Consider the following 230,686-nt stretch of genomic DNA (forward strand, 5'->3'; position numbering starts at 1 on the left):
TGAAGGATGAATTCGGACCGGCGATCTAGCCCCAACGTGAATGTCATTGGTCGATATGATCAAGATCATGGACGCGCCAACCGGATCGCGATAGTTTTTGGCTTATGAACAAGCTGCTCCATATTTTCATGACCCTGTGTTTGCTCAGCGCCTCGGTCGCGGGCATGACACATATATCTGCTATATCTGCCTCGGCCTCCGCAATGCCGATGTCAGGGGCCGGCATGTCTCATGGAACCATGGAACAGATGATGGCGGATTGCGATGATTGCGCGGCGTCGCCACAGGTGGCCGATGCCTGCGATATCATCTGCGCTGTTCCGGCCGTGATTGCCCGCAAGGAACCGCTGGCAAACCTCCTTTCGGACAAGCAGCTTCATATCCTGCCCGTGGCCCATCGTGCGGCCGGCATTACGCAACGCCCGGAAATCGCCCCGCCGCGCCTTCTTTCCTGACCCGACCCGGTCTGTATCGGCATTGCCCAAAGACCGGCCAAGTGCGCACGCCCTGACGAAGGTGCTGCGCGCCAACCATTCCGGCATGTGCAATGCCGGGAAACTGTCATCTGTCAGGAAAGTCATCCTCATGAAGAACCTTTCCACTTTGCGCCCGTCACGGCGCCGTTTCTTGCAAACGCTGGGTGCCGGTGGCGTCACCGCCGCGGCCCTGTCTGCCGGTCTGCCCGCCATGATTCCGGGCTTCGGGCGCGGCATGGCCCACGCCGTTGAGACCGGGGGCGTCCAGCAAGTGACCGCCGCACCCGCCACGGCCCGCCTTATCCCCGGGGGTGCCATGTCAACACCAGTATGGGCGTTTAACGGCACGGTGCCGGGCTCGCTTTTGCGCGTTAAACAGGGCGAAGACGTCCATGTCCGCTTTGAAAATCAGCTTGCGGAGCCCAGCAGCATCCACTGGCACGGGGTCCGTGTTCCCAATGCCATGGATGGGGTGCCCGGCCTGACCCAAAAGCCGGTCGCACCGGGCGACACGTTCGATTACCGCTTTAACGCCCGGGATGCCGGGACCTATTGGTATCATCCGCATATCAATTCACCGACCCAGCTTGCCCGCGGCCTCTATGGTGCCCTGATCGTCGAGGAGGCCGATCCGATCAGCGTCGATCGGGAATTTATCTGGCTGATCGATGACTGGCGTCTTGGGGAAAATGGCGAAATCGATCCGGTGTTTAACGCCGGGCACGATGTTGGTCATGCCGGGCGGCTGGGCGGGCTTGTCACCATCAATGGTGTGGCAAATCCCGATATTTCGGTGCGCCCCGGCGAACGGATCAGGTTGCGCATGATCAACACGGCCAATGCGCGGGTTTTTGCCATCGATTTTGCGGGTTTGGCACCGCATCTGATTGCCCTTGATGGTCATCCGGTCACTCCGCATGTGCCGGACCTGCCGGTCTTTTTGTTCGCACCGGGCATGCGGGCTGATTTTATTGTTGATGTCCCACCCGATGCCAGTGGCCTGTTTTCCCTGATCGACCGTTTTTATGACGGGCTTGAAAACCCGTTGGCAAGCCTGCGGGTTGCGGGGAATCCGGTGCGCGGTGATATCGCGCAAACCAGCATGACCCTGCCCGATAACCCGTTGCCCGAACCCGATCTGCAAAATGCCCGGCGCGAACAGTTGCTTTATACCGGCGGCATGATGGGCGGTGGTGTGCTGCGTCATCTTGTCGAAACCGGCAAAATTGATGCCGGCTTCCTTGGGGAAGTGCGCGGCATGGCGCAATCAATGATGGGCATGATGACCGGCGGCGGTATCTGGATGGTCAATGGCCGCGATCCCGAACGGGATGAACTTGGCCCGCTCTTTTCACTCGGCCGCGGGGAAAGCTGTGTCGTGACCGTCACCAATGCCACGGCCTGGTATCACCCGATCCACTTGCATGGTCATGCCTTCCGTGTGCTTTCACGCGACGGGCAACCGACCCGTTATCAGGAATGGCAGGATACCGTCCTTCTTGCCCCGGCAGAACAGGCCGAAATCGCGTTTGTTGCCGACAATCCCGGCGACTGGATGCTTCATTGCCACATTCTCGAACACAAATTCGGCGGCATGTCCGGCTTCATCCGGACCGCCTGACCGCCCCAATGCTGCAATCGAAAAACGACAGGATCAAAACCATGAAACGTTTCTTTGCATTTATGCTGACCCTTGGTCTCGCAACGATGAGTTTGACCGGCCACAGCCACGCCAATCCCTTGCAGGCAAAAGTCTACAAGGATCCCAATTGCGGCTGCTGTGCGATCTATGCCGATTATCTTGTCGCGCGGGACTATGAGGTCGAAGTGATCGAAAGCGATCAGGTTGTTCAGATGTCACGCATGATGGGAATTCCCGAAGAAATGCAGGGCTGTCATCTGACCATGATCGAAGGCTATGCCATTTCCGGGCATGTCCCGTTAGAAACCATCGACCGCATTTTGGCAGAACGGCCTGAGGCCAAGGCATATACCCTGCCGGGCATGCCGATGGGCTCGCCGGGTATGGGCGGCGTCAAGAATGCCCCGTTCGAAGTCTATCAGATCAAGGACAGCACCGCCGAGGTCTACGACATCCGCTAACCGCCTGTAAGGCCCGGCCCCGACGATGGGGCCGGGCCTTATAAGTCGAAATTATGCATGACATTGCCCTTAAAGTTGCGCACAGGGCTTGCGATCTCGCCGCTATAGGCACACACTCTATGTATCGCCTGCTGGGAGTCCTTTGATGCTCCTCGCTTGCAAGTTGTACATATTCGACTGACCCGAAAGTGGTAGGTATCAGCGCTTGGAAATTTGCTGCGGCGCGGTAAGATTGAGGCAGGATCTGAGCAAGGCTCGTAACGACCTTCGCCCGATCTTTGGAAACGTAATCAGGATTAATCGGAGGATCTCATGACCGACGTCGTAATTGTGGGTGCCGCACGGACACCAATCGGCGCATTCAGTGGCACGCTGGCCAATACACCGGCGCACGATCTGGGTGCTATTGCCATCAAGGCTGCACTCGAACGCGCAGGTGTCGAAGGCGATGCTGTTGACGAAGTGATCCTTGGTCAGGTCCTGGCAGGTGGTCAGGGTCAGAACCCGGCACGCCAGGCCGCCATTGGTGCTGGCATTTCTGATCGTACAACCGCGTTTCTGATCAACCAGGTTTGTGGCTCGGGGCTTCGTACCGTTGCCCTTGCAGCCCAGCAGATCATGACCGGGGATGCCAATATCGTCGTTGCCGGTGGTCAGGAAAACATGTCGCTTTCGACCCATGTCGCGCATCTGCGCGCCGGGCACAAAATGGGCGATGTAAAATTCATCGACAGCATGATCAAGGACGGCCTGTGGTGTGCCTTTAACGGTTATCACATGGGCAACACCGCTGAAAACATTGCCAAGAAATGGGGCATTTCGCGAGAAGAGCAGGATGAATTCGCGGCTGCCTCCCAGAACAAGGCCGAGGCCGCCCAGAAAGCCGGTCGTTTCAACGATGAAATCGCCCCGGTAACCATCGCGCATCGCAAGGGTGAAACCATCTTTGATGCCGATGAATATCCGCGTCACGGCGCCACCGTCGACGGCATGGCCAAACTCCGCCCGGCCTTTGATAAGGAAGGCACGGTGACGGCTGGTAACGCATCGGGCATCAATGATGGCGCGGCCGCCCTTGTCGTTATGTCGGCGGCTGAGGCATCCAAGCGTGGCCTGACCCCGCTTGCGACAATCAAAAGCTGGGCGACGGCGGGTGTTGATCCGGCAATCATGGGTTCCGGCCCGATCCCGGCCTCGAAAAAGGCGCTTGAAAAGGCCGGCTGGTCGGCCGCCGACCTTGACCTGATCGAAGCCAACGAAGCCTTTGCCGCCCAGGCGATTGCGGTTAACCGCGACATGGGATGGGATACCGATAAGGTTAACGTCAATGGTGGTGCGATTGCACTTGGCCATCCGATCGGCGCATCCGGCGCCCGTGTGTTCACCACATTGCTGCATGAAATGCAGAAACGCGATGCCAAAAAAGGTCTGGCGACGCTCTGCATTGGTGGCGGTATGGGGGTTGCGCTTTGCGTTGAACGCTAAGCGACCTTTTGCCGGAAAATAACATATGCGGGGCGTCCTCTTGATGGGGATGCCCCGTTTGCATTGATGCAGAATTTGCTGCAGTGCGACGAAAGACTAAGGGCTTTTGTAGAATTCGAGGATGGAGAAGTAATAAAGTTACGTATATAACGCAATTTATGGATTAAAGTTACGCAAGTCGTAGAAGGGCAAGCTACGGAAATCGCGATGATGACACGTTTGATGAACGAAGTTTAGGGAGGCGACCATGACAAAAACAGCACTGGTAACCGGTGGAACACGCGGGATCGGCAAGGCAATCAGTCTGTCACTCAAGGACGCGGGCTACACCGTTGTGGCGAACTATGCTGGCAATGACGAGGCCGCCAAGGCCTTCACCGACGAAACCGGCATTGCGACCTATAAATGGAGTGTCGCGGACGCCGATGCGTGTGCCGCGGGCATCGCCAAGGTCGAAGCTGAAGTCGGCCCGATTGACATTCTGATCAACAATGCCGGCATCACCCGCGACGGTTTCATGCACAAGATGGAGACCGAGCAATGGAACGCGGTGATCGACACCAATCTGAGCTCGCTCTTTTACATGACCAAACCGGTCCTTGAAGGCATGCGTGCACGCGGCTTTGGCCGTGTCGTCAATATTTCCTCGATCAACGGGCAGGCCGGTCAGTTGGGCCAGACCAACTATTCCGCTGCCAAGGCAGGCGTGCACGGCTTTACCAAGGCGCTTGCGCAGGAAGTCGCGCGTAAGGGGATTACGGTCAACACCATCGCACCGGGCTATATCAATACCGACATGGTGGCAGCCGTTCCGGAAAAGGTGCTTGAAGGCATCATCTCCAAAATCCCGGTCGGACGACTGGGCGAGGCAGACGAAATCGCCCAGGCGATCCTCTATCTCTGCGGCCCGAATTCCGGCTTCATCACCGGCTCCTGCCTGTCGATCAATGGCGGTCAACATATGTTCTGATGTTTGCCTGTTGAGTAAAGCATAATAAACTAAGTAGGACGCTCCGCTGAGATGCGGAGCGTTTTTTTACATTGGTCTAGGCTTGTGGAGCTTAGGCCCGTGTCTCACTAATGCAACAACTTATTCATTAGGTTGTATAAAATTTTTTGTCTGTATTGTTTGTTCAATATGTGACTGAGATGTTGGAAGGACAGTAAAAACTGTTCTATAAGCAGGGACAGTTTTGAACGACGCATTACCTGAAAGTGCTAAGTAGATATGCGAAAAGACATAATCATTAAACCCGTCATCATGTGTGGGGGGTCCGGCACGCGACTTTGGCCGCTTTCGCGCAAGGCGTTTCCCAAGCAGTTCATTCCTCTGTATCAAGGAAAGTCCTTGTTCGAGCTTACGTTCGAAAGAGTTGCTCCCCTCGGTGATGTGCTCGCTGTTAGTGGGGATGATTATAGGTTTTTCGTTCAGGAGATTGCTGAAAAATCCGGTGGCAATCTGAAGCAAATTCTGGAACCTTGCGGGCGTGATACCGCACCCGCAATGGCCTTGGCTGCGGCGTTCGCAGGAAGTGCCGATGATCTACTGCTGTTTTGCCCTGCAGATCACTTCATCCCCAGTGCTGATGAATTTCGCACCATGGTTTCTGGCGCTGCAGATCTTGCCAGCGAGGGATGGATTGTTACCTTCGGGGTGCAGCCAAACGGTCCAAGTACGGCGTATGGCTACATCGAAACTGGCGAAGAAATTCGGAGTGACGCGGCAAAATCTGTCCATTTCCATGAGAAACCCGATGTCGAGATGGCATTGCAATTCCTTTCCTCCGGCAGGTTTCTCTGGAACTCGGGCATTTTTCTTATCAAGCGTTCTGTTCTGCTGGAAGCGCTGAAGGCTTTTGAGCCAACTATCTATGAGAAATGCATGGCTTCCATGGCAGGCGTTGAACAGGACGGAGCCTTTTGGCGGCCGGGCCCAGAATTCATCGACGCAACGAAGAAGAGCATCGACTACGCGGTAATGGAACGTGCGACCAATATTGCCGTCGTACCTTTTAAGGGTGTCTGGAGCGACGTTGGCAGTTGGGACGCCATGTTCGCGCTTAGTCATGTCGATGAGCAGAATTGTGGTAAACTCGGTGTCACCGAAAACATCTATTTGATTGATTCAAAGAATACCCTTGTGCATGCTTCGGATCGTCGTTTCGTCGTGACCATCGGGACACGGGATCTCGCGATTGTTGATACGCCAGATGCCCTGATGGTCAGTGCTTTGGATCAGGTGGAAAAAATCAAGGGTGTGGTTTCTGACCTAGAAGCAGCCGGTCGCGCAGAAGTGCAGGAACATCGCCGTGTCGCGCGCCCGTGGGGGGCATATGACAGCATTGATCACAGCGATCGATTCCAAGTAAAACGCATAACCGTCAAGCCTGGCGCAAGACTTTCCCTTCAACGACATAATCATCGCGCGGAGCACTGGATTGTTGTTAAGGGAACAGCACTTGTGACCCGGGATGAGGAAACCTTCCTGCTTAAGGAAAACGAATCAACCTATATTCCCTTGGGCGCAGTTCATCGCATGGAAAACCCGGGGAAAATTCCGCTCGAGTTGATTGAAGTACAATCTGGTACTTACCTCGGCGAAGATGATATTGAGCGTTTTGACGACGAATACGGACGCAAGACACAAGCAAAGAAAGAACTGGGATAAATTCGGATGACCAAACGGGCGCTCATTACCGGGATCACCGGACAGGATGGTAGCTATCTGGCAGAATTTCTGCTGGAAAAGGGATATGAAGTCCACGGGATTAAACGGCGTAGCAGTTCTCTGAATACGGATCGTATTGACCACCTGTATCAGGACCCGCACGAACAGAACCGCAAACTTGTGCTCCATTATGGTGATCTGGCCGATAGCAGCAACCTTACGCGCATCATCAACGACGTGAAGCCCGATGAGGTCTATAACCTCGGTGCGCAGAGCCACGTTGCCGTCAGTTTTGAGGCCGCAGAATACACCGCTGATGTTGATGCACTTGGAACGCTACGTCTTCTGGAAGCCATTCGTTTTCTTGGGCTGGAAAAGAAGACCCGCTTTTATCAGGCCTCGACCAGCGAGCTTTACGGTTTGGTTCAGGAAATTCCGCAAAAGGAAACCACGCCGTTTCATCCACGGAGCCCGTATGCAGTGGCGAAGCTTTATGCCTATTGGATCGCCGTGAATTACCGTGAGGCGTATGGCATGTATGCCTGCAATGGCATTCTGTTTAATCATGAAAGTCCGCGCCGTGGTGAAACCTTCGTGACCCGCAAGATCACGCGCGCACTGGCCAACATCTCGCAAGGCCTTGAGCCATGTTTATATCTCGGCAACATGGATGCGCTGCGCGATTGGGGCCATGCAAAGGACTATGTCCGTATGCAGTGGATGATGCTTCAGCAGGAAGAAGCCCGCGACTACGTCATCGCGACGGGGCGTCAGGTAACGGTTCGTACTTTCGTTGAGCTTTCTGCCAAGGAACTTGGCATCACCCTCCGTTTCGAAGGCGAGGGCGTTAACGAAAAAGGCATTGTTGAGGCTGTCGACAAGTCGATTTCGCCAGCTGTTTCTGTCGGTGATGAAGTTGTCCGAGTTGACGAGCGGTATTTCCGCCCTGCCGAAGTGGAAACGCTTCTGGGTGATCCATCAAAGGCTAAAAACGAGCTTGGCTGGGAACCGGAAATTACCATGGAAGAAATGATTTCCGAAATGGTGGCTCATGATCTTAAGAAGGCGCGCCAGCATCGCTTGCTTCGCGATAACGGGTTTGAAGTTGCAATTAACGCATCGCAGTAAGCTATGAACAGAAAAGTTTTCATCGCAGGGCACAGAGGCATGGTTGGCAGCGCAATTGAGCGCCAACTCAGTTCATGCTCAGACGTGGAGCTCATCCTTGCGTCTAGAGATGAACTGGATCTCGAGAACCAAAGTGCAGTAACTGCTTTCTTCGCACGTAACAATATTGATGAAGTGTATCTTGCCGCAGCCAAGGTTGGTGGCATTCATGCCAACAACACTTATCCGGCAGACTTCATCTATCGGAACTTGTTAATCGAAACCAACATCATTGGTGCGGCTCATAACTCTGGGGTTCAAAAACTTCTCTTCCTTGGATCAAGCTGCATCTATCCGCGTGCAGTCGCACAGCCAATGCAAGAAGACGCGCTTTTGACCGGTGTGCTCGAAAGCACCAATGAACCATACGCGATTGCCAAGATCGCTGGTATCAAGCTATGCGAATCCTTCAATCGCCAGTACGGTCGGGATTATCGAAGCGTGATGCCGACCAACCTTTATGGTCCGGGCGATAACTACCATCCCGAAAACAGTCACGTTATCCCTGCACTCTTGCGCCGTTTTCACGAGGCAAAGGTTTCGGGTGCTAGCGAAGTTATGGTCTGGGGAAGTGGTAAGCCTTATCGCGAGTTCCTGTTTGTCGATGATATGGCCGCAGCCAGCATTCACGTCATGAACCTGGATGATGCGACCTACAAGGCAAATACCAATGAAATGTGCAGCCACATCAATGTTGGATATGGCTCGGATGTGACCATCCGCGAACTGGCGACAGAGATCGCCAGAACCGTCGGCTTTACAGGCGAGGTCGCCTTCGATGCTTCCAAGCCGGACGGCACCATGCGCAAATTGATGGATAGCGAACGTCTGTTTGCAACCGGTTGGCGGCCGTCAGTCGACCTGCAAACAGGTCTCGCGATTGCTTATGACGATTTCCTCAATGGCGAGACCCGTGAAGCTTAGCTAAGCTGATAATACTAGACACACAAGAAAGCGTCCCTCGACTATCGCGGGACGCTTTCTTGTTTTAGTGGTCGGCCAGCGCTAGTTATGCCGCAAGAACCTCTTTCGTCGTGACAATCTTGGCAAAGGCATCGGCCAGCATTGCCAGTTCGTTGTTATGCAGGTCCGCCGCCAGAATGGTTTTACCGGTGAGGGTATCGGGCAAATCGCGGGTTGCGGTGGCGTCTGATACGACGGTGACCTGATAGTCCTTTTCGTTGGCGACACGTGCGGTGGTCGATACGCAAAGATGGGTCATGAAACCCGTCAGCACAACATGGTTAAAGCCACCCTTTTTCAGCAACGCTTCAAGCTCGGTGCCACCAAATGAACTTGGTACGGATTTGGTCAGGACCGCTTCTCCTTCACGCGGCGCAACTTCGGGCATGATCGCGGCATAGGGGCCGCTTGGATCAAACAGGCCTTCTGCATGGTGCTGCACATGGATCACGGTGCCACCCTGATCGCGCCAATGGGCCAGCAGAGTCTGGATATTGGCAAGCGCAGGCGAAAGCCCTGACAGCTTCAATTTGCCATCGCGGTATTCTTCTTGTGCATCAATCACAATCAATGCGGCGTCCTTGGGCGTTCCGGTTGGCAGAACGGCACCGGCAATATCAAAGATGGTCTTTGCAGTCATATCGGGATCCTTTGGATTATGGTTTTGATGCCCCATTATTGATCTGCGAATTTGCATTATCCATCGGCATTAATTCGGCTAATATCTGCAAATATGCAGAAAACCGGAGCGTCAAATGCCCCTTGATTGGGAAGGATTGCGGACCTTTGCACTGGTCTGCCAGGCCGGAAATATGAGTGCCGCCGCCCGTGAACTGGGTGTCAATCAAACCACGGTGGCGCGGCGCATTGCCCGTCTTGAGGAATGGGTGGGCTATAGCGTCCTTCATCGCGATGGCCGGGCTGTTACCCCGACAGCTCGCGCACAGGCCCTGCTGCAAACAGCCTTGCAAATGCAGGAAAACGTCTCAGGGCTTCTGGCGCAGGAGCCGCAGGCGGAAAACGATACCAGGCAAATCAGTGGCATTGTCCGACTGACTGGTGTTGATGCAATCTTGCAAGATTGTGTCGCCCCGCACATGGCGTCCTTGCATCGGCAATATCCGGGCATTGCCCTGGAACTGATCGGGGCCAACCGCAATCTAAGTCTGCCACAACGCGAAACCGATATCGCCATCCGCCTTGCCCGTCCTGAAACCGGCGCGTTTCATATCCGCCGCCTTGGCTGTCTCGAATATGGCGTCTTTTGCAATCCCAATGGGTTGCCTCTGGAGGCACTTGATCCGACCGAACTGCCGTGGATTGATCTTGATGAATTCTTTGCTGATAAGCCCGAACAGAAGTGGCTGGCGGATCATTTCCCGGATCGCAAAACCATCGGCTATGCCAATCGCGGATCGATTATGGTGTCGATGATGGTGGGTCATGCCTGTTGTGCGCTGCTCCCGCTGTGTGTCGGGGCGCGGATTGATGGCCTAACCTTGCTTGATGGCTATCATCCGGTTGGTCGCGAAGTCTGGCTTCTGACCCATCAGGACAAACGCCACCTGCCACCGGTTCGTGCGGTTGCGGACTGGCTGTTAGATATTCTTCTGGATGGGGAGTTTATCAGCCGCCCGTAACCAAGATGTCGGCCAGTTTGCTGAGGCGTGCAACGGTTATGGCATTGGGCAGGTCGTTTGTTTCTGCCTTGGCGCGTGCCCCGTCTTCATCAAAGCCAAACGACCGCCACCGTTCCATCAGGCGCGCACGCAGTTTTTCCTCCGTCACATCCAGATAGATCGACAGATCAAACAGGCCGTGGAGTTGGTTCCAGGGTGTTTGATCAAGCAAAAGGTAATTGCCCTCGACCAGAATGATTTTGTGGTTTGGTGTAATCACCCGGGCAGACCCACGCGATATTTCAAGTGTGCGGTCAAATAACGGGACGTAAACGTCTTCGTTTGGCGTGTCATGAAGCGCGACAAGTGTGCGTTTGAGTCCGCCGACATCGAATGTCTCTGGAGCACCCTTGCGCTCAAGAAGATCGCGTTCTTCCAGAACGGCATTGTCAAAATGAAACCCGTCCATCGGCACCACAGCAGCCCCGGCTTTATCACCCCCCAGATGGTGATAAAGCCGGTCGGACAAGGTTGACTTGCCCGAGGCTGGTGCGCCGACAATGGCAACAAGAATGCGGCCCTTGTCGGCGTGCTTGGCGCGAATGGCGTTTGCCAACGCGTCGAGATCAGGTGTCATGAAACTGGGCTTCTCATACGCGGAGTACGTTGTTTTATGCGGCGTCTTCTGCCGGTGGCTCCTTGGCCCCCGTCATAAAGGCAACCGCGTCTGACATGCTGTAATCATCGGGTTTGATGGTGCAAAGACGTTTGCCTAGACGGTGGACATGGATGCGGTCCGCGACCTCGAACACATGCGGCATGTTATGCGAAATAAGCACGATCGGCATGCCGCGCGCCTTCACATCGGCAATCAGATCCAGCACGCGACGGCTTTCCTTAACGCCCAACGCTGCTGTCGGTTCATCCATGATCACCACGCGCGATCCGAATGCCGCCGCACGGGCAACCGCTACCCCCTGGCGCTGCCCCCCCGAAAGGGTTTCAACCGCCTGATTGATGTTCTGAATGGTCATCAGACCAAGATCGGTCAGCTTCTCACGCGCCAATCGCTGCATTTCCTTGTGATCCAGCGCCCCGAAATACTTGCCCATAATGCCCTTCTTGCGCAATTCGCGGCCCATGAACATGTTGTCAGCAATCGAAAGTGCCGGCGAAAGTGCAAGGTTCTGATAAACCGTCTCGATCCCGGCTTCGCGCGCCTCCATTGGCGATGTGAACTGGATCGGCTTGCCATCAAGCTCGATACTGCCTTCATCAATGGTCACAGCCCCCGAAAGCGCCTTGATCAGCGATGACTTGCCCGCCCCGTTATCGCCGATTACGGCCAGAACCTCGCCGGGATAAAGATCAAAATCGGCGTGATCAAGGGCGGTGACACGACCATATCGTTTGACGATGCCGCGTGCCTTCAGAACAGGTTGCACAGATTGGGAAGTGTTGCTCATGACGACACCTTTCTGATCCACTGGTCAATCGCGACAGCAATAATGGTCAGCCAGCCGATGGCAAAGACCTGCCAAAGAACATCCACCCCCGCAAGGCGAAGGCCGGAATTAAACACGCCAACGATCAACGCCCCGATCAAGGGACCAATGATCGATCCGCGCCCGCCAAACAGCGAAATGCCCCCGATGACAACAGCCGTAATCGATTGCAGGTTGGCTTCCTGAAAGCTCTGTGGCGAAACCGATCCCACACGCCCGATCGATGCCCATGCACCAATCGCGCAAACCAGCCCGGCCAAGCCATAAACCGTGATCAGGGTTCGGTTGGTGCGAATGCCCGAAAGTTCGGCCGCTTCCTTGTCATCGCCAATGGCATAGACATGCCGCCCCCAACTGGTGTGGTTCAGGATGTACCAAAGCACGGCAAAAATCACCAGCATCAGGATCGAGCCATAAGTCACCCGCGCGCTGCCAATCGCGATGCTTTCGCCAAAGAATTTCAAAAGCGGCGCGATTTCATCAAGTGTCTGGCTGCGGATCGACTGCGCGCCTGAAAGCCACAGGTTGAGCGCAAAGAAAATATTCCACGTGCCAAGTGTCACGATAAACGGCGGCAATTTGATCCGTGTCACCAAAAAGCCGTTCATGGCGCCGGCTGCAATTCCGCCGATAAACCCGGCAAAGATCGCAAGCGGGGCTGGTACCCCAAGTGTGACGGCAAGCTGGCCCATAATGACCGACATCAGAACCATGATCGCACCGACCGAAAGGTCGATACCGGCCGTCAGGATGACAAGGCTTTGTGCCGCGGCCAGAATGCCAATGATCGATACCTGCTGCATGATCAGCGACAGGTTAAACGGTGAAAAGAATTTCGGACCGGCGACAAAGCCGAAAATGATGATCGAAAAGATCAGAACAATCACCGGCACCATGGTCGGATTGCCATGCAGGAAGTGCTGCACAGTATCAAAAAGACTGCGGTGTTTATGGTCGAATTGCGCGACGTTGCTGTCGCTGGAGCCAAGCGCGTGCTCGAACTTCTGTTTCTGGCGCGACGATTTGGGTGTCTCGCTCATCGTTTCCTCCGGACCTGGTGAAAACAGGGTCAGGCATTCCTGATCCGTTTACCGCCGCCCGCCCGGCACCTGTGGCGGGTTCGGATGACATACCAAGTGTAAAGCAATGTGGGACAAGGAGGGCAGGGGTAATGCTGCCCTCCTTCGAAGCAGGTCGGGATTAGCCGGGTATCAACCCCAGCAGCGGTTCATGCCTTCTTCGACACTGATCGACGGAACCCCGTCAACCGGCTGATCGGTCACCAGGTTCACGCCGGTGTCATAGAAGTTCAGACCCTCGGTCGTGGCGGGTTTTTCTCCGGTCTCGGCCCAGTTCTTGATGGCCTCGATCCCCTTATAGGCCATATCAAGCGGATATTGCTGCGATGTTGCGCCAATAACGCCATCCTGAACATTCAGAACGCCCGGGCATCCACCATCAACAGAAACAATCAGCACACCTTCTTCCATGCCAAACGATTTTAGTGCCTCATAGGCACCGGCTGCGGCCGGTTCGTTGATGGTGTAAACCACATTGATGTCAGGGTCGCGCTGCATCAGGTTTTCCATCGCCTCGCGACCGCCTTCCTCGTTGCCGTTGGTTACGTCATGGCCAACGATCCGGTCGTCATCCTCGTCCCCGATCTTGTTGGGGTCCTTGATGTCGATCCCGAATCCTTTCATGAAGCCCTGATCGCGCAGCACATCGACCGACGGCGCACTTGGCGTCAGGTCAAGCAGGGCGATCTTGGCGTCGGCTGCCTTGTCACCAAGCTTGGCGGCCGCCCATTGGCCAATCAATTCACCGGCCTTGAAGTTATCGGTGGCAAAGGTCGCATCCGCTGAGTCAATCGGCTCTAAAGGCGTATCAAGTGCAATCACGATCAGCCCGGCATCGCGTGCCTTTTTGACGACCGGGACAATCGCCTTGGTGTCCGATGCGGTCAGAAGGATGCCCTTGGCACCCGATGCGATGCAAGACTCGATGGCCTGAACCTGTGTTTCATGGTCGCCATCGACCTTGCCGGCATAGGTTGAAAGATTAATGCCATTGGCGACGGATGCGGCAGTCGCCCCTTCCTTCATCTTCACAAAGAACGGGTTGATATCGGTTTTGGTGATCAGGCAGGCGCCGATTTCGTCGGCTTTTGCGGCGTTCGGGACCGCAGCCATCCCCAGTGCAAGCGCACCAAGGGCGGCGCCAAGAAGTGCTTTCTTCATTTGTTTCCTCCCAGGACTGAACCTGAATATTTGGCCGTTTTGGCCTGATTTTGCTGTTTTCCAACAGATCGTGACGCACATTTTTTGTCGCGGGTCTTCAATCTGTATGGCCTTACGACACACCAAACCGGCGATCCTGTCAATTAATAAATCCGATTGATTTATTAATTAATCCTGTCACTCTGGTCGATACTCAGGTTACCTAATGCCCGAGTGGGAGGAACATATGACTGACAGCATCTCTGCGAACCCGGACAATATCGGGGCGGATGATCGCAACGCGCGTCCCTTGCATCCGGGCGGGGGCGCAAACCAGTTGCGTGTACGCGCCTATAACGAACGGCTTGTTTTGTCGCTTGTGCGCCGCAACGCCGGGCTTTCCAAGGCCGAAATCGCAAGGCTCTCCGGGCTTTCGGCCCAAACCGTTTCCGTCATCATGCGCGCCCTTGAAAAAGATGGGCTTTTGATGCGCGGCACACCGGTGCGCGGCAATGTCGGCAAGCCAAAGGTGCCGATGGCGCTTAACCCGGACGGGGTTTATTCCTTTGGGCTCAAGATCGGGCGGCGCAGCACGGAACTGATCCTGATGGATTTCGTCGGATCGGTGCGCGCCACCAAACGCGAAGCGTATAAATATCCCACCCCCGATGGCATTCGCCGTTTCGTCCGTGGTGCTGTCGATGACATCCTGACCGGTCTTGATCGCAACCAGATTGACCGCATTGCCGGGGTCGGCATCGCTGCCCCGTTTGAACTTTGGAACTGGGTCGATGAGGTCGGCGCACCGGTCGAAGACATGAATGCCTGGCGCGAGGTTGATCTGGTCGATGCGATTGCCGCCATCGTGCCGTTTCCGGTCTTTCAGCAAAATGACGCGACCGCAGCCTGCGGGGCGGAGCTGGTCTTTGGCCTTGGCCCGAACTATTCCGATTTTGCCTATTTCTTTATCGGGTCGTTTATTGGCGGCGGGGTTGTGCTTAATCAGGCGCTTTATGCCGGGCGGACGGGCAATGCAGGCGCCTTTGGCTCCATGCCGGTTTCGTCACGCAGCGGCCATCCCAGCCAGTTGATTGATCAGGCCTCGATTTTTGTGCTTGAACAAATGCTGACGCGCGAAGGCGGCGATCCGGCGATGCTGTGGCGCGATCCCGATTACTGGCATGGCCTTGGCAAGACGCTTGATATCTGGATCGAGCACACCGCGCGCAGTCTGGCGATTGCCATCACCTCGGTCTGCTCGGTGATTGATTTCGAAGCCGTCATTGTTGATGGCGGCTTCCCGGCCGATGTCTGCGAACGGGTGGTTGCCGCAACCCGTGCGGCGATTTCCGAGCTCGATCTGCAAGGTATCGAACGTCCGCGCATCGAACAGGGGCGGGTGGGCAGTGCCGCACGCGCCATCGGTGCGGCAAGTCTGCCCTTGTTCTCGCGCTATCTTCTGGATCAGAACGTGCTGTTCAAACAGATGGCCTGATCCAACGGCGTCCTAGAAGTGATCCTTGCGTTTGCGGATCTCGGTAAAGATCGCAACCGGGCTTTCACCGCTCATGCCAAGGGCTTCGGCAACCGAGGGCTCATCGGCGCGCAGGAACGGGTTGGTCGCAAGCTCGACATCCAGACGCGATGGAATGGTCGGAAGGTTGCGTGCGCGAAGCCCGTCAATATCCTGGCAGCGTGCCGTCAGGATGGCGTTGTCGGGCTCGATCGTTTTGGCGAATTTCGCATTGGCCTGGGTGTATTCATGGCCGCAATAGACCTGCGTGCTGCCCGGAAGACCGCGGAACTTCTGCAAGGAATGCCACATCTGTTCGGGTGTGCCCTCAAACAAACGCCCACAGCCCAGCGCAAACAGGCTGTCGCCAGAAAACAGCGCTGTGATGGCCGGGAAATAGAACGCGATATGCCCGCTGGTATGGCCCGGCACATCAAACACCCGTCCTTCCAGATCCCCGATCAGAACCTGATCCCCCTCGCCGCACGTTTCATCCATGTTGGGGATGCGCGCGGTTTCGGCCGTCGGGCCCAGCAATTTCGCGCCGTATTTCTCGATCAACTCGGCATTGCCGCCGATATGGTCGTGGTGGTGATGGGTGTTGATCACCAGATCAAGATTCCAGTCACGCTCTTCAAGGGCGGCGATCACAGGGGCCGCTTCGCCCGGATCGACGATGGCGGTGGTTTCACTGCGATGGCAGCGCACAAGATAGGTGTAATTGTCTGAAAGACACGGAATGACGATGACTTCACCGGCAGCCATGGCGTACCTCAAAATGTAATTTCTATGTTGGGGCAAGACTATCAGGATGTAGGCTCAGGACCTATTAATTTGGTTTGAATGGTTCACCGGGTTTGTGCGGATACGCGAAGCAAAACCGCAGGAAGATATGTATCTTTCAAGGCTTTGCGACAAAGTAGCCCGTGCAAACCCGGTGAATCCAAAGGACAGACGTTATATTTGCAAACTCCTGCGTCAAACCCCTTGGCCGGGATACCAGCCCGCCCGGCGGGCTTTTCCTTGGATTTCACAAATATAACGTCTGCCATTCCAATCAAATTAATAGGTCCTGAGCCTAGTGTCTTGAAACAATCACGCAAAAACATTCCCGTGCTGGATCGGGGATGATAGGCTGCTGCCATGCGTCAGGATGTCGTTGATCTTCACCGTTTTTATGCCAGCAGTATCGGACAAGCCGCACGGCGTCTGATCCGCAGGCGTTTGCGCGTCATGTGGTCGGATGTCCGGGGCATGCGGGTCCTTGGTTTTGGCTATGCCACGCCGTACTTGCGTCCGTTTATTGGCGAGGCAGAGCGTGTCATGGCCTTCATGCCCGCCCAGCAGGGCTGCGTTCATTGGCCCGCGGGTGAAGACAACCGTGTCGCCCTGACCGAAGAAACCATGTTGCCGCTGCCTGACAGTTCGGTGGATCGCATTTTGGTCGTGCATCTGGTCGAACATACGGACTCGATGCGTCGCCTGATGCGCGAATGCTGGCGGGTACTGACGCCGAATGGCCGGATTGTCGTCGTGACGCCGAACCGAAGCTCGCTCTGGTCATGGTCGGAAAAAACGCCCTTTGGCTATGGCCACCCCCATAGCGTGTCGCAGCTGCAAAACCTGCTGCGCGAAAACATGTTCCTGCCGATCCAGCACAGCCGGGCCCTTTTCATGCCGCCGACCAACATGCGCCTTTTGCTGCGTTGGTCGCAGGTATTTGAAAATATCGGATCGCGCCTGTTCAAGGCCTTTGCCGGTGTCTCGATTGTTGAAGCCGGTAAGCAGCTTTACGCCAGCTCCGGCACGCCACAACGCAAACGCCGTCTGGTGCATATCCCAGTGACGGTCCCGCCACTGCGCCCGGCCGATGGCAATCAGCAGCACCGTGTGTCGCACGACCAGACGGATGAGTGTCAAAACAGCCCGTCGGATGAAGACAAACCAGCACGTCTTTCCACGTCTGACCAGTAAGTCGGCAAAATCACGGCAGGTTTTGTTACATGATGATAATTGACACTCACGCCATGATTGTCTGCATAATAACATCATGTCATTGAAATCGGCTTTGCGAAACACAGTCAGGTTTACCGGACGCGCGCTGTTTGGCGGCGCGCTGTTTCTGCCATTGCACGCCGTCGCAGAGCCGGTGCAAAACAGCAACATCCCCCGCACCATCACGCTGTACGCCGAAGACAGCAACGCACCCTATGCCTTTCTCGATGGAGTGAGCCCCGAAGGCATATATGTCCGCATCCTGCAGGAAGCGTTTGATCGCCTGCCGGGCTATCGGCTCGATATTGTCAATGTGCCGTTTCGACGCGGGATGGAGCTGCTCAAGGATGGCAAGATCATGGGGTTCTTTCCGCCTTACGCGCGCGGGGATCGCGACTGGATCGAACGCTATTCCATCCCGATCCTGCGCGAAACCGTCGTGGCAATCTGCAGCAAGGATTACGTCCAAAGCAACGATCGGAAGCGCTTCCCCGATGATTTCAAAGGGGCGCGTTTTGCCAACAACGCCGGATATCGTCTGGCCGGACCGGAATTCTTTGACATGGTCGAGGCGGGCGAGATTACCCTTGAAGAAGCCAACACTACCGCCAGCAATCTGCGCTTCCTGATGGCCGGTCGTGTTGATTGTTATGTCAATGAACGCATGGCCATTCTGGCCGGGATGCGCGAACTGGCCGTCGACAAGGCAGTCGCGCGTCTGTTTGATGAGGCCGCGATCATCGGGCACGAATTTGGCTATGTTGCCTATGGCCCGGACCCGGAGGGCAAATGGCCCTATCGCGACCAGTTTGCCGGCGCCCTTGACCGCGCGCTCAGTGACATGCTCGCAAGCGGCGAGATCGACCGGCTGGTTGTTTCCTATTTCTCTTATTGATATCGCCCGCAATAGGTTTCGGGGTGTCTGAGCAGCACACAAAAAAACAGGCCACCGAATGTCGGTGGCCTGTTTCAATATCGGGCAGATCAGGACGTCTTAGTGTTCGACGTCGCGCCAGATCTTGCGTTTGACCGCATACAGCATTGCCGTCAGAACCAGCAGGAACAGGATCACTTTCATGCCAAGTGCCTTGCGGGCTTCGAGCTCCGGCTGTGCCGTCCAGTTCAGGAAGGCCGTCACATCACGTGCATGCTGTTCCAGGGTCATCGGGGTGCCATCCGTGTACTCGACCGCTTCATCATAAAGCGGCGGTGCCATGGAGATCTGATGACCCGGGAAGTAGTGGTTGTAATACTTGCCGTCTGCAAGGTCGAAGCCCTCTGGTGCTTCTTCCTCATAGCCGGTCAGCAGGCCGAACACATAGTCCGGGCCACCCACACGGGCCTTGTTCATCAACGAAAGGTCCGGCGGAATGGCGCCGCCATTGGCAGCCGCAGCCGCCTTTTCGTTGGGGAACGGAGACGGGAAGTAATCCGAAGCAAGACCCGGACGGGTGAACATGTCACCATCGTCGTTCGGACCGTCTTCGATGTCATACTCGGCCGCAATCGCCTTGATCTGGTCTTCGTTGAACCCAATGCCTTCAAGGTTGCGGAAGGCAATGAAGCGCAGGCTGTGACAGCCGGCACAGATGTTCTTGTAGACCTGGAAGCCACGCTGCAGCTGGGCACGGTCATAAGTACCAAACAGACCCTGCCAGCTCCAGTCCTGTGCCTCGGGCACCGGCGCGTCGCCGGCAGCCTTGGCTGCACCACCAGTGAATGCGGTTACCGCGAAGGCGGCAGCAATTGCGGTCAGTGCGAACTTACGCATTTGCACCCTCCTTCATAACAGATTCGCTGATGCTTGCAGGAAGCGGCTTGGTTCGTTCCATTTTTCCAACCAACGGCATGACCACAAGGAAGTGTGCGAAGTAATACAGCGTCGAAAGCTGACCCATCACGATGACTTTCAGACCCGGAATACCCAGGAAGTAGTCATCCGGTGCCTTCGCCCCGCAATAGCCGAGTATGAAGGTATCGATCACAAACAGCCAGAAGAACCATTTGTAAACCGGACGGAATTTCGAGCTGCGCACCTTGGAGGTATCAAGCCACGGAATAACGAACAGGATCACGATCGAGGCAAACATCGCCAGCACGCCAAGCAGTTTTGCCGGGATGCCAAAGATGGTGAAGTCGATCGAGCGCAGGATCGCATAGAACGGCAGGAAGTACCATTCCGGCACGATGTGCGGCGGTGTGACCAGCGGGTTCGCCGGGATGTAGTTATCCGGGTGGCCCAGGAAGTCAGGTGCAAAGAACACAAACACCGAGAAGAAGATCAGGAACACGCCGATGCCGTACAGATCCTTGATCGTGTAGTACGGATGGAACGGAATGGCATCAGCCGGGGTCTTGATCTCAACACCGGTCGGGTTGTTCGAGCGCACGGTATGCAGTGCCCAGACATGCAGGACAACAAGGCCCAGAATGACGAACGGCATCAGATAGTGCAGCGAGAAGAACCGGTTCAGCGTCGGGTTATCAACCGAGAAACCACCCCAAAGCCAGGTCACCAGCGGATCACCGATGATCGGGAAGGCAGAGAACAGGTTGGTAATAACCGTTGCACCCCAGAAGGACATCTGGCCCCACGGCAGGACATAGCCCATGAACGCGGTTGCCATCATCGCAAGCAGGATCAGGATACCGATCCACCACAGCATCTCGCGCGGTGCTTTGTATGACCCGTAATACAGGCCACGGAAAATGTGAATGAACACAACGATGAAGAACATCGATGCGCCGTTCATATGGATATAGCGGATCAGCCAGCCATAGTTCACATCACGCATGATGCGCTCGACCGACTCAAAGGCCATATCGGTATGGGGGGTGTAGTTCATCACCAGGAAAATACCGGTGAGGATCATCGTCACCAGAACAAAACCGGCCAGGGAACCGAAGTTCCACATATAGGACAGGTTTTTCGGGGTCGGATATTCGTATGCAGAGTGGTGCAACATGGAGATGACCGGAAGACGGTCGTCAACCCACTTGACCACTTTGTTGTTCCACTGAGGTGCGCTCATAAACCTGCTCCTTACCCGATCCGGACCGACGTGTCGGTCAGGAATTCATATTCCGGAACGACAAGGTTCAACGGCGCGGGGCCGCGGCGGATACGGCCCGACGTATCATAGTGCGAGCCATGGCATGGGCAGTACCAGCCATCATAATCACCACGGGTTTCGCCTGTGGCAGTGCCCATCGGAATGCAGCCCAGATGGGTGCAGACGCCGACGACGACCAGCCACTCTTTCTTTTCGACACGCGCATCGTCGGTCTGCGGATCGACGAGTTCGTTCAATGCGACGTCTTCGGCCTCATTGATTTCGCGTTCGGTACGATGGCGGATGAAGACAGGTTTGCCTCGCCACATGACCTTAATTGCCTGACCAACCGGGATGTTGGCCAGATTAACCTCAACCGAGGCAAGTGCGAGAACGTCCTTGGACGGGTTCATGCTGTCCACGAACGGCAACAACGCGCAACCAACGCCAACGGCGCCAACTGCTGTGGTCGCCAAGGTCAGGAAATCCCTGCGGTTCTCGTCCGGCTGGTGTTCGCCGGAGGAATGCACCGTTTGCGACATAATTAATCCCTCTTTCTGCCCCCAAAACAGGCATGCGGAATGCCAAACCAAGACTTAGGGCATTCATGTTTACATTCCATTGATGAAAATCAAACAATCTTGCCGCTAAAAGCCCTTAGGCCTGTTTGACGGTCCGTATACTAACAAAAATTCGGTTTGTTAAGGAGAACTTGGAGTTGCAAATTGTTTGCATTCAACAAGATCATTGGGTTTTGCGCTGCACAATTCGGTAAAACATAGCGTAATTGCGGGTATCCCGCCCTTTGTGCGCCAAGGACTTGTGGCTTTAGTTCTTCATATTCCAAAAAAGTCTAATAGCGGCGTTAACGGGTAATTATATGTCGCTGATGAACTGATTCGACATTTGTTCACCAACGATTCTAAAAGAAGCCATGAGAATTTGTTTATTCGAACCCGACATCCCGCAAAACACCGGCACCATTCTGCGCATGGCGGCCTGTTTTGGCCTGCCGGTCGATATCATCGAACCGTGCGGCTTTCTTCTGACGTCCGGTGCGCTTAAGCGCGCCGGGATGGATTATCTCGAAAAGGCCGATTATATACGCCATGCCGACTGGCGCGCCTTTGTCGAGGCCCGCCAGGACGGAACGGTGCCAGGGCGTCTGGTGTTGCTGACGACCAAGGGGGCCGAACCCTATTGCGATTTTGAATTTCGCGCCGATGATATCCTGATGCTGGGCTCCGAAAGCAAAGGGGTGCCTGACAGCGTCCATGATTATGTCGATGCCCGCGTCGTCATTCCGATGAAGCCGCAAATGCGCTCGCTGAATGTCGCCATGGCAACCGCAATGACATTGGGCGAGGCGCTCCGACAGACCGATGGCTTTCCTGCAAGCCGACCGAGTGAATGAACCAAGTGAGTGACGCAATGACGGACGCAAAAATTGCTGCAAAACAGGCAATGAAGACGAGCACCGACCACAAGGTCGACGATGCCGTCATTGCCAAACGCAAACAGATCGCCCGGGACTGGTTCCGCCAATTGCGTGATGACATTTGCGCCAGTTACGAGGCGCTCGAGGACAGCTACGAAGGACCGCTTTCCGACCGCGCCCCGGGGCGGTTCGAGCGCACCGTATGGGAACGCGGCGAAAACGAGGGCGGCGGCGAAATGTCGGTCATGAAGGGCCGGGTGTTTGAAAAGGTCGGGGTCAATATCTCGGTCGTGCATGGCGAATTTTCCGAAAAATTCCGCAAGGAAATCCCCGGTGCCGATGAAAACCCCAACTTCTGGGCCGCGGGCATTTCACTGGTCGCCCACCCATGCTCGCCCCATGTGCCGGCCGTGCACATGAACACGCGCCACATCGTCACCACCAAGGCATGGTTTGGCGGTGGTGCCGATCTGACCCCGGTCTTCCCGCAGGAAAAGGACACCGCTGATTTCCATGGCGCGCTTAAATCTGCCTGCGATGCCCATGGCGATGACTATTACGACCGGTTTAAAAAGTGGTGTGATGAATATTTCTGGCTGCCCCACCGTAACGAGCCACGCGGGGTTGGCGGGATTTTCTATGATTATCTCGATGCTGACTGGGATGCCGATTTCGCCTTCACCCAGAATGTCGGGCGGGCTTTCCGCGATATCTATCCGGAACTCGTCAAACGCCACTACAACCAATCCTGGACCGATGACGAACGCCGCGCCCAACTGATCAAGCGCGGCCGTTATGTCGAGTTCAACCTGCTCCATGACCGTGGCACGCGCTTTGGCCTGATGACCGGCGGCAACACCGAAGCCATCCTGATGTCGCTCCCGCCCGAAGCCAACTGGCCGTAAAGCTGATGGTTCTGCATGGATGCCCGCTTGCGCGGGCATGACGTGACGAGAACCGGGTGAGGGGAACCTCCGTCATCCCCGCGCAGGCGGGGATCTCGTGTTGCTTGCCTTGACCGCGCTATCGAATTCTGTCCGCCAATCGCGTCATAAGGTCCATGCGCTCATGGAAAATCGCCACGACCAGTGCGGGCGCATTTTCGCGCGGAAGACAAAAGACGTAATGTTGCGCGCAGCGCACCATCCGAAGATTTGGAAAAAGTTCGCTCATGTCATGGAATGAACCACGCCCGGCGACAAGATCATCAATGCCCTTTTCCAGCGTGGCGACATAGCGCCGCACTTGTTCTGGGCCCCATTCCTTACCCGTATATCGGATGATGCCGCGCAGATCGGCTTCTGCCTCTGCGCTAAGGACATAACCCGTCAAGCGGGGGTCTCGCTCAGTTCTTCATCAAGGATTTCAGCGATGCTTTTGGCAGACACCTTCCCTGCAACCCCATCGTGGATACGGTTTTCAAGCAAGGTTTTCAGCTCCATCCATGCCTTATCAGCATTGGTATCGTCCGGGAATAACCGTTCGAGCGCGTATTGCTTGATGGTCTTGCCCTGCAAGGCGGCCATGGCTTTCAGGCTTTTGTGCTGCTGGTCTGTTATGTCGATTGTTAGGCGGCTCATGGGGCGATCTCCAAACAAATGTACAAACCCACATTACCACATATATGGGTTTATTGCTATTGCGTGGTCCTATTGATTGAACGGACGTTTTCCATCGATGTAGGCCATTATTTGCCCCGCGCGGCAAAAATCCGCCCAATGGTATTAAGCAATATCTGTGCGGCCAGAATGCTGGTCGATCCAGTGTGATCGTAATCAGGGGCCACTTCGACCAGATCAATGCCGACAATATCGCCGCGCTTGGCAAGGCCTGCGATGATTTCCAGTACGTCGTAATACAGGAACCCGCCATGGCTTGGCGTGCCGGTGCCCGGCGCGATGGATGGGTCAAACCCGTCAATATCAATCGTCAGGTAATATCGCTTCCCGGCAGGAATGCGTTCCAGCATACCCTCGACACCAAGCTTGCGCACTTGGCGCACGGACAGGATGTCGGACCCTCGCGCGCGAGCATAGTCGTACCCTTCCTTGGCGGTCGAGGACACATTGCGAATGCCAAGTTGGGTCATGCCCGTGACCCACGGCTTTTCAATGGCCCGGCGCATCGGGTTGCCATGGCCATTGCGCACCCCGTGGCGTTCATCAACGAAATCGAGATGGGCGTCAAACTGCACCACATGCACCGGTTCCTGTTCGGAAAAGGCATTGATGCAGGGAATGTTGATCGAATGATCGCCGCCCAGAACCACGGGCAGGGCCCCGGCGGCCAAAATCTTGCGCACGCCAAACTCGATATTGGCGTGGCTGTTGATCGTGTCGGTGTGAATGATATCGGCATCGCCAATATCGACCATCCGGACCCCTTCAAGATAGGTCACGTCATCTTCATGGTCATAGGCCCCGGCATGGCCAAAGGCAAAAAGCGTTGATGCCTCGCGAATGCCGCGCGGACCAAACCGGGCACCGGACCGCCACTGGGTGCCAAAATCAAACGGCGCGCCCATGACGGCGACATCGGCATCAATCGCATCCCAGTTTTCGACATAGGGACTTTTCGAAAAGGTCGAAATGCCAACGAATGGCAGGTTCAACCGCCCGCTGTTATAGCCATGTTTTGTCATGAAAAATCCCCTGTATCCTTTGTTATAATTGCCTAAGTTTTCTTGGGACATCACAGTTAGGATGATTCGCCATCCAATCCATGCAGCTGATTAAGCATCGTCTCGCTAACCACTCTGCAATCTGGCGTGTGTCAGACCAATCTTCTGCAAGCTCGGTGTCCCAAACCTTTTCACCTTTCTGGTCTAGTGGCCCATGACTGAAGCGGTTTCGGCCATGACTGTATATTTTTTCGACAATGTCCTTTACCGTTAAATCATCGCGAGTAACTGTCGTGTTTTTGTTCCATCCAAGGCGCGCATGGATCAGTTCGTGGATGCCTTTTTGATAGCTCCCGCAGGCGAGAATATCCAAACAAGCGGCAAAGCAGACGATTGCTTTGAGATCAAAAATTTCTCGGCATCCATCGTGAAACCACAATAATGCTTGCGCAGTGATGTTTGAGAATTTCGGCCTAAGTGGGCTTTCAATTGGACTAACAACCCAGTCAATTGCTTCCCCAGTAGTCTTGAATATGGCAGCATATTCTTTAAACCTTGTTTCCAAATCCTCGCGCGACACGAAAGGCGCATGCCTGCTTGACGATTTTTCACCGTGGTACTGGATAGAGCCGTCAGAAAAGAAGGACAGTATATATCGGTTGTAAATGTTTTGGTCGAAGTGGAGGTTGAGTCCGCTAAGTGCACTCGATGCCGTTGGCCAAGCCAGCGCTAAGGAAGTTAGAGCAAGGCGAGCAGCCAGAAGAGCATCTTTCTCCCCTTTCTCAGGACCAGACATAGGAATTTTCACACTACATACGTATGGACATTCGCCAATAGTTTTCAAAACCTCCTGCTCAGAATAGTTGTCCCGTGATCTTTTACGCTTTCTAACCTCAAAGCCGTCCCAAATCCTCACAATACGTCGTTTGGTTATGTTTGAGATATTCCCATCAGAGGCTTTACGATTTAGCCAGAGCGAACGTGGTTCGAAACGAACGGGGCCAATCTGAAATGGAAAAAAGTCGTTGTATGTAAAAAGTCTGCATCCAAGTGTATACTCTGCTCTATCGTGATTTGATTTGATATCTAGCTTATCGAGAATTCTTGTTTCTACCTCAGTCTGAACCGCCTTGGCACTGGCAATAATGTCGTCATCTAAATTGATTGAATGGAGGGCAGGGCCAAATGTCTCGCGAACAAGTGTTCTAAAATCTTTCTTAGAAAACTGGTTCTTAATCGGAGAGTTAATCTGCATTTCGCAGGCGATATCTTCAATAAGTTGATCAATTTTTTTTGAGATGTTTATTTGGTCGTCTCTGCCGTCTGTCTGAAGTTGACGAGGAATCGGAAAGTTATCGTAAACTTCTATATACGGCTTTTTCAGTTTTCGGATACGGTAGAATTCTTCAACGATCTCTTTGAATTTATTAGAATTTCTGACTTTTCCTGTCATGAACTGGCCTCTTTTTAATCTACCTTGAAGGCGAAAAAGCCCCTGCCAACAATGGGATGAAAGCGAACATTAGATTGCTTTGAAGTGTAGTGTTTTTGATGTTGAATCAAAAGTTGCTCAGATCAGGTCTCGTTGATCAACCAGTTGAGAAGCGTCGTCGTCGTCCGGTTGCTGACCGAGTTACCCGGCACCATCCAATATCCGCGATCCGCGCGGCTGACTTCGCGTCCGACCGCAACAAGGCTTCCTTGTTCAAGGTGGGGGTCGACCAATCCCCGCCAGCCAAGGGCAACCCCCTGTTCGGCAAGGGCGGCCTGAATGACAAAGCCATAGGAATTCAGGCCAAGGTCGCCTTGGGCCGGTTTGCGGTCAATGCCATGATCGGCAAGCCAGCTTTCCCATGTCAGCCAGCGTGATTTTCCGTCCACTTCAAGATGCAATAACGGCGCACGTGCAAAGTCTGCCGGGTCATCAAATGGCCCGAACCGTTCCAGAAAGCCCGGCGTACAGACCGGCACGACGCGTTCCGGGATCAGAAGCTTTGCAGTCTCGGGAAAATCGTCCGCCGCCCCGAACAACATTGCCGCATCGGTTTCACGCGCCATTGCATCATCAAGGCTTTGCGATGCAATGATATGGACTTCGGCCTCGGGATGCGGGCGGCGAAAATCCGTCACACGCGGCATCAACCAGAAGGCGGCAAACCCGAAATCGGTAAAAATCCGCACCGCGTGATCCTGCGACGTTCGCCGGGTATCGCGCGCGGCCTTGTCGATATTCTCCACACTGCTTTGAACAGCTTCAAACAGGATTTCGCCTGCATTACTCAATCGGCTGCCGCCTTGGGATCGATGGAGCAATGATACCCCCAATTGATCTTCTACCCGTTTGATCTGATAGGTCACCGCAGGCTGGCTGAGCCCCAACTCATTGGCCGCCCGCGTCAGACTGCCAAGCCGCCCAACCGCTTCGAAAATTCTCAGCCAACCAATGTCCAACGGTCTTTGCATTATAAAAATTCTTTATGGAAGTGATTAAAAAACACCGGGTTTCTTTGAGGGGTGATTTATGGATTTAATGGTGAAGGGTCAGGATTCATTCATTTGACTTGAATGGTCAATCAGATTTGTGCGGATAAGCGGAGCGAAATCGCCGGAAGATAAGTATCTTTCAAGGTTTTGCGACAAAGTAGCCCGTGCAAATCCGATTGATCCGAAGGACAGAGATTATATTTGCGAACTCCGGCGTCAAAGCCCTAGGACGGGATACCAACCCGCCCAGCGGCCATTTCCTGGGATTTCACAAATATAATCTCTGCCATTCAAATCAAATGAATGGACCCTGACCCTCGCGAATTGCGTCAAGCGGAATAACAACAAGGCCCGATAAAACGCACCCGAAAAGGGGCACGGGGTTTGTGCTGGCGTGGATCGCATCAAACGACCCAGGGGTGCTTTCTTGTCAATACTGCCGTCCCGGTGATCGGCGGATTGCACCCTGTGAAGGAGTGCAGAATAAATGACGTCCCCGAATATCCTGATCCTGATGGCCGACCAGTTGAACGGGACCCTGTTCCCGGATGGCCCTGCGGATTTTCTCCATACGCCCCACTTGCGCAAGCTCGCCGAACGTTCCGCGCGTTTTCGCAATTGCTATACGGCATCGCCACTGTGCGCGCCGGGCCGGGCGTCATTTATGGCCGGTCAATTGCCCAACCGCACCCGGGTCTATGATAACGCCGCCGAATTTGCCTCAGACATTCCGACCTATGCCCATCATCTGCGCCGCGCAGGCTATTACACCTGCCTGTCGGGCAAGATGCATTTCGTCGGCCCTGATCAGCTGCACGGGTTTGAAGAACGTCTGACCACCGATATCTATCCGGCCGATTTTGGCTGGACCCCGGATTATCGCAAGCCGGGCGAACGCATCGACTGGTGGTATCATAACCTTGGCTCGGTCACCGGCGCCGGTGTCGCCGAGATTTCCAACCAGATGGAATATGATGACGAGGTTGCCTACAACGCGACGCATAAGATTTATGACCTGTCGCGTGGCAATGATGAACGCCCCTGGTGCCTGACCGTCAGCTTCACTCACCCGCATGACCCTTATGTCGCACGCAAGAAATTCTGGGACCTGTACGAAGACTGCCCGGAACTTGAACCCGACGTCGCGCCGTTTGATTTCGAGGATCAGGATCCGCATTCCCAGCGCCTGATGAAGGCAAGTGACTACACCGCCTTTGACATCAAAAACGAAGATGTCAGACGGTCCCGTCAGGCCTATTTCGCCAACATTTCCTATATTGATGACAAGGTCGGGCAGATCATGGAGGTGCTTGAAACCACCCGTCAGCTCGATAACACCATCATCATCTTTGTCTCGGACCATGGCGACATGCTGGGCGAACGCGGCCTGTGGTTCAAAATGAGCTTTTTCGAAGGCTCGGCCCGTGTGCCGCTGATGATGGCCGGGCCGGGGATCATGCCGGGCCTTTATACCGACCCGGTTTCAAGCCTTGATGTCACACCGACGGTGGCCGATCTCGCCGGTATTTCGATGGCAGAGGTGCAACCATGGACCGATGGCATGTCGCTCTGTGGAATGCTGGCGGGGAACGTCCGGACAGAGCCGGTCCTGATGGAATATGCCGCCGAGGGGTCCTATGCCCCGCTGGTCTGTATTCGCGAAGGCAAATGGAAATACACCTATTGCACGCTTGATCCCGAACAGCTGTTTGATCTCGACGCCGATCCCAAAGAACTGACCAATCTGGCGACGGACCCGGCCTGTGCCGATCAGATGGATGCGTTCCGCGCCCAGCGTGCCGCGCGCTGGAATCTGGAGGCGTTTGATTCTGCGGTCCGCGAAAGTCAGGCACGTCGCTGGATTGTCTATGAGGCGCTGCGCAACGGGTCTTACTTCCCGTGGGATTACCAGCCGCTGCAAAAGGCGTCCGAACGCTACATGCGCAATCACATGGATCTGAACGAACTCGAGGACAAACAGCGCTTCCCGCGAGGGGAGTAAGAAGCAGCGTCGGCCAGCCATGTGGGACGGCGGGCCGGCGCTGCCTCAACTCGTTCGTCGAAATAGCTGAAGAACCGAGTATCTGAATACCTGAAGTGCCGACCAGAAAGTGCCTAATCAAAGCCGCCTTGCAGTTCGGCTCGGGTACGGACCGCATGTTTGATCAGGGGGCTAGGCTCAGGACCTACTAATTTGATTTGAATGGTTCACCGTATTTGTGCGGATACGCGAAGCAAAACCGCAGGAAGATATATATCTTTCAAGGCTTTGCGACAAAGTAGCCCGTGCAAATACGGTTAATCCGAAGGACAGACGTTATAGCTGCAAACTCCTGCGTCAAACCCCTTGGCCGGGATACCAGCCCGACCGGCGGGCTTTTCCTAGGATTTCGCAACTATAACGTCTGCCATTTCAATCAAATTAGTAGGTCCTGAGCCTAAACAACGAAAAGTTGGGTACCCGAAACAGTGAGGTAATCATGGACGACAAAATGAAGGTGGGGCCACTCGGGCCCTTCCCGCGGGTCAGCAAGCCGGTCTTTTCCGTCTCGGCAATCCTGATCGTCGGGTTCATCATATTCGGGGCGGTGTTTACGGAAACCGCTGGCGCGCTGTTTGCCGCAGCACAAGCCGCCATCGCAAACTATTTTGGCTGGTTCCTGATCATCGTTGCCAATCTGGCCGTGATCGTCAGCCTTTATCTTGCCATCGGTCCTTATGGCCGTGTGCGTCTGGGACGTCAGACCGACGCCCCCGAATATGGTCTGTTTTCATGGACGGCGATGCTGTTTAGTGCCGGTATCGGCATCGGCTTGCTCTATTGGGGCGTGGCCGAACCGCTTTATCACTATTTCGCACCCCCCATGGCCGAGCCCGAAACCATCGAGGCCGCCGAACAGGCAATGATGATTTCGTTCCTGCATTGGGGCATCCATGGCTGGGCGCTGTATTGCATTGTCGGCCTGTCGCTGGCCTATTTCCATTACCGCAAGGGCCTGCCGCTTTCGATCCGCTCCGCACTTTATCCGATCATTGGCGAACGGATTTATGGCACCTGGGGCCATGTCGTCGACATCCTTGCCGTTTTCGGCACCATGTTTGGCATTGTCACGACCCTTGGTCTTGGCGTCATGCAAATCAGTTCCGGTCTGAATTCGCTGTTTGGCATTCCCGATACGCTGCCGGTTCAGATCGTATTGATTGCCATCATCACCCTGTTTGCGACCATTTCGGTCATGGCGGGGCTTGATGGCGGGATCAAGCGGATCAGTAACCTCAATATCCAGCTCAGCTTTGTGTTGCTGGCCTTTGTTCTGTTCTTTGGTCCGACGCTTTTCGTCCTCGACAGCTTTGTTGAGAATGTCGGTAACTATGTCAGCAATCTGGTCCAGATCAGTCTCTGGAGCGAAGCCTACACTGACAGCAACTGGCAGGCAGGCTGGACGATCTTCTATTGGGCCTGGTGGGTGTCGTGGTCGCCGTTTGTCGGCATCTTTATCGCCCGTATCTCGCGCGGCCGCACGGTGCGTGAATTCACCCTCGGTGTATTGTTCATCCCGGTCTTCATTCTGTTCTTCTGGTTCACCGCCTTTGGCGGGGCTGCGATCCATATGGAAATGATTGGCGATCCCGGTTTGATCGAGGCCACTAAGGCCAGTTACGGCAGCGCGATCTTCAAGCTGCTGGAATTCATGCCGCTGACCAAATTTGTCACTACTGTTGTGATCGTGATGATCGTGATCTGGTTTGTCACGTCATCTGACAGTGGCTCGTTTGTCATCGACATGCTGACCGCCGGTGGCGATGCCGATCCGCCCCGCATTCAGCGTCTGTTCTGGGCAACGACCGAAGGCGTGATTGCCGCCGTCCTTCTGGTGGCAGGCGGGCTGTCGGCCTTGCAGGCCGCCGCTGTGGTGGCGGGCTTCCCGTTTGCCGCAGTCATTCTGGTCATGATGTATGGGCTGTTGCGTGGTCTTGGCCGCGACTCACTCGTGCTCTATCGCTACAAACAGTGGTACGAGACCGAGTATGAGGCCGACCATAACCTGCCTGATGCCTATGTCGACGAAGACGAACTCCCCGACGTTCACCCGGGGCCGTCGATCACCAAACCAAGGCATGCTGAATAGGCACGCCGACTAGTCCAATGACGATCAAACACAAAAACGGACGGATGGTTTGCCCCATCCGTCCGTTGCTTTGAGGGTGTTCAGGTCACCTTGTTCGGTCTTATGCTGCACGCTGGTGATGCGTGCCTTCGCTGACTTCCTCGACGATTTTGCTGACAAAGGCATCAAGGTCCTGCGGTGAACGCGACGTCACAATGCCGTCTTCGCAGACCACAGCTTCGTCGCGCCAAAGCGCACCGGCATTGAGCATATCGGTCTTGATCGACGCAAATGACGTTGCGTGGCGATCGCGCAGGGCACCGGCCTCGATCAAAAGCCACGGGCCGTGGCAAATGGCGGCAACCGGTTTGCCCGATGCGACGAACTCGCGCACCAGACTGACAGACGCTTCGTCATTGCGCAGCAGGTCCGGGTTGATCTGCCCGCCTGGGATGACCAGCGCGTCATAGTCTTTGATATCGACATCTTTGACTTCGACATCGACATCGACCGTATCGCCCCAGTCACTTTTATCCCAGCTTTTGATCGGCTCGGATTTGGGGGATGCGATTTTGACGTCGGCCCCGTGGTTTGACAATTTTTCAAGCGGAACACGCAGTTCAGACCGTTCATAGCCATCGGTGGCAAGAATCAGAATCTTTGCGGTATCAATCGCAGGCATAATGTCGCTCCTTTCGTTGGTCTAGAGCACGTCGCGTTTAATCTGCACCATTTTGCCGGAGACAGTCTTCTGTCGTACAAGGAAAGACCCGCAGAGCGTAGCGGGGCTACGGTCAAGGGTCCTGACGCAGTGGGGCGGAAGACTGACTGTCCCGGCCCGAAGGGGTTGATTTTGGCGACGTTTCGCGGCGTTACACCGTTTGACCGATGCGCCGCATCGCTCTGCGCGCTGTGCCTTGCCAAACCGCTCGCCAAAAACAAACAAAATGATACAGATTAAACGCGACGTGCTCTTGGCATTACACCTTTCCAACGGCTGCGACCTGCTCTCGTTCCGGATTTCAATGTGATCATTTTGTGGCACGGGTGCAAAGGTGCTGCGAAACACCGATTTTCCTTTAATCGTATGAGGATTTATATTCCACCTTGCCAGTGGTCCGTCTGACGGCCTGGCAAAGGGCGGAAGTCCCGCTTATCCATTTGAAAACAGGCGGTTTCTAATCCTCATACTTAATCAGTCCGGATGGAGTGGTGCTGTCGCGCCAGTTCAGTTTGACGGGGTGGTTTTTTCGGGCGCTATTTGGCCCTCTAACGGGTTCAGGATGCGCCAGTCTTTTACCTGTTCATTGATGATGCCGCTATTGGCCAGACATTGATGAATGAACCCGTTGGCATGCAGGGCATCGATCCCGGTATTGAGTGCCGCGACGATCTTTTCGGCATCCGGCAGATGGAGCGATATCATGAAATGCTGGCTGGCGGGCAAGACGACCTTGACGCCGGGTATTGGATAAAGGCGAATACCTTCAAGATCTTGCACCATCGCCGGCGTGCTGGAAAATTCCAGCAAGGTAAAATCGGCACGATTGGCATTGATCATCGCATGGATTTGCTGCTTGGTGGCTGCACTGGTCAGGCTTGCAGGCGCAAGACTTTCCAGAACGTCCCAGTCCAGACGCCAGGTGCGAATGGATACCGCACTCAAGTTATGCACATTCGAAATCGGCTTATTGTCGCTCAGTGTTAAACTGTCCTCGCGAACATAGATGCCTTTCTCGCTAGCGCCCCGGCGCAGGATCGGCGCTGATTTCAGCACTTCCGGGTCCGCATCGATATTGAAATCCCAGTCCGATTTGATATCGGCAAAGCCTTCACTGACCATCTTGCGGCTGCGTTCGGAATTCGGCGATGGCACCACCTGTACCCTCGTGGCAAGCCCGCCCGCCTGCAGGGCTTCCTTTAGAATGGAATACATCACAAGCGACGCGTTGCTGGGCCTGTATGCAAGACAGGACCGGCATTCCGGGGTGCTGTCATTCTGGCAGGAAAGAACCACATCGAACTCGGCTTCGCGCACGGGCAAGCGGATATCGACGGTTTCTGTGGCGTTTGCGATATTGCTGCCAAACGCAGCCAGCGCGCAAAGCGTAACGCTCAGGGCGACAAAAATGCCGGATCTGGTTTTGTCTGTCGACCTGGTGGCAAAGGTCTTGGGGCTCATGCGGTGGTCCGGTGGCAATGGTTGTGTTCACGACCGCCGATATGTGAGGACGCGGACATCTGATTTCATCCTTGGCGGGGTGGAATATTTGTCACACGACAAAATCCCAACAAAAATACCCCGGCCATGATGACCGGGGTATTCTTCAAAAAATGTGAATAATCGATCTGATTATTCAAAAAAATCACTCAGCTGCGACAGCCGTATTTTCACCGCGTACCAGCGCCATATAGTCTTCCATCATGGTCTTGCAGACCTGACCCGGGGTGAAGGTATATTGCCCGATTTCCGCCACTGGCGTGACTTCGGCGGCAGTACCCGTCAGGAAGCATTCTTCAAAGCCTTCCATTTCCTCAGGCATGATCGCGCGTTCAATCACTTCATAGCCGCGCGCCTTGGCAAGGCCAATCACGGTACGGCGGGTAATGCCATCAAGGAAACAATCAGGCTTCGGCGTATGGATCTGACCATCCTTGATAAAGAACACGTTGGCACCGGTCGCCTCGGCAACCTGACCACGGTAATCAAGCATCAGGGCATCGGCATAGCCTTTGCGCTCTGCCTCGTGTTTGGACAGGGTGCAGATCATGTAAAGACCGGCCGCCTTGGCATTGGTCGGTGCAGTGTTCGGGGCCGGGCGGGCCCATTTCGACAGATCAAGACGAATGCCCTTAAGGCGTTCTTCCGGCTTGAAATAGCTTGGCCATTCCCAGCAGGCGATGGCGACATTGATGCGCGTGGTCTGGGCCGAAACGCCCATCATTTCGCTACCGCGCCAGGCAATACGACGGATATAGCCATCGGTAATGTCGTTCGCAGCCAGCGTTTCGATGACGGCATCATCGAGTTCCGCGGCGCTGTAGGGGATTTTCATGTCGAGGATTTCGCCGGACTTGATCAGGCGTTCACCATGCTCGGCCAGCTTGAAGACCTTGCCGTTATAGGAACGTTCCCCCTCAAAAACCGCACTCCCGTAATGGACAGCGTGGCTCAGCACATGCAAAGTGCTTTCACGCCATGGTTTAAGTTCACCATTATACCAGATATAACCATCACGGTTATCAAAGGTCGGAGCTGTCATTTGCCAAATTCCATTTCAAGAACGTTCCTGGACGTAACTTTATGTCCTTATTTGTCTGGTCGGGGTAACATTCATAGATTAATGTGTCAATATAACTGACATAACGGATAAGCATGGCAGATATCTCTACACGCAAGGTCAACCCTCTTTTCCTGAGGGAAGAAGAGCTTAGGCAAGGCATTGAATTGCTGTTCTATGCCTATCGTGATTTCACCGAAGTTGCGGACCAGATGCTTGCGCAATATAATTTTGGTCGCGCCCACCATCGGGTCATCTATTTCGTCAGCCGAAACCCCGGTATTACGGTCAGTGACCTGTTGTCGATTCTCAAGATCACCAAGCAGTCCTTGTCGCGCGTGCTGGGTCAATTGGTGCGCGAAGGTTTCATCGAACAAAAGACTGGTGTGCAGGACCGGCGCCAGCGTTTGCTGACCCTGACTGAAAAGGGCGAGGCGCTTGAGCGCGAACTGACCGAACAGCAACGTGCCCTGATTGCGGCAGCCTATCGCGAGGCCGGGGCAGAATCGGTCGAGGGGTTCCGCAAGGTCATGATGGGCATGATGGATGAAAAGGACCGCAAGCGGTTCGAGGATGATGGCCCGGGTGGTCTGCGCCGTCGTGCAGGGTGAGGCGGGTATCAGATCCGTCATAATTTTGACGTCGTCATGCTTACGCTTTTGAAAGACTTTGCAGCCAAATTGTTCTCCAGCGATCCTGAACCCAGGGAAATCCGATGACCGGTGCTGATCAGCCACATGTTCTTGTGGTCGATGATGATAACCGTTTGCGTGACCTTCTTACCCGTTATCTGGGCGAGAACGGTTTTAACGTATCTGCGGCGCGAGATGCTGCAACTGCGCGTGCCAGCCTTGCGGGATTGCAGTTTGATCTGATCGTTCTTGACGTTCTGATGCCCGGCGAAAAGGGCGTTGATCTGGCGCGCAGCCTGCGCGAAGGCGGATCAAAAGTTCCGATCCTTCTGCTTACCGCACTGTCGGAGACAGAAGACCGCATCGCAGGTCTTGAAGCCGGGGTGGATGACTATCTGGCCAAACCGTTTGAGCCGCGCGAGCTGGTTCTTCGCATTGAGGCGATCCTGCGGCGCTATGGCGAGCTGCCCGAACCGGAAATCTCAGGATCGCCAGACCCATCCGACAATACGGCATCCTTTGGCGCGTTCCGGTTTGATATGACACGCATGATCCTGCACCGCGGGGAGGAGCATATCTATCTGACGACGGCGGAGCAGGCCTTGCTGACAGCGCTGGTGAAGCGGCGCGGCCAGACCACATCGCGCGAGCAACTTCAGGGGATGATCAGCGGCAATGCCATTGATCCTAGCGTGTCGCGCAGCATTGATGTGCAGGTCACCCGCCTGCGGCGCAAATTCGAAGAAGACCCCAAGCAACCAAGATACTTGCAGACAGTACGTGGTCAGGGCTATGTCCTGTATACGGACTGACCATCATTGCAAAACGGACCGACCATGAAAACCGACAGGGACAAGCATCGTGGGTAGCGAACAGAACGGACGGATCAAATCACTGATGCCGACGGGGCTTTTGGGCCGGTCGCTTCTGATCCTGATGACGCCGATGCTGCTGTTGCAGATCGTCACCGTGCTGATCTTCTTTGAACGGCACTGGGACACGGTTGCCCGCCAACTCAGCCGCGGTCTTGCCGGGGATGTTGTTTTCGTGATCGACTATCTGGGCCAATATCCTGATCCGGACCATTACGAGTGGATTCAGAACACGGCACGCGCACGCATGGAGCTCGACCTGTTTTTCGAGCGTGACGCGATCCTTGAGCGCCAGATAACCGAGCCTCCACTGGGCCTTGTGTCCGAGGAATTGTATATCGCCCTGGATGAACGCCTGCAGCGGCCGTTCTTCTTTGACCTTGATCTTGATGATCGCAGACTTGAAATCCGCGTCCAGTTGAAAGATGGCGTGATGTCGATCATCGCCCCGCGCAAGCGCCTGTATAACTCGACCACCTACATCTTCTTTATGTGGATCGCAGGATCGGCATTGATCCTGTATGGGGTGGCGGTGATCTTCATGCGCAATCAGGTGCGCCCGATCCGACGTCTGGCCAAGGCCGCCGATCAATTCGGGCGCGGGGTTGATGTTGATAACTTCAAGCCCGAAGGAGCGGCCGAGGTGCGTATGGCGGCGACGTCGTTTATGTCGATGCGTGATCGTATTGGACGTCATCTGTCGCAACGAACAGCCCTGCTTGCCGGGGTGTCGCATGATTTGCGCACGCCCTTAACCCGCATGAAGCTTGAACTGGCCATGCAGCAAAGCTCGCCCGGTGTTGATGCGCTGAAACAGGATGTCATAGATATGGAGCGTATGGTCGATGCCTATCTGGCCTTTGCGCGCGGGGAAGAGGGCGAAAAGGCGGTTCTGACCGATATTGGCAAGCTTCTGACCGATCAGGTTGGCGAAGCACTACGCGATGGGCAGCAGATTGATCTTCATATCGAGGACAGCCTTGAGATGGAGCTGCGTCCGCAATCGATGAAGCGTTGTATTGCAAACATCATGTCCAATGCCGGGCGGTATGCGACAAACCTGTCGGTGCGTGCAGGGCGTCGGGGGCAGGATTACGAGATTGTCTTTGACGATGACGGTCCGGGTATCCCGGCAGATAAACGCGAAGAGGTGTTCAAGCCGTTTTACCGTCTTGAAGAGTCGCGCAATCAGGCGACGGGCGGGGTTGGCCTTGGTATGACGATTGCGCGGGATTCAGCGCGCGGCCACGGCGGTGAGGTTCTGCTTGAAGATGCGCCGGGCGGTGGGCTTCGTGTGCGTCTGGTGTTGCCGATTGGGCACTAATGGCTCGGACATCAAATTGAAAAAGCCCCGCGATATGCGGGGCTTTTTGTTTGCGCATATTTGGCGCGATTAGAAGAACGTTGCGATTTCCGAGAGGTCTTTCTTCTCGGTCGCGTGGGCCGGGATGGTGGCATCGGCCGCCGGATAGCCGGTGACCAGTAGGATGTAGGGCTTGTTGTGATCCGGACGGCCACAGATATCGGTCAGGAAGCTCATCGGGTTTGGCGTGTGGGTGAGGGTGGCAAGGCCAGCGCGGTGCAGGGCGGCAATCAGGAAGCCTGTGGCGATCGAGACTGATTCCGGTACGTAATAGTTTTTGCGCAGTTTGCCGTCGGCAGATGTGCTTTTGCGTTCGCCAAAAATGCAGATCAGCCAGGGGGCAGTTTCCAGAAACGGTTTGGCGTCATCTGTGCCCAGTGGTTTGAGGGCATCGAGCCATTCTTCGCCAGCACGGCCTTCGTAGAACGCGCGTTCTTCTTCCTCTGCCGCCTGACGGATTTTGCGTTTCATCGCCGGATCGCCAATCACCGAGAAATGCCACGGTTGATGGTTCGCCCCGTTTGGTGCGGTGCCGGCGGCACGGATGCAGGTTTCAATAATGTCGCGCGGCACGGGGCGGTCAGAGAAATCGCGGACGGTATGGCGGGTTTTGATGTCGTCATAGAAGCCCTTGGCGCGTGCGCGCATTTCTTCCACGTCATATTCGCGATAGTCGGGCAGTGGAATGGGAATGAAGTCTGTGGTCAGAGGCTTGTTCGACGACATGGCGCTTCCTGATTGTTTTTGTTTATGGGTAAGCCCGATCTTATGAAGCGTTGATCTGCGCGACAAGGCCAAACGCCGTCACGCACACAGACGTGAAAGACAAACGATTACCAACCAACATCGCCCGCATTCATTGCGATGTGTCATTGCATGAAGTGGCAGGCGGGCTTATCAAATCGCACAGAGATCAATTGGCGTAAAACCAATTCGTTCCAGCGGCGGGGGGGGGGCGCAAAAGGGTATTTCACACTAAATATACATAAAATTATGTAATTCACACAAAATGACAATAAATTTTGATTGTTTGCTTGCGATATACGCTTGATTGATGTTAAATCGCGGCAACTTGGCATGGAATGCGTGCCGGGATATATACTCCGTGTTTCCCGCCACGGTTCCACACTCAGACAGACGAAACGGATTGATGTAGCGTTATGGCCAGCAATTTAAACGAAGAAACCGTCACCTATGTCCACCACTGGACTGACACCCTCTTCACGTTCAAGACCACCCGTGATCCGGGCTTCCGATTCATCAATGGTCAGTTCGCCATGATCGGCCTCGAAGTTGAAGGCAAGCCGCTTTTGCGCGCCTATTCGATGGTCAGTGCGAATTATGATGAAGAGCTTGAATTCTTCTCGATCAAGGTGCCGAACGGTCCGTTGACTTCGCGTTTGCAGCACATCAAGGTTGGCGACAAAATCCTGGTCGGGCGCAAACCGACCGGAACCCTGATCCACGACAACCTTTTGCCGGGCAAGAACCTGTGGCTGCTGTCGACTGGTACGGGCCTTGCGCCGTTCATGAGTGTGATCCGCGATTACGAGACCTATGAGCGCTATGACAAGGTGATCCTTGTGCATGGGTGCCGCGAAGTGCGCGAACTGGCCTATCAGGAATTCATTCACAGCGAACTGCCGAACAACGAATTCTTTGGTGAAGATGTTCAGAACAAGCTTCTGTATTATCCGACCGTGACCCGTGAAGAGTTCAAGCATCAGGGCCGTATCACCGAACTGATGGCATCAGGCAAGCTTTATGAAGACCTTGGTCTGGAAAAGCCGACCCTTGAAAACGATCGCTTCATGCTGTGTGGTAACCCCGAGATGATTGCCGATACCCGCAAGATGCTTCTTGAGTGGGGAGGCAAGGAAGGCAACATGAACGAGCCGGGCCACTTCGTGATCGAAAAGGCGTTTGTCGAGAAATAAACATCCAGCCACATTTTGGCCGAAAGATCAGAAGGCAGCATCCGTCGGGTGCTGCCTTTTTGCTTGGGCGAAATCCGGGATTTATACTGGGTTGTATACGTAGGTATATATGCCTCCCCAAATGGGGATGTTTGCTTGGTCGGGAGTTGGATAGTTTGGGGTCATGAAGCGTCAGGTTTGGAAACTTGTTAAATGTCCTGATGCAGTGTGAAAGGAAACGAAGATGGGCTTTTTCAACTTTTTCAAACAATCCGGTTCCCAGACTGCAGCCATGACTCTGGATGCGCTGGGTAAATCGCTTGCGGTTATCGAATTTGATCTGCAGGGCAATGTTTTGCGCGCCAACAAGAACTTTCTGGATGTCCTGGGATATGAACTTTCCGAGATTGTCGGAAAGCATCACGCAATGTTTGTGCCCGAAGAAATTCGTCGCAGTGCAGATTATGAGGTCTTTTGGTCCGATTTACGCAAGGGCGTATTTAAAAGTGCTGCGTTCCCGCGCATTACCAAGACCGGTCAGCGGATCTGGATTGAGGCCACCTATAACCCGGTGTTCGATAGCAAAGGCAACATAATCAAGATCGTAAAATTTGCCTCGGACATTACCAAGCGTCAGGAAGCCATGGCCGACTTCGAAGGCAAGGTGAATGCGATTAGCCGCAGCCAGGCCGTGATCGAATTTGACCTGAATGGCAAAATCCTTGATGCGAATGACAATTTCCTCAATGCGATGGGATATGAGCTCTCCGAGATTGTTGGCAAGCATCACCGCATGTTTGCTGATCCGGCCTATGCGAAGAGTGAGGAATATGCTGAATTTTGGCGCGATCTGGGACGGGGGAATTTCAATTCTGGTCAGTTCAAGCGCTTTGCCAAGGGTGGAAAGGAAGTCTGGATCGAAGCATCTTATAACCCGATCTTTGATGCCAACGGCGTGCCCTACAAGGTTGTGAAATATGCGAGCGACATCACCGATCAAATCAAGCTTCTGACGGATCTCAAACTGATGATCGACACCAACTTTGGTGAAATTGACCAGAGCTTGAGCGAGCTTGATCAGCGTTCCACGGTTGCCTATTCGAGCTGTGAGGAAACGTCGTCCAATGTGCAGGCTGTTGCGGCCGGTGCCGAACAGCTTGCCGCCTCGATTTCCGAGATTTCGCGCAGCATGGCCGAAGCACGGTCGTCGACCGATCAGGTGTTTGAAAAATCCATCGCCGCTGGCGCATCGACCGAGAAAATGAATGAGGTGGTTTCTGCAATGAGCAGCATCATTGATGTCATTCAGGGAATTGCAGGGCAGATCAACCTTCTGGCGCTTAATGCTACGATTGAATCGGCCCGTGCTGGTGAGGCCGGCAAGGGGTTCGCGGTTGTTGCGACCGAGGTCAAAAACCTGGCCAATCAGGTCGCCAAGGCAACTGAGCAGATTACCTCGGAAATCGAAGGCGTTCAGGACATTGCTGGCGAAGTTTCCGACGTGCTGGGATCAATCCGTAGTGAAGTCGAAGGTGTTCTTAACAATGTGACGACGATTTCGTCTGCGGTTGAAGAGCAGAGTGCGGTGACCCAAGAGGTATCAAGTAACATGCAAAGCATGGCAAACTCTGTCGAACAGTTCGCAAGCAGCGTAAACTTTATCCGTGATGCATCGTCGATGGTTCTGGGTAATGTTGGTCGGACCCGAGAAGCTGCATTGGTTCTGGCGCGCTAAGGTCGTCGAGACCAGAACTCAGACCAATTTGAACTGAAGAGGCAGGATGCTTTTGCATTCTGCCTTTTTTCATACGTTAGTGCCTTGCCATGAAAATTATACCAATATATATACCGATGTATATTAACCCTCCCCAAATGGGGATATCGTATCAGGCATGGTCAGGCGATAGTCGGTACATCAAATGAACCCGTATTGCGTAGTTGTGATATGCCGGAGTTGTCCATGAATTCACTGACATCCATAACTGTTGAAGCCGCTGATGAGTTCGATGACGTTTTCGGCATGATTGACGCGTCGTTTTCTGTTGCGGAACTGGACCTGACGGGCAATGTCATCCGTGTAAATGACAATTTCCTTGTCTTGACCGGATATGACGAAGAAGAGGTTCTGGGCCGTCACCATTCGATGTTTTTGTCGGACGATGTGGTCGAGGCGGCCGAGTACGGTCTGTGCTGGGTTGATTTGCGGGCCGGTAAATCCAAAAGTGTCATCTTGCCGTGGATCACAAAGACCGGGGAGCGCAAGTGGGTTGAAGAAACTGTCGGTCCGGTGAAAGATCGCAATGGCAAGGTGATTCGCATTGTCCGGCTTGGCGTTGAGGTTACCGAGCGTCATGAAAGTTTGGCCGACCTGCAGGGTAAAGTGGACGCGATTGAACATAGCCAGGCGGTCATTGAGTTTGATGTCGCGGGCAACATCCTGACAGCGAATTACAACTTCCTCGTCGCCATAGGGTACAGCCTGTCGGATGTGGCAGGCAAGCATCACAGCATGTTTGTTGATCCCGATTATGCCGCGAGCGCCGAGTACCGTGCGTTCTGGCGATCGCTGGCAAAGGGAAAGAACCGCGCCTGCCAGTTCAAGCGTTTTGGCAAGGACGGTCGCGAGGTGTGGTTTGAAGCAAGCTATAGCCCGGTTTACGGGGCCGACGGAAAAGTGTGCAAGATCGTCAAACTTGCCAGCGATATTACCGAACAGGTTACGTCACTGGCTAATTTGAAATCGACACTTGAAACCGGTTTCGACGAAATTGACCAGACCGTCGGCAAGATTGATCAGCGTTACGAGGATATTGCGGCGTCTTGGCGTCAGGCGCATGCACATCTGGAAGTCAGTGCGATGGTCGCCGGACGTCTTGTCAGCAGTGTGGATGAAACAGCCCAACGTATGACCGAGCTGCGATCGGTTGCCGATCACGCATTCGATCATGCAATCGAAAGTGACGGGGCGATTGCAGCGATTGAAAAGGCACTTGATGTATTGCGCGACTGCGCACGCGATGATCCCGCCATTATTGAGCAGATCGAAGTTTTGGAAGAATGCGTCGGTGAAACGGCACGTGTTTCAACAGCTGTCCGGGGGGATCTAAAAGCGATGCTCAGTCGGGTGGCGGTGGTGTCGCTGGCTGTTTCACAGCAAGCTGAAATCACCCATCAGGTCAGCAGCGAGATGTGCGGCGTACAGAGTGCCCTCGAGACATCCCAGCTTTCGTTCAATGACATGATCAAGGCGTCGGAAGACATTTCCCTGATTGTTGGCAGAACGCGCGAAGCATCGGGGATTTTGGCACGCTAACCCTGCCGGGAGCGTGACACGAGCGGGAAAAGGGCGGGTATCGCAATAAGATACCTGCCCTTTTCTTTTGTAGTTGGCGCTTTTGGGGTGGGGCTGCCGGGTTAGAACAGGCGCGACCCGTTTGGCACATCCTGATCCGGACGGATCAGGACAATACCCTTGTCGTCATCCCCGTCGGGAAAACCAAGACAGAGGAATTCCGACATGAAGGGGCCGACCTGCTTTTTGGGGAAATTGACCACACCCGCGACCTGACGGCCGATCAGTTTTTCGGGCGTGTAATGTTTGGTGATCTGGGCGGATGTTTTCTTGGTCCCGATCTCGGGCCCGAAATCGACCCAGAGTTTCAGGGCAGGGCGGCGGGCCTCGGGAAATTCCTGGGCGTCGAGCACGGTGCCAACCCGGATATCGATTTTGAGAAAATCATCAAAACTGATTTCGTCACTCATGGCTGTCTCCTTGTTATGAAGGCAGCTTAGTCAGATCATCTGGTCGTGATAAGCCCAATCCGTAAGCGAGGTATCAATTCCGGAGTTTGAGCAAAAACAAGCAGGCAAAACAGAGCAGGGCATAAGAAAAATGGCAGGACCACAAAGTCCTGCCATCAAGTAGATTACGGGAATTTAACAGCCAAAGCTGTTACTTCGCGGCTGCGGACTTTTCGATCGCAGCTTTGAATTCGTCAAGGGATTCGGTAAAGCGAGTCTGCAGAAGAGCAAGCGCTTCTTCCTGGGACTTGGTTACCAGACCTGACAGTTCCTTGGCATTTGCAAGGGCTTCTTCGTAAGCCGTTTTTGCAGCTTCGGTCTGTTTTGCAGCCGAAGCCATCGGGTCGTCAGCAGAAGTAGCAGCGAAATCTTTGCCCTGGGTCTGAACTTTATCCAGCAGCGTTTTGAAGATCTCACTCTGGCGCTGAGCGACAGCCTGGAAACCGTCGAAGGCCACCTTGTTGGCTTTGGTGAGGGCTTCCACGTTTTTACGCTGGAAAGCCATCATTTCGTTCACGTCAACACCCGGAACTTTGAAGTCCGCAGTGTATTTGGTGAAGTCGAGATCAAAGAACGGGTTGGTTGCCTTTTTTGCGGCGGTCATGGTTTGCACTCCACTAGTTTGCAACAGATATGGAATGAGGCGCTATTGTGCGCCGCACAAATTCAACTGCAATATGCCGGAATGATCGCCTGCCGTCAAGAATTATTTTGCACTGCACAAAAACTTATAGGTTATTGTTTTGTGTCGAAAATATAACCTTGGGTGTTCATGTGAATTTCGCGTTTCAGATCAGGATATTAGCTGTTGGTCGTCGATGAGGTCGCCTGATCGGACGGGGTTTCGGCCGGTGTGGCGTCCCCGTCGCGCGACGGTTTTTTGAACGAAAAATTCCGGCAGCGTTTGCCAATTTTACCACAAATTGATGATGCCCTGCCAAAACCCTTTTCAACCTGGCGGTCCCAATTGGCGGCCTTTGACAGTTCGCGATCAAGATATGCCATGGTCGGACCGAAATCGGTACTGTCGTCATCAAGCCAGTGTTTGAAGGTTTTGGCGTAAACTGCTGTCAGGCCAGCAACCCGCATGCTGCCATGCAGCCCGGCTGTTTGAAAACCGGCGGCCTCCAGCATCCAGCGCATGGCGCCAAAATGGGTCTTGATTGCCCGCAGCCCGTCGGCCGGGCCAAGGTCACCCCCGGCATTGATGATCGATCGCAGGGCCGGGCGGTAGTCAGAGAGAATATCAAACCGCGCCATGATCACCGCGATCAGGCGGTCATGACCGGGCTCGTTGAAATCCTCAGAGTCGATATCGGCCAAAACTTCGCGGTCAACGCGTTTGACAAAGCGACGCAGAAGGTCGCCCTTGCTGCTGCAATGGTCGTAACAGTCGGCAACCGACACGCCGGCTTCGGTGGCGATATCAATCAGGGTGACGTCATGCCAGTTCCGCTCCGCGGCCAGTTTCAGGGCCGCATCGATCAGCAGATTGGCGATATCCTTTTTGGGTGGCATGACGTCCTCCTTGGGTTGGGTGTAACGGGTGTCGGTTTGGCGTTAGCCTGCCAGTTCCTTGGACCGGTCACGGGCGGCGGCAACCGCGCGCGTCATCAAATCGGGCAGGCCGGTTTTCGGATCCATCAGAACATTGAGTGCGGCCGCCGTCGTGCCGCCGGGGCTTGTGACATTTTCACGAAGCGTTGCAGCAGTTTCTTCGCTGGCATCAAGCAGGAAGCCCGCACCTACCACGGTCTGGCGGGCAAGTGTCATCGCCTGATCGGCCGGAAGGCCAGCTGCAACGCCGGCCTGCGCCATGGCCTCAACCAGATGGAAGATATAGGCAGGGCCACTGCCCGACAGGCCGGTAACCGCATCCATCAGGCTTTCATCCTCGATCCAGGACACCATGCCGACGGCTTCAAGCAGGGTCTGACACATGTCGCGCTGGGCGATGCTGACATTTTCGGTCGGGCACATCACCGTCATGCCGCGCGAGACGGCGGCGGGTGTGTTGGGCATGGCGCGCACGATGCGGGCATGTTCGCCAAGGTGGCTTGTGAAGAAGTCGATGGTTTTGCCTGCGGCGACCGACAAAAAGACCGTTTCGGCGCGCACCAGCGGTTTATAGGCGTCAATCAGATCGGGCAGGACCTGTGGCTTGACGGCAAACAGCACAACCTGCGGAATGAAGTCTTCGCGGATGTGATCAATATCGGGAACGCCATTGATGCCGTATTGCGCTTCAAGCTTTTCAGCCGTTTCGCTCTGTTCAACGATAAAGACGTTCGATGCCTGAAGCCCGCGGGCCAGCCAGCCTTCGAGCATGGCACTGCCCATCTTGCCACAGCCAACCAGCAAAAGACGCGTATTCATAAATTCTGCTCCGCTTTAACCATCGGGTTTGGTTGATCATGCGTTGATCAACACACTTGATGCAATGCCGTAGCGATCTTCTCAAGGTGGGTCAAGTCAGTGCAGAGGGCAAGTGGGGCATTATTGGCGTGTGGTCGGGATCATAGCGAGACAGGCGCAAAAAGCAGTCCTGAAACGACAAAGGACGGCGATGAGGCCGTCCTTGGTAGGTTGGATGGGCTTCGTATGATCAGGCCTGACCGGCAGGTTCGAGCATCGCATGCATCAGGGCCTCGTCCGGTGTTTTGCCCTGACCCAGCACAAAGTTAAACGCCGGGAAGAAACGTTCGCATTCCGAAAGGGCGATATCGATCAGTTCTTCGAACTGTTCGACCATTGGCGGAACATCGCCGCCAAACAGCAGGGTATGGCGGAACAGCGGCATGTTTTCTTCAAGCCACAGACCGAAATGCCCGATCCAGAGTTGCTCGTTACATTTGGCAACCAGTTCGTAGATGCGTGGGCGCAGCGGTTCGGGCACGAACAGATCAAAGCAGCAGGCGATATGAAGCGCCTCGGCATCTTCACGCCAGGTGAAATAGACCAGATAGGTGCACCAGTGGGCCGGAATTTCGACCACAATCTCGTCCGAGCTGCGGCGTTCCAGATGCCACTGGTTGGTGCGGGCGATATCCTCGACCAGGATCAGCGGGTTTTCATCGCCGATGTCGCCGATATCTTCCATTTGGTCGTTCATTAATACCCAGCCTGTTCAAGCATGTGCGAAAGGGCGCGCACTATATGCCGGTGAACGCTTTGTTTCAACCGCTGCTGCGCGCAGGACAGCAATGAATATTCGGATCATTGTCACCCGGCCTGTTTGCCCGGTCTGTCTGATCGACCGTCAAGCGGCCCTGCTTGTGACAGCAAATGTTGGCGCAGGCGCGTAAAACGCCCGCGTCATTTCGCATATATGGGAATTTATGTGGGGATGGTCGCCCCGATCAGGCGTCTTTTTTTGCCGCCGTTTTGGGTGCGGCCTTCGGGGCAGCCTTGGCGGTGCTGCGTTTTGCAGCCGGTTTCTTGGCCGGCTCCGTGGCATCAAGACGCTTTTCAAGATCGGCAATCTTGGCTTCGAGCGCATCAATGCGTTCGGCGGCACGGACAGCAACATCGTGCACGACGTCATATTCCTCGCGGGTGACCAGATCCATATTGAGCAGGATCTTTTCAAACTGCTGGCGGATCATGGCATCTACCTCGCCTTTGACACCGGTCATGGTGCCCAATGCGGAATTGGTAACCCGGGTCAGGTCATCGAGAATGCGGTTGTTGATCTGCATGGTGGTCTCCGGCTTTTTGAATCTGTTGTTGGGCATAATATGGCGCATCATCGGCTCAGGGCAAGCCGCACGTCATGAAGCGGACATGACGATAGCGTTATTTTGCATGGCTTTTCTTGCTCCAGATCAGGGGCGGTCTTATAAAGTGTCGACATATGTGATCAGTGGTCGCCACCTTTCGCGGAAGGAAGACCCCGTCAGGAGAATGCAATGCTTATCGTCACTGGTGGTGCCGGGTTTATCGGTTCCAATATTGTTGCCGCCCTTGAAGAGCGTGGCGAAACCGACATCGTTGTCGTTGATCGCCTGCGTGATGGCATCAAATGGAAAAACATCGCCAAGCGGAACCTGCGTGACATTGTTCATCCCGATGAACTGCCGCATTTCCTTGAAGAGCATGCCGGCAATGTCGAGGCGATTTTCCATATGGGCGCGATTTCCGCGACCACGGAAACCGATGCCGACAAGATCGTCGTCAACAACCTGAAACTGACCGCATGGCTGTGGGAATGGTGTTCGCGCCATTCATCGCGCCTGATCTATGCATCGTCGGCGGCGACGTATGGCGATGGCAAGCAGGGCTTTGATGACAGCTTTGATGACGCTGATCTGGCAAAGCTGGCACCGCTCAATGCCTATGGCTGGTCCAAGCATGCCACCGATCGCCGGTTCCGTCGCATTCTCGATCAAAACGGTTTCCGGCCCAAACAGTGGGCAGGGCTTAAGTTCTTTAACGTCTATGGGCCGAACGAGTACCATAAGGGCGGCATGCGGTCGGTGGTGTCGCAACTGTTTGACAAGCTGTCGGCGGGCGAAACCGCAACCCTGTTCAAATCCCATCATCCCGATTACGAAGATGGCGGCCAGTTGCGTGATTTCGTCTGGGTTGGCGATGTGGTCGACATCATCATGTGGCTGTATGACAACCCGCAGGTCAGCGATCTGTTCAATATTGGCACCGGCAAGGCACGCAGTTTCAAGGATCTGGCACTGGCAGTGTTTAGCGCCATGGGTAAGGAGCCCGATATCAAGTTCGTGCCGACCCCGGAATCCATCCGCGACAAGTACCAGTATTTCACCGAAGCCAATATGACCAAGCTGCGCAAGTCTGGCTATGGCAAGGAAATGACATCGCTTGAGGAAGGGGTGCGGTCCTATGTGCAGGATTATCTTGCGACCGAGGATCCATTCCGCTGATAAGCGGCGGGCAGGGATCAGGCGGTTTGCCATGATGCTGCCCAACTCGTTTGCGAGTTCAAACCGACCTTGCTGCTATCACCCATTTGCTGATCCGGAGTTTTCCAGATGCTGAGCCTTGCCTTCCCGGCGATAGACCCGATTGCGATTTCCATCGGCCCGATTGCCATTCGCTGGTATGCGCTGGCTTATATTGCCGGTCTGCTGCTGGGCTGGAAATATGTGGTTTATTACTGCACCAAAACGCCCAACATCATGAGCAAGCGCGATGTTGATGACTTGCTGTTCTGGGCAACACTTGGTGTGATCCTTGGCGGGCGGTTGGGCTATATCCTGTTTTACAATCTGGATTATTATCTGGATAACCCGGCCAATATTCTGAAGGTCTGGCAGGGCGGTATGGCGTTCCATGGCGGGTTCATGGGTGTGATTGTTGCCATCATTCTGTTTGCCAGAAAGCGCAATATTTCCATTCTTGCTGTGCTGGATGCCGCCGCGGTTGCGACCCCGATTGGGTTGTTCTTTGGCCGGATTGCCAATTTCATCAATGGCGAATTGTATGGCCGCACCACCGATGTGGCATGGGGCATGGTATTTCCCAATGGTGGGCCGGAGCCGCGCCATCCAAGCCAGCTTTATGAAGCAGCCCTTGAAGGTCTGATCCTGTTTGTTGTCCTGTTTATTCTGTCGCGCAATGCATTTGTGCGTCATCGCCCGGGGATCCTTGGTGGCACGTTTGTCGCCGGTTATGGCATTTCGCGGATCATTGTCGAATTCTTCCGCCAGCCTGATGCACAGCTTGGTTACCTTGCCGGGGGCATTACCATGGGACAGGTTCTGTCGATTCCGATGGTGCTGGTCGGGGTTGGCTGCATTGTCTATGCGCTGAAATCCAAACCGATTGAAACCCGCGTCCATCCCAAAGAAGCCGAAGCCGCGTAAACATGACGTCAGAGACCGACAGCCCGCTTTTGGCCCATATCAAACGCCGGATCAATGTATCGGGCCCGATCACCATTGCCGATTTCATGACCGAGGCACTGGCCCATCCCGAGCACGGCTATTACCGCAAGCAGGACCCGTTCGGGCGTGCCGGTGATTTCATCACCGCACCGGAAGTCAGTCAGATGTTTGGCGAACTGATCGGGCTTTGGGCGGCTGTCACCTGGCAACAGATGGGTAGCCCGCCAAAAATCGATCTGATCGAATTGGGGCCGGGGCGCGGGACATTGATGTCAGACGCGCTACGGGCTGTGCGCAATGTGCCGGGCATTGGCGATGCATTGACTGTGCGGTTTGTTGAAACCAGCCCGGTTTTGCGCACCCATCAACAAACATCGATCATGGCCTATGGCATTCCGGCCACCTGGCATGAAACGTTTGACGATATCCCAACCCGCGCCAACGTTCCGGCGATTGTGATCGGCAACGAGTTCTTTGACGCGCTGCCAATCCGGCAGTTTGAGCGCGGCGAGAAAGGCTGGGCCGAACGTTTGGTGGGGCTTGATGCCAAAACCGGCGAACTTGGTTTTGTCCGAGGTGCTGAAACGCCAATCACGGATGCGCTGATACCGGCAACCATGCGCGGGGCTGCGAAAAAAGGTGATATCTTTGAAAGCTGTGCGCCGGCGATTGCCATTGCCGATCAAATCGCCCGGCGTCTGAACGAGACGGGCGGCGGGGCACTGTTTATTGATTATGGCCATCCCGGCAGTGCATTTGGCGATACGTTCCAGGCGTTGAAGGGCCATGAATATCACCCGGTTCTGAGCGATCCGGGCGATGCCGATCTGACCGCGCATGTTGATTTTGCCGCCATCGGGCGGGCGATGAACGAGGCGGGGGCACGTACTGGTGCGGTTCTGACCCAAGGGACGTTTTTACGGATGCTTGGCATCGAACAGCGGGCCGAGCATTTGAAAACCAGTGCCGATGACGCCCAGAAAACCGCGATTGATCAGGCGTTGTCGCGGTTGATCGATGCCGATCAGATGGGAACGCTTTTTAAAGTTCTGATCGCGTATGGTCGCGATACCACCCCGCCGCCTTGCGTCAGTGGCGTGGCGGGCTAAATTGACCGCAAGCGCAACGCCTTTGGGAACGGAGAAGGCCAGCATGACACATCCGATTACCGACGGGATTGAACGCAGCGCCAACGGGCTTACCTGGTTTGAAGCCGCAAACCTGTCGGACAAGGATGGATTGCGCCACGGGTTCCTCAGCCGCAAGGGCGGGGTTAGTGATGGTATCCATGGCGGGCTTAATGTTGGTTTCGGGTCCGATGATGACAAAGACCGCGTGGCTGAAAACCGGGCCCGTGCGGCATCCGCGTTTAACACCAGCCCTGATCGTCTGACCACGGTGTATCAGGTGCATGGTATTGATGTAGCCGTTCTGGAAAAGCCACTTTCGCGTGATGAAGCTCCCAAGGCCGACGCGATGGTCACAGACCGCCCGAACATCATGCTGGGTATTCTGACCGCTGATTGCACGCCGGTTCTGTTTCATGATCCGGTTGCCGGTGTGATCGGGGCCTGTCATTCGGGTTGGCGCGGATCGCATGGCGGGGTATCGGCCAGCACGGTTGATGCGATGGAACGTCTTGGTGCCAAGCGTGAAAACATCCATGCCGCTGTTGGTCCGTGCATTGCGCGCAAGTCCTATGAAGTTGATGGCACGTTCCGCGATACCATCCTTGCCGGACCGGAAGGCCAGGAAGACCTGTTTGATCCGTCGTCGCGCGACGGGCATTTCATGTTTGATCTGCCGGAATATGTCCGGCGCAGGACGATTGTCACCGGGGTTGCCTCGGTCGAGTTGGTGGCGCGCGATACGTTGACCGAGGAAGATCTTTTTTACAGTTATCGCCGCACGACGCTTCGCAAGGAGCCCGATTACGGTCGGCAGCTTTCGGCGATCATGTTGACAAAGGCGTAGCGGACCCCGGGGGATATGCCATGCCACATCTGATAATGCTTTTTTTCTTTATGATCATCGCGACCATGGTTGGTTGCGTCATCATGTGATGGCGTAGATCCCGTTTTAGAAGTGCCCCTATGAAGTCTTTCCTGCGTTCTGTTGTTTTGGTTTTTGCGCTCGGCGGTTTGCTTGCAGCCTGTGGCGATTTGCCGCGCCCGTTTGAAGGTGCCGGACGTGCCGGGGATCCGGCATTGCTTGAATTGCGCGATACCGGGACCGTTCGGGTGGAAAACACCGAAGATCTGCCCGAAGGGGCATCGGCCCATCTGGCGCGTGCGATGGCACGTGCCCTTCGGCTGCGCGATATTCCGGCCTATAGCGAATCTGATACCGGCGGTGATTACATCCTGCGCCCCAATGTTCAGGCCAGCCTGAGCGACAATGGTGCCGACCTTGATATCACCTGGGTTTTGATGCGCCCGGACGGGCTTGCGATTGATACCACCCGATCCACCGGCGAACTGGCCGCCGATCAATGGTTTGCCGATCAACCCACCGGGCCAGAGGAAAGCAACCTCGCCATCCCGAAAGAGCTGGTTGATAAAGTCCGCGAACTTGAAGGCAAGGCAGATGACCCGGTGGCAAAAACCTATGAAGGGCTTGTCGCGGAACCAGCCGATCAGATTGCCTTCATGATTACCGGCGACCGGACGTCCTTGCGGGCAGCCCCGCTTATGAAAGTCGCGCTGATTGATTTTGCCGGTGCGCCGGGCGACGGTAATACCGCGCTGGCACGGTCAGCCGGGGCGTTGTTGAAGGCGCGCGGGATCACGGTTGATAACCGCGAGATGGATGAAAACAGTGTGATCCTTTCCGCCACGATTGATGTCAGTCCGGTCGAGGAAGAAACCACCACACCGCTTGACCGTGTATCTATTGAATGGATCATCATGGAAGTTGACGGCACGGAACTGGGCCAGATGAACCAGAACAATGTCGTGCCGCGCGGACAGCTTGATGAAAGATGGGGTTCGGTGGCGTCCCTTGCTGCCCAAGCAGCGGTGGAGACCCTTGAAGGTGTTCTGGGACAGATCGCAACCAGCAAGAAGCTTCAACTGCGTCCCGATAACAGGACAGCTTTGGCGCGTTGATTGCCGTTGTGATCGGTGATGCCAGAGGCCGATGGGCAGGACCTGCATGACTGCCTTGTCGTTATTCGGCATTGGGCCCATTTACAGACTGTTAACGGCTGGTTATAAAGCCGCCGCGATCTGCCGATAAGCAGAATCGCCGGGATTTGGTCTTTGAGTGTCGTGAACGTGTCGTTGAACCAGCAGGAAATTCCCAGTTTTCGGGCTGTTTGACGGCAAGGGCAAGAAGGACTGATGACGGCTATCTGTTATGAGTGGAGTCGCACAGGATTTAGTTTTTCGCTTTCCCGGCACCCATTAACCGAGGCCCCGATATGAAGATCCTCGCTGGTAACAGTAACCGCCCGTTGGCTGAGGCAATTGCTGACCATCTTAATCTGCCGCTTACCCGTGCAGATGTTAAGCGTTTCTCTGATGAGGAAATCTGGTGCGAAATACAGGAAAACGTCCGCGGTGAGGACGTTTTTGTCATTCAGAGCACCTCTTATCCCGCAAACGACAACCTGATGGAACTGCTGGTGATGCTTGATGCGCTGCGCCGCGGTTCGGCCCGTCGTATCACGGCTGTGATGCCGTATTTCGGCTATGCCCGTCAGGACCGTAAATCGGGCCCCCGTACCCCGATTTCGGCGAAACTGGTTGCCAACCTGATCACGGTTGCCGGTGCAGACCGCGTTCTGACCATGGATCTCCATGCCGGTCAGATTCAGGGCTTCTTTGATATTCCGCTTGATAACCTGTTTGCATCGCCGGTTCTGACCAGCGACATCCGCAACAAGTTTGACGGCAAGAAGCTTGTGATCGTCAGCCCGGATGTTGGCGGTGTTGCCCGTGCGCGTTCGGTGGCAAAACGCCTGGATGCGGAACTGGCGATTATCGACAAACGTCGCCCGCAGGCCGGTGTTTCCGAAGTCATGAACGTCATTGGTGACGTCAAGGATGCGGCTTGCATCCTGGTTGATGACATCGTTGATTCCGCCGGTACGCTTTGCAATGCGGCCGGTGCGTTGAAAGAACGTGGTGCGGCGTCGGTTGCCGCCTATGTTTCGCACGGTGTTCTGTCGGGTCCGGCGGTTGAGCGTATTGCCAACTCCCCGATGACCGAGGTTGTTACCACTGACTCGATCAAGGCATCTGATGCCGTACGTGATTGCGGAAAAATCAGACAGCTTCCGATTGCACCGCTGATGGCCGAAGCCATCCGCCGCATTTCGGAAGAAAAATCTGTTTCCGTTCTTTTCGATTGAGGGTATAAGGCCCTCGCTGCGGTGGCACCCCTGGAGGCCACCGCACTTGTTTTCGCAGGCTTTCAGCGGTGATTCTCACCAACCTGCGGGGCAAACTACTTTTAGTTCAAGGAGATTTTCCGATGGCAAATTCTGTTATCAATGCGGAAATCCGTGAACGGGCCGGAAAGGGGGCCGCCCGTGCCGTGCGTCGTGCCGGTATGGTCCCTGGTGTTATCTATGGTGCAAAACAGGAAGCTGTTCTGTTCCAGGTTGACCCGCGTCCGCTTTGGAAACTTCTGCATCAGCCGGGCTTCTATTCCCACGTTCTGACCGTTCAGGTTGGCAAAGAGAAATACGAAGTTCTGCCGCGCGACGTTCAGTTCGACAAAGTATCTGACGAAATTCTGCACGTTGACTTCCTGCGCTTTGCAAAAGGCCAGACGATCAACGTTGAAGTTCCGGTTCGCTTCGTAAACGAAGAGAAATCCCCGGGCCTCAAAAAAGGCGGTGTTCTGAACATCGTTCGTCACGACGTCGAAGTTCTTTGCGCACCGTCTGCAATTCCGGAAGAGCTGGTCTTTGACCTGACCGGTGTTGAAGTTGGTGATTCGATCCACATTTCGGCGATCAAACTGCCGAAAGGTGTCGAGCTTACGATTACCGATCGTGACTTCACGGTCGCAACCGTTGCTGCGCCATCTGCTCTGCGTTCGGAAGAGAACGAATCTTCTGACGAAGAAGGCGAAGAAGAAGCAGCGACCGAAGAATAAGATCGAGGTCTTACGATGTTTCTGGTGGTTGGATTGGGAAACCCGGGATCGGGATATGCCGCCAATCGTCACAACATTGGCTTCATGGCGGCGGACGAACTCGTCCGCCGCTATTCTTTTGGTCCCTGGCGCAAAAAGTTCCAGGGCCAGATTTCCGAAGGTGAATTGAACGGCCAAAAGGTTCTGGTTCTGAAACCGGAAACCTTCATGAACCTTTCGGGGCAAAGCGTTGGCGAAGTCCTGCGCTTTTACAAGATTCCGGTCGAAGACGTTATTGTCCTGCATGATGAGCTGGACCTGCCGCCGGGCAAGCTGCGCGTTAAACGCGGCGGCGGCCATGGTGGCCATAACGGTTTGCGATCGATTGATGCCCATTGTGGTAAGGAATATCGCCGCGTTCGTTTGGGGATAGGCCATCCGGGGGATAAGTCCCGCGTGCATGGTCATGTGCTTGGGGATTTCTCCAAGGCCGAGCAGGATGGCTGGCTGATGACCTTGCTTGATGCGGTGGCGGCCGAATTCGGGCGTCTGACCAAGGGCGATGATGGCGGCTTTATGAGCAAGGTTTCCGCCATCGTTTCACCGCCCAAGCCAAAGGCGCCGAAAAAGGACAAACCGGCCGCCGAGAAGGGTGAGAAAAACAAAGATGCATCAACCGAGCCGCAGGCCGGTGATGGCATCGATGATCTTTCAGGGGCGGCAAAGGTGCGGCTTGAGCGCGCCGATACCCCGGTAAGTAATGCAGCCTCGGCCATGGCCGAAGCGCTTGCCAAGGCATTTGGCAAAAAGAAATAGTCTGGTTTGCACATTTGCAAACCGATCCTGATAAACAGAAATTCAAGTGACGGAGCCCGGAAAGATGGGATTCAAATGCGGTATCGTCGGTATGCCCAATGTTGGTAAATCGACCCTTTTTAACGCCCTGACCCAGACGGCGGCTGCCGAGGCAGCGAACTTCCCGTTCTGTACGATTGAACCCAATACCGGCCGTGTTGGTGTGCCTGACAATCGTCTCGACAAGATTGCGGAAATCGGCAAATCGGCAACCATCATTCCGACCCAGCTTGAGTTTGTTGATATTGCCGGTCTGGTCCGTGGCGCGTCAAAGGGCGAGGGGCTGGGCAACCAGTTTTTGGCCAACATTCGCGAAACCGACGCCATCGTCCATGTTCTGCGCTGTTTCGAAGATGACGACATTACCCATGTTGACGGCTCTGTCGATCCGGTGCGTGATGCGGAAACCATCGAAACCGAACTGATGCTGGCCGATATGGAAAGCCTGGAGAAACGTATTCCTGGCCTGCAGAAAAAGGCGCGTCAGAACGACAAGGATGCGGTCCTGACAATGGCGCTGATCGAACGGTCATTGGAAGCCCTTCGCGAAGGAAAGCCGGCGCGGACCGTTAAAATTGACGGTGAAGACGAAGAAAAAGCATTCCGTATGCTACAGCTTCTGACCAGCAAGCCGATCCTGTATGTTTGCAATGTTGATGAAGACAACGCAGCCGACGGCAATGAACTTTCGGCCAAGGTTGCCGCTATGGCCGAAGCACAGGGTGCACGTTCGGTTGTAATTTCAGCCGCGATCGAGGCCGAAGTTGCCCTGCTTGACAGTGCAGAAGACAAGAAAGAATTCCTTGAAGGTCTTGGTCTTTCGGAAACCGGCCTGGCGCGTATTATCCGCGAAGGCTACAAGCTGCTGAACCTTCTGACCTTCTTTACGGTTGGCCCGAAAGAGGCGCGCGCATGGACGGTGTTCAAAGGTGCGACCGCCCCGAATGCAGCCGGTGTCATTCACACCGATTTCGAGCGCGGCTTTATTAAGGCCGAAACCATCGCCTATGACGATTTCATCGAATTTAACGGTGAATCGGGTGCGCGCGATGCCGGTAAGCTGCGTCAGGAAGGCAAGACCTACGTCGTTAAGGACGGCGATATCTTCCACTTTAAATTCAACGTCTAAGCACCCGCTTTTCCGGAATTACTCCAAAGGCCACCGTAAGTTATGCGGTGGCCTTTTGCTTTTGGTCCGGGCGATATGGCCTGGGGGCTTGTCAAAACAGGCCAGCGCAGTCTACCTTCGCTGTTGCAACAACGAGGATGGCATGAACGATCTGAGCCCGAAAAACCGCATTTTGCTTGTTTTCAATTCCGCCACCGGACAGCCGGGACGGTTGGGAACTGTAATGCGTAAATACGGGTTCGAGTTCGATATTCGCCGCCCCGGTGAAGGTGATCAGCTTCCGACCGATCTTGGCAAATATCATCTGGTTGTCGTGTTTGGTGGCCCGATGAGTGCCAATGACGATCATCTGGATAATGTGCGTGCGATCATGAACTGGCTACCGCATGTGGTGGCCAGTGATGCGATGTATCTGGGCATTTGCCTGGGCGCGCAGATGATGGCGCGCCATCTTGGTGAGGATGTTGTGCCCCATCCCGAAGGCATGACCGAAATCGGCTATTACCCGGTGCAGGCGACAGAAGCGGGCGAGCACCTGTTTCCCGAAGAACTGATGGTTTATCACTGGCACAGTGAAGGGTTTGGCATTCCCGACGGGGCAGAATTGGTCGCGACCGGCCCGACATTCCCCCATCAGGCCTATCACATTGACGAGCGCATCTGGGGCATTCAGTTCCACCCGGAAGTCGATGACGAAGCCCATGAACGCTGGCTTTCGAATGCGGCCGACAAGACCGATCGCCCGAACGCACAATGCCCCGATACCCAGCGGGCCGGGCGGGCGAAATATGATGCGGCGTTCGGGGCGTGGTTTGAACGCTTTGCCGAGAAGGTGCTGGTCAAGAACCGCATGGCATGCGATGTCGGGCAGAGCAGTTAACGGCTATCCTCAGACTGCCACCGTATCTGCGCGTGCTTCCGACAGCCAGTTTTCGATGGCTTGTGCGCTAAGGGCGAGTGCGTCGGCATAGCCGCCATGGAAGGCATCCCACGCATCGCGATACTCATCGCGCACCCCGACCAGAACCGGTATTTCCAGATCCAGCGCGCGTGAAATCACATCACGAAGTCCACGCCCGTCGGCTTCGCTCCGGCCAAAGCGGGCGATGATCAGAATGTCCGATCCTGCCTCAACATCGCGCGCGAGCTGTTCGGCCAAGGTCGACAGCGCGTCGCCATCAAGCTTGCAACCCTTGGCCATTTTGCCGCGATTTTTCGTGATTGGCATTTCATCGCCGCTGCGCAGATTGCGGACATGCACCAGGGTGCCACAATCGGCATCCTTGCGGCGTTTTTGCACATACCCCGCAACCGACTTGCCGTTTGCCAACATGGTGTCGGCAATCCCGGCAAGCAGATCATCAATCGGGTCTTTGGGCTGAAAGGCGATACCGGCCAGCATGGATCAGAACCGGTCAATCACGGTAACACCGGTCGAGGCGAAGCTATCCATATTCATCAGCGCAGTCGCCCCTTCGGCCAGGGTGACGTGATCAGCGATCAGCTTTTGCGGGGCGAGTTTGCCTGACAGGATCATGTCGAGCATCGCGTCATAGCGAAAGGCCTGCATGCCGTGGCTGCCGAGTATTTCAAGTTCATGGGCGACGACGCGATCCATCGGTACCTTGGCATGGGCGTGGTCGCCGGTCATCAGCCCGATCTGAATATGTTTGCCGCGTTTGCGCAAGCACGCGACCGAGTTAAAGCAGGTCACAGCACTTCCAAGTGCATCGACCGATACATGTGCGCCACCCCGGGTGATGTCCTTGATCGCGGTCGGGATATCATCGACTTCCTGCGCATTCAGGACTGCGTTGGCACCAAGTTCCCTGGCGAAGTCGAGTTTGGCGTTATCAATATCGACAGCCACCACATAGGCGCCGGCGGCCGCGGCAATCATGATCGCCGACAGGCCAACACCGCCGGCACCATGGACGGCGACGATTTGACCGGCAGAAACCTTGCCCTGATCAATCACGCCGCGGAAGCTGGTGGCAAAGCGACAGCCGAGGCTTGCGGCGGTTGCGAAATCCATTTCATCGGGCAGGCGGACAAGGTTGGTGTCGGCATAATCAATCGCGACATATTCGGCAAAGCTGCCCCAGCCGGTAAAGCCCGGCTGGAATTGATGATCGCAGACCTGATGATTGCCACTATGGCATTCCGGGCAATGACCGCAGCCAGATACGAAGGGCACGGTGACGCGATCACCGTCTTTCCAGCGTTTGATATCCTTGCCGATTGCAACCACGGTGCCGGCAAATTCGTGGCCCGGTACATGGGGCAGTTGCACATCGGAATCATGGCCCATCCAGCCGTGCCAGTCGCTGCGGCAAAGGCCGGTGGCCTCGACCTTGATGACCACACCGCCATTTTGCGGGGTCGGGTCGGGGAGTTTCTGGACCTCGATCGGGCCTTGATATTCGGTGAAGTAGGCTGCGCGCATAACGAATTCCTCCGGGGACGACTTTTTTTTTTACTTTGGCCTAAGTATCATCCTTGTTGCGGTCCGGATGCAAGCGGACAACTTTCGGGACGCCGACCGATGGTTTGGATTTTGGTTTTGGTGCCGATTTCGGCTGATAGCGGCCCCAAGGGGATGAATCGCGCTCCTCGCCCTCTTTGCGCTCTTTTCCCCAGGGCCCGCGCTGATCGCGGCGCATATTGGCACGTTTGGCTGCGCGCTCTGCCTCATAGGCAGCCGCCCAGGGCGGGATGTTCGATGTGGCTCCGCGCGTTTTGCGACCAGGGCGATAAATGCCAAAGGCTGGTGCGGGCGAGCCATCATGCCACAGCGGCACATTGCGATGCTTGAATAGCGGGATCAGGGCGACACCGGCAAGGAAACCCGCGATATGGGCAACCCATGCGATGCCACCCCCGGCACCACTGCCAAAATTGATCACCTGAGTGATAAACCAGAAGCCCAGTACGACCACGGCCGGAACATAGAAGACAAACACCCAGAAGAACCAGACCAGCACGCGGGCCTTGGGATAGAGCAGGAAATACGCCCCCAAGACGCCTGCCAGCGCACCGGATGCGCCGATCATGGGGATTTCCGACTGGGTATCAAGCAACCCGTGCCCAAGCGCTGCAGCAACGCCACAGGCAAGATAAAAGATCAGAAAGCGGAAATGGCCCATCGAATCTTCGACATTATTCCCGAAGATCCAGAGATACAGCATATTACCGCCCAGATGCATCCAGCCGCCATGCATGAACATGGCCGAAAAGATCGACAGGAACCCGAAACCGGCCGGGAAGGGTGAAAAGCCCGGTGGCAGTTCGGCGTGACCAAACAGGACGGCCGGGATGGCACCGTATTGCAGGTTCACAAGCGTGGCTGCGCGCGGATCAAGGGTGACGGTGCCCAGAAACACCACGACATTGATCGCAATGATCGCGTAGGTGACCCATGGCGTGATGGTGGTCGGGTTGTTGTCCTTGATCGGCAGCATTGGCTATGTCTGTTGTCTGTGTCCTAAGTGGTACGGTGGGCAACGGGCTGCCGATCAGGCAACGACGGCCTGATCGCGCGGGGCAAGGCGATCGCGCAGGTAGGCTGCCAGCTGACGATATTCCAGCTTGCGGGCCGAACTGCGCCGCCAGACCATGCCAATCCGCCGGATCGGCACCGGATTTTCAAACGGAACGATTTTAAGCAAATCGGGCCGACGCGCTTCGACTTCAAGCGACATTTCCGGCAACAGTGTGGCACCGATGCCGGCCCCGACCATCTGAACCAGGGTCGACAGGCTGTTGGCCTGGAAATCAGCCGATTTGTTCCAGCCCGCCTTCTGACAGACTTCAAGCGCCTGATCGCGCAAGCAGTGCCCGTCTTCCAGCAGGAGGAGTTTTTCATCCTTGATGTCGCTGATTTCGAGATGCTTTTTATGGGTCAGCGGATTGTTTGGCGAACAGGCAAAGACAAAGCGATCCTCGAACAGTTCGAACTCTTCAAGCCAGTTTTCATCAATCGGAAGCGCAATCAGGGCAAGATCGAGTTTGCCGGCCATCAGAAGTTCCACCAGCTTGGCGGTTTGGTCTTCGCGCAGAAGCGGCTGCAATTTCGGGAAGCCCGCCTTGAGTGCGGCCATCACATCGGGCAACAGATAGGGGCCGATGGTCGGGATCACACCGATATGGATCGGGCCCGAAAGCGGGTCGGAGGCGGCCTGCGCCATGGTGGTTAATTCATCAACTTCCTGAAGGATATTTCGCGCCCGCGAAACGACCTCTTCACCGAGTGGCGTCATCAGGACCTGACGCTTGTTGCGTTCGACCAGTTGGGCGCCCAGAAGGTTCTCAAGCTCGCTTATCGCAGCTGACAAACTTGGCTGCGTAATGAAGCAAGTCTCTGCAGCGCGGCCAAAATGTCCGGTTTCGGACAGCGCAACAAGGTATTTGAGCTGCTTGATGCTTGGTTGGGCAGCCATAAATTTTTCCTATCAAGAATCCAAGTTTTATCTATTTGTCTTAGGTAATGCATTTCTCTACAAATCGCTAGCAAGCAGTGCATTTTTTGCAACTGCACACAAAAGTTTTTGCGGCCTGTCGGGGGCCGCTCATTGTTTTTACAAACTGGGTTAGGAGTAACCATAATGCTTACCGTTGGTGATACGCTTCCAGAATTCAATCTTACCGGCGTTTCGGGCAAAACCCCGGACAGCTTCGCACCGGTTACCGACAAGTCCTATGAAGGCAAATGGAAGATCCTGTTCTTCTGGCCGAAAGACTTCACCTTTGTTTGCCCGACCGAGATCGTTGGTTACGGCGAACTGAATGGTGATTTCGAAGACCGTGATGCGGTTCTTCTGGGTTGCTCGACCGACACCGACTTCGTGCACGCTGCATGGCGTACCCACCACGAAGACCTGGGCGACAGCCCGTTCGTATGGCTGGCTGACGAGAAAAAAGAACTCTCGACCGCCCTTGGTGTTCTGGCCAAAGACGCCGGTGTTGCCCTGCGTGCGACCTTCATCATCGACCCGGACAACATCATCCGTCACGTACAGGTCAACGACCTGAACGTTGGTCGTAACCCGCAGGAAGCCCTTCGTATTCTTGACGCTCTGCAGACCGACGAACTTTGCCCGTGCAACTGGAACCAGGGCGACGAAACCCTGTAAGTCCAGTCCGGACCTATTTGTGGGATCGGGCCTTGGCCCGGTCCCGCCTTTCAGCCTGTGACTTTTGCCGACTTGCGCATTGTGCGCCCGACCAAGTGCGGCACTGCCACGGCTGATAATTCCCCGCATTCGTTATTGAATTACGCGTTTATTGTTTCAGACAGCTTCAGAGGATTTTTTCCATGACGTCGATCGTTGAAATCAAGGACTCCATGCCGGCCTATGCCAAGGACCTTAAGCTGAACCTTTCGAGCATGGCCAACAATCCGGGCATGACCGACCAGCAGGTTTATGGCACTGCCCTTGCGTGTGCCTTTGCATCGCGCAACGCCAAACTGACCAAGGCCGTTGCCGCAGAAGCAAAAGAAAAACTGACGCCTGAGGCGATTGAAGCTGCCAAAGGTGCAGCTGCCATCATGGGCATGAACAACATCTATTACCGGTTCAACCACCTGGTATCGGATGAAGAATACAGCACCATGCCGGCCCGCCTGCGCATGAACATCATCGGCAAGCCGGGCATTGATAAGGCCGACTTCGAACTGTTTTCGATCGCGGTTTCGGCGATCAATGGATGCGGCATGTGCATCGATAGCCATGACAAGGTGCTGAAGAACGCTGGCGTTAAAAAGGAAACCATCCAGAACGCCATCCGCATCGCATCGGTTATCCATGCGGTTGCTGTTGTGATTGATGCCGAGGATGCACTGGCCGAATAACCGCCAAACATCTGCCATCAAGACAAAAAAAGAGGGTGTCATTACGACGCCCTCTTTCAGTTTGTGTCCGGCAAGGACAGTTTATTTGGCTTTGCGTCTGTTGCGCAGACCAACGATGACAGGCAGTGCGACAATCAACACAGCCATCACATACAGACCAATGCTTTCCCAGCTTGAGACCAGGATCGACCAGTCCCCGCGCGAGATCGAAAGTGCACGGCGCAGGTTGTCTTCAAACAGGTGACCCAGCACGAAGCCCAGAATGATCGGGGCCAGCGAGAATTCCAGTTTGCGCAAGACCCAGCCGAAAATCCCGAATGCGATGATCAGGAACAGATCAAACGGGTTACCAACCACAGAATAGACGCCGATGAAGGCCAGAACCGCGATCAGCGGGCTGAGATATTTCTGCGGAATGGTCAGCATTCTGGCAAACAGACCCACCAGCGGCAGGTTGATTACCAAAAGCGCCAAGTTGCCTATATACATCGACGCAATCAGGCCCCATGCAATTTCCGGGCGCTGTTCAAACATCAGCGGGCCGGGGGTGACGTTAAACAACATCAACGCACCGAGCAGAATAGCAGTCGTACCCGACCCCGGAATACCAAGCGTCAGCATCGGGACCATCGCGCCGCCGGCCGCGGCATTGTTGCCAGATTCAGGTGCGGCTAGACCCCGCGGATCGCCGGTGCCGAATTTCTTGCGGTCTTCACCGGCCATCAATGCTGCCTCCCAGAAGACCGGTCAGGGCATCGCCGCCGCCATCATAGGCGACATAGATCATTTTGCGCGGATCACGGTCGACAGACTTAAGAAGCAGGGCTGCTTTCATCCAGTCTTGCGAACCAACGGAACCACCCGCACCAATTGCCAGGCTGCCTTCGTCTTCCTTGATCTTGTTCATCAGATCATCAAGGGTTTTGTATTCGCTGTCTGCACGGACGATGACCGCACCGAAATCAGCACCAACAGTAGCAAGAAAACGAACGTCGTTTTCAGTCCATTCGCCGTATTTACCGGTCGCGATGTTCAGAAGCGAACCCGACGAGAATGCAACGATGGCATTGGGGTCATCAGTACGGGTGGTGTTGAAAAGGGTGATGGCAACCGCACCAATGCCGCCCGGCATAAAGGTTACCTGCATCGGGTCACCCAACTTGTCACCGACGCCAGCCTGGGCAACACGGCAGGTCAGGTCAAAACCGCCACCCGGTTTGGCCGGGGCAATGCATTCGGGCTTTTCAATGTCTGCGGCATGCGCGGTGCCAAAAAAGCAACCGGCCATGACAACGGAAGCTGCGAACAGCTTTTTCATAGTTGTATCCTCCCATTGGATTATTCTTTACGCGCATCAATGTTCGATCCGCATATCTGCTATACGCCACGAGACTGACATTGCCTTGACGGTATGCTGACGGGAGGCTGACTCCTTCCTGACTTGAAGCTGACATCGAGTGTAACAAATTGTAAGAAACCCAAAGCACGCCTAATATCCGGCATGCGTATTCTTTTGATTGAAGATAATGAAACATTGGCGGAAACGATCATGGATCGTTTGCACGCGGATGGTCATGCCATCGATTGCGAGCATGATGGCGAGCTTGCGAACGATTTGCTGCGTCACAAGCAGTTCGATCTGGTTCTGATGGATGTCAATCTGCCGGGCCGTAGCGGGTTTGAAATTTTACGATCAATGCGCGCCCGCGGGGATGCCACCCCGGTCCTGATCCTGACAGCGCGGTCGGAAATCGATGACCGTTTGATCGGGCTTGATGGCGGTGCAGATGATTACATCGTCAAGCCGGTTGATCTGCGTGAACTTGCGGCACGCTGCCGCGCCCTTATCCGCCGTCGAAGCGGTGTGGCATCCAATGAATTTCGCGCCGGCAACCTTGTGTTTGATCGCGCATCAAAAGTCGCAACGATTGACGGTCGCGATATTGAATTGCGTAACCGCGAAGTCCAGCTGCTTGAGATCTTCATCGGCAATCTGCAAAGGGTTCTGACCAAGGAAGATCTGGCAGACAAGGTGTATTCGTTTGATGAAGCGCCGAGCATGAATGCGGTCGAGCAGATGGTCACCCGATTGCGCAAGAAATTGTCGGGTGGGCCGATTATCCTCAAGACCATTCGGGGGCTTGGGTATATTGCCCATATTGCGGATGAATAAGACGGCCAGACATCATTCTTTACGCCAGCGGCTTTTGACCAGCATGGCGGTTGGATTTGCGATCATTCTTGTCAGTATCGCGGTGGGGATCTGGAGTTACGCACGTGATGCCGCGAACCATTCCTATGACAGGCTTTTGAGTGGTGCGGCGTTTGCCATTCTGGAACGTACACTGGTGACGCCAACCGGGCCCAGTGTCGAAATTCCCTATTCGGCGCTGGAATTGATCGGCTTGGCCGAAAGTGACCGGGTTTTCTATCGTATTTTTACTGCCAATGGCAAAACCCTGACCGGGTCTGGGAATTTGCCACAGCCCGAGCAATATAAACCAACCGACCAGCCGGTATTTTTTGATACCCATTACAGCGGTGAAGACGTGCGCTTCCTGCTTCAGGGGCGGTTTCTTGCCGGTGCGGGCTATGGCGATTGGGTGGTTGTTCAGATCGGACAAACCCGAATTGCTAGAGACGCCTTTGCGCGCGAAATGATGATCAATGCGATTGCGTTACTGTTGCTGGTCACGGCCATTGGACTGGGATTTGTCTGGTTTGGGATTAACCGTGCGCTTTCGCCCCTGATCGGGATCGAACGCCAGTTGCGGTATCGCGAACCGACCGACTTTTCACCAATCCAGATCACACCGCCGCGCGAGGTCGCCAGTCTGACACGATCGATCAATGGTTTGATCCTGCGCCATAAGAAAAGCCTTGATAACGCGCAGGCCTTTATTGCCGATGTCGCGCATCAAACCCGTACATCGCTTGGCGCGTTGCAAGGGTTGCTTGAAAGTGCAAGTCGCCAGTCGGACGCAGATCAGCAGCAGGCGCGCATCAAGCAGGCGGAAGAACAGGCGCAAAGAACCATTCGTCTGACCAACCAGCTGTTATCGCACGCGATGATCATTCATCGGGCAGACAATACCCCACTGGCGCGCAAGGTTCTGATTGATGTGGTTCGCACTGCCTTTGGCGACATCATTCGCGACTATCTTAAATATGATACGGAATTTTCCATCGAAAGTGACCTTGCCCCGGATGAGCAGGTGTTTGTGATGCTTGACGAAATCGGCATTCGCGAGGCGTTGCGCAATCTGGTGGATAACGCCATCAAACACGGGAAGGCCCCACATAAGATCGATATCCTGGTGCGCAAATCGGATGAGAAATGTCACCTGATCGTTGATGACAACGGGCCGGGGATTGATGTCGGGAAACACGCATCCGTGCTGGAACGGTTTTCAAGTCTGAGTACCGGTCTTGGACTTGCCATCGTTAACGCAGTTGCCGAACGCCATCATGCGGAACTGATATTGGGGCAGTCGCCCGCTGGCGGGTTGCGTGTCGAAATGGTGTTTCCCGTGGTCGAAGGGGGGCAGGAATGACGGTATTTTTCCGACGCTTTTCGTGCGTTTGCGCGCAGGTCGCGGTTTTGGTTTTGGCGATGCTTTGGGGCACGCAGGCCTTTGCGCGTGTTCAGGTGCATGTCTGGTCGGCGACCGATACCTCGGCGGTCGAGCCCTTTATTAATGTGTTTGAGACGAAATATCCCGACATTGACGTCGTCTATCGCGAGTTCAATACCAGCGAACTTTATCAGGTTGTCATGTACAATATTGATAACCCGAAAATGGAAGCCGATGTGATCATCAGCCCGGCAATGGATTTGGAGGTCAAGCTGGTCAATGAGGGGCTGGCCTATCGGTTCGAGCCGGAAAACGTCGATGCGATACCTAGTTGGGCCCAGTGGCGCAACGAGCTTTACGGGTTTTCCTTTGAGCCGGCGGCACTTGTTTATAACAAACAGGCGTTTGAAGGATTGGAGAGCCCGGTTTCCCATACGGATCTGTCCAATATGGTACGTGACAATCCGGAATTGTTCAGTGGAAAGATTGGCACCTATGACATTCGCCAATCGGGGATCGGATATTTCTTTGCCACTCAGGATGCCATTCAGAACAACCAGACATCACGTCTGACCGAAACATTCGGTCGCGCAGGCGCAAAGTTGTTTTGTTGTTCGTCGGAAATTCTCGACCGCGTTGCCACTGGGGAGCTGGTGCTGGGCTATAACGTGATTGGGTCCTATGCCATGGCCGCGGCACGGGAAAACCCGGATATCGGGGTTTATTTCCTGCGCGATTACACCATCACAATGAGCCGCACGGCCTTTGTACCGAAGACGTCCAAGGCCAAATATCAGGCGCAACTGTTCATCGACTTTTTGCTGTCGCGCGAAGGGCAGCAGGTTCTGGCAAACAATTCGGCACTGATTCCGATCAATCAGAATGTCGAAACGGTGCTTACCCCGCATCTGGAAGACATCCCGGTATTCCGGGTGAAATTGGGGATCGGTTTGCTGGGCTTTCAGGACGAGCTCAAGAAGAAGAGCTTCCTTGAAGATTGGGAGTCTTCAATCTTGTGGAGTGGCGGGACAGCAAGCCCATCACCGCAGCCCGATTAGATCCCAAACGCCGTAATATGCGGCAAGGCGTTTGATGACTTAGCCATCGACACATTCGGCAAGGCCAAGATGTTTGAGGCTGGCCTTGATCACCTGATCGGGTTGATCGAAATGCGGGATGTGGCCGCAATCCTTGATCAGCATTTTGGTCACCGGGCCGCCGGTCTGTGCGCAGATGGTGTGGACCTGTTCGTCGCTGCCGAACTGGTCGTCATCGCCCTGAATGACCAGAAGCGGGCAAGTGATGTTGGCAAGCTCATCGACCATGTTCCAATCACGGAATTCAGGCTGGCGCCAGGTATCGACCCAGGCGCGGAAGACATCGTCGGTCTGGGCGAAGTGATGGCGTTGCAGTTTGGTCTTCCAGTCGGTCTGGGCATAGATTTTGGTCGCCTCTGTGATGCCGGCAACCGTGACATCCTCGACAAAAACATGGGCGGCCTCGGAAATCACCGCCGTTACATTATCCGGGAAGCGTGCGGCATACTTAAGCGCAATGGTCGCCCCGTCGCTGTGGCCAAACAGGATCGGTTTGGCGAGGCCCAGTTCCGCGATCAGGCCATGCAGATAGACATCACTTTCGGTGTTGTGGAAATCAATCGCGCGCGGAATATCACCAACCGCATGCGGATCGGATTTGCCATGCCCGCGCCGCTCATAGACAACCACCGGGTGGTGGGTCGCGGTCGCCAGTTTGGCCGGGAAATCGCGCCACATGCGGATCGTGCCAAGGGCCTCGTGCAGCATCAGGATGGTTGGCGCATCAGGGCGGACATCCTCGGGGATGATCCGCTGACATGACAAGCTGATACCGTTCACGGTGGCATAGAAATTTTCGATCTTCATGTGAGGGGCAATCTTTGTTAGGGCGTTGTTCGGATGATTTATCGGTAATTCGGTGCGCAATTGTTTAATTGTAATCATGGACAAAAAAACAGGGCCCGGCAAGTGCCGGACCCTGTTTGATACGATTTAATCCCGAAGACCGGGATAGCAGACCTTATTTCAGGGCTGCGCACGCACGTTTGATGCGTTTGCAGGCTTCGATCAGGGCATCGTCCGAGGTCGCATAGGAAATACGGAAATACGGTGCCAGACCAAATGCCGAACCCTGAACCGCCGCAACGCCTTCTGCCTCAAGCAGGTAGGTGACGAAGTCGGTGTCGGTTTCGATTTTCTTGCCATCCGGGGTGGTTTTGCCAATCGCGCCCGCGCAGGACGGATAGACATAAAACGCGCCTTCAGGGGTTTTGCACGACAGGCCTTCGCATTCGTTGAGCGCGGCAACCACAAGGTCACGACGCTTTTTGAAGACTTCAGCACGTTCTGCCAGGAAGTCCTGCGTACCGTTGAGTGCCTCGACCGAAGCTGCCTGGCTGATCGACGAGGTGTGCGTGCTCGACTGCGACTGGACCTTGTTGATCGCCTTGATCAGCTCGACCGGGCCTGCGGCATAACCAAGGCGCCAGCCGGTCATGGCATAGGATTTCGACACACCGTTACAGGTCAGCGTGCGGTCTTTCAGCTTCGGCTCGACCTGGGCGATGGTGGTGAATTCGAAGCCGTCATAGACAAGGTGCTCATACATGTCATCAGACATGATGTAGACGTTTTCATGTTTCAGAAGCACGTCGGCAAGCGCGCGCAGTTCGGCGCGCGAATAGGCCGCACCGGTCGGGTTCGACGGCGAGTTCAGAACAACCCATTTGGTTTTTGGCGTGATCGCGGCTTCCAGTTCGGCGGCGGTGATTTTGAAGTCGTTTTCTTCCTGGCATTCAACAATGACCGGGGTACCTTCGGCCATCAGCGCCATGTCCGGATAGGATACCCAGTATGGTGCCGGAATGACGACTTCGTCGCCCGGGTTCAGGGTCGCGAAGAACGCGTTGAACAGGGTCTGCTTGCCACCGCAACCGACGGTGATTTCGTCGATGGTGTATTCCAGATCGTTTTCACGCTTGAACTTTTCGACAATCGCCTTGCGAAGCTCCGGCGTGCCGGCGACCGGAGTGTATTTGGTCTTGCCAGCGTCAATCGCCGCTTTGGCAGCTTCTTTGATATTGTCGGGGGTATCGAAATCCGGCTCACCTGCGCCAAGTCCGATCACATCAACGCCGGCAGCCTTAAGTTCGGCAGCCTTGGTGGTGACAGCAATGGTGGGAGAGGGTTTGATACGGCTCAAACGGTCGGCAATGAACGCCATTGGTCTGTTTCCCTGGAATTTATGAGAAGTGAAAAGAATCGTGTTCTTTCGGTTCGGACCCTACGCCTGCCTTAATTCCAATTCAAGGCTGTTTAGGGCCTTCTGCGGGTTCTTTGGGATGATTTTATCCAATTTTGCAGCCTTTCAGAAGTCCGAGCGGAAAGAACTGTTTTGCAAACGTGCCAAAACACCCGTTGTTCCCGAATTTACATCCTGACGTCTCCTGACACTTCCTGACAGGAACTGTCAGGGCGGGGGCTTGCGGTCAGGCGTATCTGACCTATAACTAGGGTTGGAATGAAAAGGGATCTGCCCGATGAATGCGCTACCGGAATTTTTGACCAAACGTCGCCCGCCTGTCGAAGGATCACGGGAATTCAAACTGGTGACCGAATACGAGCCCGCCGGTGATCAGCCGCAAGCGATTGCCGAGCTGATGGCCGGTATCGGTGAGGGCGAGCGCGATCAGGTTCTGCTGGGCGTGACCGGGTCGGGCAAGACGTTTACGATGGCAAACATCATCGCCAAGACGCAGCGCCCCGCCCTTGTTCTGGCGCCCAACAAAACGCTGGCCGCCCAGCTTTATGCCGAGATGAAGTATTTCTTCCCGGATAATGCGGTCGAGTATTTCGTATCCTATTATGACTATTACCAGCCCGAAGCCTATATCCCGCGATCCGACACCTATATCGAAAAAGATAGTTCGATTAACGAGCAGATCGACCGGATGCGCCATGCCGCAACGCGTGCGATCCTTGAGCGCAACGACTGTATCATCGTGGCATCGGTGTCGTGCATTTACGGTATCGGGGCGGTGGAAACCTACCTTGAGATGACCCAGCGCATTTCGGTCGGGGACGAGGTTGATCGCAACGATATCATGAAGCGTCTGGTGGAGTTGCAATATACCCGTAATGACGCGGCCTTTTCGCGCGGGACGTTCCGGGTGCGCGGCGATGTCTTGGAAATCTTCCCGGCCCACGCCGAGGACCGGGCATGGCGCGTTTCGATGTTTGGCGACGAGGTCGAGGAACTGGCGGAATTTGACCCGCTGACCGGGCACAAGTTTGCCAGCATGGATTCGGTCACGGTTTACGCAAATTCGCACCATGTTACCCCGCGCCCGACGCTGGTGCAGGCGATGGCCGGCATCAAGCAGGAGCTTAAAGACCGTCTGGCGCAGTTCCAGGCCGAGGGCAAGTTGCTGGCGGCCGAGCGGATCGAACAACGCACGACCTTTGATCTGGAAATGATGGAAACGGTCGGCCACTGCAAGGGGATTGAAAACTATTCCCGCTGGCTGTCGGGCCGCAATCCGGGAGAGCCGCCGCCGACCCTGTTTGAATATTTGCCGGAAAACGCATTGCTGTTTGTCGATGAAAGCCACGTGGCTGTGCCGCAAATCGGCGGCATGTATCGCGGGGACTATAATCGCAAATTTACCCTGGCCGAGCATGGCTTCCGCCTGCCAAGTTGCGTTGATAACCGACCGCTGAAGTTTGAGGAATGGGAAGCAATGCGCCCGCAAAGCGTGTTTGTTTCCGCAACCCCGGGTAACTGGGAAATGGAACGCACCGGTGGTGTGTTTGCCGAACAGGTTATTCGCCCGACGGGTCTGATTGACCCGATCTGTATCGTGCGCCCGGTTGAAACCCAGGTGGATGATTTGCTGGGCGAGGCCAAGGCATGTGCCGCCAAGGGACAGCGTGTTCTGGTTACCACCCTGACCAAACGCATGGCCGAGGATTTGACCGAATACCTGCATGAGCATGGCGTACGTGTACGTTATCTGCATTCCGATATTGATACGCTGGAGCGCATCGAGATCATCCGTGATTTGCGGCTTGGCGTGTTTGACGTTTTGGTCGGGATTAACCTTCTGCGCGAAGGTCTGGATATCCCTGAATGTGCACTGGTCGCGATTTTGGATGCGGACAAGGAAGGGTTCCTGCGCTCCAAGACATCGCTGGTTCAGACGATTGGCCGCGCGGCGCGTAACGTTGAAGGTCGGGTGCTGCTTTATGCAGACAAGATGACCGACAGCCTTGAATACGCGATTGGCGAAACCAATCGCCGGCGTGAAAAGCAGATGGCCTATAACGCGGAACATGGCATTACGCCGGAAACCGTGCGGTCGCGGATCAATGATGTGCTCGAAAGTGTCGCCGAACAGGATTACGTCACGGTTGATACCGGGGTGTCGGGCGACATCATGGTTGGCCATAACCTGCGTGCCCATATCGAAGATCTTGAGAAACGCATGCGCGATGCTGCCGGGAACCTTGAGTTCGAGGAAGCAGCCCGTCTGCGTGACGAGATCAAACGCCTTGAGGATCAGGAACTGGGTCTGGCCGAGGCCGGCCCGATGGCGCGCACCATTGGCACTGTCGGCCCCGGGTCAAAATCGGCCAATAAACCGAAATACAAAGGGCGCCGTAGAAAAGGGGCCTAGGATATTTAGAAAATTACAAATACAGGTTGCATTCGCCGTTGAGAATATTTGTCGTGATCACATATAACAACAGCGACACAGATCGCTGTGTGATCGCTATGGAGAAGACTTGATGTGGCGTTTGAAAGCCTGGAGTTTGGTCTTCACGGTGTTCCTGCTTGGGGCAGGATGGTTTGGCAACGAGGTTGCCGCACGTACATTGATCGTCGCGATCAATGATGCCCCGCCTTATCGTATTGTGACCGAAACAACCGATGAGCAGGTTTATAGCGGCATCTATGTTGATGTCGTGCGCGAAGCTGCGCGACGTGCGGGGATTGATCTTGTGTTTCAGGTGGTGCCGTTCAAACGTGCGCTTTTCCTGATGGAGAGCGGGCAGGCGGATCTGATGCTTGGTCCCAATCGCACAGATGATCGTCTGCAATACATGTATTATTTCGGCGCAGCCCTGCCGAGCGAGCCAAAGGTGATTTATACCGGCGCATTGGATGCCAATGTGATCGAGATCGAGGATCTTGAACACAAACTGACCGGAGTTCTGCGCGGGGCCAGTTATGGCTGGCAGTTTAGTGAGGCGCCCTATATCCGGTTTGTCGAAGCGGCGGATTACGAGACGTTGTTTCGGATGCTTGATCTTGGGCGGATTGATGCGCTGATTGCGCCGGAGCTTCTTGCCATTGCCCATATCCGCAAGTTCGGGCCGTTTCGGATCAAGCGATCTGATTTGTTGTTACAGGGACAGCCGTCTTTCATTGCGCTATCGCGCCAGTCGGACTTTTTCACCGATGGCAGCTTTACCGTATTTGAGAAACACCTGATCGATATGCGCCAGGACGGCACCTTTGAGGAAATTTATGGCCGGTATGCCAATACTGATTCGTAACGCGTCCGATGGCCAAGAAAATCACCAAGAAAAAAGCCGTTGTCGTAAAACACCGGCTTTTGCGTTTGGGCGGAACAGGTTCACGGGCTACATAAACAGCCGCTCGTTTTCCATGCCCTTATAGATATCGGCGACATAATCGCCATAGCCGTTATAGATCCGGGTGGGGACGCTCTCGCCGTTATTAAGCAGCCGCTCATAGGCCTGCGACCAGCGCGGATGCGGGACTTCCGGGTTGACGTTGGCCCAGAAGCCATATTCATCGGCGTTGATGTCTTCCCAAAAGCTTTTGGGGCGCGTGTCGGTGAAGGTGAAGCGCACGATCGATTTGATGTTCTTGAAGCCGTATTTCCACGGTGTCACCAGACGCAGCGGCGCGCCGTTTTGTTTGGGCAGTTCTTCGCCGTAAATGCCCGTCGCGATCATGGTCAGTTCATTGGTGGCCTCGGCCATCGTAAGGCCTTCGATATAGGGCCACGGATACCAGAACTGACGCAGGCCCGGCATGGTGTCCTTTTGGCTGGCGGTTTCCATTTCGACATATTTCGCACCTGACAGGGGCTTTGCGAAATCAACCAGTGCCTTCATCGGGAAACCGGACCAGGGCACGGTCATCGCCCAAGCTTCGACACAACGGAACCGATAGACGCGCTCTTCGAGCGGCATCTTGCGCACAAGTTCTTCGAAATCGATCTCAATCGGTTTTTCAACCAGCCCGTCGATCACCACGGTCCAAGGACGGACGCGCATGGCCTGGGCTGCCTGCGAGATCGATTTGTGCGATCCGAATTCATAGAAGTTGTTATAGGTCAGCGCCTTGGACTTTTCGGTCATTTCGCGTTCGACCGTGTAGGCCGGGTTGCGATCCACCGGATAAAGATCGGCAGTCGATCCCGACCCCTGCGCCAATGCAGAGCCCAGCGGGAGGCTTGATGCTGTCGCGCCGATCGATCCGGCGGCGATCCCCTTAAGGAACTGACGGCGGTTTTTGTAGATCGATTCCGGCGTTGCGTCTCGTTCGGGGAGTTCCCAACCCTTTTTGCGGCGTATCAGCATGTCGTCCTCCAATTGCGCGGGTTTTCTAAATGTCCTTTGAAAACCGGCTTTGGGCAAGTCACGGCTCGGTGATCAGCGGGTGAAATGGTGGCTTGCACGAAGCGGGCTTACAACTGATCTACGCTCGTTGGGTTTAGTTTGATCAATATTGCAATCAATTGATCGTGCAGACTGATCAGATGAAGGGTAATGTGATCGCAAATTGCCACAAAAGGGGAGGGTGACGTGTTTGAGTTCAAGGATATCGAGATTCTGCAAGACATCATCAAGGCGGGTGGTTTCAGGGCTGCGGCGCAAAAATACAATCTGTCGCAATCAGCGATTTCAGCTCGTGTTTCAGGTCTTGAGAAGAAGCTTGGCATGAAGCTTTTTGACCGGTCCAACAGACAGGTGCGCCTGACAGCCGCGGGGTTACGGTTTATTGAGGAAGCACAGCGTTTGTCGCGTGCCCGTGATCGCATCTGGCAAGAACTTACCCATCCGGGGGAACTGAGTGGCACAATCCGGATCGGCGTTGCGGAAACCATTGTTCATACACTGCTGACAGATATGCTCAACAAGCTCAAAGATGACTTTCCCAAAGTTCGTTTTGAGCTGTCGGTTGATACCTCCGGTCAGCTTGGCAGGGCGCTTGACGACGACGAAGTCGATGTCGCGATCATGCTGCGCGAATCCGTTCCAAATGGGGCAGTTGCGGCACCGCTAAAACCAGTTGAGCTTGGCTGGTACTGTGCCGAGGACATGGAAATTGACGAAAATCCGCTGTCGCTTAACGAACTGGCAAGTCATGCGATCGTGACTTTTCCGAAAGGAACACCGCCATTTCGTGAAATCGAAAGTATCTTTTCTGCCCCGGATATTTCACAACCTGCGCTAAACGGTTCGGCGTCACTTTCGACGGTAAAATACCTTGTCGCAGGCGGGTTCGGGATAGGTGTTTTGCCGCGGTTGATGGTCCAGAATTCCGTTTTGGATGAACATATTAAGCCGATCCCGGTGTGCCAGGAAGCATCACTGACGGCACTTCATTTTGTGATCGCGTATTTCCCTGAACGAAACAGCGAAATCGGCGGAGCAATTCACGAGGCAGCGAAACTCTTTGATCAAACTGATCTAAAAAAACGATCATAAATTAATTCATTTGATTACTTGACAAGATCAGTTCTGTTTCTCAATCTTTGAATAGAGGCAGTGAATGGGACTGAAAAATGAACGCGTCAAAAAGCGCCACCCTTTCCGATGACACCGCATATGAGTCAGCATCTGCAATGACGCCTTTGGCGTTGCGCACCGCTATTCGACGTGGTGAACATACGGGACCGACAACAGGTTATGCGTCAGGCTATCTTCAGGGGAACCTGGCGATTTTGCCGAACAGCTATGCCGACGAATTTCTGCAGTTTTGTGCCAAGAATTCAAAATCCTGTCCGCTTATCGGCATGTCCGAGCCGGGATCTCCGTTTATCCCGGCCTTGGGCAAAGACCTTGATATCCGGACCGACTTGCCGGGTTACCGCGTCTTTCGCGGCAGTGCCGACTATACGAGCGTGAGCGACCTGACGGACATCTGGCGTGATGATCTTGTTACCTTTGTTCTGGGGTGCTCATTCTCGTTTGAGGCCGCCATCACCCGTGGTGGCGTTCGCCTGCGCCACATGGATGCACGTCGCAATGTGCCGATGTATGTGACCAACATCCAAACGGCGGCGGCCGGACGTTTTCACGGTCCGCTGGTTGTCTCGATGCGGTCCTTTGCCGCCAGCGACGCCATCCGGGCAATCCTCTATTCCGACAGATACAGACTGGCCCACGGTGCACCGGTGCATATCGGTGACCCGGCTCAGATCGGTATCACGGATATCATGAAACCGGACTTCGGCAATGAACCTGTCATTGAAGAAGGGGACATTCCGGTTTTCTGGGCGTGCGGGGTCACGCCACAAATGGCGATCCGCAATGTGATGCCGGAATTTGCCATTACCCACGAACCCGGGCTGATGTTGGTGACAGATGTACTTGCCGAGGCCGCGGAATTTTCCCTTTAGACCACCCTTACGCTAAACAACCATAATCGACGTATCAGAGAGGACTTTAAAATCATGAAAAAGATGGTTTCTTCCCTTTTGGCAGTTTCCGCACTTGGTGCGGGATTTGCCGCCACCCCGGCATTTGCCGAGGAGCTTTCCGTTGTCGGCAGCTGGAGCAGCCTGCCGCTTTACAAGCAGTATGAAAGCCCGTTCTGGACCGAAACCCTGCCTGCAGATTCCAATGGCGAGATCACGGTTCAGATGACGACACACGACCAGATGGGTATCGGTGTCGGCGACGTGTTTCGTCTGGTAAATGATGGCGTTTTCGACGTTGCGATGACAGTTGGTGACTATGCCGTTGGTGATGCCCCGGAACTTGAAGGCCTTGATGTACCGCTTGTGGCAAACACTGCAGCCGAAGCCAAAGCCATGGTCGAAGCGGCCCGTCCGATGGTCGATGACATCTTTGCAGAGCGCTTTAACTCCAAGGTTCTTGCTGTTGCACCGTACCCGCCGCAAGTTGTTTTCTGTGCTGGCGAAGTCAATTCCCTTGCCGATCTGAAGGACAAGAAAGTCCGTGGATCGGGTCGTATGACAACAAAATTCCTCGAAGCACTTGGTGCGGTTGGCGTGAATGTCGCCTTCTCCGAAGTTCCGGGTGCGCTTGAGCGCGGCGTGATTGACTGTGCTGTGACGGGTGCTGGGTCTGGCTATAGCGCAGGCTGGTGGGAAGTTTCCGATCACCTGATGACCATTCCGCTTGGTGGTTGGGACCCGGTTGTCACGGCCATGAACATGGACAAATGGAACAGCCTGTCTTCGGACATGCAGAGCTTCATCATGGATGAAGTCAAAACCAAGTTCGAGGCCCCTGCATGGGCATCTGCGGCTGATGCATTGAGCAATGATGTTGCCTGCCTGACCGGCAGTGGCGCATGCCCGGCAGGTGATCCGGCCAGCATGACCCTTGTTGAGGTTTCAGATAGTGACCTTGCAAAAGCCAAGGAAATCCTGACCTCCACCGTTCTGCCCGAGTGGGCCGAGCGTGCTGGCAATGACTGGGTTGCACGCTGGAACGATAGCGTCGGCAAGACTGTCGGTGTTACCGTACCCCTCAACTGATTAACAGTGCTTGGCGGAGGCCCGAACAGTGACCGAAAACTTGATTGCGGCCATCCGCCGCGCCAATCGCATCATCGCGTTGTCCGTCGGATTTGTTCTGACGGGCAGCGTGATCCTGATCATCGCGGAAATTCTGCTACGTGAGGCCGGAATTTCTCTCGGCGGTGCCGAAGAAATTTCTGGCTACGTCATGGCCGGTGTTGCCAGTTGGGGGCTTTCATATGCGCTGACCGAGTTGGCGCATGTCAGAATTGACCTTATCCGGCTCCGTCTGCAGGAACGCGGGAAGGCATTCCTTGATTTGTTGGCAATTGTCACCCTTGCAGCGGTGGCAACGATTGTTGCCATCCAGTGCTGGCCGGTCCTTTCAAAAACCATTGAACGCGGATCGACCGCGAACACACCGCTTGAAACACCGCTTTGGATACCGCAGTTGGTCTGGTTTTCCGGTTGGCTTTGGTTTGCGCTGTGTTCCTGTGCGTTGGTGATCCTTACCCTGGTATTGCTGATGCGCCGTAACTTTGACACGGCAGACTCTTTGGTTGGTGCCCGGTCCGAGCTGGAGCTTGAGTCATGATTACAGCAGTTACGGTTTCGCTGTTGGGGCTTCTGGCCTTGTCCATTCCGGTGGGGATTGTGCTTTTCCTTCTCGGTATCGGTGTCGATCAGTTTTTCACGCCCTTTCCGCTGTTGCGCGGTTTGGGGCAGGTGGTCTGGTCTTCTTCAAATTCCTCGACCCTGATTGCCATCCCATTCTTTGTTTTGCTCGGTGAGGTGCTTGTGCGCGGTGGTATCGCCGCCAAGACCTATGAAGCCCTTGATAAGTGGTTCTCATGGCTGCCCGGTGGGTTGGTCCATGCCAATATCGGTACGGCGACAATGTTTTCGGCGACGTCGGGTTCGTCTGTTGCGACGGCTGCGACGGTTGCGACTGTGGCAATGCCGCAGGCCGACAAGTTGGGCTATGACCCGAAACTGTTTTCAGGTGCCATTGCGGCGGGTGGCACGCTTGGGATCATGATCCCGCCATCGATCAATTTGATTGTCTATGGGTTCCTGACCGAAACATCGATCCCGCGTTTGTTCCTTGCCGGACTGGTGCCAGGCCTGGTGATGGCTGTTGCCTTCATGCTTGTGACCGCAGCGATTTGCAAGGTGAAGCCAAGTCTTGGCGGACAAAGCCGTTCGTTTAGCTGGGCGGAGCGGTTTGGTGGCTTAAGGCATCTTGTGCCGATCTTCCTGCTGTTCTTTGTTGTGATCGGATCAATCTATGCCGGATGGGCGACACCAACAGAATCAGCGGCCGTCGGTGTTGCCATCGCCATGATCATTGCCGCCTTTAACAAAGGTGTGTCGAACGAGATGATCAAGATGTGCTTGCTCGGGACAGTTCGGATCACGGCGATGATCATGCTGGTGATCATCGGGGCCTATTTCCTGAACTTCACCCTGACCGCAGCGGGCATGGGGCGGGAGCTCAAGGAACTTTTGGTCGGACTTAATCTTAGTCCGATGGGGACGTTGCTTGTTGTTATTTTGCTCTACATCGTGCTGGGCTTCTTTATTGAAACCTTGTCGCTGATGGTGGCGACCATTCCGATCATTGTGCCGATCATGACAGCCATGGGCTTTGACAAGGTCTGGTTTGGTATCCTTTTGATCGTCTTGATCGAAATGGCTTTGATCACGCCGCCTGTCGGATTGAACCTGTATGTCGTGCAGGGTGCCCGAAAGTCAGGTCAACTGTCCGAGGTCATGCTGGGTGCTGTTCCCTATGTTCTTGTGATGTTGGCGATGATCGCCGGTCTGATCTTCTTGCCGGAAATCGCGCTTTTCCTGCCTGACTATCTCTGAGACGTATCAGGCCAGGAAGCCTCCATTTAAACAATTGGCGAATGGACCAGTGTCATCTGGTCCAAGCGCCCCCTCTTTGTCTGAGACCCAGTGTCCAACACATCATTCCAAAAAGATCGGAACCAGAAATGCAGATGAACTTTACCCTGGCAGGGACCGAAATCACCTTTGATATCGACCATTGCACTGTTGCCGGATGGACAGGCAGGGATGCTGCTGCGATCCAGCACCATATCGACGAGCTTGCCGCGATCGGCGTCAAACCGCCCTCAGCCGTGCCGCTCTATTACCGGACCGCCTCAGGGATGGTAACCCAGCAATCCTGTATCGACGTTGTTGGAAAGGGAACATCGGGCGAAGTCGAGCCGTTCCTGATTGCTTGTGACGGCGAACTTTACCTTGGCCTTGCGTCCGATCATACGGATCGCGAGCTTGAAGCCCACTCAGTCGCGCTGTCCAAACAGATTTGCGAGAAACCCGTTGCATCTGAAATCTGGCGCTTTGACGAGGTCAAAGACCATATCGAGCAGATCGAAATGTGGTCCTGGATTCAGGAACAGGATGGCGATGACTGGGTGCTTTATCAGGAAGGAACGATTGCTTCGGTCCGCCCGTTAAGTGATCTGATCGAAGGATCGCAACTGATGGGGAATGCTGCCAACGGCACTGCTGCTGTCATGCTTTGCGGTACACTTGGCGCAAAGGGCGGGGTTCGCCCGGCTCGCCGGTTCAAAATGGCGTTGCATGATCCAGTACTTGATCGCACGATCACGCACGCCTATGAAATTAGGGAGCTGCCGGAAATCGCATAAGCAATTTCATTGTCAGAACAACACCATAACAGGATGAGGCACCGCCATGGGCGTGATGGTTGACAAGGCCAGACAAGCAATCGACAAGGTCAATCAATTTGGCGAGCTTAAGGACAAGATCTTTACCGAGTTTGATTCTGAGCGGATTTTAAAGGCTGCTGCCGAGGCGGAGCAATATTGCGCGCAAAACCCCGGTGCCGCACTTGCCGGGATGCTGGTATCGGTCAAGGATTTGTATGACGAGGCGGGCATTGCCACCACGGCGGCATCCGAGCTTTTGAAGGGGTGTGCGCCAGCCGAGGCCGACAGCGAATGCGTGCGTCGCATCAAGGCTGCCGGGGCTATTCCGTTTGGCCGTACGACGCTGAGCGAATTTGCCTATTCCGGTGTCGGGCTTAATCCGCATTACGGTACGCCGGGCAATATCTTTGATGCAGATGGCATTCCGGGTGGCTCGACATCGGGCGGTGGTTTGACCGTGGCGCACGGGATTGTTGATCTGGCGCTTGGCACGGATACGGGCGGATCGATCCGCATTCCATCGGCGATCAACGGGCTTTACGGCATCAAGCCAAGCCGCCTTTCGGTGCCGGGGGCGGGCATTCATCCGTTGGCCAAGAGCTTTGATACGCCGGGGCCGTTGGCAGGCGATCTTGAAACCGCCATTCGTGCGTTTGAAGTCCTGACAGACATCACCGTGACACCGCCGGAAGACGCGGCAAAATCGCTTCGCATTGGCGTGCCGATGAATGCGTTTGTCGATGGGCTGGATGACCGGGTGAAGGCAGACTTTGCAATGATCTGCGCAAAGCTGAAAGACGCCGGGCATGAACTGATCGAGATCGATTTTGATTTCATCGCCAAGAACGCGATCCTCAATAAGATGCTGGTGTCGTTTGAAGCGCACCGGATCTATGCCAAGGATTTCGCAAAGCTTGAAACCGTTGGCGATCCGCGCGTTTTGTCGCGGATGAAGTTTGCCGATACGCTGTCAAGTGATGAGGTGATCGACGCCTATGCCAAGCGGACCGATATTGTATCGATGTTCGGGACGACGATGGCGGATGTTGACGTCATGATCGCGCCGACCTTGCCGCGCATGGCGCCCAAGATTGCCGAGGTCGAAGCCGACTTTGACAACCTGAATGCGCTGATGCTGCGCAATACCGGTTACCTGAACCTTGTCGATGCCTGTGCGATGTCGATGCCGGTTCAGATCAAAGGCGAGGTTGCACCAGCCGCCCTTATGATCGGGGCGCCGCACGGTCATGATCAGGCAATCCTGACCGCTGCCCGGTTGATTGATCCGTTGTTTGCCTCAAGAAGGTGACTGAACAAGAAAACGGCCCGGAAGTTCCGGGCCGTTTTTGTTTAGAGGTCGAGCGTCAGACGACCGCTACTTTGCATGCGGGAGACGCAAATGCACATCTGATCGTTTTGGGCTTTTTGGCTGTCGCTAAGATAGGCGTCGCGATGTGATAAATCGCCATCATGGGAAATCACAACCGACGTACAGATCCCGCAATTGCCCTTTTTGCAGTCGTAAAGCGGATCTATGCCCTCGTCTATCAGGACATCCAGAACTGATTTGCCAACCGGGACTTCGAAGGTCTGGCCACTTTGCGCCAGATGAACTTCGAAACTGGTGTCATCAAGCTGTGCGGCAGGCGTGGTGAAGCGTTCATAATGCACATTCTCCGACGCCCAGCGATTGCGGCGTGCGGTATCAAGAACGGCATCAATCAGGCCGCCCGGGCCGCAGACATAAACGTGTTTGCCGGCCTCTGCCGTGCCAAGGATGCTGGCAAGCGGCATGCTACGTTTTGCGTTGCCACCGTCGAAATAAAGCGCGCATCGCCCGTTGGCGGCATCAAGGACCTCGGTCATCAGGGCCATGTCGGTGTGGTTGCGGCAGGCATAGTGCAGGACAAAATCCTTGCCAGCCTGTTGGAGCGCGGTCGCCATCGCAAGGATTGGCGTGATGCCAATGCCTCCGGCAATCAGGATGGTTTTGGCCGCACTCTCTACAAGCGGGAAGTCGTTTTGCGGCAGGTCGATTTCAAGGGCATCGCCGGTTTTGACCTTTTGATGCATATGCATGGACCCGCCTTCGCCGCCTTCTTCGCGCAGCACGGCGATCCGGTACAGATCAGGCTCACCCGGATTGATGATCGAATAGGACCGTTTAACAGACTGGCCGGCTGTGTCGGTGACGGTGAGTTTGATATGCGCACCCGGTTCGGCGGGCGGCAGGCTTGTGCCGTTGGTGGCGACAAGATCAAAACCGCGTATGCGGTCGGTCAGGTCATGGACCTGTTGAACGGTAACTTCAGGCATGGCGATTTTCCTTCCCAGGCCCCCGGATTTGCTCCGGGTGTGTTTGTCTGTGGGCTTGACTGGATCCAGATTAGATCAATTGGATCCAATTTTGTCAAACCTGATGGGATCGGAAAATGCGAGGCAGGGTGGATTATGCGGTATCTTCGCGTTCGATGACGGTGAAGTTGTCGGGCATATCCTGTGTTGGACCAAGGATTTGGGTGTAGCGCAATGCCGCATTGGCATGTTCACGCATCAGGGCTTCGGCGCGCGCACCCTGGCCATTATCGATGGCATCGAAAATGATGTGATGTTGCATATGGCTGAAATTGAATCGGCGGAATTCGCCGGTCATGTCGTCGCGGTTAAAGGCGATGGAAGATACGGATGCAAATGGCAGGTGATCATTACGCGACAGGGCATCTTCGATGGCGATGTTGCGGCTGGCCTCGATGATGGTGTTGTGAAAACGCATGTTGAAATCGTGATAGATTTCCATGTCTTCATCGGTCAGAAATCCCTTGGAAAACAAGGCGTCACCCGTCGACAGGCATTCAATCAAATGGCTGCGGGCCGGAAGGGAGATACCGCGTTCACTGGCAAGGCGGGCGGCAAGTCCTTCGAGCACGCCGCGCACTTCGATGGCATCGGCTATTTCGGTCGGGGTGATGGCGCGCACCGTGTATCCGCGACGATCCCCTTTGCGCAGCAGGCCTTCCTGTTCGAGTGTCCGAAAGGCAATCCGGACCGGTGTGCGCGATACGCCAAGCCGTTCGGCAATCGGGATTTCCGCAACCCGTTCGCCCGGTGGAAGTTCCCCGTTGGCGATCATTTTCCGCAAGGTGATCAGGACGCGCTGGCCGTGTTTGCTCATGCCGGTTTCCGTTTTTGTGACTGCCGGGCGATCATAGTTCAGATCGAATTGTTTAAAAAGCATCTTGCCAAATTGGATCCAATTTGATTACGCTTAGAAGCATAACAAGAAATCTTGGTGGTAAAAATTCCACCTGCAAGCAACCTTGATTGGCCTTGCGCCAAGGGAGAGAAACATGTTCCTGCGTAACTTCTGGTACGTCGCAGGCTGGGATGGCGAAATTGGTCGCACCCCCGTCGCGCGCACGATCTGCAATGAAAATGTCGTTTTGTATCGCCGTGCTGACCGGTCACTGGTCGCACTTGAAGACAGCTGCCCGCATCGCCTTCTGCCGCTAAGCCAGGGTTATGTCGAAGGTGACCGTCTGGTGTGTGGCTATCACGGGCTGGAATTTGATGGTGATGGCGCATGCGTACATATGCCCAACCAGCAAAGCATTCACCCCGAGGCCTGTGTCCGCGCCTATCCGGTGGTCGAGAAAGACCGCTTTGTCTGGGTCTGGATCGGCGACAAGGAAAAGGCTGACGAGGCACTTGTGCCTGACATCCCGCATGCATCCGAAGAAGGCTGGGTCTTTGATGGCGGGACGTACGATGTGAAATGCGGGTACGAACTTCTGGTCGATAACCTGATGGATCTGAGCCACGAGACGTATGTGCATCCGTCCAGCATCGGTCAGCTTGAAATCACCGAAAGCCTGCCGCAGACACGATCCGATGACGAAAGTGTCACGGTTGAACGCTGGATGGAAAACATTGTCCCGCCGCCGTTCTGGGCCAATAACCTGAAATCCAAGGAAGTCTGTGACCGTTGGCAGATCTGTACCTTTACCCTGCCATCCAATGTCATGATTGATGTTGGTGTTGCACTGGCCGGGACCGGTGCGCAGCAAGGGGATCGGTCGAAAGGTGTGACCGGCATTGTGGTGAATTGCATGACGCCGGAAACAGAAACCACGTGTCGCTATTACTGGGGCATGGTGCGCAACTTTGACATCGATGATAACGGCCTGACCCAGAACATCAAAGATGCGCAGGCCAAGGTGTTCTATGAGGATCTTGAAGTTGTCGAAGGTCAGCAGGCCAACATGCTGCGTCATCCGGAACGCAAGCTTTTGAACTTCAATATTGATGCGGGCGGTGTGCGTGCACGGCGTCTGATTGATCGGGCACTTGCTGCTGCGGCGGAATAACCAACGCATAAAAAGACAAAACCGGATCCGAACCGGTCAAAGAACGCTACCAAAAGAGAGAGACGCTCAGTGCTGTGAAACACCGCGCCAAAACCGTGCCAAGCGGGCGGGGGTGCTAAGCGCATACTCAGGGAAAACGTCTGAGGTTGAAAATGTTTAAACGCCTGTTTGTATCGGCAGCAGTTGCTGCTGGCTGTTTGGCAAGCGCGCTTTCTGCGCAGGCCGAACCGGAATTTACCTTCGTTTTGGAACATGTGCTGGGGCCCAAGGCAACGGCACAGGCCAAATTCCTTGAGCCATGGGCCCAGCGGATCGAGGAACAATCTGACGGTCGCATCAAGATCGAGATTTATCCGGCGATGGCGCTGGGCGGCAAGCCAACCGAGCTTTACAGCCATATTCGCGATGGTGCGGTTGATCTGGGTTGGAGTGCACTTGGCTATACGCCGGGTGTCTATCCGCGCAGTGAAGTGTTCGAGTTGCCGTTTGTTCATACCGGCAGTGCGGCCATCACCAACATGGCCATTCAGGATATCTATGAAGAGCACCTGTCGCAGGACTTTGACGATATCAAGCCATTGCTGATCCATGTCCATACCGGGCAGGCGATCTTCACCACCGAGAAAAAGATCGAAAGCCTTGCTGATGTCGAAGGCATGAAACTGCGGGCACCGTCGCGCACCGGCGCCTGGATGCTCGAAAGCTGGGGCGCACAGCCGGTCAGTATGCCGGTGCCAGATTTGCCGCAGGCCTTGTCGCTTGGTGTCGTGGATGGTGCGTTGATCCCGCATGAGGTTGCCATTCCGTTCAAGATCCCGGATATGACCCAGTATGCCATCGAGGGGGATCAGGGTGTCCGTTTTGGCACGCTGGTCTTCATGTTTGCGATGAACAAGGATCGCTATGAAGCCCTGCCAGATGATCTGAAGAAGGTTATCGATGATAACTCTGGCCAGAATATCGCCCGTGAAATTGGCGAGGCTTGGGATGCGATTGAACCCCGCGGTGAAGAGATTTTCGCCAAATCAGGCGAGTTGGTGACGCTTTCAGCCGATGAAACCGCAAAGTTCGCCGCAAAGGCCGACGAAGTGATTGATCGCTGGATCGCGGAAATGAACGACAAGGGTGTCGATGGTGCCGCCATTGTTGCGGCTGCGCGTGCGGCGATTGCCAAACACAGCCAGTAAGTAGCTTTCAGCCCGCTGATCGGGTTGCTCCTTTCCCGGTCACAGGCATCGTGCGTCGCAAGGGTGTGGTGTTCTTGTGACGCACATATATAAAAAACGGCCCGGAATGTTCCGGGCCGTTTTGCGTTGGGGACGCGAAAAGTCGGTGCTTAGCCTTCAAGCAGGGAACGCAGCATCCAGGCGGTTTTTTCATGAACCTGAATGCGGGCGGTCAGAAGGTCTGCAGTGGCGTCGTCATCCGAGCTATCGCAAATCGGATAGAGCGAACGCGCGGTCTTGATCACGGTTTCATGGCCTTCGACCAGTTGCGCAATCATGTCCTTGGCGGCAGGCACGCCCTTTTCTTCCTTGATCGCTGTCAATTCGCCGTAGGCCGAGAAGCTGGCCGGGGCATAGGCGCCCAGCGAACGGATGCGTTCCGCAACTTCGTCAATCGCGGTCGCCAGTTCGGTGTACTGCTCTTCGAACATGGTGTGCAGGGTCTGGAACATCGGGCCGGTGACGTTCCAGTGGAAATTGTGCGTTTTTAGATATAGCGCATAGCTGTCGGCCAGAACGCGGCCAAGGCCGTCGGCGATAGCGGTACGGTTGGATTCATTGATGCCAATATCGATCTGCATATCTATCTCCTTTCGCCGCTTTCAAACCAAGCGGGCTAATGTGCTCTCTTTGTCTTGAAGAGAGTATGGGTGATAACTCTTAATTACACCAATTGATTGTTTAACTGTTTGCGATAGGGCAATTCTATTACAGAAAGTAGGGATATTTCAGTGAGCCTTCAGTGTGGCTAAAACCGGTCGTTGGTGTGTCGCGAAAATCCTAGTCAAAAAAAGAATATCAGATATTTTGGTGTGAGGTAGCATTTGCTGGACTCAATGAAATCAATGGGTTGAGTTTCATATGCCTTTATTGGAACACAATTCGCCCTGAAATGGCCCAATGTGACCTGTTTTCCCGCCTTGATTTCCGGGCATATTCACAACTGTCAGTCGAGGACGTGGTCAGCAGTCTCTGTCCCCCCTCACGATACTGGCCCAAATGGTTTCAGGTTGTTCCCCCACCTGAAATACCCCGGCTGACTTGGTCTCCCCAAGACCATGAATGACCCCGAATAGATTGGGGCGGGTTTTATCCCGCCCCACTTTTTTGTCCGGATGGCGGGGCAGCAAGATCACCCCATATCAGCGCCGCCGCAATTGCCCCAATTTGCCCCCAAATGGTCATCAGACACCGTATTTTGAGCCGCATTTCAAAGGCATATTCCTAACTGTCGGATGCGAAAACTTCGATGCCGTGCCCCTCCCTCACGGCGCATCGAGGCCCGGAACGGACGCCCTTATCCCCCAAGGCGTCATGCACCCCACGGGCAAGGCAGCGCATCTGACAGGTCTCCCCAAGACCATCTGTCCCCAAAGCCCGGGCGAGCTTACAGCTCCCCGGGCTTTTAATTTGTCCGGGATGTGCCGTTCGGTAACGATTTTCAGGCGCGCGATGCCGTTTGGCGGGCCGTGTCTTGCACTGGCGTGTGACCGGTGATTTTGATTGGTGTGAGCGAGAAGATCTTTGTCGGGTTTTCCCGACCCCGCACCGTGACATCACCGCGCGGCGTCCATGCCGGAATATCGTCGTGGTTGCCGCACGCACGTACAGTATCCTCTGTTGCAAGGATATAGGTGCCGAACTCCTTGTTCAGTGCCTCAAGCCGGGATGCGATATTGACGTTGTCACCATGCACCGTAAAGGTCAGGCGGCTTTCGGAGCCAACCGCACCCAGAACAATTTCACCGGAATTGATCCCGCAGCGGGTTTTCAACTGCCCGCCATGAGAATAAATGCGCCGATTGGCGAGTTCCTGAATGGCAAGGGCGGTGCGCACGGCGTTGAGTGCGTGATCGGTATCGGGGGTCACGGCATTAAAGGTGATCAGCATTGCATCACCTTCAAACTGGGTGATGACCCCGCCAAAATGCGAAATCACCGCGTTGGTTTCGGTGAAATATTCATTGAGCATGGTGGCCAGTTCTTTTGGCGCGAGCTTTTCGGCGATTGATGAAAAACCTTCGATGTCGGTAAACATTACCGTCGCGTTGACTGCTTCACCGTCGCCCGGCCGGATCTGTTGTTCGGCATGGGTGATGCGATCGGCAATTTCGGGTGACACAAAGCGCGACAGATCGCGGGCGGCAATTTCATCCGTGACAGCCCGGATAAACGATCTTTTGGCCCGCATCACGGCGACGGTCAGAACAGCGGTAACCAGCAAAATTGCGATAATCTTGTCAATTTCAGCCCCGATCAGGATCGAGTTTGAGGTCAGGTAGGTCACATAATCACGCGTGATCATGCTTTTGCCGCCCTCCGACCAGATGACATAGCCAGTCAGGATGATCCAGCCTGCCGCTGCTGTCCCGCCAGCTATCAGGATATAGCGCGGATCAAAGCGCAGGCTGCGCAACGCAATGAAGATGAAGACATAGAGCACGGTCGGTGCTTTGAGATAGAAGCTCGCCGGTTGCATGTACTGGATATGGAAGCTCCAGATCAGGACCATCAGAAGCCCGATATCGGCGATCACTGAAGCAGTCAGGAACCAGGTCGAGAGTTTGTTGCGATAGGTCAGGGCAAGGCGTTTGAGGGTAAACAGGTAATACAGCCCCAATGCCCATGGCACAGGATGGATGCCATCGGACATCACGGTTTTGGGGGAGATGGCATAGAGGCTTGCAAAGATCGTGACCAGCAACAGCTGAACCCAGCCGATCAGCTTTTCGCTTTCATATTGTTGTTTTTCGATCGCGCTCTGGACGCGCTCTGGCAAGTGACTGTTGGCATTCTTGCCAAACAGGAAGGCGCTCAGCGTGCTTTTCATGGAGCCGATGTCCCGATCATGCAGATGGGTGTCCCTATTGGACACATTGATTGACCATAGTGAAACCAAGGGCGGCACTTGCCAAGTCGAGATCGGGTGACGGCTGATCACAGCTGCGTGCGAGCTGGTGCAATGGGGAGGATGCGAGGAAGCCGATAAGGCAAAAAAAAGCCGGGCAACAAATGTGCCCGGCAAGTTTATCAGGGAGGCTTCACGTCTGGGAGTGATGAAATATAGCGTTCGAGGCTTCACGTCAAAATTCGCTTTTGTTCGGTTTTAAATAAATATATCATGGCTTTAGTGTTCGTTATCGTTCGCCTGAAATTGTATGCAATTGTCGCGAAACGGATGCAAATTAGTCCCCAGCTAGTCCCCGGAAACGGGGCAGGAGTGACCGGCCATGCGAAAGCGCCTTACCGACCGTTTCCTTGCGACCCTGAAACCACCGCCTAATGGGCGTCTGGAAGTCACCGACGATTCCGGGGCGGGGCTGGTATTCCGAATGTCGAGTGACGGGGCCTGTTCGTGGGCGGTGCGTTATTCCATTGCCGGGAAGCAAAAGCGCGTCACACTGGGCCGCTATGTGCAGGCAGACCCCAAAGTCGGCATGACCCTTGCCAGTGCCCGGAAAAAGGCGGCGGAAATCACCGCAAGCGCCAAAGAAGGCACCGACCTGCCCGATAAGGAAGCCCGCCAGCGGGCAGAGGCCGAACAAGCCGCCAAGCGCCCCCAGACAGTCGAGTCCCTCTTGCGTCGCTATGTCGATGCCTATTGCAAGCAAAACCAGCGCAAATGGCTGGAAACCGAACGCATGTTTGAAAATCATGTTTACCCGGTAATCGGGCGATTGCCGCTTTCGGATTTGCGCCGTGCCGATATTGTTGCCCTTCTGGACCATTTGCAGAATGACAAGGGCTTTACCGCGCAAGTGAACCGGGTGCGCAGCAATCTGATTGCCGCGTTCAACTGGGCGATTGAACGGGAATATCTTGATGCCAACCCGGCGGCGGCGGTGAAACGGCGCAAGATTGAAAAGCCGCGCAACCGGACCCTTTCGGACGCCGAACTGATTGCAATCTGGCAGGCGGCGGACAAATTGCCCTATCCGTCGGGGCCTTATCTGAAAACGCTTATTCTAACCGGGCAGCGCCGTGATGAAGTCCGGTGCATGACATGGGACGAAATCCGCCATGCAGCACGTGCAGGATGCCGGGACGGGGCGCAAGCGGCGGGCGGTATGGCATGGGTCATCCCCGGCGAACGCAATAAATCCAAGCGTGACCATATCGTGCCGGTTTCCGGCCTGTTTGAAAGCCTTCTGGCAGACTTGCCGCGCCTGTCCGATGCCGCCACCGCCCCGGTCTTTACGTCCAACGGGCAAAAGCCCTATGCGGGAACCCGGCGACTTAAGGAAATCATAGACCGCGAAAGCGGTGTGACCGGCTGGGTGTTTCACGATATCCGCCGGACGGTGCGGACAAATTTTGCCATTCTGGGAGTATCAAGAGAGGTAGCCGAACGGGTGTTGAACCATGCCACCCCGTCACTGGAAGGCACCTATAATACCCATGAATACTGGCCGGAAAAACGCGATGCCTTGCAGCGGTGGGCGGATCGCCTAGCGATGATGGTTCAGGGGTGCGCGGCTAATGTCGTTCCGTTGCATTTTGCTACCAGTGTTCAGTGAGGGCTTCAGATGACCAATAATACACAATCTGGCGGTGATTTTCTTTATGGCGAAACCAGTGCAGAAAGTTTTATCAAGCCGACAATGGATATATACGAGGCTTTGCGTTGGATTGCCTTCGGTCTACCGCCTCTAAAATCGGCGGCGTTGGAAGGTAGTTTTCTTTACGACGATGTTCTTGCCCGTCGGGAAGAAGATGAGGGCCACATTCCTGAGTGGGTGCCTTTCAATATGTTTCACAATGAAGAGGCAGAGCTGAAAAAGGCTCTGATAATGGGAGAGTTAAGAGCGCGTGGTTTAGAAGATGCAGGAAATACAGAAGATGCCGGTTGGGGGCCTTTAGAAAAAGACTTGATTGATATTGCCCAATCATATTGGGAGTTGTTCGAACGTTGGAACTATCAGCAACCATACAGCCGAGTAGATTTTGGTTTTTGCGGTTGGTATGGGCATGTCCAGTTCAAAACAGATGCTGTTATTGCACTGTTTCCGATCAGTAGCCGCGTTCATAGAGATTGTGTCGGTGCCGAGAACGATATCTATCAATACTGTGGAGTGTCTGAGGTGTCTGAGGTGTCGAAAACCGGTCGTCCTAAAAAGGATAAAACACCTGTCTATAAGCGGATAATTATCTTAGCAATGGCAGGAAAATTTGACACGTACCTCAACAAGCCAAGATGTGACAATGCGATTTATAGCGTTATTGCCGAAGATTTGAGTGAAGCAAAAATACCTCTCGGGCAAGACACTATCCGAAAAGATTATGGGGTCGATGACCTGATAAAAGCGGCAAGGGAAATGAGGGAAAAACAACTCAAATAATTAATCCCGAAATAATTAATTAATCCCTTTTCCCCAAGTTTTCGCAGCGAATTGAATCCGTCAAAGTCCTCTTGTTCACGCAATGATGCGTACAAACATGAGGTAACGAGATGACGTTGTTATATTCAATTCCAGATGCATGTCGGCTGCTATCTATCGGTCGTACGACAGCATATCTTCTAATTCAGTCTGGGAAGCTGGAGGCGGTCAAGATTGGCCGTCGCACCCTGATCAAACGCCAATCGGTGTATGCGCTTGCAGGCGTCTCTGAAAATCAGGAGGGCAGCTAATGACGATTCAAATTAAAAGCCCGGTATCGCTGGCGGGCGATATCCGGGCTACGGGTCTTCTAACTATCAGACAATCTCAGTTTAACGCAGCTTACCCGTTTGCACAATTCCTGTTTCCGCTGGCGGATATAGCCGGGGCAATGCTGGAGGGTGTGAAATGAAACATCCAAAGCAAACAATGCGTTTTCGCTTGCCCGGTGCAGGCTGGGCGCGTGTTGCCAATGGCCGGGTGGCGTGGGCACTTGCGGAATTGCTAAGGGCTGGAAAGCGCGGGGTTACGCCGATAGATAATCCTGGCCCCCGCTGGTCAGCATATATATTTACCCTTCGGACCGAATACGGTCTTGATATCGAGACGGTGAATGAGCCGCACGGTGGCCCTTATCCCGGCACACATGCGCGTTATGTCCTAAAATCCCGTATCGAGGTCGTAGAATGAATGTCTGGCGGTGGGGGCGTAATTGCCCCCGCCACCTTTCCGGTCATGCAGGAGGGTGGCAGAATGGGTAACAGTAGACGCAACAAGCTTTTGCCAAATGGGCGCAATCAGCAAAGCCGTTTTGTGAAGCTGGAGCATTTCGAAATGGACTGCCCTGCCTATCGCGAAATGTCCTTACTGGGCAAAGCGTCATTAATGGAGTTTCGTCGCCGATATGATGGTCGAAATAATGGCGAAATCAGTTTTTCTGTCCGGGAACTTGGCAGTCGTCTGGGATGTGCGGATAACACGGCAAACAAGGCGATTTGGGAATTGCAACGGCTTGGCTGGATCAAGGTAGCAGTCAAAGGCACATTCACGCGCAAAACCCGTCATGCGACAACATGGATTCTGACCAATCAGCCATTGGGGGATGAATTGCCAACCAAAGAATATGCCAGATGGAGACCGGAAAATTAAAACCCGGTATCAGATTTTAATACTGTCGGTCTCACCTGTTGAGACCGGCGGTATCATCTTCCCCGGCAAATAGGCCCTTACGGTCTTAATTTTTAATACCGAAACCACAAAAACCGCTGCTTTGACGGTATCAACTTTTGCGACACATATAGTTTACCATGTGGGGACGCGCCGAATTTTTAGAAACGGTATCGCGAGAAGACGGTTGGTCCGATTGTTGGAATTTTTAGAAGCGGTGAAATGGCGGGGGAAGATTTTTCCATAGTCACATGCGAACAAGAAGGCCTTGCGGATAATTTCGTGAAACCGAAAAAAGGGCGGCTATCCGGTTTGTGGGCGAGTTTTTCGTATCCGTAAAAAAAGGGGCAACAATCCGGGCCTCAAGATTTTTCTGACATCGTTACGCGAGAGGAAAATAGGTTTTCTGGCGGCTCAGAAATCGAACATTGCCCAGCCAGATGGAAATTCGGGTATTAGTTTGTTGTCATACAGCTTCTACGCGATATGCTGTTGAACAATGTTGAAAGATATTGCTGTGCGCTTCTGTCAGATGAATTTCCGGTAGCGGTAAAAAAGGGGATAAAATGAAAATCGCGAAACTGTTAAGCCTCTTTGTGTTGCTTTCTGCTGTGTCGGCATGTTCCTCCATTAACTACAATTACAGCGGCAAGACAGAACTGTTTTCCGAGCCTGCCATTAACGAAGTACAAGAGGCTTCTGTTGGGGACTACATGCTTAACCAAGGCAGGCGAGTAACGACGGAATTTCTTACGTTATCTCACCTGATCGACGGGGTTGCATACGATATTCCGCCGGGGTCTTATATTCGGATTGGTGACTACAAAGGTAATCCGTATTTCTCTACCACCAACACCAAAGGTCAGAGTGTTGTTTACCTTCCGGGCTTGATCGACCCTCCGATTGCCTTGCATACGAAGAAAGACAACGAAGTATGCGTTACCTCTGTATCTTACCAGTCAGCATCCTGCTATGGCGGTCAGATGAAAGTCGAAGAGCTAACCGCAAGGGATAATCAAAGTTTCCAACAAACGTTGATTTACAACGGCTCTGTTGGAGAAAAGATAAACATCTCTTATCGGGAGTTTCAAAACGATACCGCCAGAGGTGCATTTACCAATAACGTTGAATACGACATGGAGAAATCCAATGTCATTGGTTACAAAGGCGCTAGTATAGAGGTCCTAGACTACGATAATAAATCAATAAAATTCAAAGTGTTAAAGCATTTCCGAGACGACTTTTCATACGAGATAAAACCCAAAACAAAATGAGACTATCGGTTGCGAGAGCGTTAATCCATAGCCATTGGTAAGCAGCTAAAATAAGTCGAATACTAAATTTCCCGGCGAGCAGAGAGGTGACATGCAAAAGCTCATCTATCTAGTGATTGTTCTGCTGATTGATATCTCGCCTGCATTGGCGGAACCAGTTTCGCTAACTGATTATCTATCGACGATGGATAGGACAGCGGTGCAGTTTTCGGGTCGGATCAAGTACGATAGCCGAGAGCGGGAGTTTACGTTCTATGACAATAATCGCGATCCATTCGGAGTTACGGTCGATGCTGGAAGAGATAGCCGGGAGCGAATTGAGGCGGAGTGCGATAATCCTAGCTTCATAGTGTCCTACAATGAGCTGTGCACTATCTCAGGTCGTGGAACCGTCGAAATTAGAGGGTCGCGGGTTTACATCAGCATCGAGAAAGTTGATCAACTGAGTAAATAGCTTACGAGCAAAAGCTATTTGTTGCCTAACCTAGAGTGTCTGGTAGGTTTTATTCCCCAATTTTCCTTAGCCGTAAAAAAGGCGCAAGAATCCGGGCAGGAAGAATTTTCCGACATCGTATGTGAGGGCGTGGGACAATTGCCAGCGTGGCGTTAAGCGGCCTGTGTGATTGCCTCGGAAACCATGCCGAGTTTCTGCAAATTAGTCCCCAGATAGTCCCCAGAGGTGGAAACAAGGCAAAAAAAAGCCGGATACATAGAGTATCCGGCAAGTTTATCAGGGAGGCTTCACGTCTGGGAGACGTAGGACCCTTCGCAGGGCCCTGGGTAAGCCGGACAGGGCGTCCGGCTAAAGACCGACATAATCGGTCAGGGAGAAAACTCTGTACCGCGGTGCGGAGTGTTCCGCTGCGGTTCGAGGGAGAAGATAGCGTTTTTGACGATAATGACCACTGCCAAATTGCTTTTTCAGCCATGCATTTTCTGCATAAATATACGGGGACGTTTAGAATGATGTCAAGTATATGATATTTATACGGTTTTAAGAGTTCGTTCTGACGGTTTTCTGGCTAGATCACTGTTTGCGGGGATAATTCATTGTGCAGGGGCACAAAAAAAAGCCGGTAGCGGGGGAGCTACCGGCAAGATCAACAGGGAGGCTTACGTCTGGGAGACGTAGGGAATCTCTTGAAGATTCCAGGCCGGATATCGTTCCGGCGGACGGATCGTCCAAAGATCAGGAAGCCGGAGCAAGCTCGCTTTGTGCGGATGCTCACAACTTATGATATGAATATAAGTGATCCTTGGATGGACCAAAAATAGAATGACTACAAGTCAACCATGCGTCAGGTGCATGACAATAAAATGTCAGCAATTTTAAGACATTATGGCACGACTGATATTTGATGTGCCCCGGTATTGGCAAAACACCCCATAAACGCCAACAGCCCGGCAGGGCCGGGCTGTTGCAGAATCGGATAAAAGATGTCCGGAATTCTATTTCTCGGTCGTGGCAGTTGCACTGGCGGCTGCCGCGGCCTTTGCCTTGACCTTTGAAATTTCCTCGATCAGGAAGTCACGGAACACCGCGATACGTTTGGAGTGCCGCAGTTCTTCCGGATAGACGAAATAGGCATCGAAGCTTGGCCCTTCGAGTTCCGGCAAAATGCGGACCAGATTGCTGTTGGTTGGCAGCAAATAATCGGGCAGTGCCGAAATACCAAGACCGGATTCGGTGGCGCGGAAGATGCCATAGATATTGTTCAGCTTCAGGATCGGGCGCATGTCCGGTTTGAACTGCTGTGCGGTTGCCATCATCCAGTTGACGTTGGAAACTGGCGGACGGGCATCCGCGCCATAGATGATCAGGCGATGGTCCTTGAGCTCTTCTGGTGTTTTGGGCATGCCGTGTTGCTTGATATATTCCGGCGATGCAAACACATGATAGCGCAGTGTCATGAGTTGACGCTGAACCAGGTCGGCCTGACGGGGTGGCTGCATGCGGATGGCAACGTCTGCCTCACGCATGGCAAGATCGAGTTCCTCGTCATTGAGCACCAGCGACAGTTCGATTTCCGGATAGCGTTCAAGGAACTCGTTGATGCGCGGCGTTAGCCAGGTCGAACCGAAGGCAACGGTTGTCGTGACCTTGAGCGGACCGCTCGGCCGTTCCTTTGATTCGCGAATGCGGGCTTCTGCCATGGAAAGCTTGGCAAAAACATCATGTGCCGTGCGATACAGCAACTCGCCCTGTTCTGTCAGGATCAGGCCACGCGCATGGCGATGGAAAAGCGGGACTTTCACGCTTTCTTCGAGTGCGCTGATCTGTCGGCTGACGGCCGACTGGCTCAGATTAAGGTTTTCCCCTGCGTGGGTGAAGCTCCCGGCTTCGGCAACAGCGTGAAAAACACGCAGCTTGTCCCAGTCCATAGACCTGCTCCTAGATGTGCCAGCGCACGGTCGATGCGCAGGACCCCTGATAATTGTTCTCTTCTTTTATGGCCAATTTGGTTTCCACACTATTAAGTGCATCACAAGCTTTGACCAAGTGCATGATTATTCAATCAATATGAGGCCTGTGACATTTTCTGCAAGAAGACATTTTCCTGCAAAGTCCATGGCGGGGTGCGGTTTTCGACGCAATGTCAGTCAATTGGCCGGATCGCGGCCGTTTGAAACGATTAAAAAAGGGGACGCCAGATGCGTCCCCTTTGGTCTTTAGGCTCATTTACGCTAGAAGATCAGGCTTCTTGCTCTGCGATGAACTTTTCTGCCTCAAGGGCGGCCATGCAGCCCATGCCAGCCGCAGTTACCGCCTGACGATAGACCTTGTCGGTGACGTCGCCTGCGGCAAAGACGCCTTCGATATTGGTCACCGTGCTGCCCGGCTTGACGAGGATATAGTTCTCGTCATCCATGTTGACCTGGCCTTTGAACACAGCCGTTGCCGGATCATGGCCGATGGCAACAAAGAAACCGTCCGCCGGAATATCAAGCAGCGCATCGGTTTTGACATTGCGTACGCGCACACCTTCAACACCGTCCATCGGGCCATCGCCGCCGAGAATGTCTTCAACCACACTGTCCCAGACGACCTCGATCTTTTCATGCTTGAGCAAACGGTCCTGAAGCATTTTTTCCGCACGCAGTTCATCGCGACGATGGATCAGGGTGACCTTGGAGCAGATACCGGCAAGATAAAGGGCTTCTTCAACCGCGGTGTTACCGCCACCGACAACCGTGACCGGCTTGTTGCGATAGAAGAAACCATCACAGGTCGCGCAGGCCGAAACGCCACGGCCGTTGAATTTTTCTTCGCCCGGGAGGCCAAGCCAGCGTGCCTGCGCGCCGGTCGAGATGATGACCGTATCTGCGATATAGGTATCGCCGGAGTCGCCCTTGCAGACGAACGGACGTTTGGAGAAATCGACTTCGGTGATCAGGTCATGCACCATTTTGGTGCCGACATGCTCGGCCTGTGCCTTCATCTGGTCCATCAGCCAAGGACCCTGAATGACATCCGCGAAGCCCGGATAGTTTTCGACATCAGTTGTGATCGTCAACTGGCCACCCGGCTGAAGACCCATCACCATCATAGGTTCAAGGTTCGCGCGCGCGGCATAGATCGCTGCGGTGTACCCGGCAGGGCCGGAGCCAATGATGAGGACTTTGGTCTGATGTTCCTGGGCCATGTTCTTTGTATACGTCCGAGATGAGTAAAAACAGAGATCGAACATATGGGCAGTCCGGGCAAGACGCAACCGCTTCACGCAAAGTTTGAGCAGCTTGTTTCGCGTTTTTTGAATGATGAAATTTTACGTTTGAAACAGGTAGTTTCATTGTGACATCGAAGCGTATCGGAATGGTCGTGCAGGATGGCGGAAATTTGCGCCAAAAAGCAGATTTTTCAGCGTTTTCAGTTACGGCATCCAAGCACAAGATTGCATTCTGATGCGGATTATATTATTGCCAGCAACTTGCCTCGCTGTAATATTGTTTCAATCGGGGTAAGTTTCGCGCACAGAATCGAGGAATAAATGCAACGGGTCAAACTCGACAAGATCGACCGCAGAATTTTGCGCGATCTGCAGGAAGATGGCCGCATGACCAATGTGGAACTTGCACGCCGTGCAGGTATTTCAGCGCCCCCCTGTTTGCGTCGTGTGCGCGCACTCGAGGAAACCGGTTTCATTCAGGGCTATCATGCCGATGTGGATGCGCAGGCGCTGGGCTACAACGTGACTGTGTTTGCAATGGTCGGGCTTGCCAGCCAGGCAGAACATGATCTGCGTGCGTTTGAAGCCCGTGCGGCCGCCTGGCCAGAAGTCCGCGAATGCCACATGGTGGCGGGTGAAATGGACTTTCTTCTGAAAATCGTCTCGCACAGCTGGGATGAATATCAGAAATTCCTGACCACCGAACTGACAGTTGCCGAGAACGTCAATCACGTTAAATCGGCACTTTCGATTCGCACCGCGAAAAACATGCCCGGTGTGCCGATCGATATTGAGGTCGAAGACTGATTAGTCAGTTTTTACGACATCTGACATCCCTGACGAACCCCGCAGAAACCGGCGCCCAGAAGCGCCGGTTTATTTGTTTTGCGCCATTTTACCGCGCGGGAAATCTAATCAATCCTAATCGACCTATACATATTGCTATGTGCCATTGCGCCTGATCAAAGACGCCATTTATTTGGCAGTTAACATGATCCGTATCAGATGGTTTGCGTAAATAATCCCAGATAGACGGCCATTTTCTCCGATTTCAAAGAACATTTTCTTTAGGGCGCAGAAACATCTCGCCAAAGTGTCCTTGTTGCTTGCCGGTATAGTGCATACATAAAGAGTGCCTATCCATTCGAGATCAGTTTTATATTTTGGGATAGTAATTGGAATTATTTCAAAAACATACGGACGTGACGCCAAGATTGTCTTCGGAAGAAGATGGCTGGCGCGGGATTGTGCCAACCGGGCTGTTTGCCTTTGCGGGTGTGGTGCTGCTTGTAATTCTGTCCTATCGCCCTTCTGAATCGCTTCAGGGGGTTGGGATGGTGTTCCCGTTTGACATGACCGAGGCAGAGATCCTTGAACGGGTGGGTGCTTCTGGCGGTCGCGTTACGAGGTTTGGCGGTTTTGGGCATATGGCTGTTGTCGTGCATGACGATGGTGTGGTGCCAGAAGCCGACGATTTCGGTGCTTTGTTTACCCTTTCTCCCTTGATTGCGTCGGTCTGTTTTGATGCTGACGCCTCCAAAAACGCCTTTTGATAATCGGGTTTGAACCTATGGAAAAGTTAGTCGAAATTCGCGCGAATGCGATCAAGGCCTTGTTCGTCATTCTGGCAATCCATATTCCGCTAAGTGCGGTCGCCGGATTTTTCGCCAGCAGTGACGCGGTTTCGCCATTGATCGCCAGTGCGCTTTTTGCGGCTGTCGCCTTCGTCGTTTGCCGTGCTGCCGGACCGCAGGCCCAGATTTCGCGCTTTATAGTTTCTTCTGCAATGATTTTGCAGGTCGCGGTGCTCGTCTATGCCTTCCGCGGACATGAATGGCAGATCGACATTCATATGTATTTCTTTGCAGCACTCGCCGTGCTTGGCGCGCTGGTGTGCTGGAAAACGATTGTTGTTGCGACCGGCGTGATTGCCCTGCACCACCTGATCCTGAACTTTGTTGTACCCTATTGGGTCTTTCCGGAAGGTGCCGATTTCTTCCGTGTGGTTTTGCATGCGGTGGTGGTGATTGTTGAGGCCGGGGTTCTGGTCTGGTCGTGCAAAAGCCTTTATTCGACGTTGGCGCATGCTGATATCGCGCGGAGCGAAGCCGAAGAGGCCGCCAAATCTGCACAGGATTTGCTGGCCCAGAACGAACAGCTTCGTAAACAGCGCAACATTGAACGCGATAACTTCAAGCGCGAACTGGCAGATCAGATCACCAAGATGATTGGGAAATCTGCCGGTGCCGTGGATGCGGAATCGGTTCAATTGCAGAAGCGTGCGCAGCGCCTTAATGATCGCGCACGCACGGGCCGCGAAGCATCGCTCGGTGCGGTTCATGCGTCCGAGGAAACCTCGCAGAATGTTCAGTCGGCGGCCTCTGCGGTGGAAGAAATCAACGCATCCGCCGACGAGATTTCGCGTCAGATCGTGCGCGCCCGTGAAATCACCGACAATGCGGTTGCGCGTTCCTCAACCGCAAGCGAGCGGATCGAATGGTTGTCCAAGGCGGCCGAGAAAATTGGTGAAGTCGTCAACCTGATTACCGATATTGCGTCCCAGACCAATCTGCTGGCACTCAATGCCACGATTGAGGCGGCGCGTGCCGGTGAAGCGGGCAAAGGCTTTGCGGTTGTGGCCAACGAGGTCAAGAACCTTGCCAACCAGACAGCACGTGCGACCGATGAGATTGCCCAGCAGATTTCTGAAATTCAGGCGGCGACGGGGGATTCCGTTTCGGCCGTAAACGGGGTTTCGGAAACCATTGGCGATTTGGTTGAAGTCACAACCACGATTTCAGCAACGATGGAACAACAGCAGGGCGCAACGCGTGAGATTGCGCAAAGCCTGAATGTCACGGTTGACGCTACCCGCGATCTTTCGGACCTGATCCATCAGCTTTCTGAAATTTCCGATCAAACGGGGGAAACCGCAACAGAGCTTTTGGGCAGTGCGGATCACCTTGGTTCGGAAGCATCCGATCTGAACCAAAATGTTGAAGAGGTTCTCGATCAGTTGGCGAAATCGGGATAAATCGCAATACGCGTCCCAACCTGCGAAAAAGCCGGGCATTTGCCCGGCTTTTTCTTTGTCTGTGTCTCGGATGAAATTCTGAAATGAAAAAGGCCCGGGGAATGCCCGGGCCCTGATACGCATCAGTTGTTTCCCGGTCAGGAAAAATCGACCTTGAGAATTTCATAGCTTTTGGTGCCGCCGGGCACGGTGACTTCGACAGAGTCACCGACCGACTTGCCAATCAGCGCACGGCCGATTGGTGACGTGGTCGAAATGCGACCAGCGTTGATGTCGGCTTCGATCGGGCCAACCACCTGATAGGTGGTTTCCTCGTCGGTGTCTTCGTCAACGAGCTGAACCTTGGCGCCGAATTTCACGACATCACCCGCAAGGGATTTGATGTCGATAACTTCGGAGCGGCTGAGCACGTCTTCGAGCTCGGCAATACGACCTTCGCAGAAACTTTGGCGTTCGCGGGCGGCATGGTATTCGGCATTTTCCGAAAGATCGCCATGCTCGCGGGCATCCGCGATGGCCTTGATGATTTCAAGGCGTTCGACGGACTTGCGATGCTTCAGTTCTTCTTCGAGACGCTGATGCCCCTGGGGGGTCATTGGTACTTTTTCCATCGCGCTCACAGCCTATTCTTATTAGCGGTCGATACTACAAAATCAACCGCCCGGCATCCCGCCGGGCGGTCTGAATTCTTGCCTTTGGTTCAGATTAAGAACCTTAGTACTTGTCCCCAAGATATTCCTGAACGGGACGGACTTCAAGTGCGCCGCGTTTCAGGTTGTCGATGGCGCGCAGGGTAGCGCGGGCACCGGCGACAGTGGTGTAGTACGGGATGTCATCGGTAAGCGCAGTACGGCGGATCGAGAAACTGTCGACCACGGCCTGCTTGCTTTCGGTGGTGTTGAACACCAGCTTGATATCGCCGTTCTTCATCATGTCCACGATATGGGGACGTCCTTCCTGTACCTTATTGACCGGGGTGACGTCTAGCCCTTCTTTTTCAAGAGCTTCTGCTGTGCCATGGGTCGCAACGATGCCAAAGCCAAGCGCAATGGCGTCGCGCGCTAGTTGAACAGCAGCAGGTTTGTCATAGTTTTTGACCGAGATGAAGATCTTGCCCTCAAGCGGAAGCGTATGGCCTGCGGCCATTTGTGCCTTGGCAAAGGCGCGACCGAAATCGGTGTCCAGACCCATGACTTCACCGGTTGAACGCATTTCCGGGCCAAGCAAGGTATCAACGCCCGGGAAGCGGTTGAACGGAAGGACCGCTTCCTTGACCGCGATATGCTTGAACGGACCATGATCAATTTCAAAGTCGCCGAGCTTTTCGCCTGCCATGATGCGCGCGCCGATCTTGGCAATCGGGTTGCCGGTTGCCTTGGCAACGAACGGCACCGTACGCGAGGCACGCGGGTTCACTTCGATCAGATAGATGATGTCATCCTTGATCGCGAACTGAACGTTCATCAGGCCAATAACGTCAAGCGCCTTGGCAAGCTGAACAGTCTGTTCCTTAAGGCGTGCGATCATCGCTTCATCAAGCGAGTAGGGCGGCAGGGAGCAAGCCGAATCCCCGGAATGGATACCGGCTTCTTCGATGTGCTGCATGATGCCCGCGACAAAGACGTTTTCGCCGTCCGACACTGCGTCAGCATCGATCTCGATCGCGTCTTGCAGGAAGCTGTCGATCAGAACCGGGCTTTTGCCGGAAACCTGAACCGCTTCGTGCATATAGCGCAGAAGGTCTTCGGTGGTGTGAACGATTTCCATCGCGCGGCCACCCAGAACGTAGCTTGGGCGGATGACGATCGGGTAGCCGATGCCTTCGGCGATTTTGACGGCCTCGTCAACCGAACGGGCAATGCCGTTTGCCGGTTGACGCAGGCCAAGCTTGTTGATCAGGGCCTGGAACCGGTCGCGGTCTTCGGCAAGATCAATGCTGTCCGGGCTGGTGCCGAGGATCGGAACGCCTGCCTTTTCAAGGGCCGCGGAAAGTTTCAGCGGGGTCTGGCCGCCATACTGAACAATAACGCCAAGCAGTTCGCCGTTGCTTTGTTCAAGCTGGCAAAGCTCGATCACGTCTTCGGCGGTCAGCGGTTCGAAATACAGGCGATCCGAGGTGTCATAGTCGGTTGAAACCGTTTCCGGGTTGCAGTTGACCATGATCGCTTCGATGCCGGCTTCGCGCAGCGCATAGGCTGCGTGCACACAGCAGTAATCGAACTCGATGCCCTGACCGATACGGTTCGGGCCACCACCAAGAATGATGACTTTCTTGCGATCCGTGACTTCGGCCTCGTTTTCCGGCTCAACGAAACCATCGCCTTCATACATGGAATACATGTACGAGGTGCGAGACGGGAATTCGGCCGCACAGGTATCAATGCGCTTGTAAACCGGGCGCAGGCCAAGGGCGTGACGATCCGCACGAACAGCGTCTTCGTCCTTGCCTGCCAGTTCGGCAAGACGTGCGTCCGAGAAGCCGAGCTTTTTCAGACGCAGCAATTCCTGCTTGTCGGTCGGAATGCCGTTTGCGCGAACTTTTTCTTCCTCGGCGACCAGCATTTCAATCTGCTTGAGGTACCAGGGGTCAAATTTGGTCGCACCCTGAATTTCCTTAAGCGTCAGGCCATGACGGAAAGCTTGGGCCGCATAGAGGATACGGAACGGGATCGGCTGGGTCAGCTTGGCACGGATGGCGGCCTTGTCCGGCGCGCCTTCGATTTTGACTTCGTTCAGGCCGGTAAGTCCGGTCTCCATCGACCGCAGACCTTTCTGCAGGCTTTCGGCAAAGCAGCCACCGATGGACATGGCTTCGCCGACCGACTTCATCGCGGTCCCCAAAAGCGGCTTGGCGCCCGGGAATTTTTCAAAGGTGAAGCGCGGGATCTTGGTGACGACATAGTCAATGGTCGGCTCGAACGAGGCCGGGGTGACACCGGTGATGTCGTTATCAAGCTCATCGAGGGTATATCCAACCGCAAGCTTGGCAGCGATCTTGGCAATCGGGAAACCGGTTGCCTTCGATGCCAGGGCGGAAGAACGCGACACGCGCGGGTTCATTTCAATCACGATCAGGCGACCGTCATCCGGGTTGACCGCGAACTGAACGTTCGAGCCGCCGGTATCAACACCAATCTCGCGCAGGACCGCCAGCGAGGCGTCGCGCATGATCTGGTATTCTTTATCGGTCAGGGTCAGCGCCGGGGCGACAGTGATTGAGTCGCCGGTATGGATGCCCATCGGATCGACGTTTTCGATCGAGCAGATGATGATGCAGTTATCCGCATTGTCGCGGACGACTTCCATTTCATACTCTTTCCAGCCGAGAATGGATTCTTCGATAAGCACTTCGTGGGTCGGCGAGATCGCCAGACCATTGCGCACGATCTGTTCGAACTCTTCACGGTTATAGGCAATGCCGCCACCTTCGCCGCCAAGGGTGAAGCTTGGACGGATAATCGCCGGAAGGCCGGTGACTTCAAGTGCCTTGACCGCATCTTCAAAGGTGCGAACCATGGCTGAGCGCGCGCTTTCAAGACCGATCTTGTCCATGGCTTCGCGGAACAGCTGGCGGTCTTCGGCCTTCTCGATGACGTGCTTTTTCGCACCGATCATCTCGACACCGTATTTTTCAAGCGTGCCGTCGTTAAACAGCGCAAGTGCGGTGTTCAGCGCCGTCTGACCACCCATGGTCGGCAGGATCGCGTCCGGGCGTTCCTTTTCGATGATCTTGGCAACCATGGCCGGTTTGATCGGCTCGATATAGGTCGCATCGGCCAGGTTCGGGTCGGTCATGATGGTCGCCGGGTTCGAGTTGACCAGAATGACGCGGTAGCCTTCTTCCTTAAGGGCCTTACAGGCCTGGGCACCGGAATAGTCAAACTCGCAAGCCTGGCCAATAACAATCGGGCCGGCACCGATGATGAGGATTGATTTGATATCTGTACGTTTCGGCATGTCGTTTTCCGCTTTTCGCAAGGGCAGGCGCTATGGCTGCACCGCCTCGTTTAAGTCCGTTAATCGCGTAATCTCGGGCGTGTCCTGATCCGGGGATCAGCCTTTGGCGTCCTCGATCAGACCAACGAAACGTTTGAACAGGTAGTGGCTGTCATGCGGCCCCGGCGATGCTTCGGGGTGGTACTGAACAGCGAAGACCGGCTTGTCTTTCAGGCGCAGACCAGCAAGGGAACCATCAAACAGCGAGAAGTGCGTTGCTTCGACGTTTGCGGGCAGGCTGTCCTTGTCGACGACAAAGCCATGGTTTTGGGATGTGATTTCAACAACACCCGTGGTCGTGTCCTTGACCGGGTGGTTGGCACCACGATGGCCGACATCCATTTTCATGGTTTTCGCACCAAGCGCGAGCGCCATCATCTGATGACCCAGGCAAATCCCGAATACCGGCTTGCCGCTTTCGATCAGGGTCTTGATGGTCGGAACCGCATATTCACCCGTGGCGGCCGGATCGCCCGGGCCGTTGGACAGGAAAATCCCATCCGGGTTCATCGCAAGGATTTCATCGGCCGAGGTGGTGGCCGGAACAACCGAGACCTTGCAATCAAGACTTGCCAGGTTGCGCAGGATGTTGCGCTTTACACCGTAATCGATGGCAACGACATGGTGCTTGGCATTGCCAACCTTGCCGTATCCGCCTTCGCGGGTCCAAAGCGCTTCGTCCCAGTCGTAACCGGTGGTGCAGCTGTTGTCCTTGGCAAGGTCCATGCCTTCAAGGCCCGGCCAGTCATTGGCCTTGGCGATCAGGGCTTCGATATCAAAACTGCCATCTTCGCTGTGGCAGATCACACCGTTTGGCGCGCCTTCGGTCCGGATGCGTTTGGTCAGGCGGCGGGTATCCACACCGGCGATCCCGATCCGGCCATGTGCAGCCAGCCAGTCGTTGAAATGTTTCTGGGCGCGGTAGTTTGACGGCTCGGTAATGTCCTGGCGCAGGATGCAGCCAAGGGCGACCGGTGTGGCGTTTTCAATATCTTCGTCGTTGGTGCCGACATTGCCGATATGGGGGAAGGTAAAGGTGATCATCTGACCGGCATAGGAAGGGTCGGTCATGATTTCCTGATAGCCCGTGATCGACGTGTTGAAGCAGACTTCACCAACGACCTCTCCTCGGGCCCCGACGCCGCGTCCCCAAAAAACTGAACCATCTGCGAGAACCAGAACGGCAGAAGCACCAGGGGGCGGGGTGTGCGTGGGCGCTGACATTGGCAAATGTCCTTTCGATCTTTCCACGGTGAAACACGGATTCTTTTTATATATAATAATTCTGCGCAGGCCGACAAAAACGGCTGCTGTTAACCTGCATACCGGCCATGCAGACGTGCCAAGTGGTTTCCAGCAAGGTATGCCGACAGCGCAAAAGCGTCAGCAAGGGGTTGCGGAAAGCGGGGCAAAGCGTGATCCCGGCAGGCAAATTGGCGGATGTCTACGGGAGTCGCCATGGCATGTCAAGGACGCATCTAAACTTTTATTTTTACAATAAAATCAATAACTTACGCGTTAACGTTTTCTTTGCGTCAAATGCCGTTTTGCGGTATGTTCGCTCCTTTCTTCCACAGAATCAGAGATGAGCCATGCTGCGATCGCAGCTTAACGACGCTTTGAAAAAGGCCGTCCTTGCCAAGGATGCCTGCTCCGTAACCACCGTGCGCCTTATTCTGGCGGCACTGAAGGAACGCGATATCGCCGCACGGAGCGACGGCAACACCGATGGCATTTCAGATGATGAAATCATCAATCTGCTTCAGGCGATGGTAAAACAGCGCCGCGAAAGCATTGAAATGTACACCAAAGGCAATCGCCCGGAACTGGCCGAACAGGAAGCCTCCGAGATCGAGGTCATCGAAAAGTTCCTGCCGGCCCAGCTGTCCGATGAAGAAATCGAAGACGCCGTGCGTGGCACTGTTTCGGAAATTGGTGCGACCTGCCTTAAGGATATGGGCCGCACCATGGCAGCTCTGCGTGAAAAATACAGCGGCACGATGGATTTCGGCAAAGCCGGTGGTGTCGCCAAAAAACTGTTGGGTTAATCGCAACAGGACTATGTCATTTGAAAGCCGGGCGTGTAAAATCGTCCGGCTTTCGTCGTCCCGGGATCGGACAATAATCACATCAATCAGGTCAACCGGGGCAGGGACAATCAACAGAGTTGCAGCACACTGCTGTGACATTACGGGAACGGGGCACACATGAGCTTTCCCCAGTCGTTTCTAGACGACCTGCGGGCGCGGGTGGGACTGGCGGATGTCGTCGGTACATCGGTGAAGCTGATCAAACGCGGCCGGGAATATTCCGGGCTGTGCCCGTTCCATTCTGAAAAATCCCCGTCCTTTACGGTCAATGAGCAAAAGGGTTTCTATCATTGCTTTGGTTGTGGCGCGCATGGCGATGTCATCAGCTTTGTGATGAATACCCGTGGCCTGACTTTTATCGAGGCGGTTGAGGTGCTGGCCAATCAGGTCGGCATGGAAGTCCCCAAACAGTCCCGCGAAGCCCAGGAACGCGAACAGAAGGCCAAAACCCTTTACGAGGTCATGGAGGCAGCCTGTGCGTTTTTCGAACGCATGTTGCGCATGCCCGAAGGCAAGGAAGGGCTTGATTACTTCCATCAGCGCGGGCTCGATGACAAAACGATATCCGACTTCCGGCTGGGCTATGCCCCGGACAGCCGGGGGGCGCTGAAGGCAGCGCTCAAGCGCGAAGACATCGATGAAAAACTGATGATCGAGGCCGGGCTTCTGATCGAGCCCGAAGATGGCAACCGGCAAAGCTACGACCGCTTCCGGGGCCGGGTCATGTTCCCGATCCTGGATCGGCGTGGACGGGTGGTGGCCTTTGGCGGGCGCGTCATGGGTGATGGCAAGCCGAAATACCTCAACAGCCCGGATACACCGCTGTTTCACAAGGGGCGGTTGTTATATGGTTTGCCGCAGGCCCGAGAAGCATCGCAACAGGATGCGCCGATCATTGTTACCGAAGGCTATATGGATGTGATTGCCCTGCACCGTGCGGGCTTTCGCGGGGCGGTGGCGCCACTTGGCACTGCGGTGACCGAAGAACAGATTGGCGAGCTTTGGAAAATGACCAACGAGCCGATCCTGTGTCTGGATGGCGATGTTGCCGGCAAGCGCGCAGCGGTGCGTGCCGCCGAACGCGCACTGCCGATTTTGCGCCCGGGCAAGTCATTGCTGTTTTCGATCCTGCCCGAGGGCGAAGACCCGGACAGCCTGATGGCGGCCCCGGATGGCTTTAACAGTTTCCGCAAGATCATCGAGCATGCCGTGCCGTTGGCCGAGCTTGTCTGGCGCATGGATGCGGGCACGCACAAGATTGATACCCCGGAACGTCGTGCAGCCCTTGAGGCGACGATAAATCAACGCATTTCCGTGATTGCCGATGAAGCAGTGCGGTCGCAATACAATTCGTTTTTCCGCGATCGTATCTGGAAGCTGTTCAAGGGAGATCGGGGCGGAAAGCCCGCAAACCGGTCGGGAAATTCGGGCAATTTCCAAAATAAAAAATCCGGATGGGGTGGCAAACGGGGAAAAAATGACCATTTCTGGGGTCCGGCCGGTAAAGCGGTTCCGGGCATGTCGCGACCGCCCATGCAAAAGAAGCGTGACCTGCAAGACTCCATTCTTTTGCTGACATTGATCAACCATCCTGCCTTGCATGATGAGATTGGTGAACAGCTGGGAATCTATAGTTGTGCAGACTCCGCGCTTGACAATCTTCGTCGGGCCGTCTTAAAGCTGCTTGACGATGATCCTGGACTTGATTGCGAAACGATCAAGGCCCAATTGGAGCGCGACGGGCTGTCAGAGACAGTTTTGCGGGTGGTGAGTGCCGATGTTATTGCGCACGCCGCTTTCGCCAAGCCCGAAACGCCGCTCGAACGGGCCCTGACGGGTTGGAAACAGGTTTTTTCCATGGCTGTAAGCTCCCTGGAGGACGAAGAGGCAAAATACGCCGTCCGACAGTTGGCAGCAGATACCAGCGAGGAGGAATGGGAAAGATTTTCTCACAGACGAGAGGATCTGGCCCGACGCCGGGAGAAAGTGTTTAAGCTCGACGACTGATCATTGATCACGTGTGTGGTCTGGATCAGCGATCGGGCTATTTGTGATTTGCGCTGAAAGACACGGCGCTTGGGACAACAACGGTACGAACGTACCCAGCGGGAAACGGGGAATAGATGTCGTCTAAGACTTCGAACGCTGAAGAGAAAAAGAACTCTTCTGAAAACGCAGACGGACCTCTTCTCGATACATATAAGTCGGCCATAAAAAAGCTCATTGCCAAGGGCAAGGAGAAGGGCCACATCTCGGTCGATGAGTTGAACGCGGCCCTGCCATCCGAGCATTTCTCCTCGGAGCAGATCGAAGACGTGATGAGCAATCTCAACGAGATGGGCATCAATGTCATCGATGGCGATGAAGCCGACGACAATGACGACAACGACGATTCCGATGCTGATCCGCGTGGCAACATCTCCGAAGATGATGTTGGCCGGACCGATGATCCGGTGCGCATGTATCTGCGCGAAATGGGCAGTGTTGAACTGCTGTCGCGCGAAGGCGAAATCGCCATTGCCAAACGTATCGAAGCCGGTCGCGACATGATGATTGGCGGGATTTGCGAAAGCCCGCTGACCATTCGTGCGATTGTGAACTGGCATGACCAGCTTCAGGCTGGCGAACTTTTGCTGCGTGACGTCATTGACCTTGAAACCACCTATGGCGGTGGCCCGGAAGCGGAAATTGCCGCGGCCGAAGGTGAAGACGAAGAAGATACCGACGTCGATGCAGAGGCAGATGTCGAAAGCTTCGAGTCGGCCAATGACGACGATGACGAAGAAGCCGAGACCGAAACCCCGGCCGGCCTCACCGATGAGGCCGAAGAAGACGAGGACGAAGAGGACGACGAGTCTGAAAAGTCCGAGGATGAAGAGGGTGAGGCCGGCGCTGACGGCGACGATGATGACGACGATGACGAGAACGAACAGGTCAACGTTTCGCTTTCCAAAATGGAAGAGGAACTGACCGAGCAGGTTCTCGAGAAGTTCGAACTCATCGCCAAGACCTATGAGAAATTGCACAAGGCGCAGGAACAGCGTCTGGTGGCAATGAACAAGGGCGAGGCCGTTCCGGCCGCGACCGAAAAGCGCTATAACAAGCTCAAGAACGAGATGGTTGACCTGATGGAAGATGTTCACCTGAACAACTTCCGCATTGAGGAACTTCTCGATCACCTGACTGGTTTGAACAACCGTTTGCTCGGCCTTGAAGGCAAGCTTCTGCGCTTTGCCGACCGTTGCAAGATCAAACGCCCCGATTTCATCAAACAGTATCAGGGCCATGAACTTGACCCGAACTGGATGGAACGCGTTGGCGGCTTGCCGGGCAAAGGCTGGAAAACCTTTGTTGAACGCTATTCCGAAGAAATCGCAAGTCTGCGCGAAGGCATCGGCGGTGTTTCGGCCGAGGTCGGTTTGCCGGTTGGCGAATTCCGCCGCGTTTACGGCGTGGTCAACAAGGGCGAACGCGAAGCCGGTCGTGCGAAAAAGGAAATGATCGAGGCCAACCTGCGTCTCGTGATCTCGATCGCCAAGAAATACACCAACCGCGGACTTCAGTTCCTTGACCTGATTCAGGAAGGCAACATTGGCCTGATGAAGGCGGTGGATAAATTCGAATACCGCCGCGGGTACAAGTTCTCGACCTATGCGACCTGGTGGATCCGTCAGGCGATCACGCGTTCGATCGCCGATCAGGCGCGCACCATCCGTATTCCGGTTCACATGATAGAGACCATCAACAAGCTGGTCCGTACCTCGCGCCAGATGTTGCATGAAATCGGCCGTGAGCCGACCCCGGAAGAGCTGGCAGAAAAACTGCAGATGCCGCTTGAGAAGGTCCGCAAGGTTCTGAAAATTGCCAAGGAGCCGATCTCGCTCGAAACCCCGATCGGGGACGAGGAAGACAGCCATCTTGGCGATTTCATCGAAGACAAGAACGCCGTTCAGCCGCTTGATGCTGCGATCCAGGCCAACCTGCGTGAAACCACCACGCGCGTTCTGGCATCGCTCACCCCGCGTGAAGAACGTGTTCTGCGTATGCGTTTCGGGATTGGCATGAACACCGACCACACCCTCGAAGAGGTTGGTCAGCAGTTCTCCGTGACCCGCGAACGTATCCGTCAGATCGAAGCAAAAGCGCTGCGCAAGCTCAAGCATCCGTCGCGCTCGCGCAAACTGCGTTCGTTCCTCGATTATTAAGAAATTACGCGACGTTCGGGCTTGACCTTGGCCGGAAAATCGCTAGTTTTCGGGACCGCACCGGACCACCGGTGCGGTCTTTTCTTTACCCGGACTTTTGTCTTGGGGGCCCGTAGCTCAATTGGTTAGAGCCGACCGCTCATAACGGTCTGGTTGGGGGTTCAAGTCCCTCCGGGCCTACCGTGGAGCAGTGATTACAGAGCGTACTCACTGCTCCATCGCTTTCAATCCTCGTGCAAGAATTAGTCTGATATCGCAGGGTTCGATAAACATGCCGGTCACAGAATTTGTGCCGTCGGACCGGAATATGTCATTTAGTGCAAGGACGCGATCAAGCCCGTTACAATGTTCTGACGATTCTTAGCTGAGTGCGTCAGGTCTGCGAAACTGATCATTACTTTTTCAAGTGTTGCCCAAGCGGTTTCTTTTGACATCGCGCTGAGGTCGCGCGCGACTTGCCATGGATCCAGCCCAAGTCTGGCCAACATTGAAAGTGTTGTAACAGGCGTTCCGTTCAAACCTGCACCGATCCTTGTTTGCAGAAACCTGTCGTATCGTGTGTCGAGGCCGTTTGGATAGTTTTCCATAATGATAGACCAATCCATGCAAATGTCGGTGTTCGATCTTTGGCAAGAAGCCTGATTTAACTGCCCTGGCGAAATGCCATGTGGTTGACATTATGGATCAAGCTGTGCGCGGCGGAGCTAATGTGGATTAGTTGAGCGTTCATAACGCTATTTGGCGCGCAGAAAGAAGGGCTGCTCGGCTTTGCCAAAATCGATCTCGCATCTGAACGGATTTCTTTCAATTGCAGACGGAGCATTTTGCCAAAACTAACCGAGGTTAGCTCCGCAGGCACACAATCGGTGTAAAAGAGTAGTCTTCATTAAATGTTCTGCGATGTTGGATCGCATCTCGTAACCGGTCGGCTTGGATTAAAATCAAGGCCGGTCTCTGCCTGCGGGTTGCTGGCAGGCGCCGATTTGATCGCTGTATCAATCCGTAATTTTCCAATCATTTGAAAAATCGCGACGCATGTTCGTTCGCGTCGTTATGCGTGCTTCGAAAAGCAAAGAGCCGTGTTTTATCAAGCCCTCTTTGCGCGAAACAATCCAGACATTTGAGCCCTTTATCTGCCCTTTTGGAGGACAAGATTATGAACTATCCCGATTGGTTGAAGCCTTATGTTCTTGGTGCGGTTTCCGGTGCGGCTTTGGCAACGGTTGTCGGCTTTACCTGGGGCGGCTGGGTGACGGGCGGTGACGCGCGTCAGATGTCAGAGACAATGTCCGATGACAAAGTGATCGCCGCGTTGGTGCCTGTTTGTGTTGCCAAGGCGAGTGCGGATTTAAATCGTGCGGCAAAACTCGAAACGATCCGGGGGGCTTCAAGTTATCAGCAAAGAGAAGCCCTGATGGAAGCCGGCTGGGCAACGATGCCAGGCACCGATATTCCAAACCGCGATCTTGCACAGGCTTGCGTCAAAGCGCTTGAGCCGGAGTTGTCATAATTGCAAAACCCAAGGAGACAAAGATAGTGTCAGACGAGAGAAGGGCCTCTCCTTTGCCGCCTGAGGCGACATCCTTGGAGCGGCGGGTTCTTGCCCATGAGAGGATTTTGCAATCGCTTATCGCTTACATGTCGCGAAGCGATCCGCGATTTGTTGAGCATCTGCAAGACAGGTTTGTTGTGCCGATGTCGCGGGCGCCTCATGAGCATGACCACAAAGAAACAGACGAATATGCCGAAGATTTCATTCGCGCTGTGATGTTGCTTGAGGCGAAAGGCCTGACAGACCGTGACAAATCCGCGCTGAGCAAGAATACGTCGGTCAGGCAACAGGGCGGTGTCGACTTTGTCCATGCACCCTATGCACAGCGTATCGAGCGCGGCGGTCGGGTTGATCGTGTGCAGTTGATCAAAAAGAACAACATCTGGGAAATCAGTGTGGATGGCGTTTTTCGCGGGCACTATCACGACCGCGAGCATGCCCTTGCAGCCGAGGCCCTTGCGAAGCTCTCACTATCTTGAGGACGCTTTGCAAGGCTGTTGCTTTGTCCCACTCAACTCGGTCAGGACACCTTAAATGCGTTTAAGCATTGGATATTATTTCCAGTATCAATTGCAGCAAATCACACCAATGATCGCGCTGCTAAATGTTCATCACTCCCGCGTTCATGATCTTGAGGGCGACGACCGCCTGCAGACAGTACCGGAACTGGCGCAAACACGTTATGTCGACGGGTTTGGCAACATCTGTACGCGTTGGACTGCGCCGGTCGGTAAATTCGTCTTGCAATCAGACGGCGTTATCTTCGATGACGGGACCGAGGATGAGCCATGCCGGGATGCCAAACAGCATGCGGTCGAGGATTTGCCATCTGATACGATCATTTACCTTCTTGGCAGTCGCTATTGCGATACGGACCTGCTGTCAAACGAAGCGTGGCGACTTTTTGAACGCACACCGCCGGGTTCGGAAAGGGTTCAGGTGATATGTGATTTCGTCTACGATCACATCACGTTTGGATATCTTGATGCACGTGCGACACGGACCGCATCAGAGGCGCTTAAGGAGCGACGCGGCGTTTGCCGGGATTTCACGCATCTTGCCATCGCACTGTGTCGCTGCATGAATATTCCGGCGCGTTACTGCACCGGATATCTCAGTGATATCGGAGAACCATTGCCCCATCCGAGCGGCGATTTTGCGGCATGGATGGAGGTTTACCTTTCTGGCCGATGGTGGGTATTCGATCCCAGAAACAATTCCCCGCGGGTCGGTCGTGTATTGATCGCCAGAGGACGGGATGCGGCCGATGTGCCATTGCTGCAAACCTTTGGCGAAAGCATTTTGCGAGACTTCCGCGTTTGGACGGAAGAATTGTGATGCTTTTTCATGATGGGTTCCAAAAAACCGCTCAAGAGATAGCGGGGCCAGCTTATGCTGTCTCTTGATCTGGTCCATTCAACGATCTACCGCTATCACTGGCCGGTTTTACTTGGGCCGCATCGATTGATGCTCCGCCCACGAGAGGCGCGCGATACCCGTCTGGTGTCCTTTGAGGTCACAATGAACCCGGACGCAGAGTTGGTCTGGACTCATGATGTTGCTGGCAACGCGATCGCAACAGCAAATTTCAAGGACAAGACCGACTATCTTAAAATTGAAAGCCGGTCCAAAATCGAGATGGCTGCTTCGCAATGGCCGGTTTTTACAATCTCGGCGGCGGCGTGTACTTTTCCGTTCTCATATTCAGACGATGAATGGATTGATCTCGGTGCTTTGACAGCACAGCATTACCCGGATCCGACCGGGCGATTATCAGACTGGGTGAATGGTTTTATTTTCAGCAGCCCGACAGACACGCTGTCCTTGTTAAAGGACATTAGCTTCGGGATATCGCAACGCACGACCTACAGAAGGCGGGAGAGCGAAGGCACACAAACCCCGCTGGAAACGCTGAACAATCAGGAAGGATCGTGTCGCGATTTTGCTGTTTTGTTCGTTGCCGCTGCGCGTTGCCTTGGTTTCGGGGCAAGAATTGTGTCCGGGTATCTGGTAAATACAGATAGCAGCTTAAGAGGATCAGATGGGTCAGGTTCAACGCATGCCTGGGCGGAGGTCTTTCTTCCTGGTGCCGGTTGGGTTGCGTTTGATCCGACAAACCGCAGTGTGGGATCGGGCAATCTTATTTCGGTTGCCGTGGTTCGTGAAATGACGCAGGCCGTTCCGGTCGCCGGTGAGTTCACAGGGGGCAGGGGCGCACTTATTGACATGAACGTTGCCGTCTCCATCACTTAAATCCCGCGCCAGTTCAGTGATCTTGTTTTTTGCTAATCTACCCAGCGAATTTGATCTATTTGAGTTTCAGCGCATTCCCACCCTTGATGATCCTGTCGATCAGGCTGTGGACAGCCTGATGATCTGTTTGGGATGGAGTGCCTGCGGTTGCGGGATTATGTGCGTCTCTCGCATCCTCAAGAATACCGGCGATATCCTCCGTGCTGAGAATTCCAAGATCGCCCAGGCATATTAGAGTAGACTCGCAAATCGACAGCGCTGCAGATCCCTGGATATCCATAGAAGAGTTCATGGTGCGCCCTTTCTTCTGTGCGCTTTGGCACGCAAAGCCATGGTTTAGGTTCCGCTTTTCCTATCGCCCCTCGGTCCGGCGCAGCATCGGCAGGTTGGTCTTAACAGGGTTGCTGACTTCCGTGCGACAATGAGGGGCGCCGATATTCAATGGTGAGGACGGGTTTGATGGTTTCCTCGACGGCGGCTGTTTCAAAGCGACTGAAAAACTATATCGACCTGACAGAACAGGAGCTCGATACCCTTTCAAGAATGATTGGTCCGTCGCGGATGATTTCTGCAGGTGGAGAAATCGTTCACGAAGGGCAAAGCGGGCATCGTGCCTTCATTTTGCAGGACGGTTGGGTGATGTCCTACAAGTTGCTTCCCGAAGGTGCGCGCCAGATTATTGACTTTCAGGTGCCCGGTGACTTCCTCGGGTTGCGAAGTTTGTTGCTTCGCACGTCGGACCATAGCTTTGAGGCGGTAACGGATGTTCTGGTTGGCGAAGTCAAAGCGCAAGACATGTTGTCAGCTTTCTCATCAGCACCGCGTTTGGCGATGTCGATATTGTGGTCAGTGTCCTGCGACGAGGCGATGGTTGTGGAGCATCTCGTCAATATCGGCAGACGCTCGGCGATTGAGAGAACTGCGCACTTTCTTCTGGAACTTGGTGCGCGGCTCAGATCAATCGGTGTCGGTGATGCGCACGGTTATCCGTGTCCTTTATCGCAATACCAACTGGCCGATACGCTTGGCCTTAGCGCCATCCACATCAATCGCGTTTTGCGCCAACTGCGAGAACAGAATTTGGTCACTTTCCAAAAGGGAGTTGTCCAGTTCAACGATTTGAAAAAACTGACCGAACTTGCTGAATTCGAAATGGGATACCTCGATCAGGTTGGCCCCGTTCTTGTATCGTAAGTCATCCTGACCAATCGTGTTGGTTACGAGAAATCCTTGCCAATCATCCACTTTTCTACGTCAGCAACGGCTTCTTCCTCGGAAATGGCGCGGCGCACTTTGATCATGTTACACAGCTGCCCCTTGGTCTTTATTGTTGATAGGTCATAGTGGGTAAGGAAGTTCCAATTGTTTTTGGCGTCGGCAAGGTAGCCTTTTTTGCGTTTAAGCGTTTCGGGCGTCTCGCCACCTGTAAATAGAAGAAGAGTTGTCGTCAGGAAGCGAGCCGCTTGATTTCAGGCGGGTTAAGTCCCGCCTGTATCATACCCCTAACTCGGGTGTGCCCATTGAGATCGGAGTCATCGGCATTGATCCTGATGTTTTTGATCGTGCAGCCTTGCAAGATGGCGCGAGGGTTTTAAGAGATCTTCACACTGAAGAGAGTGTTTTGAGGGTTTCTGCGTTTGATCGGTTTGCAATTGAACGCGGTGAGAATGAGGGAATGTCGGTCACGCGAAGGGAAGTCGAGGTTGCTGGAAGTAGCGTCGACTGAGTTCAATTTCGGTACAGCTGCAAGACGTTCATGCCTTGTTGGGTGAAGAACTGTATCTGCCTTCCCAATGTCTGTTGGTTGTAAGTGATTCCTGATGGTTGGGAGGTGGAAGTGCTCATGCTGATGAGGGTCGCATCCCGGCGGGCCAGAGCAAGAATGTCGGGTGCCACGTTCTTGTCGTGGAAAATGATATCGGCTGTTTCGATGTTGCCGGCAACGCCATGCGGGATGTCATAGGCGTTATCGGCGTTGATTGTGACCTGCAAGGATTGGCCGGACGGCACGGTTGCGCTGCTGCCTTGCGGGACAAAGGTGCGGAGTTCATGTGCGAGGTCATCGGGCGTGACGTTGCCGGTGTTGTCCGCGCGCAAGGCGTTTTGGAAAAACCGGGTCCAGAAGCGCTGTCGAGACAGGCTGTCGCTTAAATGCGCGGCGACTGTTTCGCGGGCATCACGTGCGATTTTGGCAATGTTTGACAAGGTTGCCGGGAACACGGTTTCAAGCCGCTGGCGTAGCATGCGTGCCAGTGCCGGGGCACAGGCACCCGTCGAGATCGTGATCATGATGGGCGCGCGATCAAGAATGGCGGGCACAATGAAGTCGCAATGCGCGGTCTTGTCGACGACATTGAGCAAGATGTTGCGTCGTTTGGTTGCCGCCTCGACCCGCTTGGTCAGGTGGGGATTGTCCGTCGCGTCAAACACCATGATCGCGCCATTAATCATGGTATCGACAAACGGGGCACGTTCCCATGTGATCTGACCGGTATTGTGCATGTTTGCAACATCATCGCACACTTCAGGCGCAATTACCGTGATGTCGGCGTGACTGCGCAGCAGAAGGCGGAGCTTGCCCGCGGCAACTTCGCCGCCCCCAAGCACAACGACCTTCTTGCCCTGCACTTTCACAAATGCCGGGAAGTAGGCGAATTTTTCGTCCGGCTGATCGGTGGTTGACCGAGGTGCCGTGGCGTACAGAGTGCTATTCTGCGGCGCGCGGTAATACGTCATCGAGAATCTCCTTTATCTCCGGCACGCAGGATCCGCATCCTGTTCCGGCCTGAAGCAGGCGGCCGATATCGGTCGCCGTCACGGCATTCTGTTCAGAGATGGCTTTGCTGATTGCGGCCAAGCCAACCGAGAAGCACGAACAAATCAGGCGATCATTGATCGCCCCGGCATCGGGCATCCGCCCAGCCAAAAGCGCGTTGCGTTCAACCGGCGCGATGGCATCCGCACCAAACAGGTTTGAAACCCAGTCACGACCAAGTGCCGGACGATCCGGGCCGACAAACAGCGCGGCGGTAATGCGATCACCCTCGAGGCGGGCAAACCGATGGACACCCTTGTTGGCGTCGGAATATTCAATGATCTGCTCAACGTCCCTGCTTGCTGTAATCGGCAAAAGGGATTTAAACAGGATCGTGGCATCACCGGCGATTTCGTAAACCATGCTGCCCGGTCCGGTCGCACCGACCCAGTAGGGCAGTTTGGAAAGATCGACCGGCGTACTTGAAAACAGCAATCCCTGCCATTTGGCGCTAAACGGTTCGAGGGCGACCGGAATATGTTTGCTTTCGGGTTGGCCGGAGTGGGGGTCAACATTGGGGGGCTGTAGTCGACCAATCCCACCCGCGGCCGAGAAGACATCGTTCCAGTGCATCGGAACGAAAACCTGTCCTGGTGTTTGTGCATCCGTAATTGCCACCCGCATCAACGCAGTGCCATGCGGGCTTCTGATCCGGGCGATCCCGCCATCAGCAAGGCCGTAAAGCGCAGCATCCTTTGGGTGAATTTCAAGCAACGGTTCGGGGCGATGCGCGCTGAGCCGGGCAGCAGTACCTGTGCGCGTCATGGTGTGCCATTGATCGCGGTAACGGCCGCTATTGGCAATCAGCGGATATTCCCGGCTGGTTTGAGATTGCGGGCCGCTGTGGGTAAGGCCAAGCATCTTGGCGCGACCACTTGATGTGGTGAAGATGCCATCGCCATAAAGACGTGTTGCGCCATTCGCCGGCTGAGATTTGCGCGATGCCGGCCATTGAAACGGTGCCATACTGTCATAGGCCGATTTTCTGGCCTTGTGCCATGCGCCGATATCAAAGGCACGTGTGCCATCATTTTCGAATTCCGACAGGGCGGCGTGCTCGTCAAAGATGTCGCTTGGGTCCTTGTATTTGAACGCCTTGGCATAGCCCATGGCCTTGGCGACTTCGGACATGATCCACCAGTCTGGCTTGGCATTGCCAAGGGTTTCTCGGAACGGGCGTTGGCGCGAAATGCGGCGTTCGGAATTGGTGACCGTGCCCGATTTTTCGGCCCAACCAGCAGCGGGGAGTTTGATGTCGGCATGGCGCAATGTATCGGTATCGTTCACCACGTCCGAAACAATCACCAAAGGACAGCGCGACAGCGCAAGCCGGACGCGATCGGAATCCGGAAGGCTGACGGCTGGGTTGGTCGCCATGATCCACACGGCCTTGATTTCCCCCCGCTCAATGGCGCGGAACATATCAACCGCCTTGTATCCTTCGCCCTGTTCAAGAACATCGGATTTCCAGAACCGACGCACGCGATCAACATCAGTCGGGTCATTGGGGTTCATGTGGGCGGCCAACTGATTGGCAAGCCCGCCAACTTCGCGTCCGCCCATGGCATTGGGCTGGCCGGTGACGGAAAACGGGCTTGAACCCGGCTTTCCGACGCGCCCTGTTGCCAGATGGCAATTAAGGATCGAGTTGACCTTGTCCGATCCGCTTGAGGACTGGTTTACCCCTTGCGAGAACACCGTGACAGTGCGTTCAAAGGCAGCAAACCAGTTAAAGAACGTTTCCAGTTTTCCCAGACCCGAGCCGAGTTCATCAGCGCTTTCATGGGTGTCGAGCCCGCATTTTTCTGCGGTTGTCTCGATATCGGGGCAGTCAGCACGTGCTTCTGCCACGGCGTGTTCGTAGCCGGTCACATGACGGGCCACGTAACGAAGATCGGTATTGCGGGTTTGATCAAGCCAGGCCAGCAACCCGTTAAACAGGGCAACGTCGCTGCCCGGTTTGATCGGCAGGTGCAGATCCGCAATATCGCAACTTGCCGTCCGCCTGGGATCAATCACGACGATCTTTGTGCCGTGCTTTTCCTTGGCCGCGCGCAGGCGCTGGTTCAGCACCGGGTGACACCATGCCAGATTTGATCCGGTCAGAATGACCAGATCGGCGATTTCAAGATCCTCGTAACAGCCCGGCACAACGTCAGCGCCAAACGCCCGCTTATGCCCGACAACGGTCGAGGCCATGCACAGCCGGGAATTGGTATCGATATGCGGCGATCCGATGAAGCCTTTGATCAGCTTGTTGGCAACATAGTAATCCTCGGTCAGAAGTTGACCCGAGACATAAAATGCCACCGATTTCGGACCATGTTGATCGATGGTATCGCGCAGGCGCTTTGCCGTTTCGCCAATCGCATCATTCCATGCGACCTGCTTGCCATCGACTTCGGGTTCCAGCAGGCGAATATCGCGCTGTTCCTCGGCCATAATAGTATCGATCAGCGCGGCACCCTTTGAGCATGTCCGCCCAAAGTTGGCCGGATGATCCGGATCGCCACCGACGGCCCATCCATCGCGGGTTGGTGAAATGATCAAGCCACAGCCAACACCGCAATAGGGGCAGGTTGTTTTGACCTCATCCTGCATGGCGCAATCCAGCTTGCAGTTCTGTCAGGCCAACACGCACAACGCCGTTCACGACCTGACATTCGACTTTGGCGGCACACCCGTCATCGGGGCCCTGGGCTTCACCGGTTTCAAGTGAAAACACCATGTTATGAAGCGGGCAGGTCACGAAATGACCATGGACGATGCCCTGTGCCAGCGGTCCCTGTTTGTGCGGGCAGCGGTCGAGCAGGGCAAAGACCTGATCATCAAGTGTTCGGAAAATCGCGATGCGATCGGTTTCGGTTTGCAAGGTGCGGGCCCCCTGCTGCGGGATGGCAGAGGCAGGGCCAACTTCTACCCATGTCAGATTATCGCTCATCTGTCTTACTCCGCTGCAATTATGGAAAGGGGATTGAATTCATGCGCATCAACGCCTTCGGAGGCGCGCTCTGCCCATGGATCAATCTGCGCTGTTTTCTGACTGATCATGAAGCGATCAAACAATGCTTTGCGATTGTCTTCATCATCGACAACACGTTCCTGAACATGTTTCAGGCCAACTCGCTCGATCCAGGGGGCGGTGCGTTCAAGATAGCGGGCCTCTTCACGGTATAGCTGTATGAAGGCGCCGCAATATTCCTTGACCTCTTCGTCGGTTGTTACCTTGCACAGAAGGTCGGTTGCGCGGACGTGAATGCCGCCATTGCCGCCGACATGAAGGTCCCAGCCACCATCGGTTGCCACAACACCAAAATCCTTGATCGTGGCTTCCGCGCAGTTACGTGGGCAGCCCGAAACAGCCATTTTGAACTTGTGGGGCATCCATGATCCCCAGGTCATTTTTTCCAGCTCGACAGCCATGCCCATCGACATCTGGGTGCCAAAGCGACACCATTCCTGCCCAACACAGCTTTTGACGGTTCGAAGCGATTTGCCATAGGCATGACCCGATACCATGCCCGCCGAATTCAGGTCGGCCCAGACCGCTGGCAGGTCTTCTTTCTTGACCCCAAGAAGGTCAATACGCTGACCACCTGTGACCTTGACGGTCGGGATTTCGAATTTATCGGCGACATCGGCGATGGCGCGCAGTTCGCGCGGGTTGGTCAAGCCACCCCACATGCGCGGAATGACCGAATAAGTCCCGTCTTTCTGGATGTTGGCGTGTACACGTTCGTTGATAAAACGCGATGCACCATGATCAACATATTCACCCGGCCATGCAGCCAGCAGGTAATAGTTCAAAGCCGGACGGCAAACATGGCAGCCATCAGATGACTTCCATTCCAGTTCCTGCATGACAGCCGGCATGGATTTCAGGTTTTTGGCAATGATCAGACGACGGACACTGTCATGATCATGATCGGTGCAGGTACAGATCGGCTTGACCGTCGCGGCCTGATAGTCGCCGCCAAGGGTTGCAGCCAACAGGTTTTCAACAAGGCCAGAGCATGACCCGCAGGATGCCGATGCCTTGGTATGGCCTTTGACCTCATCAAGGGTCGTCAGGCTCTTTTCACTGATGGCGGCAACGATCGATCCTTTGCAAACGCCGTTACAGCCACAAATTTCTGCATCGTCTGGCAGGGCTGCAACGGCATCAAGAGGGTTTCCAGAAGATCCCCCCGCAAATGCCTGACCAAAGGCAAGTGTGTCACGCAGTTCGGTGACATCTTCGCCATCCTTCATCAGCTGGAAATACCAGCCGCCATCAGATGTGTCGCCATACAGGACCGCACCCTTGACCTTGCCGTCTTCAAGCACGATACGCTTGTAAACGCCGCGACCGGCATCGCGGAAAACGATTTCCTCTGTCTCGCCGCCGCCGGAAAAATCACCTGCGGAAAAGACATCGACGCCTGTCACCTTAAGCTTGGTCGAGGTGACTGAGCCGGTATAGCCATCCGTTTCGATTTCGGCCATGTGATCGGCGAGTGATTTGGCCATTTCAAACAGCGGAGCGACCAGGCCATAACATTGACCGCGATGCTGAACACATTCGCCAACGGCAAAAATCGCCGGATCACTGGTGGTCATGACATCGTCAACCACGATGCCGCGTTCGACTGCAACACCCGCGTCTGCGGCAAGGCGCCCATTTGGGCGAATGCCAACAGCCATAACCACCAGATCAGCCGGGATCATACGTCCGTCTTTAAGGCGAACGCCGGTAACATGTTCACTGCCAACGATTTCGGCGGTATCGGCCTCGGTAATCACCGTGATGCCGCGACGTTCCAGTTCTTGCGCCAGAAGATAACCAGCCGACGGGTCAAGCTGGCGTTCCATAACATGGCCTGCCAGATGCAAAACCGTGACATTCATGCCGCGCGATTGCAGGCCAACGGCCGCTTCAAGGCCCAGAAGGCCGCCACCGACGATGACCGCCGGGCCGCCCTTGGCAGCAGCACCAAGCATGGTCTCGACATCATCGACATCGCGGAATGTCACAACACCATCAAGCTTATGGCCCGGAACCGGGATAATGATCGGATCGGAACCGGTGGCAAGCAGCAGTTCGTCATATTCGGTTTCCGTACCGCTTTTGGAAATCACCACCTTGCGGTCGCGGTCAATCTTGACCACCGGGTCGCCGGAATAAAGATAGATATTGTTTTCCGTGTACCACTCGGGCGTGTTGATGACGATTTCGTCGAAGTCCTTTTCGCCCGAAAGCAACGGCGAGAGCATGATACGGTTATAGTTCACGCGCGGTTCGGCACCGAAAACCGTAATGTCGTATTTGTCTGGTGCGCGCGACAGGATTTCTTCGACGGTGCGCATGCCAGCCATACCGTTGCCGATGACAACCAGGCGGGATTTTGCGGTTCTTAATGCTGCAGTGACGTGGTTCATTTGTCTCTGGCTCCTCGTCGCGGGATGCGAAGTTGGCACAAAAAAACGCCCGATGCGGCCTGCTCCCAAAAGAGGCATTTCGCAACGGACGTCATTATCCGGTGAACCCGTCGTTGGATTCTATATATATGAGATCGGCATTTCGCCGGAGCCGCAGGCGACACTGCCCGCGCTCATGCCTCTCTATATTCAAGTGGCATGCCAAAAACTATACTTCGGAAAAATATCTGATAAGCGTTTGAAAAATATCTGATATTTTCACCTTCCTGTTTTACCAGTGACCAATGGAAATGCTATGAGTGATTAAAATATAAACAGTTAAAAATGATGGTGATCTTTTTTTGTGCATTTGTCAGGCGTTTTGAGTTCTGCGAAATTTCTCTGTGCAGATGCAGTGAGATAAAATTCCCATAAATCAGCTGTTTGGTGCGTTTTTCCCGCATCGCGGAAAAATTGGCGCGGTGTTTGCAATGTGGAATTCGTGTGAGCAGCTTTGACGAAAGCAGGCCCAATGACGGGTGGCTCACAGTTCTTCGTCCAACGGCGGACGATCAGACGTTTGGAATTGCAGCGCGATGACCGCGCAGCCTTTCCGATACGAATGACGGGCCGCCTGCAGACATCTTCCAGATGAAGCATTTAGGCCCATGGGGAAAAACCGTCGGTCGCTTACAACAGACATTCAGTGCTGTGCGGCCTAAACGAAGGGCTTCTGATCATGGAAATCAAGAACAAGGCTACACGCATAAATCTATTCAGTCTCAAGACTGTCCAGATGCGTACTTTCCACCTTACCTGGCTTTCATTCTTCCTGTGCTTCTTTGGTTGGTTCGGGATCGCACCGCTGATGCCGCTGGTGCGCGATGACCTGGGTCTTAGCAAAAGCGAAATCGGCAGTACCATCATTGCCTCGGTCGCGATTACGGTTCTGGTCCGACTTTTGATCGGACCGCTTTGCGACAAGATCGGCCCGCGCAAGACTTATACCGGTCTTCTGGTGCTGGGGTCGCTTCCGGTCATGCTGATCGGTCTTGCCGACAGTTATGAAACCTTCCTGCTTGCCCGTCTGGCCATTGGCTCAATCGGCGCATCCTTTGTCATCACGCAGTATCATACCTCCATGATGTTTGCGCCAAACGTTGTCGGGACGGCCAATGCCACGACGGCGGGCTGGGGTAACCTTGGCGGTGGCGTGACCCAGATGGTCATGCCAGCAATCCTTGCGATGGTTCTTGGTTTTGGCGTGGCTGAAACCATGGGCTGGCGTCTGGCGATGGTGTTCCCGGGTGCGATCATGCTGGTTGTTGCCGTGCTGTACTGGGTCTTCACCACCGACTGCCCGGAAGGCAACTATGCCGACATGCGCAAAAGTGGCGCGCTGAAGCCGGAAGACGATACTGCCGGTGCCGCCAAGGGCATGATGGCTGCTGTTTCCGATTACCGTGTCTGGGCATTGTTCCTGGTGTATGCCGCCTGCTTTGGTGTCGAACTGACGATCAACAACATTGCAGCGATCTATTTCTTCGACAAGTTTGAGCTTTCATTGGCAAGCGCTGGCATGATTGCCGGTCTGTTTGGTTTGATGAACATTTTTGCCCGTACGCTGGGCGGTGTGTTCTCTGACAAATTTGCTGCCAAAGGTGGTCTTTCGGGTCGTGTGAAATTCCTGTTCATGGCACTGTTCATCGAAGGCATCGCACTTGTTGCCTTCTCGCAGATGGAAGCACTGGTTGTGGCCGTTTCGGTAATGATCGTCTTCTCGCTGTTTGTTCAGATGTCAGAAGGTGCGACCTTCGGGATTGTGCCGTTCGTTAACCGCAAGGCGCTTGGCTCTGTTGCCGGTATTGTCGGTGCGGGCGGTAATGCTGGCGCGGTCGCAGCGGGCTTCCTGTTCAAGTCCGAAGCACTTACCTATCAGGAAGGTCTTCTGTATCTCGGTTTGGCTGTGATCATCTGCTCGTTTGCAGCTTTGGCGGTGCGTTTCTCGGCGGAAACCCAGGCCGAAGAAAAGGCACGTTTCGATGCAGCACAGTCAGAACGTTTTGGAACTTCGGGTACAGCGCAGCCGGTTCCGGCTGAATAAGATACGCTGTTTGATATGATCTTCTCGGGATGCGGTTGGAACCGCATCCCGAAACCAATAATCCGGACCCGTAAACGGGACGGAGCATATAAAAAAATATCTCAGAGAGGCGCAGCCATATCAGGCTGTCAGGGAGTTAGGGTTAGTTGGTGAAGCTGGAAGAATTCAATATTCTGGTGATTGACGAAAATCCGGACCGTGCGGCGATTGTCGAACGTGGTCTGGTTGAAAGCGGCTATACCCGCGTGGCCCGTATCGGCACGTCCCATAATCTGGTTGAGCGCATTCAGGCGTTGGCGCCAGACATCATCATCATCGATCTTGAAAACCCCGACCGCGATACGCTTGAACAGATGTTTCAGGTGTCGCGCGCCATTGCGCGCCCGATTGCGATGTTCGTTGATCAAAGTGACGCATCCATGATCCACGAGGCGGTGTCGGCAGGTGTAAGTGCCTATGTGGTTGATGGCCTGCGTCAGGACCGCATTCGCCCGATTGTCGAAATGGCGATTTCGCGGTTCAACGTCTTTGATCAGCTGCGCCGCGAACGTGATGAAGCGCAGGCAAAGCTCAATGAACGCAAACTGATTGAACGGGCCAAGGGCATCCTGATGAAAGAAAAAGGTCTGTCCGAAGAAGATTCTTATGCGCTGTTGCGCAAAAACGCCATGAAGCAAAATCGCAAGATTTACGAAATCGCGCAAAGCGTCATCACGGCGTTTCAGTTGGAGTTTTGATGGATGGCTAACAAGGTTCGTCTCGGTTTTGTTCCACTGGTCGATTGTGCCATTCCGGTGGTGGCGCGTGCCATGGGGTTTGCCCAGCAGGAGAATATCGATCTGGAACTGGTCCGTGAAATGTCATGGGCAGCCATTCGTGACAAGCTTTCCTTTGGCATGTTTGAAGCAGCCCACCTTTTGGCGGGAATTCCGATCGCCGCACGGCTTGGGCTTGGCGGACTGCCGGTTCAAAATATCGTCGTGCCGATGGCGTTGGGCCGTGGTGGTAATGCGATTACGGTCTCTACCCAACTTTATCAGCGCATGTTGGAGGCCGACCCGAATGCGATGCTTGGTCCGCGCGGGCGGTCGGCCAGGGCGCTTAAAAAGGTCATTGATGAAGACAAGGCCGAAGGGCGCCCGATCCTGTCCTTTGCCACCGTGTTTCCGTTCTCAAGCCACAACTATGAGCTTCGCTACTGGATGGCGGCAGCCGGGATTGATCCGGACATGGATGTGAATATCGGCGTGATCGCGCCGCCGCGCATGTTTGACAGTCTGCGTAATGGCTGGGTGGATGGTTATTGCGTTGGTGAACCATGGAACCAGCGGGCGGTGTTTCACGGTGATGGCGTTATTGTTGCGCTTAAGGACGATATCTGGTCACGAAGCCCGGAGAAGGTTCTTGGTCTGCGGGAAGACTGGGCGCAAAGCAATCCGGAACTTGTTTCTGCGCTTGTGCGTGCACTTGTCCGGGCTGCTGAATGGGCCGACCAGCCGGGGAACCGCGTTGAGCTGGCCCACATACTGTCTGAGGAGGCCAATGTCGGCGCGCCGTTTGAAGTGCTGAAGGCATCGCTGAGCGGTAAGCCGGTTTTGCGTCCGGGGGAACCACCGATAGATCTTCCTGACCGTCATGTCTTTTACCGATACACCGCGACTTTCCCTTGGTTGTCACAGGGGCGCTGGATTGGCGAACAAATGAAGCGTTGGCGACAAATCCCCCAAGACACGGATCTTAAGGCCGTCATTCCCGATGTCTTCCGACCGGACCTTTATCGAACGGCAGTTGCCGGGCTGGATGTTCTGGTTCCGCAGGATGACTGGCGCATCGAAGGTGCCGCAGATGCGCCGGATCGATCACTTGTTGGTATGGATCAATTCCTTGATGATACGATTTTCAAGGCAGAGTTCTGAGCAGAAAGGTGGGTTTGGCCGCCCTGCAAATCTGATGAGCTGACCGGTTCAGGGCGCAAAATTGTGCCGCGCGTAAAACCGGTTGAGTTCGCTTTGTGTCGGTGCCTGGCCGCAGAATGTTTCGACATAGCCCGGAATGCGTGCCATGCGCACGGCTAGATCTTCGTTTGCTTTCATCGAGATATAGCCGATCTGTACCAGATAGATCGCACGGGCGCGGACGTCTGCCATGCGTTCTTCCTGTCCAAAATGGATGAACAATTTGGCGAGCGCATCAAGGCGTTGCTGATCGGCCTTTTCAATTTCAGCCCGGACATCATCGGACTGCATCGACCAGCTGCGGACGGCAAATTCAAGACGCGAGTCAAACAGGTCGGGCATCAGCCAGCAATCGATAATGTTCAGCATCGCTTCCGAGACGGTCTCGGCATAGGCCTCTGTTTGTTTGATCAGATTGCCGGTGTTCTTTTCGCGCCACAGATCCAGCAGGGCACCCAGCAACTCCTTTCGGTCCTTGAAAAACCAATAGAAGCTGGTGCGTGACAGGTTCAGGCGTTTTGCCAATGGCTGGATCTTCACACCATCGACACCGGTTTCAAGTAGGGCGTCATAGGCTGCGTTCAGCCAAATCTCGGCCGACCCGCGCCAGCCGCTATTTTGCCCGGCGATATCTTCAATTTGTTCTTCCATGGACGTTTCCTTAGCAAACTGCCTGGATCGCGACAAGCAAAGTGTACATGAATGTATCTGAAATATACATCAGTGAACTTAAAATTGACATAACTGTACATTTCTGAATATCGTCATGGGCAGAGAGTCCAAACCCGGAGCCCCGCACATGTCCAACGATCCGCTTCTTCAGCCCTATCAGCTTAAACATCTAACACTGCGCAACCGCATCATGATGACGTCGCACGAACCGGCCTATCCCGAGGATGGCATGCCAAAGGATCGTTATCGCGCCTATCATGTGGAACGCGCCAAGGGTGGTGTCGCCATGACGATGACGGCGGGATCGGCTGCGGTGTCAAAGGACAGCCCGCCGGTTTTCAACAACCTGCTGGTCTGGAAGGATGAAGTCGTTCCGTGGATGAAGGACCTGACCGACGCGGTGCATGAACAGGGTGCCGCGGTTATGATCCAGCTGACCCATCTTGGCCGTCGCACGCGTTGGGACAAGGCAAACTGGTTGCCGGTAGTATCCCCGTCGCACAAGCGCGAAGCCGCCCACCGGGCCTTTCCGAAAAAGATGGAAGACTGGGATATCGAACGCATCATCAAGGATTATGCCGATGCGGCCGAACGTATGAAGGCGGGCGGTATGGACGGGATCGAGCTTCAGGCCTATGGCCATTTGATGGATCAGTTCTGGTCGCCGCTGACCAACGAACTTGATGGTCCTTATGGTGGCAGCATCGATAACCGTTTGCGCTTTACGTTTGATGTTCTGACTGAAATTCGCAAACGGGTTGGGCCGGATTTCATTGTCGGTGTGCGCTATACCGGTGATGAAGACCTTGAGGGTGGCTTGACCAAGGAAGATGGCCTGTCGATTTCAAAGCGTCTAAAAGACAGTGGCATGGTCGATTTCCTCAATGTCATTCGCGGGCATATCGATACGGATGCGGGTCTGACCGACGTGATCCCGATCCAGGGCATGGCGAACTCGCCGCATCTGGATTTTGCCGGGGAAATTCGCGCAGCCACCGATTTCCCGACTTTCCATGCCGCGAAAATCCCGGACGTTGCAACCGCACGCCATGCGATAGCATCGGGTAAGGTTGATATGGTTGGTATGACGCGCGCACACATCACCGATCCGCATATTGTCCGCAAGATCATTGAAAAGCGCGAAGATGAAATCCGTCCGTGCGTCGGGGCGAACTATTGCCTTGATCGCATCTATCAGGGCGGGTCGGCCTATTGCATCCACAACGCCGCAACCGGGCGTGAGCTTTCGATGCCTCAAATCATCGAGGCGGCAGAAACCCGTAAAAAGGTCGTGATCGTCGGATCTGGCCCGGCGGGCATGGAGGCCGCCCGTGTTGCTGGCGAACGTGGTCATGAAGTTGTTGTCTATGAAGTCGCCCCAAATCCGGGCGGGCAGATCCGCCTGACCGCGCAGAATGAACGCCGCCGTGAAATGATCAGCATCATTGAATGGCGCATGGCTGAATGCACCCGACTTGGCGTGACGTTCCATTTCAACACCTGGGCAGAGGCCGACACGATTACGGCCGAAAATCCTGATGTGGTGATCATCGCCACCGGCGGCATGCCCGATACCGAGGTGCTGTCAAAGGGCAATGATCTGGTTGTGTCGACCTGGGATATCATTTCGGGCGACGTCAAGCCGGGCGCCAATGTTCTGGTCTATGACGATGCCGGGGATCATGCCGGTTTGCAGGCTGCCGAACTGATTGCCCAAAGTGGTGCCAAGGTCGAAATCATGACACCGGATCGGTCCTTTGCACCGGAAGTCATGGCGATGAACCTTGTGCCCTATATGCGCAGCATGCAGAAGCTTGATACCACCTTTACGGTGACCTATCGCCTTGAGGCGGTGGAAAAGCAGGGCAACCAATTGGTCGCGTATGTAGGCAGTGATTATGGCGGGGTTGCCAAGCAGCGCATCGTTGATCAGATCGTGGTCAACCACGGCACCATTCCGCTTGATGATATCTATTTTGATCTCAAGCCCGGCTCATTGAACCATGGTGAAATGTCGCATGATGACCTTTTGGCCGGAAAGCCGCAATCGGTCGTGCGCAATCCCGACGGGACCTATCAGCTGTTCCGGATCGGGGATGCGGTATCGGCACGCAATACCCATGCGGCGATCTATGATGCATTGCGTTTGTTAAAAGACGTCTGATGCGCACGGCAAGCGCAGTGTTCTACTGCGCTTGCCGTTTCCCGTTATCTCAGGCGGCGTCGATCAGCCAGTCGACAAATATGCGGGCCTTTTCGGATGCGCGCGGATGGACGCGTAGATAAAATCCCATGGGGGATGGGATTTCGTCAGGCACAAGTTTGATCAGCCGTCCGTCTTCCAGCAGAGGCCCAACCAGCTCGTCCCAGCCAAGCACCGCACCGACGTCATCCTGCGCGGCCTGAAGCGCAATCGTGTAATTGTTGAGCTTGAAACTGCGGCCCTTTGGGGCCGGGCGTCCCAATGCACGGAACCAGTCGGTCCATGTTGTCCAGTCGGTTTCCTCGTTATGCAGGTGTATCAGGGGCGCACGCAAAAGATCATCAATCGTTTCGATGTTTTGTTCGGCCTTAAACGCCGGTGTGCCGATGGCGGCCACGCGATCCTGAAACAGTTTGTAATATCCGTCCGCCCCGTCATCGGGGTTGCTGTAATGGATGCTAAGATCGCAATACCCAGTCATGCCCGGCACATCCGAGACAATTTGCGACACCGTGATATTGGGATGAATTTTCCAGAAGGCGGCAATTTTTGGCGTAAGCCAAAGTGAACTGACAGCGGTTGTCGTCCGGATTGTGACATCAACCGTTTCGGGTTGATCGCGCAACTGAATGACCGTGTCGGAAATGGTTTCAAAGCCCCGTTGCAGGGCGACGAGAAGGAAGGCGCCTTTCTCGGTCAGCTCCACGCCCCGATTGCGGCGAATAAAAAGGGCGCTGCCAATATCGGCCTCAAGCGCCTTGATCTGATGGCTTACAGCCGCAGGCGTAACATTAAGTTCTGCCGCCGCATCCTTGAAGCTCATGTTGCGACCAGCTGCCTCAAAGCAGATCAGGGCATTTATCGAAGACAGATCATATGGGCGGGCCAAGAGCCTCTCCTGAAAACAGAGCAGGGTAACTTAGGTGAGTTTTTCAGATTAGCTGAGCTAAACCAAGATGAAAATTAATGCCGTTGTAAATCGTGGCATGAAGTTCACACTTTTGGTTGCTTCCAACCATCAAGAAACGGATTTCCGCCATGCCCGTTATGCCGCATTCAGTCCAAGAGCTTTTGGCGCGTCGCGTTCCCGGATATTCCCTGGAACAGCCGTTCTATACGGATCAGTCGATCTTTGAGCTCGACCTTGAAAACATTCATTACAAGGAATGGCTGTTTGCGATCCCAGCGTGTGAAATTGCCAAGGCGGGCGATTACGTCATTTATGAAGTCGGTGCTTATTCCGTCGTGATCGTACGCGGCAATGATCAGGTGGTGCGTGCCTTTCACAATTCATGCCGCCATCGCGGGTCGGTTCTGTGTAAAACGAAAAAGGGCCGGAATCCAAGGTTGGTTTGCCCGTATCACCAGTGGACCTACGACCTTGATGGCAAGTTGCTTTGGGCGCGTGACATGGGGCCGGATTTTGACAATTCAAAATTCGGGCTAAGCCCGGTTCATTGCCGGGTGATCCACGGGTTGGTTTACATTTGTCTGGCTGAAAATGCGCCGGATATCGAACCGTTCGCCAAGGCTGCCGAACGCTATCTTGCGCCACACGATCTTGAAAATTCCAAGGTCGCGTTTGAAAGCACGATTATCGAAAAGGCCAACTGGAAGCTGGTCTGGGAGAATAATCGGGAATGCTATCACTGCGGGGGCAACCACCCGTCTTTGTGCCGGACCTTCCCGGAAGATGCGCGTGCGATTGGCAGTACGTCCGATGGTGTTGTGGCCAGTGTGCTTGATGATCATGTGGCCCGCTGCGAGGCGGTTGGCGCGCCATCTGCCTATCAGATGGCCGATAGTGGTGAATGGCGTCTGGTGCGTGTGCCGCTTTTGGGGGAAGCCGAAAGTTATACTCTCGACACCAAGGCGGCTGTCAGCCTGCCGAACTCCAACATCCCGTTCAAAAATGCCGGATCGCTTTTGAAGTTCCATTATCCATCGACCTGGAACCATTTCCTGTCTGATCATGCGCTTGTTTTCCGTGTGACGCCGATCAGCCCGATGGAAACCGAAGTCGTCACCAAATGGCTTGTGCACAAGGACGCGGTTGAAGGCCGTGACTATGATCTGAAACGACTGACCGAAGTCTGGCTTGCGACCAATGCCGAAGACAAGGAAGTGGTCGAAAACAATCAGCGTGGCATTGCGACACCAGCCTACAAGGTTGGTCCGTATTCCGAAATCCACGAAGCCGGTGTTGCCCAGTTTGGCAACTGGTATGCGAAAACCCTGTTGGACAGGCTGACCCAAACCAGATTGATCGCGGCGGAGTAGGGCGATGTCTGTGATCGAGAAACCAAAGCTTGCCTTCTGGTCGGACTCCGAGGAACTGGAATGTGTTTCGTTCCTGCCAGAAGCCCCCAATGTCATGACATTTTGCTTCCAGTCGGTATCGGGCGCGTTGTTTAGTTATGACCCCGGGCAGTTTTTGACCCTCGAGCTGCCGGTGCCGGGCGGGCCGCTTTATCGGACCTATACGATTTCATCTTCGCCATCGAGGCCGACATCCTTGACAGTAACGGTCAAGGCGCAGGCGGGTTCGGTCGGCACGCGCTGGATGCTGGATCATTTGCGTCCGGGCGTGCGCATTCGGGCCAAGGGGCCGGCGGGCAGCTTTTCACTGGTTAATCATCCGGCGGATAAATATCTGTTCATTTCGGCGGGGTCGGGTATCACGCCGATGATGTCGATGACGACCTATCTTTATGACGCCGGGCGTGATCCCGACATTGTATTCGTCAATTGTGCAAAACGCCCCTCCGAGATCATCTTTCGCGAACGCCTGGAACACAGCGCGTCGCGGATCAATGGTATTGCCCTGAAATGGGTGGTTGAAGAAGCCGATCCCTACAAGCCGTGGACCGGGTATTTGGGGACGTTCAATCAGCTGATGCTGGGTCTGATGGCGCAGGATTATCTTGAACGTGGAGTGTTCTGTTGCGGACCGGAACCGTTCATGCAGGCCGTGCGCGAGGTTCTTGTCGGGCTTGGCTATGATATGGATCGCTACCATCAGGAAAGCTTCCACGCGCCGACGTTGGAAGCAGAAGAAGTGCCAGATGATGTCGTGCCTGATGAAGACAGCAAGGCGGTCATCGCATTCACCGCATCTGGCATCACGGCAAATTGCACCCAAACCGATACCGTCCTTGCCGCGGCGCGCACGGCAGGCCTTGTGATCCCGTCAGGCTGTTCGATGGGGATTTGCGGGACGTGCAAGGTGCGCAAGACCGAAGGGCAGGTTCATATGGTCCACAATGGCGGGATCACGGACGACGATATCGAGGAAGGCTATATCCTTGCTTGCTGCTCGAACCCGATCGGGCAAGTCACCATTGATGCCTGATCAGGGCTGGGCCGTCGGAACCGTGTTTCGGTATTCCGACGGGTTCATGCCGATTTCGGCCTTGAAGGCATGAATGAAATGCGATGCGTCGCAAAAACCGGTGCTAAGTGCGATCTGGGTGGTGGTTTTTCCCGTTTCGCCAAGCAGCTTCTTGGCGGCATCAAGCCGGATGCGCAGCGCCGCTCGTGACGGTGAAATGCCGATATCGGCATTAAACGCGCGTTCGAGCTTACGGCGTGTGACGCCAAGTTTTTCGGCCATTTTGGCGACGGTTTCGGGCGACTCAATATTCTGGCGCATTCGCAAAAGCGCCTTTTTCACCAGTGGTTCGCGGGCAACCAGATCGGTCTGAAAGCCCGGCTGCGGATTTTCGCCGGTCATGGCCTCGTTAATGATCATGATACTCAGGCTTTTGGTCGCCGCCGTGCGGCCGATGTGTTTTTCCACCACCCAGGCCGCCAGATGCGCGGCCCCATGCCCGCCCGAACAGGTCAGGCGATCCCGATCGACGACAAAGATCTGATCGGAAACCGGTTGGGCGGCTTCGAACCGTGCGACGAATTCGTCATGGTGAAACCAGCTAACACAGCATCGGTATCCTTCAAGCAGTCCCGCCTCATACAGCGCGAAAACACCGGTACACAAGCCAATCAGATTTTTGCCCTTGGCCGCAGCCGCCTTGAGATAGGCAATGCAATCAGATGAAAACCCGCCCTGTTCTTGAATTAGGCCGCCGACAACCACGATATAGTCGTAGTCACCGGCATTGCGCAGACGCGTGTCAGGCTGCACCTTGACCCCGCAACTTGATCGTACCGGGTTCATGGTATCAGACAGCACCGTCCAGTCGCAGTGAATGGGCCGCGAACGGTCGGCTTCATCGGCCGAAAGACGCAAGACATCGACAAAACTGGCAAACGCTGTCAGCGTGAAATTGTCTGCCAGCAGAAAGGCGACGCGAAGGCGCTTTTTTGCATTGGGTTTGCCGGGGTTTGATCCCGGGCTCGAAAAAGAGTTCATGGCAAAAATATACAATGAAATTGTCGCAATTATCCAGTCCGCAGAGCATGGACATTGATAGAGTTCCGGCAATGGTAAATCGGGGGATCGTATAATCATGACCCATTTTTCTGCGCTATCGCTTATCAAAAACGCCCTTAGCGGCCAAAAGAACTGGGAGCCGCAATGGCCCGACAGTGAGCCGAAGGCCGAATACGATGTCATCATCGTCGGCGCGGGTGGTCATGGTCTTGGTGCGGCTTATTATCTGGCCAAGGAACACGGCATCACCAATGTCGCCGTGATCGATAAGGGCTGGCTTGGCGGTGGGAACACCGGCCGTAACACGACGATCATTCGGTCGAACTACCTTTATGATGAAAGTGCCAAGCTTTATGACCATGCACTTGATCTGTGGGATGGCCTGAGCCAGGAACTGAACTACAACGTCATGTATTCGCAGCGCGGCGTTCTGATGCTCGCGCACAACGTTCATGACGTTCAAAGCTTCCAGCGCCACGTACATGCCAACCGCCTTAACGGTGTCGATAACGTCTGGCTGTCAGCCGAGGAAGCCAAGGAATTTTGCCCACCCCTCGATATTTCGCCGACTGCGCGTTACCCTGTCGTTGGCGCGGCGCTTCAGCGTCGCGCAGGAACCGCGCGCCACGATGCGGTGGCATGGGGTTATGCCCGTGGGGCGGCAGCACGCGGTGTTGATATCATTCAGAACTGCCCGGTAACCGCCATTCGCCGTGGCCCGGATGGCCGTGTCACCGGTGTTGAAACCGCCAAGGGTTTCATTGGTGCGAAAAAGGTTGCTGTTTCGGCCGCCGGTCATACCTCGGTCGTGATGGATACGGCAGGTGTTCGCATGCCGCTTGAAAGCTATCCGTTGCAGGCGCTGGTGTCCGAGCCGATCAAGCCGATCTTCCCCTGTGTGGTCATGTCCAACAGCGTGCATGCCTATATCAGCCAGTCTGACAAGGGCGAGCTCGTGATCGGGTCGGGCACCGACCAGTACACCAGTTATTCCCAGCGTGGCGGCCTGCCTCTGATCGAGCATACGGTTGCCGCGATCTGCGAGATCTTCCCGATCTTCAACCGCATGCGCATGCTGCGTAAGTGGGGTGGTATTGTCGATGTGACCCCGGACCGTTCAGCCATCCTTGGCAAGACGCCGGTACCGGGTCTTTATGTCAACTGTGGCTGGGGTACCGGCGGGTTCAAGGCAACCCCGGGTGCCGCCCATACACTGGCATGGACCGTGGCAAAGGATGATCCGCATCCGGCCAACGCGCCCTTCACCCTTGAACGTTTCAGCACCGGCCGTCTGATTGACGAAGCCGCTGCTGCCGCTGTTGCGCACTAAGGAGACCGGACATGCTTCTGATCCATTGCCCCTATTGCAATCAGACCCTGCCGGAACTGGAATTTACCTATGCCGGCGAAGCGCATATTGCACGTCCGGCCGATCCGTCGTCGGTCAGTGACGAAGAATGGCGTGATTTCCTGTTCATCCGCACCAACGTGAAGGGCCCGCATTATGAACGCTGGCGCCACTTCCATGGCTGCGGTCGATATTTCAACGCCGTGCGTGACACTGTCAGTGACCGGTTCCTGATCACCTATAAAACCGATGATCCCCGTCCTGAACTGTCCAAACTGTTGGAGAAATCGAAATGAGCAGCTTCCGCGTTTCCGGGCGTGGTCGCGTCGATCACACCCAACCCATCCAGTTCACCTTTGACGGCAAGAAGATCAAAGGTTTCAAAGGCGATACCATTGCATCGGCATTGCTGGCCAATGGCATTCACCTGATGGGTCGCTCGTTTAAATATCACCGCCCGCGTGGTGCCGTGACGGCCGGTTCGGAAGAACCGAACGCACTGGTCGGCACGCGCCGTGGTCCGGGCCGGTTTGAGCCAAACACCCGTGCGACTGTTCAGGAAATCTGGGACGGTCTTCAGGTCAACAGCCAGAACCGCTATCCCAGTCTGTCATTCGACATTGGTGCGATCAATGACAAGGCCTATATGCTGTTTTCGGCAGGGTTCTATTACAAGACCTTCATGTGGCCGAAATCCTTCTGGGACAAGGTCTATGAGCCGTTTATTCGTGCGGCGGCCGGTCTTGGCGTTTCGCCGACCGAACCGGATCCAGATCACTATGCTTCGCGCTACCTGCATACCGATGTTCTGATCATTGGTGCTGGTCCTGCCGGTCTTGCTGCTGCCCTTACGGCGGCACGTGCCGGATCGCAAGTGACCCTTGTTGACGAAAACCCCGAAGCGGGTGGTTCGCTTCTGTCTGAGCCGTCGGCCGTGATTGAAGATGTGCCAGCATGGGATTGGGTTGCCAAAACCGTGGCGGAACTCAAAGAGCTTGGCGTCAAAGTCATGACCCGCACGACGGCGATTGGCTATTACCACCAGAACATGGTTGGTCTGTGTGAAAAACTGACTGATCACTTGGCCAGCCCGGATGCAGAAACCCCGCGTGAACGCATGTGGCGTGTCCGCGCCAAGCAGGTTGTTCTGGCGCAAGGCGCACTGGAAAAACCGCTGGTATTTGATGGCAATGACCGCCCGGGAGTGATGCTTGCCGGTTCGGCCCAGACCTACATCAACCGCTATGGTGTGCGGGTTGGCAACAAGGCTGTCATCGTCACCAGCCATGACAGCGCATGGTACGCAGCCTTTGATCTGGCCGATGCGGGCACCACCATTGCTGCCATCGTCGATACCCGTTCCGAACCGAATGCCGATCTGATTGCCGAGGCCACCAAACGCGGCATTCGCATCATGGCCGGTCATACCGTGACCGGCACCGAAGGCCGCCTGCGTGTCAAATCGGTTCGGGTCAACCCGGTGACCGGATCGACGGTCGGTCAGGCTGAAATAATCGGATGTGATTGCCTTCTGATGTCGGGGGGCTGGACGCCGTCGCTGCATCTGTTTTCCCACACCAAGGGAACGCTTAAGTGGGACGACGAACGCCAGACCTTCTTGCCCGATCACAAGGCAGAAGAATGCGAAATCGCCGGTGCGGGCCGTGGCTTGTGGGGCATTGAAGCGGTCCTGAATGACGGTGCGGAAATGGGCGCGGCTGTGGCCAAAAGCCTTGGCAAAAAGGCCAAGGCGGCAAGCTACGGCGTTGCCAATGACCGTTCGGGAACCGGTGTCAGCCACAAGGAACTGCCGACCGATCTGGATGCTGGCAAGGCACGTGCCTTTGTCGATTACCAGAACGACGTGACGGCCAAGGACCTTCGTCTGGCGGTACGCGAAGGCATGCGTTCGATCGAACATGTCAAACGCTACACCACCAACGGCATGGCAACCGATCAGGGCAAGATGTCAAACATCAACGGCCTCAATATTGCCTCTGACGCATTGGGTGTGCCGCAGCCGAAAGTCGGTCTGACGACTTTCCGTCCGCCTTACACCCCGACGACCTTTGGCGCCTTCTGTGGTTATCACAAGGGCAGTCACTTTGAAGTGACGCGTAAAACCCCGATCGATAGTTGGGCCGAAGAAAACGGTGCCGCTTACGAGCCGGTCAGCCTGTGGCGCCGTGCATGGTACTTCCCTAAAGACGGCGAAGACATGCATGCAGCCGTGTCGCGCGAATGCCTTGCGACGCGTGCGAGTGTCGGCATCTTTGATGCATCGACCCTTGGCAAGATCGAGGTGGTTGGCCCGGATTCGGTTGAATTCATGAACCGCATGTACACCAACCCCTGGACCAAGCTGGCACCGGGGCGGGCACGTTATGGCCTTCTTCTGGGCGATGACGGGTTTATCCGTGATGACGGTGTCATTGGTCGTCTGGCCGATGATCGCTTCCATGTCACAACCACGACCGGTGGTGCGGCGCGTGTTCTGAACATGATGGAAGACTACCTTCAGACCGAGTGGCCGGACCTTGATGTCTGGCTGACTTCAACGACCGAGCAGTGGGCGACCATTGCACTGAACGGCCCAAATGCGCGCAAGGTGCTTGAGCCGTTTGTCGAAGGGTTGGATATGTCTGATGAGGCCTTCCCGCACATGTCAGTTGCCGAATGCCGCGTGGGTGGCTTCCCGGCGCGCTTGTTCCGCATCAGCTTTACCGGCGAAGTCGGCTTTGAGGTCAACGTTCCGGCCCATGCCGGTCGCGCCCTTTGGGAAATGCTGTTCGAAGCAGGCAAGAAATACGATATCTGCCCCTATGGGACTGAGACCATGCACGTGCTGCGTGCCGAGAAGGGCTATATCATTGTCGGTCAGGACACCGATGGCACAGTCACCCCGCATGATGCCGGGTTGAGCTGGGCAATCGGTAAAATGAAACCAGACTTCGTTGGCAAGCGCGGTCTCGCGCGTCCGGACCTCGTTGCCGAAGGCCGCAAGCAGTTGATTGGTCTTCTCACCGAAGATGGCAAAACCAAGCTTGAGGAAGGGGCGCAGATCGTTCTTGATCCGAACCAGCCCAAGCCGATGAAGATGGTCGGCCATGTGACATCAAGCTATCACAGCGATGCCGCAGGTCGCCCGATTGCCATGGCGCTGCTTGAAGACGGTTTCAATCGTATGGGTGAAACCATTTACATTCCGATGCCAGATCGTGTGATCAAGGCGACCGTCACCGGGACCGTGTTTTACGATCCCGAAGGCGAACGGTTGAAACTCTAGGCGGGGAACAGAAAAATGACGGTACTTACACACGCATTTACGCCAGGTCCGATCGTTGCTTCCGGGCAGGTTAAACTGACCCTGATGGCACCTGTTGCCCGTTTCTCGCTACGTTTGCGGGCGGCCAATATTCCGGCCGTATCCAAGGCGATTGGTGTTGATCTGGCAACCACAGTTGGCGTACGTGCGGCCAATGGCACGACTGAGTCCATCTGTCTCGGCCCGGATGAATGGCTGATTATTGCCAAGCCGGATGATGCCGACACAGTGACGAAGGTGTGCGCGGATGTCTATGCATCGGCAACCCACAGCCTGACCGAGGTGTCAGCCCGTGAAGTCACGGTACGCATCGAAGGCGAACGTGCGAGCGAGTTGCTGACCATCGGTTGCCCGCGCGATATCGACAGCATCCCTGTTGGTGGTGGCTGCCGCACAGTGATTGACGGTGTTACGGTTGTTCTTTGGCGGGATGCCGAGCAAAGCTTCCGCATGGATATCTGGCGTTCGTTCGCCCTGCACATCATTGATCTGCTGTGCACCGGCTGCAAGGAATTCGCGGCAGAATAATCTGCATTGGGGCGGGGTTTTGGTGATTGCCATCCCCGCCCTTATTGTATCCAGGCAAACGTATTAGGTTGAATGTGGTGTCCTGGTGATACGAAACTGCGCATCAACTTGTCTCAGGTGATTGAGGCCGCTAGTGTTTGCTGCAAACGCAGCCACCGAAAGAAGCCCCAATGATACGTTCCGTCCTTGCCCTTCTTGATATTCGCCCGGCCTACACGGCCATGTTGGCAGAACGCCACGATCTGCATCGTTATGACCTGGTTCCGGACAAGCAGAAATTTCTTGATGAAATGGGCGATCAGATCAGAGCCGTTGTGACATCCGCGCGGTTTGGTGTTCCGGAAGACTTGTTGGCGCAACTACCGAACCTTGAAGTCATTACAAGCTTTGGCGTTGGGTATGATGTGTTTGATCTTAAGGCACTGCGTGACCGCGGCATTCGTCTTTCAACCACACCTGACGTTCTGACCGAAGACGTTGCCGACACGGCGATCATGTTGATGCATGCAACCTTGCGGAAGCTTGTTTTGGGCGACGACTGGGTACGCAGTGGAAAATGGGCCGCAAAAGGTTCGATGGCATTGACCAGAAGTATACGCGGCAAGAAGCTCGGCATTGTCGGGCTGGGCCGGATCGGACAGGCAATCGCATCACGCGCAGTTCCAAGCGGTGTCGAGGTCGGCTATTTCGGACGCAGCAAGAAGGATGTCGAGTACCGGTTCTTCGACGATCTGACTGCACTCGCGACATGGTCGGATATCTTGGTGTTGTCGTGCCCCGGTGGGGCCGCGACCAACGGGATCGTTAATGAAGCGGTGCTTGATGCCCTTGGCAAAGAGGGTGTCGTGATCAATATCGCACGGGGATCGGTGATTGATGAACCGGCTTTGATTCGGGCGTTGCAGCACGGGTTGATTGCCGGCGCGGGACTTGATGTGTTCGAAAATGAACCGGATATCGATCCGGCCTTTGCCAATCTTCATAACGTTGTGCTCTATCCGCATCTGGCGAGTGGAACGGTGGAAACCCGCGATGCCATGGGCCAACTGGTTGTCGATAATCTTGATGCGTGGGACGAACGCCAAGAATTGATCACACCGCTTGTTTAGTTGATCGGTTGATCTGCCAGTCGGACAGGTTGAAACAGGCTTGTGTCAACGTGTCACTGTGCCATTCTGTCGCCCATCTATTTTCCTGTTATCGAGGCCACCCCATGACTTTCAAGCCCCAGCACCAAGCCCCTACAGACGCCGCCGAGCGTCGCGCGATTAAGCCGGTCGTTGTATATCCCAACGGAACCTTGCCCGAGCCTGACTTTGCGACCTTGGCCGAATTCAAGGCATCAATGAAGAAAGTGAACGAGGTTATCGTTCCGCCGCGCGATGCGCGCACGTTTCATGTGCCCAAGGGATACTTTTTCCGCATTGTCAGTGTCGATGGGCCGCAAGTCGGTGATTTGAACCTTTGGAATGCCAATGACCTGAAGGAACGGTTTTTCAGCGGCAAAACCCGTGCCCTGCATCGGACCCACCTGACCACAGGCGACCGTTTGTGGTCCAACATGCCCTATCTGCGTTCGATGGCGCTGATCAGCGAAGATACCCTTGATTGGTATGGTTTTGATGAGGACGGCGGCAGTGTGCATGACGTGATTGGCACGCGCTGCGACCCGTTCACCAACCGGTTGCTGTCAGGGAATGATTATCACCATTGCTGCCATTCCAACCTGTGCCGGGCATTCAGGGACGAGACCGGCATGTCGATGCAGGAAGCCGATCACTATGTGCATGATGTGTTGAACGTCTTCATGTGCACCGGCTTTACCAAGGACACCCATCAGTATTTCATGAAGGCAAGCCCGGTACGCCCGGGGGACTATCTTGAAATGTTTGCCGAGATCGATTTGCTGGGCAATTTGTCGACCTGTCCGGGTGGCGATTGCAGCACCGGCCATTCAAGTGATGAGGCCGCCTGTTATCCGCTTAAGGTCGAGATCTATGAAACCGATCCGGCCTTGCAGGATAAATGGGATTGGCCAGCGCCCAGTGCGTATCAGCACCCTTAAGCCTTAAAACAAACCCCCGTCGAAGATACCGACGGGGGTTTGTCGTTTCCTGGTGTGTCAGTTTTAGCGATCGCGTAACTGCCCATTGACCGTGACCGACTTGATCACGGCAAAGACCTTTTGATGGGGTTGCAGTTTTAAGCGTGATCCCGACCATTTCGTGATGCGGGCATGAATTTTGGGACGGCCACTGGTTTCCGCCAGAAGGGTGGCATCCGCATCCTGACCAAAGCACATGGTCACATCGATGGTGTCACCGGGCTCGTCACTGATTTTGGTGACGGTGACGGGAATGATGTTGTTCGCACTGATATCGTGCGGCGGGGTGCGGGCAATCATCACATCACGGGCACGAATATGCAGTCGGACACGATCACTTTTCGGGCGGCCAAGATAGGGCACGACAAGTCGTTGCCCACCACATTCAAGGAAGCTGACCTCGGCCTTGGGATCACGACTGACAATTCGGGCGGCCAGAACCGTTCCGGCATCAAAGCGCCCGGCAAGCGGCGCCAAGTCCGTGCGGCCCAGCATTTCAAATACCGACCCGGTCGCAAGTGTTTTGCCCTGATCAATGATTACCATGTGGTCGGCAAGGCGGGCGACCTCGTCAATCGCGTGGGTGACATAAAGGATCGGTATCTTGCGATGATCGCGCAACCATTCGAGATACGGCAGGATTTCCTGTTTGCGGGCGTGATCAAGGGCGGAAAGCGGCTCATCAAGCAGCAATACATCCGGATTGGACAAAAGAGCACGCCCAAGTGCCACCCGTTGCTTTTCCCCGCCAGACAGAAGGTTGGGTCGGCGATCCATCAGATCCCAGATATCAAGCATCTCAAGGATGGCCTGTTGTTCATCCTGTGGCAGTTTGTGGGGATTGCGGCGCGCCCCGTAAAACAGGTTGTCACGTACCGATTTATGCGGGAACAGGCGATTATCCTGAAACACGCAGCCAACCCGACGCTTGCGAACCGGAAGGTTGATGCCACGTGAATGTTCAAACAGTACATGATCGTTGATTTGAATATGGCCGCGATCCGGGCGGACCAAACCCGCAATCATGTTAACAAGTGTCGTCTTGCCGCTGCCAGAGGGGCCAAACAGGGCCGTTATACCCGGTTCAGGAATATTGAACTCGGCGGAAAGCCTGAAAGTCTTGAGACTGCGTTCAACATTGACACCGATGCTCATGACGCGGCCCTCTTGCGAATACGACGGAGCGCCAATTCAGACAGAAGCAGTCCGGCAAAGGCCAAGCCGATTGAAAGGGCGGCCAACCGTGCCGCAGCCAGTTCGCCGCCCGGTGTCTGGATCGCAGTATAGATCGCGAGTGGCAGGGTACGGGTTTCACCGGGGATGTTCGAGACGAACGTGATGATCGCGCCGAATTCGCCAAGGCTTGCGGCAAAGGCCGTGATGGCACCGGCAATGATACCGGGAAGTGCCAAAGGCAATGTCAGCGAAAAGAACCGGTCAATCGGCCCGGCGCCAAGGGTCTCAGCAGCCTGATAAAGACCCGGATTGACGTTTTCCAGGCTCAGTCGAATGGCGCGGACCTGAAACGGGAAGCTGACAATCGCTGATGCCAGTGCCGCGCCCGTCCAGCTAAAGACAAAACGCAGGTCAAAAGTCTCATACAGCCAAGCACCCAAGGGTGCCCGTGTGCCCAACGCAACAAGCAACAAATAACCCATCACAACCGGTGGCAGGATCAGCGGTAGATGCACAATCGCATCAAGAATAAAGCGCCCGGGAAATCGACCAAGAGCAAGCGCGGTTGCGACAATAATGGCAAAGGGAAGCGCACAAGCAACAGCAACGCCTGAGATGCGCAAGCTTAACAGAAGTGCCTCGATTTCGGCGGGGGTCAAACTGATCATTTTCAGGGCAGGTTGGCTTGCGTTGTTGCAACGGGTTCAAAGCCATAGTCGGCAAAAATGCGGCCCGCGTCATCCCCCAAAAGCCATAGCAGGAATTTCATGGCTTTGGTTTCGGACGGATCACCCGTCAGGGCAGCAGGATAGGTAATGACCGGGTGACTGTTTTCGGGGAAGGTGCCGATGATTTTGACGTTATCGGAAATGCCGGCGTCAGTTTGATAAACAATGCCAATCGGTGCTTCGCCCCGTTCAACCAGCGCCAGGGCCGCACGAACATTGTCAGTACGCGCAAGTCTTGGTGCAACTGTTTCCCATTGCCCCAAAGATGTCAGTGCCTGTTTGGCATAAATACCGGCAGGCACGTGGTCCGGGTCGCCGACTGCAATGCGATCACTGGGTTCGATCAATGCTGTCAGGTCTGAAGTATTGCTAATTTTAATCGGGGTAAGATTGCTATCTTTGGGGGCGACAATAACCAGACGGTTTGTCAGCAGGTCATGGCGGCTGCCGGGGACAAGCAAGCCCTGATCGTTTAACCAGGTCATCCATTTCTCGTTGGCGGAGATAAAGATGTCGGCCGGCGCGCCTGCGGCAATCTGGCGTGCCAGTGTCGAAGAACTTGCAAGGGACAGGCGAATTGTATCACCCGTTTCCTTTTCATAGGTGGCGGTCGCAGTTTCAATGGCGTTGGTCAGGCTTGCGGCGGCAAAGACGGTGATGTCACGCGCGCGAGCCGCTGTTGAGATGCTGCCAACAAATATGATCGCGATCACAAAGAAGGCGACTGCAGATGGCAATGGGGATCGAAAATGGGGCATAGGGACCCGTAACTTAAAAAAGGGCGCGTTTGCATCACTATAGACGAAATCAGTTTTGTTGCCACACATGACAAGGCCCGCCACAGGGCGGGCCAAAGGTTGTCCGATTTCGCGATGGAAACAGCGTTCAGGAACAGACCGCCGCGCGCAGTGGGTCGTCGGCATCCATATCAAACCATTCATTCATTGCGGTCGGGAAACCATTGCTGTCGAGTGACGTATCGGGCGTGATATAGCCACGCCGTCCTTGCGCACAATCAACAAGATGGGTCAGGGCAAGGGTTTCGCCGCCCTTGCGCAGTAGCAGGGTCATGACGCGTTTTTCATCGGGGTTTTGGGGATTGGATACCAGTTTTTCGCGATCAATCGCCGTAAAGCGGTTGGTCGGTGCGGAAACCAGTGTCCAGGGCGCGAAAATGTTTTCGTCAGTAAAGGTCTGAATGACGCTGATGGTCTGAGGCAGGCGGGCCTCGTAGCGATCAAACCATGTGTATTCATCCCAGATCATGTAGCCAAACATCGCAATCGCTGCGACGAGCGGAATGACATATTTCGGTGCCTTGCGGCCCCAAAGCCGGAACAGCAACATGACCACGCCAGCCGACGCAAACCCGATAACAACGGTTGAGAAGATAAAGACGTACATAGGCTGGTGGCTCCCGATCTGCTGTTATTATTGGTGGGGCATTTTTTGAGCCCTGATAACCGATTAGCGCAGTATCCGGTCGAGCTCAAGTTCGCCTTTCGGATCACGTTTGGCGATCTGGGCCAGAAACAGGCCCGACGCGGCAATCGCGTCAGACAATGCGTTATGGGCCCGGAAAGGGGGCAGGTTATGATTTCGGCGCAATGTATCAAGCCGGAGCGCCCCTGATTTCATGGTTTCACCGCTGCGCCGGATGTCACGCAGAGCCAGAACCAGGGTGTCGACCGTCGGGATTTGCAGCGGCGCGCCAAAGAACTGTTTGCAGGCCTGACCAAGGAAGCCCAGTTCAATCGGGGCATGGTGGGATAACAGAACCCGGCCAGCCATCTGCGGCAAGAGATGCTCAAGGGCCGCTTCAATGCTCGGGGCATCGGCGACATCGCTGTCAAAGATCCGGTGGACCACGACCGAGCTTTCGCTGAGCTCCTTGGTTGGCCGCACCAGAATATGTTCGCAACTTGAAAAATCGACCGAAAGCTGACGGATAATCACCCAGCCGAGGCTGACGATTTCGTCCTTTTTGGGGTCAAGGCCGGTGGTTTCCAAATCAAGAGCGATGAATTCGGTTTCCATCACGGATCTTTCAGGATCGGCAGCCGGCACATCGTAATAGGTCCGCAAAGGCCCGGTTGCCTTGCGCTGGATGAAGTCACGATACAGCCGACTGTCGAGGATTTTTTGGCGCAATCCCATATGGCTTACGTCCCGCTTTTGCCAAAGGCGTGCTCAAGCGCGCCCTGAAGGTTCTTGATCACCGAGAACGCATCTTTGAGATGGCTGCGCTCAAAGGCCGACAGGCTTTCAGGTTGCAGGAAGTTATCGGGTTTTTCGCCGCGCCGGATCTGACGGACCTGATGTTTCAGGCGGGTGATGCTGATGAATTCAAAGGCATCAAGAAGGTCCGACGCCCCCTGATTGCTGATGGATGGGAATGCCTTTACGGCATTGAGCCGCTCATAGGTGTTTACGGCCTCGACCCCGTTGGCAAGGGCGTGAATGCGGGCGATATCAACGATTGGCACCACGCCGTTATGTTTCAGATCAAGGGTCTTGTCATGTTCGCCGCCACGGATCATGACGAAATTCTTGAAGAAACCAAGCGGGACATGATGGCTCAGCGCATTGCCCACCATATAGGCCTGGAAAATACGGTTGTCCTTGGCCTTGGAGATGATCATGCGATGCAGGTCTTCAAACAGGCTCTTGGTGCCGTGGACCGGGCGCAGGTCAAACCAGACCGAACACAGCATCAAGGATTTTGGTTCGGGTTGTTCGATCCATTTGTTGAAATAGTGCTGCCAGGTGCGCACCGGTTGCCGCCACTCATCTGTTCTGGCCATCATTTCACCGGGGCAATAGACGTAGCCAACCTTGTTCAGGCCATCACAGACAAAGTCGGCAAGATTTTTGAAATAGTCCCCGTGCTGATCCGCGTTATAGGCGTCATCTATAATCAGGCAATTATCCTGATCCGAAAGTGCCGTTTGTTCCTGGCGGCCTTGTGACCCACCCGCCATCCATACATAGGGAACGGGCGGGGGGCCGAATTCGTCCTCTGCCAGTTGCAGCAGCCGGGCGGTCGCCGCATCCGAAAGGGTTGTTACGATATGTCCGGCATTTTGCGATGTCGCGCCCGCTTCGATCAGGTGGCTAAGAAGTTCGGGGACCTGGGCGATGACCTTTGCCATTTCTTCGGGTTCGGTCAGTTTGCCGATACGGCCTGCCATGTAAACAGCCGACAGCGACTGGCGTGCCAGCAAGTTGTTGGTGGTGATCATGCCAACTGCCTTGCCGTCCTTCATCACCGGCAGATGGCGGATATTGTTGCGCGTCATGGTCAGAAGCGCATCAAAGGCGTACTGATCGGGATCGATCGAGATCGGCTTTTCGGTCATGATGGCCGTTACCGGCTCATCATAACTGCGGCCCTTGGCGATGACACGATTGCGCAGGTCACGGTCGGTCATGATCCCGGCAACGCCGTCACCGCCTTCGGTGATCAGCAGACAGGAAACGCGTTCCTTGCTCATCAACTGGCCAGCTTCAAGGATGGAGGCCGACGTGTCGATGCTGACCAGTTCGCGGGCAATCAGGTCACTGACCTTCACACTCATCAGTTTGAGCTGATCGTCATCGCGACTTTCGAGCAACTGCATGCCACTGCGCAGGCGTTCGCCGCCCATCTGGGCGAAGAAATAGCTAAACTGCGGATACTTGCCCGTTAGCGCATGAAAATCCTTTTCGGGCAGCAAGTAACACAGGCTGTCTTCCAGAGTTGTGATGTTATTTGCCGCGCGACCATTCTGATACATCGCGCGCACACCAAAGCATTCACCCTCTGACAGACGGGCAAGCAACTGCCCGTTCGGGTCGCGGGTTTCGGTGCCGCCCGTGCGGATGATGTAAAGATGAAGGCATTGTTCCTCAGGCGAGAGGACCTTGGTCCCTGCGCGGAAATAGCGGGCCGAGAGGCGCTTGGGCAGGGCGTTGATTTCTTCGTCAGGTAACAGATCGAACGGGTGATGTTGTTTTAGAAACTCGGCAATTTCTTCGAGTTCGATGCTCATGACTGTTTTCCTCCGCAAGGGCATGCCCTGAGTGCATTGTTGCCTGACTAAGGCCGAAAAGAAAAGCCCCCGGATCAATGATCCGGGGGCCTGCAACAGTTCCTGGCAAACCAGTTGACCGATTAGTGGTCAACTGCGCCACCGGCTCCTTTCGGAACGCGGATGTCTTCAATCATGTGCTGGATATGCTCTGGCGGCTCAGCGGTGACTTTCGACACAGCGAAAGCAACGATGAAGTTCAGGAGCATACCAACGACGCCAATGCCTTCCGGCGAGATGCCGAACAGCCAGTTTGCTTCGACGTTTTCGATCAATACCGGGATAAAGATGCCCTTGTAGGACATGATATAACCCATGGTGAAGATCAGACCGACCAGCATCCCGGCAATAGCACCTTCACGGTTAACCTTCTTGGAGAAGATACCCATGATGATAACCGGGAATAGCGAGGATGCGGCAAGACCGAAGGCGAAGGCCACCACCTGTGCCACAAAGCCCGGAGGATTGTAGCCCAGATAACCGGCAATCACGATCGCGACCGCAGCCGCAACACGCCCGGCCATCAGTTCCTGTCCTTCTGTCATGTTCGGTGTGAACGTGCCTTTGAGAAGGTCATGTGAAACGCCCGACGAAATCACAAGCAGCAGACCAGCAGCTGTTGAAAGTGCTGCGGCGATACCACCAGCTGCGACCAGGGCAATGACCCAGTTCGGAAGCTGTGCGATTTCCGGGTTGGCAAGAACCATGATGTCACGGTCAACGCTCAGTTCGTTACCAGCCCAGCCATATTCGGCTGCTTTGGTCGCAAACTCTGCGTTCGCATCGTTGTAATACTGGATGCGGCCATCACCGTTCTTGTCTTCGAACTTCAGAAGGCCGGTTGCTTCCCAGCGCTTCATCCAGTCAGGACGTTCTTCATAGACGAGGTTACCGTCTTCTGCGCCCACTTCACCGGTCTGGATGGTGTCGGTCAAGTTCAGGCGAGCCATTGCACCAACTGCCGGAGCAGTGGTGTACAGCAGCGCGATGAAGACCAGCGCCCAACCGGCCGATGAACGTGCATCACGTACTTTCGGAACGGTGAAGAAGCGAACGATAACGTGCGGAAGACCGGCAGTACCAACCATCAGTGCAAGCGTGATTGCAAAGATATCAATCGTTGACTTGTTGGTGGTGGTGTATTCGAGGAAGCCGAGTTCCGTCACAACCTGGTTAAGGCGATCAAGCATGTATTCGCCGGTGCCATTCACGGTCGAGCCAAATGCCAGCTGCGGCAGCGGATTGCCGGTCAGCTGGAAGGCAATGAAGATTGCCGGAATGGTGTAGGCAATAATAAGAACGCAATATTGTGCAACCTGGGTATAGGTAATGCCCTTCATGCCGCCAAGAACAGCATAGATGAAGACGATGCCCATGCCGACGAACAGGCCGGTGAGGAGTTCAACTTCAAGGAAGCGCGAGAACACGATACCAACGCCGCGCATCTGACCTGCCACATAGGTAAACGAGATAAAGATCAGGCAGATAACAGCAACGATACGGGCGGTTTTGGAATAATAACGATCCCCGATGAATTCCGGCACGGTGAATTTGCCGTACTTGCGAAGGTACGGTGCCAGAAGCATCGCCAGCAGGCAGTAACCACCTGTCCAGCCCATGAGGTAAACCGAGCCGCCATAGCCAAGGAAGGCAATGAGGCCAGCCATAGAGATAAAGGAAGCAGCCGACATCCAGTCTGCTGCGGTCGCCATGCCGTTGACGACCGGGTTAACACCTTTGCCAGCGACATAGAATTCGCCGGTGGTGCTTGCCTTGGCCCAGATCGCGATGCCGATATACAGCGCGAAGCTCAAGCCGACGGCAATATATGTAAGGGTGGTAAGATCCATCTTGTCTGTCTCCCTGATCCTGCGTCAGTCGTCTTCACGAACGCCGAATTCGCGATCCAGTTTGTTCATCTTGGCCACATAGACGAAAATCAGTGCGACAAAGACGTAAATGGACCCCTGTTGAGCAAACCAGAAACCAAGCTGGAAGCCCGCGATTTCGATAGAGTTGAGGGCATCGACAAACAAGATGCCGAAACCGTAGGAAACGATGAACCAGATCGCGATAAGGACCGAGACCAGCTTCACGTTTCTCTTCCAGTAGGCTGCGCTTTGTTCATCCATCGCGCGTCTCCTTCCTAGAAATGATAACTTTCCCTGCCGACATATTTTTATGCTGTGTTTGTCGGCCGCATGAATGCGTGGCGTTGAATGCATCAAGACACACTCATTACCTGTAAAGCTCGATACCAGTTTTCGAGAGTCGCCATAAGCTAATCATTAGTCGTATAGAACAGGGTGTTAGAAGGTGTTGTGCCCCAACGTCGAATAAAAATAGTGACAGAATCCGGGCGGTTTTCACTGTGTGCATTGCAGCATTTTAAGGTTGAAAAACATTGCGTCTAAGTGCCTAAAAAGTGACGTTTTTATAACTTAAGGGCCTCATCACTGTCCGACGCGGCTATTTTTTGACTGAAATCGACGCAAATTTCGTTTGCCCAACCGGAATGATGTCGTCGACGCGAGATTGCTTGATGCACCTTGTTTCAGCTCGCCACCTGGCATGTTTTGATAGCATGTGAGCTGTCTGCGGTTTGAAGTTGTTAAGAGCCTGCCTGTCGGTTACAAACGGGCACAGTATTTCAGGCATGCGCATGAGTGTGCCGAAGTGTTTCAGCCCAACAGGGCGGACCCAACGACTTTTGGATGGGGAATTTAATGGCATCCTACCAGTATATTTACGTCATGAAGGACCTGACCAAGATCCTTCCGGGCGGTCGCGAACTTTTCAAGGGCATCACACTGTCCTTCCTGCCAGGCGTAAAAATCGGTGTTCTCGGTAACAACGGCGCAGGTAAATCCACCCTGCTGAAAATCATGGCCGGCATCGAAAAGGATTACGCCGGTGAAGCCTGGCCTGCCGAAGGCGTCAATGTCGGTTACCTTGAGCAGGAACCGCAGCTTAACCCGGAGAAAGACGTTCTTGGCAACGTCATGGAAGGGTGCGGTTCGATTGTTGACGATCTTGCACGCTTCAACGAAATCAGCGGCAAGTTTGCCGAGCCGATGACCGATGACGAAATGAATGATCTCCTTGCAGAGCAGGGTGAACTTCAGGAACGCATCGATGCGGCCAATGGCTGGGATTTGGAACGTACCCTTGAGATCGCGATGGACGCCCTGCGTTGCCCGCCCAAGGATGCGGATGTAACCAAGCTTTCAGGTGGTGAGCGCCGTCGTGTCGCCCTTTGCCGCCTTTTGCTTGCAAAGCCTGACATTCTGCTGCTTGACGAACCGACCAACCACCTTGACGCTGAGTCGGTTGCGTGGCTTGAGCGCCACCTTGAAGATTATCAGGGTACCGTCATTCTGGTCACCCACGATCGTTACTTCCTCGATAACGTTACGGGCTGGATTCTGGAACTTGACCGGGGTCAGGGCATTCCGTTCGAAGGCAACTATTCCTCCTGGCTTGAGCAGAAGCAAAAGCGTCTGGAACAGGAATCCCGTCAGGAAGGCAGCCGCCAGAAACAGCTTGCCACTGAACTTGAATGGATCCGCCAGAACCCGAAGGGCCGTCAGGCAAAATCCAAGGCCCGTGTCCGTGCCTATGACGATCTGGTCGCCGAGGCCGCAAAAGCGGTGCCGGATTCCACCAAGATCGTTATTCCGATTGCCGAGCGCCTTGGTAACGAAGTTATCACCGCCGAGGGCCTGACCAAGGCTTATGGTGACAAGCTTCTGTTTGAAAACCTTGATTTCCGTCTGCCGCCGGGGGGTATCGTTGGTGTGATCGGTCCGAACGGTGCGGGTAAAACCACCCTGTTCAAAATGTTGACGGGGGCTGACACCCCGGATGCAGGAACGCTCAAGATCGGTGATACCGTCAAGATGGGCTATGTCGATCAGTCGCGTGACTCGCTTGATCCGAACAAAACGGTTTGGCAGGAAGTTTCTGACGGCCTTGACGAGATCCTTTTGGGCAAGCGTCCGATGTCGTCGCGTGCCTATGTGTCACAGTTCGCCTTCAAAGGCGCAGATCAGCAGAAAAAAGTCGGCCAGTTGTCCGGTGGTGAACGTAACCGTGTTCACCTTGCCAAGATGCTGAAGTCTGGTGCGAACGTTCTGCTGCTTGACGAACCGACCAACGATCTTGATGTCGATACCCTGCGTGCGCTTGAGGAAGGTCTTCTCGAGTTTGCCGGTTGCGCTGTGGTCATCTCGCACGATCGCTTCTTCCTTGACCGTATTGCTACCCACATTCTGGCCTATGAGGGCAACTCGCATGTCGAGTGGTTCGAAGGGAACTATCAGGAATATGAAGCCGACTACAAACGTCGCTATGGTGAAGAGGCAAGCCGACCGCACCGTATCAAATACAAGCCGCTGACCCGCTAAGGCGGTCAATCGGTTTGAGATTAAAGGCCACCTTCGGGTGGCCTTTTTATGCCCGGATGCCAGATGCAAAAAAGCCACCGTCGCAAGGATGGTGGCTTTTGTATTCGGATATTAAGGCAGGCTTCGATCAGAGACCGGTTTTTGCCTTGAGTGCAGCGGTCAGGGCGCCGACATCGTCGTTGTTCTGTTGGATGACCGATGTGAATTCATCGCGTTGGGTGATGCCCATGCTCAGACCTTCGATGGAAACATCAATGATCTTGTAGCTGTCATCAAACATCCGCATCCGCCAAACAATGTTTACCGGCGGGCCGTCCGGGCGGACGAACTGCGAATCGACAAAGGTGTCCTTGTTCTTCTGGGTCTCATCACCGACAACAAACTGTTCGCCGTTGAATTCCTTGAACTGGTTTGCGTAGTTGAGCGCCAGATAGTTCTGAAGCAGGACTGAAAACTCTTCGATCTCCGCTTCGGAAATCGAACGCCAGTAACGCCCCAGAACGAAGCGCGAAACGACATCCATTGCAAAATAGCGGTCCATCAGGGACACGAACTTTTTGCGGCGAACGTCGTCAGCAAGGCTTTGATCGGTCAGTTCATTCATGGCCTGGTCAGCCATGCTCTGAATGACATTTGCTGCGCTGGTTTCGACAGCGACTTCGGCAACAATGTTTGAAGACAAACCCGTTGCCGACGCCGGACCAGACCAAGCGGCTGCGATGGCGATCATCGCGGCGGTTGATATGGCGATTTTGCTGTTTACCATGACCGGCTCTTACTTGCTTGCCGCTTCGACAGCATCGTCGAAGTCAAAAGATGCACTTTCGTCTTCTACAGCGAATTCTGGTGACGGGCCACCGTTGCGAATCATCTTATTGCGTTGCTGACGATAGAGGCTGCGCAGGGCTGCGTAATAGTCGATAGACGACTTTTGCAGTTCGTTCAGCTGATTGATCGTCGCGTAACGATAATGCAGGGCTGTAAGACCGACCGAGCCAAGATAAAGGGCTTCGGCGGTGTCGCTATTCTGTGCGCCCCAAGTCAGCGGGTTGGCAACATAGTCAACACCGATGCCGGCTGTATCGCGCAGGTTGGACGGGCCAAGCAGCGGAAGCACAATGTAAGGGCCGCCGCCAATGCCGTAATGGGCAAGGGTCTGACCAAAATCTTCGCGACGGTACGGAATGCCGAAATCAGATGCGACATCGTTGAAGCCCAAAAGGCCGATGGTCGAGTTCATGATGAAACGCTGGAACGAGGCAGCAGCCTGATCCGGGTCACCCTGCAGCAACGCGTTGAACGAGTTCAACGGTTCGTTGATGTTGCGCACGAAGCTCGCGACGGAGGTTTTAACAGGTTCCGGGGCAATGTCGCGGTACCACATTGCAGCAGGATACAGGACCATGAAATCGACCGCACCATTAACACCGTGAACCACGCGGTTCACCGGCTCAAGCGGATCATAATCACTCGTGTCCTGAGCGGGTTCTGTCGATGCGCACGCGGTCAGCAAAGACAGCGATCCTGCGGCACAAAGCGAAAGCAAAGTTCGAAACTTCATTATTTTTAGCCAACCGATGTTCGATACACAGACTTCCCCGACCCGAAACGCTTTTGATGCGGGACACCAAAAAACGTTACCGATCAATCCCCTGCTCGAAGGGCGATCATGTAACGCGCACGCCTCAGATATCCATTTGGTTAGCATAGGGTGAAATTAAACACCAGCATACAAAAAGTTGATCAGGATCAAGCAGTTTTCAGGTGTGGCATTTAGGCAACAAGTTTTCACGCGAAAATAGCGCTTGAACAAATATAAACATATCTTTATATCTTTCTTGTCGACGTGGAGGGCATTGGTATGGAACAGGTTCTGGCAAGATTGCGCGCAGCTGCTGAAGCAACGCGGCTTCGCTTGCTTGCGATCTGTGCCGAGTGCGAATTGACCGTCAGCGAGATCACCCAGATCATCGGTCAGAGCCAGCCGCGCGTCTCCCGACATCTTAAATTATTGTGCGAGGCAGGCTTGCTTGTCCGGTTCCGCGAAGGGACTTGGGTTTTCTATCGCACGCCGCATTCCGGGCCGGGTGCCGACCTTGTGCAGCCTGTGCTGGATTTGCTGCCAAAAGATGACGAGACGCTTGCACTTGATCGTGCCCGTCTCGATCAGGTGAAGGCAGAACGTGAAAAGATCGCGACAGAATATTTCCGCGCCAATGCCGAAGACTGGGATCGGATTCGCTCGCTGCATGTCGACGAGGCTGTTGTTGAAAAAGCATTGCTTGAGGCGGTTGGTGATCTCACCGGTGGCCGGATTCTCGATGTCGGAACAGGTACCGGGCGTATTCTTGAGCTTCTCGGGCGTAACGCCGAAGAGGGCGTTGGCGTTGATATGTCACGCGAAATGTTGGCTGTTGCGCGTGCACGCTTGCAGCGTGCAGACCTGTCCAACTGCCTTGTTCGACAAGCCGACATGTACCAATTGCCTTATCCCGGCGGCATGTTTGATGTGGTGACCCTTCATCAGGTGCTACATTTCGCTGAAAAGCCCGAGGCGGCCCTTGCCGAAGCAGCGCGCGTTCTGGCCCCCGGGGGCAAGCTTGTCATTGTCGACTTTGCCCAGCACGAACAGGAAGAGCTCCGCGAAGAACATGCGCACAGACGTCTTGGTTTTGATGATGCGTCCATCAATGACTGGTTCCGCGCCAGCGGTCTTGAGCCTGGTAACGTTGTCAGTTTGCCGGGCAAACCACTGACGGTTCGGATCTGGATGGCTCGCCCGACATCGGCACAAGCAGCGGACAAAGTTCAAAGAAATTCAGAAAAGGCTGCGGAATAACGCGCAGCATGTATTGAAAATAACCAGATAGAAAGACCGACCCAAGGGTTCAGCCTGCGGGAAAGCGAAGACAGGATTGAGATATCGATATGATGACGGTTCCAGAAATCAACGCAGTACGCAAACACCTCAAGGTTTCGTTCGAGTTCTTTCCGCCGAAAACCGAGAAGATGGAAGAAACCATGTGGCGGTCGATCCATCGGCTTGCGCCGCTCAATCCGTCTTTTGTTTCGGTGACCTATGGGGCGGGCGGCACCACACGTGATCGCACCCATGGCAGTGTCACCCGTATTCAGGGTGAAACCGGCATTCCGGCCGCCGCCCATTTGACCTGTGTTGGTCACACCAAGGAAGAGATCGATCAGATCGCGCGCAGTTATTGGAACGAGGGTATCCGGTCCATCGTTGCCCTTCGTGGGGATTTGCCGGACGCGGGCGACAAGTATGAACCGACCCCGGGTGGCTATGCCTATGCGGTTGATCTGGTTGCTGGCCTTAAGGAAATTGCCGATTTTGATATTTCGGTATCAGCCTATCCGGAAACCCATCCGGACGCGCCGAGTTCCGATTTCGAGATTGATTATCTCAAACGCAAGATTGATGCCGGGGCCAACCGGGCAATTACCCAGTTCTTCTTTGATAACGAAACCTATCTGCGGTTCCGTGACAAATGTGTGGCTGCGGGCATCGAAGCGCCCATCGTTCCGGGCATTTTGCCGGTGACAAACTTTGCGTCGCTCTTGAAATTTGCCGATATGTGTGGTGCTTCTGTGCCGCAACGTTTGCATTGGCGTTTCGAAGGGCTTGATGAAGACCCCGATACCCGTCGCATGGTCGCATTCCACGAAGCCATTTCGCAGGTGGAGGGGTTGATCAGCGAAGGGGTGACCGACTTCCACTTCTATACGCTTAACCGTGCCGAACTGACATATGCCATCTGCCATGCGCTGGGCATTCGCGGAACCGAACAGGTTGCAGCCTGAAGGTGCTTTTGCCCTGTAACCCGGACGCATGAAGAATTGATTGGATGAAAAAGATGAATGATCGCAAGGAACGCATTGCCCTGCTGCGCAAACGGGCCGAGGAAAAGATACTGATCCTTGATGGCGCAATGGGCACGATGATCCAGAAGCACAAGCTGACCGAGGAAGACTATCGCGGCGAACGCTTTGCTGACTGGAAACAGGACGTCAAAGGCAATAACGACCTTTTGTCGCTGACCCAGCCGGACATCATCAAGGACATCCATCTGCAGTACATCGCGGCCGGGGCAGACCTGAACGGGACCAACACGTTTAGCGCGACAACCATTGCCCAGGCCGATTACGGCATGGAAGACTTGGCTTACGAGATCAATTTCGAAAGTGCCAAGATTGCACGCGCTGCCTGCGATGAATGGGAAGCCGCCCATCCGGGGGATGTGCGCTTTGTAAATGGTGCGATCGGCCCGACCAACCGTACGGCGTCGATTTCACCCGATGTGAATAATCCCGGCTTCCGTGCCATCACCTTTGATCAGCTCAAAGAGGCATACAAGGAAGCCACAACCGGTTTGCTGGATGGTGGGGCGGATACGCTGCTGGTCGAAACCATCTTTGATACGCTCAATGCCAAGGCTGCGCTTTTTGCCATCGACGAAGTTCTCGACGAACGCGGTGAAGATGTGCCGGTGCTGATTTCAGGCACGATCACCGATGCATCCGGCCGGACACTTTCGGGGCAGACGACTGAAGCGTTTTATAATTCCGTACGTCATACCAAGCCGTTCTCGATTGGTCTGAACTGTGCATTGGGTGCCGCACAGCTGCGCCCCTATGTTCAAGAACTATCGCGCATTGCCGAATGCCGCGTTTCGGTTTACCCCAATGCAGGCCTCCCCAACGAGTTTGGTGAATATGACCAGACCGATGCCGAAATGGCCGAATTGGTCAAGGAATGGGCCGATACTGGCATGGTTAATCTGCTGGGTGGCTGCTGTGGTACGACACCGCCGCACATCAAGGCGATTGCCGATGCGGTGGCAAATGCCAAGCCGCGCGTTGTGCCCAAGTTTGAACCAAGAATGCGTCTGTCCGGCCTCGAGCCGTTTGATGCTGCGTAAATCTGATATTGATAGCTGAAAAGAGATCGAAAAGACCCATGACCGACATTTCCAGATTTATCAATATTGGTGAGCGGACCAACGTCGCCGGATCGCTGAAATTCAAGAAGCTGATCGTCGAAGAAGATTACGACGCAGCCCTTGAGATTGCCCGTCAGCAGGTCGAAAACGGCGCGCAGATCATCGACATCAACATGGATGATGCGATGCTTGATGCCGAAACGGCAATGGTCAAGTTCATCAACCTGATTGCGGCCGAGCCAGACATTGCCCGCGTTCCGATCATGGTCGACAGTTCCAAATGGAACGTGATCGAAGCTGGTCTGAAATGCCTGCAGGGCAAGGGTATTGTTAACTCGATTAGCCTCAAGGAAGGCGAAGAACCCTTCATCGAACAGGCCAAAAAACTGCGCCGCTATGGTGCGGCAGTTGTCGTCATGGCCTTTGATGAAAAAGGTCAGGCCGATACGGTTGATCGCAAGTTCGAAATCTGCAAGCGCAGCTATGACGTTTTGGTCGATAAGGTTGGCTTCCCGCCCGAAGACATCATTTTCGATCCGAACATCTTTGCCGTCGCGACCGGTATCGAAGAACACGACAATTATGCTGTCGACTTCATCGAAGCCTGCAAGCTGATCAAAAAGCACCTGCCATACGCCAAGATTTCTGGTGGTGTTTCAAACGTTTCCTTCTCGTTCCGGGGCAACAACCCGGTCCGCGAAGCGATGCACTCGGTCTTCCTCTATCACGCCATCAAGGCGGGACTGGACATGGGGATCGTCAATGCCGGTCAGTTGGTTGTGTATGAAGAAATCCCGGCAGAGCTTCGTGAACGCGTCGAAGACGTCATCCTGAACCGTCGTTCGGATGCGACCGACCGTTTGCTTGAAGTTGCCGAAAAATACAAAGGTACTGGCGGGCCCGAGAAAAAGGCCGACCTTGAATGGCGTAAAAAACCGGTCAAGGAACGTCTGGCGCATGCCCTGATCAACGGTATTGCCGAGTTCGTCGAAGAAGACACAGAGGAAGCCCGTCAACAGGCGGACAAGCCGCTGCATGTGATTGAAGGTCCGTTGATGGACGGCATGAACATCGTTGGTGACCTGTTCGGTGACGGCAAGATGTTCCTGCCGCAGGTGGTGAAATCCGCGCGTGTGATGAAAAAGGCGGTGGCTTATCTGATTCCCTTCATCGAAGAGGAAAAAGATGGCAAGCACGAAACCAACGGCAAGATATTGCTCGCGACCGTTAAGGGCGACGTGCATGACATCGGCAAGAACATCGTTGGTGTGGTTCTGCAATGTAACAACTTCGAGGTCATCGACCTTGGGGTGATGGTGCCGACCCAGAAAATCATCGAAACCGCCAAGGCCGAAAAGGTCGACATGATCGGTTTGTCGGGCCTGATTACCCCGTCGCTTGAAGAAATGACCTATGTCGCGGCCGAAATGGAACGCGAAGGGCTGAATATTCCGCTTCTGATTGGCGGCGCGACGACGTCGAAGGTCCATACAGCGGTTAAAATCGCGCCGAACTATCTGAAATCATCGGTGGTTTACGTGATCGACGCATCGCGCGCGGTGGGTGTTGCCAGCAATCTGCTTTCAAAAACCAATGGCGAACGCTTTGCTGCGGAAATTCGCAACGAATATATCGCGATGGCTGAAAAGCATGCCGCACAGCAACTGCAGAAGAAGCGTTTCTCGATTGTCGATGCACGTGCCAACAAGGTTCAGCTCGATTGGGACAACTTTGAAGCACCGGTTCCGCTTAAACCCGGTATCACCCTGTTTGAAGATTTCGATCTGGAAGAACTGGTGTCGCGCTTTGACTGGAAGCCGTTCTTCGAGACTTGGGAACTTCATGGGCGTTTCCCCGACATCCTGAAGGATGAAAAGGTCGGCGAAACGGCGCGTAGCCTTTATGCGGACGCGCAGGAAATGCTTAAAAAAATCGTTGCCGAAAAATGGTTCAAGCCCAAGGCGGTTGTCGGTCTGTGGCCCGCCAACTCGGTCGGTGATGATATCGAAGTTACCCCGGCACCGGAGAAGAATGAGCCGGTGATGCTCCATACCCTGCGTCAGCAGATGTATCGCGAAAACAACAAGCGTCCGAACCGCGCGTTGGCCGACTATATCGCGCCAAAAGACAGCGGCAAGACCGACTATATCGGTGCCTTCGTTGTTACCGCCGGGCCAGAAGTCGAAGAAATCTCTGCCAAGCTTGAAGCAGAGCATGATGATTACAATGCCATCCTGGTCAAGGCCCTGGGCGACCGTTTTGCCGAGGCGTTTGCCGAGCATATGCACGAAAAAGTTCGTAAAGAGCTTTGGGGCTATGCACCGGACGAGGCGCTTGGCAATGATGACCTGATTGCCGAAAAATATCGCGGTATCCGTCCGGCACCGGGTTATCCGGCCTGCCCGGAACACACTGAAAAGGGCATTCTTTGGGATCTTTTGGATGCAGAGAAGAATGTTGGTGTGTCGCTGACTGAAAGCTATGCCATGACGCCAACCTCGTCGGTGAGCGGTTTTTACTTTGCCAACCCGGATGCCAAGTATTTCGGCCTTGGTAAAATCGAACGCGATCAGGTGGAAAGCTATGCCGAGCGCAAGGGCATGACCCTGGCAGAGGCAGAACGTTGGTTGGCACCGAACCTCAATTACGATCCGCGTCAGGCGAAATAAACACCTGTCCGGTCGCAAGGAAAAGCCCCGCAGACTGCACTCTGCGGGGCTTTTTTGTGTCCAGGAATGTCGGTTGCCTAGTGGGTTGCGTGGCAGAACTTGCCGCGTTCAGTGATGCCAACAATCACAATGCCAATCAGGCCAAGCGCGAAATAACCGACCAGAAGTGGGATGACAGTGCCATTGAACTGCTGCCCGATAATTCCGCCGGCAATGACGCCGATCAACGTGCTGTAGACGCCCGTGATCGAGGAGGCAGTACCGGCAATCGCCCCGACCGGCTCCATCGCAAGCGAGTTGAAGTTCGGCATGGTCAGCGAGAAACAGAACAGGATCGTTGTCAGGCCGATGCCAAAGACGAACAAGGGCGGATGCCCGTCAAACCACAGAGCAATCAGCACATTGATCAGGCTGCTGGCGGTCAGGAAGAACAGCGCGACATGAGAAATCTTGTGCATGCCGATCTTGCGCACCAGTCGTGCATTGATGAATGACGAGAAACTCATGCAGGCGGCAATCATGCCAAAAGCCAGCGGGAACCAGACACCAAGCCCGTAAACCTCGGTTTCGAAGATCTGCTGGGCAGATCCGATATAGGCCATCAGGCAGGCAAACATGACGCCCATCGCCGTGGCATAGCCGAATGTCTGACGATTGGTGACGGTGGTTTTGATGTCGCGTGCGATCCGGCGCATCGACAATTTATGCCGATATTCCGGATGCAGGGTTTCAGGCATGCGCAGCAGGTACCAGCAGACAATCGCAATCGCGAGGACCAAGGTGCTGACGAAAATCATATGCCAGTTGGCCAGTGCCAAAATCAGGCTGCCCGATGCCGGGGCGAACACAGGCAGGATGATGAACACCATCATGACAAACGACATGACGCGGGCCATTTCGCGCCCTTCAAAACAATCGCGCGTGATCGCCATGGTCAAAACCCGCGGTGCAGCCGCACCAAGACCCTGTACGAAACGCGCAATAAGAAGATGTTCATAGCTGTCGGCAAAGATCGCCATCACGGTGCCGATGCAATAAATACCAAGTCCTGCGATCAGGGTGGGGCGGCGACCAAAACTATCGGCAAGCGGGCCATAAACGATCTGCATCAGGCCAAACGCGATCATGAAGACATAAATCAGCATCTGCATGCGGTTGCCGTCTTCGATGCCAAAGTCTTGCGCGATCGGGCCAAAGGCCGGCAGCAGATTGTCAATCGACAGGGCAACAAGCCCGATTGTGATTGCCATCAGACAGATAAATTCAACAAGACCGGGCAGCGGCCGCGCCGCCTGTGTACCCGTTGGTCGGTGGTCATTCATTGTTTTTGGTTCCGTTGAGAACGATTGGTGGCGTTTCTGGCCCTGCTTTCACGCGAGACAGGCAGAATGCTGTATTTCGTATGATTTTGGCAATGACGGTTTTCTGAAACGGGATCGCGGCACTGGGGGGGGCGCTGAATCCGGGTCACTTGTTGTGGCATATCTATCCTGATCAATCAACGGGCGTCAGGAATGCGAAATTAAACATGGTGGTTCTTGTCTTTACCCTTTATTCGCAGGAAAAGCTGATCCTAAGATCATACGCACAATCAATTCGCCAACCCCGGTATTGCTGATATGGCTGAAAAGCTTTTGAAATCGAACATCTTTTTGAACCGAATGCGTCGCATCGTCAAAAGCGAGCAGCTGGTTCTGTCGATTTTGGCAATGATTGTCGGGGCACTGGCCGGGGGCGGCGCCATCCTGTTTCGAGATGGCTTGTTGCTTGTTCAGTCGTTGTTTTTCGGGACTGGCGAAGAAGCCCTTCACCGGCATCTCAGTGAAATTCCCGTCTGGCAACTCATCCTGGCCCCGGCGGTGGGCGGTCTGATTGTCGGGATTTTCATCTACAAGTTCCTGCCGGAAAAACGACCGCACGGGGTTGCCGATGTGATCGACGCGGCATCGTTCCACGATGCACGCATGTCGACCCGCTGCGGGATCAAAAGTGCGATTGCCAGTGCAGTATCGCTTGGCAGTGGTGCATCCCTTGGCCGCGAAGGGCCGGTTGTCCATATGGGCGCATCATTTGGCGCGTGGCTGGCGCGCATTCTTCATTTGCGCCGTTCGGCATCCCGAACACTGTTGGGATGTGGCGTGGCATCGGCAGTGGCGGCATCGTTCAATGCGCCGTTGGCAGGCGCCCTTTTTGCCCACGAAGTTGCACTGGGTCATTATGCCCTGACGGCTTTTGCGCCGATTGTGCTGGCATCGGTCACCGGCACGGTCATAACGGGCATCTATTACGGCGATGAGGTCGCCTTTCTGATTCCCGGTCATGAAATCCAATCTTTCTGGGAGTTCCCGGCTTTTGCGCTTTTGGGCATTATTGCCGGTGTGGCGGCGGTTCTGGTCGTGCGTGCCATCCCGGTCGTGCAAAAAACGGCAAATCGGACCAATGCACCGCTCTGGCTGCGTCCGGCGGTTGCCGGGCTGATTGTTGGCCTGATTGCATTGGTCTTTCCGCAGATTGTCGGTGTCGGCTATGGGGCGATGAATGATGCGCTTAATGAAAGCTACAGCCTGACTTTCCTGATCGGCTTGTTGCTTGCCAAGGGCTTTGCCGTTTCGATCTGCATGGGGCTTGGTTTTGCGGGCGGCATGTTCAGCCCGGCACTTTTCCTTGGGGCGATGCTGGGCGGGGCATTCGGGATGATCGCAACCAGTGCCTTTCCCGAGCTATCATCTGGCTATTCGGCCTACACGCTTGTTGGGATGGGGGCTGTTGCCGCGGCCATCCTTGGTGCACCGATTTCAACGACCCTGATCATCTTTGAATTGACCGGTGACTATGCGTTGACGGTTGCGGTGATGGTGGCATCTGTGCTGGCGACGGTGGTGATGGATCAGTTCCAGGCCGGATCGTTTTTCCAGTGGCAATTGAAATGTCGTGGTTTGTCGACGCGCTGGGGCAGGGAAGTCAACTTGCTGCGCACGATCAAGGTGGATGAGATCATGAAGCGCGAATATGAAACCGTCCCCCTGACCGAGGGGCTGACGACTGTCCGTGAAAAGCTGATCAACGCACCCTATTCGGAACTTTTTGTCATTGATGATCAGGGCAAGTTGCACGGAACGATCACACTGACCGATTTGCGCCATGCAGCCTTTGATCCCAATCTTGGCGACGAAGTCACGGCGGGCGAGGTCGCACGATCAAAGCCGCCGGTCCTTTACCGGACAGACAATATCGAAAAGGCCATCAAGCTGATGGAGCAAACCGGCGAAGAACATCTGCCGGTTCTTAATAGCGCCGAGGAGCGTCATATCATCGGCTTTGTCCATGAAAAAGATGCGATGATGGCCTATAACAACGCCTTGCTGGAACTGCAAAGCGAAGAACGCGGTGATGCACCACCAAAGCTGTTCTAATCCGATCCGCAATGAAAAAGAGCAGCGCTATTTTGCGCTGCTCCGTTCAAGGTTTTTAGGCCGATGTAATCAGGCGGCCAATGCAGGTTGGGTTTGACCCGGCTGACCGGACATGACCTGGGCTGCAACCCGACTATCAAGACCAGCAACGGTTTCAGGAAGATCGTTTGCAGCCAGTTGGGCGGCAACATCGATTTCCTGACGTTCTTTACGGGCCTCAATTTCTGCCTTTTCGTTACGTTTTTCCTCCTGTGATGGCGGATTCAAGCTGTCACGAACGGCAGATTTGAATTCTTCCTCGGTATCCTGCTCAGCAAATGCAGGATCGTCTTTGGCCGGATCAGAATTTGACGAGAAGACCCCATTGGAGGCCTCCTCACCGGAAGTGGCATCCTTGCCTTTTTCGGCCACATTGGCCATTGCATCGGCAAAGGATGTCGATCCGCTTCCGGTTGCTTGCATTTCCAGCATGACCGCCTGCACCGCATCAGACAAATCGCCGAATTTGGTGCCATAAAAAGTCGGTTGTGCAGATTTGCTGCTTTGAGGTGTTGCGCTAAATGCGCTGTATTTGTCGATACCTTCGGGTCCACCATCCTTAGATACTGAGGTTTTGGGCGACGATACCGGTAGCCCAAACCCCAATCCAAGAAGACTGTTCATGAAAAATATCCTTCTTCATGGATGTACACAGCACCACACCAAACAAAGGGCGAACCTTTTGCAGGGTGTAACGCGAACCGGGAAAATTCATGCAACTTCAAGACCATTGGCGCTTTTGCAAAGGTCTGCTGACTTCCGCAACCTTGCATGCGGCCGAACATATCGAGTTTTAGGGTTTTCTGTGTCTTGGGCGGCATAATTTACCCATTATCCAACAGGTTATGACCTTCCAGCCCTTACGGACGATTGGATAAGTGCAACGCGATACGTAACAAGCCTATGATACCGACTGCATGAAGTTCACCGGGTTTGGAGGCCATAGATGCAGCTTCATCTGATTGCGGGCGCGCGTCCCAATTTCATGAAAATCGCGCCTCTGTGGCGCGCGTTGCGCGGGCATCCAACAATCCGGCCGATATTTGTTCACACCGGCCAGCACGCCGATGCAACTATGACCAGTGAAATCTGGCGTGAGCTTGGGCTTCCGCAACCGGGTCATGGGTTGGCTTGGAAGCCGCATGAAACTGATGATCCGACAGCAAGCATCATGCAGGCGTACGAAGTGTATTGTCGTATCCAACGACCAGACATGGTTTTGGTCGTGGGCGATGTGAATTCGTCATGGGCAGCCGCAATGGTCGCAGCAGAAATGCATATTCCCCTGATCCATCTCGAAGCAGGTCTGAGGTGTTTTGACCCCGCAATGCCAGAGGAGCAAAACCGTATCGCTATTGATCAAAAGGCGGACCTCTTGCTGACGCCGTCGATGGATGCAGATGCAAATTTACGGGCCGAAGGGATCACGGCCGACCGCATCAAGCGTGTCGGCAATATCATGGCTGATACGTTGGCAATGATGAAAGGAACGATTGATCAGGAAGAAAGCGCCCGCAAGCTCAATCTCGTTAAAGGTCGCTATGTCCTTGTAACGCTTCATCGGCAAAGCAATGTCGATGATCTCGGACGGCTCCATCAGATATGCCATGCGTTGATGGCGCTCACCACCAAAGCGGAGATCTGTTTTGTCCTTCATCCCCGGACCGAGAAGCGCCTTCGAACATCAAATTTGATCGAGCCACTAAGTGCTGGCGGTGTTCGCTTGCTGCCGCCGATGGGGTATGTCGGGTTTACCAGTTTGATGCAGGACGCAGGCGTTGTCGTAACAGACTCCGGTGGTGTGCAGGAAGAAACCAGCCTTCTGGGCGTGCCATGCCTGACGCTGCGCACATCAACCGAACGTCCAATCACGATCACACTGGGAACCAATCAGCTTGTCGAACTTCATCAGCTGTCCGATACGGTGACATCGGTGCTACATGCGTCGGATTATCGCGTGCGGCAGCCCGCAGATATCCCGCTGTGGGATGGTATGACGGCGTCGCGTGTTGTTCGGGAACTCGAAGCCTTTCTGCCGGGCAGAGCCGGTTGATACAAACGTTCCCGCGAAGGGCTTGGTAGACGCCCGCAATGTGGTGCAGAATGTAAAAATCGTCGGGTCAATATGGAACGAGACTGGCCCCCTTCGCACAGCGTGATATATATGCGGTCATGATGGATGATCCCTTCGAAATTGATGAATTCGCCGCCAGCCCCGAAATGCGTCTGGCCGATACACCGACCCCGGCATATCTCGACAATCTGAATGCCGAGCAGCGCGATGCTGTCGAAACGCTCGACGGGCCATTGCTGGTTTTGGCGGGTGCGGGGACCGGGAAAACACGCGTTTTGACGACGCGTCTGGCGCATCTTCTGGAAACCAAGGCACAGACCGAACGCCTGCATCCGCAGCAAATCCTTGCCGTGACCTTTACCAACCGTGCGGCAAAGGAAATGCAGGAACGTGTGGCACAGGCGCTTGGTCGTCCGGTTGAAGGCTGGTGGCTGGGAACCTTCCACTCGCTTTCAGCGCGCTTGTTGCGCCGTCATGCCGACCTGATCGGGTTAAAGTCAAACTTCACCATCCTTGATAGCGATGATCAGGTGCGCCTGCTTAAACAGATCATGGATGCCGAACAGATCGATCCGAAAAAATGGCCGGCCAAGCAACTGATGGGGATCATTCAGCGCTGGAAGGACAAGGGCCTGACACCTGAGAGGGTCAATGAAAGTGTCGAGTTCGCCAATGGCGGGGCCAAGCACCTTTACAAGATTTATCAGGAACGCCTCAAAGTCCTGAATGCCTGCGACTTCGGCGACTTGTTGCTGCATTGCCTGACCCTGTTCCAGCAGCACCCGGAGATCCTGAAGCAGTATCAGAACACTTTCCGTTATATTCTGGTCGACGAGTATCAGGATACCAACGTCGCCCAGTATCTGTGGCTGCGGGCGATGGCGATGGTTCATCGCAATATCTGCTGCGTTGGTGATGATGATCAGGCGATCTATAGCTGGCGCGGGGCCGAGGTCGGCAACATCCTGCGCTTTGAGTCTGATTTTCCCGGTGCCAAGGTTGTCAGGCTTGAACAAAACTATCGTTCCACCCCGCACATTCTGGCCGCAGCGTCCAAACTGATCACGTTTAATGATGGCCGTTTGGGCAAGGAGCTGTGGACCGAAATCGATACTGGCGACAAGGTGTTTGTCAAAGGTGTCTGGGACGGTGAAGCAGAGGCCCGCCTGATCGGTGAGGATATCGAAGCCCTGCAGCGCAAGGGCGTTGGCGCATCCCAAATTGCCATTCTTGTGCGTGCCGGTTTCCAGACCCGCGAATTTGAGGAACGTCTGATCACGCTGGGTATTCCGTACCGGGTTGTCGGTGGTCCGCGCTTCTACGAGCGTCAGGAAATCCGTGATGCGCTGGCCTATATTCGGCTTGTTGCGCAGCCTGATGACAGTCTGGCATTTGAGCGCATTGTCAATGTGCCCAAGCGCGGGGTTGGCAAGGCAACGCTTCAGACACTGCATCAATATTCCCGTGATCAGGCGATCTCGCTGCCGGCGGCGGCGCGCGATTTGTTGGATACCGAAGAACTCAAACCCAAGATGCGCCAAAGCATCGGCGGTCTTTTGGGGGACTTCAAACGCTGGCGCGAAATGCTTGGCAACAGCAGCCATGTCGAAGTTGTTGAAACCGTTCTGGATGAAAGCGGCTATACCGATATGTGGCGGACATCGAAGGAAATTGATGCGCCCGGACGTCTGGAAAACTTGAAAGAACTGGTATCCGCAATTGGCGAGTTCGAGAACCTGACCAGCTTCCTGGAACATGTCTCGCTGGTGATGGAAAACGCGCAAAACGATCATGAGGAAAAAGTTACCATCATGACCCTGCACGCCGCCAAGGGACTTGAGTTCGATTACGTCTTCCTGCCCGGTTGGGAAGAGGGCGTGTTTCCGCATCAGCGCGCCATGGATGAAAGCGGGGTCAAGGGCCTAGAGGAAGAACGTCGTCTGGCCTATGTCGGTATTACCCGGGCGCGCAAACGTGCGACCATCTGTTATGCCGCCAATCGGCGCATCTATAATCAGTGGCAATCAGCCCTGCCATCGCGCTTTGTTGATGAGTTGCCCGACGAACATATCGAACGCAGCAGCGATACCGGTCTTGGCGGGCATGGCGGCAACCATTCGCCCGGTGCCTGGGGTGCCGATGACTGGATGAAAATGCCAAGCTGGGCGAGTGATAGCAGTACGCCATCACGCAATCCGGTATCAGGTGCCGGGGAGCGTAAATTCGCCTCAAGCGGTTGGCAGGATCGCGTGCGCAAGAACGTGATTGATGTGAAGCCCGACGGTGAAACCAGTTATTCCACCAGTTCCAACTCATCGAAATACAAGGTGGGTGATACGGTGCGCCATCGTAAGTTCGGGTCGGGAACCGTCCGTGCGGTCGATGGCAACAAACTGGAAATCCATTTCGAAAGCGTCGGCACCAAGAAAGTGGTCGACAGCTTCATCCTGCCGGGGTAAGCCCCGGGCAACATTTTCGGATGACCGATTTAACCGGGCAGAGCACATTTGCCGCCCACACGAGCGAGAAGCGATATGACCGAACCCGTCCTTTGCTATAACTTCAAGTTCGAAGTCGATGGCGCCTATGCGCAGATGTTTGCCGACGCGCTGTTTGATTATTGCGATGCGCTTTCGCATTTCGAGCGTGATGGCAACCCGGATGGTCCTTGGCGTATCGAAGGCTTTGCCGGTGAAATGTTTGACAAGGGCGCGGTTGAGACCGCGGTGTCGATCATGGCATCTGCAGTTGGAATTGATGCGCCAACCGTGACCTTTGGCACCTATGAGCCAAAGGACTGGGTCAGCGAAAACCTGCGCAGCTTCAAGCCGATCTCGGTCGGGCGTTTCTTTGTCCATGGTTCCCACTGGAACGAGGAAATCCCGGTATCGAAAACAGCCCTGCAGGTTGATGCCGGTCTGGCATTCGGGTCTGGCGAACACCAAACCACTAAGGGATGTCTTGCTGCAATCGACTGGCTGGCCAAACGCGGCCCACGTCAGAATGCGCTTGATATGGGCTGTGGGTCCGGCATTTTGGGCATGGCCTGTGCCAAAACCTGGCGGTGCCCGGTGATGATGGCCGATATTGATGCCGCATCGGTTCGGGTTGCACGCGAAAATGCCAAAACCAACAAGATCGCCGATCTTGTCACGGCCATTCATTCAAACGGTTTTCAGGATGCCCGTATTCGTGATGCCGGGTATTATGACATTGTCTGTGCAAACATCCTTGCCCGCCCGCTGCGTGGCATGGCGCATGACCTGACAAGCACGCTTTCGGAAAACGGTGTTGTCATCCTTTCAGGCCTTCTTGCGCATCAGGAACAGTTTGTTCTGTCGGCCTATCGCGATGTCGGGCTTTCCCTGATCAATCGCTTCAAGGTCGAAAACTGGACAACACTTGTTGTCGGCTAAGCCATAAGGGCGAAGACAAAGCGATATATCCCCAAAAGACCAAGGCCGACGATAAGGACGCCAACCGCAATCATAAGCGGCTTTCGCGGGATAATTTTGACAAGCACGGCCGCCAACGGGGCGGCTGGCACACCGCCTATTACAAGTGCTAGTGCCGCCATCCCAAAGCTTTCCAGTCCGAATGATCCGGCAAATGTGACGGTAATTGTCACGGTTACAAAAAACTCGGCCGCGGCAGACGTCCCAAGCATGCGGTGCGGTTCATTGCCGCGATAGACCAGCGTGCTTGACACGATAGGTCCCCAGCCGCCACCCCCGATTGCATCAAGAAATCCACCGATCATGCCAAGCGGGGTAAGCCCGCGGATCGCCGCAGGCGGCTGGACTTTGCGAAGCGCCTTTGCAATTACAAGAACGCCAAGGGCAGTAAGATATACCGCGACAAACGGTGCCAGATAGTCCCCGATCCCCGATGATAAAAGAGCAGCGCCAGCACAGCCGCCTATTGCACCGGCAAGTGCCAGTTGACGGACCATGCGCCAATCGACATTGCGTGCAAAATGGTGGGCTGTGCCGGAAACAGCGGTTGTGGCAATTTCGGCGGCATGGACAGTCGCACTTGCCTGTGCAGGTGGTAAGCCAAGCGTGATCAAAAGGGAAGTTGAGGTCAGGCCATAGGCCATTCCAAGGGCACCATCAATCAATTGGGCGATAAACCCAATCAGAACGATCCACCAGAAAAACTCATCCATCTTCGCCGCAAGCTCCAGGCATGGATCCGATGCTGCAAAGTGTAACAAGTTGGTGGCAATGCGATATTGCGTTGTGATTTTTGGGTGGCATTGCCGTTATGCATTAATGCCACGAGACTTTTGACAATTAGGTTCCCACGGATAACGGGCAATGCCTGTCAGGTTCGCACCGGGACGCGGAAACGCCCATCACCAAAACCGCCTTGTCGGTCGCTGTTGCATGATGACCGGGTACGCGATCCGGTTGCTTTGATCTATTTTCCGTATGCCGTTTTTCTTCGATTCGCATTGCAATCGGGCCTTCGGAACTGAAATCCCGGAGATACCAGAACTTCTCCATCAAATTTCAATCAAAGGTTTTCACTGCTTTTTCCGCGCAATCCCTTGGAAACAGGGCAAAAAACAGCCTGAGAACCGATCTCACACTTTTTGCGTATGTTGCAATATACAATACCAACGGATAGGTTTTATCTATTCGCTCGTAGTATTTTGTATCTGGCATGGGGCAGAGTGATTGAGTGAGCTTGAACGTCGCATTTTGGTTGTAGATGACGAACCGCCGATCCGAAAATTGCTGGCACGTATTTTGGAACGTGCCGGTTTTGAAGTGGTGGTTGCATCTGACGGACTTGAAGCGCTTGAGACAGTAAAATCGGACGCATCATTGCGTCTGGTTGTTTCTGATTTGCGCATGCCAAATTGCAGTGGTCTGGACTTCGTCAAACGGGCAATCAACGAATACAAACGGGATTTCGAATTCATTCTGCTGACCGGGGATGGTGACAAGACCGATGCCGTGACGGCACTGCGTCTTGGTGTTCGGGAATTTCTTGATAAGCCGATTGAACGTGCCGATCTTGAACGCGCCGCACTTGATGCGCAGGCAAGACTGCAGGAACGGGACCGGGAAGTCGAACGTGTTCGGAAACTCGAACTGGAAAATATCAGTCAGTCGAAAACCCTTGATGACATCAGCCGCAAACTTGGCGGTGCCGAACAGGAAATGATCGACCGGCTTAGCCTGATTTCCCAGTATCGGGACATCGAAACCGCCGAGCATTGTGTTCGCGTCGGTCTTTACTCCCAATTGCTGGCAGAGATGGCCGGTCTGGATCAGAATGTTCAACGGACAATCCGTCTGGCTGGCATTCTTCATGACATTGGAAAAGTTGGTGTGCCCGATGAGGTGCTTCTGAAAAACGGAAAGCTGACCGACGACGAATTCAAGGTCATGCAGCGCCACACAGAGATCGGCTTTGCGATGCTCAATTCATCGGACAACCCGGTTCTGGGACAGGCCGCAATCATTGCGCGCTATCATCACGAACATTGGGAAGGGTCGGGCTATTGTGTGGGCCTGTCGGGCGCGGATATCCCGATGATTGCGCGGATAGTCTCACTGGCCGACGTTTATGACGCCCTTCGCAGTGCGCGCCGATACAAACCGGCCTATGGCCACACTGAAGCTGTCAATATCATCACCAAAGGTGACGAGCGAACCTCCCCGGAGATGTTCGATCCGAAACTTTTGGGGCTGTTTGTCGACAATCATCTGCGCTTTGAAAGCATCTATAACAGCATGCCCGACCAGTTGGTCTGAGAATGGGGCCCGATAACTCATGCCAAAAAGATTAAGCGCCAATCTGGACCGGACAAGAAACCGCATCGCAGACTTTATGCTGTTTGTGATGTCGATTGGCGGGTTGCCCGCATTGGTTTCCTCGATGTTGCGCGAAGCAAGCCAGCGTTCGATCACGGTCGAGATCATCCATCTGCTGGTTTTTCTGGCCGTTGTTGCCGGTCTTGTACTGCGCAAGCGCTTATCGACCTTTACCAAGTCGGTTGTGATTGTCGCCGCAATGACAAGCATGTCGTTGCTTTATATCGTCAGGTTTTCCCCCGCAAGCGGCATGGCGATGATGATTGTATCGACCGTGATCGTGGCGCTGTTCTGGCGATTTTCCATCACCATTCGATACGCGGTGTTCTGCGTTGTCGCGATTGCAAGCGTCGGCGTGATGCGTGTTTTCAATCTCGACGGGGGCTTGATCACCGATAGCAGCACCGTTCCCCATACGTTGCCGGTTTGGGGATCTGCGCTGTTTGGGTATGTCTGGATGACCGCGTCACTTGTTGTCGGGATCGTCTGGATGCGGCAGGCACTTTTGCAAACCAGCATGGACCAGTTGCGTTCGCAGAACGAACTGATGTCGGGCAAAAAGTTTCTTGAACAAATCCGCGAAAGTGCGTCCGAAGTCGCCAACCATTTCTCGTCACTTGAGCGCATCGAAAACGCGTCTTTCCGTCCGACATTGAAGCGTTTTGCCAACCTGATGAATTGTGAACGGGCAAGTCTGTGGTTGGAAAAAGATGATGGTGACGTTGAGTGCGTCGGGCTGTTTGATGCCAATGATCCGTCGGCGAAACATGACGGCATGATTTTGAAACGTGCGGTACTGCCGCGATATTTTGCAGCGTTGGAAACCGGGCAGATTATCGATGCGGACAACGCCGTTGAAGATCCGCGTACTTCCGAACTTAAAGACGCCTATCTGATCCCGATGAATATCAAGGCAATCCTTGATGTGGCGTTGATCTCGGCGGCGGGCCGGATGGGCATATTGTGCTTTGAGTCTGTCGGGCGGACCAGAGTATGGCGCCCTGAGGAAATCGTTTTCGCCCATATGGCAGGTGGGTTGTTGGCAGCCGCCGCAGGCATGAAAAATGTCATGGAGGCCAATGACGAGCTCAGCTTCTCGCGCCGTCGTTTTGAGGCGGTTGCCAATTACACCTATGGCTGGGAAAGCTGGATTGCACCTGATGGCAAACTGATCTGGGTGAACCCGGGGATTGAACGCGTTCTGGGCTACACGGTCGATGAATGCATGGCGTGTGGTGATTATCCGCTGTCATTTATTGCGCCCGAGGATCGTGACCGTGTGCGCCACTATATTGACGAAGGTCTTGATGGCCTGTCAGGCAGTGACCGCGAATTCACCGGTGTTCACAAGGATGGCCGCAAGGTCGGTATCGACATGTCATGGCAACCGATCGCCGATAGCGACGGTGGGAACCTGGGCATCAGGATCAGTTGCCGCGATATCACCGAACGCATCCGTTATCGCCAGGATCTTGAGGTTGCCAAGAGTGATCTGGAGGCCAACCAGCGCCGCCTGCGCGCGCACTTCAACAACGCGAAAATCGGGGTGTTTTACTGGACGCCGGACAGAACCATCATCGAGGTGAACGAAACCGCCTGCCAGCTGTTTGGCTATAATGCCGATGAGATGGTCGGCAAGAAGCTTGAACTTCTGGTGCCCGAGGAAGACCGGGCGCGTCTTGGCACTCTGATCGAACGGATCATGGAAACGCAAAACAGCGTCAATAACCGGTTCGAGAATGTCAAACGTGATGGCAGCCGCATCATCTGCGAGTGGTATGAAAGCCCGATATTTGATGCCAATGGCGAACTGGATTGTATCGCCAGTTTCGCACTGGACGTGACAGAGCGTGAACGCCATCAGGAGACACTGGAATCCATTTATCGTGGTATCCGCTATCAGGTCGGTGCCGGGTTCTTTGAAAACCTGACAAAGGTTCTGTGCGAAACACTTGATATGACCTATTGCCACATCGCCGAACTTGTCGGTGACCGGGTGAAGTCAGTTGCGTTCTATTCCCCGGATGGCAGTCGCGGCGGCCTTGATTTCGCCCTGGCTGGATCTGCGGCGGAACGCGTCATCAAGGAAGGCACGTTTGTCTGCAAAGACAATTTTTCCGTTTTGATGAAGGATGTCCAAAAGGTCACTGACGTTGATGTCGTTGGATATGTCGGGGCCGCACTTTACGACAGTGAGGCACGACCGATCGATATTATGGTGACCATATCGGACAAACCACTTGGTGATCCGGAACTGGCGAAATCCATCGTCGAAGTGTTCGCGTCACGGGCGTCTGCCGAACTTCAGCGTCTTCAGTCCGAACGCAAACGTGAAAAGCTTGAACAGCAACTGCGTCATTCCCAACGGATGGAAACCATCGGCGTTCTGGCGGGCGGGATCGCACATGACTTCAACAATATCCTGCAGCCAATCAGTGGCTATGCCGAACTGCTTTATTCCGATTTGCCCGAAGATTCATCGCTGCGTGAAGATGTTATGGAAATTCGCCAGGGGGCGGACCGGGCACGTGATCTTGTCCGCCAAATTCTGGCATTTAGCCGGAATTCAGAAACCGAACGTTCTCCGATTGATGTCGGGTCAATGATTGCGGGCACGGTTCGGTTCGCACGTGGGTCCATGCCATCAAGTGTCTCGATCAAGGTCGAACTGGGGGCGAAATCCATGACCGTTATGGGCAACGCAACACAGCTTGATCAGTGTTTGATGAACCTGATCACCAATGCCTGTCATGCGGTCGGCGATCAGGGTGAAATCCGCGTGAAGGCAAGCCGCTTCGAAGTCACCGAAGACAGTCTGGAGCTACATCCGTTATTGACGGTGGGGCGCTATATCCAGATTAGCGTCGTAGATAACGGCGTCGGCATGGAGCCGGAAACAGCCAAAAGGATCTTTGATCCGTTCTTTACCACCAAGGAGCCGGGCAAGGGTACTGGTCTTGGTCTGTCTACGGTGCATGGCATCGTGACCGGTCACAAGGGCGAGATATCAGTTTATAGCCGTCTGGGGCAGGGAACCCGGTTCGCAATCCTGTTGCCGGAACATGATCGCGAAGCCACGGATGAAAAGCGCGAAACCCGCAGTCTGTCGGCAGGTGCAGGCGGGCATATTGCGGTCGTGGATGACGAGGAAAAGAACCTCAGGCTGTGTGCGCGGATGTTGGAGCGGATCGGATATTCCGTCGATACGTTTAACGAGGCCGCCCAGGCGCTTGAAGCGCTGAGTGCACCGGACGCAAAGTTTGATGCGCTTCTGACCGATCAGACCATGCCGGGCATGACCGGCCAGAAACTGATCGAAAAGCTGCGAGAAGCTGGCAATGACATTCCGGTTGTCGTGATGACCGGGTATGCCTCAGACGAGGTGACCGACGCCTTCAATGCTTTGGGGGTTGCGCGGATACTGGCCAAGCCACTTGATATCATTGAATTGCACGATGGCTTGGCCGCGGTGTTTGGCGAAACAAAGGGCGTGGCAATGGCATCTGCCGATTTGCCGGGAAAGCCTGAAACCCCCTAATAGCAACCAAATCCGGAAAGTGGTCGGGTATCAGGCTTGATCGGTCTCGTTACCGGCCGCCTGATACATCAAGAATGCTGCCTGTGACATAGGACGCGTCGCCCGAGATAAGCCAAAAGATGCTTTGGGCGACTTCCTGTGGATCGCCAGCACGTCCCAACGGGCAATTCGGGCCAAGTTCATGGGCGCGTTCCGGGCGCCCACCACTGGCATGAATATCGGTTTCGATGATGCCCGGACGCACGGCATTGACACGGATCCCTTTCGGGCCGAGCTCCTTGGCAAGACCGATGGTCAGGGTATCGATTGCCGCTTTTGATCCGGCGTAATCAATATATTCGCCAGGTGAGCCAAGCTTTGCAGCAATGGACGAAACATTGACGATAGCGGTACCGGAACGAAGGGTTCGTGCGGCTTCGCGTGCAACCAGAAAGGCACCGAGAACGTTGGTATCGAACACGGCTTTCATGCGATCAATATCCATATCCGCAAGTGTGCTTTGCCGGGCGACAATGCCTGCATTATTGACCACGGCGTCAATCGCGCCAAACCGATCACGTGCGGCTTCAAACAGGGCAATCACGCTGTCTTCATCGCGGACATCGCATTTGCGGGCAATCACATTGCCGGTAAATCCGGCGCGCTCGCACATCGCACATGTTTCATCAGCACTTGCCTGATTGCCAACAAAGCTTAGCGCAACGTTCCAGCCTTTGGCAGCAAACAGAACAGCAGTTGCGCGTCCGATACCGCGTGATCCACCGGTGATCAGAACTGTCTTGGTCATTTCCACTCCGCATCGTGATTATGATTTACTGTTTGGGGCACTATGGCGTGCTGGCCTGCGACTGGTCAAAAAGAAACGGCCCTGCTGTGGAGAAGCAGGGCCGTTTCAGAGGGAAAAGACAAAAATGCCGCAAGGATCATGAACCGTGATCCTGCGCTTCGTCTTTTGATGCAGACCAACCCGGGCGGGATTGATCCGTTATTCCGTATCCTTGGCATCTTGCGGGTCGTTTTTAGTTCGATCCGCAATGTCGTCTGCCGGATGGGCAGGGCCAGTATCAAGACCGAGCGCAGTTTTCTGACCAAGGGCCAGGCGCTCAAGGCCGTCATAGGCCGTCTGGCGACGACGGGATTGTATGACGCTCAAGGCAGTAATAGGAAAACGGATCACCGTTCATGGTCTCCAGCAAATTGACGTCCCGACGGGCCATCTTTTTGTCGCGGGACTGTCATACGTTAACCTTTGGCTAATGTGCATTGCGAAGGTTGCAACGCATTCATACGCGGGATGCATGCACCGGTGTTTCGGGCGGGGAAAAGGGCGTAGTATGTCCGAAAGTTCTTTGGTGCTTGCGCGACATCGGCACAAACCCTTACATAGGTCTTACCACCTGCCCAATGCCCCACATGTTTTAAAGAGGATCTTCATGGCCATTTCCGGTGATGCTCAACTTGCCAAACTGCTTGAAGCCGCCAATGTCGACAAGGATGTTAGCGCTGTCATCGACCTGATTGACGGTGTTCTGGCCGCAGCCCAGGGCAGCACGCGAGAAGACTGGATTGATCTGATTTGCCAATCCCCGGATGATGCGCTTCGGGCCGAATTGCTGGCCCTGCGGGATGAGCGCAAAACGCTTTTTAAAATGGCCAAGGATGATTTTGACGCCGCCCATCGACTGGATGCCTTGCGCACCTATCTGGCGGCCAAAGGCGTTGACGGATTTATCGTGCCGCGTGCCGATGAACATCAGGGCGAAAACGTGCCAGCACGGGCCGAACGTCTGGCGTGGCTGACCGGCTTTACCGGATCTGCGGGTGCGGCCGTTGTGTTGCGTAACAAGGCCGCCGTTTTTGTCGATGGGCGATACACCATTCAGGTGCGCCAGCAAGTTAACCGTGATCTGTTCGAATACCGCCACCTGGTCGAAGAACCGGTTGTCGGCTGGCTGCATGATCATCTGAAATCGGGTGAGAAACTGGCCTATGATCCCTGGCTGCACACGGTCCAACAGGCGACGCATCTGCGGTCTGCCTGTGAGGCGGTCGGGGCAGAACTGATTGCGATTGATACCAACCCGATTGACGCCATCTGGCATGCGCAGCCGCACCTGCCGCTTGGTCCGGTGCGCCCGCATCCAATGGAATATGCCGGTAAATCCAGTTTCGAAAAGCGCACCCAGATTGCCGAAATCCTGTCGCGCATTTCTTGCGACAGCGCCATTCTGTCGGCACCTGACAGCATCGCGTGGCTTTTGAATATCCGTGGTGCCGATGTGCCGCAAACACCGCTTGCACTTGGCTATGCGATCATCAACGGCGATGCCTCGGTCGAACTTTTCATGGACGAACGCAAGATCGCCCCGGAAACGCTCAAATGGCTGTCGGGTGAGGCAACCTTGCGGGCACCGGGCGAACTCGGGGATGCCCTGAAGGCGATGGGCAATCAGGCCGTCCGTCTTGATGAAGCCACTGCAGCAGACTGGCTGCGCATGAAATTGTCCGACGCCGGTGCCACCGTACGTGTCGGGCGTGATCCGGTCGCCATTCCGAAGGCCTGCAAGAACGAGGTCGAACTTGAAGGTTCGCGCAAGGCCCACAAACGCGACGGCGAAAAGATCATTCGTTATTTCAAATGGCTTGATGAAACGGCGGCCAACGGTGATATCGATGAACGCGCCGCTGCCGACATGTTGCTGTCGATGCGTGCTGAAGATCCGCTGTTCCGTGATTCAAGCTTTGAAACCATTCCGGGCAGTGGCCCGAACGGGGCGCTTTGCCATTACCGCAATACCCCGGAAACCAACCGCAATCTGACCCCGGGCGAGATTTTCCTGATTGATTCCGGGGCGCAATATCTCGATGGCACCACCGATATCACGCGCACGACCGTGATCGGGAACCCGACACAGGAACATCGCGACCGGTTCACCCGCGTGCTAAAGGGGCATATTGCCCTTGCCCGCGCCATATTCCCCGTTGGAACAACGGGACAACAGCTTGATACGCTGGCACGCATGCCACTTTGGGAAGCCGGGCTTGATTTTGACCATGGCACCGGCCACGGCGTTGGCAGTTACCTTGGTGTGCATGAAGGTCCGCAACGTATTTCCAAGGCGCCGAACACGGTGGCCCTGAAACCGGGCATGATCCTTTCGAACGAGCCGGGCTTTTATAAGGAAGGCGAATACGGCATTCGCATTGAAAACCTGATTGCGGTAACTGAAATCGATGCGCCGATTGGGGCCGATCGCAAGATGCTTGGCTTTGAAACGCTGACCTTCTCGCCGATTGATCGCAAACTGATCGATCCGGAACTGATGACCAGGGACGAGCTGCAGTGGCTTAACGATTACCACGCACAGGTCTATGCGATGTATGCCGATGATCTTGATGATGATCATCGTGAATGGCTGCAAAACGCAACAGCGCCGATAAAAAAGAAATCAGACTGATTTCACGCCGCGTACTTGGCACTGACAAACAGGGTCAAATGCCCTATTAAGACTGCATTGGATCGATTCAAGAAAAGCGGTAAACCGCTTCTGAAAGCAGGAGGAAGATATGGCTGAAGTCGAAGCCCAGTGGATGGCAAACCCGGACCGCTATAACGATGAAAACTGGGACCGTTGCGGGCGCAGTGGATTGCTTCTGCCGAAAATCACGCTTGGTCTGTGGCAGAATTTCGGTGGCGTGGATGTTTATGAAACCCAGCGGGCGATGATCCGTCGCGCCTTTGATCGCGGTGTGTTCCACTTTGATCTTGCCAACAACTATGGCCCGCCGCCGGGCTCGGCCGAAGAAAACTTTGGCAAGGTCCTGTCTCAGGATCTTAAACGCCATCGCGACGAGTTGATCATTTCCACCAAGGCGGGCTATCGCATGTGGCCGGGGCCGTTTGGGGAATGGGGATCACGCAAATATCTGATTTCCAGCCTTGATCAAAGCCTTAAGCGGATGGGGCTGGACTATGTCGATATCTTCTATTCACACCGGGTTGATCCCAACACCCCGCTTGCCGAGACCATGGGCGCACTTGATCAGATCGTGCGTTCGGGCAAGGCGCTTTATGTCGGGATTTCGTCCTATTCCCCGGAAATGACCCGCGAAGCGCATGCGATCCTCAAAGATATGGGAACGCCATGCGTCATTCATCAGCCGTCGTATTCGATGGTCAATCGCTGGGTCGAGGATGGTCTGCTTGATACCCTTTCCGAGCTTGGCATGGGCTGCATTGCCTTCTCGCCGCTGGCACAGGGTCTTTTGACCAACAAGTACCTGAATGGCGTGCCCGAAGATTCACGTGCCGCACTCGAAGGCTCCTTCCAGAAAGGCATGCTGACCGAGGAAAACATCAATCGCGTTCGCGCATTGAACGAGATCGCCAAACGCCGCGGTCAAAGCTTGGCCCAGATGGCGATTGCCTGGGTGCTGCGCCGCCCCGAGGTAACCTCTGCCCTGATCGGTGCGCGTCACGTTCAGCAGCTTGATAACAGCCTTGATGCGCTTAATAACCTTGAATTCAGCGCAGACGAGTTGGCCGAGATCGATAAATATGCCGGGGATGCCGGTATCAATCTTTGGCAGAAATCGTCGGACAGTCAGGCACCGGTCTGATTCAAACGGTTGATACGATGATAAAAACCCCGACCGAAAGATGCTTCGGTCGGGGTTTTGTTTATCAGAGCCCGTGTTGGCTTATTTTTGGTTGGCCATCGGGACGGTGCCGGCAAGATCACGCAATGTGTCGACAACCGCCTTGCCCCCGGCACTCAGCGGGCGATCCTGTAACCAGGACAGCATCACCTTGCGCGACAGTTCCGGGTTGGTGATGCGCCGTGCCTTGAGACGCCCGGTCGAGAGTTCCTGAACCAACGAACTGCGCGGCAAGACGGTATGACCGACATTGCGCGTCACCAGATCGACCAAAACGCGAAGGGCATCGGCCTCCACCACCGGGGTCAATGGACGTCCCGCCCGAAATGCCGCCTCCTGCATCATGGCGCGCAGCCCGTGCTTGTTGGTCGGCATGATGAGCGGCAGGGACAAAACATCTTCATAGGCGATTTCGGTTTCCTGTTCGCCGACCTGTGAGGGGTGGGAAATCAGAAACAGGTCTTCGCGCCATAGCTGTTCGGCATGGAGGCTGCGTGAAATCATGCCGTCATGTAGGATGCCGATATCAAGTCGCCCCGAGAGTAGTCCCTCCTGCACATCACCCGTCAGGTCTTCGGCAACCGTGATGTTAAGATCCGGGTACCGATCGCGCAGAGTTTCAATCAGCGCCCCGGTAATCACGATCCCGGCACTGGGCGGAACGCCGACATGCACATGGCCTGTCACCTGACTGCTGCGGGCCGAAAGATCGGCTTCAAGACGCGCAAGATCGGTCAGGATCACGCGGGCCCGTTCAGCAAGCATCTGGCCTGCCTCGGTCAATTTGACACCGCGACCGGTGCGTTCCAGCAGTTTGGTATCAAGGGCCTCTTCGAGAAGGTTAAGCTGCCGACTGAGTGCGGGTTGGGACAAATTAAGCCGCTCTGCTGCGCGCGACAGGCTGCCGAGTTCGGCGATATGAACAAAGCTTCGAAGTTGTTTGATATCCATCGGTCGCGATCCTGAGCAGCTTTGCGCATCCATGTGCCTGTTAGATATAGCCAAAGCTGATATCTGATAGCAATTAATTCGAATTGAATAATGGCAGTTCACGGGTAACTATGGCAACCGATAGAGGATCGGAGAAACTCATGACGCCACCACCGTCACCTTCTGAGCCCAGGCAACAGGTTGTTACGCCTGTCGTTTCGCCCGCGGGTTCCGCACTCACCATTGTGTTGCTTGCGACAGCCGCCTTGGCGATGAAAGGCCTTCTGGCAAAATTTGTTTATGCCACGGGCATGACAGTGGATGGCTTGTTGCTGTTGCGGTTTCTGATTGCGATGCCGCTCTTTTGGCTTGGTGTGGTTTTGTTTGGCAAGAACCGGCCGGGCGACCGCAAGATGAAGCCGGTCGATCTTGCATGGGGCGGGCTTTATGGCGGGCTGTTTTTCCTTGCGGCGTTGTTTGATTTTACCGCCGTTTCGTTGATTGAAGTCACAGTTTCTCGGATCGTGCTGTTTACGTTTCCAGCCGTCGTGATGATCCTTGAGGCGCTCCATAAACGGCGCTTTCCGCCATTTCGCCAGATTGTATGCTTTGTCATAACCTATGTCGGACTTGTTTTTGTGCTGGCACCGGGCGGGTTTGGCGAAGTGTCCCAGGCGCTTTGGTACGGGGCGGCTTGGGCGTTCGCTTCTGCCGTGACCTATGCGATTTATCTCTATTTCGGACAGCGGATGATTACCGTCATAGGGTCGATGCATTTTGCAGCCCTGATCAACACCATGGCCGGTATTTGCATGGTGATTTACCAATTGATCGTGCAAAACCCACTGAACCTGAACGTGGCGGGCATCATGTGGACGGCAGGCATTTCGATCTTTTGCACCGTTATTCCGTTCTTCCTGCTGTACGAGGGTATTCGAAGGGTCGGTGCAACACAGGCATCGTTGATATCGCTTTCGGGGCCTGCCATGACCTTCTTTGCCGCCTGGCTGTTTCTTGGCGAAGTTCTGACAGTGCCGCAATTGGTTGGGTTTGTTGTGGTTACACTCGGTGTGGCGTCACTTAAAAACAGCTTTACGCTGGCGGGGCTGGGACGGGTGCTGGCACGGCCGTTTGCATCGGGTGGGACGTCTCAACGCTAATTGGGTTTGACGTTATTCGTCGCGATGCCAGCGGCGAACTTCAATTTCATGTTCGGGTAAACGTTCACCACGCCGCCATTTCAGCGGATCGATAAATTCCCCTGCCCAGACGCCGGTGCGTGCCTGTCGCGCCTGATTTTCATAGGCTTCGTATTCAGGCATCTGATCGGGGCGGGCAACCGCCATGCCTCGTACAATCAGGCTTTGTCCGATATCAACCCCGTTGGCATTTCTGCAAACGGCCATGTTGCGATGATACCGGTTTTTCCCGCGAACTTCGCACGTGATCGGTGTTGCGACCAGAAGGTTGGTGGTCACCTGCCATGCCTCTGCCCCACAGGCCGTGCTTTGGCCGTTAATCAGACATTCCTGAAAACGGTTCATGGCATCCGCCCCCCAAAGATCAACACGTTTGAAGCCGAACTCAAGCGTATCAGCATCAACCGCACGCGCCGGGCCCGACAGGGTATCAAAGTCCGGGTCGGCCTTTGATGCTGCTGGAACGCATCCCAGCATCAGGGCAAAACCAAGTGTGATCAGGCGGTGGGGAAGGGCGGGCACCATGCGGGCCTCAATACAGGTCGCTGTATCTGATTCCATCAAGCTGGGCAAAGATGACTTTCCACTTTTCATCCTGCTTGAGCAGCGCGAAGGCATAGTCGCAATCAAAGATCAGGTTGTTTTCCGAATTGCCAAAGCGGAACGAAACAATCGCACGCGCCCCGCCGGGAAGGGCGGAATGCTGTTCAATCACCATGGACTTCGCCATAGCAAGATCAGCATTTTTCAGTTCATCAAAGAATGAGTGATGGTATTTGTGCAGATCGTCTGAACTGCCAATGGCCTGCACGCCGGACAGATCATTGATCAGGCACGGGAAGTGGAAGAAATCATCAAGTGCGTTTTCTTCAAGCTTCAGATGGGCATCGACATAACGGCGAAAAAAACTTCCAAGGTCTTCCATCAGCACACACTCCCCGGTTAGATCATTTTTATTCCGTGGCAATCAGATCAAGCCATCCCTGTTCATCAAGCACTGTAACACCTAATTCTTCTGCTTTCTTTAATTTGGAGCCCGCACCCGGTCCTGCAACCAGATAATCAGTTTTTGCCGATACGGATCCGGCGACCTTTGCACCAAGACTTTCAGCTTTGACCTTGGCCTCGTTGCGTGAAAACAGCTCCAACTTGCCGGTAAAAACAACGGTTTTGCCATTGACCGGATTGTCGCTGACCTGCGGGGCTTCGACATCGGTAATGGTCAAAAGCCCTTGCAGATCATCAAGAACCTCGCGGTTATGGTCTTCAGCCATGAATTCGATCAGGTCCTTGGCAACACCGGGGCCGATCTGATCAATGTTGATCAGTTCGCGAAGGGCTTCGCTGTCGGCTTCATTGGCGGCAACCATGGCGCTGCGCCATTCGGCAAGCGATCCATAATGGCGTGCCAGAAGTTTTGCTGTTGCCTGACCGATCTGGCGAATGCCAAGTGCATAGATAAACTTGTCGAGCCCGATGGTACGCCGTTCATTGATGCCATCAAACAGCTTGGTTGCGGATTTTTCGCCCCAACCTTCAAGCTTGCGAATGGCATCGCCGTGATCACTTTCAAGGCGGAAAATATCGCCAGGCGACTTCAGCCAACCCAGTTCAAAGAACGCCTCGACATTTTTCGCCCCCAAGCCATCGATATCAAAGGCCGTGCGCGATACGAAATGTTTCAGGCGCTCAACCGCCTGTGCCGGGCAGATCAAGCCGCCAGTGCACCTGGTGACGGCTTCGCCTTCTTCGCGCATGGCGTGGCTGCCGCATTTCGGGCACTCGGTGGGAAATTCGTAAGGTGTTGCATCATCCGGATGATTGCCATCCTCGTCCAGAATGACCTCAACGACTTGGGGAATAACGTCACCGGCACGTTGCACAACCACAAGATCGCCAACCCAAACGCCCAAGCGGTCAATCTCATCTCGGTTATGAAGGGTGGCGTTGGATACCACGACACCGCCAACCGTAACCGGCTCCAGCCGAGCGACCGGGGTCAGGGCACCTGTTCGACCAACTTGAATGTCGATGGCCTTGATCCGAGTGCGAGCCTTCTCAGCCGGGAATTTGTGCGCAATCGCCCAGCGCGGTGATCGGCTGACGAAGCCAAGGCGAAGCTGCAGTTCAAAGTCATTGACCTTATAGACAATGCCATCAATGTCGTAATCAAGGTCCGGGCGCTGGGTTGCCAGTTCGTCATAGAACGCCATGATGTCATCGGCATTATGAAGCAGCCGGGTCAGCGGATTGGTGACAAAGCCCCATCCTTCAACCTTTTGCAGGAAATTCCACTGCGTCTGGGCCAGGCTTTCGGACAGTTCGCCAAAGCTATAGGCAAAGAAGCGAAGCGGGCGTTTGGCACTGATTGATGGATCAAGCTGGCGAAGCGACCCTGCCGCTGCGTTGCGCGGATTGGCAAAGGTCTTGCCGCCGGTTTCGGCCTGTGTCGCGTTCAGTTTTTGGAACGCAGAGCGCGCCATATAAACCTCGCCCCGGATTTCGACCACATAGGGCGCATCATCGGGAAGCGTCTTGGGGATGTCGTCAATGTGGGCGACATTGGCGGTAACGTCTTCGCCCTCCGATCCATCGCCACGAGTGGCAGCCGTGACCAGTTCGCGGTTTTCGTAACGCAGGGACAGCGAAAGACCATCGATCTTGGGTTCGCCCACCACTTCGACCGGGCTGTGTGCTGTCAGGTTCAGGAAGCGACGAATACGGGCAAGAAAATCAACAATGTCTTCGCGCGAAAACGCATTGCCAAGTGACAGCATCGGGCGGGCATGCTTGACCTTGGCAAAGCCGTCGGCCGGGGCGGCACCGACTTCCTGTGTCGGGCTGTTTTTCTTAAGCGTCGGATAGTGGGATTCAAGTTCGATCAGGCGATTGAACAGCGCATCATATGTCGCATCCGAAACCAGCGGGTCGTCATTAACGTGATAGGCTTCATTATAAGACCGGATACGTTCCGAAATTTCGGCATGCTGTTTGCGCGCCTCCGTGCTCGAAGACGGCAATTCGGGAAGTTCGGACATGTTTGACGCGTGTTCGGCGCTCATATTCTTTTTGTTCCGTATTCAAGGTTGGGTCGACGCGTTGGCGTCGGGATCAATTAGGTTGTTCAAGCAGGCTGTCGGCGGCGGCACGCGCCTCGGCCGTCACGGAATGACCGGCCAGCATGCGGGCGATTTCTTCGCGCCGGGCTCCATCGACAAGGGCATCGACGCGGGTCACCATGGTGCCTTCTGCCTCGCGCTTGGCAATATAGAAATGCGTGCGACCGCGGGCGGCGACCTGTGGGCTGTGGGTAATGACAAGGATCTGGCGTTCCTGAGCCAGAAGATGCAGGCGCTGACCAATGGCGGCTGCCGTCGCGCCGCCGACACCACTGTCGACCTCGTCAAAGACCAGGCTGGGTACGGCAGAAACACGCGCCAGAACGACCTTGAGCGCCAGCAGGAAACGCGAAAGCTCGCCCCCCGATGCGATTTTGTTGAGCGCTCCCGGGGGGCTGCCGGGGTTGGTCGCGACCGTAAACTGCACCCGGTCAATGCCATCCTGACCCCATTCAGATTCTTCAAGTTCGGCAATGTCGGTAACAAAGCGCGCCTTTTCCATGCGAAGCGGCGGCAGTTCGGCATTGATCGCGCCATCAAGCTTGGCGGCGGCTTCCTTGCGCGCGGCATGGAGCTTCTCGCCCGCTTCGATATAAGCTTTGCGATATTCGCTAACGGCGGCGGTCAGTCGGCTCAGTTCCTTCTCGCCGAATTCAAGCTGATCGATCTGGGATCGGAAATCCTTCATCAGCGCATTCAGCCCATCGACCGGAACATTGTATTTGCGGGCGGCTGCGCGCAGGGCAAACAGGCGTTCCTCGACATTTTCCTGATGACCGGTATCAAGATTAAGATCGGCCAAGGTGGCCGAGATCGCCCGGTTGGCTTCTTCAAGCTCGATCGCGGCACGATCAAGGGCCTCGATAATCGGTTCAAACCGGCCATCGGCCTTTTCAAGTTCACGCTCAAGGCACCGCTGGGCGCTGCGAAGGGCACTTTCGGCACCCTTGCCACGCGAAAGTTCTGTACCGGCATCATTAAGGGCCGCAACCAGCTTTTCACCATGCATGAGGAACTGGCGTTCCTCGGCGAGGCGTTCTTCTTCGCCTTCTTCGGGGGCAAGCTTTTCAAGCTCATCGACGGCGTGGCGCAGCCATTCCTCTTCCTCGCGCGCCTTGTCAATGCGGGCGCGGGCGGCATTGAGTTCCTTTTGGGTTTCACGCCAGGCGCGCCAATGATCACGCACGGTCATGGCAAGGGTGCCAAGATTGCCGTGGGCATCAAGTGTCGCGCGGTGGGTGGTGGGATCAAGAAGGCCGTGCTGATCAAACTGGCCCTGAATTTCGACGCAGTAATTACCAACATCGCGCAGCAGCCCGACCGAGACCGATTGGTCATTCACATAGGCACGCGACCGGCCATCTGACGTGACAACACGGCGCACGACAAGGTCTTCACCCTCAAGATCAATATCCTGATCGGACAGCAATCCGAAAACCGGGTGGCCTTGCGGCAGGTTGAAGGTTGCGGTGACACTGCACTTATCGCAGCCATGGCGGACAAGGCCGCTATCGGCGCGCGCACCCAGCGCGAGGCCAAGGGAATCAAGCAGGATCGATTTACCGGCACCGGTTTCACCTGTGAGCACGCTAAGCCCATCGTGAAAATCGAGATCCAGTTTGTCGATAAGGACTACATTCCGAATGCTGAGGCGTCGAAGCATTGCTGGGTACTGATGTTGTTAACGGAGCAGCAGACAGGTACAGCCAAACTTGTTTGTGAATGTGCAGAGTGCCCAATCCCGCCCTGCCTTGCAAGCCTTGCGAAGGCGAAACGACATTCAATCCTGTCGTCCCGAGGGCGTTTGATCAAAATGCAGCGATATCAGACGTTAACCGCAAGTTGTTCTTTTTTTGTTCTATCTTGTCGCAAGGCGGATTGTCAAGCAAACCCTTGGCCTTGGCAGGGTTTGCTTGATCGAAATCAGAACAGGCTGGAGATGGCGTTGGTCGTGTCATCCCACCAACTGCTGTCTTCGCGCTCCGGTGCGTCTTCACCAAGCATGAGACTATAAGACTCGCTGTAATATTCGCTGCCCGGGAAGTTGTGACCAAGCACGGCCGCGGTCCGTTTGGCTTCGCCTTCAAGACCAAGCGCAAGATAGCATTCGGTCAGGCGTGCAAGGGCCTCTGGCACGTGGGTGGTGGTCTGATAATTCTCGATCACCGCTTTGAAGCGGTTGATCGCGGCCAGATATTCGTTGCGGTCCTGATAATAGCGCCCGACATCCATTTCCTTGCCCGCAAGGTGATCGACCGTCAGGTCCTTTTTCAGCTTGGCATCGCGGGCATATTTACTATCGGGGAAGCGGCGGATGACGTCGTCAAGCGCATCCATCGCGTGCTGGGTCATCTGCTGATCGCGGCCGACGTCGGAAATCTGTTCGTAATAGGACAGCGCCTTGAGGTAATAGGCATATGGCACATCCGGGTTGGCCGGATGCAACGAGATAAAGCGATCCAGTGCGTTGATCGCATCATCGTATTTGTTGTCCTGATAATAGGCATAAGCCGACATCAGGGTCGCCTTGGTTGCCCAGACCGAATAGGGGTGCTGACGTTCGACTTCGTCAAATGCCTCGGCCGCCTGCTGGTATTCATTGGCGTCAAGCAGATCCTGCGCGCCGTTATACAGTTCGGAAACCGGACGTTCGACATATTCCGGCGCATCATTGCTTGAACATGCCGCCAGCATCAGCGACAGGCCGAGAGTTGCAATGACGTGTTTGGCGCGAACGGTACTTAGCACTGTGACGTATCCTCGAAATTTTTGACGCACTCACCGTAAAATCCGCCGGACTATATCATGCGAAGGGCGTGCTTGGGCAAGTAGTTGTGTCGTCAAATGCCGACTTTTATTCCATGTTAAACGCTGTGACAGGGAGCAGAAGACTGAAAACCAACGCCGAAATCAAAAAAGGCGACCACGCGGGCCGCCATTTTCATAATTTGGATGCCAGTGACACCTGATTTCAGGCGGTGGCAAGCATCGGTTCAGAAACGCCGCGCAAGGCCGCCTTGGTCAGCGGAACAACACGATAAGCGTCTTCGTCGGCCAGCAAAGCCTGAAGTAGCAGATTGTTGACATGGTGACCGGATTTGTACGCGGTAACCTTGCCCTGCAACTGTTTGCCGGCGGTATAAAGATCGCCAAGTGCATCAAGGATCTTGTGGCGGACGAATTCGTCTTCGTAACGCAGGCCTTCCTCGTTCATGACTTCGTCACCGGAAAGAACAACCGCGTTATCAAGCGAACCACCACGGGCAAGACCGGCAGAACGCATGGCTTCAACTTCATGCAAGAAGCCAAAGGTACGCGCACGTGCGATATCGGCAACAAACACACCGTCATCGAACTTTACGGACATGCGCTGGTTGGCAATGGCCTTGCTGGCGAAATCAATCTCGAAGTCGATCTCGAACCCGTTGGCCGGTTCAACCCGTGCGGTGCAGCCGTTATATTCGACTTCAATCGGTTTCAGGACTTCGATGACCTGACGCGGGGCATCAAGTTCTTCGATGCCAACGCAATCAATCAGGAAGTTAAACGGGGCGGAGCTGCCATCCATGACCGGTACTTCGTCGGCATCGATATCGATGAGCACGTTATCAATGCGCGTACCGGCAAGGGCGGCCATCAGATGTTCGATGGTTCCGATCTTGATGCCCCGGGCTGCATCACCAAGGCAGGTGCAAAGACGGGTATCGATCACGCCATCGTAACGTGCCGGAAACAGCGGCTGGTCATCCAAGTCCGTGCGGCGGAATACAATGCCATGATCGGCAGGGGCAGGGTGAAGGGTAATGCGGATCTTCTGACCGGAATGCAGACCAACACCGGCACAGCCGATAGAGGCTTTGAGCGTGCGCTGGAGCACATAACCGTCGCCGGAAAAGCCAGTCTGCGTGATAGCAGAACCAAGATCGGCAATATTGTTCACAGGAACCCCCAAATCAGGTCAGTCAGTTTGTCATCAATCAACGTCAAAGCATGTTCAAAGCCACCTTCAAATTGGTTGACCCCTGCTTTGTTAGTTTGGAACACTACTGTTGATCGAACAATCACTCAAATCACTCTTTGTTACGCTTTGTAAACTTCATAGTACTTTGAAATTAATGAATAAAATTCATTTCTGCTGGGTATTTTGAGCCGGTTGTAACCGTTTGGCTTACGGGCTTTGGTCACAATTGCCGAATTACAGCGTCATCCAAGCTGGTGCGTCCAAAAAAAAGGGGAAGGCATTAAGCCTTCCCCATCTTCGCGCGGAGATCGTCGTCAGTTGGCCTGACGACGAAGGAAGGCCGGAATTTCAAGAAGGTCGTCAGACGCGCCTTGCGTCTTGCCCCGGGAAGCAGGCTCCTTCTTCATGACATGTTCGCTGTCCTCACCAAGCGGCATCTCGGTCTGGCGTGGTGCAGGTGCCTGCGGCTGCGAGACTTTCGGCTCCGCATAGCTATGCGGTTCCTTGGCGGTCTTGTTCTTGCCAAACAGGCTGCTCAGAACAGAACGCGGCGAGGTTGCATTCTGGGCATCAGCTGCCTCGAATACGTCCGGGCTGTGCTGAGCATGCTCGGCTTCGCTTGGCGTTACAGCACGCGGCGGAATGAAAGCCATGTCGCCGTTGCTGGTGGGTTTCTGGACCGGCTTGTCTGCACGCAGAACGGGTTTCGGTTTCAGGACCGTCTGGCCCATTTCAATCGACCCGGTTTCCTGTGCTTCGGCCTGATGGCTGATTTCCGGCTGCTGTGCGCTACCGGTGGCAGCAAAGCGATCAGCAGGAATGTGATCAACCGACGCACCACCCGCATAGTCACCAGCACCCGTGTTGTGGGCAGCAGCGGCTGCTGCGTTGCCTGCGCCATGTTGTGCGAAGGACGGTGCCGCGGCGGGCTGTTCTGCCGGTTTCTGGGAAACAGGCTGTGCAACAGAAACAGTGGTCGGCTGCGGACGGCGAACTTCTTCGGCGTCTATACCGGTTGCAACAACAGAAACGCGAAGCGCACCTTCGATGGTCGGATCAAAGGTCGAACCGAAGATGATGTTGGCTTCGGATGCAACTTCCTCGCGGATGCGGTTGGCGGCTTCGTCAACTTCATACAGCGCCATATCCATGCCGCCGGTGATGTTGATCAGGACCGCACGGGCACCCTTCATGGATGCATCTTCAAGAAGCGGATTGGCTATTGCGGCTTCGGCAGCCTCAAGTGCACGTTTTTCACCTGATGCTTCGCCGGTACCCATCATGGCTTTGCCCATCTCGCTCATGACCGTGCGGATATCGGCAAAGTCAAGGTTCACAAGACCTGGGACCATCATAAGGTCGGTAATCGAACGCACACCGTTGCGCAGAACGTCATCTGCCATCTGGAAGGCATCTGCGAAGGTTGTTTTTTCATTCGCGACCCGGAACAGGTTCTGGTTCGGAATGATGATCAGGGTGTCGACATACTGTTGAAGCTGTTCGATACCCTGTTCGGCGGTGCGCATGCGGCGCGTGCCTTCGAAATGGAACGGCTTGGTAACAACACCAACGGTCAAGATGCCGGCTTCTTTGGCCGCACGTGCAATGACCGGGGCTGCACCGGTACCCGTACCACCGCCCATACCGGCGGTGATGAATACCATGTGGCTGCCTTCAAGCTGTGCCTGAATTTCTTCAATGGATTCTTCGGCGGCGGCACTACCCGCATCCGGACGTGCGCCTGCACCCAGCCCCTGGGTAATCTTGCGACCAAGCTGCATCTTGCGTGTTGCTTTTGCCTGGCTCAGGGCCTGAGAATCGGTGTTGGCAACAACAAAGTCACATCCTTCAAGTTCGGATGCGATCATGTTGTTAACGGCGTTGCCGCCGGCACCACCGACACCGATAACGGTGATCTTTGGTTTTAGGTTTTCTTCCGTTTCAGGAACGGAAAAACTGATTGTACTCATTGTTTGCTCTTCCTCTCCGCGCTTTAGAGCTTAAAGATCACACAGGCCTTCCCTTTGCCTGTGCGTGCCAGAAATGCTTCGGGCACAAAGACCTCCGAGTCCGTTTTAGCTGGCAAAGAGTTATTGCCTTCTTAATGCGGCTAAAAGTTTTCGGGAAAATGGATAAAAAAGTGCGTTTGGGGGTGCGAACTAGAAGTTCTCTTTGAACCAGGCACCCAAACGGCCCCAACGCCCACCCGATTGACGGATTTGCGCCATGGCTTCGCTTAGCGGATCGTTCTGTTGGGCAACAGCGCGCAACAATAGCCCCGAACAGGCCGAAAAAGCAGGTCCGGCGGTGGCTTCGGCAAGGCCCGAAACACCGTGCGGCAGGGCAATCGTGGCCGGACGTTCAAACATCTGGCTGGCAAGATCGGCAATGGCGTTCAATTGGCTGGCACCACCGGTCAGAACGATGCTGCGTCCACCGATTTGCGACAAGCCGTGTTCTTCCAGTTGATCGCGGATCAATTCGAACGTTTCTTCAAGTCTCGGCTTGATGATGTTGATCAGCATCGAGCGCGGCACATGATTGAAATTGTTTTCGTCCTCATCGCCGATGGTCGGAACCGCAAGGATTTCCTGATCATCGGATGGCGAGGTCAGAGCACTACCATGCAGGGTTTTCATGCGTTCGGCATGATTAAGCGATGTATTGAGCCCATAGGCGATATCGCGCGTGACGTGTGCGCCGCCGACCGGAATAGACGTGGTGTAGACCACCTGACCGGCATTAAAGACCGCCACACTTGTGGTGCCTGCGCCCATATCAATCACGGTCGCGCCCAGATCGCGCTGATCGGCTGTCAGGGCCGACAGACCCGATGCCAGCGGGGTGACGACCGTTTCCTCAATTGCAAGGTGGCAACGTGCCAGAAGGGTGCCAAGATTGCGCAAGGGTGCGGTTTGCGTTCGGACAAAATGCAGATCAAGACCAAGGGTCGATCCATACATGCCGCGCGGATCATTCATGGTGTTGGCACCGTCAAGGCGGAACCCCAACGGGACAGTATGGATCAGCTCATCGCCGGCCTGACGCAGAAGGGCTTCCTTTTGGTCATTGAGTTTCCGGATCTCAAGATTGCCAATCGGGCGGGAGCCAAGCGGAAGCTCAACCGTGTGGGTTTCGGATTCCGGGCGACCGCCAGACAAATTGACAATGACTGAGTCGATGGTCTGACCCGCCATTTTTTCAGCGGCGTTGACCGCGGCAAGCACGACTTCCTGTGCGGCATCAAGATTGGAAATTGATCCACTTTGCAGGCCCTTGGACATGTTGTGACCAATGCCGATGATTTTCGGCGGTTGGTCCTTTTCACGTCGCGCAATAAAGCAGCAGACCTTGGACGTTCCAATGTCCAATGCCACAATCAATCCTGATCTGGTTTTGCCGCGTGCCAATTGAATGCTCTGAATTTTTATGGGTTATGTGGTCGGACTTTTTTGACCGTACCTTATTAAGCCTGTTTTCGACCAAAAGCGGTTGCAATTTGGTTAAGGCAGACCGTCGCATAACGCATCTTCATGCGAAACTACGCAAAGAAGGTGGAAAAACAATCATGATATTGTGCAAGTCAGTGCCTTGCGCGTCTGAAACGGGGCGCAGGATAGGTAGGGTGTCGGGGCGGTCAGTTCAGACCGCGCCCTCCTTCTTTGGCGGATTGCGCCTTTGTTCCGCGGCACCGGGTGTCAGGCGGACAAATGTCCGATCGGGCAGGCGCAAATCAACAATCAGAACATCACGATCAAGGATACTGTGTTCGCGATCAAGGACTTCAAGGCGCTGCCATGCCTTTTCCATGTTTTCCTCAGGCAGGCGAATGAACATGCCGTTGGCCAACTGGATGTTCCAGCGACGATGCCCGATGCGCTGGGCTCCGGTGATTTGTTCATAAAGGTGCGGGATGGATTGCAGGGTGGTCAGCATCTCCGCCGCACTTTTCGGTGCATCGTCACCGACAAGAACCGGCAGATCAAGGTAATCACCAAGTTCGTAATTCTGAAGTTGCTCGCCATCGCCATCGATCAAAACATGATCGCGCCCCTCGGTTTGCCAGATCGCCAGTGGTTTGCGCTCAACAACCGAAACGATGAGGGTGTCGGGCAATTGGCGTTCGACGGTGGCACTTCGGATCCATGAAAGCTCTTCGATGCGTTCGCGGGCGGCATCGACATCAAAGGTAATGATCGGCGTGCCCGGTTTCTGTCCGATGGCTGCCAAAAGGGCATTCGGGTCGGTTTTTTCGCGACCTGAAACTTCGATATTCTGGACCGTCATGCCAAACGCGGCAGAAAGCTGAACACTTTCCTGCGTTGCCATGCTCATCCATTTATCGGCCTTGCCGGTATAAACAAGGGCAGTCGGAACAATCACGATGGCTCCAATAAAGCCGGTCCACCACATGACCCGGGCGATCTTTTTGACGTTGGTGCCAACGCTATGTTGTTTATCAAGCTTTTCGCGCCGTTCGCGGGCCTGTTCTTCTAGCGTTCGCACGATGCATCCTCCACCATCCATGCAACGATGTCGGCAAAGCTCATTCCGTCATGGCGTGCGGCATCCGGTACCAGTGATGTCGGCGTCATGCCCGGTTGGGTATTAATCTCAAGGATCACCAAACGGTCGTTTTCCGGGTCATAGCGGAAATCGGCCCGTGCCACACCCCTGCAGCCAAGCGCCTTATAAGCTTCTTCGGCGTGACGTTGCAGGCGGTCGCGCAAATCGCCTTCGATGTCGGCAGGCACGATATGTTCGGAGCCACCCTGGGCATATTTGGATTCAAAATCATAAAAGGCGTGATTGCCGGTCAGGATTTCGATGACTTCCATAGCCTCGCCATCCTTGACGGCAACGGTCATTTCGCGCCCGGGAATGAATTCTTCCTGCATGACGCCGTCACCATGGACCCAATCACGGGCCAGCATGTTTTGTTCTTCCTCGGCGGTCAGGATGATTTCAACCCCGACAGAAGACCCTTCGTTATTGGGTTTCAAAACATAGGGCGGCGGCAATGCCTTGCCCGATGCGATGTCTTCGCGCGTGACCCAGACATGGCGGGCGCAGGGAATTTCGTATTCGGCAAACATCGCCTTGGCCGACATCTTGTCCATGGCAATTGCCGATGCCCTTACACCGGAATGGGTATAGGGGATGTTCATGATTTCAAGCAGGCCCTGAACCGCGCCATCTTCGCCCCAGCGGCCATGCAGGGCATTGAAAATCACATCCGGTTTGGGATCAATGGCCGCCAATTGATGGGCAAGATCACGGTTTGCGTCGATTTCGGTAACTTTATAGCCCTTTTCGCGCAACGCCTTGGCGCATTCGCGCCCCGAGGACAGGGAAACTTCCCGTTCTGCTGACCAACCGCCCAGAATGACAGCGACATGTTTGTTCATGCGTCTTTTCCTATGATCGAGTGGCCAAGGCGTTCGCCAATGCGCCGGATTTCCCAGCGCAGCTCAACGCCGCTATGTTCTTTGACCCGTCTGCGGACTTCTTCGCCCAACTGTTCAAGATCAAGGGCGGTGGCATCGCCCTTATTGATCATGAAGTTGCAATGCTGTTCGGACATCTGCGCGCCACCGATGGTAAGTCCTCGGCATCCGGCGGCATCGATAAGCTCCCACGCACGATCAGGCACCGGATTGGCAAAGGTCGACCCCCCGGTGCGTGATTTGATCGGTTGCGATTCGGCGCGCGCCTTCTGGATTTCATCCATGCGTTTGGCGATGTCTTCGGGATCACCAGATGATGCGCGCAAGATTGCGGATGTGAAAATCCAGTCTTCCGGCAGCCCGCAATGGCGATAGGTCATGTTCATTTCATCGGGTGTGACGGTGTGAATGTTCCCGCTGCCATCAATTGCGGTTGCCGATACAAGGACATCCTTGATCTCGGTACCATAGGCCCCGGCATTCATGCGTAACGCCCCGCCGATGGTGCCGGGGATTCCAGACAGAAATTCCAGACCGGCAATACCGTTCATCTGCGCGGTTTGCGCAACATTAAGATCAAGCGCACCGGCACCGGCGTGAACCGCGCCATCTTCAACCACCGCGTCGGTAAACGGGCGACCAAGGCGGATGACAACGCCACGAATGCCGCCATCGCGCACCAAAAGGTTCGAGCCAACTCCGATCACAGTTACCGGCATGTCTGCCGGTTTGCCTTTCAGGAAGGCCGCAAGGTCGGCTTCGTCTTCTGGGCGAAACATCACGTCTGCCGGGCCGCCAACCTGAAACCAGGTGACTTTGGCAAGTTGCGCACCTTCGCGCAGCTTGCCACGCACCTTGGGCAGGCGGTCGATCAGGGGCGTATGGTGTTTCGGCGTGCTCATATCTGCCTCAGTTCTTGATCGCTTCAAGTTGGGCGGGCAGGGCATTTGCCCATGCGCTGATGGAACCAGCACCAAGGCAAACGACAAGATCGCCCGGCTTTGCTTCGGCTTTGATGACTTCGGCCAGTTTTTCCGGCCCTTCAAGTGCGCTGACATGGCGATGGCCACGGTTGCGCAGGCCTTCAACAAGGGCATCACGCGATGCTCCTTCAATCGGGCTTTCACCGGCTTCGTAAACGTCGGCAACGATCACGCTGTCAGCATCGTTAAAGCAGGTGCAGAAATCTTCAAAAAGGTCATGCAGGCGCGAATAACGGTGCGGCTGAACCACAGCGATGACGTTGTTCTGCGTTGCCTGACGGGCGGCCTTTAGCACCGCCTTGATTTCCACCGGGTGGTGACCGTAATCGTCGATAATGGTGACACCATCGACTTCACCGGTTTTGGTGAAGCGACGTTTGACCCCGGTAAAGCCATCAAAGGCGGATACGATTTTCTCATCCGGGATGCCAAGTTCAAGCGCGACCGTGATCGCCGCCAGCGAGTTGGAAACGTTATGATCCCCCACCATCGGCAAACGGACATCCTTGATCACGCGTTCTTCGCTATCAACGCGTTCGCGGATCACAACATCAAAGACGGTGTCGCCGATATTGGTGCGCACATTAACCGCACGAACATCGGCCTGCGGCGAAAAGCCAAACGTGAAGATACGACGGTCCGTCACGCGCCCGATAAGGGCCTGGACTTCGGGATGGTCGATGCACAGAACGGCAAAGCCATAGAACGGGATGTTCTGAACGAAGTTCTTGAAGGCTTCGCGCAGTTGATCGAAATCTTTCCAGTGATCCAGATGTTCCGGATCGATGTTGGTCACGACCGAGATCGTTGACGGTACTTTGACAAAGGTGCCATCAGATTCATCGGCCTCAACCACCATCCAGTCGCCTTCGCCAAGGCGCGCGTTGGTGCCGTATGAATTAATGATCCCGCCATTGATCACGGTCGGATCAAGACCGGCTGCATCCAGCATGGTCGCAACCAGCGATGTGGTCGTGGTTTTGCCGTGCGTGCCGCCAATCGCAATGGCCGCCTTAAGGCGCATCAGTTCGGCCAGCATTTCCGCACGACGCACGACCGGGATCATTGCGGCCCGTGCGGCAACGACTTCCGGGTTGGTCGGCTTGACGGCGGTTGAAATCACAACAACCTTGGCGTCTTCGACGTTTTCTTCCTTGTGGCCGACAAAGACCTTGATGCCAAGGGCGCGCAGGCGCTGCACATTGGCATTGTCTGAAATGTCTGACCCCTGAACGGAATAGCCGAGGTTATTGAGGATTTCGGCAATACCGGACATGCCGATGCCACCAATACCGACAAAGTGGATGGTGCCGATGTTGAGCGGCAGGGTGTTCATTGAGAGTCTCCTCGGTCTTGCGTCATGTTCTTGTTATCGGGGCTTCCGGCCGGGTTCAGGCCCAGCATATCCAGCACCATGTCAGCCAAACGCTCCGCGGCGTTGGCACGCCCGCTGCTTTTGGCGGCCTTTGCCGCACGGGTAAGCGCCGCGGGGTTGGTTAAAAGTTTTGCCAGGCGATCTGTGACGGCTTCGCTACTAAAACGTTCTTGTGGCATTAACCAAGCCCCACCGGAATCTTCGATCTGCTGGGCATTGTAACGCTGATGATCATCAATGGCATGGGGCAGGGGGACCAGAAAACCCGGGCGTCCAGCCGCGGTCAGTTCCGCCACGGTCGACGCCCCTGAACGGGCAATCACCAGATGGCAATCACGCAGGCGTTCGGGAATATCATTGATGAAGGATGCCAGGGTCACGTCAATTTGCGATCCGTCATAGGTCTTGCGCACCGTATCGATATCTTCTTCGCGCGCCTGCTGGGTAACGATCAGGCGTTTGCGGATGGCTTCCGGCAGGTTTACCAACGCGGTTGGCAGAACTTCGGACAGGATGCGTGCGCCCTGTGATCCGCCGGTGATCAGAAGGCGGATCGGACCATCGCTGGTTGGGGCCTCGTACTCGGTCGCGGCAAGGGCTGCGACCTCGGCACGGACCGGATTTCCCGTCCAGATCACTTTGGCCTCGTCACTTGATGCAATCATCGTGACCTTGGCAAAGGATGTCGCGATGCGCTGTGCGTTGCTGGCAACCAGACGGTTGGCGCGACCCAACACCGCGTTTTGTTCATGAATGGCATAGGGGATGCCAAGCCACTTTGCCGACATGGTCGCCGGGATAGAGGCATAACCACCAAAGCCGATGACGGCGGCGGGTTTGGTCTTTTTGATCCGTTTGCGGGCCTTAAGCGTGCCAAGGCCAAGCCGGGCCGCCCCGATCAGGCGGCCCTTGATGCCTTTGCCGGCAATGCCGCCGGCAGGCAAGATGACGGTTTCGACGCCTTCAACGCCCTCGGTATAGCGTGCGGCACGGGCATCGGTGAAAAACAGGACCTTTGCACCACGACGCACCAGCGATTTGGACAAGGCAACAGCCGGAAACATATGCCCGCCAGTGCCACCGGATGTAACGGCGATCACCTGACCTGCGAGCGGTGTCTCGACGGCAGAAAGTTCTGGGTTAGCGAAGTCAGTCATCTTGTCCACATCTAAAACGACAGCAGTGCGGGGAGGGTTCCCGACAGTTACCCCCATCAGAACCCGACAAAGGTTAATATCCCTTCAAACCGGGCGTGGAATAACACCTGATTTTGTCGTTTTGATGCAGAAAGTTTTAAAGGGATGATGGCGATTATTCGCCGGGCCGTTTTCGCGTCAACGCCAGAACAAATCCCATGCCAATCGCAATCCCGATCGTTGCCGACCCACCGTAAGATACGAACGGTAATGTCATGCCCTTTGGCGGAACCAGTTGCAGGGTGGACGCCATGTTGATGACGGCCTGCAAGCCGAACTGAACCAGAATGCCTGTGACGGCCAGAACCACGAAAAGGTTGCGTTCCCCCATCAGGCGCGAGAGACCGCGCATGATGATGAAGGTAAAGACACCAACGACCAGCACGCAGAACAGAAGACCGAATTCCTCGCCAGCGACGGCGAAGATAAAGTCGGAATGGGCATCGGGGATGGAGTTCTTGACCCAGCCTTCACCCGGACCACGGCCCATGATGCCGCCACTCATGAAGGCTTCCATGGATCGTTCGATCTGATAGCTGTCACCAGATGCCGGATCAAGGAAGCGGTCCACACGCGACTGAACGTGCGGCAGGATCAGATATGCCGTGACGGCCAGTCCAACTGCGCCAAGCCCCAAACAGAACACCAGAATGATCGGAAGTCCGGCCAGGAAGATCTGCACCGACCAGATCGAGGTGATGACAACAGTCTGTCCAAAGTCCGGCTGGATCATCAGAAGGAAGATGCAAACAGCCAACATCAGGCTGGAAACGATATAGCCCGGGAAGTTCGGGTTCAAACGTCCTTCGGCAAACATCCAGGCAATGACAACTGCAAAGGCCGGTTTGAGGAATTCGGACGGTTGCAGGTTAATCCCGGCAACGTTGATCCAGCGTACTGCGCCCTTGATGTCTGATCCGATGAAAGGAGTGATGATCAGCAAAAAGAGCACCCCCAGAAACATGAAGGACGCCAAACGTCGCACCCATTTCACCGGCAATAGCGAAATGGCAAACATGCAAACCGTCGCCATGCCAAGGAAAACGAACTGGCGGGTTACAAAGTGGAAACTGTCAACATTGATGCGATCAGCAACGGGCGGACTTGCCGACATCACCAGAAGCGCGCCAATCCCCATCAGAAGGATGATGGCGGCGAGTAACCAGCGATCGACCGTCCACCACCAGATCCCGAGAACCGAGGTATCGGCACGCGAAAAGGCGATATTCGTGTTATGACCAAACAGGGACTTCATGCGTTTGCCTTCCTGGTCATGTCACCACCCGCCAATGCGTTGTACAAATCGCGGAAGGCATCCCCGCGCGCCTCAAAGCTTTTGAACTGATCAAACGATGCACAGGCCGGGGTGAGCATCACCACCGGTTTGTCATCGCCGCAGGTCTTGGCGTCGGCGAAGGCCATTTTGGTTGCGACATCAAGGGTTTCGCATTTCTCCCACGGCAGGTCATTACCAAGGGTTTCGGCAAATTCATTCGTCGCCGCACCAATCAGATAGGCCTTCTTGATGTGGGGATAGAATTCCTGCAATCCTTCAATCCCGCCTTCCTTGGGTTTGCCACCCGCGATCCAGTAAATGTTTTTATAGGCCGAAAGCGCCTTTGCCGATGCTTCGGCATTGGTGGCCTTGCTGTCATTGACAAACACCACACCATCAATGCTGCCAAGCAGTTCCTGTCGATGGGCCAGCCCTGGGAAGGACATGACGCCATCAATGATCCGGGTGGCATCGACACCCCGCGCACGGCACAGCCCATAAGCAAAGGCAATGTTTTGCCAGTTGTGTCGACCGGGCATATGGGTGACGGTCGCAAGATCCAGAATACGGGTTTGCGCCCCGTTCATGTCATCAATCAGCCAACCATCCGCATCAACATAGATGCCGTGATCGACCGGTTGTTTGACAGAAACTTCGATGATGTGACGACCGCCTTCGCGCGCCAGTTCAACCGCCATTTTGGCACAGGGTTCGTCATCAACGGAAATGATTGCCCATTTCGGCCCTTTGGAACGTGCAAAGATCAGGTGTTTTGCCCCGATATATCCATCCAGCCCGCCATGGCGATCCAGATGATCCGGGGTGATGTTCAACAGCGCACAGGCATCAAAGGCCGCATGTTCCAGCAGTTCGAGCTGATAGGATGACAGTTCAAGCACAAGGCAGTCATCGCGCGTTGACGGTTCAAGCCCAAGGGCCGCATTGCCGAGGTTGCCGCCAGCCTGCGTTTTAATCCCAGCCTGCCCGATAATGTGGGCGGTCAGTGCGGTGGTGGTCGACTTGCCGTTGGTGCCGGTGATGGCAAGTGTCGGCACATCAGGCTGTGCCGCGCACAGCAGTTCAACGTCGCAAATAATCGGTTTGCCCGCGCGCCGTGCCTTTTCTGCCGCCGGATGCGGGGTCGGAAAGGTCGATGGAATGCCTGGGCTGATTACTAGCATGTCGGGTTCAGACCAGTCACATTCCGCCAGATTGATCGGCGCAAGACCAAGTGGTTCGATCTGTTCACGCGATGATGCGGTGTCGTCCCACGCCCAGACAATTGCGCCTGCATTGATCAATGCTTTCACACTGGCCAGTCCGGATTTTCCCAGACCCAGAACCGCGATGGTTTTGCCGCGCAGATGTGAAAGATCAATCACGATGGCGTGTCCTTAACGAAGTTTCAGGGTCGCAAGACCAACCAGTGCGAGGATGACAGCAATGATCCAGAAGCGGATGACGATGGTTGCTTCCTGCCAGCCTTTTTTCTCGAAATGGTGATGAAGCGGGGCCATGCGGAACACGCGTTTACCGGTCAGTTTGTACGACCCGACCTGAATGATCACCGACAGGGTTTCCAGAACAAACAGACCACCGATGATGGCCAGAACCAGTTCGTGCTTGGTGACAACAGAAACCGCACCCAAAGCACCGCCAAGGGCGAGTGAGCCGGTATCGCCCATGAACACCATAGCAGGCGGGGCGTTGTACCAGAGGAAGCCAAGGCCAGCACCGACAAGTGCGCCAAGGAAAATGGTCAATTCGCCCGAACCGGCAACGTAATGGACCTGCAGATACTCGGCGAACTGAACGTTACCGATCAGATAGGTGATCAGCGCAAAACTGGCCGCGGCAATCATCACCGGAACAATCGCCAGACCGTCAAGGCCATCGGTCAGGTTGACCGAGTTTGAGGCGCCCACCATGACAAACATGGCAAACGGCACAAAGAACCAACCCAGATCCAGCAGGAAATTCTTGAAGAACGGGAAAGCAAGTGCTGTCGAAAGTGGATCGGCGGTATTGTACGAAATCCACCAGGCGGCAAGGGCTGCGATGGAAAACTGCCCAAGGAGCTTAAGCTTGCCCGGAAGGCCCTTGGTGTTGCGCTTGGAAACCTTCAGGAAGTCGTCCAGAAAACCAAGGAAGCCATAGCCGATTGTGACCAGCAAAACAGCCCAGACATAAGGATTGGTCAGATCAGCCCAGAGCAGGGTGGCAATCGACGTGGATAGCAACAGCAAAAGCCCGCCCATTGTCGGCGTGCCTTTTTTCGTCAGAAGGTGACTTTCGGGACCATCTTCACGGATCGGTTGGCCTTCGCTTTGTTTGGAACGCAACCAGTTGATCAGATGCGGACCGATCACAAAGGCAAGAATAAGCGACGTGATGATCGCACCGCCCGTGCGGAAGGTGATATACCGAAACAGGTTCAGTACCGGCATCTGATCAGCAAATTGATAAAGCAGATTATAGAGCATTGCTCTGGTCGTTCCTTTTGCGACTTACTCTGTTGCGGTTGTGGATTTTTCCACCACGCCACAGGATTTTAAGGCCGATACAATTTTCGAAACGTAAATGCCAAGTGACCCTTTGATCAAAACCACGTCGCCATCGCGCAAATTGGCCTTGATGGGCTCTATCGCGTCTTCGGCAGTTTCAAAGTGGCCGGCATTTCGTTCGGAAGGCAAAGTTTTGTCGAGCTCGGCCATCAGCGGCCCAACCGAATAAACCCGATCAATCTCAAGCGAGGTCAGCGGATGATAAAGATCGGCATGCATTTTGGTTGCACTGTCGCCGAGTTCGCGCATTTCACCCAGAACTGCGATCTTGCGACCGCCTTCGCCCGGTTTGGTCTGCGACAGGACCTTGATCCCGGCCATCATCGACGTCGGATTGGCATTGTAGGCATCATCAATCAGCGTAAAGGTACCCTCGCCAGACGGCAGCTTGACGGTGTGCGTCTTGCCACGTCCGGCAGGAGGGGTGACATCCGCCAGATCCTTCGACGCTTTGACAAGGTCTGCACCAATCGCATCAACACACCCCAGAACGGCAAGCGAGTTCAAAACCCAGTGTTCGCCGGGGCAACCGATGAAGTATTCCAGATCCTGGCCTCCGACGCGTGCGCGAACAGCGCTGCCATCGGTGACGATATTTGCTTCAAACAGACGATAGTTTGATACGGCATCCGTGCCAAAGCACTTGATGTTGGAAAGGCCAAGTTCCTTGGCGCGCCGGGCCAGGGCAAAGTAATGCAGATTGTCACGGTTCAGGATGATGGTACCGTCGCTATCAAGGCCTTCAAAAATCTCGGCCTTGGCCATGGCGATTTCGGCTTCGTCCTTGAAGAACTCTGTATGCGCGCCGACCACAGTGGTGATCAACGCCACAGACGGCTTGACCATTTTGACAAGTGTGCTGATCTCGCCCGGATGGTTCATGCCGATTTCAAAAACACCAAACTCGGCATCATCAGGCAGGGTCGCCAAAGTAATCGGCACACCCCAGTGATTGTTGAAGCTGGCCGGGTTGGCATGGGTTTTACCCTGCTGGGACAGCACATATTTAAGCGCTTCCTTGGTGCCCGTCTTGCCGACGCTGCCGGTGATGGCAACGATCTTGGCTTTGCTGCGTTCACGTCCGGCAATTCCAAGTCGCTCAAGGGCGACCATCGTGTCATCGACCAGAAGAACCTTGTCGGTGTCGTCAATGCCATTGGCATCCGAGACCATGACGGCGTGTGCACCGGCATCAAGGGCGGCCTGCGCAAATTTCTGACCATCGAAATTCGGACCCTTCAGGGCGATGAACAGATCGCCTTTACTGACTTTACGGCTGTCAATCGATATGCCGGTTACCGTCCAGTCGCCAGTGGTTTTGCCACCGGTTGCGGTTGCGGCATCCTGTGCGGTCCATAAAACAGCCTTCGTCATAACGTCACTTTCTTTTCGCTCAGACCATCACGGCCAAAGCGCCGTAACGGGAATTGAGGTCAGTTGCCGCCGACAAGGATGCTGCGGGCAACAGATGCATCATCGAATGGAAGAACCCTATCACCGACAATTTGGCCTCTTTCATGGCCTTTTCCGGCGATAATAAGGACATCGTTGCGCTGAAGGATGCCGATGCCCCGTTTGATGGCTTCGGCACGGTCACCAATCTCGACGGCACCTTCGCACTGTTCCTTGATTGCAGCACGAATGGTGGCCGGGTCTTCGCTGCGCGGATTGTCATCGGTGATGATGGCAATATCGGCAAAGTCACGGGCAACCTGTCCCATCAACGAGCGTTTCCCGACGTCACGGTCTCCACCGGCCCCGAATACACAAACGATGCGGCCTTTGCAATGCGGACGGACCGCCTTGATCACGGTTTCAAGGGCATCTGGCGTGTGGGCGTAATCAACAAATACCGGCGCGCCAAAGCTGGTTTTGCCAACCAGTTCCAGACGTCCACGGACACCTTCAAGTTTTTCAAGGGCCAGAACCGCCTGATCAAGGTCGGCACCAGATGCCACGACGATGGAAAGGGCTGCCAGTGCATTCATCACCTGGAAGCTTCCCATAAGCGGCAGGTGAATGTTGTATTCGCCCTTGTTTGCCATAAGGCGGAGCTTGGTGCCGGTGCTGTCTGGTGTTGCCTTGATCAGTTTGATGTCGTCGGCGTTCTCGCCATAGGACAGGACATTCACACCGCGCTTGGCGGAAAGTTTTTTCAAAAGATCGAACTGTTCAACATCGGCATTCAACACAGCCGTGCCATCGGCAACCAGAAGGTCGGAGAACAGGCGGGCTTTGGCAGCGAAATATTTTTCGAACGTGCCGTGATAATCAAGATGATCACGCGACAGGTTGGTGAAGGCTGCAACGGTGACCTTCACGCCATCCAGGCGGTATTGATCAAGCCCATGCGAGCTTGCCTCCATCGCGACATGGGTAACACCAATGCCACACATTTCATCAAGGCTTTGATGCAGGGCAACCGGATCCGGCGTGGTCAGTGAACCGGGGATCTTTGCCCCAGCGGCCCGAATGCCAAGCGTTCCGATCGATCCCGACATGTTGCCAAGGATCGTCCAGAGCTGCTCGGTAAAGATCGCTGTGGATGTTTTGCCGTTCGTACCCGTAATCGCCGCGATGTTTGCCGGCTGCTTGCCATAGAAACGGGCGGCAAGCTGTGCATAACGTTTGCGCGGGTTTTCCACCGGGATCAGTGGCACCGTGGGGGCTGCCGGTCTTGGCGTTCCATCCTTTGCAAGGATGGCCGCGGCACCAAGCTTGATCGCATCGGCGATATACTTGGAACCGTCATCACGTGCACCGGACAGGGCGGCAAACATATAGCCATCCTTCACGGTGCGTGAGTCTGCTGTCAGGCCCGTGATATCCGGGTCCTGTCCTTCGGCATGTTTCAATGCCGCTTGATCACCTGCCATGAGCTCAGAAAGACGCAAGTTTGCGTTCCCCCTTGCGAAGTTCGATCTGCAGCGCTTGCTCAATCTCCGGCGCCTTCGCATTCGCCGGTTCAATGCCCAAAAGGGGAGCAATACGTGTCACAACCTTGCCAACGGCAGGGGCGGACACCCAACCTGCTGTGGCAAATCCATAAGTTTCTTTAGTGCCCTTGGGCTCGTCCAACGTCACCAGAACCACATATTTCGGGTCCTGCATCGGGAAGGCGGCGACAAAGGTCGACATGCGGGCGTTCTTGACGTAGCGCCCGTTCACGAGTTTTTCCGAAGTCCCGGTCTTCCCGCCAAGGAAGTAACCCGCCACTTCGGCGTTCTTGCCAGAACCGTCGGTTACGACCAGTCGCATCAGGCGACGCAGCAGTTCCGACGTTTTCTGTGAAAATACACGTTCGCCTGCCGGTGCGCCGTCCTGTTTGAGGATGGTCGCAGGGCGGCGAATACCACCATTCACAAGGGTGGAAATGCCACTGACAACCTGAAGCGGGGTCACGGCCAGACCATGACCGAATGAAATCGTCATGGTGTTGATGTCGCGCCACGGATTGGGCACAAGCGGTCCGCCAACTTCAGGAAGTTCGATCTGCGGTTTGTCGAGCATGCCAAGCTTTTTAAGGTATTTTTGCTGGGTTTCGCCGCCAAAGGCCATTGCCATGCGGGCTGACCCGATGTTCGAGCTGTGAACCAGGATTTCCGGCAAGGTCAGCCAGCGGTTCTCGCCGTGATAGTCACGAATGCGGAACCCGCCAATTGCCAGCGGTTCAGTCGCGTCATAGACCGAGTTCAGCGTCGATGTGCCGGTTTCAAGGGCGATGGCCGTGTTAAACAGCTTGAACACCGAACCCATTTCGTAAACGCCAAGCGTAGACCGGTTAAAGCGTGCATCGGCTGGTGCCTGGCCCGGGCGATGGGGGTCAAAGTTCGGAAGCGATGTCATCGCAACGACTTCGCCGGTATAGACATCCATCACAAGGCCTGCCGCCCCAACCGCGCTGTAGGTTTCCATCGCGTTTTCGACTTCTTCGGCAAGCGCGTATTGCACTCGGGTATCAAGCGAAAGTTCCAGTGGGCCGTTATTGATGCGCAATTCGTTGTCAAATTCGCGCTCGGCCCCGGCGATGCCGTTATTGTCGATGTCGGTGAAGCCCAGAACATGTGACAGAAGACGCCCATGCGGATAAACGCGGCGTTCTTCACGCTGGAAATTCAATCCCGGAATGCCAAGCGAGTTGACGTCATATTGTTGTTCCGGCGTCAGGTTACGGCGCAGCCAGACGAATGCCTTGCGCGAACTCAGATGACGGATCAGTGAATCGCGGTCCAGATCGGGCAATACGGTCAACAGCAAGTCTGCCGACTCAACCGGGTCCTTGACGACGCGGGCATCGGCATAAAGCGAATTGGTCGGAAGATCGGTCGCAAGCAACATGCCGTTGCGATCAACGATATCGGCGCGCTCGGTCTTGAGTTCGCGGGTATCGGTTCCCGATGCGACAGCCGGTTCATTGCCCTGGCGCAGAACCGATGCATCAATCAGGCCATAGGTGATCCAGCAAAAACCGATGATGAACATCGCGCCGGTGATAAAGATACGGTTGCGCGCAGTTTCAAGCGCAAGACGTTCGCGCTGATCCGGGCCCAGTTCCGGACGGTCGCCACGCAGCCAGTATGAAAAACGGGTCAGGCTCATTGTGCGGCCCCCGTTTCGGTGGCGACGGACGGGGCATCAATGATCATGGTATCGGCCGCCTCGTCATACATCAGATCACCCGGACGGGCGCGCGGGACGGGCATGAAGGCAACCGCCTCGCCGAACTTGTTGATGCGATACTGATGCAAATCGGCGTCTTCGGGCAGATCGTCGATGCTTGCCATCTGAAGTACGTCAATTTGGGCAAGGCTCAGATACTGCTTGGACAGGCGTTCGATACGTTCCGGATTGTTCAGATAGCTCCATTCGGCCTGAAGAACATGGATGCTTTCCTGTTCGGCCAGAATGTCGGACTGAATATCTGCGTAACGTTTTTCAAGACGTTCGACCTGATGGCTGACCCAATAGGTGCCGGTGCCGATCAGGATGGTCAGAACAAGGCCAATGATGGTTACCGCACGGGTCATTTGCGACCTCCCTGCGATGTGGCCGGTTGGTCGTTGCGCACAACAGCGCGCAGCTTGGCCGAACGTGCGCGTGGGTTGGCGCGAATTTCATCTTTCTGACCGGTGACGGCCTTGCGTGTGATGGTCGTAAAGGTCGGGATGGCTACTTCCGGTTCGCCGGGCAGGCGACGCGACATCTTGTTCGGATCGCCAGAGCGTTCCTTCATGAATGTTTTGACCTGCCGGTCTTCGAGCGAGTGGAAAGTCACAACCACCAGACGGCCGCCCGGTTTCAGTAACGTTTCGGCGGCATCCATGGCGCGTTCAAGTTCGCCAAGTTCGTCATTCACATAAATGCGCAATGCCTGGAACGTCCGCGTGGCGGGATCAATGCCGTCCTTGGATTTACGCACCACAGAACGCACCGCACGGGCGAGCTGGGATGTGGTGGTAAACGGTTCCTCTGCGCGTATTTCGATAATTTTGCGCGCGACTTTGCGCGATGCGCGTTCCTCGCCATAACGGTAAACGACATTGGCGATATCTTCTTCTTCGGCGGTGTTGACGAAATCAGCCGCCGTCGGGCCAGACATCGACATGCGCATATCAAGCGGGCCGTCTTCGCGGAACGAAAATCCGCGATCAGCCTGATCAAGCTGCATGGATGAAACGCCGATATCAAGAACGATACCATCGACCTGCTGCGCACCTGCCGCCGGGAGAAGTTTGGCCATATCGCCAAAGCAACCCTCGACCATGTGGAAGCGGCCATCATATTCGGCTTCAAGCTTTTTGCCGGTGGCAACAGCGGTCGGGTCGCGGTCGATGCCGTAAAGTTCGCAATTGGCAGAGTCAAGAATGGCGCGGGAGTAACCGCCTGCGCCAAATGTACCGTCAACCATGATCTCGCCGTCACGCGGTGCAAGGGCTTCTAGGACCTCGCGGAGCAAGACCGGCTTGTGCGGGCGATCTTCGGTAGCAAAGCTTAGGTCATTTTTGCTCATGATGCGTCCTCCTCCGTTGTGGTGCCGGGACGTGCACCTTTGGGGAGTTCACTCATCGGTTTGAGCTTCAATGTCGCACCACGGTTAAGCGTGCGGGTCCGGCTGGCTTCTTGCAGGGGCTTGAAGATGTCAGGGTTCCACAGGCGGAAGGTGCGACCACGGCCGACAAAGGCGACCTGATCTTCGATGCGGGCGAATTCGATCAATTCTGCGGGCAGAATGATGCGGCCTTCGCCATCGTAAGGAAGCATATGCGAGGAGCCAAGGATGGTGTCTGCCAGATCGTCGGCCTCGTCAGAAAACATGTCGAGTTCATCAAGCGATGCGGCAATGCGCTCCATATGGCTGTGGCTGCAGCCTTCAAGTGCGCTTTCCTTGTGGGATTGATACAGGTAGATGCCGGCGAATTCTTCGGTATCGAGGGCCGCACGGAACCGTTTGGGGACGGATACGCGTCCCTTCCGGTCCAGCTTGTGAATGTGCGTCCCTGTGAACAGCACTTCGCCATTCCCCTGATCAAAAAACCGATCTCAGAACACGGGCCCTCATGGGCTGTCTTGCGACTGTGGTGTGTCTGAAATGGATATGCCCCGCATGGCACGGAATTTGTGCCTCTTTATGGGGTAGCATGGGAAATCATGGGGGTCAATGGGATTTGATGGGCAAGAATGTGACGTTTTGGCACTTCCTGAGGGTTTCCGCGGTATATGCAGAAAGGCTGAAATCGGCCAAAAATGCGGGAAAACCAGCGGCGATCCGTCTTCTGCCCATAAAATCCCAATTCCGTTCCATGGGGACCCATGGGAAGACCATCGAAAAACCGGAATTTGGGTTTTGATGGACCAGTTCAAGAATTGGATTTGAATGGGGTTGTCGAAGACAATTTGCGATTTGATGGCCAATCGGGTTTGATGCGCGGGCAAACTCCTGCAAAATGTCAAAATGATCTCTGATGGTTTTGATCGGCCATCACGAATGAAAATCTCCCCGAATGGGGCGTTGTCTTCTGGCGCAGGGCAGCGTCAGTGAAACGAAGGAAGCGATTGTTGCGGATAAAAGCTGCCATTCTATTAATGGGTTGCGCATTTTCCTGGGCCGCATTGGTTCCCGGGTTAAATCCGATCACGGGTGGGGAGGCCACCGCACAGGGGCTTAGTCTTGACCCGGCCGGTGGCGGATCAAATTCGCCCGAAGTTTCATCGCCGCAGATGCGTGAATTGCTGCCCTTGATCATGCAACAGCTGCAAAACAATCCGGAACTGATGTCTCAGTTTGGACTGGGCGGGCTTTCGGGGCTGAATGGCCTGAATGGGGATGGCTCCGGTGCAGGTGCAGGTGTTCCCGGTATGACAGGCGACGGTGTGTCGAACATCCCCGGACTGAGCGAGGCAATTGCAAAGGCGCTTGCCCAGCAAAATGGTGGCGCGGGCGTCGCCCCATCGGGCATTCCCGAACAGGTCAAAGTTTATCGCGAACAATACCACCCGGTTGACATCGACCAGGATGGCCGGATCAGCGCGGACGAGGCTGCCGCCTATGCCAGCTGGATGTTCCGGCGGCGCGATATCACGGGCGATAATGTTTTGGTGGCGCGCGAATTTGCCGCGGTTGAAAAATTGCCCGGTTCTTCGGATGCCAATCGACAAAGGTTGCGCACCGAAAGCCGCCGACTTGAATTGCTGTTTCCGGAATTTGATGCCGATGGTGACAAGATGATCAGCAAGGAAGAATTCATGGCGCAGGTGCATGCGACCTATGACGAGAAGCGCGGGGCGGCGGCGGATATTGATCCGTTTTCGTTCCAGACGGTTTTGCCATTCTAGGGCTGCGTTGCTTGGAAACGCATTCATCACATGACAAGCATTCAATAAACTGGCATCCGTAACCATCGGCAAGCCGGAAGAGACGGAGAGGCTCATGGACACCAACGAATTCTTTGCCCCGGTGCGCGCAAACACCGACAGCGGCAATACCGCCAGTCCGGCTGCTTCTGATAGCGCCGTTGGTGACAATGGGCAGGCAACCGAGGCCGCAAACACGCCGTCTGAACAATCTGCCGCCAAACCGGCTGCTGCCAAGGCCGAACGCTTTCCGGTTTGGGTCGATTTGCATGCCCCGACGCCCGATGAAATTCACGAGATCGAAGAACGCTTTGGCATTGAAATACCGACGCGCGAAGAAATGCAGGAAATCGAACTGTCATCGCGCTTGTATGACGAAGACGGTGCGTTGTTCATGACGGTTTCGGTTCTGACCAAGGCAACCACCGATGCGCCACAAACCACGGCGGTGACGTTTATTCTGGTCAAAAAGACCCTGATCACCGTGCGTTATGCCGATCCAGTACCGTTCAAGACCTTCATCCGGCGTGTAAAGCGCAGCCCGTCGCTTGCCAATAGTGCAGAGGCCGTTCTGTTCGGTCTGCTTGAACAGATTGTTGATCGACTTGCCGACCTGATGGAACAAACGGCGACCGATCTTGAAAGCCTGTCCAATCAAGTCTTTATCAGCCCGGATGAAAAGAGCTCTGATCGCGATCACCGCGAAACCCTGCGTCAGATCGGGCGTACCGGTAACCTGTCGGGCAAGGCCAAGGACAGCCTTTTGAACCTGCATCGTTTGGGATTATTCCTCTCAACACAGGCGCGGCTTAAAAAGGATGCCAAGGCGCGGCTCAAGATCCTGTCACGCGATATTGTCTCGATTACCGAGCACGCCAATTTTATCGCCAACAAGGTGACCTTCCTGCTGGATGCGACACTTGGCATGATCAGTCTTGAGCAGAACAATATCATCAAGATCTTCTCTGTCGCCGCCGCCGCCTTCCTGCCACCGACCCTGATTGCCAGCATCTATGGCATGAACTTCGAATTCATGCCGGAACTGGGGTGGGAGTTAGGCTATCCGGTCGCAATCGGCCTGATGGTTTTGTCTGCCGTCCTGCCGCTGCTGTATTTCAAGCGCAAAGGATGGCTTTGAGCCAAATGGCGAAATGCGTGGGGCTTCTGTCCTTTTAGACAGTCTTTGCGCTGCTAGATTGGCCGGCACATTCACCAAACATCGGAGCCCCACAAATGAGCAAGACCGCCCTGATCCTGATTGATTGGCAGAAGGGATTTGATGACCCTGAATATTGGGGTAATCGCAACAATCCCGACGCCGAAGCCAACGGCGAAAAACTGCTCGCACACTGGCGCGCCAACGGTTGGCCTGTGTTTCATGCCAAGCACAACTCGACAGAGCCGCAATCGCGCCTGCATCCTGATCATCCCGGTAACGCTTTCAAGCCGGGTTTTGCGCCCAAGGATGATGAGCCTGTCTATGGCAAGAACGTCAATTCTGCCCTGATCGGCACGGACCTTGAGGCCGATTTGCGCGCGAAAGGCATTTCGAAACTGGTTCTGTGCGGGATAACCACGGATCATTGCGTCAACACAACCACCCGCATGGCGGCCAATCTTGGATTTGATGCCACAATTGCCGCTGATGCCTGTGCGACCTTTGATCGCAGCTTGCCAGACGGGCGGGTTTTCCCGGCCCAGATGGTTCATGATGTTGCGCTTGCTAGCCTGAATGGCGAGTTTGCAGCAGTGAAAACAGTCGCGGAAATTATTGCGGACTAATCAGCAATTGACTTGCGTTCGCAACTAAAGCAGTTTCTGCCCTCGTTTCTCGCCAAAGGTAATCTGCAATGACCAAAATCGATACTCAGGAAAAGCTCCGTGCCATTTACGGAGAGCCGCTTGGACTTGCTGTCAGCAAATGTTTGCCGGCGCTTGATCCGCACTGCAAGCACTTCATTTCGCTTGCGCCCTTTGCGGTCATTTCCTCGTCAGATACCAATGGCAATGCAGATGTCAGCCCGCGTGGGGATGGCCCGGGTTTCATCAAGGTTGTTGATGACAAAACACTGGTCATGCCCGATCGTCCGGGCAACAACCGCGTTGATACCCTGTCAAACATCGTCGACAACCCGAAAGTCGGGATGCTGTTTTTCGTGCCGGGCGTGAACGAAACGCTGCGCATCAACGGTGTTGCTGAAATCAGCACCGACCCGGCTTTGTTGGGGCTGTTTACCGATACGCCCAGGGCACCGATAACCGCGATCAAGATTACGGTTGAGGAAGCCTTCCTGCATTGCGCAAAGGCGCTGATGCGTTCCAAGCTTTGGGATCCGGAAACCCGGATCGAACGCAAAACGCTTCCGACCTTGGGCAAGATGATCAAGGATCAGACAGCGTCCGATATCCCCGAAAGCACGCAGGAAGAAGTAGACAAGTATTTCGCGCAATCCATTGCCGAGCGCGGCTGATCTGCTGTTCTTGATCGCAGGCATTTGATCCGGGCGATGACGGGAAACTGTCATCGCCTTTTTCTGTCTGAAAAAGATAATACCAGATGGCCTGTAAGCCGGGTTCTGTCCATGCGGCGAACCGCACTGGATGACTATTCATCTGGGACGTCCGTCGCCGAACGCCTCCTGCAACCAACCCGAATGGTGGTACGAAAACCCACCTGCCGACAATGCCGAAGCATCCGGCCGACCATTCCTATTAGGTTTTGCTCCCGGTGGGGTTTACCATGCGTCCCGCATTGCTGAAGGACCGGTGCGCTCTTACCGCACCCTTTCACCCTTACCGGATGGCTTGCGCGATCCGGCGGTATCCTCTCTGTGGCACTTTCCCTAGGGTCGCCCCCGCCAGACGTTATCTGGCACCGTGTTTCCGTGGAGCCCGGACTTTCCTCCCCGATTGCAAGCAATCAGGGCAGCCATCCGGCCATCTGGTGATCGGGATGTAGGTCACATCCATGGTGGCGTCAAGAAAAAGCAGTGCGGGCAGGGGTGCCTAGCGGGTGATCGCGCTGGCAAGCACCTTGGCGATGGCAAGGCATTCGCCATCGACATTGCCTGAAATGTCGTTCTGCCGCCAATGACGCTGGAACGCGATGGTGCGTTTGGCTTTACCTTCGTCGCTGTCTGCCGGGCCATAACCAATCGCCTCAAGCAGCCGATAGAATTCATCCGGGCTGACAGCTGCGCCGGAAATGCCTGAACTGATTTCAGCAACGCCATGGCATCCGGGCCATAAACCGATGCCGTTTTCTGCCAGTTGCTGCCAAGGGAACAGTTCACCCGGATCTTCCTTGCGGTCCGGGGCCATATCGGAATGGGCGATGATACGGCTGGCGGGGATCTCTTGGCGTTTGAGGATGTCTTGCGTCAGATCTATGACGGATTGGATCTGGATTTCCGGAAATGGGCGATAGCCATATTCATGCCCCGGATTGACGATTTCGATCCCGATGGAGTGGGAATTCACGTCTTGGCAGCCTTGCCAGATGCCAAGCCCGGCGTGCCAGGCGCGCTTGTCTTCATCAACCAGCTGAAAGATGCGGCCATCTTCCTCGATCAGGTAATGACTTGATACTGAGCTTTCCGGATCACACAGGCGTTCAAGTGCGTCGGCACCTGATTGCATGCCGGTGTAATGCAGGACGAGAATATCAATAGGGCATCCATCCGGACGATCACCGAAATTGGGGGAGGGGTGGGAAATGATGTTTCCCGCTGATCGCGTTTTGGTGATCTTTTCCCCCATGCGGATCAATCCATTCCCTGTGCTTTGCGTTGAACCGGCTTGCGCAGCATGATGACCGCGACACCGCACAGAACGACTGTGCCACCAATGATTTTAAGCAGCGAAAACGGCTCGTCAAACACAAGGAACGAACCCATCACACTGATCACCGGTGCCAACAGGGTCCAGGGCACAACGACATTTACATCCTGCGTCTTCAGCAAATGATACCAGAAGCCATACGCAACAATCGATGACATCACGACCGTGAAGGCAAGGTTTGCATAGGCCACCCAGCTTGCGTTCATGACCGCTTCAAAACCGTTTGGCTCAAAGATCAGGGACATGATCAGTAGTTGCGGAGCCGCCATTAGCGCCATCCAGCCATTCAGCTGGAAAGTATCAATGTCGCCAAGCTTCTTGATCATGACATTGGCGACCGCCCACATGAAGGATGCAAACACGACCAACAATAGCGGTAATTGCAGCTCGGTCATGGTCGGGTCCCAGAACATGATGGTGACACCGATAAACGCCAGCGCCATACCCGAAAGCCGTTTCCAGCCCAGCCGGTCATTAAAGAAATAGGTCGCAAGCATCGATGAAAACGGCACGCCCAACAGAATGATGATGGCGACCGGCCCGGCATCAATCATCGAAAGGGCGTAGAACAGAACGCCGAAATGCAGGCCGCCAAAGGTCACCGAGATCAGGGCGAGCTTGCCAAACCGTCCGCGCGGAACTTGCGTGAACGGGATCAACAGGATCGCCACAGCCGCAAAACGCATCGCTGTCAGGATGAAAGGCGGGATTTCACCAACCGCCCCTTTGACGGTCAGCATGTTCACGCCCCAAATGACGGCGACGGAAAAGGCCATAATTACGGCTTTGATCGGCATAACGGGGCCTTTCGGCAATAAGGGGCAATAATGACCCCAAGAATATCAGATAGATACGCACACCCGCCCAAGTTTTTTAGACGGGTTCCACTCCCTTGATCCGATGTTTCAGCCCAAAGCACAAATGAGTTGTTCTCAACTCATGCCTAAACTGTCTTGAAATTCGTGCCAGCTTGGTCAGCCCTGCCCAAGTTCCTCGCGCAGCATTTCAAGTTCCAGCCAGCGTTCCTCGGATGCTTCAAGTTCTGAGCGCGCAGCATCAAGTCGATCCACCTTTTTCTGGAAACCGTTCGGGTCCTTGGTGAACAGACTGCTATCAGAAAGCGCATCCTCAAGGGTTGCGATTTCCGCTTCCAGTTTGGCCATCGCGGTGGGCAGATTGTCGTATTCGCGTTGATCCTTATAGCTCAGCTTACCTGTGGGCTTGGATTTTGGTGCCGATGCCTGTGCGGCCTTCTTGACCTGTTTGGCGGCGGCCTTTTCTTCCTTGGCGGCCTCGGCGCGCGAGAGTCTGCGTTGGGCGATGTAATCGGAATAGCCACCGGCATATTCGATGGCAGTCCCATCGCCTTCCATAACGATAGATGATGTCACAACGCGATCCAGGAAGTCACGATCGTGGCTGACCAGAAGCAGCGTGCCTTCATAGTCGCTCAGCATTTCCTGAAGCAGATCGAGCGTATCCATATCAAGATCGTTGGTCGGCTCATCCATGATCAGAAGGTTGGTCGGTTTGGCCAATTGCTTGGCCAGCAACAGCCGGTTGCGTTCACCGCCTGAAAGCGCGCCAACCGGGCTTCTGGCCTGTTTTTCATCAAACAGGAAATCACGCAGATAGCTGACCACATGGCGCGGATTGCCGCGCACCATGACCTGATCGCCGCCAACATCACACAGCGTATCCCAAAGGGTCTTGCTGTCATCAAGGGCGGCGCGTTTCTGATCGAAATAGCTTGGATTAAGGTTGGTGCCGATCTTGATCGTCCCGCTGTCAGGTTCGATCTGACCGGTCAGCATTTTCAAAAGCGTGGTTTTACCGGCCCCGTTCGGGCCGATAATGCCAACCTTGTCGCCACGTAAAATACGGGTCGAGAAATCAGCGATGATCTGACGGTCGCCAAATGATTTGGCAATATCGGTCGCTTCGATCACGACCTTGCCGGATGTCTCACCGGCATCGGCTGCAAGCGACACGTTGCCGATGCGGTCAACCTGTTGGGAACGCTGGGCGCGCATATCATAAAGACGGCGCAGACGGCCCTGGTTCCGTTTGCGGCGGGCTGAAATGCCCTGCACCGACCAGACGGTTTCCTGTGCAATCAGTTTATCAAGCTTGGCGCGTTCCTCGGCTTCCTTGCGATAGATTTCCTCGGACCATTCCTCGAACTGGGAAAAGTTGATCGAACCCTGATGCATCACACCACGATCAAGCCACAGCACACCATTCGATACGGCATTGAGGAATGCACGGTCGTGCGAGATCACCACAACAGCACCGCGGAAATTCTTGATTTCGCCTTCAAGCCATTCAATTGTCGGCAAATCAAGGTGGTTGGTAGGCTCATCAAGCAACAGAACCTGCGGATCCGCAATCAGTGCACGCGCGATCGCGGCCCGGCGGCCTTCACCACCCGAAAGCTGTTTGGGGTCCGACTTCGGATCAATATCAACCGATGCCAGCAACATGTCGGATCGATAGGCGTAATCCTGTTCATGGTCATCAAGGGCCGAAAGCACAAAATCCTCGACCGTGTCATAGCCGTCGAATTTCGGTTCCTGATTAAGGTAGGCCACCTTGCAGCCTGGCTGAACAAAGCGTTCGCCGCCATCGGGTTCGATTTCACCAGCGATGATTTTCAAAAGAGTCGATTTGCCGCCGCCATTGCGCCCGACAAGGCACAGGCGGTCACGGTCGCCAATGGCAAATGACACATCGGAAAACAGATCATTCCCGCCAAAGGTCAGGTGAATGTCATTAATATTGATCAGCGGTGGCGCCATGGAAAAACCGACAAGTTTGAAAACAAAACAGGGTCACAATGACCGGCCCCCTGCAAACAGCAATTCGGGCACCGTTGCAAGGGAAATCAACTTTGACAGAGATAATCGCGAAGATCGAACGCGCTAGCGGATGCCGCGCTCTTTGCGGATTTGATCCCAGGCCGCATTGATCCGCGCCATCTTTTCGTTGGCCTGTTCGATGAATTCCGGCGGCATGCCCTTGGCCATCAGGGTGTCTGGATGGTTTTCGCGCGACAGTTTCCGATGGGCCGATTTCAGGTCATCGTCACTGGCCTCACGCGTCAGACCAAGCTGTTCATAGGGATCCGGGCCGTCTGACGCAGTGAAGGCATGATGAACCCGTTCAAAGTCAACCTCGGCAAAGCCAAAGATATGGGCGACCTTTTTAAGGTAGTCCTGTTCGGCCGGGTGCAGTTCGCCGTCGGCCATGGCGATTTGATAAAGCGCCTCAAGCACGCCTTCAAGGATGGCGCGTTCACCGCGAAACATGGTGGCTATCTGATGGGCATAGACCTCAAACCCGTCAGAGGATGATCGCGCCATGTCAAAGATGCGGCCGACATTCTTTTCTTCGCCCGGCGGGATGTGGAATACGCGTTTGAAGGCGTTGACTTCATCGCGGCTCACATGGCCGTCAACCTTGGCCATTTTGGCGGCCAGCACGACCACACCGGTTGCAAAGGCGATCTGGCGGGGATCATGCCCGCCAATTTGAGGCCCGCGTGCATTGCTTTTGATCTTGTCAACGACATGACCGGCCGCCGCGCCGAGAATTGCACCCAATGGTCCGCCCAGGGCAAAGCCTGCAGTTCCGCCAATAATTTTGCCCCAGATGCTCATGGGTGATCTTCATCCTGTTTGTTGTAATCCGGTGCGGTCGATTGGCTGAATGGATAGGTGATTAATCGGTGCCAATACCCGCGCAAAGCACAAACATAGTGCGCAGACGACGAAAAGAAATGACCTAATTTGCGGGAATTTTCGCCAAAGGTAGAGGGAATTAGTAATTAGTCTATACTTTAGTCTTTATATATCTACTGATGGTAGAATGTTTTATGGTTCTGAAAAACAAAATATAAAACCAAGAACCGGAAAATAAGGGGTGGAAGCATGTCTTTCTTGTCGCGAATGAAGCTGGTTTACCAGATCTCGCTGCTGAGCATCGTTGCTCTGGTGATTTTCGCCATCGTCGGGATCACACAATTCGTTGCCGATCAACAGCGCCAGTCAGCGCAATTGATCGCCAAGGCTGCGAGTGAGGATTCCCAGACGGTAAGCATTGTCTCGCGTGCGTTCCTCGATGCGCGTCGCCACGAAAAAGATTTTGTTATTCGACGAAGCGAGGAATATGTCACTGCCCACGCCGAAGCTGCCGCACAAATCCGGGCCGGTCTGGAAAAGCTTTCCGGACGTGAAGAACTTGGGGGCCTTCTTGAGCAGGTCGAGCAGGTTCAGACAGCCGTCGATAATTATGTTTCGGAATTCGCCACTGTCGTTGAACTGCAGCGCAAGGTTGGTCTGGACGAGAGTTCGGGCTTGCTGGGCGAAATGCGCAGTGCCGCATCCGAAGTCGAAACTGCTTTGGCAGAAGTGGCCAAGCTTGAAGCGATGCTGGGACTGAGTGGCACCAAGGACCTGTCGATTGCCGTTTTGCAGATGCGCCGCGATGAAAAGGATTTTCTTGCCCGTCTGGATCCGGCCTATGTCGAAAGTGTCGAAGCAACTTCCAAGCAGTTCTCGGCTGCGCTTGAGCGCGCCGGCAGCATTCAGGATGAAAAGAAACAGCAGCTTGGCAAGCTGATGGATTCATATCTGGCGGATTTCAAAACCCTTGCCGATGCTGTTCTTGAACGTGAAGAATCCCTGGAACGCCTCAGCGCATATTACGCTGCGGTCGAGCCTGTTCTGGAAACATTGGGCAATGAAGTCCGGACCGTTGCCGAAAACATGCAACAACGCGCCGAACAAATCGCTCATAGCGGGGTTCAGGTTACCTTTGCGATCTTTATCGCCGGTGCGATCATCATGATCCTGATGTCGATGGTTCTTGCGCGTGCCATCGTTCGCGCCATAACCGGGTTGACCGACAAGATGGCCCGGTTGGCCAAGAACGACTTTGACGTCAAACTGGATGAAGCCGATCGCAAGGATGAAATCGGCGAAATGGGCCGGTCTGTGGTTGTCTTCCGCGAAAACGGTCTGGAGCGGCAAAAGCTTGAAGCCCAGCAACGCGAACTTGACGAAAAGCAGCGTCAGCGTATTGAAAAGCAGGAACAGCACATTCGCGAATTTGACGATGATGTCGTCGCAATGATGAGCGAAGTGGGGACTGCCGTTCAACAGCTGCATTCCGTCTCCGAAGTTCTACGCAACAGTGCAGCCACCGCCAATGAACAGTCGACAACTGTTTCTGCGGGCAGTGAAGAAGCATCGTCAAACGTGCAACTTGTTGCAACGGCGGCGACGGAGCTTTCGGCCTCTATCCACGAGATCGCCGGGCAGATCAGCGATACTTCGAAAATGGCTGCGACGGCAAGTGATCGTGCCCAGACAACCAACGATGACATTCAGGGCCTGAATGCGGCCGCCGTCCGCATTGGCGAAGTCATCAATCTGATCAGCGATATCGCCGAGCAAACCAACCTTCTGGCACTGAACGCCACGATCGAAGCCGCCCGTGCCGGTGATGCTGGCAAGGGATTTGCCGTGGTCGCAAGCGAGGTTAAAAACCTTGCCAATCAGACCGCCAAGGCGACCGAGGACATTTCAAGCCAGATCAATGATATCCAGCAAGCGACACAGTCGGCGGTCGATGCAATTGATAGCATCGTTCAGATGATCAAGGATATCAGCGAGCGGGCATCTGCGGTGGCCGCGGCCGTCGAACAACAGACCGTTGCGACCAGCGAGATCTCCCAGAATGTCGAACAGGCCGCATCGGCAACCACCGAAATCTCGAACGCCATGCAGGGGGTTTCGTCGGCGGTGGCAGAAACCACCGAGGCTGCCGATGATGTGCGTGGTTCGGCCGATAATCTGGGTCGTCAAAGTGATGGTCTGAGTGAACGTATCGATAACTTCCTTGCAAGGATGCGCTCGATTTCATAGGCCGCCTGCAACAAGCATCATTTCATGTCTGCAACTGCAACAAGAGGAAAGAGCAATCTTTCCTCTTGTTTTGTTGTGCCTCACACCAAATGTGATTCAGTTGAGTAAGAGACAGGCACCGGGCAAGCATCAATTATGTCTTGCCACGGCTTAGAGGCCGAAATGGTTTCCCGACATATGGGGCAAGGTTCCCCCGATTTGATCTGGCGGGCGCGATAGGTGTCTTTATTTCGTTGTTGAATAGAAACCTGCGCTGATGCCAGCGGGCGACAAGCTGTGGCAAAGGCTGGGCAACTGCTTGGGGGCCAAGATGAACTTTCTTTCCCGAATGAGACTTCTCTATCAAATATCGCTGATCGGCGGGGTGGCACTTTTGATCTTTATCGTCGTTGGTGCTGTGCAATTCATCGCAGAGCAACAAAGACGGACCGCCGAAGACGTTGCCGAGAGTGCGTTGGAAAACAAACTGGTTGCTGATGCGGTTTCGCGTGAATTCCTGAATGCACGTCGGCGGGAAAAGGACTTCCTGCTGCGCATGGATGAAAAATATGTTTCCGAGCATGCCAGTGTCGTCCAAGACGTTAATGCTGGCCTCGAGCAGCTTGAACAGGCGCCGGAACTGAACGCGTTTGATGCACAGCTCCAGGAAATCGTGACAGCCTTTGCCAACTATGACGCGAAGTTCGCGGTGGTTGTCGGTTTGCAGCGAGAAATCGGGTTGAACGAGGAAGAAGGGCTTCTGGGACGGCTACGTTCCTCGGTGCATAATGTCGAAGAGGCGCTCAAGAAATATAGTGCCGACAACCTTACCGTAATCATGTTGATGATGCGCCGCCACGAGAAGGACTTTCTCGCACGGCTTGATCCAAAATATGTCGGTCGGATCGATGACCGCCTTGCCGAGTTCGGACCGGCATTGGCCGCCTCAAACATTCCCGCCGACGAGCAGGATAAAATCACCGACTTGATGAAGTCATATGTCGCTGACTTCAAGGCTCTGTCTGAAAAGATCCTGCAACGCGAAGCAGAGCTCGGCTTTTTGTCCGACTATTATGCCGAGGCTGAACCGATCCTTAATGAACTCAGTCAGTCGATTGGCGAAATCGCACAGACCCAAAAGCAAAGAGCTGACAGCATTGCAGAAACCAGTCTGACGGTTTCGGTCATCATGTATTCAATCGGTGTTCTTGCGTTGATGGGGCTTTCGTTCTTGTTGGCGCGCGCCATTGTCAGCGCGATCAGCGGTTTGACCAACAAAATGACCCGACTGGCTGAAAACGACTTTGATGTCGATATCAACGAAGTGAAGCGGGCGGACGAAATTGGCGAGATGGGGCGTGCGGTTCTGGTGTTCCGCGAAAACGGTATCGAACGCATCAAGCTTGAAGCGGCGCAAAAGGCCGAAGACGAAAAACGCCGCAAACGCATGGAGACGCAGGAGCGCTATATTCAGGAATTCGATCAGGCGGTGGTTGCCGTCATGGCCGATGTCGGAATAGCGGTGGAGCAACTCCATCAGGTGTCGAACGTATTGCGTAACAGTGCTGAAACAGCGACCAACCAGTCGATGGCGGTGTCTTCCGGTGCGGAAGAGGCTTCTTCGAATGTGCAGTTGGTTGCCACGGCCGCAACCGAACTTTCGGCTTCTATCAACGAGATTTCCGGTCAGGTCACTGAAACGTCAACCATGGCACAGTCCGCAACCGAGCGGGCGCGCAATACCAATGACAATATCCAGGGACTTAATGATTCTGCGATCAAGATTGGCGAAGTCATCAGCCTGATCAGTGATATTGCCGAACAAACCAACTTGCTGGCCCTCAATGCAACGATTGAGGCTGCCCGGGCGGGGGACGCTGGCAAAGGCTTTGCCGTCGTCGCAAGCGAGGTGAAAAACCTTGCCAATCAGACGGGCAAGGCAACCGAGGAAATCACATCCCAGATCAATGATATCCAGCAGGCCACCAGCCTTGCCGTCGATGCAATCGACGAGATTGTCAAAATGATCTCAGACATCAGCGAACGTGCAGCTGCGGTGGCGGCCGCGGTTGAACAGCAAACTGTCGCCACCAGCGAGATTTCGCAGAACGTGGAGCAGGCCGCCGCCGGGACAGAGGAAATCTCGGCTGCCATGCAAGGGGTGTCTGCAGCTGTCAATGAAACCAACGAAGCGGCTGGCAACGTCAACGTTTCGGCCAACAACCTTGGTCAACAAAGCGGTGACTTGCGGTCGCAGATTGATGGTTTTCTCGAACGGATGCGCACACTTTAACGGTGAATTGCCGATAAGTATAAGGCGGCAGGGGCTTTACCTTGTCGCCTTTATCGCGATAAAATGCCGACAAACTTCCAATGAACGTGGTCAGAACCTATGTTGGTGACCGGGAATACTGCATTACAGGGAACGTCGGATGGCTGATAAAACACGTATCGTCTCATCGTCACATCTTGTCTCGGAACGCGCAGCCGAACTGTCGGAACTTGAATTTGCGTTGATCCTGTCAGGGAATGCATTTAACCGTTGGATGGTGCGGTGCATGCGTGCGGCGGGTATGCCCGATGTGTCGGTTCTCGATATTCTGGTGCTGCACAATGTCAATTCCCGTGAACGGGAAAAAAGCCTGTCTGAAGTGTGCTTTGTCCTGAATGTCGAAGACAGCCATCTTGTGAACTATTCCCTTAAAAAGCTCCGCAAGCTTGGACTGGTCGAGGGTGTCAAACGCGGCAAGGAAGTGCATTACGCGACCACCAAGGAAGGCCGTGAAATGTGCGAGAAATACCGCCAGGTCCGCGAGGATTGCCTGATTGAGACTTTCCAGCGGCTTGGCGTCAACAGCGAGGAAGTCGGGGATGTCGCCAAGACTCTTCGCGCGATTTCCGGTGTCTATGACCAGGCATCACGTGCAGCAAGCGCGATGTAAGTCGCGCCGCTGATACCGCTGCCAAGGCTTGTCCCCAGAAATCCGCGATGTCTCGGGACAGCACTAAGGCTGAATTGGTAACAGGGTGCGGTTGTAGGTCGGGGACATCACGATTTCGTTGAAGCAGACCCGCATCGGTGCCCCGACGACATAAGTCACGATTTCTGCAAGATCGCTTGGCTTTAAAAGACGATCAAGTTCTTCCTGTTCTATCGGGACCGGGCGTTGCTGCAAGATCGGGGTGGCAACCTCGCCCGGCGAAATGCAGCAACAGCGGATGTTGTTGTGCAGTTCTTCCTGATTGATGCTGTGGGACAACTCCACGACACCGCGCTTGGATGCAATATAGGCCGGGCCTGCGACCGGGAATTCATGCTTTGCGGCCCAAGACGCAATATTTATGATCAGTCCGTCTTTTTGATCGCGCATCAAGGGCAGGGTCGCGCAAACGGTGTTGGCAACACCGTTCAGATTGACAGCGACGATACGTTGCCAGTCTTTGATATCAAGATCGCGCCAATGCCGTTTCGGGGTGTTCACACCAGCACAGTTGATCAGCGCATCAATTTTGCCCATCGCGCTTTTGATTTTCGCGACCGTTTCAAAAACCTTGTCGCTGTCACTGATGTCGAGCGGGTAAATTTCAACTTTTCCCCCGCTTGCCGCAATGTCATCTGCAACTTGCCGAAGTGTCTCTTCGCGCCGCGCCGAAAGGGCAACGTGCGCCCCGCCAGCCGCCAGAGATTTGGCAATTGCCTCACCGATGCCGCTACCGGCACCTGTAATCCAGACAGACTTCCCCGAAAGATCCGGCATTGGATTTTCCCCACTTGTTATTTGTTTGATCGCTAGTTGAATGCCCCCGACAGGCAACAATAACAACAAAAATATCAGACGAATGGTCGGTTTTTGCGGGTTCACGCAGGCGGGGTTCTACGGTGTTGTTTCCCGGATTTCGCATATCTGCTATGAATTAAAGTTGACAATTTGTCGGCAAAATGTGATCAATGTGTCGGGAGGCTACTTTGGAGTCTCGATACGCGATAACGTGTATCGGCTTGCATCACACACAGGGAGACTTGAAAAATGTTGAAAAAAGCACTTTCGACTGTCGCAGTCGCAGCGATCACCATGTCAGCCGGCTTTGCATCCGCTGAAGAAACCTGGGACATGGCGACACCGTATCCTGACGCGACTTTCCACACCCAAAACATCATCGAATTTGCCAAGGATGTGAATGAAGCATCCGGCGGTGAGCTGAGCATCACCGTTCATTCCGGTGGTTCGCTGTTCAAGCATGCTGACATCAAACGTTCGGTTCAGCGCGGCCTGGTGCCGATCGGCGAAACCCTGATTTCGCTGCTGGCCAACGAAAACCCGATCTACACCGTTGACGCGATCCCGTTCCTTGCGACGTCTTATGAAGACGCCAAGAAACTTTGGGAAGTATCGCGCGAAGGCATCGAAGCAGCCCTTGCAAAAGACGGTCTTAAAGTTCTTTACGCTGTTCCGTGGCCGGCACAGGGCCTTTACACCGCAAACGAAGTCAACAGCGTTGCAGACCTCGATGGTGTCAAGTTCCGCGCCTATAACGCCACCACGTCCGAACTGGCATCGCTGACCGGTATGGTCGCGACCCAGGTTGAAGTTCCGGAAATCCCGACCGCCTTTGCAACCGGCATTGTCGAAGCGATGATCACCTCGCCGTCGACCGGTGCCAACTCCAAGGCATGGGACTTTGTTTCGAACTTCTATGACGTTCAGGCATGGCTTCCGAAAAACATGGTTATCGTAAGCGAAAGCGCATTCGATGGCCTGTCTGCTGACGTTCAGGCTGCTGTTCTTGAAGCCGCTGCCAAAGCCGAAACCCGCGGCTGGGAAATGAGCATGGCAGAAGCCGAAGAGAAAAAGAAAATTCTCTCTGAAAACGGCATGAACGTTGCTGCACCGAGTGCAGAACTCAAAGACGGTCTGGCAGCAGCTGGTGACAAGATGGTCGCTGGTTGGCTGGAAAAAACCGGAGATGAAGGCCAGGCCATCATCGACGCGTTCAAGAACTAAGCACCAGTTCTTGCCAATTGTCGGGGCCGGACGGGTGTCGTCCTCCGTTCGGTCCCGGACAATCCGCACATTTTAATGTTACTGTCCGTTAGGTACGATACGTCGCTTTGGGGATGATCGTTGGCGGAAAGGGGGACTGCTGTGCGCAGACTGCTAGATTATTTATTCAAATTCAGTGCCGTTTTGGCGGCCGCGTTCCTGGTAATCATTGCGCTGCTGATCCTCGCCCAGTCCTTGGGGCGTCTTGTCGGGATCGCCGTTCACGATGCCAATGAATTGGCCGGGTTCTCGCTTGCTGCCGGTACGTTCCTTGCCCTTGGCCCGGCGCTGCGCGCGGGCACACATATCCGGGTCATGATTGTCCTTTCGCACCTTAAAGGCCGTGTCCGTCGGACAATGGAAGCGATCACGCTGTTGGCTGCGATCTATCTTGCCGGTTATTTCGCCTGGTGGATGGCGGTTCTGGCCGAGGAAAGCTTTTCGTATGGCGATACTTCGCCCGGCGTTCTGGCCTTCCCGCTGTGGATCCCGCAAACCGCCATGGCTTTTGGACTGGTTGTCTTTACCATCGCTCTGCTCGAAGCATTTGTTGATCTTCTGGCTGGCCGCGAACCCGCTTTTGTCGGCGGCGAAGCGAACGATCTGAACGAGTAGGGGGCGGTCATGGACGTACTTCAAATCGGTCTTATCCTGATGGGCCTGCTGTTCCTGTTTCTGGGCGCTGGTCTGTGGGTTGCACTTGCACTTTTTGCCATTGGCGTCTTTGCCATTGATGTTTTCACCAGTGCGCAAACCGGTCCGATCATCGCGACAACCGCATGGTCAAGCCTTGCGACCTGGTCACTGGCACCGCTGCCGCTGTTTATCTGGATGGGTGAAATCCTTTTCCGGTCCCGCCTGTCCGAAGACATGTTCACCGGGCTTGCCCCGTGGTTGAACAAGCTTCCGGGTCGGTTGCTACATGTAAATATCCTGGGCTGCGGTATCTTTGCTGCTGTGTCGGGGTCGTCGGCGGCAACGGCGGCCACCATCGGGCGCATGTCGATCCCGGAACTTCGTAAACAGGGCTATGCCGACAGCCTGATCCTCGGAACCCTTGCCGGGTCGGGTACGCTGGGTCTTCTGATCCCGCCGTCGATCATCCTGATTGTTTATGGTGTTTCGGCCGAACTTTCGATTGCCCGTCTTTTCATTGCCGGCGTGATCCCCGGTGTCATGCTGATCATCATGTTCATGAGCTTCGTTGGCATCTGGGCCACGATCAACAAGGACAAGATGCCCGAAGCTGCCCCCAGCATTCCGTTTGCTGAAAAAATCCGTGCATCCGGCCGCTTGATCCCGGTCATTGTTCTGATTGCGGCTGTCATCGGCTCGATCTATGGCGGGGTGGCAACCCCGACAGAGGCCGCGGCATTCGGTGTCGTCGGTGCGTTGATCCTCTCAGCCCTTAGCGGGTCGCTTTCCAAGGAAAGCCTGCTTGATGGCATCATGGGTGCCACCCGCACGTCCTGCATGATCTGCTTTATCCTTGCGGGTGCCGCGGTATTGACGGTTGCCATGGGCTTTACCGGTGTGCCGCGTGAATTGGCCGCATGGATCGCCCAGATGGAGCTGTCGCCCTATGCGCTGCTCGGTGCGTTGACGATCTTCTTTATCGTTCTGGGATGTTTCCTGGACGGTATTTCGGTGGTGGTTCTGACAACCTCTGTGATCCTGCCGATGGTGCAGGCCGCTGGCATCGACCTGTTGTGGTTCGGCATTTATGTCGTGCTGGTGGTCGAAATGTCACAGATCACGCCACCGGTCGGCTTTAACCTTTTCGTTCTGCAAGGCCTGACAGGCAAGAACCTGTTCAAGATTGCAGTTGCTGCCTTGCCATTCTTCTTCCTGCTGTTGTTTGCCGCCCTTTTGATCACCGTATTTCCGGGGATCGTTACCTGGCTGCCAACGCAAATGAGTGGCTAACAGTTCATGATTTGAACTGACCAAAATACTCGAATTTTCTGACTACAGATGCCTGAAGGAGTGAGCATCATGGCCCCGCTCGACCAAAATTCGCCCGCCTCGCAGACCACCGGACAGCCGAAATGGCAGTTCTGGATCGATCGCGGCGGCACATTTACCGATATCGTTGCCCGCAAACCAAATGGCGCGCTTGTCACCCACAAACTGCTGTCGGAAAACCCCGAACGGTATAAGGACGCCGCTATTCAGGGCATCCGCGAACTGCTTGAGGTCGCCGACGGCGAGAAAATCCCGGCCGAGAAAATCGAAGCCGTCAAAATGGGCACCACGGTTGCGACCAACGCCCTGCTTGAACGCAAAGGCGATCGCACGGTTCTGGTCACCAACAAGGGCTTCCGCGATGCGCTGCGTCTGGCCTATCAGAACCGCCCGCGCCTGTTTGATCGCAACATCATTCTGCCCGAAACGCTTTATGAAACCGTGATCGAAACCGCTGGCCGTTTTGACGCGCAGGGTCATGAACTCGAAGGGATGGACCTCGATACCCTTCGGGCTGACTTGCAAAAGGTCTATGACAGCGGCATTCGTGCCTGCGCCATCGTTTTCATGCATGGTTATCGCTATACCGCCCATGAACTGGCCGCCGAAAAGGTTGCCCGTGACATCGGCTTTACCCAGGTTTCCGTCAGCCATCAGGTCAGTCCGTTGATGAAGCTGGTATCGCGCGGCGATACCACCGTGGTTGATGCCTATCTGTCGCCTATCCTGCGTCGTTACGTTGACCAGGTCGCCTCCGAACTGGGCGGCGTGAAATTGATGTTCATGCAATCCAACGGCGGTTTGACCGATGCGGTCAAGTTCCAGGGCAAGGATGCAATCCTGTCCGGTCCGGCTGGCGGTGTGGTTGGCATGGTCCGTACGGCAGAAATGGACGGCTTCAAACAGGTCATCGGTTTTGATATGGGCGGCACATCGACCGACGTTTCGCACTATGACGGCGAATACGAACGTGATTTCGAAACCCAGGTTGCTGGTGTGCGCATGCGCGCGCCGATGATGAAAATCCACACGGTTGCGGCCGGTGGCGGTTCAATCCTGCATTTCGATGGTGCGCGTTTCCGTGTTGGCCCGGACAGTGCCGGTGCAAATCCGGGCCCGGCGGCCTATCGCCGTGGCGGTCCGCTGGCGGTGACCGATATCAACGTCATGCTGGGCAAGGTCCAGCCGGACTTCTTCCCGAATGTCTTTGGCCCCGAAGGCGACGAGCCACTTAATGCCGACGCCGTGCGCAAGGGCTTTGAGGAAATGGCGGCTGACATCGAAAAGAACACCGGCCAAATCCGCACCCCCGAAGAAGTCGCCGAAGGCTTCCTGCGCATTGCCGTTGAAAACATGGCAAACGCCATCAAGCAGATCTCGGTTCAGCGTGGCTATGACGTCAGCGACTATATCCTGCAGTGCTTTGGCGGTGCTGGTGGTCAGCATGCCTGTCAGGTTGCCGATACCCTTGGCATGACCAAGGTCTTTGTTCATCCGTTCGCTGGTGTTCTGTCGGCCTATGGTATGGGCCTTGCTGATATCCGTGCGATGCGTGAACAGGCGGTTGAGGGCAAACTTGCCGCCGAAGGCCTTGCTGATCTCGATAAGCAGCTTGATGCCTTGGCGATTGATGCGCTGGCGGAACTGAAAGAACAGGGCATTTCGGATGACAAGATCAGCCTGCTGAAACGCCTGCATCTGCGTTATGACGGTACTGACACCCCGCTGATTGTTGATTTCGGTGATGTCGATGCCATCACGGCCCAGTTCGAAGAACAGCACAAACAGCGTTACGGCTTTGTCATGACAGGCAAGCCACTGGTGGTTGAGGCCGTTGCAGTTGAGGCGATTGGCGAAACCCAAAGCCTTCCGGCATCGTCGGCTGAACTCGATGGTGCGGAGGTTATGCTCAAGCCGCTTGCGACCCGTCCGGTCGTCTTTGATGGCAAAACCGAACAGACCCCGTTCTATAAACGTGAAAACCTGAAACCCGGCGCGACGGTGCGTGGCCCGGCCGTGATTGTGGAGCCGGTTGGCACTACCGTGATCGATCCGGGCTGGGAAGCCAAGGTCAACGGCCTTGATCATCTTATCCTGAATCGTGTCGTGCCCATGAAACGCTCCGAGGCGATTGGCACCCAGGCCGATCCAGTGATGCTTGAAGTGTTCAACAACCTGTTCATGAACATCGCTGAACAGATGGGTGTGACGCTTGCCAACACCTCATACTCGGTCAACATCAAGGAACGTCTGGACTTCTCATGTGCGGTGTTTGATCAGGAAGGCCTTCTGATCGCCAACGCCCCGCATATGCCCGTCCACCTTGGCTCGATGGGTGAATCGGTTCAGGCCGTGATTAAAAACAACGACGGCAAAATGAAGCCGGGCGATGTTTATATGCTCAATGACCCGTATAACGGCGGTACGCACCTGCCTGACATCACGCTGATCACCCCTGTGTTTGGTGATGATGGCAAGGAAGTGCTGTTCTATGTTGCATCGCGTGGTCACCATGCCGATGTCGGCGGTATTACGCCGGGCTCCATGGCGCCAAACTCGCGCGTTCTCGAAGAAGAAGGCGTTCTGATCAACAACTTCAAACTGGTTGATCAGGGCACGTTCGATGAAAAAGGCCTGACCGATCTTCTTGAAGGTGCGAAATATCCGGCACGTAACCCCTATCAGAACATCGCCGATCTGCGTGCACAGATCGCGGCCAATGAAAAGGGTGTGCAGGAACTGCGCAAGATGGTCGATCACTTTGGTCTTGATGTCGTGCATGCCTACATGCAGCACGTTCAGGACAACGCCGAAGAAAGCGTACGTCGCGTGATTGATGTCCTGAAGGACGGTGAATATGCCTATGAAATGGACAATGGCGCGGTTGTTCGCGTCAAGGTGACCATCGACAAGGCAACCCGGTCGGCGACGGTTGATTTCACCGGTACGTCCGATCAGCTTGATAACAACTTCAACGCCCCGTCGGCGGTGACCCGTGCGGCTGTGCTTTATGTCTTCAGAACGCTTGTTGATGATGACATTCCGCTCAATGCCGGGTGCCTGAAGCCGGTCAATCTGATCGTGCCCGAAGGATCGATGCTTAATCCGCGTTATCCGGCCGCCGTTGTCGCCGGTAACGTTGAAACCAGCATGCATGTCACCGATACGCTGTATGCCGCCCTTGGTGTGCTGTCGGGTGGTCAGGGCACGATGAACAACTTCACCTGGGGCAACGATACGCACCAGTATTACGAAACCATCTGTGGCGGTACCGGTGCCGGTCCCGACTTTGATGGCACGGCGGCTGTTCATTCGCACATGACCAACTCGCGCCTGACCGATCCGGAAGTCCTTGAATGGCGCTTCCCGGTTCTGCTCGAAAGCTTCGAAATCCGCAAAGGATCAGGTGGCAAAGGCAAACACAAGGGTGGCGATGGTGCGATCCGCCGTGTGCGCTTCCTCGAAGACATGACCGCATCCATCCTGTCCAACCACCGTCGCGTACCGGTTCAGGCTTGTGCTGGCGGGGAGCCCGGTCAGCTTGGCCGCAATGCTGTCGAACGCATCGATGGCACTGTGATCGAGCTTAAGGGCACCGACGGTGCGGAAATGCATCGGGGTGATGTCTTTGTCATCGAAACCCCGGGTGGCGGGGGCTACGGCAAGGCCTGATCGGCCCCTGCATTACCAGATGTCGTGGACCGGGAACGTGTTCCCCCCTTAAACACCTGTTTGTTTCCGGTCCCCAAAGCCGCCTTGCTTCCCTGTTGCAAGGCGGCTTTTTCTTGATGTTGGTGCAAACGTTCCCACATTCAGATCAAATGGGGGGCAATTAGGGTTTAGACCCTGAAATCAACGACATTGCCATTGAGGCCCGTGATCAAATCAACGATGATCATGGATGTTGCTGCTATCTCGGATACGAAGGGTCAGATGCCTCCCCGCACAAGGCGGCTTTTCGTGGATCAGATCGGCCTGAACAGGACAGGAAGAGAGCACCGTGAAATTCTTCATTTTGAACCAGCGCTACTTCGTGATGACGGGTGTTGTGGTTTTGGCTTTGGCCTCTGTGATCTTGGCGAGTGCCGTTGATGTCTGGTTCTGGGTGCCTGCGGTCATTTTCGGGTTGCTGGTGCTGGTTGGCATTCACGACCTGTATCAGAACAAGCATTCCATCCTGCGCAACTATCCGATCAGTGCGCATATCCGCTTTATCCTCGAAAGCTTCCGTCCGGAAATCCGCCAATACCTTCTTGAAAGCGATCAGGATGAAATCCCGTTCAGCCGCCAGGCTCGCGGTCTTGTCTATCAGCGCGCCAAGGGTGTCGAAGACAAACGCCCGTTTGGCACGATCGAGGAAGTCTATAAATCCGGCTATTCGTGGATTACCCATTCCGTCGCGCCCAAGCACATCACCGATACCGATTTTCGGGTGCGCGTTGGCGGCCCACATTGCAAGCAGCCCTATGATTGCAGCCTGTATAATATCTCGGCCATGAGCTTCGGTGCACTGTCGGGCAACGCAATCCTGGCGCTCAACAAGGGCGCCAAAAAGGGCGGGTTCGCCCATGATACCGGCGAAGGCAGCATTTCACGTTATCACCGCGAAGGGGGTGGTGATCTGATCTATCAGGTCGCGTCCGGCTATTTCGGGGCGCGCAACGAAGATGGCAGTTTCTCCGAGGAAAAATTTGCCATAACTGCCGCCGACCCGCAGGTCAAAATGATCGAGGTGAAACTTAGTCAGGGCGCAAAACCCGGCCATGGCGGCATGTTGCCATCGGCCAAGATTACCGCCGAAATTGCCGAGGCCCGCGGCATCCCGATGGGACAGGATTGCGTGTCGCCCGCGGCCCACAGTGTTTTCTCAACCCCGATTGGCCTGATGGAATTCATCGGCCGTCTGCGCGACCTTTCGGGGGGCAAGCCGGTTGGTTTCAAACTTTGCATCGGGCACCGCCGCGAATTCATGTCGATCATCAAGGCGATGCTGAAAACCGGCATCACGCCCGATTTCATCGTCGTAGATGGCAAGGAAGGCGGCACTGGTGCCGCCCCGGTCGAATTTGCCAACCGGGTTGGCATGCCGATGCAAGAGGGCCTGACCTTTGTCCATAATGCGCTCCGTGGTGCTGGTGTCCGCGATCAGATCAAAATTGGCGCGGCGGGCAAGATTGTCTCGGCCTTCGATATTGCCCGAACGCTGGCGTTGGGCGCAGACTGGTGTAATGCCGCACGCGGTTTCATGTTTGCGCTGGGCTGTATTCAGGCCCAAAGCTGCCATACCAACTGCTGCCCGGTCGGGATCGCGACACAGGATAAAATCCGCCAACGCGCCCTTGATCCGGGCGACAAAAGCGAACGTGTCGCGCGCTTCCACAAAAACACCATGCATGCACTGGCCGAAATCACCGGTGCTGCCGGTTTGACCGACCCGCGCAACTTCATGCCCTATCACTTCATGGTGCGACAGAAAGACAACGAGTTTGTTGATGGCAACGAAGCCTATCCGTACCTGCCGGAAGGCTTCCTGTTGCAAGATACCGAGCTTCCGGAACTCCACGAATGGCATTCCCGTTGGGAACGTGCCTCCGCAGAAACCTTCGATCCGAAGGAAATTCCGTTTGGCCCCTACAAACGGGCACAGGCGATTGCGGGCGAGAAGGCTGCTCAGTAGAGCATGGTTGGTTATGTGTCTCCAGAGGTTAGTTATTCTCTAAGAAGTAATCAAAAATAGGCAAAAACACCCCGCAGACTATTTTCAATCTCTCTGGGGTCAAGTTGCCGAAGCCACCATGGATGTTCTGTTGTAACTCGAAGATCGTCCCGTCGTTGTTTGCGTTTTCAACAGATCGTATGAGTTGTCGTGGCGTTGTGATTCCAGATTTTTTCTTGTGAACACAAAACTTAATCAACTCGTCGAGTGAGGGTTTGTCTGAGTGTTTCTGCTTTAATTCTTCAAATAGCCCAGACTTTCTCACTTCAAGCAACAACCCTCGCTCAAGTATTGCTCGCGTGAGAAATGATAGGGAAATGACCTGTTCTGGCTTCAGTTGACTGATGCGTTTTGCTTCTGACGCTAGTTGCTTAAGTCGGGGATCAGAAGTGTTTGAGTATCGTAGTGTGTTTAGCAGTCTGGGCCTGTCATAGCGCGATCCGTCACCCCCATCAGTGCTTTGTCCGGAATCCTCTGTTCGATCTTCGGTAACTTGTTGTGCGGGTATGTTTGGGTCCGCTTCTAAATGAGATCCGCCGGTTGTAACTGTGTCTTGAGCATCGTCAGGTGGCGTCAAG

General features: G+C 54.8%; 202 protein-coding genes, 1 tRNA gene, 1 other RNA gene and 1 pseudogene (1 of these 205 cut by a window edge). 109 read left to right on the forward strand and 96 right to left on the reverse strand.

Annotated elements, in window-relative coordinates:
* From TH2_RS05545 to fcl, 9 genes are all read left to right on the forward strand, one after another.
* Positions 1-29, forward strand: the 3' end of a protein-coding gene (locus TH2_RS05545; RefSeq protein ID WP_274517096.1) for an Lrp/AsnC family transcriptional regulator. It extends 409 nt beyond the left edge of the window; the window shows 29 of its 438 coding nt (coding positions 410-438); its start codon lies off the left edge, out of view; its stop codon occupies positions 27-29.
* Positions 30-224: 195 nt separating this feature from the next.
* Positions 225-455 (forward strand): hypothetical protein, encoded by a 231-nt coding sequence (locus TH2_RS05555; RefSeq protein ID WP_040822757.1) that lies wholly within the window; start codon positions 225-227, stop codon positions 453-455.
* A 130-nt stretch (positions 456-585) separates the two neighbouring features.
* Complete coding sequence (locus TH2_RS05560) at positions 586-2,097, forward strand: multicopper oxidase family protein (RefSeq protein ID WP_008889424.1); 1,512 nt, start codon at positions 586-588, stop codon at positions 2,095-2,097.
* A 41-nt stretch (positions 2,098-2,138) separates the two neighbouring features.
* On the forward strand, positions 2,139-2,579 hold the full coding sequence (locus TH2_RS05565) for a DUF411 domain-containing protein (RefSeq protein ID WP_008889425.1): 441 nt from the start codon (positions 2,139-2,141) through the stop codon (positions 2,577-2,579).
* A 312-nt stretch (positions 2,580-2,891) separates the two neighbouring features.
* The gene (locus tag TH2_RS05570) at positions 2,892-4,064 is read left to right on the forward strand and encodes an acetyl-CoA C-acetyltransferase (RefSeq protein ID WP_008889426.1); all 1,173 of its coding nucleotides are present in this window, start codon (positions 2,892-2,894) and stop codon (positions 4,062-4,064) included.
* Positions 4,065-4,311: 247 nt separating this feature from the next.
* On the forward strand, positions 4,312-5,034 hold the full coding sequence (gene phbB / locus TH2_RS05575; protein ID WP_008889427.1) for an acetoacetyl-CoA reductase: 723 nt from the start codon (positions 4,312-4,314) through the stop codon (positions 5,032-5,034).
* A gap of 258 nt (positions 5,035-5,292) precedes the next feature.
* A complete protein-coding gene (locus tag TH2_RS05580; protein WP_040822760.1) occupies positions 5,293-6,732 on the forward strand; it encodes a mannose-1-phosphate guanylyltransferase/mannose-6-phosphate isomerase in 1,440 nt (479 codons plus the stop codon).
* A gap of 6 nt (positions 6,733-6,738) precedes the next feature.
* Positions 6,739-7,860, forward strand: a complete 1,122-nt coding sequence (gmd, locus tag TH2_RS05585) for a GDP-mannose 4,6-dehydratase (RefSeq protein WP_008889429.1) — start codon at positions 6,739-6,741, stop codon at positions 7,858-7,860.
* 3 nt (positions 7,861-7,863) lie between these two features.
* Entirely contained in the window at positions 7,864-8,823 is a 960-nt protein-coding gene (fcl, locus tag TH2_RS05590) for a GDP-L-fucose synthase (protein ID WP_040822763.1), read from the forward strand.
* A gap of 85 nt (positions 8,824-8,908) precedes the next feature.
* Here fcl and TH2_RS05595 read toward each other — a convergent pair whose 3' ends face one another.
* Positions 8,909-9,502, reverse strand: a complete 594-nt coding sequence (locus tag TH2_RS05595) for a cysteine hydrolase family protein (protein WP_008889431.1) — start codon at positions 9,500-9,502, stop codon at positions 8,909-8,911.
* Positions 9,503-9,617: 115 nt separating this feature from the next.
* Between TH2_RS05595 and TH2_RS05600 the strand changes: the two genes are divergently transcribed.
* Positions 9,618-10,502, forward strand: coding sequence for a LysR family transcriptional regulator (locus tag TH2_RS05600; RefSeq protein WP_008889432.1), 885 nt, complete (start codon positions 9,618-9,620; stop codon positions 10,500-10,502).
* Here the strand turns inward: TH2_RS05600 and TH2_RS05605 are convergent.
* From TH2_RS05605 to TH2_RS05620, 4 genes are all read right to left on the reverse strand, one after another.
* The gene (locus TH2_RS05605; protein ID WP_008889433.1) at positions 10,489-11,118 is read right to left on the reverse strand and encodes a nucleoside triphosphate hydrolase; all 630 of its coding nucleotides are present in this window, start codon (positions 11,116-11,118) and stop codon (positions 10,489-10,491) included. The genes TH2_RS05600 and TH2_RS05605 overlap by 14 nt on opposite strands.
* A gap of 34 nt (positions 11,119-11,152) precedes the next feature.
* On the reverse strand, positions 11,153-11,947 hold the full coding sequence (locus TH2_RS05610) for an ATP-binding cassette domain-containing protein (RefSeq protein ID WP_008889434.1): 795 nt from the start codon (positions 11,945-11,947) through the stop codon (positions 11,153-11,155).
* Entirely contained in the window at positions 11,944-13,026 is a 1,083-nt protein-coding gene (locus TH2_RS05615; protein ID WP_008889435.1) for an ABC transporter permease, read from the reverse strand. The genes TH2_RS05610 and TH2_RS05615 overlap by 4 nt, the downstream gene beginning before the upstream one ends.
* Before the next feature lie 171 nt (positions 13,027-13,197).
* The gene (locus TH2_RS05620) at positions 13,198-14,226 is read right to left on the reverse strand and encodes a sugar ABC transporter substrate-binding protein (RefSeq protein WP_008889436.1); all 1,029 of its coding nucleotides are present in this window, start codon (positions 14,224-14,226) and stop codon (positions 13,198-13,200) included.
* Positions 14,227-14,452: 226 nt separating this feature from the next.
* Between TH2_RS05620 and TH2_RS05625 the strand changes: the two genes are divergently transcribed.
* Positions 14,453-15,700: an ROK family transcriptional regulator gene (locus tag TH2_RS05625; RefSeq protein ID WP_008889437.1), complete on the forward strand. Its 1,248-nt coding sequence runs from the start codon at positions 14,453-14,455 to the stop codon at positions 15,698-15,700.
* A gap of 12 nt (positions 15,701-15,712) precedes the next feature.
* Here the strand turns inward: TH2_RS05625 and gloB are convergent, their stop codons facing one another.
* Positions 15,713-16,483: a hydroxyacylglutathione hydrolase gene (gloB, locus tag TH2_RS05630; protein WP_008889438.1), complete on the reverse strand. Its 771-nt coding sequence runs from the start codon at positions 16,481-16,483 to the stop codon at positions 15,713-15,715.
* A 378-nt stretch (positions 16,484-16,861) separates the two neighbouring features.
* Between gloB and TH2_RS05635 the strand changes: the two genes are divergently transcribed.
* Entirely contained in the window at positions 16,862-17,692 is an 831-nt protein-coding gene (locus TH2_RS05635) for a methyltransferase domain-containing protein (protein WP_008889439.1), read from the forward strand.
* Positions 17,693-17,768: 76 nt separating this feature from the next.
* Positions 17,769-18,608, forward strand: a complete 840-nt coding sequence (locus TH2_RS05640; RefSeq protein ID WP_008889440.1) for a substrate-binding periplasmic protein — start codon at positions 17,769-17,771, stop codon at positions 18,606-18,608.
* Positions 18,609-18,707: 99 nt separating this feature from the next.
* Here TH2_RS05640 and TH2_RS05645 read toward each other — a convergent pair whose 3' ends face one another.
* Genes TH2_RS05645 through petA form a run of 3 tightly spaced genes read right to left on the reverse strand, consistent with a single transcriptional unit; the run spans position 18,708 to position 21,308 of the window.
* Entirely contained in the window at positions 18,708-19,484 is a 777-nt protein-coding gene (locus tag TH2_RS05645) for a cytochrome c1 (protein WP_008889441.1), read from the reverse strand.
* Entirely contained in the window at positions 19,477-20,745 is a 1,269-nt protein-coding gene (locus tag TH2_RS05650; RefSeq protein ID WP_008889442.1) for a cytochrome b, read from the reverse strand. Before TH2_RS05650 ends, TH2_RS05645 begins: the two co-directional genes overlap by 8 nt.
* 11 nt (positions 20,746-20,756) lie before the next feature.
* The gene (gene petA / locus TH2_RS05655; RefSeq protein WP_008889443.1) at positions 20,757-21,308 is read right to left on the reverse strand and encodes a ubiquinol-cytochrome c reductase iron-sulfur subunit; all 552 of its coding nucleotides are present in this window, start codon (positions 21,306-21,308) and stop codon (positions 20,757-20,759) included.
* A 392-nt stretch (positions 21,309-21,700) separates the two neighbouring features.
* Between petA and TH2_RS05660 the strand changes: the two genes are divergently transcribed.
* Together TH2_RS05660 and hemF are read left to right on the forward strand one after the other, a co-directional pair.
* The gene (locus TH2_RS05660; protein ID WP_008889444.1) at positions 21,701-22,180 is read left to right on the forward strand and encodes a tRNA (cytidine(34)-2'-O)-methyltransferase; all 480 of its coding nucleotides are present in this window, start codon (positions 21,701-21,703) and stop codon (positions 22,178-22,180) included.
* A 17-nt stretch (positions 22,181-22,197) separates the two neighbouring features.
* On the forward strand, positions 22,198-23,109 hold the full coding sequence (hemF, locus tag TH2_RS05665) for an oxygen-dependent coproporphyrinogen oxidase (RefSeq protein WP_008889445.1): 912 nt from the start codon (positions 22,198-22,200) through the stop codon (positions 23,107-23,109).
* A 118-nt stretch (positions 23,110-23,227) separates the two neighbouring features.
* Here hemF and TH2_RS05670 read toward each other — a convergent pair whose 3' ends face one another.
* The 5 genes from TH2_RS05670 to TH2_RS05690 all read right to left on the reverse strand — a co-directional run bounded on the left by TH2_RS05670 (position 23,228) and on the right by TH2_RS05690 (position 27,287).
* Positions 23,228-23,536 carry a type II toxin-antitoxin system RelE/ParE family toxin gene (locus tag TH2_RS05670; RefSeq protein WP_008889446.1) on the reverse strand — a complete coding sequence of 103 codons (309 nt, stop codon included), beginning with the start codon at positions 23,534-23,536 and terminating at the stop codon, positions 23,228-23,230.
* Positions 23,533-23,784, reverse strand: coding sequence for an antitoxin (locus TH2_RS05675; protein WP_008889447.1), 252 nt, complete (start codon positions 23,782-23,784; stop codon positions 23,533-23,535). The genes TH2_RS05670 and TH2_RS05675 overlap by 4 nt, the downstream gene beginning before the upstream one ends.
* Positions 23,785-23,891: 107 nt before the next feature.
* Positions 23,892-24,845 (reverse strand): agmatinase, encoded by a 954-nt coding sequence (speB, locus tag TH2_RS05680; protein ID WP_008889448.1) that lies wholly within the window; start codon positions 24,843-24,845, stop codon positions 23,892-23,894.
* 22 nt (positions 24,846-24,867) lie between these two features.
* Positions 24,868-26,277 (reverse strand): hypothetical protein, encoded by a 1,410-nt coding sequence (locus TH2_RS05685; RefSeq protein ID WP_008889449.1) that lies wholly within the window; start codon positions 26,275-26,277, stop codon positions 24,868-24,870.
* 122 nt (positions 26,278-26,399) lie between these two features.
* Entirely contained in the window at positions 26,400-27,287 is an 888-nt protein-coding gene (locus tag TH2_RS05690; RefSeq protein ID WP_008889450.1) for a choline sulfate utilization transcriptional regulator, read from the reverse strand.
* A gap of 508 nt (positions 27,288-27,795) precedes the next feature.
* Between TH2_RS05690 and betC the strand changes: the two genes are divergently transcribed.
* Both betC and TH2_RS05700 read left to right on the forward strand, forming a co-directional pair.
* Positions 27,796-29,310: a choline-sulfatase gene (betC, locus tag TH2_RS05695; protein ID WP_008889451.1), complete on the forward strand. Its 1,515-nt coding sequence runs from the start codon at positions 27,796-27,798 to the stop codon at positions 29,308-29,310.
* Between the two features lie 478 nt (positions 29,311-29,788).
* Positions 29,789-31,438 carry a BCCT family transporter gene (locus TH2_RS05700; RefSeq protein WP_008889452.1) on the forward strand — a complete coding sequence of 550 codons (1,650 nt, stop codon included), beginning with the start codon at positions 29,789-29,791 and terminating at the stop codon, positions 31,436-31,438.
* A 100-nt stretch (positions 31,439-31,538) separates the two neighbouring features.
* Here TH2_RS05700 and TH2_RS05705 read toward each other — a convergent pair whose 3' ends face one another.
* The 3 genes from TH2_RS05705 to TH2_RS05715 form a co-directional block, all read right to left on the reverse strand.
* Positions 31,539-32,099 carry a type 1 glutamine amidotransferase domain-containing protein gene (locus tag TH2_RS05705; protein WP_008889453.1) on the reverse strand — a complete coding sequence of 187 codons (561 nt, stop codon included), beginning with the start codon at positions 32,097-32,099 and terminating at the stop codon, positions 31,539-31,541.
* Between the two features lie 546 nt (positions 32,100-32,645).
* Positions 32,646-33,599: a hypothetical protein gene (locus TH2_RS05710; RefSeq protein WP_008889454.1), complete on the reverse strand. Its 954-nt coding sequence runs from the start codon at positions 33,597-33,599 to the stop codon at positions 32,646-32,648.
* A 184-nt stretch (positions 33,600-33,783) separates the two neighbouring features.
* Complete coding sequence (locus TH2_RS05715; protein WP_008889455.1) at positions 33,784-34,680, reverse strand: branched-chain amino acid aminotransferase; 897 nt, start codon at positions 34,678-34,680, stop codon at positions 33,784-33,786.
* A 113-nt stretch (positions 34,681-34,793) separates the two neighbouring features.
* On the opposite strand from TH2_RS05715, the gene TH2_RS05720 reads away from it, so the two are divergent.
* The 4 genes from TH2_RS05720 (at position 34,794) to TH2_RS05730 (ending at position 37,526) form a co-directional block, all read left to right on the forward strand.
* Positions 34,794-35,309 (forward strand): MarR family winged helix-turn-helix transcriptional regulator, encoded by a 516-nt coding sequence (locus tag TH2_RS05720; protein WP_008889456.1) that lies wholly within the window; start codon positions 34,794-34,796, stop codon positions 35,307-35,309.
* Between the two features lie 104 nt (positions 35,310-35,413).
* On the forward strand, positions 35,414-36,142 hold the full coding sequence (locus tag TH2_RS05725) for a response regulator (RefSeq protein ID WP_008889457.1): 729 nt from the start codon (positions 35,414-35,416) through the stop codon (positions 36,140-36,142).
* On the forward strand, positions 36,094-36,228 hold the full coding sequence (locus TH2_RS21985; RefSeq protein WP_476686621.1) for a hypothetical protein: 135 nt from the start codon (positions 36,094-36,096) through the stop codon (positions 36,226-36,228). The genes TH2_RS05725 and TH2_RS21985 overlap by 49 nt, the downstream gene beginning before the upstream one ends.
* Positions 36,192-37,526: an ATP-binding protein gene (locus tag TH2_RS05730; protein WP_157193864.1), complete on the forward strand. Its 1,335-nt coding sequence runs from the start codon at positions 36,192-36,194 to the stop codon at positions 37,524-37,526. The genes TH2_RS21985 and TH2_RS05730 overlap by 37 nt, the downstream gene beginning before the upstream one ends.
* Before the next feature lie 69 nt (positions 37,527-37,595).
* On the opposite strand, the gene TH2_RS05735 is transcribed toward TH2_RS05730, so the two are convergent.
* Positions 37,596-38,291, reverse strand: a complete 696-nt coding sequence (locus TH2_RS05735; RefSeq protein ID WP_008889459.1) for a nitroreductase family protein — start codon at positions 38,289-38,291, stop codon at positions 37,596-37,598.
* A 434-nt stretch (positions 38,292-38,725) separates the two neighbouring features.
* Between TH2_RS05735 and TH2_RS05740 the strand changes: the two genes are divergently transcribed.
* The 3 genes from TH2_RS05740 to TH2_RS05750 all read left to right on the forward strand — a co-directional run bounded on the left by TH2_RS05740 (position 38,726) and on the right by TH2_RS05750 (position 42,794).
* Complete coding sequence (locus TH2_RS05740; protein WP_008889460.1) at positions 38,726-39,502, forward strand: ferredoxin--NADP reductase; 777 nt, start codon at positions 38,726-38,728, stop codon at positions 39,500-39,502.
* 223 nt (positions 39,503-39,725) lie between these two features.
* On the forward strand, positions 39,726-41,216 hold the full coding sequence (locus TH2_RS05745; RefSeq protein ID WP_008889461.1) for a methyl-accepting chemotaxis protein: 1,491 nt from the start codon (positions 39,726-39,728) through the stop codon (positions 41,214-41,216).
* Positions 41,217-41,441: 225 nt separating this feature from the next.
* Positions 41,442-42,794, forward strand: coding sequence for a PAS domain S-box protein (locus tag TH2_RS05750; RefSeq protein WP_008889462.1), 1,353 nt, complete (start codon positions 41,442-41,444; stop codon positions 42,792-42,794).
* 101 nt (positions 42,795-42,895) lie between these two features.
* Here TH2_RS05750 and TH2_RS05755 read toward each other — a convergent pair whose 3' ends face one another.
* The 6 genes from TH2_RS05755 to TH2_RS05780 all read right to left on the reverse strand — a co-directional run bounded on the left by TH2_RS05755 (position 42,896) and on the right by TH2_RS05780 (position 46,980).
* Positions 42,896-43,243: a tRNA-binding protein gene (locus TH2_RS05755; RefSeq protein WP_008889463.1), complete on the reverse strand. Its 348-nt coding sequence runs from the start codon at positions 43,241-43,243 to the stop codon at positions 42,896-42,898.
* Positions 43,244-43,433: 190 nt separating this feature from the next.
* Complete coding sequence (locus TH2_RS05760) at positions 43,434-43,886, reverse strand: phasin family protein (protein WP_008889464.1); 453 nt, start codon at positions 43,884-43,886, stop codon at positions 43,434-43,436.
* 197 nt (positions 43,887-44,083) lie between these two features.
* Complete coding sequence (locus TH2_RS05765; protein WP_008889465.1) at positions 44,084-44,800, reverse strand: TetR family transcriptional regulator; 717 nt, start codon at positions 44,798-44,800, stop codon at positions 44,084-44,086.
* A gap of 42 nt (positions 44,801-44,842) precedes the next feature.
* Entirely contained in the window at positions 44,843-45,658 is an 816-nt protein-coding gene (gene proC / locus TH2_RS05770) for a pyrroline-5-carboxylate reductase (RefSeq protein ID WP_008889466.1), read from the reverse strand.
* A 229-nt stretch (positions 45,659-45,887) separates the two neighbouring features.
* Positions 45,888-46,394: a type III secretion system chaperone family protein gene (locus TH2_RS05775; RefSeq protein ID WP_120224348.1), complete on the reverse strand. Its 507-nt coding sequence runs from the start codon at positions 46,392-46,394 to the stop codon at positions 45,888-45,890.
* Positions 46,395-46,641: 247 nt separating this feature from the next.
* On the reverse strand, positions 46,642-46,980 hold the full coding sequence (locus TH2_RS05780; RefSeq protein WP_040822936.1) for an accessory factor UbiK family protein: 339 nt from the start codon (positions 46,978-46,980) through the stop codon (positions 46,642-46,644).
* Positions 46,981-47,190: 210 nt separating this feature from the next.
* Here TH2_RS05780 and rfaD point away from each other — a divergent pair, with 210 nt between their 5' ends.
* The 10 genes from rfaD to TH2_RS05830 all read left to right on the forward strand — a co-directional run bounded on the left by rfaD (position 47,191) and on the right by TH2_RS05830 (position 57,089).
* Complete coding sequence (rfaD, locus tag TH2_RS05785) at positions 47,191-48,177, forward strand: ADP-glyceromanno-heptose 6-epimerase (RefSeq protein ID WP_008889469.1); 987 nt, start codon at positions 47,191-47,193, stop codon at positions 48,175-48,177.
* Between the two features lie 108 nt (positions 48,178-48,285).
* A complete protein-coding gene (lgt, locus tag TH2_RS05790; protein ID WP_008889470.1) occupies positions 48,286-49,119 on the forward strand; it encodes a prolipoprotein diacylglyceryl transferase in 834 nt (277 codons plus the stop codon).
* Between the two features lie 2 nt (positions 49,120-49,121).
* Positions 49,122-50,249 carry a class I SAM-dependent methyltransferase gene (locus tag TH2_RS05795; protein WP_008889471.1) on the forward strand — a complete coding sequence of 376 codons (1,128 nt, stop codon included), beginning with the start codon at positions 49,122-49,124 and terminating at the stop codon, positions 50,247-50,249.
* 43 nt (positions 50,250-50,292) lie between these two features.
* A complete protein-coding gene (pgeF, locus tag TH2_RS05800; protein WP_008889472.1) occupies positions 50,293-51,114 on the forward strand; it encodes a peptidoglycan editing factor PgeF in 822 nt (273 codons plus the stop codon).
* A gap of 119 nt (positions 51,115-51,233) precedes the next feature.
* Complete coding sequence (locus TH2_RS05805) at positions 51,234-52,247, forward strand: hypothetical protein (RefSeq protein WP_008889473.1); 1,014 nt, start codon at positions 51,234-51,236, stop codon at positions 52,245-52,247.
* Positions 52,248-52,561: 314 nt separating this feature from the next.
* A complete protein-coding gene (locus tag TH2_RS05810; RefSeq protein WP_008889474.1) occupies positions 52,562-53,494 on the forward strand; it encodes a ribose-phosphate pyrophosphokinase in 933 nt (310 codons plus the stop codon).
* Between the two features lie 122 nt (positions 53,495-53,616).
* On the forward strand, positions 53,617-54,246 hold the full coding sequence (locus TH2_RS05815) for a 50S ribosomal protein L25/general stress protein Ctc (RefSeq protein ID WP_008889475.1): 630 nt from the start codon (positions 53,617-53,619) through the stop codon (positions 54,244-54,246).
* Positions 54,247-54,261: 15 nt separating this feature from the next.
* Positions 54,262-55,041, forward strand: a complete 780-nt coding sequence (pth, locus tag TH2_RS05820) for an aminoacyl-tRNA hydrolase (RefSeq protein WP_008889476.1) — start codon at positions 54,262-54,264, stop codon at positions 55,039-55,041.
* Between the two features lie 64 nt (positions 55,042-55,105).
* Entirely contained in the window at positions 55,106-56,209 is a 1,104-nt protein-coding gene (gene ychF / locus TH2_RS05825; RefSeq protein WP_008889477.1) for a redox-regulated ATPase YchF, read from the forward strand.
* Positions 56,210-56,351: 142 nt separating this feature from the next.
* On the forward strand, positions 56,352-57,089 hold the full coding sequence (locus tag TH2_RS05830; protein WP_008889478.1) for a GMP synthase: 738 nt from the start codon (positions 56,352-56,354) through the stop codon (positions 57,087-57,089).
* 9 nt (positions 57,090-57,098) lie between these two features.
* Here TH2_RS05830 and TH2_RS05835 read toward each other — a convergent pair whose 3' ends face one another.
* The 4 genes from TH2_RS05835 to TH2_RS05850 are packed head-to-tail and all read right to left on the reverse strand — an operon-like array spanning position 57,099 to position 60,648.
* Entirely contained in the window at positions 57,099-57,611 is a 513-nt protein-coding gene (locus tag TH2_RS05835) for a DUF2478 domain-containing protein (RefSeq protein ID WP_008889479.1), read from the reverse strand.
* Positions 57,612-57,614: 3 nt separating this feature from the next.
* On the reverse strand, positions 57,615-58,655 hold the full coding sequence (locus TH2_RS05840; RefSeq protein ID WP_008889480.1) for a zinc-dependent alcohol dehydrogenase family protein: 1,041 nt from the start codon (positions 58,653-58,655) through the stop codon (positions 57,615-57,617).
* A gap of 40 nt (positions 58,656-58,695) precedes the next feature.
* Positions 58,696-59,670 carry a rhomboid family intramembrane serine protease gene (locus TH2_RS05845; RefSeq protein ID WP_008889481.1) on the reverse strand — a complete coding sequence of 325 codons (975 nt, stop codon included), beginning with the start codon at positions 59,668-59,670 and terminating at the stop codon, positions 58,696-58,698.
* A 54-nt stretch (positions 59,671-59,724) separates the two neighbouring features.
* Positions 59,725-60,648, reverse strand: a complete 924-nt coding sequence (locus TH2_RS05850; RefSeq protein WP_008889482.1) for a LysR substrate-binding domain-containing protein — start codon at positions 60,646-60,648, stop codon at positions 59,725-59,727.
* A 165-nt stretch (positions 60,649-60,813) separates the two neighbouring features.
* Between TH2_RS05850 and TH2_RS05855 the strand changes: the two genes are divergently transcribed.
* Complete coding sequence (locus tag TH2_RS05855) at positions 60,814-61,341, forward strand: peroxiredoxin (protein ID WP_008889483.1); 528 nt, start codon at positions 60,814-60,816, stop codon at positions 61,339-61,341.
* Between the two features lie 182 nt (positions 61,342-61,523).
* Positions 61,524-62,060: an alkylhydroperoxidase, AhpD family gene (ahpD, locus tag TH2_RS05860; RefSeq protein WP_008889484.1), complete on the forward strand. Its 537-nt coding sequence runs from the start codon at positions 61,524-61,526 to the stop codon at positions 62,058-62,060.
* An 81-nt stretch (positions 62,061-62,141) separates the two neighbouring features.
* Here ahpD and TH2_RS05865 read toward each other — a convergent pair whose 3' ends face one another.
* Both TH2_RS05865 and TH2_RS05870 read right to left on the reverse strand, forming a co-directional pair.
* Complete coding sequence (locus TH2_RS05865) at positions 62,142-62,783, reverse strand: tripartite tricarboxylate transporter permease (RefSeq protein ID WP_008889485.1); 642 nt, start codon at positions 62,781-62,783, stop codon at positions 62,142-62,144.
* Positions 62,773-63,378, reverse strand: a complete 606-nt coding sequence (locus TH2_RS05870) for a Bug family tripartite tricarboxylate transporter substrate binding protein (RefSeq protein ID WP_008889486.1) — start codon at positions 63,376-63,378, stop codon at positions 62,773-62,775. Before TH2_RS05870 ends, TH2_RS05865 begins: the two co-directional genes overlap by 11 nt.
* Positions 63,379-63,561: 183 nt before the next feature.
* Here TH2_RS05870 and TH2_RS05875 point away from each other — a divergent pair, with 183 nt between their 5' ends.
* Genes TH2_RS05875 through TH2_RS05885 form a run of 3 tightly spaced genes read left to right on the forward strand, consistent with a single transcriptional unit; the run spans position 63,562 to position 66,693 of the window.
* Entirely contained in the window at positions 63,562-64,233 is a 672-nt protein-coding gene (locus tag TH2_RS05875; protein WP_008889487.1) for a response regulator transcription factor, read from the forward strand.
* Between the two features lie 43 nt (positions 64,234-64,276).
* Complete coding sequence (locus TH2_RS05880; RefSeq protein ID WP_008889488.1) at positions 64,277-65,614, forward strand: sensor histidine kinase; 1,338 nt, start codon at positions 64,277-64,279, stop codon at positions 65,612-65,614.
* Positions 65,611-66,693 (forward strand): ABC transporter substrate-binding protein, encoded by a 1,083-nt coding sequence (locus TH2_RS05885; RefSeq protein ID WP_008889489.1) that lies wholly within the window; start codon positions 65,611-65,613, stop codon positions 66,691-66,693. The genes TH2_RS05880 and TH2_RS05885 overlap by 4 nt, the downstream gene beginning before the upstream one ends.
* Positions 66,694-66,732: 39 nt before the next feature.
* Here TH2_RS05885 and TH2_RS05890 read toward each other — a convergent pair whose 3' ends face one another.
* Positions 66,733-67,539 (reverse strand): alpha/beta fold hydrolase, encoded by an 807-nt coding sequence (locus TH2_RS05890; protein WP_008889490.1) that lies wholly within the window; start codon positions 67,537-67,539, stop codon positions 66,733-66,735.
* Positions 67,540-67,693: 154 nt separating this feature from the next.
* Positions 67,694-68,896, reverse strand: coding sequence for an aspartate transaminase (locus TH2_RS05895; RefSeq protein WP_008889491.1), 1,203 nt, complete (start codon positions 68,894-68,896; stop codon positions 67,694-67,696).
* Between the two features lie 316 nt (positions 68,897-69,212).
* On the opposite strand from TH2_RS05895, the gene uvrB reads away from it, so the two are divergent.
* Both uvrB and TH2_RS05905 read left to right on the forward strand, forming a co-directional pair.
* Entirely contained in the window at positions 69,213-71,348 is a 2,136-nt protein-coding gene (uvrB, locus tag TH2_RS05900; protein ID WP_008889492.1) for an excinuclease ABC subunit UvrB, read from the forward strand.
* Positions 71,349-71,460: 112 nt separating this feature from the next.
* Positions 71,461-72,231: a substrate-binding periplasmic protein gene (locus TH2_RS05905; protein ID WP_008889493.1), complete on the forward strand. Its 771-nt coding sequence runs from the start codon at positions 71,461-71,463 to the stop codon at positions 72,229-72,231.
* An 87-nt stretch (positions 72,232-72,318) separates the two neighbouring features.
* Here the strand turns inward: TH2_RS05905 and msrP are convergent, their stop codons facing one another.
* Positions 72,319-73,287 (reverse strand): protein-methionine-sulfoxide reductase catalytic subunit MsrP, encoded by a 969-nt coding sequence (gene msrP, locus TH2_RS05910; RefSeq protein WP_008889494.1) that lies wholly within the window; start codon positions 73,285-73,287, stop codon positions 72,319-72,321.
* A gap of 225 nt (positions 73,288-73,512) precedes the next feature.
* On the opposite strand from msrP, the pseudogene TH2_RS21700 reads away from it, so the two are divergent.
* From TH2_RS21700 to TH2_RS05945, 8 genes and pseudogenes are all read left to right on the forward strand, one after another.
* A pseudogene (locus tag TH2_RS21700) lies at positions 73,513-73,686 on the forward strand (helix-turn-helix domain-containing protein); the annotation flags it as partial.
* A gap of 39 nt (positions 73,687-73,725) precedes the next feature.
* Positions 73,726-74,418, forward strand: coding sequence for a substrate-binding domain-containing protein (locus TH2_RS05915; protein ID WP_238538670.1), 693 nt, complete (start codon positions 73,726-73,728; stop codon positions 74,416-74,418).
* Positions 74,419-74,495: 77 nt separating this feature from the next.
* Positions 74,496-75,332: a putative hydro-lyase gene (locus TH2_RS05920; protein WP_008889496.1), complete on the forward strand. Its 837-nt coding sequence runs from the start codon at positions 74,496-74,498 to the stop codon at positions 75,330-75,332.
* Positions 75,333-75,386: 54 nt separating this feature from the next.
* On the forward strand, positions 75,387-76,439 hold the full coding sequence (locus tag TH2_RS05925) for a TRAP transporter substrate-binding protein (RefSeq protein WP_008889497.1): 1,053 nt from the start codon (positions 75,387-75,389) through the stop codon (positions 76,437-76,439).
* A 28-nt stretch (positions 76,440-76,467) separates the two neighbouring features.
* On the forward strand, positions 76,468-77,016 hold the full coding sequence (locus TH2_RS05930; protein WP_008889498.1) for a TRAP transporter small permease subunit: 549 nt from the start codon (positions 76,468-76,470) through the stop codon (positions 77,014-77,016).
* Complete coding sequence (locus TH2_RS05935; RefSeq protein WP_008889499.1) at positions 77,013-78,293, forward strand: TRAP transporter large permease; 1,281 nt, start codon at positions 77,013-77,015, stop codon at positions 78,291-78,293. The genes TH2_RS05930 and TH2_RS05935 overlap by 4 nt, the downstream gene beginning before the upstream one ends.
* Positions 78,294-78,421: 128 nt before the next feature.
* Entirely contained in the window at positions 78,422-79,105 is a 684-nt protein-coding gene (locus TH2_RS05940; RefSeq protein WP_008889500.1) for a DUF2848 domain-containing protein, read from the forward strand.
* A 46-nt stretch (positions 79,106-79,151) separates the two neighbouring features.
* Complete coding sequence (locus tag TH2_RS05945; protein ID WP_008889501.1) at positions 79,152-80,435, forward strand: amidase; 1,284 nt, start codon at positions 79,152-79,154, stop codon at positions 80,433-80,435.
* A gap of 41 nt (positions 80,436-80,476) precedes the next feature.
* Here the strand turns inward: TH2_RS05945 and TH2_RS05950 are convergent, their stop codons facing one another.
* Both TH2_RS05950 and TH2_RS05955 read right to left on the reverse strand, forming a co-directional pair.
* Positions 80,477-81,442 carry a PDR/VanB family oxidoreductase gene (locus TH2_RS05950; protein ID WP_008889502.1) on the reverse strand — a complete coding sequence of 322 codons (966 nt, stop codon included), beginning with the start codon at positions 81,440-81,442 and terminating at the stop codon, positions 80,477-80,479.
* Positions 81,443-81,575: 133 nt separating this feature from the next.
* A complete protein-coding gene (locus TH2_RS05955) occupies positions 81,576-82,298 on the reverse strand; it encodes a GntR family transcriptional regulator (protein ID WP_040822962.1) in 723 nt (240 codons plus the stop codon).
* Positions 82,299-82,473: 175 nt separating this feature from the next.
* Here TH2_RS05955 and TH2_RS05960 point away from each other — a divergent pair, with 175 nt between their 5' ends.
* Together TH2_RS05960 and TH2_RS05965 are read left to right on the forward strand one after the other, a co-directional pair.
* Positions 82,474-83,490, forward strand: a complete 1,017-nt coding sequence (locus TH2_RS05960) for an aromatic ring-hydroxylating dioxygenase subunit alpha (RefSeq protein WP_008889504.1) — start codon at positions 82,474-82,476, stop codon at positions 83,488-83,490.
* 152 nt (positions 83,491-83,642) lie between these two features.
* Complete coding sequence (locus TH2_RS05965) at positions 83,643-84,677, forward strand: TRAP transporter substrate-binding protein (protein WP_008889505.1); 1,035 nt, start codon at positions 83,643-83,645, stop codon at positions 84,675-84,677.
* Positions 84,678-84,826: 149 nt separating this feature from the next.
* Here TH2_RS05965 and TH2_RS05970 read toward each other — a convergent pair whose 3' ends face one another.
* Both TH2_RS05970 and TH2_RS05975 read right to left on the reverse strand, forming a co-directional pair.
* The gene (locus tag TH2_RS05970) at positions 84,827-85,297 is read right to left on the reverse strand and encodes a Dps family protein (RefSeq protein ID WP_008889506.1); all 471 of its coding nucleotides are present in this window, start codon (positions 85,295-85,297) and stop codon (positions 84,827-84,829) included.
* 860 nt (positions 85,298-86,157) lie between these two features.
* Entirely contained in the window at positions 86,158-87,546 is a 1,389-nt protein-coding gene (locus tag TH2_RS05975; RefSeq protein WP_008889507.1) for an adenylate/guanylate cyclase domain-containing protein, read from the reverse strand.
* Between the two features lie 400 nt (positions 87,547-87,946).
* Here TH2_RS05975 and TH2_RS05980 point away from each other — a divergent pair, with 400 nt between their 5' ends.
* The 8 genes from TH2_RS05980 to TH2_RS06005 all read left to right on the forward strand — a co-directional run bounded on the left by TH2_RS05980 (position 87,947) and on the right by TH2_RS06005 (position 92,989).
* The gene (locus TH2_RS05980) at positions 87,947-89,233 is read left to right on the forward strand and encodes a tyrosine-type recombinase/integrase (RefSeq protein ID WP_008889508.1); all 1,287 of its coding nucleotides are present in this window, start codon (positions 87,947-87,949) and stop codon (positions 89,231-89,233) included.
* A gap of 9 nt (positions 89,234-89,242) precedes the next feature.
* On the forward strand, positions 89,243-90,055 hold the full coding sequence (locus TH2_RS05985) for a hypothetical protein (RefSeq protein WP_008889509.1): 813 nt from the start codon (positions 89,243-89,245) through the stop codon (positions 90,053-90,055).
* Positions 90,056-90,165: 110 nt separating this feature from the next.
* Entirely contained in the window at positions 90,166-90,345 is a 180-nt protein-coding gene (locus TH2_RS20730) for a helix-turn-helix domain-containing protein (protein ID WP_008889510.1), read from the forward strand.
* Entirely contained in the window at positions 90,345-90,506 is a 162-nt protein-coding gene (locus TH2_RS21215; protein ID WP_157193868.1) for a hypothetical protein, read from the forward strand. Before TH2_RS20730 ends, TH2_RS21215 begins: the two co-directional genes overlap by 1 nt.
* The gene (locus TH2_RS20735; RefSeq protein WP_008889511.1) at positions 90,503-90,784 is read left to right on the forward strand and encodes a winged helix domain-containing protein; all 282 of its coding nucleotides are present in this window, start codon (positions 90,503-90,505) and stop codon (positions 90,782-90,784) included. The genes TH2_RS21215 and TH2_RS20735 overlap by 4 nt, the downstream gene beginning before the upstream one ends.
* Positions 90,785-91,243 (forward strand): GntR family transcriptional regulator, encoded by a 459-nt coding sequence (locus TH2_RS05995; protein ID WP_040822772.1) that lies wholly within the window; start codon positions 90,785-90,787, stop codon positions 91,241-91,243. It abuts the gene before it with no gap.
* Between the two features lie 584 nt (positions 91,244-91,827).
* The gene (locus TH2_RS06000) at positions 91,828-92,535 is read left to right on the forward strand and encodes a hypothetical protein (RefSeq protein WP_008889513.1); all 708 of its coding nucleotides are present in this window, start codon (positions 91,828-91,830) and stop codon (positions 92,533-92,535) included.
* 91 nt (positions 92,536-92,626) lie between these two features.
* On the forward strand, positions 92,627-92,989 hold the full coding sequence (locus TH2_RS06005; RefSeq protein ID WP_008889514.1) for a hypothetical protein: 363 nt from the start codon (positions 92,627-92,629) through the stop codon (positions 92,987-92,989).
* A 995-nt stretch (positions 92,990-93,984) separates the two neighbouring features.
* Here the strand turns inward: TH2_RS06005 and TH2_RS06010 are convergent.
* Together TH2_RS06010 and trxB are read right to left on the reverse strand one after the other, a co-directional pair.
* Entirely contained in the window at positions 93,985-94,917 is a 933-nt protein-coding gene (locus TH2_RS06010; RefSeq protein ID WP_008889515.1) for a LysR family transcriptional regulator, read from the reverse strand.
* 311 nt (positions 94,918-95,228) lie between these two features.
* A complete protein-coding gene (gene trxB, locus TH2_RS06015) occupies positions 95,229-96,179 on the reverse strand; it encodes a thioredoxin-disulfide reductase (RefSeq protein ID WP_008889516.1) in 951 nt (316 codons plus the stop codon).
* Between the two features lie 345 nt (positions 96,180-96,524).
* On the opposite strand from trxB, the gene TH2_RS06020 reads away from it, so the two are divergent.
* The 3 genes from TH2_RS06020 to TH2_RS06030 all read left to right on the forward strand — a co-directional run bounded on the left by TH2_RS06020 (position 96,525) and on the right by TH2_RS06030 (position 99,237).
* Positions 96,525-97,010 carry an Lrp/AsnC family transcriptional regulator gene (locus TH2_RS06020; RefSeq protein WP_008889517.1) on the forward strand — a complete coding sequence of 162 codons (486 nt, stop codon included), beginning with the start codon at positions 96,525-96,527 and terminating at the stop codon, positions 97,008-97,010.
* A gap of 368 nt (positions 97,011-97,378) precedes the next feature.
* Positions 97,379-97,756 (forward strand): hypothetical protein, encoded by a 378-nt coding sequence (locus tag TH2_RS06025; RefSeq protein WP_167549068.1) that lies wholly within the window; start codon positions 97,379-97,381, stop codon positions 97,754-97,756.
* A 17-nt stretch (positions 97,757-97,773) separates the two neighbouring features.
* Positions 97,774-99,237 (forward strand): methyl-accepting chemotaxis protein, encoded by a 1,464-nt coding sequence (locus TH2_RS06030; protein WP_008889519.1) that lies wholly within the window; start codon positions 97,774-97,776, stop codon positions 99,235-99,237.
* 137 nt (positions 99,238-99,374) lie between these two features.
* On the opposite strand, the gene greA is transcribed toward TH2_RS06030, so the two are convergent.
* The 3 genes from greA to carA form a co-directional block, all read right to left on the reverse strand.
* The gene (greA, locus tag TH2_RS06035; RefSeq protein WP_008889520.1) at positions 99,375-99,848 is read right to left on the reverse strand and encodes a transcription elongation factor GreA; all 474 of its coding nucleotides are present in this window, start codon (positions 99,846-99,848) and stop codon (positions 99,375-99,377) included.
* Positions 99,849-99,951: 103 nt separating this feature from the next.
* The gene (carB, locus tag TH2_RS06040; protein WP_008889521.1) at positions 99,952-103,194 is read right to left on the reverse strand and encodes a carbamoyl-phosphate synthase large subunit; all 3,243 of its coding nucleotides are present in this window, start codon (positions 103,192-103,194) and stop codon (positions 99,952-99,954) included.
* Positions 103,195-103,290: 96 nt separating this feature from the next.
* Positions 103,291-104,457: a glutamine-hydrolyzing carbamoyl-phosphate synthase small subunit gene (carA, locus tag TH2_RS06045; protein WP_008889522.1), complete on the reverse strand. Its 1,167-nt coding sequence runs from the start codon at positions 104,455-104,457 to the stop codon at positions 103,291-103,293.
* A gap of 368 nt (positions 104,458-104,825) precedes the next feature.
* Here carA and TH2_RS06050 point away from each other — a divergent pair, with 368 nt between their 5' ends.
* The 4 genes from TH2_RS06050 (at position 104,826) to TH2_RS06065 (ending at position 109,708) form a co-directional block, all read left to right on the forward strand.
* Positions 104,826-105,281, forward strand: coding sequence for a GatB/YqeY domain-containing protein (locus TH2_RS06050; RefSeq protein WP_008889523.1), 456 nt, complete (start codon positions 104,826-104,828; stop codon positions 105,279-105,281).
* A 159-nt stretch (positions 105,282-105,440) separates the two neighbouring features.
* Complete coding sequence (gene dnaG / locus TH2_RS06055; protein WP_008889524.1) at positions 105,441-107,330, forward strand: DNA primase; 1,890 nt, start codon at positions 105,441-105,443, stop codon at positions 107,328-107,330.
* 116 nt (positions 107,331-107,446) lie between these two features.
* Positions 107,447-109,528, forward strand: a complete 2,082-nt coding sequence (gene rpoD / locus TH2_RS06060) for an RNA polymerase sigma factor RpoD (protein WP_008889525.1) — start codon at positions 107,447-107,449, stop codon at positions 109,526-109,528.
* 106 nt (positions 109,529-109,634) lie between these two features.
* A tRNA-Ile gene (locus TH2_RS06065) sits at positions 109,635-109,708 on the forward strand.
* A 134-nt stretch (positions 109,709-109,842) separates the two neighbouring features.
* On the opposite strand, the gene TH2_RS06070 is transcribed toward TH2_RS06065, so the two are convergent.
* Positions 109,843-110,133 (reverse strand): hypothetical protein, encoded by a 291-nt coding sequence (locus TH2_RS06070; RefSeq protein ID WP_008889526.1) that lies wholly within the window; start codon positions 110,131-110,133, stop codon positions 109,843-109,845.
* 551 nt (positions 110,134-110,684) lie between these two features.
* Between TH2_RS06070 and TH2_RS06075 the strand changes: the two genes are divergently transcribed.
* The 4 genes from TH2_RS06075 (at position 110,685) to TH2_RS06090 (ending at position 113,333) form a co-directional block, all read left to right on the forward strand.
* Positions 110,685-111,038 (forward strand): hypothetical protein, encoded by a 354-nt coding sequence (locus TH2_RS06075; protein WP_008889527.1) that lies wholly within the window; start codon positions 110,685-110,687, stop codon positions 111,036-111,038.
* A gap of 185 nt (positions 111,039-111,223) precedes the next feature.
* Positions 111,224-111,559, forward strand: a complete 336-nt coding sequence (locus TH2_RS06080; protein ID WP_202948994.1) for a hypothetical protein — start codon at positions 111,224-111,226, stop codon at positions 111,557-111,559.
* 55 nt (positions 111,560-111,614) lie between these two features.
* Positions 111,615-112,418, forward strand: a complete 804-nt coding sequence (locus TH2_RS06085; protein ID WP_008889529.1) for a transglutaminase-like domain-containing protein — start codon at positions 111,615-111,617, stop codon at positions 112,416-112,418.
* Positions 112,419-112,472: 54 nt separating this feature from the next.
* A complete protein-coding gene (locus TH2_RS06090; protein WP_008889530.1) occupies positions 112,473-113,333 on the forward strand; it encodes a transglutaminase family protein in 861 nt (286 codons plus the stop codon).
* 55 nt (positions 113,334-113,388) lie between these two features.
* Here TH2_RS06090 and TH2_RS06095 read toward each other — a convergent pair whose 3' ends face one another.
* A complete protein-coding gene (locus TH2_RS06095; protein ID WP_008889531.1) occupies positions 113,389-113,625 on the reverse strand; it encodes a hypothetical protein in 237 nt (78 codons plus the stop codon).
* 167 nt (positions 113,626-113,792) lie between these two features.
* Between TH2_RS06095 and TH2_RS06100 the strand changes: the two genes are divergently transcribed.
* On the forward strand, positions 113,793-114,527 hold the full coding sequence (locus TH2_RS06100; protein ID WP_008889532.1) for a Crp/Fnr family transcriptional regulator: 735 nt from the start codon (positions 113,793-113,795) through the stop codon (positions 114,525-114,527).
* A gap of 534 nt (positions 114,528-115,061) precedes the next feature.
* On the opposite strand, the gene TH2_RS06110 is transcribed toward TH2_RS06100, so the two are convergent.
* From TH2_RS06110 to TH2_RS21470, 5 genes are all read right to left on the reverse strand, one after another.
* Entirely contained in the window at positions 115,062-116,069 is a 1,008-nt protein-coding gene (locus TH2_RS06110; protein ID WP_008889533.1) for a precorrin-2 dehydrogenase/sirohydrochlorin ferrochelatase family protein, read from the reverse strand.
* Positions 116,041-118,749: a nitrate reductase gene (locus TH2_RS06115; protein ID WP_008889534.1), complete on the reverse strand. Its 2,709-nt coding sequence runs from the start codon at positions 118,747-118,749 to the stop codon at positions 116,041-116,043. Before TH2_RS06115 ends, TH2_RS06110 begins: the two co-directional genes overlap by 29 nt.
* Positions 118,739-119,089: a nitrite reductase small subunit NirD gene (gene nirD, locus TH2_RS06120; protein ID WP_008889535.1), complete on the reverse strand. Its 351-nt coding sequence runs from the start codon at positions 119,087-119,089 to the stop codon at positions 118,739-118,741. The genes TH2_RS06115 and nirD overlap by 11 nt, the downstream gene beginning before the upstream one ends.
* Before the next feature lie 5 nt (positions 119,090-119,094).
* Entirely contained in the window at positions 119,095-121,566 is a 2,472-nt protein-coding gene (nirB, locus tag TH2_RS06125) for a nitrite reductase large subunit NirB (RefSeq protein WP_008889536.1), read from the reverse strand.
* Between the two features lie 318 nt (positions 121,567-121,884).
* Positions 121,885-122,205 (reverse strand): hypothetical protein, encoded by a 321-nt coding sequence (locus TH2_RS21470; RefSeq protein ID WP_167549069.1) that lies wholly within the window; start codon positions 122,203-122,205, stop codon positions 121,885-121,887.
* A gap of 136 nt (positions 122,206-122,341) precedes the next feature.
* Between TH2_RS21470 and TH2_RS06130 the strand changes: the two genes are divergently transcribed.
* From TH2_RS06130 to TH2_RS06140, 3 genes are all read left to right on the forward strand, one after another.
* On the forward strand, positions 122,342-123,649 hold the full coding sequence (locus TH2_RS06130; protein WP_238538665.1) for an MFS transporter: 1,308 nt from the start codon (positions 122,342-122,344) through the stop codon (positions 123,647-123,649).
* A 149-nt stretch (positions 123,650-123,798) separates the two neighbouring features.
* Positions 123,799-124,386, forward strand: a complete 588-nt coding sequence (locus TH2_RS06135; RefSeq protein WP_008889538.1) for an ANTAR domain-containing response regulator — start codon at positions 123,799-123,801, stop codon at positions 124,384-124,386.
* Positions 124,387-124,389: 3 nt separating this feature from the next.
* Positions 124,390-125,565: a CmpA/NrtA family ABC transporter substrate-binding protein gene (locus TH2_RS06140; RefSeq protein ID WP_008889539.1), complete on the forward strand. Its 1,176-nt coding sequence runs from the start codon at positions 124,390-124,392 to the stop codon at positions 125,563-125,565.
* Positions 125,566-125,613: 48 nt separating this feature from the next.
* Here TH2_RS06140 and TH2_RS06145 read toward each other — a convergent pair whose 3' ends face one another.
* Positions 125,614-126,255: a TetR/AcrR family transcriptional regulator gene (locus tag TH2_RS06145; protein ID WP_008889540.1), complete on the reverse strand. Its 642-nt coding sequence runs from the start codon at positions 126,253-126,255 to the stop codon at positions 125,614-125,616.
* A 148-nt stretch (positions 126,256-126,403) separates the two neighbouring features.
* Here TH2_RS06145 and TH2_RS06150 point away from each other — a divergent pair, with 148 nt between their 5' ends.
* A complete protein-coding gene (locus TH2_RS06150; RefSeq protein WP_008889541.1) occupies positions 126,404-128,440 on the forward strand; it encodes an NADH:flavin oxidoreductase in 2,037 nt (678 codons plus the stop codon).
* A 49-nt stretch (positions 128,441-128,489) separates the two neighbouring features.
* Here TH2_RS06150 and TH2_RS06155 read toward each other — a convergent pair whose 3' ends face one another.
* On the reverse strand, positions 128,490-129,368 hold the full coding sequence (locus TH2_RS06155; protein WP_008889542.1) for a LysR substrate-binding domain-containing protein: 879 nt from the start codon (positions 129,366-129,368) through the stop codon (positions 128,490-128,492).
* A 149-nt stretch (positions 129,369-129,517) separates the two neighbouring features.
* On the opposite strand from TH2_RS06155, the gene TH2_RS06160 reads away from it, so the two are divergent.
* Positions 129,518-130,759 carry an aromatic ring-hydroxylating oxygenase subunit alpha gene (locus tag TH2_RS06160; RefSeq protein ID WP_008889543.1) on the forward strand — a complete coding sequence of 414 codons (1,242 nt, stop codon included), beginning with the start codon at positions 129,518-129,520 and terminating at the stop codon, positions 130,757-130,759.
* A gap of 4 nt (positions 130,760-130,763) precedes the next feature.
* Positions 130,764-131,831 carry an FAD-binding oxidoreductase gene (locus tag TH2_RS06165; protein WP_008889544.1) on the forward strand — a complete coding sequence of 356 codons (1,068 nt, stop codon included), beginning with the start codon at positions 130,764-130,766 and terminating at the stop codon, positions 131,829-131,831.
* Here TH2_RS06165 and TH2_RS06170 read toward each other — a convergent pair whose 3' ends face one another.
* On the reverse strand, positions 131,832-132,851 hold the full coding sequence (locus TH2_RS06170) for a GlxA family transcriptional regulator (protein WP_081579278.1): 1,020 nt from the start codon (positions 132,849-132,851) through the stop codon (positions 131,832-131,834).
* Positions 132,852-132,948: 97 nt separating this feature from the next.
* Here TH2_RS06170 and TH2_RS06175 point away from each other — a divergent pair, with 97 nt between their 5' ends.
* The 6 genes from TH2_RS06175 (at position 132,949) to TH2_RS06200 (ending at position 140,138) form a co-directional block, all read left to right on the forward strand.
* The gene (locus tag TH2_RS06175) at positions 132,949-134,202 is read left to right on the forward strand and encodes a sarcosine oxidase subunit beta family protein (protein WP_008889546.1); all 1,254 of its coding nucleotides are present in this window, start codon (positions 132,949-132,951) and stop codon (positions 134,200-134,202) included.
* 11 nt (positions 134,203-134,213) lie between these two features.
* A complete protein-coding gene (locus TH2_RS06180; RefSeq protein WP_008889547.1) occupies positions 134,214-134,516 on the forward strand; it encodes a sarcosine oxidase subunit delta in 303 nt (100 codons plus the stop codon).
* A complete protein-coding gene (locus tag TH2_RS06185) occupies positions 134,513-137,506 on the forward strand; it encodes a sarcosine oxidase subunit alpha (RefSeq protein ID WP_008889548.1) in 2,994 nt (997 codons plus the stop codon). Before TH2_RS06180 ends, TH2_RS06185 begins: the two co-directional genes overlap by 4 nt.
* A gap of 15 nt (positions 137,507-137,521) precedes the next feature.
* Positions 137,522-138,073, forward strand: coding sequence for a sarcosine oxidase subunit gamma (locus tag TH2_RS06190; protein ID WP_008889549.1), 552 nt, complete (start codon positions 137,522-137,524; stop codon positions 138,071-138,073).
* A 170-nt stretch (positions 138,074-138,243) separates the two neighbouring features.
* Positions 138,244-139,182: a 2-hydroxyacid dehydrogenase gene (locus tag TH2_RS06195; RefSeq protein WP_008889550.1), complete on the forward strand. Its 939-nt coding sequence runs from the start codon at positions 138,244-138,246 to the stop codon at positions 139,180-139,182.
* Positions 139,183-139,286: 104 nt separating this feature from the next.
* On the forward strand, positions 139,287-140,138 hold the full coding sequence (locus TH2_RS06200) for an urea carboxylase-associated family protein (protein WP_008889551.1): 852 nt from the start codon (positions 139,287-139,289) through the stop codon (positions 140,136-140,138).
* Positions 140,139-140,201: 63 nt separating this feature from the next.
* On the opposite strand, the gene modC is transcribed toward TH2_RS06200, so the two are convergent.
* From modC to TH2_RS06240, 8 genes are all read right to left on the reverse strand, one after another.
* Entirely contained in the window at positions 140,202-141,332 is a 1,131-nt protein-coding gene (gene modC, locus TH2_RS06205; RefSeq protein ID WP_008889552.1) for a molybdenum ABC transporter ATP-binding protein, read from the reverse strand.
* Positions 141,329-142,021 (reverse strand): molybdate ABC transporter permease subunit, encoded by a 693-nt coding sequence (gene modB / locus TH2_RS06210; protein ID WP_008889553.1) that lies wholly within the window; start codon positions 142,019-142,021, stop codon positions 141,329-141,331. The genes modC and modB overlap by 4 nt, the downstream gene beginning before the upstream one ends.
* Positions 142,022-142,023: 2 nt before the next feature.
* Positions 142,024-142,818: a molybdate ABC transporter substrate-binding protein gene (gene modA, locus TH2_RS06215; RefSeq protein ID WP_040822787.1), complete on the reverse strand. Its 795-nt coding sequence runs from the start codon at positions 142,816-142,818 to the stop codon at positions 142,024-142,026.
* Between the two features lie 148 nt (positions 142,819-142,966).
* The gene (locus tag TH2_RS06220; protein WP_008889555.1) at positions 142,967-143,485 is read right to left on the reverse strand and encodes a hypothetical protein; all 519 of its coding nucleotides are present in this window, start codon (positions 143,483-143,485) and stop codon (positions 142,967-142,969) included.
* Positions 143,486-143,548: 63 nt separating this feature from the next.
* A complete protein-coding gene (locus tag TH2_RS06225) occupies positions 143,549-144,238 on the reverse strand; it encodes an exonuclease domain-containing protein (RefSeq protein ID WP_008889556.1) in 690 nt (229 codons plus the stop codon).
* 5 nt (positions 144,239-144,243) lie between these two features.
* A complete protein-coding gene (locus TH2_RS06230; RefSeq protein WP_008889557.1) occupies positions 144,244-146,112 on the reverse strand; it encodes a DUF294 nucleotidyltransferase-like domain-containing protein in 1,869 nt (622 codons plus the stop codon).
* A 122-nt stretch (positions 146,113-146,234) separates the two neighbouring features.
* Positions 146,235-148,001 carry a sodium:solute symporter family protein gene (locus TH2_RS06235; protein WP_008889558.1) on the reverse strand — a complete coding sequence of 589 codons (1,767 nt, stop codon included), beginning with the start codon at positions 147,999-148,001 and terminating at the stop codon, positions 146,235-146,237.
* A 24-nt stretch (positions 148,002-148,025) separates the two neighbouring features.
* On the reverse strand, positions 148,026-148,283 hold the full coding sequence (locus tag TH2_RS06240) for a DUF4212 domain-containing protein (protein ID WP_008889559.1): 258 nt from the start codon (positions 148,281-148,283) through the stop codon (positions 148,026-148,028).
* Positions 148,284-148,877: 594 nt separating this feature from the next.
* Between TH2_RS06240 and ettA the strand changes: the two genes are divergently transcribed.
* Positions 148,878-150,557, forward strand: a complete 1,680-nt coding sequence (gene ettA, locus TH2_RS06245) for an energy-dependent translational throttle protein EttA (RefSeq protein ID WP_008889560.1) — start codon at positions 148,878-148,880, stop codon at positions 150,555-150,557.
* A gap of 127 nt (positions 150,558-150,684) precedes the next feature.
* Here ettA and TH2_RS06250 read toward each other — a convergent pair whose 3' ends face one another.
* Together TH2_RS06250 and TH2_RS06255 are read right to left on the reverse strand one after the other, a co-directional pair.
* Positions 150,685-151,323: an MlaC/ttg2D family ABC transporter substrate-binding protein gene (locus TH2_RS06250; RefSeq protein ID WP_008889561.1), complete on the reverse strand. Its 639-nt coding sequence runs from the start codon at positions 151,321-151,323 to the stop codon at positions 150,685-150,687.
* Between the two features lie 9 nt (positions 151,324-151,332).
* A complete protein-coding gene (locus TH2_RS06255; RefSeq protein ID WP_157193870.1) occupies positions 151,333-152,118 on the reverse strand; it encodes an MlaA family lipoprotein in 786 nt (261 codons plus the stop codon).
* Between the two features lie 300 nt (positions 152,119-152,418).
* Between TH2_RS06255 and TH2_RS06260 the strand changes: the two genes are divergently transcribed.
* The 4 genes from TH2_RS06260 to metH all read left to right on the forward strand — a co-directional run bounded on the left by TH2_RS06260 (position 152,419) and on the right by metH (position 158,187).
* Positions 152,419-153,396 (forward strand): ArsR/SmtB family transcription factor, encoded by a 978-nt coding sequence (locus TH2_RS06260; protein ID WP_008889563.1) that lies wholly within the window; start codon positions 152,419-152,421, stop codon positions 153,394-153,396.
* A gap of 89 nt (positions 153,397-153,485) precedes the next feature.
* Entirely contained in the window at positions 153,486-154,379 is an 894-nt protein-coding gene (gene metF / locus TH2_RS06265; protein ID WP_008889564.1) for a methylenetetrahydrofolate reductase, read from the forward strand.
* 53 nt (positions 154,380-154,432) lie between these two features.
* Positions 154,433-155,497: a homocysteine S-methyltransferase family protein gene (locus tag TH2_RS21475; RefSeq protein WP_040822979.1), complete on the forward strand. Its 1,065-nt coding sequence runs from the start codon at positions 154,433-154,435 to the stop codon at positions 155,495-155,497.
* A 38-nt stretch (positions 155,498-155,535) separates the two neighbouring features.
* Entirely contained in the window at positions 155,536-158,187 is a 2,652-nt protein-coding gene (metH, locus tag TH2_RS06275; protein ID WP_008889566.1) for a methionine synthase, read from the forward strand.
* Between the two features lie 77 nt (positions 158,188-158,264).
* On the opposite strand, the gene TH2_RS06280 is transcribed toward metH, so the two are convergent.
* Complete coding sequence (locus TH2_RS06280; RefSeq protein WP_008889567.1) at positions 158,265-159,509, reverse strand: multidrug effflux MFS transporter; 1,245 nt, start codon at positions 159,507-159,509, stop codon at positions 158,265-158,267.
* Positions 159,510-159,806: 297 nt separating this feature from the next.
* On the opposite strand from TH2_RS06280, the gene TH2_RS06285 reads away from it, so the two are divergent.
* The gene (locus TH2_RS06285) at positions 159,807-161,600 is read left to right on the forward strand and encodes a chloride channel protein (RefSeq protein WP_008889568.1); all 1,794 of its coding nucleotides are present in this window, start codon (positions 159,807-159,809) and stop codon (positions 161,598-161,600) included.
* A gap of 69 nt (positions 161,601-161,669) precedes the next feature.
* Here TH2_RS06285 and TH2_RS06290 read toward each other — a convergent pair whose 3' ends face one another.
* Positions 161,670-162,263 carry a hypothetical protein gene (locus TH2_RS06290; RefSeq protein ID WP_008889569.1) on the reverse strand — a complete coding sequence of 198 codons (594 nt, stop codon included), beginning with the start codon at positions 162,261-162,263 and terminating at the stop codon, positions 161,670-161,672.
* A gap of 322 nt (positions 162,264-162,585) precedes the next feature.
* Between TH2_RS06290 and wecB the strand changes: the two genes are divergently transcribed.
* The 3 genes from wecB (at position 162,586) to TH2_RS06305 (ending at position 167,129) form a co-directional block, all read left to right on the forward strand.
* Positions 162,586-163,692: a non-hydrolyzing UDP-N-acetylglucosamine 2-epimerase gene (gene wecB, locus TH2_RS06295; protein WP_008889570.1), complete on the forward strand. Its 1,107-nt coding sequence runs from the start codon at positions 162,586-162,588 to the stop codon at positions 163,690-163,692.
* Positions 163,693-163,814: 122 nt separating this feature from the next.
* A complete protein-coding gene (locus tag TH2_RS06300; protein WP_040822790.1) occupies positions 163,815-166,172 on the forward strand; it encodes an ATP-dependent helicase in 2,358 nt (785 codons plus the stop codon).
* A 75-nt stretch (positions 166,173-166,247) separates the two neighbouring features.
* Entirely contained in the window at positions 166,248-167,129 is an 882-nt protein-coding gene (locus TH2_RS06305) for a 50S ribosomal protein L11 methyltransferase (protein WP_008889572.1), read from the forward strand.
* Here the strand turns inward: TH2_RS06305 and TH2_RS06310 are convergent.
* Entirely contained in the window at positions 167,126-167,881 is a 756-nt protein-coding gene (locus TH2_RS06310) for a sulfite exporter TauE/SafE family protein (RefSeq protein WP_008889573.1), read from the reverse strand. The genes TH2_RS06305 and TH2_RS06310 overlap by 4 nt on opposite strands.
* A 514-nt stretch (positions 167,882-168,395) precedes the next feature.
* On the opposite strand from TH2_RS06310, the gene TH2_RS06315 reads away from it, so the two are divergent.
* Positions 168,396-169,481, forward strand: a complete 1,086-nt coding sequence (locus TH2_RS06315; protein ID WP_008889574.1) for an HD domain-containing phosphohydrolase — start codon at positions 168,396-168,398, stop codon at positions 169,479-169,481.
* Positions 169,482-169,500: 19 nt separating this feature from the next.
* On the forward strand, positions 169,501-173,079 hold the full coding sequence (locus TH2_RS20510; RefSeq protein ID WP_081579279.1) for a PAS domain S-box protein: 3,579 nt from the start codon (positions 169,501-169,503) through the stop codon (positions 173,077-173,079).
* A 49-nt stretch (positions 173,080-173,128) separates the two neighbouring features.
* On the opposite strand, the gene TH2_RS06325 is transcribed toward TH2_RS20510, so the two are convergent.
* Both TH2_RS06325 and TH2_RS21220 read right to left on the reverse strand, forming a co-directional pair.
* Positions 173,129-173,866 (reverse strand): SDR family oxidoreductase, encoded by a 738-nt coding sequence (locus TH2_RS06325; RefSeq protein ID WP_008889576.1) that lies wholly within the window; start codon positions 173,864-173,866, stop codon positions 173,129-173,131.
* Between the two features lie 198 nt (positions 173,867-174,064).
* The gene (locus TH2_RS21220) at positions 174,065-174,256 is read right to left on the reverse strand and encodes a hypothetical protein (RefSeq protein WP_157193872.1); all 192 of its coding nucleotides are present in this window, start codon (positions 174,254-174,256) and stop codon (positions 174,065-174,067) included.
* Between the two features lie 256 nt (positions 174,257-174,512).
* On the opposite strand from TH2_RS21220, the gene TH2_RS06335 reads away from it, so the two are divergent.
* Together TH2_RS06335 and mgrA are read left to right on the forward strand one after the other, a co-directional pair.
* A complete protein-coding gene (locus tag TH2_RS06335; protein WP_008889578.1) occupies positions 174,513-176,537 on the forward strand; it encodes an aminopeptidase P family protein in 2,025 nt (674 codons plus the stop codon).
* Between the two features lie 109 nt (positions 176,538-176,646).
* A complete protein-coding gene (mgrA, locus tag TH2_RS06340; RefSeq protein WP_008889579.1) occupies positions 176,647-177,699 on the forward strand; it encodes an L-glyceraldehyde 3-phosphate reductase in 1,053 nt (350 codons plus the stop codon).
* A gap of 81 nt (positions 177,700-177,780) precedes the next feature.
* On the opposite strand, the gene TH2_RS06345 is transcribed toward mgrA, so the two are convergent.
* Positions 177,781-178,689, reverse strand: a complete 909-nt coding sequence (locus TH2_RS06345) for a LysR family transcriptional regulator (RefSeq protein ID WP_008889580.1) — start codon at positions 178,687-178,689, stop codon at positions 177,781-177,783.
* 140 nt (positions 178,690-178,829) lie between these two features.
* Here TH2_RS06345 and TH2_RS06350 point away from each other — a divergent pair, with 140 nt between their 5' ends.
* The gene (locus tag TH2_RS06350) at positions 178,830-179,828 is read left to right on the forward strand and encodes a DMT family transporter (protein WP_008889581.1); all 999 of its coding nucleotides are present in this window, start codon (positions 178,830-178,832) and stop codon (positions 179,826-179,828) included.
* A 12-nt stretch (positions 179,829-179,840) separates the two neighbouring features.
* Here the strand turns inward: TH2_RS06350 and TH2_RS06355 are convergent, their stop codons facing one another.
* The 22 genes from TH2_RS06355 to TH2_RS06460 all read right to left on the reverse strand — a co-directional run bounded on the left by TH2_RS06355 (position 179,841) and on the right by TH2_RS06460 (position 206,298).
* A complete protein-coding gene (locus tag TH2_RS06355) occupies positions 179,841-180,428 on the reverse strand; it encodes a thermonuclease family protein (RefSeq protein ID WP_008889582.1) in 588 nt (195 codons plus the stop codon).
* A complete protein-coding gene (locus tag TH2_RS06360) occupies positions 180,400-180,792 on the reverse strand; it encodes a hypothetical protein (RefSeq protein WP_008889583.1) in 393 nt (130 codons plus the stop codon). The genes TH2_RS06355 and TH2_RS06360 overlap by 29 nt, the downstream gene beginning before the upstream one ends.
* Before the next feature lie 28 nt (positions 180,793-180,820).
* The gene (gene ligA, locus TH2_RS06365) at positions 180,821-182,929 is read right to left on the reverse strand and encodes an NAD-dependent DNA ligase LigA (protein ID WP_008889584.1); all 2,109 of its coding nucleotides are present in this window, start codon (positions 182,927-182,929) and stop codon (positions 180,821-180,823) included.
* 49 nt (positions 182,930-182,978) lie between these two features.
* Entirely contained in the window at positions 182,979-184,649 is a 1,671-nt protein-coding gene (recN, locus tag TH2_RS06370) for a DNA repair protein RecN (RefSeq protein WP_008889585.1), read from the reverse strand.
* 260 nt (positions 184,650-184,909) lie between these two features.
* Positions 184,910-185,734, reverse strand: coding sequence for an outer membrane protein assembly factor BamD (locus TH2_RS06375; RefSeq protein WP_008889586.1), 825 nt, complete (start codon positions 185,732-185,734; stop codon positions 184,910-184,912).
* 223 nt (positions 185,735-185,957) lie between these two features.
* Positions 185,958-186,926 carry a UDP-3-O-acyl-N-acetylglucosamine deacetylase gene (lpxC, locus tag TH2_RS06380; protein ID WP_008889587.1) on the reverse strand — a complete coding sequence of 323 codons (969 nt, stop codon included), beginning with the start codon at positions 186,924-186,926 and terminating at the stop codon, positions 185,958-185,960.
* A gap of 335 nt (positions 186,927-187,261) precedes the next feature.
* Positions 187,262-188,917: a cell division protein FtsZ gene (gene ftsZ, locus TH2_RS06385; protein WP_008889588.1), complete on the reverse strand. Its 1,656-nt coding sequence runs from the start codon at positions 188,915-188,917 to the stop codon at positions 187,262-187,264.
* Positions 188,918-189,106: 189 nt separating this feature from the next.
* The gene (gene ftsA, locus TH2_RS06390) at positions 189,107-190,324 is read right to left on the reverse strand and encodes a cell division protein FtsA (RefSeq protein WP_238538666.1); all 1,218 of its coding nucleotides are present in this window, start codon (positions 190,322-190,324) and stop codon (positions 189,107-189,109) included.
* 265 nt (positions 190,325-190,589) lie between these two features.
* A complete protein-coding gene (locus TH2_RS06395; RefSeq protein WP_008889590.1) occupies positions 190,590-191,453 on the reverse strand; it encodes a cell division protein FtsQ/DivIB in 864 nt (287 codons plus the stop codon).
* Positions 191,441-192,355, reverse strand: coding sequence for a D-alanine--D-alanine ligase (locus TH2_RS06400; RefSeq protein ID WP_008889591.1), 915 nt, complete (start codon positions 192,353-192,355; stop codon positions 191,441-191,443). The genes TH2_RS06395 and TH2_RS06400 overlap by 13 nt, the downstream gene beginning before the upstream one ends.
* Positions 192,352-193,296, reverse strand: coding sequence for a UDP-N-acetylmuramate dehydrogenase (murB, locus tag TH2_RS06405; RefSeq protein ID WP_008889592.1), 945 nt, complete (start codon positions 193,294-193,296; stop codon positions 192,352-192,354). Before murB ends, TH2_RS06400 begins: the two co-directional genes overlap by 4 nt.
* 7 nt (positions 193,297-193,303) lie before the next feature.
* The gene (gene murC, locus TH2_RS06410; protein WP_008889593.1) at positions 193,304-194,713 is read right to left on the reverse strand and encodes a UDP-N-acetylmuramate--L-alanine ligase; all 1,410 of its coding nucleotides are present in this window, start codon (positions 194,711-194,713) and stop codon (positions 193,304-193,306) included.
* Positions 194,710-195,909 carry an undecaprenyldiphospho-muramoylpentapeptide beta-N-acetylglucosaminyltransferase gene (gene murG, locus TH2_RS06415; protein WP_008889594.1) on the reverse strand — a complete coding sequence of 400 codons (1,200 nt, stop codon included), beginning with the start codon at positions 195,907-195,909 and terminating at the stop codon, positions 194,710-194,712. Before murG ends, murC begins: the two co-directional genes overlap by 4 nt.
* 154 nt (positions 195,910-196,063) lie before the next feature.
* Positions 196,064-197,203 carry a putative lipid II flippase FtsW gene (gene ftsW / locus TH2_RS06420; protein WP_008889595.1) on the reverse strand — a complete coding sequence of 380 codons (1,140 nt, stop codon included), beginning with the start codon at positions 197,201-197,203 and terminating at the stop codon, positions 196,064-196,066.
* Positions 197,200-198,606 (reverse strand): UDP-N-acetylmuramoyl-L-alanine--D-glutamate ligase, encoded by a 1,407-nt coding sequence (gene murD / locus TH2_RS06425; protein WP_008889596.1) that lies wholly within the window; start codon positions 198,604-198,606, stop codon positions 197,200-197,202. The genes ftsW and murD overlap by 4 nt, the downstream gene beginning before the upstream one ends.
* Before the next feature lie 12 nt (positions 198,607-198,618).
* Positions 198,619-199,707, reverse strand: a complete 1,089-nt coding sequence (gene mraY, locus TH2_RS06430; protein WP_008889597.1) for a phospho-N-acetylmuramoyl-pentapeptide-transferase — start codon at positions 199,705-199,707, stop codon at positions 198,619-198,621.
* A 24-nt stretch (positions 199,708-199,731) separates the two neighbouring features.
* Complete coding sequence (locus TH2_RS06435) at positions 199,732-201,162, reverse strand: UDP-N-acetylmuramoyl-tripeptide--D-alanyl-D-alanine ligase (protein WP_008889598.1); 1,431 nt, start codon at positions 201,160-201,162, stop codon at positions 199,732-199,734.
* Positions 201,163-201,221: 59 nt separating this feature from the next.
* Positions 201,222-202,682 (reverse strand): UDP-N-acetylmuramoyl-L-alanyl-D-glutamate--2,6-diaminopimelate ligase, encoded by a 1,461-nt coding sequence (locus TH2_RS06440; RefSeq protein WP_008889599.1) that lies wholly within the window; start codon positions 202,680-202,682, stop codon positions 201,222-201,224.
* Complete coding sequence (locus tag TH2_RS06445) at positions 202,669-204,387, reverse strand: peptidoglycan D,D-transpeptidase FtsI family protein (protein ID WP_008889600.1); 1,719 nt, start codon at positions 204,385-204,387, stop codon at positions 202,669-202,671. Before TH2_RS06445 ends, TH2_RS06440 begins: the two co-directional genes overlap by 14 nt.
* Positions 204,384-204,815 (reverse strand): cell division protein FtsL, encoded by a 432-nt coding sequence (gene ftsL / locus TH2_RS06450; protein WP_008889601.1) that lies wholly within the window; start codon positions 204,813-204,815, stop codon positions 204,384-204,386. The genes TH2_RS06445 and ftsL overlap by 4 nt, the downstream gene beginning before the upstream one ends.
* Entirely contained in the window at positions 204,812-205,798 is a 987-nt protein-coding gene (gene rsmH, locus TH2_RS06455) for a 16S rRNA (cytosine(1402)-N(4))-methyltransferase RsmH (protein WP_008889602.1), read from the reverse strand. The genes ftsL and rsmH overlap by 4 nt, the downstream gene beginning before the upstream one ends.
* Positions 205,795-206,298 carry a division/cell wall cluster transcriptional repressor MraZ gene (locus tag TH2_RS06460; RefSeq protein WP_008889603.1) on the reverse strand — a complete coding sequence of 168 codons (504 nt, stop codon included), beginning with the start codon at positions 206,296-206,298 and terminating at the stop codon, positions 205,795-205,797. Before TH2_RS06460 ends, rsmH begins: the two co-directional genes overlap by 4 nt.
* A 546-nt stretch (positions 206,299-206,844) precedes the next feature.
* Between TH2_RS06460 and TH2_RS06470 the strand changes: the two genes are divergently transcribed.
* The 4 genes from TH2_RS06470 to TH2_RS06485 all read left to right on the forward strand — a co-directional run bounded on the left by TH2_RS06470 (position 206,845) and on the right by TH2_RS06485 (position 210,110).
* The gene (locus tag TH2_RS06470) at positions 206,845-207,621 is read left to right on the forward strand and encodes an EF-hand domain-containing protein (protein WP_238538667.1); all 777 of its coding nucleotides are present in this window, start codon (positions 206,845-206,847) and stop codon (positions 207,619-207,621) included.
* 94 nt (positions 207,622-207,715) lie between these two features.
* Positions 207,716-208,777: a magnesium/cobalt transporter CorA gene (gene corA / locus TH2_RS06475; protein ID WP_008889605.1), complete on the forward strand. Its 1,062-nt coding sequence runs from the start codon at positions 207,716-207,718 to the stop codon at positions 208,775-208,777.
* Between the two features lie 95 nt (positions 208,778-208,872).
* The gene (locus TH2_RS06480; RefSeq protein WP_008889606.1) at positions 208,873-209,421 is read left to right on the forward strand and encodes a cysteine hydrolase family protein; all 549 of its coding nucleotides are present in this window, start codon (positions 208,873-208,875) and stop codon (positions 209,419-209,421) included.
* Between the two features lie 68 nt (positions 209,422-209,489).
* Positions 209,490-210,110, forward strand: a complete 621-nt coding sequence (locus TH2_RS06485) for a pyridoxamine 5'-phosphate oxidase family protein (protein WP_008889607.1) — start codon at positions 209,490-209,492, stop codon at positions 210,108-210,110.
* A 78-nt stretch (positions 210,111-210,188) separates the two neighbouring features.
* On the opposite strand, the gene rnpB is transcribed toward TH2_RS06485, so the two are convergent.
* From rnpB to TH2_RS06505, 5 genes are all read right to left on the reverse strand, one after another.
* Positions 210,189-210,584: RNase P RNA component class A (gene rnpB, locus TH2_RS20515), an RNA gene on the reverse strand.
* A 61-nt stretch (positions 210,585-210,645) separates the two neighbouring features.
* Complete coding sequence (locus TH2_RS06490) at positions 210,646-211,398, reverse strand: N-acetylmuramoyl-L-alanine amidase (RefSeq protein WP_008889608.1); 753 nt, start codon at positions 211,396-211,398, stop codon at positions 210,646-210,648.
* 5 nt (positions 211,399-211,403) lie between these two features.
* Positions 211,404-212,276, reverse strand: a complete 873-nt coding sequence (locus TH2_RS06495) for a DMT family transporter (RefSeq protein WP_008889609.1) — start codon at positions 212,274-212,276, stop codon at positions 211,404-211,406.
* Between the two features lie 177 nt (positions 212,277-212,453).
* Positions 212,454-214,277, reverse strand: coding sequence for an ATP-binding cassette domain-containing protein (locus tag TH2_RS06500; protein ID WP_008889610.1), 1,824 nt, complete (start codon positions 214,275-214,277; stop codon positions 212,454-212,456).
* Positions 214,278-214,400: 123 nt separating this feature from the next.
* Positions 214,401-215,138, reverse strand: coding sequence for a TerB family tellurite resistance protein (locus TH2_RS06505; RefSeq protein WP_008889611.1), 738 nt, complete (start codon positions 215,136-215,138; stop codon positions 214,401-214,403).
* Positions 215,139-215,408: 270 nt separating this feature from the next.
* On the opposite strand from TH2_RS06505, the gene TH2_RS06510 reads away from it, so the two are divergent.
* The 3 genes from TH2_RS06510 (at position 215,409) to TH2_RS06520 (ending at position 220,327) form a co-directional block, all read left to right on the forward strand.
* On the forward strand, positions 215,409-217,406 hold the full coding sequence (locus TH2_RS06510; RefSeq protein WP_008889612.1) for a methyl-accepting chemotaxis protein: 1,998 nt from the start codon (positions 215,409-215,411) through the stop codon (positions 217,404-217,406).
* Positions 217,407-217,716: 310 nt separating this feature from the next.
* Positions 217,717-219,678, forward strand: a complete 1,962-nt coding sequence (locus TH2_RS06515; protein ID WP_157193878.1) for a methyl-accepting chemotaxis protein — start codon at positions 217,717-217,719, stop codon at positions 219,676-219,678.
* Between the two features lie 139 nt (positions 219,679-219,817).
* Positions 219,818-220,327 (forward strand): winged helix DNA-binding protein, encoded by a 510-nt coding sequence (locus TH2_RS06520; protein WP_008889614.1) that lies wholly within the window; start codon positions 219,818-219,820, stop codon positions 220,325-220,327.
* 63 nt (positions 220,328-220,390) lie between these two features.
* On the opposite strand, the gene TH2_RS06525 is transcribed toward TH2_RS06520, so the two are convergent.
* The gene (locus TH2_RS06525; protein WP_008889615.1) at positions 220,391-221,143 is read right to left on the reverse strand and encodes an SDR family oxidoreductase; all 753 of its coding nucleotides are present in this window, start codon (positions 221,141-221,143) and stop codon (positions 220,391-220,393) included.
* A 270-nt stretch (positions 221,144-221,413) separates the two neighbouring features.
* On the opposite strand from TH2_RS06525, the gene TH2_RS06530 reads away from it, so the two are divergent.
* The 5 genes from TH2_RS06530 (at position 221,414) to TH2_RS06550 (ending at position 230,069) form a co-directional block, all read left to right on the forward strand.
* Entirely contained in the window at positions 221,414-222,388 is a 975-nt protein-coding gene (locus tag TH2_RS06530) for a TRAP transporter substrate-binding protein (RefSeq protein ID WP_008889616.1), read from the forward strand.
* Between the two features lie 141 nt (positions 222,389-222,529).
* Positions 222,530-223,042 carry a TRAP transporter small permease gene (locus tag TH2_RS06535; RefSeq protein WP_008889617.1) on the forward strand — a complete coding sequence of 171 codons (513 nt, stop codon included), beginning with the start codon at positions 222,530-222,532 and terminating at the stop codon, positions 223,040-223,042.
* Between the two features lie 9 nt (positions 223,043-223,051).
* Positions 223,052-224,353, forward strand: a complete 1,302-nt coding sequence (locus TH2_RS06540) for a TRAP transporter large permease (RefSeq protein ID WP_008889618.1) — start codon at positions 223,052-223,054, stop codon at positions 224,351-224,353.
* Positions 224,354-224,422: 69 nt separating this feature from the next.
* On the forward strand, positions 224,423-228,064 hold the full coding sequence (locus TH2_RS06545; RefSeq protein WP_008889619.1) for a hydantoinase B/oxoprolinase family protein: 3,642 nt from the start codon (positions 224,423-224,425) through the stop codon (positions 228,062-228,064).
* A gap of 328 nt (positions 228,065-228,392) precedes the next feature.
* The gene (locus tag TH2_RS06550) at positions 228,393-230,069 is read left to right on the forward strand and encodes an FMN-binding glutamate synthase family protein (protein WP_008889620.1); all 1,677 of its coding nucleotides are present in this window, start codon (positions 228,393-228,395) and stop codon (positions 230,067-230,069) included.
* Positions 230,070-230,686: the final 617 nt, after the last annotated feature.

Origin of the sequence: Thalassospira profundimaris WP0211, from assembly GCF_000300275.1 — a bacterium.
GTDB classification, from domain to species: domain Bacteria; phylum Pseudomonadota; class Alphaproteobacteria; order Rhodospirillales; family Thalassospiraceae; genus Thalassospira; species Thalassospira profundimaris.

Excerpts from the sequence above, each read along its gene's own strand:
- TH2_RS05555 (WP_040822757.1), top strand. The coding sequence starts at position 225 with ATGTCTCATGGAACCATGGAACAGATGATGGCGGATTGCGATGATTGC.
- TH2_RS05560 (WP_008889424.1), top strand. The coding sequence starts at position 586 with ATGAAGAACCTTTCCACTTTGCGCCCGTCACGGCGCCGTTTCTTGCAA.
- TH2_RS05565 (WP_008889425.1), top strand. The coding sequence starts at position 2,139 with ATGAAACGTTTCTTTGCATTTATGCTGACCCTTGGTCTCGCAACGATG.
- TH2_RS05570 (WP_008889426.1), top strand. The coding sequence starts at position 2,892 with ATGACCGACGTCGTAATTGTGGGTGCCGCACGGACACCAATCGGCGCA.
- phbB (WP_008889427.1), top strand. The coding sequence starts at position 4,312 with ATGACAAAAACAGCACTGGTAACCGGTGGAACACGCGGGATCGGCAAG.
- TH2_RS05580 (WP_040822760.1), top strand. The coding sequence starts at position 5,293 with ATGCGAAAAGACATAATCATTAAACCCGTCATCATGTGTGGGGGGTCC.
- gmd (WP_008889429.1), top strand. The coding sequence starts at position 6,739 with ATGACCAAACGGGCGCTCATTACCGGGATCACCGGACAGGATGGTAGC.
- fcl (WP_040822763.1), top strand. The coding sequence starts at position 7,864 with ATGAACAGAAAAGTTTTCATCGCAGGGCACAGAGGCATGGTTGGCAGC.
- TH2_RS05595 (WP_008889431.1), bottom strand. The coding sequence starts at position 9,502 with ATGACTGCAAAGACCATCTTTGATATTGCCGGTGCCGTTCTGCCAACC.
- TH2_RS05600 (WP_008889432.1), top strand. The coding sequence starts at position 9,618 with ATGCCCCTTGATTGGGAAGGATTGCGGACCTTTGCACTGGTCTGCCAG.
- TH2_RS05605 (WP_008889433.1), bottom strand. The coding sequence starts at position 11,118 with ATGACACCTGATCTCGACGCGTTGGCAAACGCCATTCGCGCCAAGCAC.
- TH2_RS05610 (WP_008889434.1), bottom strand. The coding sequence starts at position 11,947 with ATGAGCAACACTTCCCAATCTGTGCAACCTGTTCTGAAGGCACGCGGC.
- TH2_RS05615 (WP_008889435.1), bottom strand. The coding sequence starts at position 13,026 with ATGAGCGAGACACCCAAATCGTCGCGCCAGAAACAGAAGTTCGAGCAC.
- TH2_RS05620 (WP_008889436.1), bottom strand. The coding sequence starts at position 14,226 with ATGAAGAAAGCACTTCTTGGCGCCGCCCTTGGTGCGCTTGCACTGGGG.
- TH2_RS05625 (WP_008889437.1), top strand. The coding sequence starts at position 14,453 with ATGACTGACAGCATCTCTGCGAACCCGGACAATATCGGGGCGGATGAT.
- gloB (WP_008889438.1), bottom strand. The coding sequence starts at position 16,483 with ATGGCTGCCGGTGAAGTCATCGTCATTCCGTGTCTTTCAGACAATTAC.
- TH2_RS05635 (WP_008889439.1), top strand. The coding sequence starts at position 16,862 with ATGCGTCAGGATGTCGTTGATCTTCACCGTTTTTATGCCAGCAGTATC.
- TH2_RS05640 (WP_008889440.1), top strand. The coding sequence starts at position 17,769 with ATGTCATTGAAATCGGCTTTGCGAAACACAGTCAGGTTTACCGGACGC.
- TH2_RS05645 (WP_008889441.1), bottom strand. The coding sequence starts at position 19,484 with ATGCGTAAGTTCGCACTGACCGCAATTGCTGCCGCCTTCGCGGTAACC.
- TH2_RS05650 (WP_008889442.1), bottom strand. The coding sequence starts at position 20,745 with ATGAGCGCACCTCAGTGGAACAACAAAGTGGTCAAGTGGGTTGACGAC.
- petA (WP_008889443.1), bottom strand. The coding sequence starts at position 21,308 with ATGTCGCAAACGGTGCATTCCTCCGGCGAACACCAGCCGGACGAGAAC.
- TH2_RS05660 (WP_008889444.1), top strand. The coding sequence starts at position 21,701 with ATGAGAATTTGTTTATTCGAACCCGACATCCCGCAAAACACCGGCACC.
- hemF (WP_008889445.1), top strand. The coding sequence starts at position 22,198 with ATGACGGACGCAAAAATTGCTGCAAAACAGGCAATGAAGACGAGCACC.
- TH2_RS05675 (WP_008889447.1), bottom strand. The coding sequence starts at position 23,784 with ATGAGCCGCCTAACAATCGACATAACAGACCAGCAGCACAAAAGCCTG.
- speB (WP_008889448.1), bottom strand. The coding sequence starts at position 24,845 with ATGACAAAACATGGCTATAACAGCGGGCGGTTGAACCTGCCATTCGTT.
- TH2_RS05685 (WP_008889449.1), bottom strand. The coding sequence starts at position 26,277 with ATGACAGGAAAAGTCAGAAATTCTAATAAATTCAAAGAGATCGTTGAA.
- TH2_RS05690 (WP_008889450.1), bottom strand. The coding sequence starts at position 27,287 with ATGCAAAGACCGTTGGACATTGGTTGGCTGAGAATTTTCGAAGCGGTT.
- betC (WP_008889451.1), top strand. The coding sequence starts at position 27,796 with ATGACGTCCCCGAATATCCTGATCCTGATGGCCGACCAGTTGAACGGG.
- TH2_RS05700 (WP_008889452.1), top strand. The coding sequence starts at position 29,789 with ATGGACGACAAAATGAAGGTGGGGCCACTCGGGCCCTTCCCGCGGGTC.
- TH2_RS05705 (WP_008889453.1), bottom strand. The coding sequence starts at position 32,099 with ATGCCTGCGATTGATACCGCAAAGATTCTGATTCTTGCCACCGATGGC.
- TH2_RS05710 (WP_008889454.1), bottom strand. The coding sequence starts at position 33,599 with ATGAGCCCCAAGACCTTTGCCACCAGGTCGACAGACAAAACCAGATCC.
- TH2_RS05715 (WP_008889455.1), bottom strand. The coding sequence starts at position 34,680 with ATGACAGCTCCGACCTTTGATAACCGTGATGGTTATATCTGGTATAAT.
- TH2_RS05720 (WP_008889456.1), top strand. The coding sequence starts at position 34,794 with ATGGCAGATATCTCTACACGCAAGGTCAACCCTCTTTTCCTGAGGGAA.
- TH2_RS05725 (WP_008889457.1), top strand. The coding sequence starts at position 35,414 with ATGACCGGTGCTGATCAGCCACATGTTCTTGTGGTCGATGATGATAAC.
- TH2_RS05735 (WP_008889459.1), bottom strand. The coding sequence starts at position 38,291 with ATGTCGTCGAACAAGCCTCTGACCACAGACTTCATTCCCATTCCACTG.
- TH2_RS05740 (WP_008889460.1), top strand. The coding sequence starts at position 38,726 with ATGGCCAGCAATTTAAACGAAGAAACCGTCACCTATGTCCACCACTGG.
- TH2_RS05745 (WP_008889461.1), top strand. The coding sequence starts at position 39,726 with ATGGGCTTTTTCAACTTTTTCAAACAATCCGGTTCCCAGACTGCAGCC.
- TH2_RS05750 (WP_008889462.1), top strand. The coding sequence starts at position 41,442 with ATGAATTCACTGACATCCATAACTGTTGAAGCCGCTGATGAGTTCGAT.
- TH2_RS05755 (WP_008889463.1), bottom strand. The coding sequence starts at position 43,243 with ATGAGTGACGAAATCAGTTTTGATGATTTTCTCAAAATCGATATCCGG.
- TH2_RS05760 (WP_008889464.1), bottom strand. The coding sequence starts at position 43,886 with ATGACCGCCGCAAAAAAGGCAACCAACCCGTTCTTTGATCTCGACTTC.
- TH2_RS05765 (WP_008889465.1), bottom strand. The coding sequence starts at position 44,800 with ATGCCACCCAAAAAGGATATCGCCAATCTGCTGATCGATGCGGCCCTG.
- proC (WP_008889466.1), bottom strand. The coding sequence starts at position 45,658 with ATGAATACGCGTCTTTTGCTGGTTGGCTGTGGCAAGATGGGCAGTGCC.
- TH2_RS05775 (WP_120224348.1), bottom strand. The coding sequence starts at position 46,394 with ATGAACGACCAAATGGAAGATATCGGCGACATCGGCGATGAAAACCCG.
- TH2_RS05780 (WP_040822936.1), bottom strand. The coding sequence starts at position 46,980 with ATGCAGATCAACAACCGCATTCTCGATGACCTGACCCGGGTTACCAAT.
- rfaD (WP_008889469.1), top strand. The coding sequence starts at position 47,191 with ATGCTTATCGTCACTGGTGGTGCCGGGTTTATCGGTTCCAATATTGTT.
- lgt (WP_008889470.1), top strand. The coding sequence starts at position 48,286 with ATGCTGAGCCTTGCCTTCCCGGCGATAGACCCGATTGCGATTTCCATC.
- TH2_RS05795 (WP_008889471.1), top strand. The coding sequence starts at position 49,122 with ATGACGTCAGAGACCGACAGCCCGCTTTTGGCCCATATCAAACGCCGG.
- pgeF (WP_008889472.1), top strand. The coding sequence starts at position 50,293 with ATGACACATCCGATTACCGACGGGATTGAACGCAGCGCCAACGGGCTT.
- TH2_RS05805 (WP_008889473.1), top strand. The coding sequence starts at position 51,234 with ATGAAGTCTTTCCTGCGTTCTGTTGTTTTGGTTTTTGCGCTCGGCGGT.
- TH2_RS05810 (WP_008889474.1), top strand. The coding sequence starts at position 52,562 with ATGAAGATCCTCGCTGGTAACAGTAACCGCCCGTTGGCTGAGGCAATT.
- TH2_RS05815 (WP_008889475.1), top strand. The coding sequence starts at position 53,617 with ATGGCAAATTCTGTTATCAATGCGGAAATCCGTGAACGGGCCGGAAAG.
- pth (WP_008889476.1), top strand. The coding sequence starts at position 54,262 with ATGTTTCTGGTGGTTGGATTGGGAAACCCGGGATCGGGATATGCCGCC.
- ychF (WP_008889477.1), top strand. The coding sequence starts at position 55,106 with ATGGGATTCAAATGCGGTATCGTCGGTATGCCCAATGTTGGTAAATCG.
- TH2_RS05830 (WP_008889478.1), top strand. The coding sequence starts at position 56,352 with ATGAACGATCTGAGCCCGAAAAACCGCATTTTGCTTGTTTTCAATTCC.
- TH2_RS05835 (WP_008889479.1), bottom strand. The coding sequence starts at position 57,611 with ATGCTGGCCGGTATCGCCTTTCAGCCCAAAGACCCGATTGATGATCTG.
- TH2_RS05840 (WP_008889480.1), bottom strand. The coding sequence starts at position 58,655 with ATGCGCGCAGCCTACTTCACCGAATATCAAGGCCCGATCGAGGTCCAG.
- TH2_RS05845 (WP_008889481.1), bottom strand. The coding sequence starts at position 59,670 with ATGCTGCCGATCAAGGACAACAACCCGACCACCATCACGCCATGGGTC.
- TH2_RS05850 (WP_008889482.1), bottom strand. The coding sequence starts at position 60,648 with ATGGCTGCCCAACCAAGCATCAAGCAGCTCAAATACCTTGTTGCGCTG.
- TH2_RS05855 (WP_008889483.1), top strand. The coding sequence starts at position 60,814 with ATGCTTACCGTTGGTGATACGCTTCCAGAATTCAATCTTACCGGCGTT.
- ahpD (WP_008889484.1), top strand. The coding sequence starts at position 61,524 with ATGACGTCGATCGTTGAAATCAAGGACTCCATGCCGGCCTATGCCAAG.
- TH2_RS05865 (WP_008889485.1), bottom strand. The coding sequence starts at position 62,783 with ATGGCCGGTGAAGACCGCAAGAAATTCGGCACCGGCGATCCGCGGGGT.
- TH2_RS05870 (WP_008889486.1), bottom strand. The coding sequence starts at position 63,378 with ATGAAAAAGCTGTTCGCAGCTTCCGTTGTCATGGCCGGTTGCTTTTTT.
- TH2_RS05875 (WP_008889487.1), top strand. The coding sequence starts at position 63,562 with ATGCGTATTCTTTTGATTGAAGATAATGAAACATTGGCGGAAACGATC.
- TH2_RS05880 (WP_008889488.1), top strand. The coding sequence starts at position 64,277 with ATGGCGGTTGGATTTGCGATCATTCTTGTCAGTATCGCGGTGGGGATC.
- TH2_RS05885 (WP_008889489.1), top strand. The coding sequence starts at position 65,611 with ATGACGGTATTTTTCCGACGCTTTTCGTGCGTTTGCGCGCAGGTCGCG.
- TH2_RS05890 (WP_008889490.1), bottom strand. The coding sequence starts at position 67,539 with ATGAAGATCGAAAATTTCTATGCCACCGTGAACGGTATCAGCTTGTCA.
- TH2_RS05895 (WP_008889491.1), bottom strand. The coding sequence starts at position 68,896 with ATGGCGTTCATTGCCGACCGTTTGAGCCGTATCAAACCCTCTCCCACC.
- uvrB (WP_008889492.1), top strand. The coding sequence starts at position 69,213 with ATGAATGCGCTACCGGAATTTTTGACCAAACGTCGCCCGCCTGTCGAA.
- TH2_RS05905 (WP_008889493.1), top strand. The coding sequence starts at position 71,461 with ATGTGGCGTTTGAAAGCCTGGAGTTTGGTCTTCACGGTGTTCCTGCTT.
- msrP (WP_008889494.1), bottom strand. The coding sequence starts at position 73,287 with ATGCTGATACGCCGCAAAAAGGGTTGGGAACTCCCCGAACGAGACGCA.
- TH2_RS05920 (WP_008889496.1), top strand. The coding sequence starts at position 74,496 with ATGAACGCGTCAAAAAGCGCCACCCTTTCCGATGACACCGCATATGAG.
- TH2_RS05925 (WP_008889497.1), top strand. The coding sequence starts at position 75,387 with ATGAAAAAGATGGTTTCTTCCCTTTTGGCAGTTTCCGCACTTGGTGCG.
- TH2_RS05935 (WP_008889499.1), top strand. The coding sequence starts at position 77,013 with ATGATTACAGCAGTTACGGTTTCGCTGTTGGGGCTTCTGGCCTTGTCC.
- TH2_RS05940 (WP_008889500.1), top strand. The coding sequence starts at position 78,422 with ATGCAGATGAACTTTACCCTGGCAGGGACCGAAATCACCTTTGATATC.
- TH2_RS05945 (WP_008889501.1), top strand. The coding sequence starts at position 79,152 with ATGGGCGTGATGGTTGACAAGGCCAGACAAGCAATCGACAAGGTCAAT.
- TH2_RS05950 (WP_008889502.1), bottom strand. The coding sequence starts at position 81,442 with ATGCCTGAAGTTACCGTTCAACAGGTCCATGACCTGACCGACCGCATA.
- TH2_RS05955 (WP_040822962.1), bottom strand. The coding sequence starts at position 82,298 with ATGAGCAAACACGGCCAGCGCGTCCTGATCACCTTGCGGAAAATGATC.
- TH2_RS05960 (WP_008889504.1), top strand. The coding sequence starts at position 82,474 with ATGTTCCTGCGTAACTTCTGGTACGTCGCAGGCTGGGATGGCGAAATT.
- TH2_RS05965 (WP_008889505.1), top strand. The coding sequence starts at position 83,643 with ATGTTTAAACGCCTGTTTGTATCGGCAGCAGTTGCTGCTGGCTGTTTG.
- TH2_RS05970 (WP_008889506.1), bottom strand. The coding sequence starts at position 85,297 with ATGCAGATCGATATTGGCATCAATGAATCCAACCGTACCGCTATCGCC.
- TH2_RS05975 (WP_008889507.1), bottom strand. The coding sequence starts at position 87,546 with ATGAAAAGCACGCTGAGCGCCTTCCTGTTTGGCAAGAATGCCAACAGT.
- TH2_RS05980 (WP_008889508.1), top strand. The coding sequence starts at position 87,947 with ATGCGAAAGCGCCTTACCGACCGTTTCCTTGCGACCCTGAAACCACCG.
- TH2_RS05985 (WP_008889509.1), top strand. The coding sequence starts at position 89,243 with ATGACCAATAATACACAATCTGGCGGTGATTTTCTTTATGGCGAAACC.
- TH2_RS20730 (WP_008889510.1), top strand. The coding sequence starts at position 90,166 with ATGACGTTGTTATATTCAATTCCAGATGCATGTCGGCTGCTATCTATC.
- TH2_RS21215 (WP_157193868.1), top strand. The coding sequence starts at position 90,345 with ATGACGATTCAAATTAAAAGCCCGGTATCGCTGGCGGGCGATATCCGG.
- TH2_RS20735 (WP_008889511.1), top strand. The coding sequence starts at position 90,503 with ATGAAACATCCAAAGCAAACAATGCGTTTTCGCTTGCCCGGTGCAGGC.
- TH2_RS05995 (WP_040822772.1), top strand. The coding sequence starts at position 90,785 with ATGTCTGGCGGTGGGGGCGTAATTGCCCCCGCCACCTTTCCGGTCATG.
- TH2_RS06000 (WP_008889513.1), top strand. The coding sequence starts at position 91,828 with ATGAAAATCGCGAAACTGTTAAGCCTCTTTGTGTTGCTTTCTGCTGTG.
- TH2_RS06005 (WP_008889514.1), top strand. The coding sequence starts at position 92,627 with ATGCAAAAGCTCATCTATCTAGTGATTGTTCTGCTGATTGATATCTCG.
- TH2_RS06010 (WP_008889515.1), bottom strand. The coding sequence starts at position 94,917 with ATGGACTGGGACAAGCTGCGTGTTTTTCACGCTGTTGCCGAAGCCGGG.
- trxB (WP_008889516.1), bottom strand. The coding sequence starts at position 96,179 with ATGGCCCAGGAACATCAGACCAAAGTCCTCATCATTGGCTCCGGCCCT.
- TH2_RS06020 (WP_008889517.1), top strand. The coding sequence starts at position 96,525 with ATGCAACGGGTCAAACTCGACAAGATCGACCGCAGAATTTTGCGCGAT.
- TH2_RS06030 (WP_008889519.1), top strand. The coding sequence starts at position 97,774 with ATGGAAAAGTTAGTCGAAATTCGCGCGAATGCGATCAAGGCCTTGTTC.
- greA (WP_008889520.1), bottom strand. The coding sequence starts at position 99,848 with ATGGAAAAAGTACCAATGACCCCCCAGGGGCATCAGCGTCTCGAAGAA.
- carB (WP_008889521.1), bottom strand. The coding sequence starts at position 103,194 with ATGCCGAAACGTACAGATATCAAATCAATCCTCATCATCGGTGCCGGC.
- carA (WP_008889522.1), bottom strand. The coding sequence starts at position 104,457 with ATGTCAGCGCCCACGCACACCCCGCCCCCTGGTGCTTCTGCCGTTCTG.
- TH2_RS06050 (WP_008889523.1), top strand. The coding sequence starts at position 104,826 with ATGCTGCGATCGCAGCTTAACGACGCTTTGAAAAAGGCCGTCCTTGCC.
- dnaG (WP_008889524.1), top strand. The coding sequence starts at position 105,441 with ATGAGCTTTCCCCAGTCGTTTCTAGACGACCTGCGGGCGCGGGTGGGA.
- rpoD (WP_008889525.1), top strand. The coding sequence starts at position 107,447 with ATGTCGTCTAAGACTTCGAACGCTGAAGAGAAAAAGAACTCTTCTGAA.
- TH2_RS06070 (WP_008889526.1), bottom strand. The coding sequence starts at position 110,133 with ATGGATTGGTCTATCATTATGGAAAACTATCCAAACGGCCTCGACACA.
- TH2_RS06075 (WP_008889527.1), top strand. The coding sequence starts at position 110,685 with ATGAACTATCCCGATTGGTTGAAGCCTTATGTTCTTGGTGCGGTTTCC.
- TH2_RS06080 (WP_202948994.1), top strand. The coding sequence starts at position 111,224 with ATGTCGCGGGCGCCTCATGAGCATGACCACAAAGAAACAGACGAATAT.
- TH2_RS06085 (WP_008889529.1), top strand. The coding sequence starts at position 111,615 with ATGCGTTTAAGCATTGGATATTATTTCCAGTATCAATTGCAGCAAATC.
- TH2_RS06090 (WP_008889530.1), top strand. The coding sequence starts at position 112,473 with ATGCTGTCTCTTGATCTGGTCCATTCAACGATCTACCGCTATCACTGG.
- TH2_RS06095 (WP_008889531.1), bottom strand. The coding sequence starts at position 113,625 with ATGAACTCTTCTATGGATATCCAGGGATCTGCAGCGCTGTCGATTTGC.
- TH2_RS06100 (WP_008889532.1), top strand. The coding sequence starts at position 113,793 with ATGGTTTCCTCGACGGCGGCTGTTTCAAAGCGACTGAAAAACTATATC.
- TH2_RS06110 (WP_008889533.1), bottom strand. The coding sequence starts at position 116,069 with ATGACGTATTACCGCGCGCCGCAGAATAGCACTCTGTACGCCACGGCA.
- TH2_RS06115 (WP_008889534.1), bottom strand. The coding sequence starts at position 118,749 with ATGCAGGATGAGGTCAAAACAACCTGCCCCTATTGCGGTGTTGGCTGT.
- nirD (WP_008889535.1), bottom strand. The coding sequence starts at position 119,089 with ATGAGCGATAATCTGACATGGGTAGAAGTTGGCCCTGCCTCTGCCATC.
- nirB (WP_008889536.1), bottom strand. The coding sequence starts at position 121,566 with ATGAACCACGTCACTGCAGCATTAAGAACCGCAAAATCCCGCCTGGTT.
- TH2_RS21470 (WP_167549069.1), bottom strand. The coding sequence starts at position 122,205 with ATGCTTCATCTGGAAGATGTCTGCAGGCGGCCCGTCATTCGTATCGGA.
- TH2_RS06130 (WP_238538665.1), top strand. The coding sequence starts at position 122,342 with ATGCGTACTTTCCACCTTACCTGGCTTTCATTCTTCCTGTGCTTCTTT.
- TH2_RS06140 (WP_008889539.1), top strand. The coding sequence starts at position 124,390 with ATGGCTAACAAGGTTCGTCTCGGTTTTGTTCCACTGGTCGATTGTGCC.
- TH2_RS06145 (WP_008889540.1), bottom strand. The coding sequence starts at position 126,255 with ATGGAAGAACAAATTGAAGATATCGCCGGGCAAAATAGCGGCTGGCGC.
- TH2_RS06150 (WP_008889541.1), top strand. The coding sequence starts at position 126,404 with ATGTCCAACGATCCGCTTCTTCAGCCCTATCAGCTTAAACATCTAACA.
- TH2_RS06160 (WP_008889543.1), top strand. The coding sequence starts at position 129,518 with ATGCCCGTTATGCCGCATTCAGTCCAAGAGCTTTTGGCGCGTCGCGTT.
- TH2_RS06165 (WP_008889544.1), top strand. The coding sequence starts at position 130,764 with ATGTCTGTGATCGAGAAACCAAAGCTTGCCTTCTGGTCGGACTCCGAG.
- TH2_RS06170 (WP_081579278.1), bottom strand. The coding sequence starts at position 132,851 with ATGAACTCTTTTTCGAGCCCGGGATCAAACCCCGGCAAACCCAATGCA.
- TH2_RS06175 (WP_008889546.1), top strand. The coding sequence starts at position 132,949 with ATGACCCATTTTTCTGCGCTATCGCTTATCAAAAACGCCCTTAGCGGC.
- TH2_RS06180 (WP_008889547.1), top strand. The coding sequence starts at position 134,214 with ATGCTTCTGATCCATTGCCCCTATTGCAATCAGACCCTGCCGGAACTG.
- TH2_RS06185 (WP_008889548.1), top strand. The coding sequence starts at position 134,513 with ATGAGCAGCTTCCGCGTTTCCGGGCGTGGTCGCGTCGATCACACCCAA.
- TH2_RS06190 (WP_008889549.1), top strand. The coding sequence starts at position 137,522 with ATGACGGTACTTACACACGCATTTACGCCAGGTCCGATCGTTGCTTCC.
- TH2_RS06195 (WP_008889550.1), top strand. The coding sequence starts at position 138,244 with ATGATACGTTCCGTCCTTGCCCTTCTTGATATTCGCCCGGCCTACACG.
- TH2_RS06200 (WP_008889551.1), top strand. The coding sequence starts at position 139,287 with ATGACTTTCAAGCCCCAGCACCAAGCCCCTACAGACGCCGCCGAGCGT.
- modC (WP_008889552.1), bottom strand. The coding sequence starts at position 141,332 with ATGAGCATCGGTGTCAATGTTGAACGCAGTCTCAAGACTTTCAGGCTT.
- modB (WP_008889553.1), bottom strand. The coding sequence starts at position 142,021 with ATGATCAGTTTGACCCCCGCCGAAATCGAGGCACTTCTGTTAAGCTTG.
- TH2_RS06220 (WP_008889555.1), bottom strand. The coding sequence starts at position 143,485 with ATGTACGTCTTTATCTTCTCAACCGTTGTTATCGGGTTTGCGTCGGCT.
- TH2_RS06225 (WP_008889556.1), bottom strand. The coding sequence starts at position 144,238 with ATGGGATTGCGCCAAAAAATCCTCGACAGTCGGCTGTATCGTGACTTC.
- TH2_RS06230 (WP_008889557.1), bottom strand. The coding sequence starts at position 146,112 with ATGAGCATCGAACTCGAAGAAATTGCCGAGTTTCTAAAACAACATCAC.
- TH2_RS06235 (WP_008889558.1), bottom strand. The coding sequence starts at position 148,001 with ATGGATCTTACCACCCTTACATATATTGCCGTCGGCTTGAGCTTCGCG.
- TH2_RS06240 (WP_008889559.1), bottom strand. The coding sequence starts at position 148,283 with ATGGATGAACAAAGCGCAGCCTACTGGAAGAGAAACGTGAAGCTGGTC.
- ettA (WP_008889560.1), top strand. The coding sequence starts at position 148,878 with ATGGCATCCTACCAGTATATTTACGTCATGAAGGACCTGACCAAGATC.
- TH2_RS06250 (WP_008889561.1), bottom strand. The coding sequence starts at position 151,323 with ATGGTAAACAGCAAAATCGCCATATCAACCGCCGCGATGATCGCCATC.
- TH2_RS06255 (WP_157193870.1), bottom strand. The coding sequence starts at position 152,118 with ATGAAGTTTCGAACTTTGCTTTCGCTTTGTGCCGCAGGATCGCTGTCT.
- TH2_RS06260 (WP_008889563.1), top strand. The coding sequence starts at position 152,419 with ATGGAACAGGTTCTGGCAAGATTGCGCGCAGCTGCTGAAGCAACGCGG.
- metF (WP_008889564.1), top strand. The coding sequence starts at position 153,486 with ATGATGACGGTTCCAGAAATCAACGCAGTACGCAAACACCTCAAGGTT.
- TH2_RS21475 (WP_040822979.1), top strand. The coding sequence starts at position 154,433 with ATGAATGATCGCAAGGAACGCATTGCCCTGCTGCGCAAACGGGCCGAG.
- metH (WP_008889566.1), top strand. The coding sequence starts at position 155,536 with ATGACCGACATTTCCAGATTTATCAATATTGGTGAGCGGACCAACGTC.
- TH2_RS06280 (WP_008889567.1), bottom strand. The coding sequence starts at position 159,509 with ATGAATGACCACCGACCAACGGGTACACAGGCGGCGCGGCCGCTGCCC.
- TH2_RS06285 (WP_008889568.1), top strand. The coding sequence starts at position 159,807 with ATGGCTGAAAAGCTTTTGAAATCGAACATCTTTTTGAACCGAATGCGT.
- TH2_RS06290 (WP_008889569.1), bottom strand. The coding sequence starts at position 162,263 with ATGAACAGTCTTCTTGGATTGGGGTTTGGGCTACCGGTATCGTCGCCC.
- wecB (WP_008889570.1), top strand. The coding sequence starts at position 162,586 with ATGCAGCTTCATCTGATTGCGGGCGCGCGTCCCAATTTCATGAAAATC.
- TH2_RS06300 (WP_040822790.1), top strand. The coding sequence starts at position 163,815 with ATGGATGATCCCTTCGAAATTGATGAATTCGCCGCCAGCCCCGAAATG.
- TH2_RS06305 (WP_008889572.1), top strand. The coding sequence starts at position 166,248 with ATGACCGAACCCGTCCTTTGCTATAACTTCAAGTTCGAAGTCGATGGC.
- TH2_RS06310 (WP_008889573.1), bottom strand. The coding sequence starts at position 167,881 with ATGGATGAGTTTTTCTGGTGGATCGTTCTGATTGGGTTTATCGCCCAA.
- TH2_RS20510 (WP_081579279.1), top strand. The coding sequence starts at position 169,501 with ATGCCAAAAAGATTAAGCGCCAATCTGGACCGGACAAGAAACCGCATC.
- TH2_RS06325 (WP_008889576.1), bottom strand. The coding sequence starts at position 173,866 with ATGACCAAGACAGTTCTGATCACCGGTGGATCACGCGGTATCGGACGC.
- TH2_RS06335 (WP_008889578.1), top strand. The coding sequence starts at position 174,513 with ATGGCCATTTCCGGTGATGCTCAACTTGCCAAACTGCTTGAAGCCGCC.
- mgrA (WP_008889579.1), top strand. The coding sequence starts at position 176,647 with ATGGCTGAAGTCGAAGCCCAGTGGATGGCAAACCCGGACCGCTATAAC.
- TH2_RS06345 (WP_008889580.1), bottom strand. The coding sequence starts at position 178,689 with ATGGATATCAAACAACTTCGAAGCTTTGTTCATATCGCCGAACTCGGC.
- TH2_RS06350 (WP_008889581.1), top strand. The coding sequence starts at position 178,830 with ATGACGCCACCACCGTCACCTTCTGAGCCCAGGCAACAGGTTGTTACG.
- TH2_RS06355 (WP_008889582.1), bottom strand. The coding sequence starts at position 180,428 with ATGGAATCAGATACAGCGACCTGTATTGAGGCCCGCATGGTGCCCGCC.
- TH2_RS06360 (WP_008889583.1), bottom strand. The coding sequence starts at position 180,792 with ATGGAAGACCTTGGAAGTTTTTTTCGCCGTTATGTCGATGCCCATCTG.
- ligA (WP_008889584.1), bottom strand. The coding sequence starts at position 182,929 with ATGAGCGCCGAACACGCGTCAAACATGTCCGAACTTCCCGAATTGCCG.
- recN (WP_008889585.1), bottom strand. The coding sequence starts at position 184,649 with ATGCTTCGACGCCTCAGCATTCGGAATGTAGTCCTTATCGACAAACTG.
- ftsZ (WP_008889588.1), bottom strand. The coding sequence starts at position 188,917 with ATGAGTACAATCAGTTTTTCCGTTCCTGAAACGGAAGAAAACCTAAAA.
- TH2_RS06400 (WP_008889591.1), bottom strand. The coding sequence starts at position 192,355 with ATGAACAAACATGTCGCTGTCATTCTGGGCGGTTGGTCAGCAGAACGG.
- murB (WP_008889592.1), bottom strand. The coding sequence starts at position 193,296 with ATGAGCACGCCGAAACACCATACGCCCCTGATCGACCGCCTGCCCAAG.
- murC (WP_008889593.1), bottom strand. The coding sequence starts at position 194,713 with ATGAACACCCTGCCGCTCAACATCGGCACCATCCACTTTGTCGGTATT.
- murG (WP_008889594.1), bottom strand. The coding sequence starts at position 195,909 with ATGACTGACTTCGCTAACCCAGAACTTTCTGCCGTCGAGACACCGCTC.
- ftsW (WP_008889595.1), bottom strand. The coding sequence starts at position 197,203 with ATGAAGTCCCTGTTTGGTCATAACACGAATATCGCCTTTTCGCGTGCC.
- mraY (WP_008889597.1), bottom strand. The coding sequence starts at position 199,707 with ATGCTCTATAATCTGCTTTATCAATTTGCTGATCAGATGCCGGTACTG.
- TH2_RS06435 (WP_008889598.1), bottom strand. The coding sequence starts at position 201,162 with ATGACGAAGGCTGTTTTATGGACCGCACAGGATGCCGCAACCGCAACC.
- TH2_RS06445 (WP_008889600.1), bottom strand. The coding sequence starts at position 204,387 with ATGAGCCTGACCCGTTTTTCATACTGGCTGCGTGGCGACCGTCCGGAA.
- ftsL (WP_008889601.1), bottom strand. The coding sequence starts at position 204,815 with ATGACCCGTGCGGTAACCATCATTGGCCTTGTTCTGACCATCCTGATC.
- rsmH (WP_008889602.1), bottom strand. The coding sequence starts at position 205,798 with ATGAGCAAAAATGACCTAAGCTTTGCTACCGAAGATCGCCCGCACAAG.
- corA (WP_008889605.1), top strand. The coding sequence starts at position 207,716 with ATGGACACCAACGAATTCTTTGCCCCGGTGCGCGCAAACACCGACAGC.
- TH2_RS06480 (WP_008889606.1), top strand. The coding sequence starts at position 208,873 with ATGAGCAAGACCGCCCTGATCCTGATTGATTGGCAGAAGGGATTTGAT.
- TH2_RS06485 (WP_008889607.1), top strand. The coding sequence starts at position 209,490 with ATGACCAAAATCGATACTCAGGAAAAGCTCCGTGCCATTTACGGAGAG.
- TH2_RS06490 (WP_008889608.1), bottom strand. The coding sequence starts at position 211,398 with ATGGGGGAAAAGATCACCAAAACGCGATCAGCGGGAAACATCATTTCC.
- TH2_RS06495 (WP_008889609.1), bottom strand. The coding sequence starts at position 212,276 with ATGCCGATCAAAGCCGTAATTATGGCCTTTTCCGTCGCCGTCATTTGG.
- TH2_RS06500 (WP_008889610.1), bottom strand. The coding sequence starts at position 214,277 with ATGGCGCCACCGCTGATCAATATTAATGACATTCACCTGACCTTTGGC.
- TH2_RS06505 (WP_008889611.1), bottom strand. The coding sequence starts at position 215,138 with ATGAGCATCTGGGGCAAAATTATTGGCGGAACTGCAGGCTTTGCCCTG.
- TH2_RS06510 (WP_008889612.1), top strand. The coding sequence starts at position 215,409 with ATGTCTTTCTTGTCGCGAATGAAGCTGGTTTACCAGATCTCGCTGCTG.
- TH2_RS06515 (WP_157193878.1), top strand. The coding sequence starts at position 217,717 with ATGAACTTTCTTTCCCGAATGAGACTTCTCTATCAAATATCGCTGATC.
- TH2_RS06520 (WP_008889614.1), top strand. The coding sequence starts at position 219,818 with ATGGCTGATAAAACACGTATCGTCTCATCGTCACATCTTGTCTCGGAA.
- TH2_RS06525 (WP_008889615.1), bottom strand. The coding sequence starts at position 221,143 with ATGCCGGATCTTTCGGGGAAGTCTGTCTGGATTACAGGTGCCGGTAGC.
- TH2_RS06530 (WP_008889616.1), top strand. The coding sequence starts at position 221,414 with ATGTTGAAAAAAGCACTTTCGACTGTCGCAGTCGCAGCGATCACCATG.
- TH2_RS06540 (WP_008889618.1), top strand. The coding sequence starts at position 223,052 with ATGGACGTACTTCAAATCGGTCTTATCCTGATGGGCCTGCTGTTCCTG.
- TH2_RS06545 (WP_008889619.1), top strand. The coding sequence starts at position 224,423 with ATGGCCCCGCTCGACCAAAATTCGCCCGCCTCGCAGACCACCGGACAG.